Below are 228673 nucleotides of genomic sequence, written 5' to 3'. Positions count from 1 at the left end.
CCCGGCTGGCGCTATCTCGCCCAGGCCGTCGACCCCGCCGACCACGCACGCGTGCTGGCCGCCCGCCCCGAACTGGTCGACGGTGTCATCATCACCGACCCGGACTCCCACACCCGCGCCCGCGCGGCCCTGAGCGACGCCGCCCTGCTGCCCCGGTCCACGGTCGCCGTCGGCACGGCCGCCGCCCTGCTCGCGCCGGCCCCGGCGCCGGACGCGGACACCGGGGACGTCTTCCTCGTACCGCCGAACCCGGCCATGCACGACGAACACGCCGCCGACGAGGAGCGGCAGGCGCTGCGCGTCCGGGCGGCCGCGCGGGACGAGGAGATCCGTGCGCTGGCGGCGCGGCTCGCCAAGGACCGAGAGCTGACCGCGCGGCTCACCTCCTGGCGTACCGGCTGCCCGCCCGGCCGGCTCGCCGAACTGGCCCGCGCGGCGCACGATGCCCGCGCCTTCGCGGCGGAGTCCGAGGCGGAACTCGCCGAGGCACGCGCCGCACGGGCGGAGGCCGAGGAGGCCGCCGCCGAGGCCGCCCGGGTGCGTGACGAGCGACAGGAGACCGCGCAGAAGGCCCGGCGCGCCGCAGACGCCCTCGCGGGACTCGCCTTCCGGCTGCGCGAGCGGGGTGGCTGGCAGGCCAAGCTGCGGGAGTTGGCCGACGACGCCGCTGAGGCGGAGGCCGGCGCCCATGCCTGCCTGGAGCGCGCGCGGGCCGCCGACGAGGACCGGCGCGGCGCGCAGCGGGCCGCCGACGACGCCCGGCGCACCGCGCGGGCGCTGCGCGCCGAGCGCTCCGAGATCGCCGGCGCCCCCGACGACGTACCGGAGGACGGCACCGAGGCGCCGCAGATCTCCCTGCCCGCCCTGCGCGAGGCGTACCGGGCCGCGTCCCAGGTCTACGAGAAGGTCGGCGTCGGCGCCGACCTGCGTGCCGAGCAGGCCCGTGCCGAGAGCGACGAGAGCGCGGCACGCGCGGAGCTGGACCGGCTGAGCAACAAGGTCCGCACCCGCGCGGAGCAGTTGCTCCAGTCGCCCGACGGTTCGGACGGCCCAAGTCGCCAGGCCGCCGCGGCCCGCGCCGAGGAGCTGGTGCAGCTCCTGGAGACCCGCATGTCGAGCGCGAGCGAGCAACTCGGACGGCTGCGCGGCGAGGCGGAGCGTCTCGCGCCCGAGGAGGGTGAGGAACACACCGGGCTCCCCGAGGAGTTGGTGCCCCGCGACGCCGAACACGCACAGGCGCTGCTGCGGACCGCCACGGCCGAACTGGCCTCCCTGACGGAGGAGCTGGACCGGACCAGGCAGGCGCACGGAGAACTCCTCGACGCGCACCGCGCCGCGGAGGACGCCGCCGGGGGGTTCGACGAGATCGCCGCCATGCTCCGCGACCTGCTGCGTGATCACGCGTCCGAGGAGGAACCGGAGCGGCCCGAGCCCTACCCGGGCAGCTTGGTGGAGGCCCGCAGCTCCGCCGCGGAAGCCCGCCGGTCACTGCGGGGCTGCGCCGCCGATCTGTCCGCCACCGAGTCCGCGGTGCGCGAGGCGAGCGACATCCTCGTCCGGCACGCCAACTCCACCCGCTACGAGCAGGTCCGCACCCCCGCACGGCAGCAGATCCGCGAACTGCCCGCCTCCGCACTGCCCGAGCACGCCCACAAGTGGGCGGACGCCTTCGCGCCCCGGCTCAGGGTCCTCACCGACGAGCTCGAACAACTTGAACGCAACCGCGAATCGATCGTGGACCGGCTCAGAGGACTGGTCGAGTCGGCCCTCGCCACCCTGCGCTCCGCGCAGCGGCTGTCCCGGCTGCCCGAAGGGCTCGGCGAGTGGTCCGGGCAGGAATTCCTGCGCATCCGCTTCGAGGAACCCGACCAGGCGACCCTCACCGAACGGCTCGGTGAGGTCATCGACGAGGCGACCCGCGCGGCCGTGCGCAAGAACTCCGATCTGCGGCGCGACGGCATGTCCCTGCTGCTGCGCGGAGTCGCGGCCGCCCTCCGGCCCAAGGGCGTCGCCGTCGAGATCCTCAAGCCGGACGCCGTACTGCGCGCCGAGCGGGTCCCCGTCGGACAGATGGGCGATGTGTTCTCCGGAGGGCAACTGCTCACCGCGGCCATCGCCCTGTACTGCACGATGGCCGCGCTGCGCTCCAACGACCGGGGCCGGGAGCGGCACCGGCACGCCGGCACCCTGTTCCTCGACAACCCCATCGGCCGCGCCAACGCCACCTACCTGCTGGAGCTCCAGCGGGCCGTCGCCGACGCGCTCGGTGTGCAGCTCCTCTACACCACCGGCCTGTTCGACACGACGGCACTGGCGGAGTTCCCGCTGGTCATCCGCCTGCGCAACGACGCGGACCTGAGGGCGGGCCTGAAGTACATCAGCGTCGAGGAGCACTTGCGGCCGGGCCTGCCCCGGGAGGCCACGGACGGGGAAGCCGTGCACAGCGAGATCACGGCCACCCGGATGTTCAAACGGCCCGCCCCGGCGAACGGTTGATCAGGCCGCCCGGGCGAAGTGTCCGGGTCAGGAGTGGGACAGCTGACCGGCCCCGCCCCGGCGGCGTATTCGTGCCTGCGCACGCTGGGCGGACCTCTCCTTACGACGGGCGCGGCGCCGCTCGCGCCGCAGCGCCCGCGCGGTGCTGCTGGGCGAGGACACCACACCGTTGCGCTGGTTCCAGACCTGGTGCGTCACCCACACGTCGAGGACCCCCCAGGTGGCCAGGATCGTGCTGACGACGCTGCTGATGACCATGGGGAAGGCCAGCCAGGACCCGGCCAGCGTGCACAGAAGGGCCACCATGGCCTGAATCAGTGTCATCGCGACGATGAGCACGGCCCGTACGGACGCCGTACGCACCGGATCCGGCAAGCGGCGCCGCCGCGCGGGCTCCTCGACCCACAGCGGCCGGTAGTAAGGCCGTCGGCGCGTGTCTGTCTCTGCGTGGACGCCCTCACCGGGCGCGCGGGCCGATTCCCCCGGGTCGGTGCCGACCGCCGCGGTTCCGGGTTCCGCCGCGGGGGCGCCGCGTTTCGGCACCTCGGTGTCCGGCCGCGTCGTCATCTGTGCCACCGCGGCGTCCTCGGGCGCCTCGTACCGCTCCGCCGTGCCCATCAATGTGTCACTCCCCACCGCCGGCAGTCCGCCCGCTCGCGTCCGAAGACCCGGTTCCCCAACGACTGCCCGGCTTGCACTGGTTTACGCCGCCCAGATGCGAGGCACGGCTCCTGCGGCCGATTCCGCCCCCATCTCCCACAGAGAAGGACGAACGGCACGTCGCAAAGATTCCCGGACAAGGAAAAAAATCGGCCAACTGTCCCCGCCGGGGCCCGCAGATCGGCGCCCGGCCTCTCCCCCGACCCGGGATGCAATCTCCCGTAATGCGCGGACAACTCGCCATGTCCCGCCGTCGGTACGGAAGTTCGGATTCCGGCGAACTCTTCGAGTTGGCCGCGGCTCGGTAGTAGGCTCGCGCCGTTTGTTGACGCACATGTGTGCCCCCGATCGTCCGGGGGCGAGCTGGGGGAGGCCATGCGCTTTCGCGGGAAGTCCGTCCGCCGGAAGATCGTGGCGCTGCTTCTCGTGCCGCTGGTGTCCCTGACGGCGATCTGGGGTTTCGCCACGGTCTTCACGGGACGGTCGGTCACTCAGCTGTTCCGGGTCTCCGCCGTGGTCGAGGACATCGGCTACCCGATCGAGGAAACCGTCCGCGTCCTCCAGCAGGAACGCCGCCAGACCCTCGTCCATCTCGCCGATCCGCGGGCCTCGGACACGCTCTCTGCGCTCCGCACCACTCGCACGGCCACCGACGGCGCCATCACCGAGGTCCGCAAGAACGCGGACGACCCCGACGTCCGCGACAGGCTGAGCACGGGCGGCGAGGACCGGCTCACCGCTGTCCTGGACGCGTTCGACGGCATCGACTCCCTGCGCGGCAGCGTCGAGCAGGGCACGATGAACCGCGTCGAGGCCCTCAACCAGTACAACCTTCTCGTGGACTCCTGCCATGCCCTCCTGGCCTCCCTCGACGACATCGACAACGTGGAGGTGGACCAGCAGGGCCGAGCCCTGCTCAACCTCAGTCGCGCCCGTGAACTCCTCGCCCGCGAGGACGCCCTGCTCGGCTCGGCCCTCGTCGTCGGCACGCTGTCCCGCGCAGAGGTACGCAACATCTCCGACCTCGTGGCCCAGCGCACGCTGCTGTACGACATCGCTCTGCCACAGTTGCCGGCTGCGGACCGGGACCGCTACGAGAGCTTCTGGAAGAACGCGGCGTCCGCTCCGCTGCGTGTCGCCGAGGAAGCGGCCGTCTCCTCCGGCACCGGGCCGCCTCACGGAGTCACCGCGAAGAGCTGGGACACCGCCGCCGGCCATGTGCTCGAAGAACTCGGTGCCCTCAACGACCAGGCCACCGACCGCTATCAGGAACGCGTCCACCCGGTCGCCATGGGCGTCATCACCCAGGCCGTCGTCGTCGGCGTCCTCGGACTGGTCGCCCTCCTCGTCTCCCTCGTCCTGTCCGTGCGCATCGGCCGCGGCCTCATCCGTGACCTGCGGCAGTTGCGTCTCGAGGCCCATGAGGCGTCCGGCGTGCGACTGCCCAGTGTGATGCGCCGTCTCTCGGCGGGCGAACAGGTCGACATCGAGACCGAGGTCCCCCGCCTGGAGTACGACAGGAACGAGATGGGCGAGGTCGGCCAGGCCCTCAACACCCTGCAGCGCGCGGCCGTGGAGGCGGCCGTCAAACAGGCCGAACTGCGCTCCGGGGTCTCGGAGGTGTTCGTCAACCTCGCCCGCCGCAGCCAGGTCCTGCTGCACAAACAGCTCACCCTGCTGGACAGCATGGAGCGCCGGACCGAGGACACCGAGGAACTCGCCGACCTGTTCCGTCTGGACCATCTGACCACCCGCATGCGCCGGCACGCCGAGGGTCTGGTCATCCTCTCCGGGGCCGCTCCCTCCCGGCAGTGGCGCAAACCCGTTCAGCTCATGGACGTCGTACGTGCCGCCGTCGCCGAGGTCGAGGACTACGAGCGCATCGAGGTCCGCAGGCTGCCACGGGTCGCCGTCACCGGCCCCGCCGTCGCCGACCTCACCCACCTCGTGGCCGAACTCCTGGAGAACGCCACGGTGTTCTCCCCACCGCACACCGCCGTCCAGGTCCTGGGCGAGCGTGTCGCCAACGGCTTCACCCTGGAGATCCACGACCGCGGTCTCGGCATGGCGGCCGAAGCGCTGCTGGACGCCAACCTGAGGCTCGCCGAGACCCCGGAGTTCGAACTCTCCGACACCGACCGGCTCGGACTGTTCGTGGTCAGCCGTCTCGCGCAGCGGCAGAACGTCCGGGTCTCCCTGCAGCCCTCCCCCTACGGCGGCACCACCGCGGTCGTCTTCATCCCGGACGCACTCCTGACGGACGACGTCCCGGACACCAACGGAGTCGGCTTCCGCCTCGACCGGCCCCGACGTGCCAAGGACAAGGAACCGGAGGAAAACCGCCGTCTCGCGCTGTCCCAGGTGCCCGTACAACTGACCGGACTGCCCGCCTCGCTGCTGGACGGGCCGGTCGAACTCGAGGGCCCCGTCGACCTGGACGCCCTCGACGACTATCCGGGGGCCCCGCGGGACGAGGACGACGAGAACAACGAACACGGCGGCCTGTTCCGCCCCCGGCGCTCCCCGACCCGAGCCGAGGCCGAGCGGCCGGGACCTCGGCGTGAGCCGCATCAGCGGGCTCCCGAGAAACGCGACGGACCGGACAGGGACACGGACGGGCAGATGGACGGCCCCGCTCCGCTGCCCCGCAGGGGGGTCCCCAAGCTGGTCAGCTCCCACGGCCGCCCGGTCGGCGACGAGCACGTCCGCCGGGAGCGGACGGGCCACGACACCGGCACCCCCTCCGCCCACCCGGGGCAGGAGCCCGCACCGCCGCCCCTGCCCGCCCGCCGACGGAGCACGGAGTCCCGCCCCGGCAGCACCCCGCAGTACGCGGACGGCCCGCAGGACGCGGACGACCGGCCCGCCCCCGGATCGCTGCCCCGACGTGTACGGCAGGCCAGCCTCGTTCCACAGCTCAGACGGAGCACGCGACCACGGAACGAGGAAAGATCCCACCCCGTCGAACGGGACGCGGAGGAAGTGCGCAGCCGCATGGCCTCGCTCCAGCGCGGCTGGCAGCGCGGCCGCGACGAGAACGCCGAGGCCGACGACGGCCCCGGCGGGACAGCACCACGAGGAATGAACAAGAGTGACTAAGCAAGAGTGACTAAGGGGGACGGTCGATGACCGCACCGAACACGACCGGCCACGCCGAAGGCGGCAAGGGGGAGCTGAACTGGCTCCTCGACGACCTGGTGGGCCGCGTCGCGAGCATCCGGAAAGCCATCGTGCTCTCCGGCGACGGACTCGCCACGGGGGCGTCCGGGGAACTGACCCGCGAGGACAGCGAGCACCTCGCCGCCGTCGCCTCCGGGTTCCACAGCCTAGCCAAGGGGGTGGGCCGCCATTTCGAGGCAGGCGGTGTCCGCCAGACCATCGTCGAACTCGACGAGGCCTTCCTGTTCGTCACGGCCGCCGGAGACGGCAGCTGCCTCGCCGTCCTCGCCGACGCCGACTCGGACGTCGGGCAGGTCGCCTACGAGATGACCCTGCTCGTGAAGCGGGTCGGTCCGCATCTGGACGCCGAACCACGCACCGATCTGCCCCCGGGCGGGTAGTGGGATGACATGAGTGCTGACGGCGAGGGAAGAAGCCACTGGTTCGACGACGAGGCCGGACCGGTCGTCCGTCCGTATGCCATGACGCGGGGCCGCACCACGAGTGCGGCCCAGCACCGCCTCGACCTGATCGCGGTGGTCGTCACCGAACCCGACGCGGACGATCCTGAGGCGGACCCCACCCTCTCCCCGGAACACGTGGACATCGTCGAGCTGTGCCGTGACACGCCACAGACCGTCGCCGAACTCGCCGCGGAACTCGACCTGCCGACCGGAGTGGTACGAGTCCTCGTCGGAGATCTCGTCGACCTCGGATCCGTCCACGTGAACCGGCCGGTTCCCCCCGCCGAACTGCCGGACGAGAGTATCCTGCGCGACGTGATCAACGGCCTCCGAGCGCTGTGAGCGGCGCGGAAGCGGGGTACTGACATGGCAGGCTGGCAGTTCTGGGTAGACCGAGGCGGTACCTTCACCGACATCGTCGCGCGCCGCCCGGACGGGCGACTGCTCACCCGTAAACTCCTCTCGGACAACCCGGCCCTCGCGCCCTCCCGGCGTCGCCCCGGCGGGGCGGCCACCGCCGCCGACGCGGCGGTCGCGGGCATCCGCGAACTGCTGGCCGGCTCCGGTGAACCCGTCGAATCCGTACGCATGGGTACCACGGTCGCCACCAACGCCCTCCTCGAGCGCACGGGCGAACGAACCCTCCTGGTCATCACCCGCGGCTTCCGGGACGCCCTGCGCATCGCCTACCAGAACCGCCCCGCCATCTTCGCCCGCCGCATCGAACTGCCCGAGCTGCTGTACGAACGGGTCGTCGAGGTGGACGAACGCGTCGCCGCCGACGGCACCGTCCTGCGGGCCCCGGACCTGGACTCCCTGAGCGGGCCGCTGCGCCAGGCCCACGCCGACGGCATCCGGGCCGTCGCCGTGGTCTGCATGCACAGCCACCGCCACCCCGCTCACGAGCAGGCGGTCGGTGAACTCGCCGCCCGTATCGGCTTCCCGCAGATCTCGCTGTCCAGCGAGGTCAGCCCCCTGATGAGACTCGTCCCGCGCGGGGACACGGCCGTCGTCGACGCCTACCTCTCGCCCGTGCTGCGCCGCTACGTCCAGCACGTGGCCGACGAACTCGACGGGGTACGGCTGATGTTCATGCAGTCCAACGGCGGCCTCGCCGAAGCGGCGCAGTTCCGCGGCAAGGACGCGATCCTGTCCGGTCCGGCCGGCGGCATCGTCGGGATGGCCCGCATGTCGCAGCTCGCCGGCCACGACCGGGTCATCGGCTTCGACATGGGCGGCACCTCCACCGACGTCTCACACTTCGCGGGGGAGTACGAACGCGTCTTCACCACCCAGATCTCCGGCGTGCGGCTGCGCGCGCCCATGCTGGACATCCACACGGTCGCCGCCGGCGGCGGCTCGGTCCTCCACTTCGACGGCTCCCGCTACCGCGTGGGGCCCGACTCGGCGGGCGCCGACCCCGGCCCCGCCTGCTACCGGGCCGGCGGCCCGCTCGCCGTCACCGATGCCAACGTCATGCTCGGCCGCATCCAGCCCGACCACTTCCCGGCGGTCTTCGGGCCGAACGGCGACCAGCCCCTCGACACCGAACTCGTCCGCGACCGCTTCACCGCCCTCGCGCGCGAGATCCGCGACCGGACCGGCGACGACCGCACCCCGGAACAGGTCGCCGAGGGCTATCTGCGGATCGCCGTCGCCAACATCGCCGCCGCGGTGAAGCGGATCTCCGTCCAGAAGGGCCACGACATCACCCGCTACGCCCTCACCACCTTCGGCGGCGCGGGCGGGCAGCACGCGTGCATGGTCGCCGACTCCCTCGGTATCCGCACCGTCCTCGTGCCACCCGCGGCCGGTGTCCTCTCCGCACTCGGCATCGGCCTCGCCGACACCACGGCCATGCGTGAACGCTCCACCGAAGCACCCCTGGAGCCCGCTGCGATGCCCGGCGTCCACCGGACCGCGGACGACCTCGAAGCGGCGGCCCGCGCCGAACTCCTCGCCGAGGACGTCCCCGAGGACCGGATCGAGGTCACCCGTCGCGCCCAACTCCGCTACGACGGCACCGACACCGCCCTCACCGTCGAACTGACCGACGCCGACACCATGCGCCGCGCCTTCGAAGAACGTCATCGCGCCACGTACTCCTTCACGCTCGACCGCCCGATCGTCGTCGAATCCCTCTCCGTCGAAGCCACCGGCATCACCGACCCCCCCGATCTCTCCACCCTCGCCCCCTACCGGGGCCGCCCCGCCGCTGCGCGACCCGTCCGCCTCCACACCGGCGGCACCTGGCGCGACGCCCCCCTCCACCACCGTGAGGACCTTTCCCCCGGCGAGACCGTCTCCGGCCCGGCGATCGTCACCGAGGCCGGCTCCACGACCGTCGTCGACGAAGGCTGGCGGGCCTCGCCGACCGACGACGGGCATCTGGTCATGGAACGCGCCGCCGTTACGCAGAGTTCCGACCTCGACACGGAAGTCGACCCGGTTCTGCTCGAGGTCTTCAACAACCTCTTCATGTCCATCGCCGAACAGATGGGCGCCCGCCTAGAGTCCACCGCCCAGTCCGTCAACATCAAGGAGCGCCTGGACTTCTCCTGCGCCCTCTTCGACCCGGACGGAAACCTGGTGGCCAACGCCCCCCACATCCCCGTCCACCTGGGATCGATGGGTACCGGCGTCAAGGAGGTCATCCGGCGGCGCGGTACCACCATGCGCCCGGGCGACACCTACGCCGTGAACGACCCGTACCACGGCGGCACCCATCTCCCCGACGTCACCGTGATCACCCCGGTCTTCGGCGCGGCGTCCCCCGGCGCAGCGTCCCCCGGCACCGTGGACGGTGACACCACGGAGGGTGACCGGAGGGTCCTCTTCTACGTCGCCTCGCGCGGCCATCACGCCGAGATCGGTGGCATCGCCCCGGGCTCCATGCCCGCCGACAGCCGCACCATCGACGAGGAGGGCGTCCTCTTCGACAACTGGCTCCTCACCGAGAACGGCCGGTTCCGCGAGCAGGAGACGCTCGGTCTCCTGACCGAAGCGCGGTATCCCTCCCGCAACCCGCAGACCAACCTCGCCGACCTGCGCGCCCAGATCGCCGCCAACCAGAAGGGCGTCGACGAGGTCGGCCGCATGATCGAGAACTTCGGCCTCGACGTGGTCCAGGCGTACATGCGGCACGTCCAGGACAACGCCGAGGACGCGGTACGGCGCGTCATCGACGCCCTCGACGACGGCGAGTACACCTACGAAACCGATTCGGGCGCCGCCATCCGCGTGCGTGTGCGCGTCGACCGCGAGAACCGCTCCGCGACCATCGACTTCACCGGCACCACGGCACAGCTCCCCACCAACTTCAACGCCCCCTTCTCCGTCGTCAACGCGGCCGTCCTGTACGTCTTCCGGACCCTGGTCGCCGACGACATCCCGCTCAACGACGGTTGTCTGCGCCCGCTGCGCATCATCGTGCCGCCCGGCTCCATGCTGGCGCCCCGGCACCCGGCAGCCGTCGTCGCGGGCAATGTGGAGACCTCCCAGAGCATCACCGGCGCCCTCTACGCGGCGCTCGGCATCCAGGCCGAGGGCTCCGGCACCATGAACAACGTCACCTTCGGCAACGCCCGCCACCAGTACTACGAGACCGTAGCCTCCGGCTCGGGTGCGGGAGAGGGCTTCCCCGGAGCCTCCGTCGTGCAGACCCACATGACCAACTCGCGGCTCACCGACCCCGAGGTCCTGGAGTGGCGGCTGCCCGTCCGCCTCGAGGAGTTCGCCGTGCGCGCAGGCAGCGGCGGCGCGGGACGGTGGCGCGGCGGGGACGGAGCGGTCCGCCGCATCCGGTTCCTGGAGCCCATGACCGTCTCCACGCTCTCCCAGCACCGGAGGGTCCCCCCGTACGGCATGGCGGGCGGCGCGCCCGGCGCGCCCGGCGCCAACCGGGTCGACCGCGCGGACGGCAGCGTCACCGAACTCGGCGGAAGCGACTCGGCGGACGTCCGCGCCGGCGACGTACTCGTCATCGAAACCCCCGGCGGTGGAGGATACGGTCCACCGCCCGATCCCCACCGAGCAGGAGAGAAGAACGATGATCTTCGGGCGTTCTGAGCGCGGCAAGCCCCCGGTCGAGCCCGTCACGCTCAAGATCCTGGTGGCCGGTGGCTTCGGCGTGGGCAAGACCACGCTCGTCGGAGCGGTCAGCGAGATCAGGCCGCTGCGCACCGAGGAACTGCTCACCGAGGCCGGACGCCCGGTCGACGACCTCAGCGGTGTGGAGGCGAAGAACACCACCACCGTGGCCATGGACTTCGGCCGCATCACGCTCCGCGAGGATCTGGTGCTGTACCTCTTCGGGACTCCCGGCCAGGAGCGGTTCTGGTTCATGTGGGACGAGCTCGCCGAGGGCGCCCTCGGCGCTGTGGTGCTCGCCGACACCCGGCGGCTGGAGGACTGCTTCGCGGCCGTCGACTACTTCGAGCGGCGCTCCATACCGTTCCTCGTCGGCGTCAACTGCTTCGAGGGAGCCCCGCGTCACCCGGTCGAGGACGTCCGCCGGGCCCTCGACCTCGACGCGCACGTACCGCTCGTGATGGGCGATGCCAGGGACCGCGAGTCGGTCAAGGAGGTGCTTGTCGGTGTCGTCCAGCACGCCATGGCACAGGCGGCCCAGCGCCGCCGGACCGTCACCGTCTGAAGCGCACCCGGACGTGTCCCGTACCCCCGCCGACCGGAATACGGGACACGCGCCCCGGGACGGGCCCGTACCCACGCGGTACGCGTCCTGATCACCGCGCTCGCCGCCCTGACGGCCACGACCGCCGCATCCGCTCCGGAGAAGCCGGAGCCCAAGGCACCCGAGGACTTCGTGGCGCCGAACAGCGTGGACCCGGCGATCATCCAGGAGATGCGCCACTTCGCCCCGCACAACTTCGTGCGCTGTGCCAAGGACCGGCGGTTCCCCGACAACTCGGTCGACATGGACACCGGCTACGACTGCTTCGACACGCTCAGCCACACCCTCGACCCCCGCGTACAGGGCGAACAACGGGCCAACAGGCTGCTCCTCAACGGCACCCTGGAGAGCCTCGGCTTCGTGAACCTGGCCGAGGAGCGGTGGCACTGCGCCTTCAAGCCGGAGGCTCATCCGGACACCTGCTTCGACTTCCCGGTGTCCCGCGGGTCGCCCACCGGTCACCACTGAGCGCTCCCCGAAGCCGCCTGGTGAGCGGCCCCCCGAAGACACCCCCGCCGTGATCGGCTACAGTCCGCGCGTGCCCAGAAACCGCACCCCCGGCCCGGCCCTCGACCCCGTGCCGGACTCCCACTGTTCGAGCTGCGGCACGCCCTTCGGCGCGGGCGTCTCCGGCTGGCCCCGGGACTGCCCGGCATGCGGTGCCGTCGCCTATCGCAACCCGCTGCCGGTCGCGGTCGCCCTCCAGCCCGTGTACGACACGAAGGGCACCGCCCTGGTCGTCATCACCCGGTCCATCGCCCCCGCGCGCGGAGGCACGGCCCTGCCCGGCGGGTACATCGACGACCGGGAGGACTGGCGCCAGGCCGTCGTACGCGAACTCCGGGAGGAGACCGGCATCGACGCGGCGAGCCGGGACGTGCGACTCGCGGACGCCATGAGCTCGCCCGACGGACACCTCCTGCTGTTCGGTCTCCTCCCGGAACGTCCAGCGGAAGGCCTGCCACCCTTCGCCGCCACGGACGAGACGGAAGGCCGGCACCTGCTGCGCCGCGCGGAGGAACTCGCCTTCCCGCTGCACACGCGGGCCGCGCGCGCCTGGTTCGAGGGCCGGTACATCTGACTCCAGGCCCGCCCAGGCCCGGCTCAGCGCGGCCCGAGCCCGCGTACACGCACCGGGTAGGGCAGCTCGCGGGCGCCGTCCGCACCCTCCCGCTCGACGACGATCCGGGCCCCCACCCAGCGGACGCCGTACCGCTCGATCTCCGGCTCCTCCCAGCCGTCGCCGACATCCGCGACGACCGTCCCGCCCCCGGCCCGCCCCCGCACGGGCGCCCACACCTCCAACTCCAGCCCACCGTCCTCCCCGCGCACGGGAATCACGGAGCCCGCGCGGGCGAACACCGGAATGCGGTCCAGGGGCGCGTCGACCAGCACCTGGGCGGGCCCGTCGTACGCCCGTCCCGTGGCCAACTCGTACCAACGCCCGCCGGGCAGCCGCACCGTACGCCGTTCCACCCCCGGGACCAGCACCGGTGCCACCAGCAGACAGTCACCCAGCAGGAAGGCGTCCTCGCAGTCGCGCAACGCGCGCTCCTCCGGCGCCGACCACCACAGCGGCCGCACACAGGGAGCCCCGGTGCGCCGGGCCAGATGTGCCAGCGTCACGAAGTACGGCTGCAGCCGGCGACGCCCGACGAGGGCCACGCGCGCGTGCCGCACCACCTCGGCACCGAACTCCCACAGCTCCTTCCTCCCCGCCCCCGCACCCGCGTGCGTGCGGAACAGCGGCAGATGGGCACCCAGTTGGAGCCACCGCAGATACAGCTCCGCGGACGAGTCCCCGTCGAGCCCGCCGACATCCGGCCCCGCATACGGGACACCGCACAACCCGAGCCCCATCACCAGGGCCAGGGAGGCCCGCAGCCCGGGCCAGCCCGTGGCCACCTCCCCCGACCACGTCCCTCCGTAGCGCTGCATACCGGCCCACCCCGAGCGCGAGTACACGAAAGGACGCTCCTGCGGCACCAGCGTCCGCAGCCCCTCGTAGGCCGCCCTGGCCATGCACAGCGCGTACACGTTGTGCGCCTCGCGGTGATCACCGCCCCGCCCGTCCAGGGCGTGCCGTGCCGAGCGGGGGAGCGTCGGCTCCCCGAACGCGGTGAACGACGTCGGCTCGTTCAGGTCGTGCCAGAAACCCGCGAAACCCTGCTCCAGCAGCTCCGTGTACAGACCGCCCCACCACCGGCGCACGCGCGCGTGTGTGAAGTCCGGGAACACGACGTCTCCGGGCCGGGAGACGCCCTGAACGACCTCTCCCGAAGCGTCCCGCACGAACGCCTCCTGCGCCGCCCCCGAGTCGTGCACGGCGTTGCCGCCCTCGGCAGCGACCGCGGGACCGACGACCGACACCAGCCGGATCCCGTCCCGCCGCAGCTCGTCGGCGAGAGCGGGCAGCTTCGGGAACCGCTCCTGGTCGACGGTGAACACCCGGTGCGCGTCGTGGTGGCCGACGCCCAGATGGACGGCGTCGAGCGGCAGCCCGTGCTCCCGGTAGCAGGCGACGGTCCGCCGCACCTCCTGCTCGCCACCCCGGCCCCACCGCGCGTGATGATGGCCGAAGGCCCACGCGGGCGGCAGCGCGGGCGCACCGGTCAGCGACCCCCAGGCGAGCAGCACCCGCGCGGGAGTGCCCACCATCACCCAGCAGCGCAGTGGGCCCCCGTCCATCCGCAGCGTGCTCGTCCCACCCCGGTCGTGCCCGGAGCCGGCGCCCTCCGCACCCTCCCGCAGTGTCACCGTGCCGTCCCACGAACTGTCGTGGAACGCGAGATGCGTGCCCGCGTCGGCCACCACCAGCTGCACCGGCATCGTGATGGGGGGCGGATCGTCACCGGGCCCGAAAGCGCGACCGGGGCCCGTGTTCCACAGCCGGTAGGTGCCGTCCCGCAGCCCCGGCCCGGAAGCACGCCCCCCGAGCCCGAAGAACCGGGCGTCGGCCCGCACCTCCGACCGCTGCATCCAGCGCGCGGTGCCACCTCCTGCCGGCTCCCACCAGCGCGGCGGCAGATCACGCCGCAGAACCACACCTCCCGGGGTGAGCACCTCCACCGAGCCGAGCCGTGAGACGGCGACCGTCACCCGCTCGGCGACCACACGCCAGCCGCCGTCCTTGTCCGGCTCCAGCACCGCCCGCGGATCCGGATCGGGACAGCGACCGGCCAGCGCGTACGACGGCTCGGGAGCAGCTCCGTCCCAGCCCCAGAAGACGGCGCCGTTCACGGCGACGAGGATCCGCAGCTCGGAGCGGTCGAACCGGACGACACCGCCCCCGGGCCCAGGCTCGACCTCCCGCACCTGTCCGGGCGTCCGTGCGCGCTCCGTCCCCCGGGGTGGCAGCCCGGTGGCGTCGGCCCGTCGCCTGCGCCACGCTGCCCGTACGGTACGCAACCCCCGTGCCGCGCCCACCGAACCGACCGATCTCACCGAACGCACCAGGCCACGACCGTCCATGGGGCTCACCCTGCCATTGCGTGCACCTCACACGAGTGTCGTTCAACTGCCGTTCACCCGTGAACGGACCACATCTTCACGACACGGACTGTGGGGGCACGCCCTGGTTCGGAAGACGATCACATGGCATCGTTCCTGTCAGCCGCGTCACGCGCACACCCCAGCCCGTGCGCGCAGGACGCACACGACGCGCACAGTCCGGGAGCCGCCCATGTCGACCGAGAACCCCCAGCCGCTCTGGCAGCCTGATCCGCAGCGCATCGCCCGGGCCAGGATCACCGCGTTCCAGGCAAGGGCCGCCGAGCGGCACGGCGCCCCCGCCGAAGGCGGTTACGCGGCACTGCACCGCTGGTCCGTGGACGAGCCGGAAACCTTCTGGAAGGCCGTCACGGAGTGGTTCGACGTCCGCTTCTCGACCCCCTGCACGCGCGTGCTGGGCGACCGTTCGATGCCCGGCGCCCAGTGGTTCCCCGGTGCCACCCTCAACTACGCCGAACACGCCCTCCGCGCGGCGGCGGCCCGCGCGGACGAGCCGGCGCTCCTGTACGTCGACGAGACCCATGACCCCAGGCCCGTCACCTGGGCCGAGCTGCGCCGCCGGGTCGGCTCCCTCGCCGCCGAGCTGCGCGCCCTGGGCGTACGTCCCGGAGACCGCGTCAGCGGCTACCTCCCCAACATCCCGCAGGCCGTTGTCGCCTTCCTGGCCACCGCTGCGGTGGGCGGCGTGTGGACCTCCTGCGCGCCCGATTTCGGCGCCCGCAGCGTGCTCGACCGCTTCCAGCAGGTCGAACCGGTCGTCCTGTTCACCGTCGACGGATACCGCTACGGCGGAAAGGAGCACGACCGCCGCGACGTCGTCGCCGAACTGCGCCGTGAACTGCCCACCCTGCGTGCGGTCGTGCACGTCCCCCTGCTCGGGACCGACGCCCCCGACGGAGCGCTGGACTGGTCGGCCCTGACCTCCGCGGACACCGAACCGGTCTTCGAGCAGGTGCCTTTCGAGCATCCGTTGTGGGTGCTCTACTCGTCCGGCACCACCGGACTGCCGAAGGCGATCGTCCAGTCCCAGGGCGGCATCCTGGTGGAACACCTCAAGCAGCTCGGACTGCACTGCGACCTGGGGCCGGAGGACCGTTTCTTCTGGTACACCTCGACCGGCTGGATGATGTGGAACTTCCTCGTCTCCGGTCTCCTCACCGGAACGACGATCGTCCTGTACGACGGCAGCCCCGGCTACCCGGACACGGGCGCCCAGTGGCGGATCGCCGAACGCACCGGCGCCACCCTCTACGGCACCTCCGCCGCGTACGTCATGGCCTGCCGCAAGGCCGACGTGCACCCCGCCCGCGACTTCGACCTCTCCGCGGTGCAGTGCGTCGCCACCACCGGCTCCCCCCTGCCGCCCGACGGCTTCCGCTGGCTGCACGACGAGTTCGCCGAGAGCGGGGCCGACCTGTGGATCGCCTCCGTCAGCGGCGGTACGGACGTCTGCTCCTGCTTCGCGGGGGCCGTGCCCACCCTCCCCGTGTACATCGGCGAACTGCAGGCACCCGGTCTGGGCACCGACCTGCAGTCCTGGGACCCGAGCGGAAAACCCCTGACCGACGAGGTCGGCGAGCTCGTGGTCACCAATCCGATGCCGTCCATGCCGATCCACTTCTGGAACGACCCCGACGGCAGCCGCTACCACGACAGCTACTTCGACACCTATCCCGGCGTCTGGCGGCACGGCGACTGGATCACCCTCACCTCGCGCGGTTCCGTCGTCATCCACGGCCGCTCCGACTCCACGCTCAACCGCCAGGGCGTCCGCATGGGGTCGGCGGACATCTACGAGGCCGTCGAACGCCTTCCCCAGATCAAGGAATCCCTCGTCATCGGCGTCGAACAGCCCGACGGCGGCTACTGGATGCCCCTGTTCGTGCACCTGGCACCAGGCGTCGTGCTCGACGAGGACCTGAAGGGGCTCATCCAGCGGACCATCCGTGAGCACCTGTCGCCACGCCATGTCCCGGACGAGATCATCGAGGTGCCAGGGGTGCCGCACACCCTGACCGGCAAGCGCATCGAGGTCCCGGTCAAACGCCTTCTCCAGGGCACGCCGCTGGAGAAGGCGGTCAACCCGGGGTCCGTCGACAACCTGGACCTGCTCACGTTCTACGAGGGCCTGGCCCGTCGCCGCACCTGACCCCCCGGACGGCGAGTGAGCGGGGCGCGGTGTCGCTCACTCGCCGTCACCTCCGTACGCCGTTGTCAGTGCCCCCGGTTACCCTGAGTGAGCATTGATCGACTGTACAGGGGGAGACATGACGTACACCGACCACCGAACCCTCCGGCGTGCCCTGCGCCGGGAAATCGCGGGCACCATCGGGGTGCTGACGGACGAGCACGACTTCCGCGCCATGCGGCACTACCGGAGCTTCGTCTTCGCCGACCACGCCACGTACCTCGCACACATGGAGGCTGTCCTCAGGACACGTGCCCTGCAGGGCAACCACACCACACTGGCCCTCTTCGATCCCGAGGAGTACGCGGCATTCTGCGCGCACACGGGCCTCGATCCCGACCACCGCACCAGCCGCACCCGCTTCACCGCCGAACTCGCGGTCACAGGACCCACCGTCCCCTACGAGGGGCAGCCGTTGGCCGACCTCCTGCCCGCCCTCGTCGGCGAGGCGGTCCGCCGGGCGACCTGGGAGTACGCGACCACACTCCTCGCCCGCCTCGGTGCCTGCGCCTCGTGTGGTGAGGACCTGGGCCGCGAGGCCTTCGCCCGCGCCTCCCAGCTGATCGTCCGCATCCTCGACACCGCGGGACCCGGTAACCGGCACCTCGTCTGCAGCGTCTCCGGACCACCCGAGACCCTGGTCGCCGTCCTGCACGCCGACGACAACGACGGACACATGGAACTGGACGACGCCGAGCTCCTCGAATTCACCACGGTGCTGGCAGTCGGCCTCGCCACCGGCAGTCCGGGCGGACTCGTCATGCGGACCACCGCACCAGGCACCGCCGACCGCATCCACGGCTGGCGGCTGCGTGCCCACGGCCTCGAACCCCTCACCGCGGGAGAGGTCTTCGACGCCTACTGCACCGACGTGGAATCCGGAGACCTCATCTCGCCCGAGTCCAATGTCGACTACTGCGAGCCGCCCGACCTCGCGGACGAGGGCCCGAGCCCGACCCACCGCCACTGAACACGAACGAGAAACGCAGAAGGGGAACCGGAGGGTCGGAGGGAAGGAAAAGGGGCGCCCCAGCAAATGGAGCGCCCCTCACGAAGAGCGGCTGGTCGGGCTGACTGCCCTGTCTGCCGACTACTCGCCCGACAGCACTGCCTGAGCGGCCTTACGGGCCTCCTCGGCGCTGTCGGTCGCACGGGCCGCCGCTGCGGCCCGCTCGCACTGCGCCAGCGTGAACTTCGCCAGCGCCGCCCGTACATAAGGAATGGACGCCGCGCCCATGGAGAGGGAGGTGACACCCAGACCGGTCAGCACCGAAGCAAGCAGCGGATCGGAAGCGGCCTCACCACAGACACCGCAGCTCTTGCCCTCGGCCTTCGCCGCCTCGGCGGACAGCGCCACCAGGTCGAGCAGCGCGGGCTGCCACGGATCCTGCAGCCGGGACACCGCGCCCACCTGGCGGTCCGCGGCGAACGTGTACTGCGCGAGGTCATTCGTCCCCAGCGAAAGGAACTCGACCTCCTGCAGGATCGAGCGCGCACGCAACGCAGCCGACGGAATCTCGACCATCGCACCGAACTTCGCACGCAGGCCCGCCTCACGGCACGCGTCGGCGAAAGCCTTGGCATCGGTACGGTCCGCCACCATCGGGGCCATCACCTCAAGCTGGACGGACAACCCCTCCGCGGCCTTGGCCAGCGCCGACAGCTGGGTACGCAGCACCTCCGGGTGGTCGAGCAGTGACCGCAGACCACGTACACCCAGCGCCGGGTTCGGCTCATCGGCCGGAGTGAGGAAGTCCAGCGGTTTGTCCGCGCCCGCGTCCAGCACGCGCACCACCACACGGCCCTCGGGGAAAGCCTCGAGCACCTGACGGTAGGCCGCGACCTGCTTCTCCTCGGAGGGAGCGTTCTTGCTGTCGTCCAGGAAGAGGAACTCGGTGCGGAAGAGACCGACGCCCTCCGCGCCCGCCTCGACCGCGGCCGCCACATCCGCCGGACCGCCGATGTTCGCCAGCAGCGGCACCGTGTGACCGTCGGCGGTCGCACCGGGCCCGGTCGACGCGCTCAGCGATGCCCTGCGCGCGGCCGCCGCAGCCTCGAGCTGCCCCTTCTTCTCCTCGCTCGGGTTCACGAAGATCTCACCGGTGCTGCCGTCCACCGCGATCATCGTCCCCTCGGCGAGCTCACCCGCACCCGGCAGGGCCACCACGGCCGGCACCCCGAGCGCCCGCGCCAGGATCGCGCTGTGGCTGGTGGGCCCCCCTTCCTCGGTCACAAAACCGAGCACCAGGGTGGGGTCCAGCAGCGCCGTGTCGGCCGGCGCCAGGTCCCGAGCCACCAGGACGTACGGCTCGTCGCTGTCCGGGACACCCGGCATCGGTACCCCGAGCAGCCGCGCGACGATCCGATTCCGGACATCGTCGAGGTCGGCCACGCGGCCCGCCAGATACTCACCGGCGGCAGCCAGCAGCTCGCGGTACGCGGCGAACGCGTCGTACACCGCACGCTCGGCGGTGCTGCCCGCGGTGATACGACGTTCCACGTCCGTCATCAGCTCAGGGTCCTGAGCCATCATGGCCTGAGCCTCGAGGACCGCCTGGGCTTCCCCGCCCGCCAGATTGCCGCGCGCCATCAGATCGGCCGCCACAGCCTCCACGGCCTTGCGGGCGCGCCCCTGCTCACGCTCCGCCTCTTCCGCCTGGATCTGCCTGGCCGGCGGTTCGAGCACGGCCGTTCCCATGTGCCGAACCTCGCCGATCGCCACACCGTGGCTCACGCCGACGCCTCGCAGCGTTGTCTCCATCTCACCGTCTCCGATAGTGCGGCGGCCCGCGCCGCCGCGTTGATTGCCCTGCTCGCCGTCCTGGGACGGCGCTGACGTCACTTCCAGAGGAAGAGACTGTCGCCGGCCTTCACTTCGCCGTCGTCGCGCAGCTCGGAGAGAGCCTCCGCAGTGGCTTCCAGGGCCACGACCGGGCACACCGGGGACTTGCCGGCGGCCTCGACGGCGGCAGGGTCCCAGCGCACGATGCTCTGACCACGGGCCACGGTGTCGCCCTTGTTGACGAGCAGCTCGAAGCCCTCACCGTTGAGCTGCACGGTGTCGATACCGAGATGCGTCAGCACACCGTGCCCGCTCTCGTCGACGACGACGAACGCATGCGGGTGGAGAGAGACGATGACACCGTCCACGGGGGAGACGGCTGCGGAGGGCTCCCGTACAGGGTCGATCGCTGTACCCGGGCCGACCATGGCCCCGGAGAAGACGGGATCGGGCACGGACTCCAGTCCGATGGCCCGTCCTGCGAGCGGGGACGTCACGGTGGTCATGGGAAGCCTCCCAGGGGCGGAGATCTATAGGAGCCCGTCACTGCCTGTCTCGGACGGCGCACTGTGATGCAGGGTATGTCATAGGTAGTACCGGTTCCGTGTGAGAGGACCGATTAGAGGTCTAGACCACATCTCACAGTGATTTGCACCCGCTCCGCGGCCCCATGTACAGTCGAGGGCCTGCCTGGGGTTGAGCGGTGCGATCACGCGCGTTCTGTCTCTCGGCAGCCCAACTCATCAGATCTTATCTTGAGATCACCTTCTGCATGCCTGCAGGGCGGTGGTCAGGAGGTCGGAAAAACACTGATAGAGTCGGAAACGCAGAACCGAAGGGAAGCGCCCGGAGGAAAACCCGCGAGGGTGAGTACAAAGGAAGCGACCGTTCCTTGAGAACTCAACAGCGTGCCAAAAATCAACGCCAGATATGTTGATACCCCGTCTCCGGCCCCCAGGGCCGGGACGAGGTTCCTTTGAAAAAACACAGCGAGGACGCTGTGAACCGCCGGATCATTCCTCCGGCGGTTCCGCTCCCGTGTGTGTCACCGGGACACCCCGGAAGCATTCACGGAGAGTTTGATCCTGGCTCAGGACGAACGCTGGCGGCGTGCTTAACACATGCAAGTCGAACGATGAACCACCTCGGTGGGGATTAGTGGCGAACGGGTGAGTAACACGTGGGCAATCTGCCCCTCACTTCGGGACAAGCCCTGGAAACGGGGTCTAATACCGGATGACACCCCCGCCCGCATGGGCGGGGGTTGAAAGCTCCGGCGGTGAGGGATGAGCCCGCGGCCTATCAGCTGGTTGGTGAGGTAACGGCTCACCAAGGCGACGACGGGTAGCCGGCCTGAGAGGGCGACCGGCCACACTGGGACTGAGACACGGCCCAGACTCCTACGGGAGGCAGCAGTGGGGAATATTGCACAATGGGCGCAAGCCTGATGCAGCGACGCCGCGTGAGGGACGACGGCCTTCGGGTTGTAAACCTCTTTCAGCAGGGAAGAAGCGCAAGTGACGGTACCTGCAGAAGAAGCGCCGGCTAACTACGTGCCAGCAGCCGCGGTAATACGTAGGGCGCGAGCGTTGTCCGGAATTATTGGGCGTAAAGAGCTTGTAGGCGGCCTGTCGCGTCAATTGTGAAAGCCCGGGGCTCAACCCCGGGTCTGCAGTCGATACGGGCAGGCTAGAGTTCGGTAGGGGAGATCGGAATTCCTGGTGTAGCGGTGAAATGCGCAGATATCAGGAGGAACACCGGTGGCGAAGGCGGATCTCTGGGCCGACACTGACGCTGAGGAGCGAAAGCGTGGGGAGCGAACAGGATTAGATACCCTGGTAGTCCACGCCGTAAACGGTGGGAACTAGGTGTTGGCGACATTCCACGTCGTCGGTGCCGCAGCTAACGCATTAAGTTCCCCGCCTGGGGAGTACGGCCGCAAGGCTAAAACTCAAAGGAATTGACGGGGGCCCGCACAAGCGGCGGAGCATGTGGCTTAATTCGACGCAACGCGAAGAACCTTACCAAGGCTTGACATACACCGGAAACGCCCGGAGACGGGCGCCCCCTTGTGGTCGGTGTACAGGTGGTGCATGGCTGTCGTCAGCTCGTGTCGTGAGATGTTGGGTTAAGTCCCGCAACGAGCGCAACCCTTGTCCTGTGTTGCCAGCAGGCCCCTCGGGGTGCTGGGGACTCACGGGAGACCGCCGGGGTCAACTCGGAGGAAGGTGGGGACGACGTCAAGTCATCATGCCCCTTATGTCTTGGGCTGCACACGTGCTACAATGGCCGGTACAATGAGCTGCGATACCGCAAGGTGGAGCGAATCTCAAAAAGCCGGTCTCAGTTCGGATTGGGGTCTGCAACTCGACCCCATGAAGTCGGAGTCGCTAGTAATCGCAGATCAGCATCGCTGCGGTGAATACGTTCCCGGGCCTTGTACACACCGCCCGTCACGTCACGAAAGTCGGTAACACCCGAAGCCGGTGGCCCAACCCCTCGTGGGAGGGAGCCGTCGAAGGTGGGACTGGCGATTGGGACGAAGTCGTAACAAGGTAGCCGTACCGGAAGGTGCGGCTGGATCACCTCCTTTCTAAGGAGCATCTAGCTGCCGCAGGCAGCCAGAGCCACTGCGCCGGCATCCGTCCGGCGGTGGTCAGCTCATGGGTGGAACGTTGATTATTCGGCACCTTCAGCCAACTCGGGCTGCCAGTACTGCTCTTCGGAGCGTGGAACGCAGGCCGCGGGGGCGGGGGTGTCGGGCACGCTGTTGGGTGTCTGAGGGCACGGCCGCACGGCCTGTCTCTCGGTGCCGGCCCCGGTACAGCACCGCGCACGCGGTGCGTGACGGGTGGTCGGTCGTTGTTTGAGAACTGCACAGTGGACGCGAGCATCTGTGGCCAAGTTTTTAAGGGCGCACGGTGGATGCCTTGGCACCAGGAACCGATGAAGGACGTGGGAGGCCACGATAGGCCCCGGGGAGCCGTCAACCAGGCTGTGATCCGGGGGTGTCCGAATGGGGAAACCCGGCAGTCGTCATGGGCTGTCACCCACTGCTGAACACATAGGCAGTGCGGAGGGAACGCGGGGAAGTGAAACATCTCAGTACCCGCAGGAAGAGAAAACAACCGTGATTCCGGGAGTAGTGGCGAGCGAAACCGGATGAGGCCAAACCGCATGCGTGCAAGACCCGGCAGGGGTTGCGCATGCGGGGTTGTGGGATCTCTCGGTCATGGTCTGCCGGCCATGAGACGAGTCAGAAACCGCTGGCGTAGACGAAGGACATGCGAAAGGTCCGGCGCAGAGGGTAAGACCCCCGTAGTCGAAACGTCAGCGGCTCGTTGGAGAGACACCCAAGTAGCACGGGGCCCGAGAAATCCCGTGTGAATCCGGCGGGACCACCCGCCAAGCCTAAATATTCCCTGGTGACCGATAGCGGACAGTACCGTGAGGGAATGGTGAAAAGTACCGCGGGAGCGGAGTGAAATAGTACCTGAAACCGTGTGCCTACAAGCCGTGGGAGCGTCGCGCGGGGATTCGTCCCCGCGTCGTGACTGCGTGCCTTTTGAAGAATGAGCCTGCGAGTTTGCGGTGTGTTGCGAGGTTAACCCGGGTGGGGAAGCCGTAGCGAAAGCGAGTCCGAACAGGGCGCCCCAGTAGCACGCTCAAGACCCGAAGCGGAGTGATCTAGCCATGGGCAGGTTGAAGCGGAGGTAAGACTTCGTGGAGGACCGAACCCACCAGGGTTGAAAACCTGGGGGATGACCTGTGGTTAGGGGTGAAAGGCCAATCAAACTCCGTGATAGCTGGTTCTCCCCGAAATGCATTTAGGTGCAGCGTCGCGTGTTTCTTGCCGGAGGTAGAGCACTGGATAGGCGATGGGCCCTACCGGGTTACTGACCTTAGCCAAACTCCGAATGCCGGTAAGTGAGAGCGCGGCAGTGAGACCGTGGGGGATAAGCTCCATGGTCGAGAGGGAAACAGCCCAGAGCATCGACTAAGGCCCCCAAGCGTACGCTAAGTGGGAAAGGATGTGGAGTCGCACAGACAACCAGGAGGTTGGCTTAGAAGCAGCCATCCTTGAAAGAGTGCGTAATAGCTCACTGGTCTAGTGATTCCGCGCCGACAATGTAGCGGGGCTCAAGCGTACCGCCGAAGTCGTGTCATTGCGATATGTGCCCCCAACGGGGATCGTGATGGGTAGGGGAGCGTCGTGTGCCGGGTGAAGCAGCCGCGGAAGCGAGTTGTGGACGGTTCACGAGTGAGAATGCAGGCATGAGTAGCGATACACACGTGAGAAACGTGTGCGCCGATTGACCAAGGGTTCCTGGGTCAAGCTGATCTGCCCAGGGTAAGTCGGGACCTAAGGCGAGGCCGACAGGCGTAGTCGATGGACAACCGGTTGATATTCCGGTACCCGCTGTGAAGCGACAGACATCGAACCAGGCGATGCTAAGTCCGTGAAGCCGCCCCGGATCCTTCGGGTGAAGGGGAGTGGTGGAGCCGACGGACCAGACCTGCAGTAGGTGAGTGATGGGGTGACGCAGGAAGGCAGTCCAGCCCGGGCGGTGGTTGTCCCGGGGTAAGGGTGTAGGACGTCAGGCAGGCAAATCCGCCTGACACGTAGTCTGAGACCCGATGCCGAGCCGATTGTGGTGAAGTGGACGATCCTATGCTGTCGAGAAAAGCCTCTAGCGAGTTTCATGGCGGCCCGTACCCCAAACCGACTCAGGTGGTCAGGTAGAGAATACCGAGGCGTTCGGGTGAACTATGGTTAAGGAACTCGGCAAAATGCCCCCGTAACTTCGGGAGAAGGGGGGCCATCACCGGTGATCCGATTTACTCGGTGAGCTGGGGGTGGCCGCAGAGACCAGCGAGAAGCGACTGTTTACTAAAAACACAGGTCCGTGCGAAGCCGTAAGGCGAGGTATACGGACTGACGCCTGCCCGGTGCTGGAACGTTAAGGGGACCGGTCAGTCACTCTTCGGGGTGGCGAAGCTGAGAACTTAAGCGCCAGTAAACGGCGGTGGTAACTATAACCATCCTAAGGTAGCGAAATTCCTTGTCGGGTAAGTTCCGACCTGCACGAATGGCGTAACGACTTCTCGACTGTCTCAACCATAGGCCCGGTGAAATTGCACTACGAGTAAAGATGCTCGTTTCGCGCAGCAGGACGGAAAGACCCCGGGACCTTTACTACAGTTTGATATTGGTGTTCGGTTCGGCTTGTGTAGGATAGCTGGGAGACCGTGAAGCCGCCACGCCAGTGGTGGTGGAGTCGTCGTTGAAATACCAGTCTGGTCGTGCTGGATGTCTAACCTGGGTCCGTGATCCGGATCAGGGACAGTGTCTGATGGGTAGTTTAACTGGGGCGGTTGCCTCCTAAAGGGTAACGGAGGCGCCCAAAGGTTCCCTCAGCCTGGTTGGCAATCAGGTGGTGAGTGTAAGTGCACAAGGGAGCTTGACTGTGAGACCGACGGGTCGAGCAGGGACGAAAGTCGGGACTAGTGATCCGGCGGTGGCTTGTGGAAGCGCCGTCGCTCAACGGATAAAAGGTACCCCGGGGATAACAGGCTGATCTTCCCCAAGAGTCCATATCGACGGGATGGTTTGGCACCTCGATGTCGGCTCGTCGCATCCTGGGGCTGGAGTCGGTCCCAAGGGTTGGGCTGTTCGCCCATTAAAGCGGTACGCGAGCTGGGTTTAGAACGTCGTGAGACAGTTCGGTCCCTATCCGCTGCGCGCGCAGGAGTCTTGAGAAGGGCTGTCCCTAGTACGAGAGGACCGGGACGGACGAACCTCTGGTGTGCCAGTTGTTCTGCCAAGGGCATGGCTGGTTGGCTACGTTCGGGAGGGATAACCGCTGAAAGCATCTAAGCGGGAAGCCTGCTTCGAGATGAGGGCTCCCACCCACTTGATGGGGTAAGGCTCCCAGTAGACGACTGGGTTGATAGGCCGGATATGGAAGCGCCGTAAGGTGTGGAGTTGACCGGTACTAATAGGCCGAGGGCTTGTCCTCAGTTGCTCGCGTCCACTGTGTTGGTTCTGAAACCACGAACGACCCCACGCCCGTGGTGTGGTGCGGTTGAGTGTTTCATAGTGTTTCGGTGGTCATAGCGTGGGGGAAACGCCCGGTTACATTCCGAACCCGGAAGCTAAGCCCCAGAGCGCCGATGGTACTGCAGGGGGGACCCTGTGGGAGAGTAGGACGCCGCCGAACTTCTTTTAGAGCTCTGGCTCTTGGGCATGCAGCCCAAGAGCCAGAGCTTTTTTGTGTTGAGGTAAGGTCAGTGAGCATCATTGGTACGTTTCCCACAGGAGGCCCCCGGGTGGAGGTCCAGGAGACTCGCGTCCAGACGGACCGTGTCCTCACCATCCCGAACATCCTCAGCATGGCGCGGCTTCTCGGCGTCCCTCTCTTCCTGTGGTTGATCCTCAGGCCTGAGTTCGGCGGCCCGAAGAGTGACGGCTGGGCGCTTCTGGTGCTCGCGCTGAGCGGTGTCAGTGACTACCTGGACGGCAAACTCGCGCGACGGTGGAATCAGGTCAGCAGCCTCGGCCGACTTCTTGATCCCGCGGCCGACCGGCTCTACATCTTGTCGACTCTGCTCGGACTCACCTGGCGCGAGATTCTTCCGCTCTGGTTGACGGCTGTACTACTGGCACGTGAGCTGGTTCTACTGGTGATGGTGGGTGTCCTCCGGCGGCACGGCTATCCGCCGCCGCAGGTGAACTTCCTCGGGAAGGCGGCCACCTTCAACCTGATGTATGCCTTCCCCTTGCTCCTGCTCAGCGACGGTAGCGGCTGGATCTCGTCACTTGCTGCTGTTTTCGGATGGGCGTTCGCTGGATGGGGTACAACGCTGTACTGGTGGGCAGGAGTCCTCTATGTGGTCCAAGTCCGCCGCTTGGTGCGTGCGGACGCCATGGCCGGCTGAACTCGCTGACTGGCACGCGCAGAGTGGCGCGATGGCCCGCAGTGGAAACGTGCGGGACAATCTTGGCGTGTGAAGTCGGCTAGACCGTCGTCTCTTAGAGGAGGGCGCTTCCGACATGAAGGCCGTCGTGATGGCCGGGGGTGAAGGCACACGCCTTCGCCCCATGACCTCAAGCATGCCCAAGCCGCTCCTGCCGGTGGCCAATCAGCCGATCATGCAGCACGTTCTGCGGCTGCTCAAAAAGCATGGGCTCAACGAAACCGTTGTGACCGTCCAGTTTCTGGCGTCGCTCGTCAAGAACTATTTCGGTGACGGCGAAGAGCTCGGAATGGAGCTCACCTATGCCAATGAGGAGAAGCCACTCGGTACCGCAGGAAGCGTCAAGAATGCCGAGGAGGCATTGAAGGACGATACCTTCCTTGTCATCTCCGGCGACGCTCTGACAGATTTCGACCTCACCGAGCTGATCAATTTCCACAAGGAAAAAGGCGCGCTGGTCACGGTCTGTCTGACCCGGGTGCCCAATCCGCTGGAATTCGGTATCACCATCGTCGACGAGCAGGGCAAGGTCGAGCGTTTCCTGGAGAAGCCGACCTGGGGACAGGTCTTCTCCGACACGGTGAACACCGGGATTTACGTCATGGAGCCCGAGGTCTTCGACTATGTCGAGCCGGATGTGTCCGTCGACTGGTCCGGTGACGTCTTCCCACAGTTGATGAAGGAGGGCAAACCCGTCTACGGCTTTGTTGCCGAAGGCTACTGGGAAGATGTCGGCACCCATGAGAGCTATGTGAAGGCCCAGGCTGATGTCCTGGAGGGCAAGGTCGACGTCGACATCGACGGTTTCGAGATCTCGCCGGGCGTATGGGTGGCCGAGGGCGCCGAAGTACATCCCGATGCCGTGTTGCGCGGTCCGCTCTACATCGGTGACTATGCCAAGGTCGAGGCCGGCGCCGAAATCCGTGAGCACACGGTCTTGGGGTCCAATGTCGTCGTGAAGAGCGGGGCCTTCCTGCACAAGGCCGTCGTTCACGACAATGTGTACGTCGGCCCGCACAGCAACCTGCGGGGCTGTGTCCTGGGCAGGAACACCGACGTCATGCGCGCGGCGCGGATCGAGGACGGCGCCGTCATCGGCGACGAATGCCTGATCGGCGAGGAATCGATCGTCCAAGGGAATGTGCGGGTCTACCCGTTCAAGACGATCGAGGCGGGCGCTTTCGTCAACACCTCGGTCATCTGGGAGTCCAGAGGACAGGCGCATCTCTTTGGAGCCCGTGGAGTCTCGGGAATCCTGAACGTCGAGATCACCCCGGAACTCGCCGTGCGGCTGGCCGGCGCCTACGCGACGACGCTGAAGAAGGGATCGACGGTCACCACGGCCCGGGACCACTCCCGTGGTGCCCGTGCCCTGAAGCGTGCGGTCATCTCCGCGTTGCAGGCCAGCGCCATCGACGTACGGGACCTGGAGAACGTACCGTTGCCCGTGGCCCGGCAGCAGACCGCGAGGGGCAGCGCGGGCGGCATCATGATCCGCACCACACTCGGCGTGCCCGACTCGGTCGACATCATGTTCTTCGACGGACAGGGCGCGGATCTCTCGCAAGGCGGCCAGCGCAAACTGGACCGGGTGTTCGCGCGGCAGGAGTACCGGCGTGCGTTCCCGGGAGAGATCGGAGATCTGCACTTCCCGGCGAGTGTCTTCGACTCGTACACCGGGTCACTGCTGCGGAACGTCGACATCACGGGGATCGCGGAGTCCGGGCTGAAGGTCGTCGTGGACGCGTCGAACGGCAGTGCGGGGCTCGTTCTGCCGAGCCTGCTCGGCAAACTCGGTGTCGACTCGCTGACCATCAACCCCGGCCTGAACGAGTCCAGGCCGACCGAGACGGCCGATGCGCGGCGCTCGGGGCTGGTGCGGCTCGGTGAGATGGTGGCATCCTCCGGTGCCGCGTTCGGTGTGCGGTTCGACCCCGTCGGTGAGCGGCTGTCCCTGGTCGACGAGAAGGGGAGGATCGTCGAGGACGACCGGGCGCTACTCGTCCTGCTCGACCTCATCGCGGCCGAGCGGCGCAGCGGCAGGGTTGCGCTTCCCGTGACCACCACCAGGATCGCCGAACAGGTGGCGGCCTACCACGGCACGCAGGTGGAGTGGACGACCACCTCGCCCGACGACCTGACGCGCGTGGGCGGGGAGGAAGGGACGATCTTCGGCGGTGACGGCAAGGGCGGTTTCATCGTCCCGGAGTTCAGCCGGGTCTACGACGGCACCGCGGCCTTCGTCCGGCTCATCGGTCTGGTGGCGAGGACACAGCTCACGCTCAGCCAGATCGACGCGCGGATCCCGCGCGCGCACGTGATCAAGCGCGATCTGGCGACCCCGTGGGCCGTCAAGGGGCTGGTGATGCGGCGGGTCGTCGAGGAGGCCGGTGAACGCTTCGTGGACACCACAGACGGTGTACGCGTGGTGGAGCCCGACGGCCGCTGGGTGATGGTGCTGCCGGACCCGGCCGAGGCGGTCACCCACCTGTGGGCGGAGGGACCCGACGACGCCTCCGCCCAGGCCCTGCTCGACGAGTGGGCGGCCGTCGTGGACAGCGCGGGACGATAGGCGGGACGGCGGAACCAGCGGTACACGTGCGTGCCGGACAAGTGTCCCCAACGGGGCCTGTCCGGCACGCCGGTAGGGCCGTTCGGAGGTAGTGGCCGTGGCGTGCGACGATGTGCGGCATGCCGCAGCAACCCCCCGTTCGGAGCACACCCCAGCGGCCTCCGCGCCCGGACGCGTCCATGTCGTTGCTCACCAACGTGATGGACCACAGCCTCGACGAGGGATACGCCGAGGCCGCCGCGCGGAAGCAGGCCGACGGCAGCGGCGGTATGCCGAAGACCCTCAGGGCGAAACTGGGGCTCGCCGGTGGTCTGGTGCTCGCCGCCCTGGTCGTGACCGTCGGAGCCGCGCAGGCCAGGGTGGCGGCCCCCGGCGTCGCCAAGGAGCGCGAGGAGCTGATCGACAGGATCGACCGCGAGACCGAGGCGGCGGACAAGCTCAAGGACGGCGTCGACGCACTCCGTGACGATGTGGGCGCGCGGCAGCGTGAGGCGCTCAAGCACAGTGGTGAGGGCGACCGTACCGAGCTGGTGGGCGTCCTGGCGGGCGCCGTCGCGGTGCACGGACCCGGGGTGAAGCTCGTGGTGAACGACGCCAAGGACACGAGCGCCGGTGGGGACGGCGACGCGCGGTCGACCTCCGGGTTCTCCGACACCGGGCGGGTCCGCGACCGTGACATGCAACGCGTGGTCAACGGGCTGTGGGAGTCCGGCGCCGAGGCCGTCTCGATCAATGGGCAGCGGCTGACCGCTCTGTCTGCGATCAGGGCCGCGGGAGACGCGATACTGGTCGACAACAGGCCGCTGGTACCGCCGTACACGGTGCTCGCGGTGGGGGACGGCCGACAGCTGAGCAGCCGGTTCCAGAACAGCGCGGACGGGCTGTATCTGCAGGCCCTGGAGGAGAGCTACGACATCCGTACCGAACTTTCGGTGGAGGACGCCCTCCGGCTGCCCGCCGCACCGAGTGTGATCGTACGAACCGCACAACCGATAACCGAGACGACACCTGCAACTGAGAAGGGCATATCGTGATCGCCGTACTGGGCCTCGTCGTGGGAGTCGTGGCCGGCCTGTTGGTCCGGCCCGAGGTTCCGGCGGTCGTCGAGCCTTACCTGCCGATCGCCGTCGTGGCGGCGCTCGACGCCGTCTTCGGCGGGCTGCGGGCCATGCTCGACGGCATCTTCGACGACAAGGTCTTCGTGGTGTCGTTCCTGTCGAACGTGGTGGTGGCCGCGCTGATCGTCTTCCTCGGTGACAAGTTGGGCGTGGGAGCCCAGCTGTCCACCGGGGTCGTGGTCGTCCTCGGCATCCGGATCTTCTCCAACGCCGCGGCTATCCGCCGGCACGTGTTCCGGGCGTGAGGCCGATGAGCGATCACGAGCACGACAGGACGACGCCCGAGTCGGTAGCCGGACCACGCCCGGCAGCCGGTGGCAGCCTCCGCAAGGAGTTGCCCGACGAGGTGTCCGTACCCGCCCCCGCGCCCGCTGTCGAGGACGGGGAGACACCGCCGGAGCCGCCCGGATCCGGCCTGACCGGACGGCAGCGGCTGGTGAAAGGGCTGTGGCCGCCACGGATCACCCGGGCTCAACTCATCGTCGCCGTGCTGCTGTTCGGCCTGGGTTTCGGTCTGGCCGTCCAGGTTGCCTCGAACAGCGAGGGTGACAGTGCCCTGCGCGGGGCCCGCCAGGAAGATCTTGTTCGTATCCTCGATGAACTCGACGACCGCACAGAGCGTCTTGAGGATGAGAAGCAAGGGCTCGAGAAGCAGCGTGACGAGTTGGAGAACAGCTCCGACCAGGCCGAGGAGGCCCGGAGACAGACGGCCGAGAAGGAACGGCAACTCGGCATCCTGGCGGGCACCGTGGCCGCGCAGGGGCCCGGCATCACGTTGGTCATCGAGGACACGAAGGGGATGGTGAAGGCGAACATGCTGCTCGACGCCGTCCAGGAGTTGCGCGCGGCCGGCGCCGAAGCCATCCAGTTGGACGGCGTGCGGGTCGTGGCGGGCACCTACCTGTCCGATTCCGGCAACGGGGTGAGCGTCGACGGGAACAAGATCACTGCTCCCTATCGTTTCAAGGTCATCGGCAAGCCGCAGGATCTCGAACCGGCGCTCAACATCCCAGGAGGTGTGGTGCAGACTCTCGAGAAGGAACAGGCCACCGCTTCCGTGGAGCGGTCGGCCAAGATCGTCGTGGATGCCTTGCGGCCGGCGAAGCAGCCTGACTACGCTCGGTCGTCCTCCCAGTGAACCGGGGGTGCATGGGGGGTGGCCGGCGAGGGCATGAGGTTGCGGGGGGTCGGCGCACCGAATGGGTGGTGCGTGGTGGAAACTGTCTGGTGGATACGGACGTTGTGAGGATGTCCGGGTCGGCCAATGTGTTCAGTCAGGGTTCGTCCTGCCCCACGGGCGGGTCTGTTTCGGTCAAGGGGAATCGCCCGTGAAGTTGTTTGGGAAGTTGTTCGGCAAGAGCGCACGAGAAGGCCGGGACAGCGAGACTGCCCGGCATCGCGCACAGCCGGAGGCGGAAGGTTCACGTCCGCTGTTCCGGGACCAGGTGGGCGGCCAGGGCGCGCCGTCGGTTGACCCTGCGCAGTCGAGCGGCATAGGTTTCGGGCAACCGTCAACCTCAGGTACGGGTGGAGGGTTCTCCGACCCGTACGCGTCCCAAGCCCCCGGTGGGCAGGAGGATCCGTCCATGTCGGTCCTGGTATGTACGAGGTGCGGTAACCGCAACCCGGAGAACAGCCGGTTCTGCTCCAACTGTGGAGCTCCGCTCCGGCCCGGCGTCGCCCCGGAGCGCCCCTCCGAGACGACCTCCACCATCTCCATCTCCGGTCTTGAGGCCTACGACGCGGAGGCCACCGGCCAGACGCAGATGCCGATGCTGTCGCCCGAGGCGCAGGCGGCCGTCGACGCGCTGCCGGTGGGTTCGGCACTCCTGGTCGTGCGCCGCGGGCCGAACTCGGGCAGTCGCTTCCTGCTGGACGGAGACCTGACGACGGCCGGCCGGCACCCGCAGAGCGACATCTTCCTGGACGACGTGACGGTCTCGCGTCGGCACGTGGAGTTCCGCCGCGGCCAGGACGGTTCCTTCACGGTGGCCGACGTGGGCAGTCTGAACGGCACGTACGTCAACCGCGAGCGAATCGACCAGGTCGGTCTGTCGAACGGTGACGAGGTGCAGATCGGCAAGTACCGGCTGGTGTTCTACGCGAGCCAGCGGGGCTACTGACCCTCCCCGGGTTCCGTCCGGGGCACCCTGACCCCAGGGAAGGTCCATGCTTCACACACCGAGCGGCGGTGCCGGGCACGGCACCGCCGCAGCGGAAACCGGGCTGATGAGCATCGGCACGGTGCTGAACGTGCTGCGCGAGGAATTCCCCGAAGTCACCATCTCCAAGATCCGCTTCCTGGAGTCGGAGGGGCTCATCGAGCCGCAGCGGACCCCCTCGGGGTATCGCAAGTTCAGCGCGGCGGACGTCGAGCGGCTCGGTCATGTCCTGAGGATGCAGCGGGACCACTATCTGCCGCTCAAGGTGATCCGTGAGCACTTGGAGGCGATGGAGCGCGGCGAGGCCCTCCCGCTGCCGGTGCTGTCCCGACAGCGGGAGGGGGAAGTCGGCCCCGAGCCGTCCGCCGATCCTGCCTCCACGGCGGCCCGGATCGGGCGGGCGCAGCTGCTGGCGGCCGCCGGCATCGACCAGGAGCAGCTCGCGGAGTGGGAGTCGTACGGGCTGCTCGCTCCCGTCGAGGACGAGGTGTACGACGCCGAGGCGGTCACCGTCGCCGGTCTCATCACCGAGCTGGGGCGGTTCGGGATCGAGCCGAGACACCTGAGGGCGATGAAGGCCGCCGCGGAGCGGGAGGCCGGGCTGGTGGATCAGGTCGTCGCCCCGCTCAAACGCCACCGCAACCCGCAGACCAGGGCTCATGCGCAGGCGCGTGCGAAGGAGCTCGCCGGTCTCACGGTGAAGCTGCACGCCGCGCTGGTGAGCTCGGCGCTCGGGGTGCGGCTGCCCTGAGGGGCACGGGATCGGGGGACCGGATCGGCCACCTGATCCCGGCCCGACTACCCAAACGTCCCGGGCACGGCCTAGGGTTGCTGTGTGAACGAGCTCGATGTCGTAGGTGTCCGGGTCGAAATGCCCTCGAACCAACCGATCGTGCTGCTGCGCGAAGTGGGAGGCGACCGGTACCTCCCCATCTGGATCGGGCCGGGGGAGGCCACGGCCATCGCCTTCGCCCAGCAGGGCATGGCTCCGGCGCGCCCGCTGACCCACGACCTCTTCAAGGACGTGCTGGAAGCCGTCGGCCAAGAGCTCACGGAAGTGCGCATCACGGATTTGCGCGAGGGGGTCTTCTACGCGGAGCTGGTCTTCGCCAGCGGCGTGGAGGTGAGTGCCCGGCCGTCCGACGCCATAGCGCTGGCGCTGCGCACGGGGACGCCGATCTACGGCAGTGACACAGTCCTCGACGACGCGGGGATCGCCATCCCGGACGAGCAGGAGGACGAGGTGGAGAAGTTCCGCGAGTTCCTCGACCAGATCTCGCCGGAGGACTTCGGCTCCAGCAGCCAGTGAGCGGCGGTGACCGTCCCGCCGGATTCCCGCTCGGACCGGTGGTGCGCGAGGGCGTCGCACGCCCCGCGCAGAAGGCATTCGGCTAGCCTTTCCCCGCGGTGGGGCACGGGAAACCACTCTTAGGGTGATTATCACTCGGCGTGCCGAGTGTGGCGATCGTTGACGCACCCTTGGTGACTGCCTACCGTCGAGGAGGCAGGTCGAGGACGGAGGTCGGCGTGAGAAGCACCGGCGACGGTACAGCTGGGGGCGCCCCCGGACACGGTCTCGGGGCGAGCGGTCCGTACCCTCACCCAGGCGCTCAGCTCCGCGCGAGCGGGGCGTATGCCCATCACGGCAGTGCGGCCGATCATGCTCCGCAGCGGCCGGCGGCCGTGCCGAGCAGCGGAGGGGCGACGAGGTCCATGGTGTCCGAGGAGATCGGCTATCGCGGCCCCACGGCCTGCGCGGCCGCCGGCATCACCTACCGGCAACTGGACTACTGGGCTCGCACGGGCCTGGTCGAGCCAAGTGTGCGGCCCGCGCACGGCTCCGGGACACAGCGGCTGTACAGCTTCCGGGACGTCGTCGTCCTGAAGATCGTCAAGCGGTTCCTGGACACGGGCGTGTCGCTGCAGAACATTCGTACCGCCGTCCAGCATCTGCGGGAGCGAGGCTTCCGAGACCTGGAGCGCATGACGCTGATGAGCGACGGCGCCACGGTCTACGAGTGCGACACGCCGGATGAGGTCCATGCCCTGCTCCAGGGCGGCCAGGGGATTTTCGGGATCGCCGTCGGTGTGGTGTGGCGGGATGTCGAGAGCGCGCTGTCCCAGTTGCACGGGGAGCGTGTCGACACCGGGGAGACGCTGATCGGGCCCAACCCGGCGGACGAGCTGGCGCGGCGGAGGAACCGCGCGGTCTGAGCCGTCGGGGCCGGCTGAGCGGCCCGTGTCGTCCGGGGCGGCCGGTGGCCGGCCCGTGCGGCAGGGCATTGTCAGTGGCGTAGGGCAGCATCGGAGATGTGAGATCCGCGCCTACCATCCTGCATCTCGACATGGATGCCTTCTTCGCCTCGGTGGAGCAGGCGTCCAAGCCGAGCCTGCGAGGGAAAGCCGTGGTGGTGGGCGGGCTCGGACCGCGTGGAGTGGTCGCCACCGCCTCGTACGAGGCCCGGCTCTTCGGCGTGCGTTCCGCGCTGCCCATGGCGCAGGCGCGGCGGCTCGCGCCGAACGCGGCGTATCTCGTGCCGCGCTTCGCGTTCTACCGGTCGATCAGCGACCAGGTGATGGGGCTGCTGCGGGCGCTGTCGCCGCTGGTGGAGCCCTTGAGCCTGGACGAGGCGTTCGTGGACCTGGAGGCCGGCGGGGCGGCCTGGGACGAGCGATCGGCCCGGCTGGCCGGGGCAAGACTGCGCGCGGACATACGGGCGGTCACCGGGCTCACAGGGTCCGTCGGGCTCGCCGCCTCCAAGATGCTGGCGAAGATCGCCTCGGAGCAGGCGAAGCCCGACGGGCTGGTGCTCATCGAGCCGGGGAGGGAGCGGGCCCTGCTGGCGCCGCTCCCGGTCAGGACGCTGCCGGGAGTGGGGCCCGCCACCGGTGACCACCTGCGCAGGGCCGGGATCCACACGGTCGACGAGCTCGCCGAGGCCGGGGAGGACGAGCTGGTGCGGTTGCTCGGCAAGGCACACGGACACGCGCTGTACGCCATGGCTCTGGCACGGGACGAACGGCCCGTGGTGGCCGAGCGGGAGACGAAGTCGGTGTCGGTCGAGGACACGTATGACGTGGACATTCACGACCGGGTGCGGGTCGGCACAGAGGTACGACGGCTCGCCGACCGCTGTGTGCGCAGACTGCGGGGAGCGGGGCTGGCGGGACGGACCATCGTGCTGAAGGTGCGGCGCTACGACTTCTCGACGCTCACCCGGTCCGAGACGCTGCGAGGGCCCACGGACGATCTGGCGGTGGTGCGCGAGGCGGCGGCGCGGCTGCTGGACTCGGTCGACACGACAGGCGGAGTACGGCTGCTGGGCGTGGGAGTCAGCGGACTCGCGGACTACACCCAGGAGGACTTGTTCGCACAGGCGGCGGGAGGCAGGGGGGAGGAGTCGCCGGGCGAGGAGGGCCAGATGGCCGCACCCACGGAGGAAGAGCAGCGGACGAGCGCGGAGCGGCGCTGGCCGGCCGGGCACGATGTACGGCACACCGAGTACGGGCACGGGTGGGTCCAGGGCAGCGGCTTGGGGCGGGTCACGGTCCGGTTCGAGACGCCCGACTCGGCGGTGGGACGGGTGAAGACCTTCCGTACCGACGACCCGGCCCTGCAACCGGCGGACCCGCTGCCACTGGTGGATCGAAGTCCCGGGGAGAGCTAGAGGCCGCGGGTCGGCGCGGAGACTAGCGACGGCTCGGGGGCGAGTCCCGGGGGCATGGATCCGGGGCACTCGCAGGTGTGAGGGGGCCGCGGGCTTCGTGCTCCCGACTCCGGGGGCCGTCAGGCCGGGCGGTCGTCGCGGTCGGCGAGTTTGCCGAAGTCGTGGTCCGGAAGCGGGGGAGGCGCGGAGATGTCCAGACCGTAGTGGTGGTAGAGCTGGAGTTCCTGCTCCGGGGAGAGGTGGCGGCCCACGCCGAAGTCGGGGGCGTCCTTGATCAGGGCGCGTTCGAAGGGAATGTGGAGGCTGCCGTCGATCAGCTCGCTCGGCTCCAGGGGGACGAAGGCGTCCCTGCTGAACAAGCCGGTGCGTATCGCCGCCCACTCGGGTACGCCGGTGGCGTCGTCGAGATAGACCTCGTCGATGGTGCCGATCCGGGTTCCGTTGCGGTCGAACGCCTTGCGGCCGATCAGGTTGCGCGGATCGATGTCGGTCTGCACGGGCCCTCCACTGGTCGCAATCCGCAATCATTCGTCAGCACTACGAAACGGCACAATTGGTCCGGCGGCCACTCGAAGGTCCGGGGGTTGCCCTCGCTGGTACGCTGGCAGCGGCTGCTGACCCCGTGCGGGAGAGTCCTCCGGACACCATCGGAGGACGCCGAAGGAGCAAATCCTCCCCGGAAACTCTCAGGCCCACGTACCGCATGGACGAGGTCACTCTGGAAAGCAGAGCGGGTGTCGACGGCTCCCGCTCTCACCGACGGTGAAAGCCGGACGCCCTGCGGCGGTCCGGTGAAGCTCTCAGGTTGAGATGACAGAGGGGGAGGCCGTCCGGGCACCCGTCATGGTGCCCCTCGAAGGTCGTCAGACCAGGAGGCCTCCGCAATGACCGCCCACCGCATTCCCCTCTCCGAGCTCGAACAGGGAACGCCCTTCGAGCAGCGTCACATCGGCCCCGACCACGAGGCCCGCGCCAAAATGCTTGCGCAGGTCGGCTACGGCTCGCTCGACGAGCTGACGGCCGCGGCGGTCCCGGATGTGATCAAGAACGCCGACGCGCTCGACCTGCCGGGCGCCCGGACCGAGCCCGAGGTGCTGGCCGAACTCCGATCGCTGGCCGACCGCAACGAGGTGCTCGGCTCCATGATCGGGCTCGGGTACTACGGGACCTTCACGCCGCCCGTCATCCTGCGCAACGTGATGGAGAACCCCGCCTGGTACACGGCCTACACGCCGTACCAGCCGGAGATCTCGCAGGGACGGCTCGAGGCACTGCTGAACTTCCAGACCATGGTCGCCGAACTGACCGGCCTGCCGACCTCCGGGGCCTCACTGCTCGACGAGGGCACGGCCGCCGCCGAGGCGATGGCGCTGTCGCGGCGCATGGGCAAGAACAAGAACGGCCTGTTCCTGGTCGACGCGGACGCGCTGCCGCAGACGATCGCCGTGATCGAGACCCGTGCCGAGCCGACCGGCGTCGAGGTCGTCGTCGCCGACCTGAGCGAGGGCATCCCCGCCGAGATCGCCGAGCGCGGGATCAACGGCGTGCTGATCCAGTACCCGGGCGCCTCCGGAGCCGTACGCGACATCAAGCCGGTGATCGACCGGGCGCACGAGCTGGGCGCGCTGGTCACCGTCGCCGCCGACCTGCTCGCCCTCACGCTGCTGACGTCGCCCGGCGAACTCGGCGCGGACATCGCGGTCGGCACGACACAGCGCTTCGGTGTGCCCATGGGCTTCGGCGGGCCGCACGCCGGATACATGGCCGTGCACGAGAAGATGGCGCGCAGCCTGCCCGGACGGCTCGTCGGTGTCTCCGTCGACGCGGACGGAAACCAGGCCTACCGGCTCGCGCTCCAGACCCGTGAGCAGCACATCCGCCGTGAGAAGGCCACCAGCAACATCTGTACCGCCCAGGTGCTGCTCGCCGTGATGGCCGGGATGTACGCCGTCTACCACGGTCCCGAAGGATTGCGCACCATCGCGTGGCGCACCCACCGTTACGCGACCGTCCTCGCCGAAGGGCTCCGGGCCGGCGGCGTGGAGATCGTCCACGGCTCCTACTTCGACACGCTGACCGTGCGGGTCCCGGGGCGGGGTGCCGAGGTCGTCGCCGCCGCGCGGGACAACGGCGTCAACCTGCTTCTCGTCGACGCCGACCACGTCTCGATCGCCTGCGACGAGACCACCACACGGGCCCGGCTCGCCGCCGTGTGGAGCGCCTTCGGCGTCGAGGCCGACGTCGAGACCCTGGACGCGGCGGCGCCCGACACCCTGCCGGACGCCCTGCTGCGCACCGACGAGTACCTGACGCACCCCGTCTTCCACCAGCACCGCTCCGAGACCGCGATGCTGCGCTACCTGCGCCGGCTCGCCGACCGTGACTACGCGCTGGACCGCGGGATGATTCCGCTGGGCTCCTGCACCATGAAGCTCAACGCGACCACGGAGATGGAGCCGATCACCTGGCCCGAGTTCGGGCAGCTGCACCCCTTCGCGCCGGCCGAGCAGGCCCAGGGCTACCTCACGCTCATCCACGAACTGGAGGAGCGTCTCGCCGAGGTCACCGGCTACGACAAGGTGAGCCTCCAGCCCAACGCGGGTTCCCAGGGCGAACTGGCCGGGCTGCTCGCCGTGCGCGGCTACCACCGGGCCAACGGCGACGAGCAGCGCACCGTCTGCCTCATCCCGTCCTCCGCGCACGGCACCAACGCCGCCAGTGCCGTCATGGCCGGGATGAAGGTCGTCGTCGTGAAGACCGCCGAGGACGGCGAGGTCGACATCGACGACCTGCGGGCGAAGATCGAGCAGTACCGCGACGAGCTGTCGGTGCTGATGATCACGTACCCGTCGACGCACGGTGTGTTCGAGGAGCACGTCGCCGACATCTGCGCGGCGGTGCACGAGGCCGGCGGCCAGGTGTACGTGGACGGCGCGAACCTCAACGCGCTGGTCGGGCTGGCCAAGCCCGGACACTTCGGCGGCGACGTCTCGCACCTGAACCTGCACAAGACCTTCTGCATCCCGCACGGTGGCGGCGGTCCCGGCATGTCGGCCCGGTCGGCGTGCGGGCGCACCTGGCGCCGTACCTGCCGAACCACCCGCTCCAGCCCGGGGCCGGGCCGGAGACGGGGATCGGGCCGGTCTCGGCCGCCCCGTGGGGCTCCGCGGGCATCCTGCCCATCTCGTGGGCGTACGTCCGGCTCATGGGCGGCGAGGGGCTCAAGCGGGCCACCCAGGTGGCGGTGCTCAGCGCCAACTACATCGCCAAGCGTCTCGAGCCGCACTACCCGGTGCTCTACACCGGCCCCGGTGGGCTGGTCGCGCACGAGTGCATCATCGACCTGCGCCCGCTGACCAAGGCGACCGGCGTGAGCGTGGACGACGTGGCCAAGCGGCTGATCGACTACGGCTTCCACGCGCCGACGATGTCGTTCCCGGTGGCGGGAACGCTGATGATCGAGCCGACCGAGTCCGAGGACCTGGCCGAACTCGACCGGTTCTGCGAGACGATGATCGCGATTCGCGCGGAGATCGAGAAGGTCGGTTCCGGCGAGTGGCCCGCGGACGACAACCCGCTGCGCAACGCCCCGCACACCGCCGCCGCGCTCGGCACGGAGTGGGAGCACCCGTACAGCCGTGAGGAGGCCGTCTTCCCGACCGGTGTGAGCGCGGCCGACAAGTACTGGCCGCCGGTGCGCCGTGTGGACCAGGCCTTCGGCGACCGCAACCTGGTGTGCTCCTGCCCGCCGCTGGACGCGTACGACGACTGACGCCGAGGGCCCGGTCACCGGGACCGAGGAGTGGAAGGGCTCCGCTCCGGCCGTACGGCCGGAGCGGAGCCCTTCGGCGTACCGCTTCCGTCAGGCACGGTCGATATGGACGTTTGTCGACTTCACGCGGGCAGTGGCCTCCATGCCGACCTCCAGGCCGAGCTCCTCGACGGCCTCGCGGGTCAGCAGCGAGACCAGACGGTGCGGGCCCGCCTGGATCTCGACCTGGGCCGCCACGTCGCCGAGTTTGATCGCGGTGACGATGCCGGGGAAGGCGTTGCGGGCCGAGGTGTACGGCGTGCCCTCCTCGGTGGCGCCGGCCTTCGCGAGGTCGACGGAGAACGCGGCCAGGTCCCGCCCGTCGATGAGCCGTCGTCCGCCTTCGTCGCGATGGGTGGTGAGTCGGCCCGCGTCCGCCCAGCGTCGGGCGGTGTCCGGGCTGACGCCGAGCAGCCGCGCTGCCTGGCCGATCGTGTAGGACTGCATGCCGATCACGATAGGCGGCGAGCGGAACCGGACGGGGCGGGGCCGCCAGCGGATGACGTGAGACCGCCGTCCTCGGCGGGCTCCGGCGGGGCTCAGAGGCGCTTCGCGGGAACCGCCGTGCTCGCCCCGTACGGCCAGGCCCGTGCCCGGCTCCGCGCGGGGTGGGTCCGGCTGCTCGTCACCGGGCGAGCGCCGGGCGGGGTTTCCGTTCCGCGGGTGGGCACAGGTCCGCCCGGTGGAGCTCAGGTGGTGGTCATCACCGCGGGACCCCCGGGACGCTGCGGGGCGATGCTCCTGCCGTCGGGCAGGAGTTCACCGGTGTCCTCGAAGAGCACGACACCGTTGCACAGCAGGCTCCAGCCCTGCTCCGGGTGGTGCGCCACGAGACGGGCGGACTCCCGGTTGGCGGATTCGGCTGAGGGGCACGGTGACGGATGCTGGCACATGGATGGGATCTTTCGCTCTGTTGTGACCTGTGGGTTGGCTGTTGTCTCTGTCGCGCGGCGTGAAACCTCGTTCATGGCCGCCCCCCGTTGTCATAGGTCGGTCGGAAACAAGTGTTGCCCTCTGGACGGCGATCCGCAGGGATTTCGCGGCACCGCCCCTCACAGGTCGATGACGTGTCACCCGCGCGGACGGTTCACCTCAACTGCACTGTCACTTCGGGTGGTTCCGCATGGCCGGATGAGGCTAGTCCGAGGGTTCGGAGCGCTCGGGGCCGCTCGGGCCGTGGATGCTCGGGGCGCGCGGGTGCCCCGCCGCGGGGATCGGGCGGCGGGGCACGGGAGTGGTCGTGCGGGAGTGACGGGGCGGGACGCGCGTGTCGGTCAGGCGGGTGAGCCGAGCAGGCGGTTGGGCGTCACCCGGTGGGTCAGCACCGGGAGGAGTTCCGCGACCAGGTGCGGGCGATGGGCCGCGATGCCGGGCGGCGCGGGGGCGAGCGGGACGAGCAGGTCGGTGGCGGCGGGGTGGCCGGTGGCACCGTCCGCGGTGCGGTCGCCGTGCAGCCAGAGGGTCAGCATGTAGAGGCCGGGCACCGACAACAGCCGGGGCTGGTACGGCTGTGACAGGGACTCGGCCTGGCGCAGGGCCAGTTCGGTGGAGGCGATGTACGGACCTTCGAAGAAGCGGGAGAAGGTCCAGCCGTCGGGGGTCAGTACGGTGTCGGCCGCTGCCACCGCCCGGTCGCCGCAGCGGATCAGGAAGCGCCAGCCGGCCAGTCGCGTCGCGGACACGCCCTCGGCGGTGATCCGGTCCAGGACATGCACGGGCAGCGGCAGTTCGGGCGAGACCGGCCCCTGGGCACCGAGGAGGGAGGGGGTTCGGGCCTCGCTGACCGCGGTGGGGGAGGAGAGCGCGGTCAGGACGGAACGCAGTGCGGGCGCGGGGGCCGGGGGGACATGCAGGGGCATGGTGGGTCGCCTCTCATTCGAAGGCACGGTGGCACGAGGGCGGGGCGGACGACGCTGTCAGCTCACGAAGGGTCGGAAGGCAGGGGCCGGGGGCCTGAGCGCGAGAGGTGGGGGTGAGGACTGCCGCACGTCACCTCGAGGGCTGGATCACTCGACCGTGGGCGCCAACCTTCTGCCCTGTCCACGGAGTTTATACGACGCGTGTTCGGGATGTGTTTCCGCTAGCTGTTTTCGACCCGTTAAACAAGGGTGCTTCTGGTCGATGAAATGGGGGAATCATCCCGATTCCGAACCGGGTGCACGGCGATGACCTCGATAAACGACCGTTAAGTGGTAGGCCTATTGTCGTCGGCGTTTTTCACGAGTCCGTCGTCGCGTTGTTGCGTGCCATGCCGGCCATGCCGCGTGAATGTGCCAGTGGTCACATTCGACCAGCGTAGCGGTCAACAGACCGGTCCGGGGCGTTATCGATCGCATCCACGGGGCATCCTCCCCTGTGGACCGGGACCCCGGCGGCCGATCATCGGGCCGCCCAACCGAGGAAGGACGCTTCGATGGGGGAGAAGGTGGTGGCAGGCGGGTTCGACCTGTCCGATCGCCAGCGCTACCGCGACAAGCTCCGCAGGTGCCTGGCGGGCTTGGAGCGACTCCTGGCGGAGAAGCGGTTCGACCGCCCCAAGAACCTCGTGGGGCTGGAGATCGAATTGAATCTCACGGGCGCTGACGGCATGCCCAAAATGTTGAACGGACAAGTCCTCGAACGGATCGCGAGCCGGGACTTCCAGACGGAACTCGCCATGTTCAACCTGGAAGTCAACATAGCTCCACATCGTTTGGACGGGCGGGTATTCGACCGGCTCGCCGAGGAACTGCGCACCTCACTCGCGTACGCCGACCGGAAAGCCGCCGAGGTGGACGCCGGGATCGTGATGATCGGTATTCTGCCGACGCTGGACCGCGACGACCTCGTCTCCTCGAACCTCTCCGAAGTCGACCGCTACACCCTGCTCAACGACCAGATCGTGGCCGCCCGCGGGGAGGACTTCAGCCTCGACATCGACGGGGTGGAGCGCCTCAGCTGCACCTCCAAGTCCATCGCGCCCGAGGCCGCCTGCACCTCGGTGCAGTTGCACCTCCAGGTCACTCCGGCCCGCTTCGCCGACGTGTGGAACGCGGCCCAGGCGGTCGCCGCCGCCCAGATCGCCGTCGGCGCCAACTCGCCCTTCCTGTTCGGCCGCGAGCTGTGGCGCGAGTCCCGGCCGCCGCTGTTCCAGCAGTCCACCGACACCCGGCCGCCCGAGCTGCAGGCACAGGGCGTACGGCCGCGCACCTGGTTCGGGGAGCGCTGGGTCACCTCGGCGTTCGACCTCTTCGAGGAGAATCTGCGCTACTACCCGGCTCTCCTGCCCATCTGCGACGACGAGGACCCGCTCGAGGTGCTGGACAAGGACGGCACCCCCACGCTCGCCGAACTCGTCCTGCACAACGGCACGGTCTACCGCTGGAACCGCCCGGTCTACGGCGTCGCCGACGGCGTCCCCCACCTGCGGGTGGAGAACCGGGTCCTGCCCGCCGGGCCCACCGTCGTCGACATCGTCGCCAACGCGGCGTTCTACTACGGCCTGGTCCGCGCCCTCGCGGAGGACAGCCGCCCGGTGTGGACCCGGCTGCCCTTCGAGGCCGCCGCCGCCAACTTCGACGCCGCCTGCAGGCACGGCATCGAAGCCCGCCTCACCTGGCCCCGGCGCGGGCGCTACGGAGGTACGGCCGAGGTGGACGCGGTCACCCTCGTACGCGACGAGCTGCTGCCGCTGGCCGAGGCGGGACTGGACGCGTGGGGCATCGAGCCCGCGGACCGGGACCTGTACCTGGGCGTGATCGAGGAGCGCTGCCGGCGCCGGCAGAACGGCGCGAGCTGGCAGGCCGCGACCTTCCACCGGGCCCTGGACGGCGGCCTGACCCGGGAGGCGGCGCTGGCCGCCACCACCCGGCGCTACCGCGAGCTGATGCTGAAGGGCGATCCGGTCCACACCTGGCCCGTCGGCCTCCCGGACCCGGTGCCTGCGACCTGACACCGGGGCGGGCCCGCCGCGGACCGCCCGCCGGGCCGTCGGACGCTGCCCTCATACTGATCGGACGGATCGGTGATGGGGAGGCAGCTGTGCAGGCGGAGGCGGGCCCGCGGGCCGATGAGTATCCTCAGCGGCGGCTCACGCGGACGATGCTCCGCAACGAGACGCTGCTCGTGCTCGCGGTGTCGCTCGGCGCGAGCGGAGTGTCCGCGCTGATCAGTTTCATCGGTTCGGCCACCCGGCCGGGCGGTCTGAAGGACCAGGCGGCCACCCTCAACGCCTCGGCCGCGCCGGGCCGTCCCTGGCTCGACCTGGCCTGGCAGCTCTTCGGGATCACCACCGCGCTCGTTCCCGTCGCGCTCGTCGCCCACTTCCTGCTGCGCGAAGGCGCGGGACTGCGCGTCCTCGGGTTCGACCGCACCCGGCCCTGGTCCGACCTCGGCCGCGGGGCGGCGGTCGCGACGGTCATCGGCAGCAGCGGCATCGCCTTCTACCTGGCCGCGCGTGAGCTCGGCTTCAACCTCACCGTGGTGCCCGAGGCGCTGCCCGAGGTGTGGTGGAAGTTCCCCGTGCTGATCCTCTCGGCACTGCAGAACTCGATTCTCGAGGAGGTCATCGTCCTCGCGTACCTGCTGCGCCGGCTCGAGCAGTTGGGCTGGACACCGGGCGCCGCGATGGCGGCGAGTTCGGTGCTGCGCGGTTCGTACCACCTCTACCAGGGCATCGGCGGTTTCATCGGCAATATGGTCATGGGCGTGGTGTTCGTGTTCCTCTACCGCCGCTGGGGCCGGGTGGGACCCCTGGTGGTCGCGCACACGCTGCTCGACATCGGCGCGTTCGTGGGGTACGCGCTGCTCGCGGGCAAGGTGGGCTGGCTGCCCACGGCCTGAACGACCCGGAGACCGGGAAGGGGCGTACCGGCACGGCCGGTACGCCCCTTCGCCGTGCCGGCGCCCGGTCAGGCCAGGAGCTCGCCCTCGATGACCGTCACCGCCCGTCCGCCCAGCAAGGTGCGCTCGCCGCACAGCTCCGTACGGACGCGGCCGGAGCGGGATGAGGCCTGGAGGCCGGTGAGGCGGGGCCGCCCGAGACGCTCGGACCAGTAGGGGGCCAGCGCGGTGTGGGCGCTGCCGGTGACGGGGTCCTCGTCGATGCCGACGTTCGGGAAGAAGCAGCGGGAGACGAAGTCGTAGTCCCCGGACGGGTCCGCTGCGCGGGCGGTGGCGATGACGCCGCGCTCGGAGTGGGTGCCGAGGGCCTTCAGATCGGGCCGCAGGGCGTGGACGGTCCGCTCGTCGGCGACCTCGACCAGCAGGTCTCCGATGTTCGGGCCGGTGTCGAAGGCCGTGAGCGGTTCGGTGCCCAGTGCGTCGGCGACCCCCTCGGGAATGTCGAGCCGGGTGAGCGGCGCCGTGGGGAAGTCGAGGGTCACGGAGCCGTCCTCGGCCGGCGTCGCGACGAGGACACCACTGAGGGTGGCGAACCGGACGGGGCCCTGGTGGGCGCCGGTGGTGTGCAGGACGTGCGCGGTGGCCAGGGTCGCGTGGCCGCACATCGCGACCTCGGTGGCCGGGGTGAACCAGCGCAGCGCCCAGTCGGCCGTGCCGCCCGCGGGCAGCGGGTGCGCGAAGGCGGTTTCGGCGTGGTTGACCTCCAGGGCGACGTTCTGGAGCCAGGTGTCGTCCGGGAACGCCTCCGTGTCCAGGAGCAGGACCCCGGCGGGATTGCCGGAGAAGGGCCGGTCGGTGAAGGCGTCGACGATTCGAATGCGCATGCCCTGACGGTACGGGCTGAGCAAAGCCGCAGGCCAAGGACAACGCAGGCGCGTTGGGCCGGCCGCAGGGATCCCTCTGCCCGGTAACGGGCAGCCGAGGGGTTGCCCGGCGAGAGTCACCGATATATCGTTGAGATATCGCGACAGATCAACGATGGAATGGAGAGTGGTTGCGATGCGTACCCATGGTTGCGAGCGCGGCCCGGGCGGCCCGCGGGGCGGCCGGAGCGACTTCGACCGGCTGCGGGCCGCGTTCGGGCCCTTCGGTCCCTCGGGGCCCGGTGGTCACGGTGGCCCCGGTTTCGGCCCGGGTTTCGGGCACGGCCCCTGGGGCGGTGGCCGAGGGCGTGGCGGGCCGAGGGGAAGGGCGCGGCGCGGTGACGTGCGGGCCTCGATCCTCGCCCTGCTGAAGGATCGCCCGATGCACGGCTACGAGATGATCCAGGAGATCGCCGAGCGCAGCGGCGGGGCGTGGAAGCCCAGTCCCGGCTCGGTGTACCCCAACCTGCAGCTGCTGGAGGACGAGGGTCTGATCATCAGCGAGTCCGAGGGCGGCAAGAAGCTGTTCGCGCTCACCGACACCGGTCGCACGGCGGCCGAGGAGGGCCCCGAGGCGCCGTGGGAAGAGGCCTCGCGCGGGGTCGACTGGGAGGCGCTGAGCGAGATCCGGCAGGCCGGGTTCGGTCTGATGGAGGCCTTCGGGCAGGTCTGGAAGACCGGCAGCAAGGAGCAGCGGGAGAAGGCGCTCACCGTCATCAACGAAGCCCGCAAGAAGCTGTACCTGATCCTCGCCGACGACGACTGAGGGCGGACGCGCGGCTTGAGGAAACCTGAGGAAACCTGAGGAGAGCTGCCTGATTCTCCTCCTCAAGGAGGAGAGTCGGGCCCGGTGTGTCCACTTCCCGTGGGACAGGAAGATGCTTCCCGCCGGGGACGCCCCGGACCTGCGGGGCTGATGGGGTGGAGGATGTGCAATTCCGTATCCCCCGGCAGCCGGCCCACGAGACCCAGGAGCAGGGTGTTCGCCACGCGGACCACGGCGCCGGACTCGGAGCGGAGCTGGCGGCGGTGGTCACCGGTGCCCGTCGCAGGGCGCTCAGGGACGCGGACCGTCAGATCGACACCGCCCATCTGCTGCACTCGCTGCTGGAGTCCGATGCCGAGGTGCGCGCGGTCTTCGGCGAGGGCCCGCAGACCGCCCGGCTGCTCGGCTATCTGGTCCAGCGCAGCATCGGCTACGGCCTGCGCTGGCAGAGCGCCGTCGAGGGCTCCGGTGCTGTCCCGGTGATGGCGGAGGCCGCCGGTTTCTCGCCGCTCGCCGCGGCCGGCATGGCGTACGCCCGCGAACGCGCGGCACACCGGGACGGGACGCCGTGTGGTGCGGACCTGCTCGCGGCGATCATCGTGGACCCGCAGGCCCGTGCCGTCGAGGTGCTCGAGCACGCCGGAATCGACTCCCGCGCCCTGCTCGCCCGGCTCGAGGCGTGGACCGGCGACCCGGCTCACTGAAAACGAAGGGGGAGCCACCGTCCAGTAAGTGAGACAGGAGCCATGGGGGTGACGCTCCTGTCGACGCCTGACATCATGTGCCAGTGTCTACCTCTGTCAGCACCCGGAACACCCGGGGCACCCGTGGGAAGGGCGTGGGGCTCGGCCTCGCGCTGTTGTCCGCGGTGGCCTTCGGCGGGTCCGGTGTCGCCGCCAAGCCGCTGATCGAGGCGGGACTGGACCCGCTGCACGTGGTCTGGCTGCGGGTGACGGGCGCGGCCCTGGTCCTGCTGCCGCTGGCGGTGCGCCACCGAGGGCTGCTGCGCAGCCATCCGGCGCTGCTCGCGGGGTTCGGACTGTTCGCCGTCGCCGGCGTCCAGGCCTGCTACTTCGCGGCCATCTCCCGTATCCCCGTCGGCGTCGCACTGCTCGTCGAGTATCTGGCGCCCGCGCTCGTCCTCGGCTGGGTGCGGTTCGTCCAGCGGCGGCCGGTGACCCGGGCGGCGGCGGTCGGTGTGGTCCTGGCGGTGGGCGGGCTGGCCTGCGTCGTGGAGGTGTGGTCGGGTCTCGGCTTCGACGTCCTCGGACTGGCACTCGCGCTCGGCGCCGCCTGCTGTCAGGTCGGGTACTTCGTCCTGTCGGACCAGGGCAGCGACCACGGCGACCGGGCGCCGGACCCGCTCGGGGTGATCGCCTACGGTCTGCTCGTCGGCGCCGGCGTACTCACCCTCGTCGCTCGTCCGTGGTCCATGGACTGGTCGGTGCTCGGCGGCAACGCGAGCATGGACGGCACCCCGGTCGCGGCCTTCGTGCTGCTGGCCTGGATCGTCCTCGTCGCCACGGTCGTCGCGTACGGCACCGGAGTGCTCTCGGTGCGGCGGCTCTCGCCGCAGGTCGCGGGGGTCGTGGCCTGCCTCGAAGCGGTCATCGCCACCGTGCTGGCCTGGGTGCTCCTCGGCGAGCACCTGTCGGCGCCGCAGCTCGTGGGCGGTGCGGTGGTGCTGGCGGGCGCGTTCATCGCCCAGTCCTCCGCGCCGGCCAGGAACTCCGAGGGGCCGGTGGCGAGCGGAGGGCCCGAAAGGGAGTTGTCCACGCCCGGAACTGCCGCCTAAGGTGCTGATCATGCATGCGCGCGCACTCGTTCTTCCGCCTCCCGCCGCCTGAGGCGGGTCCACAGCTCCCTTCGCCCGGCGCGCCGCCGGGCCTTGCGGTGCTGCCCGCAGACGCAGTCCGCGGACCCCGTCGGGCCGGCTCGACCCGGTCCTGATCCGGGACTTCCCACCTTCCCTTCGCGCAGCGCGCGCACCGCCGTGAGTGGTGCGTACCCGCGCGTATCTGTGTGCACCTGCGGAGAGAACACGTGTCGAACGCCGTATCCGGCCTGCCCGTCGGGCGAGGCCTGCTCTATCTGATCGTCGCCGGTGTCGCCTGGGGCACCGCCGGCGCTGCCGCGTCGCTGGTCTACCGGGCCAGTGACATGGGCCCGGTCGCCCTCTCCTTCTGGCGCTGTGCGGCCGGACTCGTCCTGCTGCTCGGGGCCCGGGCGCTGCTCCCGCGCACCCGGACCGTGCCCGAGCCCCTGGGCCGCAGGGTGTGGCGGGCCGTGGCCACCGGGGTCGCGCTCGGCGTGTTCCAGACGGCCTACTTCGCCGCCGTCGCCGCCACCGGACTAGCCGTGGCCACCGTCGTCACCCTCGGCGCGGGACCCGTTCTGATGGCGCTCGGCGCACGGTTGCTCCTGGGGGAGCGGCTCGGCCGGGGCGGGGGCGCCGCCGTCGCCGGGGCGCTCGCCGGACTCGTCGTCCTCGTCCTCGGCGGCGGGGAGGCGGTCGTGGACCTGTGGGGCGTGCTGCTCGCGCTCCTGGCCGCGGCGGGCTACTCGGCGATGACGCTGCTCACCCGCTGGTGGGGGCGGGACGGCGGGCTGGACGCCTCCGGCACGACGGTCGGGGCGTTCGCCGTCACGAGTGTGCTGCTGCTGCCGTTCGCCGCGGTCGAAGGGCTGGTCCCGCACACGGGCGACCCCGGTCTCCTGCTGTGCCTCGTGGCGTACGTCGCAGCGGTCCCGACCGCTCTCGCCTACGGCCTGTACTTCGCGGGCGCGGCCGTCGTACGGTCGGCCACCGTCTCCGTGATCATGCTGTTGGAGCCGGTGAGCGCGGCGGTGCTCGCCGTCGCCCTGCTCGGGGAGCGGCTCACCTCGGCCACGCTGGTCGGCACCCTGCTGATGCTGGGCGCGGTCGCGGGGCTCGCGGTGGGCGAGGCACGGCTCGCGCGGGCCCGCAGGGCGGAGGGCGACGCGGTACCGGCGTGACGGCGGGGGCCCTGGTCCCCATGCGGCGCGGTCGCAGGGCGGGGCCGGGTCACAGGACCGCCAGGTACTCCGGCAGCTCCGTGTCGGGGGCCAGACCGGGGTCGGCGAGCGGGGTGCCGTAACCGCGGCTCAGGGGGACGACGCCCGCCCAGTGGGGGAGAGCGAGGTCCTCGGGCTCGTCGTTGACGCCGCCGGTGCGGAGCTTGGCGGAGACCTCGGTCAGGTCGAGACGGATCACCGCGGTGGCGGCCAGCTCCTTCTTGCTGGCCGGGCGGGAGTCGGCGGCGCGGCCGGGGACGACCTGATCGACCAGGGCGCCCAGCGACTGCCGCTTCTCCTCGGGGTCGGTCACGTCGTGCGCGAGACCGTGCACCACCACGGAGCGGTAGTTGAGCGAGTGGTGGAAGGCGGAGCGGGCCAGCACCAGCCCGTCCACATGGGTGACGGTCAGACAGACCGGGAGGCCGGACTCGGCCCCGCCCGCCGCGCGCAGCGGGCGCGAGCCCGTCGAACCGTGCACGTAGAGACGCTCGCCGACCCGGGCATACAGCGTGGGCAGCACCACCGGCGCGCCGTCGCGGACGAAACCGAGGTGGCAGACGTACCCCTCGTCGAGTATCGCGTGCACCAGCTCCTTGTCGTACGCGGCGCGGTGGGGAGAGCGGGTGGGGACGGTGCGCTCGGTGGGCGGATAGCTGGTGGCGGGCTGCTGCTGCGGCGGCCGGGTCCCCTGCATGGCGTTCTCCATTGCACTAGTGCATAATCGGCTTTGTGCTAGGAGAATATCGGATCAGTGGGCGGCGCGCAGCGGAGATTTCGGCGAGCATTGAGCGGGCGGTGGGTGAAGGAGATCTCAGGCCGGGTGAACTTCTGCCCTCCATGCGGGAGTTGGCGGAACGGCTCGGTGTGAATCCCAATACCGTCGCGTCCGCGTACCGGACCCTGCGCGAGCGCGGGGTGATCGAGACCGCGGGCCGACGGGGGAGCCGGGTGCGGCCCAGACCGGCCACGACGGCGCGCGACTTCGTCCGGGTGGAGGTCCCGCCGGGCGTACGGGACGTGTCCGACGGAAACCCGGATCCCGCGCTGCTGCCCCCGCTGGCCGAGGCGTTCGCGGCCGCGGCCGGGCAGGGGGACCGGGAACCGGTGCTCTACGGGCACGCTCCCGTGGAGCCCGGACTGGCGCGGCACGCACGCGCCTGGCTGGACGCCGACGGCGTTCCCGACGGCCCCGTCGCCGTCGCCTCCAGTGCCCTGGACGCCGTGGAGCGGGTGCTCGCGGCCCACCTCAAACAGGGGGACGCGGTCGCCGTGGAGGACCCGGGATGGGGAAGCGTGCTGGACCTCGTCCCGGCGCTCGGGCTGCGGACCGTCCCGGTCGGTGTCGACGACGAGGGGCCGCTCCCCGATGACGTACGACGTGCGCTGGCGGGCGGGGCACGTGCGCTGATCGTGACGGACCGGGCGCAGAACCCGACCGGGGCCGCACTGAGCGCAACGCGCACGCGTGCCCTGCGGGCGGTGCTCGCGGACCACCCGGAGACGCTGCTGATCGAGGACGACCACGGGCACCACATCGTCGACCTGCCCCTGCACCCCCTCGCGGGCCCCACCCGCAGCTGGGCCTTCGTGCGTTCGGCGGCCAAGGCGTACGGCCCCGACCTACGGCTCGCCGTGCTCACCGGGGACTCGGTCACCCTCGACCGGGTGCGTGGGCGGCAGCGGCTCGGGCCGGGCTGGGTCAGCCGCACCGTCCAACGCGCGGTGCTCCGGCTGTGGACCGACGGGGCGGTGGACCCGGGCGCGGTGGCGGCGGAGTACGGGCGGCGCCGGGACGCCCTGATCGGGGCGTTGGCCCGGCAGGGGGTCACGGCGCACGGGCGCAGCGGTATGAACGTGTGGGTGCCGGTGCCGGACGAGACCGGCACCGTCGCACGGCTGCTGCACGCGGGCTGGGCGGTGGCCCCCGGCGCACGCTTCCGGATGAGCGCACCGCCGGGCATCCGCATCACCGTGTCGACGCTCACGGGGGACGAGATCGGCCCCCTGAGCAAGGCGATCACCGCGGCGATCGGACCGGACACCCCGGAGTCCAGGACGTACGCATAGGACCTCTCGTGCGGACGACCCCTCAGGCCGACCCGCCTAGCGAGCGCCCAGCTTGCGGAAGTCCCAGGACACGATCTTCTCCGGGGTCAGCCGCATCCAGGCGTGCCGGCCGTCGTGCGGCATCTCGTCCAGGCCGAAGTTCTTGCGCGCGAACAGGGTCTCGGGGACGTCGAGTTCGGCGCGGAGTTCGCCGGTGCGCGGTATCTCGCCCACGAACTCCATCCGCCCGGCCAGCTCCGCACCGCGCAGTTCGTCGTACTCCTCGCCGGTGTCCACCACGATCGCCACCCGCGGGTCCCGGCGCAGGTCGGCCCAGCGCTTGGAGCGCACCACGGAGTACAGCCACAGCGAGGTGCCGTCCCAGGCGAACCAGAGCGTGCTCACATGCGGCGCGCCGTCGGCCGACACCGTGGCGACCCGACAGGTGCGCTGAACGGTGAGGAAGTCGTCCAGTTCGCCCGGCGTCATCATGATCTTCCGGCCCCGGCGCTGCGTGGCGGTCATGCGGTCCCTCTTTTCTCACAGGAAACCGGGCTCACGCGAGCCTGATCGAGTCCCCGCTGACGGTGATCTCCACGGGCGGCAGCGGCGCGGTCGCCGGACCGCCCTGCACACTGCCGTCGGTGATCGAGAAATTACTGTTGTGACAAGGGCAGTTGATGACTCCGTCGGCGACGCTCTTCACCGCACACCCCTGGTGGGTGCAGGTCGCCGAGAACGCCTTGAACTCGCCCGCCGTCGGCTGGGTCACCACCACCTTGCTGTCGGGGAAGACCTTCCCGCCGCCCTCGGGGATGTCGGCGACCGCGGCGAGCTCGGCCCCGGCCGCGTTGTCGCCGCTGCCCGAACCTCCGCTGCTCGCGTCGTTGTTGTCCTGCGGGCCGCTGGACGCGCCGGAGTCCGCGGACGAGCCGGAGGCGTCGTCGGAGCCTCCGCAGGCGGTCAGCGCGGCGGCGAGGCCCGCCGCTCCGGCCGCCGCCACGACGGTACGACGGGCCGGTCCCGATGCGAGCTGATGCGATGCGCTGGTCATGCGGGTGTGTCCCTTCCGGGGAGGTTGCGTGATCTGGCAGGAGGTACGGTCAGCGGGCCCACGTCGTTCAGGCCGTGCAGAGAGCTTGACCCGCGCCCGGTCGGAGGGGCGTAAGGCACAGCTGTCGTTTCGCTGTCGGCGTGACGCGGTGTACCGCCGTACCGCCGTACTGCCGCACGGAGACGAGCGCCCCCCGCGCCGGCTGTCACGCTCGGTTACTATGCTCACTCCATGCCGGAGACCACAAGCGAGGGGCGCGCCACCATTGACGGGATGCTCGGAGGGCAGCGGGACCGGCACGCCGGTCAAAACGCCCCGGCTCCACCTGGTCAGGTGGGGAAGACGCTGACCGGGGTCACCGCCACCCGCTACATCACGCCGCTGCGCGAGGGCGGCTCGCTGCCGGGACTGGTCGAGGCCGACGACCTCGGCACCTACGTCCTCAAATTCACCGGTGCGGGTCAGGGGCGCAAGACCCTGGTCGCGGAGGTCGTCTGCGGGGAACTCGCCCGTCGGCTGGGGTTCCGGGTGCCGCGCCTGGTGACGGTCGAGCTCGACCCGGTGCTGGGGCTGGGTGAGCCCGACGAACAGGTTCAGGACCTGCTCAAGTCCAGCGGGGGCACCAATCTGGGCATGGACTTCCTCTCCGGCGCGCTCGGTTTCGACCCGCTCGCCTTCGAGGTGAGCCCCGAGGAGGCCGGGCGGGTCGTCTGGTTCGACGCGCTGGTGAACAACGTCGACCGGTCCTGGCGCAACCCCAACCTGCTGCGCCGGCACGGCGAGCTCTGGCTGATCGACCACGGCGCCACCATGATCTGGCACCACAACTGGCCCGGCGTCGAAGCGTCCGCCGCCCGTCCCTACGACGCCTCCGACCACGCCCTGAAGACGTTCGCGCCCGATGTGGCCGCCGCGGCGGCGGACCTCGCGCCCCGCGTCACCGAGGACCTGCTCGGCGAGGTCACCGCACAGATTCCCGACGCATGGCTGGTGGACGAGCCGGGATTCGACACCCCGGACGAGCTCCGGCGGGCCTACGCACGGCCCCTGCTCGCCCGCGCGGCCACCGTCCACCAGCGCGTCCACGGCCTAGGGGGGGACGAGTGAGCGACCGGCACGTCTTCGAGTACGCGCTGCTGCGGGTCGTACCGCGCGTCGAGCGCGGCGAGTGCGTCAACGCGGGGGTACTCGTGTACTGCCGCCACGAGGCGTTCGTCGGGGCACGCACCCATCTCGACGCGTCCCGGCTGCTGGCCCTCGACCCGCACGTGGACCTGGCCGGGGTACGGGCCGCGCTGCGTGCCGTCGAGGGGATGTGCGCCGGTGGGGAGGCGGCGGGCCAGGCCGCCGGGGACGACGCCGGGCGGCGCTTCCGCTGGCTGGTCGCGCCCCGCTCCACCGTCGTCCAGCCCGGGCCCGTGCACACCGGGCTCACCGCCGATCCGGCGGCCGAGGTGGAGCGGCTGCTCGACCTGCTCGTGCGCTGAACCGGCAACACCCTTGTGGTGAGGGCCGGTCCGGGGTCAGCGCCGACGGCGCCTCACCACGTAGCCGGCCGCGGCGGCGGCACCCGCCGCGAACGCCAGGCCGATTCCGATGTCCCAGTCGCTCGGCCCGGTGTCCGACGAGCCGCCCAGCCCGCCCTCCACACCCCGCGTGGGCGCGACCGAGGCGGGAGCGGTGGGAGCCGGAGGTGTCACCGCGGGGGCCGTGGGTGTCACGGGGATGGTGGGGGCCGCGACGGGAGTTGCGGTGGTGGGCGCGGGCCGGGGAGAGCTGGTGGAGGAAGTGACGGGGGCGCCCCGGCGGGGAAGCGCCTCGCAGGCGATGTCGTCGTCCGGGCCCTGTTCCTCGTCGAGTCCGTTGGGATCGCTCCGGTCCAGGTTGAACAGGGCCTGCGCCTCCTCCTGGTAGGTGAAGTCCCGGCAGTTCAGATCCTGTGCGTGAGCGGTGTGGGCCGGCGGCACGGTCGCGGCGAGCGCGATCAGCATGCCGAGAGCACCGGTGCGACGGCACATGGAGCGCCTCCTTTCCGGCCGCGAGTGGTTGCTCCGGCCGTGAGTGGCTCGCGCTTCGACGCTAGGGCCTGTCCGGCGGATCAACCCGCAGACGCGGTGGCAGGCACGCTCGTCTGCGGCGTTGTCGTCACTCACCGGCGCCCCGCGCCGACGCCCTCCTCCGCCGTGCGGCTGGACGCATCAGCCCTTGCTCACCTGCGCTGATGGGTGCCGCCGGTTTCCTGCGACCTGACCCTCCGGACAGGCCCCGGGACGCCCCCGCGCCGGGGCGCGCAGCCGTAGGCCGATCGGGTGGCGCGGGCGTGGTCGCGGGCCGGTCCGGGCGGGGTCCCGAGGGGCGGGACGGCGCCGACCGGGGCGCGGTCCGCTCGGAGGTGGCGGCCCGGGGAATGGATCACACAGCAGGGTGTGCCGTTGACACCGGGTGCCAGGGCTTCTAGCGTCACGTCTGCTGAAGGTACTAAGCGGTCGCTCACTGACGGGGCGGGCCGCAGGAGCCGCATCCCAAGGGCGAGGAGAAGCAGCAATGTCCACCATTGAGCAGCAGCGGGTCGCGGTCGTCACCGGTGCCGCGCGCGGTATCGGCGCCGCCACCGCCGTACGGCTGGCCGCCGAGGGCCACGCGGTCGCCGTGATCGACCTCGACGAGGGCGCGTGCAAGGACACCGTCGAGAAGATCACCGCCGCCGGTGGCAAGGCTCTCGCGGTCGGCTGCGACGTCTCGGACGAGGCGCAGGTCGAGGCCGCCGTCGCGCGCATCGCCGGGGAACTCGGCGCGCCGACCATCCTGGTCAACAACGCGGGTGTGCTGCGCGACAACCTGCTGTTCAAGATGAGCGTCGCCGACTGGGACACCGTCATGAACGTGCATCTGCGGGGCGCCTTCCTGATGTCGAAGGCCTGTCAGAAGCACATGGTGGACGCCGGCTTCGGCCGCATCGTCAACCTGTCCTCCTCCTCCGCGCTCGGCAACCGCGGCCAGGTCAACTACTCCGCCGCCAAGGCGGGTCTGCAGGGATTCACCAAGACCCTCGCCAAGGAACTCGGCAAGTTCGGTGTGACGGCCAACGCCGTCGCCCCCGGCTTCATCGCCACCGAGATGACCAAGGCCACCGCCGACCGCGTCGGCATGGGCTTCGACGACTTCAAGGCCGCCGCCGCCACCCAGATCCCGGTCGCCCGCGTCGGCGAGCCGGAGGACATCGCCAACGCCATCGCCTTCTTCACCGGCGAGGCCGCCGGATTCGTCTCGGGCCAGGTGCTGTACGTGGCCGGCGGACCGCTCGACTAGGGAATACGGGACATGACTTCAGTGGAACTCTCGGGCAAGGTCGCCCTGGTCACCGGCGCCAGCCGCGGCATCGGGCGCGGCGTCGCCGAGGCGCTGGTCGCACGCGGCGACCGCGTCTGCATCACCGGCCGCAACGAGGACACCCTCAAGGAGGCAGTCGAGCAGCTGGGCGCCGACCGGGTCATCGGCGTGGCCGGCAAGGCGCACGACGAGGCGCACCAGGCCCTCGCCGTCGAGCGGACGATGGAGGCCTTCGGCCGGATCGACTACCTCGTCAACAACGCGGGCACCAACCCGGTGTTCGGGCCGATCGCCGACCTCGACCTGAACGTGGCGCGCAAGGTCTTCGAGACCAACGTGATCTCGGCGCTCGGCTTCGCCCAGCGCACCTGGCACGCCTGGCAGAAGGACCACGGCGGAGCGATCGTCAACATCGCCTCCGTCGCGGGCATCGCGCCCTCGCCCTTCATCGCCGCCTACGGCGTCAGCAAGGCGGCACTGATCAACCTGACCGCGCAGCTGGCCCACGAGTTCGCGCCCGGGGTACGGGTCAACGCGATCGCCCCGGCCGTGGTGAAGACCAAGTTCGCCCAGGCACTGTACGAGGGCAGGGAGGAGGAGGCCGCCGCGTCCTACCCGCTGGGCCGGCTCGGCGTGCCCTCCGACATCGGCGGGGCCGCCGCGTTCCTCACCTCGGACCAGGCGGACTGGGTCACTGGCCAGACGCTGGTGGTCGACGGCGGCATCTTCCTGAACGCCGGCGTGGGCTGAGACCGCGTCGGCCGCGTCGCCGGCACGGTCCGCGGGGCAGGTTCCGGGGCTGAGTCGACGAGGCTGAGCCATAGGGACTCCGGTACGGGCGTTCGTTGACGAAACGGCGCCCGTACCGGCGTTTTCGAAGACATCTGGACCGATGACAACGTAGTCAACGCAGAGTGACAACATCGTCTACAACGAGTTGATCTCAACGAGCGTACAAGGGAGGGTCACGGAGCGGAATACCGCGGTATCGTCTGCCGACTCTTGGGACGGCAGATCGAGGAGTGTGCACGTGTTCAAGCGGAATCGATGCCTGCGAGGGGTGGCGGCTCTCGCGTCCATCGCGTCGATATCGTCCTTGGCCGGATGCGGTGTGCTGGCGTCCGACACCCCGGACGACCAAGGGCCGATCGTCATGGGGACCACCAGCTCACCCAGAACGCTGGACCCGGCAGCCTCCTGGGACAACTCCTGGGAACTGTTCCGCAACGTCTACCAGACATTGCTGAGCTACCCCGTCGGCGCGAGCACGCCCCAGCCGGACGCAGCCGAGAGCTGCGAATTCTCCGACGAGTCCCACCAGGTGTTCCGCTGCGAACTGCGTGAGGGCCTGAAGTTCTCCGACGGCAGCGCCCTCGACGCCAGGGCGGTCAAGCACTCCATCGACCGGATCCGCAAGATCAACGTCAACGGCGGCCCGGCCGGGCTGCTGGGCAGCCTCGAACGGGTGCAGGCATCGGGCGACCGCGAAGTGGTCTTCCACCTCAACAAGCCCGACGCGACGTTCCCGTTCGTGCTCGCCACGCCGGCCATGTCGATCGTCGCCCCGGACGCCTACCCGGCCGACGCCCTGCGCGAGCAGTCCGGCATCGTCGGCTCGGGGCCGTACACCCTCCAGTCGTACGACGAGGGCAAGGAGGCCCGGCTCGTCCGCAACGACCGCTACAAGGGCTTCGCCGACCTCAAGAACAGTGCGGTGACGGTCCGCTACTTCCAGGACTCCGCCACCATGGTCAAGTCGCTGCGCGAGGGGCAGATCGACCTGACCTACCGCGGTCTCGCCGCGGACGACGTCGTCGAACTCCAGAGCCATGCTTCCAAGAAGGAGGAGCTCCAACTGGTGGAAGGCGCCGGGAACAGCATCAACTACCTGGTGTTCAACCCGAAGGACCCGTGGGCCGGCAAGAAACCGGTGCGCCAGGCGATCGCCCAGATCATCGACCGCGGGGCGATCGCGCACATGATCTACAAGGACACCGTCGACCCGCTGTACTCGATGGTCCCCAAGGGACTCACCGGCCACACCACCGGCTTCTTCGACGACTACGGTGAGCCCAGTGTCGACAAGGCCCGGAAGATCCTCGCCGAGGCGGGCATCAACGAGCCGGTGCCGCTCACCTTCTGGTACACCACGGACCGCTACGGCTCCGAGACCAAGCTGGAGTTCAAGGAGCTGGAGCGCCAGCTGGAGGCCTCCGGGCTGTTCGAGATCACCCTCAAGAGCCGTCCCTGGAAGACGTACGTCACGGGCTACCAGAAGGGCGAGTATCCGGTCTTCGGGCGCGGCTGGTCCCCCGACTTCCCGGACGCCGACAACTTCATCGCCCCGTTCGTCGGCAAGCAGAACGCGCTCGGCACCCCCTACGAGGCGAATGAGATCAGCAACGTGCTGCTGCCGCGGTCCCGCCGGGAGAGCGACCGGGGCAACGTCGTGAAGGACTTCGAGGAGGCCCAGCAGATCCTCCTGGACGACGCCCGGCTGCTGCCCCTGTGGCAGGGCCGGCAGTACGTGGCGGCGAGCCGCGACATCTCGGGCGCCGAGCGGGCGCTGGATCCGTCGACGATCATGATGGTGTGGCAGCTCTCCCGCAAGACCAGCTGGTAGGAACCGTCGGCGGTGGTCCTCGCGAGGGCCGACCGGGGACGGTCGGGGAAGGCGGTTGTCAGTGGTCACCTGTAGGTTTCGAGGCCTGGAAGTGACCACGATCGTGAGGACGTTGACGTGACCGACATCGCCATGCTGCCCGAGTCCTGGCGCGGGGTTCTGGGTGACGAACTGCAGCAGCCCTACTTCGAGCAGCTGACCGAGTTCGTCGAGGAGGAGCGGGCGAAGGGTCCCGTTCACCCGCCCCGCGAGGAGGTCTTCGCGGCACTGGACGCGACGCCGTACGACAAGGTGAAGGTCCTGATCCTCGGTCAGGACCCCTACCACGGCGAAGGCCAGGGACACGGTCTGTGCTTCTCGGTGCGGCCCGGGGTGCGGATCCCGCCGTCGCTGCGGAACATCTACAAGGAGATGCACGCCGAGCTGGGCACGCCCGTCCCGGACAACGGCTATCTGATGCCGTGGGCCGAGCAGGGCGTGCTGCTGCTCAACGCGGTGCTCACGGTGCGCGGCGGCGAAGCCAACTCGCACAAGGGGCGGGGCTGGGAGCGGTTCACCGACGCGGTCATCCGCGCGGTGGCCGACCGGCCCGATCCGGCGGTCTTCGTGCTGTGGGGCAACTACGCGCAGAAGAAGCTGCCGCTGATCGACGAGAGCCGGCATGTGGTGGTCAAGGGGGCGCACCCGTCGCCGCTGTCGGCGAAGAAGTTCTTCGGATCCCGTCCGTTCACGCAGATCAACGAGGCGGTGGCCGCGCAGGGCCACGAGCCGATCGACTGGACCATCCCGAACCTGGGCTGACGTCCTTCGGGGGCGAGGTGTCACGGGGCGTCGCGGAGCGGCTTGATCTGGATCGTCCCTGCCTGCCGTAGCGTCGGCAGGGACAGCCGGCGAGCGGTGCGGAGGGCGTGGTGGCGGAGCGGCAGGGACAGGCGGCGCCGGACGCGGTGCTGACGCGGATCGGGCAGGGTGTGATGCTGCACCACGCGGGGGACCGGGTGGAGGCTCGGCACCGTTTCCTCGTTCTGTGGGCGGAGCTCGGCGAGCACGGCGACCCCCTGCACCGCTGCACACTGGCCCACTACCTGGCCGACACCCAGGACGACCCCGGGGACGAACTGGCCTGGGACCTGAGGGCGTTGGCGGCGGCGGAAGAGGTCGCCGACGCCCACCCCGCCGGGTACGAGGGCGCCCCCGCCCTGCGGGCCCTCTACCCGTCCCTGCATCTGAACCTCGCCGCCGACTACGCCCGTCTCGCCCACCCCGACGCTGCCCGCACCCACCTCAGCCGGGCCCGCGGAGCAGCCCGTGCCCTCGCCGCCGACCCCTACGGCGACAAGGTCCGGGCCGCCATCCGGAACATGGAACTCCTCCTGGGCGAGGCGGGTGCGGCGGGCGAGGAGGGGGAGACCGGAGGGTGGGGACCGCCGAGGGGGCACTTCTAGGGCGCCCGGCGGTCCGGTGCCCCGTCGGCCGTAGGGGGTGGCGACGAGCAGGTCAACGCCCGTACGCCTCCTCGCAGATGGCCGACTGCGGGCTGTCCGCCTGCCAACGGCCGTACTTCCTGCCCAGCGCGCAGACATCCGCCCGCTCCCGCACGTGGCGGCGCACCTTCTCCGAGGCCTCGGAGGCATTGGGGGCGGGCCTTCTGGGTGGTGCGGTCCTCCCGGCGGCCGGGTGGGCGGGGACGGCCCGCCGGTCGCCGACGTCGGACGGCGCGGTCCGTTCCGGTGCGGGCGCGGGTGCGGTGGGGGTGGCGCGGTGCGAGGGGGACGCGGGCGGCTCCGTCGGCCGGGACGGAGCGATCATTTCCAGGGCCTCGCGCGCCGGCGCCTGAACGACCTGTGGCCGTGCCCTGCCGTCCAGGTGTGGCACCGCCGGATGGGACACGCCTGCCGGCGGGCCGGCCACAGGGGGACGCTGGACCGTCACACAGCCCGCGAGAGCCGTGACCGCCACGGTCACCAGAAGCGTTGCAGTGGTCGTCTTTCGATGCACTCGCGCCACTCTGCTGGCTTTGACCGTCCGGGGGACGATGGACTGGCGGAGGATCCCCCGCACGGGTGATCTCCGCCCCCTTTCGGGGGGTCGCGGGCGTGCCGGAGGTGACGTCAGTCGCCGGTGGCGCCGTCGAGACGCTCGCGGATCAGATCGGCGTGGCCGTTGTGACGGGCGTACTCCTCGATCATGTGGGTGTGGATCCAGCGCAGGTTGAACTGCTCGCCGCTGCGGTGCCTGCCCTTGGCCAGATCGTCCAGTGAGACGTCGGCCGCGTTGCGCCGGGCGATGTCGATCTCGGCCTGCCAGGTGGCGTAAGCCTCCTGCCAGGTGTCCGCCTCGGTGGGGTGGAAATCGCCGTCCGGGTCGGCCTCGCTGTAGTAGATCGGGCCGGGGTCGTCCGCCGCGAGCACCTTGCGGTACCAGCCGCGCTCCACCTCCGCCATGTGCCGCACCAGCCCCATCAGGGACAGGTCGGACGGCGGCACCGAGGCGGTGCGCAGCTGCTCGTCGGTCAGGCCCTCGCACTTGTGGGCGAGGGTCTGGCGGTGGTAGTCGAGCCAGTCCTCCAGCATGGTGCGTTCGTCGGCGGTGGTGGCGGGTTCACGGCGCTCGATTGTCATGGGCGCATCCTTTCCGGTGGGCGGCGCCCCATGCCACACGTTTTCAGACGGCGAGCATCCCGTGCAGCAGTTCCCGCAGGTCCGCCCGTACCTCGTCCAGGGTCGGCACACGCGCGCTGAAGGACCCGGCCACGCAGGAGAACATCAGCCCGTCGGCCCAGGCGATCAGCGACAGCGCGTGGCGGTCGGGGGAGGTGGAACCTAGCCCGACGACCAGGCCGGTGAGCTGCTCGCGGAACCGGGCGCCGGCCGCGTCGAAGTGGGCTCGCAGCTCGGGACGGCGGGTCGCTTCCAGGGCCAGTTCGTAGCGGGCGAGAGTCAGTTCGCGATGGTGCGTCAGGGCGCGGTGGGTGGCCAGCGCCATCGCGTCCAGCAACGAGTCGGTCCCGGTCCGCGGGTCCGGCATCTCGTGGAGTGCGAGGACGCGCGCCTCCCGCTCGGCGAGCCGCCGTACCGCCAGCTCCAGCAGCGCCTGCCGGGTGCGTGCCACGTTCGAGGTGGAGCCCTGGGGGAGCCCGGCCGCCTGGTCGACCGCACGGTGGGTGAGGCCGCGCATCCCACGCTCGGCGAGCAGGGTGAGAGCGGCGTCGGCGACGAGGTCGGCGCGGGAGGCGCCTGCGGTGCGTACGGACATGAGGGTCAAACTACCCGCAGCACTACAGCCGTAGTACAGTCGACCCCGGGATGACTACAGCTGTAGTCATCCCGGGGTCTTGAAGCCGACAGGCCGACAGGCCGACAGGCCGAGAAGCAGCGGAACCGAGGAGGAGCCGTGGCACAGGTGCTGGGGAAAGCCGCAGTGATCGGCGGTGGGATCGGCGGCCTGACCGCGGCGGCCGCCCTGCACCGGCGCGGAGTGAAGGTGACGGTGCTGGAGCGGGCCGGCTCCCTCGAGCCTGCCGGTGCGGCCATCTCCCTCGCCCCCAACGCGCTGCGCGGGCTGGACGTCATCGGACTCGGCGACGGCGTCCGGGCGCTGTCCGCCTGGCAGGGCGACGGGGGACTGCGCGCACCCGGCGGGCGCTGGCTCTCCCGGTCCAGCGCGGCGGCCGCCACCGAGCGCTTCGGCGGACCCCTCGTCCTGCTCCACCGCGCCACCCTCATCGACCGGCTGGCCGGGCTGCTCCCACCGGACACCGTCCGCACAGCCACCGCCGCGCACCTCATCGATCCGGGAGACCCCGGCGACCCCGCCCGGCCCGCCCGCGTGAGCACTCCCGAAGGCGAGCTGGAGGCCGACCTGGTGGTGGCCGCCGACGGCGTCCACTCCGCCGTACGCCACCTGCTCTTCCCGGACCATCCCGGGGCCGTGTACGCCGGCTTCACCACCTGGCGGACGGTGATCCCGCTGCCCGGCGTGCGGTTCGCCTCTCACGAGACCTGGGGCCGGGGCCGCCTGTGGGGCACCCATCCGCTCAAGGACGGCCGCGCCTACGCGTACGCCGCCGCCCTGGCCCCCGCCGGGCAGCACGCCCCCGACGACGAGCGCGCCGAACTGCTGCGCCGCTACGGTGACTGGCACGACCCGATCCCCGCCGTACTGGCCGCCGTCCGCCCCGAGGACGTGCTGCGGCACGACGTCCACCACATCACCGAGCCGCTGCCCGCCTACCACCACGGCCGGGTCGCCCTGGTCGGCGACGCCGCGCACGCCATGCCCCCCACCCTCGGCCAGGGCGGCAACCAGGCCGTCGAGGACGCGATCACCCTCGCTCACTACTTCGGTGACCTGCCCGCCTACACCGCCGCCCGGCTGCCCCGTACGACCGCCATCGCCCGCCGGGCGGTGCGGGCGGCCCGCCTGAACATGATGACCAACCGCGCCGGGATCGCCGTACGCGACACCGCGATCGCCGCGCTGTCGAAGGCCGGACCGACGCTGCTCCTGCGGAGCTTCGACGACATCGCCGCCTGGCGGCCCCCGGCGGCGGACGCCGTATCCTTTCCGGCGTCCTTTTCGACAGGCGAGGACAGAGCCCGCGCCGCGGACGACAACCGAGACCGAGATCGGACCGCGGACCGGACCCGTGACGGACAACCGCTGGAGGAGAACACCCCGTGAAGGTCGGCTGCATCGGACTCGGCGACATCGCGCAGAAGGCGTACCTCCCGGTGCTCGCCACCCGGCCCGGCGTGGAACTGCACCTGCAGACCCGCACACCCGCGACACTCACCCGGGTCGCCGACAGCCTCCACCTCCCGCACGGACAGCGGCACGCCGACCTCGACGCCCTGCTCGCCCAGGATCTCGACGCCGCCTTCGTGCACGCCCCGACCCAGGCCCACCCGGAGATCGTGGCCCGGCTGCTCGAGGCGGGCGTACCGACCTACGTCGACAAGCCACTCGCCTACGAACTCGCCGACTCCGCCCGGCTCGTGGCCCTCGCCGAGGAGCGGGACACCAGCCTTGCCGTCGGCTTCAACCGGCGCTTCGCCCCGGGCTACGCGCAGTGCGCCGACCACCCGCGTGAGCTGATCCTGCTGCAGAAGAACCGGACCGGGTTGCCGGAGGAGCCGCGCACGATGATCCTCGACGACTTCATCCACGTCGTCGACACCCTGCGCTTCCTCGTCCCCGGGCCGATCGACGACGTGACCGTGCGGGCCCGCACCGAGGGCGGACTGCTGCACCACGTGGTGCTCCAGCTCGCCGGGGACGGATTCACCGCACTCGGCGTGATGAACCGGCTCAGCGGCTCGGCCGAGGAGATCCTCGAGGTCTCCGGCCAGGACAGCAAGCGGCAGGTGGTCAACCTCGCCGAGGTGATCGACCACAAGGGCCGGCCCACCGTCCGGCGGCGCGGGGACTGGGTGCCGGTGGCCCGGCAGCGCGGCATCGAACAGGTGGTGCTCGCCTTCCTCGACGCGGTGGGCGAGGGCAGGACGCTCAGTGCCCGGGACGCGCTGGCGACCCATGAGCTGTGCGAGCGTGTGGTGCGTGCGGCGCGGGAGCGGGCCGCCGCCTGAGCCGCAGGGCCCGTATGCCCTCGGCCGCCCCCCAGACGGCCAGCACCAGCAGCGCCGCCTGCGGCGGCCAGTCGCCGAAGCGGACGTAGGGCGTGGTGCCGTGGGCGAGCGGGACGTCGTACACCTGCGCCGCGCTCGCGTCCGTGCCGAGCCGCGGGCCCACGCGCTCGCCGCCCGGGCCGTGGACGGCGGACACACCGGTCAGCGTCGCGTGCACCATCGGGCGGCCGGTCTCGGCGGCGCGCAGCGCGGCGAGCGAGGCGTGCTGCTCGGGTGCCCAGCTCTGCTGGAAGGTCGACGTCGACGACTGGGCGAGCAGCACATCGGCGCCGTCCCCGGCCAGATGCCTGCTCATGTCCGGGAACGCGGACTCGAAGCAGACCATGGGGCCGATCCGCAGGCCGCTCCCCGCGTCCATCAGCACCTGCTTCGAACCGCGCCTGCGGTCCTCGCCCGCCGCCTCGCCGACGGAGGTGGCCCAGCCCAGCAGGGAACGGGCCGGGATGTACTCCCCGAACGGAACCAACCGCATCTTGTCGTACCGGTCACCGGTGAGCCCGTCCGGGCCGACCAGCACCGAACTCTTGTAGATGCCGGGCTGGTCGGAGCGCCGCGCATCCACGTTGACCAGGAGCTCGGCGCCCGTCGCGCGCGACAGCGCCGCAAGACGCCGCGCCAGGTCGGGCCGGGCACCGAGGTCGAAACCGACGCTGCTCTCACCCCAGACGACCAGGTCGACGTCCCGGTCGGCGAGCTCCCGGGTGAGCCGCTCCTCGCGGTCGAAGCGCCGGTCCGCACTGTCCGGCCCGGAGACGACCCCCGGCTGGACGACCGCGATCCTGGTCCGTCCGTCGGCGTCCGGGAGGGGCACCCCCGCCCACGCGGCGGAGGTGACCACGCCCGTGGCGACCAGACCGGCCACGGCCGGCACCCGGGCCTGCCGCACCACGAGGAGCACGGCCACGGCCACGTTCAGCACCACCAGCAGAAAACTGAGCAGCCATGTCCCGCCGACCGACGCCAGCCGCAGCGCCGCGCCCACCTGCCACTGACTCGCACCGAGCACGCCCCAGGGGCCGCCCAGCGCCTCCCAGGAACGCACCAGCTCGACGGCCAGCCAGCCCGAGGGCAGCACGACCAGCGCGGCCCCGATCCTCCCCCGCGACGGCACCCCGCCCAGCAGCCGTCGCACCAGCCACCCCCAGGGCGCCCACAGCACGCCCAGCAGGGCCGCGAGGACGAACGTGAACACATGCAGGTTCGGCAGCAGCCAGTGGTGCATCGCGAACATGAAACCGAACCCGCCCCACCAGCCGTCGTACGCGGCGCGGCGGCCCGTGGGCGCGGAACGCGCCAGCAGAATCCAGGGCACCAACGCGACGTAGGCGAACCACCACAGGGACGGAGCGGGGAAGGCGAGGACGGGCAGGGCTCCCGCGCCCGTGGCGACGGCCGAGCGCCGCCACGGGGAGACGAGCCAGTGGCCGGACGACTTCAACGGCGCCTCCCTACCCCGCTTGTGCCTCCAGTGTGCGCCCCGGGCAAGATCCGGGACAGGGTGCGTCGGGCTCAGTGGACCACAGGCGCCGTCGGCCGGCCGGGTGGGCGTCGCCGTTTCTCCCGCACGACCACCTCGTGCAACCGCCGGCCGTCATCCGTGCGCAGCGTCGCGAACGCGTATCGCCCCCCGCACACGAAGTCCGGCGCGGCCGGTCCGCCGTCGGTCCCCGCCGGGCCCATCGGACTGACGTAGTCGGCCTGTACCCGAGCCGTGCCGCCGGTGTCCGCTCCCGGACCCCGAAGCGCACCCGCCGGTTCACGATCAGGTAGCTGCCGCACCGGAAACACCCGCAGGCTCTCCGCGAGCCACGCCGCCACCTTCCCGGCGTCGCCCTCGATGCCGCCGGCCGAGGGGTGGTCGGCCCGCCCGTCCGCCGTGAACAGCCCTCGGTACGCCTCCCGGTCCCCGGCGTCGACCGCCCCCGCGTACTCGGTGACCACCCCGCCGACGGCCGGTCGGCCGGTCCCTCACGGTCGCAAGATCCGCACGCTGCGTCAGTGGCCAGGTCTTGGCCGAGACCCGCCCGGAACCAAGGGGTGTGCGCGGATGTTCGCATCCCCGTGATGAGGTTCCCGCGGGTCTGGGAGCCTGGGGATCTTCGGTTCGGGCTCCAGGCCAGGAGGACTTCATGAAACGTCTCGTCACCGTGGTCACCGGTGGTAGCCGGGGGATCGGAGCCGCGACCTGTCTGCGGCTCGCGGGGGAGGGGCACGACGTGGTGGTGGGTTATGTGCGGGACGCCTCGGCCGCACAGAGCGTGGCCGACGGGGTGCGGGCGGCCGGCGCACGGGCCGTCACCGTGCGGGGGGACACCGCCGACGAGGGGGACGTCGACCGCCTCTTCGACGTGGCGGAGCGGGAACTGGGGCCGGTCACGGGGCTGGTGAACAACGCCGCGGTGACCGGGCCGCTGGGGCGGTTCACCGACGTCGACACCCCGACCATGCGCCGGGTCGTCGACGTCAACCTCATGGGGACGCTGCTGTGTTCGCGTCGCGCCGCACAGCTGATGACGCCCCGGGGCGAGGGGGCGATCGTGAACATCTCGTCGGGGGCCGCCACCCTCGGCAGCCCCGGCGAGTACGTCCACTACGCGGCGACCAAGGCCGCCGTCGACGCCCTCACGGTCGGGCTGGCGAAGGAACTCGGTCCGGTCGGCATCCGCGTCAACGCGGTCGCTCCGGGCGTGATCGACACGGACATGCACGCCGCCATGGGCGCTCCGGACCGGGCGTGGGAGGTGGCCGCCGCGGTCCCGCTGCGCCGCCCGGGGCAGGCCGAGGAGATCGCCGCGGCGGTCGCCTGGCTGATGTCGCCGGACGCCTCATACACGACGGGGGCGGTGCTGCGGGTGGCGGGCGGGCGCTGAAGCGCTCGTTCCGGGGCGTGGACGGGGTGCCGGTACGAGGTGGCGGCGGGGCTCAGGCCGCCTTGACGACCTCGCCTCGGATCGCCGCCGCCCACTCGACCACCAGGAGCTCGTACTCCGCGCGCTCATGGGCCGACAGGGATCCGCCCGCGCGCAGCCACAGTGCTCGGATGCGCTCGTTGACCTCAGCGGCGGACCGCACGGAACCAGGGGTCACGGAATCGGGGGACATGCCGACCAGCCTAGGGCCACGCACTGACAGTGCGCTACCGGACGGCTACCCGCCCCGTATGGGTTCGGTCACGTCCCCCGTGAGGACCCTCAGCCCGACGACTCCGCCGCGTGCGGACTCAGCACTCCCGTGGTCACCAGGACGATGATGACGATGCCGAGCGCGATGCGGTACCAGACGAACGGCATGAAGCTCTTGGTGGAGATGAACTTCATGAACCACGCGATCACCGCGTACCCGACCGCGAAGGCGACGACCGTCGCGAAGATCGTGGGGCCCCAGGTGACGTGACCGCCCTCGGTGGCGTCCTTGAGTTCGTAGAGTCCGGAGGCGAGTACCGCGGGAATCGCGAGCAGGAAGGAGTAGCGGGCCGCGGCCTCACGCCGGTACCCCATGAACAGACCGCCGCTGATGGTGGCGCCGGAGCGGGAGACACCCGGGATGAGCGCCAGGGCCTGGCAGAATCCGTAGATCAGGCCGTCCTTGACGGACAGGTCCTGGAGTTCCTTGCCCTGCTTGGGCGTGCGGTGCCGGCCGCCGCTCTCGTCCCGCGCCGCCAGCCGGTCGGCGACACCGAGGACGATGCCCATGACGATCAGCATGGTCGCGGTGAGCCGCAGATCGCGGAACGGCCCCTCGATCTGGTCCTTCAGCGTCAGGCCGAGAACACCGATCGGGAGCGAGCCGACGATGACCAGCCAGCCCATTCGCGCGTCGTGGTCCCGACGCATCTCCTTGTCGGTGAGCGAGCGGGTCCAGGCCGACAGGATCCGCCCGATGTCCTTGCGGAAGTAGATGAGCACGGCTGCTTCCGTACCGATCTGGGTGATCGCGGTGAAGGCCGCACCCGGGTCCTCCCAGCCGGAGAAGGCCGCGGTCAGCCGCAGATGCGCGCTGGAGGAGATGGGCAGGAACTCGGTCAGCCCCTGGACGAGTCCGAGGATGAGAGATTCAAACCAAGACATGAGGCAGCGGTGTCCAAGTGCCGATCGCGGAAAGGGGTGAAAGGCACGCCGAAGCACGGTGTGCGGTGATCAGGCGCGCCGGGGTCGAAGCGTAGCGCCCCAAGATGACGAACCCGACGCCAGGTGCCAGGCGGGCCTTCGGCCCCTGAAGCCGACGCGATGGTGCCAAAACGGCCATGACGTGGCGACGGCGGATCTTCCCGGAGTGCCGGAGGCGTCAACGGCCGCGCAGCCCGCGCCGCTTGCGCCACGCGATCACCGCGCCCAGCAGGCCCGGCACGGTGATGCAGGCCAGCGCGATCAGGAAGGCGGGGGACGTCGGTGTCGAGGCGCGGGCGCCGGCGACGGCATAGGCGGCGGTGTTCGGGATCGAGCCGAGCCCCGTCGCCAGCAGGAACGGCAGCAGGCCCATCCGGGAGACGGCGGCGCAGTAGTTCGACGCGGCGAACGGCACCCCCGGGAAGAGCCGCGCCGCCAGCATCGAGCGGAAGCCGTGCCGGCTCAGCTGCTTGTCGGCCGCCTTCAGCCAGCGCCCCCGCAGGAGCGGACGCAGTGCGTCCTGGCCGAGTGCCCGGCCGAGGCAGAAAGCCATCCCGGCGCCGAGCACCGTGCCGGACAGGGCGGCACCGAGCCCCAACTGGCTGCCGAACAGCGCGCCCGCGGCGAGGTTCAGCAGCGGGCGCGGCACGAACGCCACCGTGCACACCCCGTAGGCCGCCGCGTACGCCATGACCGCCGCGGCTCCGCCGAGCTGCGGCGGCCAGCCGTCGGTCAGCAGCTTCTGCGGCTCCAGGAGCAGCATCGCCGAGGCCGCGGAGGCGAGCAGCACGACCAGCAGGGACAGCCGCGACCAGGGCGACAGCAGGGCTCTGGCGCAGCGGGCGGGGAGCCCCGTGGCGGGCACGGGTGGGAGCACGGACGCCGGTGCGGGGGCGGCCGTGGGGACGGAGACGGCGGCAGCGGTGAGTTCCGTGGCGACGGCCCGGGGAGAGGCCGTCGCGGTGCCCCCAGAGCGGTTGGTGGCATCGAGCATCCGGTGACATTAACCGACGGATGTGTCCGGTCGCCGTAGTGTGCGTCTCATGAGCGTCACAGGGGCCGGAACACCCGGGGTGCCGGGGAGCAGGCTCGCCGACACCGTGCTGGATCGGCTCACCGCCACCTACGGGGCGGCGGCCGACCCGGAACGGGCCGTCGCCATGCGGGCGTACATGAAGGACGTGGCCCCCTTCCTGGGCCTGGCCACCCCGGTCCGCCGCACCCTGTCCCGCACCGTGCTGGAGGGCCTGCCCCGACCCGACGAGGCCGACTGCGCCGCCATCGCCCTGCGCTGCTGGGAACTGCCCGAGCGCGAGTACCAGTACTTCGCCGTGGACCTGCTGCGCCGACATGTGCGCCGCTGCTCCTCCGGGTTCCTGCCCGTCGCCCGGCATCTCGTCACCACCGTCCCGTGGTGGGACACCGTCGACCTGCTCGCCGCGCACGTCGTCGGCGCGCTGGTCGCGGCCGACCCCGGGCTCGCGACGGACATGGACGACTGGATCGGCGACGACGACCTGTGGCTCGCCCGCACCGCCCTGCTCCACCAGCTGCGCTTCAGGGAACGCACCGACACCGGGCGCCTCTTCGGGTACTGCCTGCGCCGGTCCGGCCACCAGGACTTCTTCGTCCGCAAGGCGATCGGCTGGTGCCTGCGCGAGTACGCCAAGACCGACCCGGACGCCGTACGGGCCTTCCTGGCGCGCGAGCAGGGGCGGTTCGCGCCGCTGTCGGTACGCGAGGCGCTGAAGAACATCGGCGCGTGACCGCCCGACTTCCGTGACCTCGCGGAAAACCATTCGACGCGGGGCGGGCCGTCGGCAATGATCGACGCCATGTTCCGGTACGCCTTCCACCTCGCAGCATCCGCGGTCGCGGATGCCCCGAAGGCTGCCGTTCCCGCTTTCCTCGCCGCTGTCGACGGCGCCCGAAGCTGACCCTCCCCGGATCGTCCGGCGGACCCCCCAGGGGGAGGGTCGGCCAGGTTCCCGGGGTCCCCGTCCCTGCCGCGCGCCGATCCGCCGCGCGGCCGGTGCCGATCACGCATCACCATCGAGAGGCTTCGAGGTACCGCCATGTCCAAGACGGCGTACGTCCGCACCAAACCGCATCTGAACATCGGCACGATGGGCCATGTCGACCACGGCAAGACCACCCTGACCGCCGCCATCACCAAGGTCCTCGCCGCGCGCGGCTCCGGCGGTTTCGTCCCGTTCGACCGCATCGACCGGGCGCCGGAGGAGGCCGCGCGCGGCATCACCATCAACATCGCGCACGTCGAGTACGAGACCGACACCCGGCACTACGCGCACGTCGACATGCCCGGCCACGCCGACTACGTCAAGAACATGGTCACCGGAGCCGCGCAGCTCGACGGGGCGATCCTCGTCGTCTCCGCGCTCGACGGGATCATGCCGCAGACCGCCGAACACGTCCTGCTCGCCCGCCAGGTGGGCGTCGACCACATCGTGGTGGCCCTCAACAAGGCCGACACCGGCGACGAGGAATTGACCGACCTGGTCGAGCTGGAGATCCGCGAGCTGCTCTCCGCGCACGGCTACGGCGGTGACTCCGTACCCGTCGTACGGGTTTCGGGACTCAGGGCGCTGGAGGGCGACCCGCGCTGGACGGCGTCGATCGACGCGCTGCTCGACGCGGTGGACACCTATGTGCCCCTGCCCGAGCGGTACGTGGACGCGCCGTTCCTGCTGCCGGTGGAGAACGTGCTCACCATCACCGGCCGGGGGACCGTGGTCACCGGCGCGGTGGAGCGCGGCACGGTCCGCCTCGGCGACCGCGTCGAGGTGCTCGGCGCCGGGCTGGAGTCGGTGGTCACCGGCCTGGAGACCTTCGGCAAGCCGATGGAGGAGGCGCAGGCCGGGGACAACGTGGCGCTGCTGCTGCGCGGGGTGCCGCGGGACGCGGTGCGACGCGGGCACGTGGTGGCCGCACCGGGCAGCGTGGTGCCCAGCGGGAGCTTCACGGCGCGGGTGTATGTGCTGTCGGCCCGGGAGGGCGGCCGTACGACACCGGTGGCGACCGGGTACCGGCCGCAGTTCTACATCCGCACCGCGGACGTCGTCGGCGACGTCGACCTCGGCGAGGCGGCGGTCGCCCGGCCCGGCGACACGGTGACGATGACCGTGCGGCTGGGACGCGAGGTGCCGCTGGAGCCGGGGCTCGGATTCGCGATCCGCGAGGGCGGTCGCACGGTCGGCGCCGGGACGGTGACGACCGTCGGCTGAACGGCGGGTGACGACGGCCGTCCGAGAGGCGGTGCCGGGTGCCTGCCCCACCCCGTACACGGGGTGGGGCAGGCACCCGGCCGGTGTCACGACGGCACAATGGGGACTGTGAACGAGCCGATACCCGTGACCCGCGCCGTCGGTCACGGCACCGCGAAGCTGATGCCCGACGTCGACCGTGAGCGGGCCTGGCTGCTGACGGTCGACGGGGCGCCGCAGTCGTACGTCGACCTGGACGAGCCGGCTCATCTGGAGTTCGAGTACATCCGGCGGCTCGGACACGTCCTGGACACCCTCGCCGAGCCGGGGCACCCGCTGGACGCGATCCACCTCGGTGGCGGCGGGCTCACCCTGCCCCGCTACCTGGCCGCGACCCGCCCCGGCTCCCGGCAGGACGTCGTCGAGTTCGACGGGGAACTGCTGGACCTGGTCGCCGAGCAGCTGCCGCTGCCCGAGGGAGCGAACGTCACGCTGCACGCGGCGGACGCCCGCGCCTGGCTGGAGGCCGCCCCCGACGCCTCCGCGGACGTCCTCGTCGCCGACGTCTTCGGCGGCTCACGGGTGCCGGCGCACCTGACCTCCGTCGCCTACGCCCGTGAGGCCGCGCGCGTCCTGCGGGACGGCGGCGTCTACCTCGGCAACCTCGCCGACGCGGACCCGTTCGCCTTTCTGCGCTCCCAACTGGCCACGCTCGGCACGGTCTTCGAGGAGCTGGTGCTGATCGCCGAGCCGGGAGTCCTGCGCGGGCGCCGCTTCGGCAACGCCGTACTGGCCGCCGCGCACCGCCCTCTCGACATCGCCGCCCTGACCCGGCGCACCGCCGCCGACGTCTTCCCCGCCCGCGTCGAGCACGGGGCGGCCCTGCGGGACTTCACCGGCGGTGCGAGGCCGGTGCGGGACGAGGACGCCGTACCGTCACCCGAGCCCCCCGACGGGGCGTTCGGCATCGGCTGAGCCGTTCGCGCTTTGACCTGCCGATATGGCTCCGCTCTGGCTGGATCGCAACCGGTCGTGGGAACACGGTGGGAACACGAGGGGCTACTGTCCGTCCATGGCGAGTGTCATTGGGCGGAGAAACAAGACCGGGGAGATCGTCAGCTACCAGGTCAAGTGGCGGGCCGGTGGCAAGCGGACCGGCGACTGGCAGACCGAGCGCTTCACTGACGAGGTGTCGGCCGAGGTCTTCAAAGATGCCGTCGACGAGGCCGGTCAGAACTGGCCCCCCGGCTGGGTGAAGGGCAAGGGCTATGTTGACCCGGAGGCCGCCGACGAGTCGAGTTACCGATTCGAGAACTGGGCCCGGCGGTCCATCGCGAACCGCACGGCAGGCGACTACTACAAGCGCCAGCGCCTCAGGTCCCTGGAGATGTACATCTTCCCCACCTTCGGCCACTGCGACATTCGGTCCACCGAGCACTTCAGCAAGGCGACGGTCGGCGCGTGGATCAACACGATGCGGCAGACGAAGGTCCGGCGCGGGGGCGGCAAGCCGAAGGACATGTCCCCGGAAACCCTGCGGGGACTGCACAAACTGCTTTCGTCGGTCCTGAAAGAGGCCGTGGTCGCCGAGCCGCCCCTCCGAAACCGCAACCCCTGTGATCTGACACGGCTCCCGAAGGACGACGATCACGGCATCGGGGACGCTGACGGCGATGACCAGATGGAGTTCATGACCCCCAACGAGGTCGCCGGCCTGGTCGCTTGCTTCCCCCGCGCCTCGGACCGGATGCTTGTACGGGCCGCGTACGGCACCGGGCTCCGGTGGGGCGAGATCACGGCCCTGGCTACCCGGCATGTACGCAGCCCGGTACGGGACAAGTATGAGGTGCGCGTGACCCGGGCGTGGAAGCGGAGGACGCCGTCGGACTTCTACCTCGGTCCGCCGAAGACGAGGTCAAGTCGGCGAACGGTCGAGATCACGGCCGGCCTGTGGCGGGAACTCCAAGAGTTCGGGCTTGCCGAGGCGGAGAAGGACGAGCTCGTGTTCTGCGGCCAGGACGGCGAGCGGATCAAGTACGCGACTTTCTGGGAGCGTTGGAACCGGGCGGTCGCCAAGGCCAAGAAGCAGGGTCTGTTGCCCGAGTGGAAGTTCCCGACCTTCCACGATCTGCGGCACTCGCATGTCGCTGTGCTGTTGTCGGACGGACACAGCTTGACCTACGTGCAGCGACGCCTGGGCCATGAGTCGATCAAGACGACCAGCGACCGATACGGGCACCTGCTGGAGACGGCGCACACGGCTGCTCTGTTGACCCTCGACCGGGTCATGGGGATTACGTCTCCGGTCGGCGCTCAATCGGCGGAGACCGACCGTGGGGCCGAAGGGCGGCGGGCTGTGTATGTCGCGCACGTCGGACTCCGACAGCTCGGGTTCTGGCAGGCCGAGCACGCCGAGGAGCTGGCGGAGCGGTGGGCGCGCGAGCGTGGCGGCGCCGTCCGCGTCGAGCGGATGAGCGCGGACTGGTGGATTCGGTCCACGGGCGGGCAGGTCGGCTCCGACAACGGGCTCAAGGCCGTGCGGGAGGAGCTGCCGGGGCGGGCGTTCGTGTGGTCAGTGGGGCTGGCGCTGTACGACGTGGACGGTACGGAGTGCACGCGGAACCCGGGGGCGCACCAGCCGGCCGGGCGGTGGGTGTGGGAGTTCGAGGAGGACTACACCGATGAGCCGTCTCATTCCGTGACCGAGTGGCGGCCGGGCCGGGAGGCGCTGACGGAGGCGCGGGCGTGGGGCTTGGACCAGGAGGCCGTCCAGGCGGCCTACGCGGTTGCTCGGGCGGACGCGGTGCGTACGTGCGGGTTCCATCCGGAGCGCGGTGTGGGGGAGAAACAGACGGTGTCCTGAAGGCAGTTACGCGTAAGGCCCAGGCGATTTCTCGCCGGGGCCTTTCCGTTCGCCGGGCCGGTGCTAGTCGCCCAGGAGGCAGAGGTCCACGAGCTTGGGCGCGTTGAGACAGATGAGTCCGCCGGAGTCCTGGTTGTCGTCCGGTACCGACGGCTGCGGATCGGGAGCCGGGACGGCCGAGGTCGGGTCCGGGTCCGGGGCGACCGGAGGCGGGGTGGCTGCGCTGCTCGTCGGCGCTGCGTCTGGCGTGGCCCCGCTGTCCGAGGCGCTGGCCGTCGGTGTTGTGTCTGCGTCGGGGGACGTCTCTGGGCTGGGAGCGTGGTCGGTGGTCGGGCTACTCGTGTCAGTCAGCGGCCTGTCGTCTGTGGTGTTGGTGTACGCCAGGTTGTCGTCCGTCTCCGCGTCGGTGCCGTCGGCGGCGTCCTGGACAGCGTTGTCGGGCGCGGTGGTCGGGTGCGTGGGGCCGGGGCCTTCCGGGGCGGGGCCGTTGTCGCTAGCGCCCATGATCAATGCCGTAGCGGTACCTGCTAGGGCGGCAACGGTCGCGGTGGCTGCGACGACATTGCGGGGGGACCGGGTGACTGCGCTGCGCAGTCGCCTGCCGAACGAGGCGATGACTGCGACGACACCGCCACCGATGTATAGCCCCAGATGCCGCTTGCGCCGAACCGGCTCCGGCGCCTCGCTCTCCTCGGGCAGCGGTTGCTGTCGCTGTGTGAGAGCGGCGATCTTCTGGGCGGTGGCCTCCGCCCGCATCTGGGTGATCATCGCGCCTTGCTTCTGCTGGGCCCGGTAGATCAGGACGATCGCCAGGACCGCCGCGCCGAGGAGCCCAGCGAGGCCGAGAAGCCCAAGAAATAAAACGTCATGCACGTATGCCCCCTGGGAAACTGCGTTCTGTCTGCTGGGGCAGCATGTGACGCTTTGTCAAGGTTTGTGTGCGTTGCGTGAAAACGTAACTATCTCGTAACATGCGTCAACTCGCGTGACGGCGCTGAATGTCCGGGTCTTGTGGCGCCCGGGAGGGTCCAGTGCGGCTGACCCGGCGAAGGACTTCTTCGTACGCATCGGGCGGCAGATCCTCGAGGAGTGCCGCAATGGCGTTGATGCGGGCGTCGCTCGCGTGCCCCGTGGCGGCCGGGGCTGGGCTCTCGGTGGTCTCCAGCTCCGCCAGGATCCCGGCAGCCTCGGCGCGGCCGGTCTCGGCGAGCTCTGTCGAGGTGACGCCAACGGCCAGACACATGCGGGCCAGGGTCTCGTCCGGCGCTCTCACCTCGATCCGCTGCCCGCCGACCGACTGGTAGCCGGCAATGATCTGACTCCAGCGGGACTTGCTGATACCTGCCTGTCTGGCCGCGTCTTCGACGCGGATCCGCTTCCGCTTCAAGGCTGCCTTGATGAGCGCGGCCTCAGGCGGAGGAGTGGGGCTCGGGCTCTTCTTCATGCTGGGAGCTTCCCACGAGTGGACTCCACTCCGCCATCCAAGACGGCGTGAATCCGTAGTGAAGTTCGTCAAGTGGACGCGCACTAGCCCACCTGGTTTACGCGTCGTGCGCCCCCTGGGGCCTACTACACACCACTACGCGACCACTACACGCCACTACGTCTAGTGGTTGCACTAGCCTCCAGTGGAGGCTAGTTTGGTCGGTATGACCCAACCGCCTGGAGGGCGCCGTAGGCGTCCGCTGAACCATGCGCCGCCTGCCGTGATCTACGCCCGCGAGAAGGCGGGCCTGACGCAGCTGGAACTCGCCGAGCGGTGCGGCGTCAGCCAACAGCTCGTGAGCAAGATCGAATCGGGAGTGCGCAACGCCACCCCGCGAGTTCTGAACAAATTCGCTGCGGCGCTCAACTGCCCCGTCGTCGTCCTTGAGGCGAAGCGTGAAGCGGCAGAGGCGGGTGCCTTGTGACCGCCTGGACGCGCAAGCACTGCGTCTGTACCGAGGTCCGGAATCTCGACTACGACGAGGCCGCCGCCGCCCTCAAGATCAAACGCCGATGGCTGGAGGACAACATCAGCCGCCTGCCGCACCAGAAGTTCGGCGCCAACCCCGCCGTCTTCTGCGACTGCGACCTCCGGCTGATCCAGGCCATGAACACCGTCATGCCGGCCGAGGCCGACGCAGTCCTTAACCCGCCTGCGGCCGAGCCCGCAAAGCCCACCATCCCCGCCGTTCCGGCCTACGCCGCCCTCCGCCCCTCGCAGGGCCGGAAGCGGCAGACCGCGGGGGTGTGACGGCGACAGGGCCGCCCAGACCCTTGCCCGGTCCGGACGACCCCGAACACCAGGAAACCTCAACAACTCAGCCAATTTGAGGCCACCTTGAACCAGAACCTTACCTCCGAGCAGGCCGCCGCCACGGTCCTCGCTCGCCTGCTCATCGACCACCCCGAGCTTTGCTCGGTCGTCTGGTCGGTGGGCGAGAAGCCGGGGGTCCTGACCGGCCACCAGATGTCCGACAGCGGCCAGGGAGAGATCATCGACGCCTGCGCCGCCGCGATGGGCGGCACCGTCGCCCGTTCCACGCACAGGCGTAACAGCGACGGCCACGGCCTCGCCCAGCTCGCCGCCATCGTCGACGGCGTGCCCGTCCACGTGTGGGCCAGCTACCCCCTGCCCGGCGCCGACGGGCTCACCAGCACCCAGCTGGCGGCCCTCCTCTCCGGCCGTCAGCTCGGCACCCTCGCGATCGTCCCGGGCGGTGCCCAGTGACCGACATCGTGTCGACGATCATCCTCGGCCTTATCGCCGTCTGCCTCGTGCTCCTCCCGGCGTCGGTCACCGTGCGCCGCGCCGAGGAGCCCCGCCCGACGGGCTCCGGTACGACCGTCCCGCAGCAGCGTGACCGGTGGACGGGCGATGCCGGAACAAAGCACGACCCGAGCCGCTGCCACCTGTGCAGCCCCTTGGTCCACGGCCCGGTCCAGCTGTCCCTCCGCAAGGCGCTGACCCGCCAGACCCGCAGCAACGGCGAGAACACGGAGGTGGGCAAGTGAACACCCTCGTCGATCACCAGGCTGCCGCCTGGCGGCTGGAGCTCCAGCCCGGTGTCGAGGGCCTCGTGAAGGTGTACGCGAGCAAGCAGGGCGGGGAGGCCGTCGCCCGGGGCATCCGCAACGGCACGATCGCCGCGTACGGGCCGGCGGGCACATTCGATGCCGTTGCCGCCATGCACTCGACCGGCACGGCTGTCTGGGCCCGGTACGTGAAGGGCCTGGACCTGTCGCCGCTGCCGGAGACCATGACCGTGAGCGTGCCCGACTACGGACCCCAGGCCGGATACGAGGGCGTGTGGGTCGTCGAGGTCGAGATCTCCGCGCGCTGCCAGCTCTGCGGCTGCCTGCGCGGGCCCGTCCTGAAGGACACGTTCATCCGCGACGGTGCGCGCCATGTCCGGGACACGTGGACGAATGTTTGCGGCCACAAGGACAACTACCAGACGGTTCTGGAGGAAGCCCAGCGCCGCAAGGACCGCGCGGGCTACCGGCTGAGGCAGCACGTCGCGATCAAGGGCGTGCAGGGCGGCAAGTTCACGGCCGCCGTCGACGTCATCGCCGAGGGCATCGCAGAGACGCAGTGGCTGAGCGCGAAGAAGGCCGCGCACCTCGTCGAGGACGCCGGACACGGCAAGGCCGCTGACCTCATCTGGGAGTTCATCCGCTCCAACCGCAGCAAGACGCCGTCCGCTCGGGCTGCCGCGCTCTACCTCATGCAGCGCGACACCGAAGCGCTCGCCGCCGCCGACCGCAACCAGACCACGGGGGTAACGAAGTGACGACCACGCCTGAGCTGCTGTTCGACGTTGAAGACCTGCCGCCCATCGGGCTGCCGGAGGCGCCGACCGCTCGTCTCCTCCTGGCGAACGGCGACCTCGACGACCCGGAGTTCCGCACCGTGTGGGAGCTGGAGCGGCGCAACGGAATCGGCGGGTCCGACGTCGCCGGGATCCTCGGCCTGGCCGGGAAGTACAACAGCCCGCGCCGCGTCTTCGAGGAGAAGCACGGCCGGTCGACGTTCCAGGAGACCGAGCCCGCCGAGATCGGGCGGGAGATCGAGGACTTCATCGCGATGATGTTCTCGAAGCGTTCCGGCCTGGACGTCGCGATGCCGCCGGGCACGCTGCAGAACCTCGAACGCCCATGGATGCGGGCGAACGTCGACCGGTACGTCCTCGGCAGCGACGGCTGCCCGGTGGTGCCGCTGGAGTGCAAGAACCGGTCTGAGTACCAGATCGACGAGTGGGAGGACGGCGTCCCGGACGCCCCCGCCATCCAGTGCTACTGGTACATGGCCGTCGGCGGCTGGACGCACGGCTACGTGGCCGCGCTGGTCGGCGGTAACAAGCTCCGCTGGCACCGCCTTGAGCGGGACGAAGACATCATCGGCGAGCTCGTCGAGCACTGCGAGGACTGGTACGAGCGGCACATCGTCGAAGGGTTCCCGCCGCCCGCTGACGGCCTGGAGGACACCACGAACCTCCTCGCGCGACTGTGGGAGGTCAAGGCCGACGCCGTCGCCACCGTCGAGGTCGAGAAGGCCAAGCAGCTCTTGGCCGACCACGCGAGCCTGACGGAGAAGGTGAAGGCGGCTCAGGACGAGGTCCGCCTCGTCGAGAACGAGATGCGGCTGATCGCCGGCGAGAACGAAATCGTCAAGGCGGACGGCAAGGTCGCCTGGACGAACAAGCAGAACTCGGCATTCGCGCCGAAGAGGTTCCGCGAGGCGCGGCCCGATCTGGCCGCCCGGTTCACCCACCAGGTCGACGCGCTCGACATGGACCGGCTCAAGGCCGAGGAGCCCGACGTCTACCGCCAGTTCCGGGCCCGTCAGCTGCGCCCGTCCAAGAAGGGGCTGTGACCATGGTGACCACTCTCAAGGACCGGATCCACGCCGCCCGCAGGGGCGGCCCGGCCGCCGTCGAGCAGCACGACCAGGCGCCGGACGCTCCCGCCGAGCTGGCCGACGTCAAGGGCCACGAGCAGGTCGAGCCGCCCATGAACAAGACGGTCATGGCCTGGCTCAAGAGGTACGAGAAGGACTTCGAGGAGGCGCTGCCCGCGCACATCGACCGGACGGCATTCTTCGCCGCGGTGCGGGCGATCCTGCCGAAGCTGGCCCGGTGCACCCCGGCGAGCACTCTGCAGGCGCTCCTGACGTGCGCCCGGTTCGGCCTCGTCCCGGACGGCAAGCACGCCGTCATCAAGCGCGAGGGCACCACCGCGGTGTTCGTGCCGATGGCGCAGGGCTACATCGAGCTGATGGGCCGCGCCGGTGCGGTCGTCCACGTCGGTGAGATCCGCGAGCACGACGAGTTCAGCTACGAGCCGACTGCCCCGACTCCGATGGACTTCGTGCACCGGCCCGACCTGCTCAAGCCGAAGAAGGAGCGCGGCGAGGTCGTGCTCTGCTACGCCTTCGCCTGGCTCGCGGACGGTCGCCGCTCGCAGGTCGTCCTCCTCACCCGTGAGGACGCGGAGGAGATCCGCGACGAGTACAGCCAGGCGTACCAGCAGGCCAAGGCCGAGGGCCGCGAAGACAGCTTCTGGCACACGCACTTCCTGCACATGTGGCGGAAGTCCTGTGTGCGCCGCCTGGCGAAGGTCGTGCCGATGTCGGCCGAGCTGGTCGCGCTGGTGAAGGCCGACGACGCCGGTGAGGCCGGTCAGGTGCAGGTGCTGCATGCGCCGGACCCCGAGGACGCCCGCCTCCTCGCCGAGGCGGAGGCCGCCTCCGTGGCCGCCGAGGCGTCCCAGGACGACCCCGCTCCCACGCTCACCCGTCGGCTGCCCGTGAAGCGGTCGCAGCCCCGCCGGAAGGCCTCCCGCCGGGCCCGCCGAGGAAGGAAGTACGCGGCATGACTTGGACCCGGAAGCCGCTGGTCGGCTTCGATGTCGAGACGTCCGGCCTGGATGTCGACGAGGACCGGATCGTGACCGGCAGCGTCGTCCGCTGGGGCGGCGGCCTGCCCACCACGGCCCGTACCTGGTACTCGGACCTCGGTGGCGCGGAGATCTCCGCCGACGCCACCGCGGTGCACGGCATCACCACGGAGCAGGCCCGCGCTGCGGGCCGCCCGGCCGCCGAGGTGGTCTCGGAGATCACCTCGGCCCTGTCGGAGTACACGGCCAAGGGCTGGCCGATCGTCGTGATGAACGCACCGTTCGACCTGGCGATGCTGGACCGCGAGGGTGCCCGGTACGGGGTGCGGCGGATGTGGGACGCGCCCCCTGTGGTCCTCGACCCGTGCGTCCTGGACAAGCAGTTCGACCGCTACCGGAAGGGCCGGCGCACGCTCGTCGACCTATGCACGCACTACGGCGTGCGCATGGAGGGCGGCGCCCACAACAGCGAGGTCGACGCGAAGGCCGCGTGCGGTGTGGTGTGGAAGCTCGGGCGGCGGTTCCCGCAGATCGGCCGCGAAGACCTGGGCAAGCTGCACGAGTTGCAGGCCGCTTGGGCGCGCGAGCAGAACGAGGACTTCCGCGCGTACCAGCTGCGGTCCTCCGGTGCGTGCGACGAGTCGCCGTTCGACTGGCCGTTCCTGTCCGTGCCCGACTGGGCTGGGGCGTGATGGCGGACTGGATGTATGTCGCCGGGGCCTGCTTCGCGGGCTCCGGCGCCCTCGCCCTGGCCGTCATGAGGTACGGCCGCCGTGCGGCGGCGCTCGAGGCCGCCGGGCCCGCGCGGCTCCACGTCGGCGACGGCCAGCACGGTTCCGCCTCGCCGGACACCGGCGGCCTCGAGGCCGACCCGTTCTCGCCGTACGAGGACGGTGACGCCGACACCGCCGAATTCCACTACTGCCCGTACGAGTCGCAGGTCACCGCGCATGCCGTGCACACGGACGGCGTCCGCCACTGCTGGAACTGCGCGGCCGACCAGGAGGAAGCATGAGCTACGACGAAGAGGGGCCGCTCCACGAGCCGTTCGGCCCGAAGTACGTACGGCCCGCGAACGCGGACTGCCCTGACTGCGACTGCTGCACGGCCGTGCTGTGCGCGAGGGGCCGGGCGAGCGTCCTGGAGTGCGCCGGCCACGCCGGGGACGAGGCGGCCGAGCGGGTGAGGGGCTGCCCGTGCTCGGCGGAGTCCACGAAGGGCACGCTGTCGTGGCGGGCCGCGATGATCCGGGCGGTCACGTTCGCCACGGAGAAGCCGCTTCGGGAGGAGCTGGAGGCGCTCCTGGCCCGGATTGCCGACGGTGACCCGTACGCGGACCTCGCGCCGCTGCTGCCGAAGCTGGCGGTGCGCCGGTACGTGAACCAGGTGAGTCACGAGCTGACGGACTTCGGATGGGCGTACCTGAACGCCCGCCGGGGCGGCCCGCGCGCGACGTCGGCCGTCATGATCCGGTCCGTGGACGTGGCGGCGCGTACCGCGCGGGTCCTCGCCCCCGCGTTCAGCGCCGAGCAGCTGGTGACGGTGCCGATGGACCAGGTGGTGAACACCCGGACCGGGCTCACGGTGGACACGGCCAGCACGGTGGCGCTGCACGCGGAGATCAACACGGACGCCCGCCAGGCCGACGACGTGATCCTGACGAAGGTCCGCAACCCGGCCCTGGCGGTGACCGCGCGGCCGGAAGTGCCGGGCGGTGACCGGTGACCGAGAGGTCGGATCGCGAGTGGGGCGAGTGGCTGATGCAGATGCTCGCCCCCGGGGCGGCTGAGTCGTGGGGCACGGTCATCGAGGGGGAGCCGCGCAGCAAGGCCCGGCCCCGCTTCAACCGGGACGGGCACGCGTACAAGGACCCGGCGGACGCCGAGGCGGAGGAGGCCACGAAGTGGCGGCTGCGCCGGTGGTTCCGGCGCGGCCCGCTCACCGGGAACGTTGCGCTCGGCTGCATCTTCTTCCGGTCGTCCCGGCAGGAGATCGACGACGACAACATGCTCAAGCACGTCTGCGACGCCGGGAACGGCATTCTGTGGCTGGACGACTCGCAGATCACCGCGAAGTACGGCGGGATCGAGCTGGACCGCCACAGTCCCCGGACGATCCTCGTCCTCGCCCCGCACGTCTCGACGATGCAGCGGGGCACGGACTACGTCCGGGACTGCGCCGGCTGCGGGAAGCCGTTCACGCCGTCCCGCGAGACGCAGAAGTGCTGTTCCCGGGACTGCGTGTCCGAGGCCCGCCGGGCGAGGGCGGTGGGGGCGTGAAGGCGTCGTGGGAGAACATCGCGCGGGTCCTGGAGCACGAGACGGTGTCGGATACCGAGCTGGCGCACCGGCTCGGCTGCTCGCGCGGGTTCGTCGCCCGGGTCCGTCACGACCTTGGCCTGGAACCCATGCCGCTGCCCCTGACCAGCGAGAAGGCGACGCCTGAGCAGCGGCTGATGATGATGGCAGCCTTCGTCCCGGGCGGCCACCGGCGGTGGACCGGCCGCAGGTCCAGTGACGGGGTGCCGCTGATCGACAACGTCACCACGGCGTGCCGTGTCGCTTTCCGGATGGTGCACGGCCGCGAGCCCGAGGGCCAGGTCCGGGTGAGCTGCGTGATGAAGCACTGCGTGGAGGGCTCGCACCTGACAGACCGCCTGATGCGTGAGACGGCTCGGGCGGTGGATGCCGCGTGACGGCGCCGGTGCCGGAGCTGCGGGCCCGGGTGGTGGCGCCGTGAGCCCGGAGAAGTGGGAGCGGATCGCCCGCCTGCTGAAAGAGGGCCCCATCTCGGACGGTGAGGCGGCACGTCGGCTGCACGTACGGAAGCGGGCGATCGCCGAGGTCCGCGCGGACCTCGGCATCCCGAAGTACTTCGTGCGGCGCGGCAAGCAGTGGACGCGCGAGGACTACGAGGAGCTGTCGGTCCCGCTGAGGGGCGGTCACCGCCGCTGGCGGGGTCGCATCAACCGGGACGGCGTCCCGATGGCGGGGAAGGACATGACGGCGTACCGGCTGGCGTTCCGGCTGCACCACGGCCGTGAGCCGGAGGGCCGCATGGTCGGCACGTGCCGCATCAAGCGGTGCGTCGCCGGCGCGCACCTGGAGGACAACGTCCTGCGGGCCGCGAAGACCGACTGGTCCATGCCGAGCGAGCTGCCTGTCGGGGCGACGTTCCGGGGCATGGACCTGGTGGCGATCCGCCGGTGCCTGTACGGGCCGGCCCCGTGGCCGCCGCTGGCCCTGCTGGAGGCCCGGTTCGCGTTCCGCTTCGCCAACCCGGACATGTCGGCCACCGAACTGGCCCGGCGTCTCGGGCTGTGCGCGGACACGGTCCAGCGGTACCGGAAAGACGGGGTGCCGTCGTGACCCTGCACGTCGTGCTCCTGGAGGCGGGCCTGGCCGTGGAGGAGGTCCTGGCCGCCCGGGAGGAATGGGGGCCGCCGCTCGCGGTCCTGGCCATGGCCCGCACGGACACCGTCCGGACGCGCGTCCGGACGGCCGTCCGGGCAGTGTCCGCACTCCGCACGGCCTGGCCTTGCATGTGGCCGCTGACCTGCCCGGACACGCGTCCGGACACGTCTACGGACAGCCGTCCGGACGCTTCCGGACGTAACTCGGAGGGAGGCCCCTGAATGCGAACCAGCTACGACGCCCCGCGCACCCTTGCCCGCGACCCGCACTGGGACGACGAAGCGGCCTGCAAGTCCAGCCTCACACCCGACTACTGGTTCGCCGACGGCCAGGACCCGCCGGCGATCGCCGAGCGCCTGGAGGCGAAGAAGGTGTGCGGCCGCTGCCCGGCCCGCGTCCCGTGCCTGCACGCGGCGCTGGCGCGGCGGGAACCGACCGGAGTGTGGGGCGGCCTGGACACCGACGAACGGGCCGCGCTCACCCTCCTCCCCGCGACCGCCCCGCCGGCCCCGAGTGAGGAGACCGTCGATGGCAAGCCGCCGACGGAACAAGCCCAGACGGCCTGAGCCGCCTCCGACCGGAGTCCTCGACTGGACGGAAGGCCACTGGGCCCGCACACAGATGCCGTGCCGCTACGACTGCGGCGGCCTGCCGACCCAGCTCCGGGACGGCAAAGGGCGCCCGGCGCACAAGGTGTGCGCCGAGGCGGCCATCGCTCAGCAAATCCAGGAGTACGCGGAGGCGTACAAGAACGAGAGGTTGCGTCTGACATGAAGAAGGGCACGCGGAAGCCCCGGCTGACGGGGGAAAAGCGGACGGCCAAGGCCATGGAACTGAAGGGCCTGTACTACGCCGGCTCCTCGATCCGGAACCTGGTCGACGAGACCGGCTACTCGTACGGCACGGTCCGCAACCTGCTGCGGGAAGCCAAGACGAAGTTCCGCAGGCGCGGCGGCGGGCGCCCCGCCCCGACCGACTCGGAGAACGAGTGAAGCCCGGACGCACGGACCGGCGGCTCCTCGCGGGAGCCGCCGCGCTCGCCGTGCTCCTCGGCGTGGCCTTCTGCGAGCACCAGGACGAGGACCCGCCAGCGCCGAGCTGCGCAGCCATCGCCCCCGCCGCCCAGGCCGGCCCGACCCAGCGCTCCGGGTCGTCCAGCCGCGACAAGAACACCGACCGGCCCCCGGCCCGCTTCAGCAAGGAACCGCGGCCCGAGGCGCCGGTGAAACGTCCCGCCCACCCGTCGAAGTCCAGGACAGCGCACGGCCACCGGCCGCACGTGGACATCGACCTCGAACTCGACGGCTGCTGACCCCCACTACCCCGAAGGCGAATCCGCTCATGAACCCCCCACCGCTCCCGCACACGCGCGACGTCATGCCGGCGAACCCCGTCAACGTTCCCGTCCCGCCGAGGCTGGCCCGACTGCCGCGAGACCGGCACCACCGGATCGTGCCCTGGTTCGTCGGCACCGTCGACGGCGAGCCCGACCACCGCCTGGTCCGGCCCGGCGGCATCCGGGACGCCGTCCGCTTCAACCAGTGCTTCCTGTGCGGCTGCGCCCTCGGCGCCTACAAGAGCTTCTGCATTGGCGGGATGTGCGTGATCAACCGGGTCAGTGCCGAGCCGCCCTCGCACCGGGACTGCGCCGAATACGCGGCCCGCGCCTGCCCGTTCCTGACGCACCCGCACATGCGGCGCCGGGGAGGCCTGCCCGAGAGCACCGTCGAGCCGGACGGCATCATGTGCCCCCGCAACCCGGGCGTCTGCGTCGTGTGGACGACCCGCTCATGGACCAAGAAACCCGGCCTCCAGCTGTTCAGCCTCGGCGACCCCACCGAGGTCACCTGGTGGCGCGAAGGCCGGCCCGCGAGATACAGCGAGGCCCTCGACGCCCTCGTGTCCGGCATGGACGTCCTGAAGGACGAGGCCGACAAGGACCCACGCCCGCTACAGGCCGCTGCAAGCCTCGAAGAGCAGTACTGGCAGGCAACGAACTACCTCCCCGGGAACTTCTCGTGATGCCCTCAGGGGAAGCCGCCCAGCTCATCGCCAAGGCGATTGCCGCGGCGGTCGCCGGCGACACCGAAACCGCCACCGACCTCGTCGCACGACTTGGCACAGACAGCGACGCGGCCCGCATGTACAGCGTGTGCTGCACGGCCGCCACGGCAAGCAAGCAAGCCCTGCACCTCCTCTTCGACGGCAAGACGCCCGCCCTCGACCGCGGCGAGTACTGGACCCACCACGACCTCCGCCCCGTCCTCGACCGCGCCCGGAACCAGACCCTCGGCGACAACCCGGCCCGACAGTTCGCGAGCCGGTTCCTCGTCGCGTACTGCAACGACGACCAAGAGACCGACGTGGCCCTGTTTGGCGCGGCGGCCCGAATCGGCGGCGAACACTTCGTGCGCTGCGTCACCCAGCTGTTCGCCGACACCGCCGGCCTGGCCCGCGCGGCCATGCAGAAGACCGAGGCGGAGGGCGGATGAGGCGGTGTGCGGTGCCGTCAGTCCTTGGCCGGGGCAGCTACGGGCACGCCCGGCGCCCTGACCTTCGGTGCGCGCACGTCCTCTACCGGCTGACTTGCGACGAGTGCGAAGCGATGAGGGACCGCGCACAGGACAGGTGCGAGCTGTGCGGCATTCCTGACCACGAGACGCCCCGCGGTCAGCTCGTCATCGACCACTTCGAGGCACAGCGCGTCGCGTTCTTCGTGCGAGGGCTCCTCTGCGACCGCTGCAACTCGGTGATGCAGCGCCATGACGGCAGCGCCCCCTGGGGACCGGCCTCGCGCCCCTTCGCCGAGAAAGCACGCGCGTACCACCTCAACGCCTTCAGCCAGCCCGGGGACGAGAAGTTCCGGCTCGCCGACGAGGCGATCCGCCGGAGGGTCGAGCGCCGAGAGCGGCTCAAGCCGATCCGGCGAAGGCGCACGGCGGAACTGGGCACCGACCGCGACTCCGAGAGCTGAGGCGCTGTGAAGGCTCGACCAATCGGTTTGAGAGGAGGTGTTTAGTGAGCACCTGCTACCCGCGTGCGACACGTCGCGGCGTGGCCCTGGACTGGGTGAAGTTCGATGCCGAGTTGGCGCGTGACGGCAGCGTGGACCCTGTCGACAAGGCGCTGTACGCGGCGATCGGTTCGTTCGTGGACGCGGAGACCCGCGAGTCGCCCTCGATGGAGGATCTCGATCCGAACCATGTTCCGCCGTGGGTGCCGACGAGGAAGCGGCTGGCGGAGTGCATCGGGAAGTCCGTGGACACCGTCGACCGCGCCACGAAGCGGCTGGAGAGCCGTGGGCTGCTGAGGGTGCACCGGCAGCCGGATCCGACCAATCCGCGCCGGATGCTTCCGAGCGAGTACGAGTTGCTGGATCACCACGTGTGGGACGAGCGTGCCGCTCAGCGGGCTGCGGACCGTGCCGCCGAACGGGTTAATCGCAGGTCGGGGGGTGGCCGCACCGGTGCGGCCACCCCTGGCCGCAGGGATGCGGCTACCCCTGGCCGCACCGGTGCGGCGGTAAAAGATCTACAAGAAGGTGTTGAAGAAGAAGAGCAAGAACCAGCGCCTTCGGCGCGTAGCGCCGCTGACGCCCGTAGGGCTACTGCAGGTAGTAGCGCGCGTGAGGTTGACAGCGGCTGCGCCGCGACGGGAAAGACCGATCGTGCTGCTGAGGGTGGGAAGGGCCTCGAGGCCGCCGGGGCGTCCGGCAAGGTGCCGGGGCAGCGTGGGGGCGGGGGCGGCAAGAGCCCGTTCCCGCCGGAGGTCCGCCAGCGGGTCTACGCGGCGGAGGCCCGGCTCCCGGGGCCGCTGAGGGGCCTCCTCGCCGAGATGTTCCCGTACGGCCACCTGCCGAACGCGAACCGGAAGGTGACCGCTCAGGCGCTGGAGTCCCGGACCCCGGAGCAGCTCGGGGAGCGGGCGGCCCGCCGGTGGGTCTCGTACGGGTACGAGCGGGACTTCTACGACGGCGGCATCAGGAAGCCGCTCGGCGTCGTCGAGGAGCTGTTGCGGCCGACGCCGTACTGCCCGGACCCGGCGTGCGAGGACGGCGAGAGCATCCACACCGGTGAGCAGTGCGCGCCGTGTGCGGAGCGCATCGCCCGGAGGGTGCGGGACCGCAAGGCCGGACGCTCCGTCCCCACGCATCGGCCGCCGCGCCTGTACCGCGACCGCGAGGAGTGCGACGTCTGCCAGCGCCCGTTGCCGGGCGATGTCCCCGAGGACCTGCTGTGCACCGGGTGCCGCGCCGAGATCGAGCGGTCCGTCGCGCGCCACCTCGGCACCGCCGCCGACCACGACCACGAGAACGACCAGGACGAGCCCTCGGACGCCGCGTACGCGCCCGCTCCGCCCAGTGCCGAGTACCGGCAGTGGCGCGAGCAGCAGGCCGCCGCCAAAGGCGCCCCGTTCTAGCCCAGGAGCCACGATGAAACGCCAGAAGACCTACCGCGTTCCCCCCGGCCGTGTCGTCGGCCTCCGCGACCTGCGTGCCCGCATGGCGACCGCGAAAGATCGCGCCTACCACCTGGAACTCACCTCCGGTCAGGAGGACTTCCAGGGGGTCATGGAAGCCCTCCACGAGGCGTACTGGATTGCCGCGGCGCTCGCCGCGAGCACCTCCCGCACCGGATGCGCGGAACACCCCCCAGGGGCCCGTGGACCCCGAAGCGCCCGAGGGGTGGGGCCGGTGCCTGCTGTGCAACTCCCGCCGCCGCTCTGGCCTCGTCAGGCAGCGGGACGTCAACGGCCAGAACCTGCCCGGCGCGACGTCCGGCCTGAACCGGCCGCAGCGGAACCTGGAAGCCGCCCGCCAGCCCTCGCCGCCCGAGTCCGCCGCCTGGCGCGAGCCGGCTGGCCTGCACGCCGCGCAGCTCACGTACGACAGCCCGATCCTGGCCCGCCGCCGTGAACGAGCTGACCCCACCCGCGCGGCTGCGCTCGCCCGTGCCCGCAAGGAGAAGGCAGCCCGCCAGCAGGAAGCGAGTGACTGATGACGAATGCGACGACCGAGCTGGGGCGCGCACTGCGCGACCTGGGTGAGCACGGCGACCGGCTCACCGCCTTCGCCGCCTCGCCCGAGCAGCTCGACGAGATCGGGGCAGACCTCGACCGTGTGCGCCGGCTCCTCGCCGACGCCCGTGCCGAGCTGGACCCCTCCGGCTGCCGGGTCCATCCGGGCGCCCCGCCGGACCCGGAAGCCGGAGGCGCGTGCCTGTTCTGCGCGACGAACCGGCGCCGCGGCCAGACCCCCGGCGGGGCGCCGGTCACCGCGGCGGTGCGGATGGACCAGGTGTGCCAGGTCGTGGCCGAGTTCGGCCAGGACGAGGCGATGCGCCGGTACGGCGCCCGCACGGTGACCCGCGCGCTCGTCCACTGCCGTTTCGACCCGATGCTGACCGAGGAGTCTGCATGACCGACAACCAGACGCCCCTGGAGGAGGCGGCCCGCGCCGTGGCCGACTTCGAGCGGGCGATGCACGACCCGGCCCGCCGCCACGACGCCGTCGGCTCCCTGTTCCAGTCGCTGGGGGCCGCGGCGGCCCAGCACGCGCAGGAAGCGAGGGCGGCCCGTACCCGGTGGCGGAACCGGCCGGAGGCGAAGGCGCGCCGGTCTGCGGCGGCGAAGAAGGCCGCCGCGACCCGGGCGGAGAGGAAGGCCGCCGAGCGGGCCGTCGAACTCGCCGAGCGCGAGCGCGACGCGCGGATGCCGGCCGTGCACTGCCCCCACATCGACTTCACCCCGTTCGGCGAGCAGGAGTGCTCACTGGCCCCGGCCCATGGCGGTGAGGACCACGTGGACATCGATGGCCACACCTGGCCGAACGAGTGCGACGAGGGCTGTGGGGAGATCTGTGGTTACTGAACCGCCCGCGCTGCCTCCGCTGATCGTCGAGGAAGCTTTGCGCCGGGCCGCGACCGGTGATGTGTCCGGCGGCGGGATGCTCCTCGCCCCGCTCGTCAGCGAGAGCCGCCGGGAGTGCTTCGCGCTGTGCGTGATGCTCGCGACGGCCGCCCTCGCCGGCAGGCAGCCGAACGGGCCCGGCGGCAGGTACGTGCTGGAGGTCGAGGACACGTGGACCGGCCGACCCGGTCGGCTCGAGGACCTGTCGCCCGACGTGCGGTTCGCGGCCCGGTTCACCGCCGCGCTCGCCAACAAGAACCGGCCCGTCGTGCGAGCCCTGTTCGACGAGATCACCGCCGAGGCGCACACCGAGGCCGGAGTGGACCGGCTCGTCGACGGCGTGCTCGCCCTGTTCGGCATGGCCGTCGCCACCACCCGCGCGCTCATCGATGAGCAGCGGACCCATCCCACCCAGCGGAAGGACCAACCATGACCGTCACCCCCCCTGCTCCCGCACTCCCAGGCCGACGGCGTGAAGGCCAGGGAACGCACCGTCGTCGACTGCCTCATGGACGGCTTCGGGCCCGACACCTACCTCGGCGTCGCCTTCGTCCAGCCCGACGGCGGATGCCACATGTGGAACGCCTGGACCGAAGGCGCCAAGTACCTCGGCGACCAGATCGACGGCCAGGCGCTCGCCGCCGACCTCGACACGGCGGACTGGCTGCACATCGGAGACCGGCACAGCTCGCTCACGCACCTCGGCACGATCCGCATCGAGGCGTACCAGCTCCGGGCGATCCTCGCCGACGTCCAGGCCGGCGAACGCGGCCCGGACGAGCGGCGCACGGAGCTGCGCCGCGTCATCGACTGCGCCGCCGAACTCACCGGACAGACCCCCCGCCCCGGCCTGCCCCGCTGGCCCGGCTTCGGCCCCACCCTCCTCGCCAACCGAAAGGGCATCAACTCGTGAACCTCACCGACGAGAACTCCGTCCGCGACTTCCTTCGCCTGTGCCTCGACCCAGGCCACGGCATCAAGCGGACCCCGGAGAAGCTCACCGAGGTCATGCCCGACCCGCTGTACCAGGCCATGGTGCTTTACGCGCCGCACCTCGGCCGGCTGCGCGCCGACGCCGACCGGCAGGACAAGAAGGCCCGTACGGCCCGCAGGGCGTACGCCGACGCCGTCGCCGCGTGGATCCACGACAAGCCCTCCCCGGCCGAGGACGAGCAGTCCACCGACCGGCGCGAGAAGTACGCGCAAGCCCTGTACGCGACGCTGGAGGAGTTCTCGCAAGAGCGCCCCTGGGCCGGCCTGAGCCCGCTCCGGCGGGCCGTCTGGTACAAGCGCGCCGACGAGGCCATCGCCCTCGCAGACGCCGAGCTCCGCGAAGCGGCCCTGACCTCGGCCCCGGAGCGCATCGACCGGCTCCGCCCGGAGTACCAGGAACACGCGAGCCCCGAATCAATCGACGTACAGCTCCGGCGCGCAAAGAGGCAGTGCGGCATGTGGGAGAACCGCGTGGCGAAGCTGGCGGCACTGAAGACGGCCCGGCTCGCACAGATCGAGGCCGGGACCTGGCCCGCCTCGGCCGGGGAGGACACCAGCCCGGTGCTGTGCCCGCAGAACCGCAGGGGCGACAGGGCCGTGCAGGAAGAGCACTTCTACGCGCCCGACGACGCCGGTGTGCAGCGCTGCGTGTTCTGCAAGACGGCACCCCACCGGAGCGGCGAGTCGGCGCGGGCGTACCGCACTCCGGACGGCCGTGTGTGGACGCTCGCCTCCGAGGCCGATGAGCACGGAGTGGCGCTGTACGAGGCGCCGTTCGTCCCCGCCCGGTACACCGCCCTCGCCCTGGAGACGCTGCACGGCGAGATCGCCCCGGCCGTGGACGACCCGCTTCCGCAGTACGTCTACAACGCGCGGTCGGTGAACTGCACGACGAAGCACATCGCGGACGGGGAGGGCCACACGCTGTGCCCCTCCTCCTTCCACGCCAGCAAGCCCATGCCGGAGAAGGAAGCCGCCGAACTCCCCCTGTGCAACGGCTGCCGCAGGGCGCTCGTCGAGGCTTCCGGCGCCCGGCCCGGCTCCGACGAGACCGGCACCCACGCCCACGCATGACCCGTACGACGCTGCCGCCCCTGAGGTGAATTCAGGGGCGGCAGCCCTCCCAGCAAAGCAGGAGCGACCCATGAGCGCCAGCATTGTGCTCCACTGCCAGACGACCCGCGGTTTCTCGACGTGCGCGACGTCGCTGATCACTGACAGCCTCACCGTCGACGAGGCCCGCGTGATCGGCGCCGGGCACGGCTGGCGGCACGTCAACGGCTGCGACTACTGCGCGGCCTGCTCGGGCAGCACCATCAAGCCCCGCGTCATCGTGGCCGCCGCCCCGGCCGCCGACGCCCGGGTGCGCGCGGACCTTCGCCTGCAGACCGCCGAGTCGACCCTGCTCGCCCTCGTCAACGGCGCCACCGGCGGCAGCTGGAGGTACCGGCCCGAGAACCAGTGGACCGACCCCGGCCTCCGCTACGGCGAGGAGTTCGTGGCCGCCGGGCCCGCCGGCCGGCCGGTGTGCGTCGCCTCCACCGGCCCGGCCGGTGACCCGCAGTCCATGGCCGACGCCTCCTACATCGCCACCGTCGACCCGGACGTCGGCCGCGCCGTCACCGCGGTCCTCCACGAGGCGTTCGAGACCGTCCACCAGGAACACGGCCTCGTCGACACCTCGCTGGCGCAGGCCGCCGTCGACCTCGCCGACGCCATCCTGCGGCCGAAGGACCGTGATCACTGAGATGGCCGCACTCCGAGCCGCGCCCACCGCGGCGGCCCACACACCACGTCGCCCGCATGAAGGAGCTGCTCATGAACCCGCTGACGCTGGCGATCCTCGCCGCGCCGCTCGTCAGCACCCTGACCGCCATCGGCTGCCGGCGCGCACTCCACAGGTGGCGGAGGTGGGCCGGGTGACCCGCACCGCCAAGACCCTCGTCGTCATCTTCGGCCTGGCCCTCTTCGCCAGCGTGTCGAAGGGCGGCCAGTTCATCGGCGAAGCCCGCTGGGGGCACGCCGCCGCCGCGTACGCGACCGCCGGCCTGTGCCTGGCGGGCCTGCTGCGCGAAGTCGGCCATGTGTGGCCCGACGACACACAGGACCAGCCTCCGGCCGTCCGTAAGCCCGGCGTGTGCGCCCGCATCAACGCCGCCCGCCAAGCCCGCCAGGCGGCCCGCAGCATGCGATGCGGCTGCGACCGCTACTGGTCGTCGGTCGGCACCGAACACGACCGCTGGTGCCCGAAGTTCCGGCGGGACAGCACATGAGCGGCCCGGCCGGAACCATCCACGAGTGCCCGCCCCCGGGCGGTTCGTTCACGCCGTGCTGCCTGGCCCTCACCAGCGACCTGCCGCGCACCGACCTGCTCACCACCGACCCGGGCCGCGCCACCTGCACCCTGCGCCGGACCGCCGAGCTGAACGTCGACACCGACGACGGCGAGTCACCGTTCGGCTGGCGCGAACCACTCACCTGACCCCGGCAGCCGGACTCCCGGCCGCCCCTCCTGGAAGGAGCCACACACCGGTGACGCCCGAACAAGCCCGCGCCGCACTGCTGCTGACCGGCCGCCTCATCCAACGGCACGGCCTGACCGTCGAGGAGGCCGTCACCGCCGTCGCCCAGAAGCAACGCAAGGAGACCGGCCCGCACACCCACCTCGTCGCCGCCGAGGCCGCCGCAGTCATGAGCGAAGCGACCGCCACGCTGCGTGCCTTCACGGACGCCCTCCGGCCCGCCGTCGAAGCCGCCGCAGCCGCGATAGCCGCACTCGTCCGCACCCTGCAGACCGCACCCCAGCCGGCCGCCCGGACACGGAGGGACCGGCCCGCCTGGGCCTCCCCGTACGGGCCGCCGCGCCGCCGCTGACCCACCCACCCAGGAACCCGCCCGACAGGAGACCACTCATGCAGCACCACCCCGCACCGATCCTCGACGAACGCTGGCAGGGCTTCGAGCTCGCCCGCGACGACGAGTTCCGCTACGTCTGGATCTGGCAGGGCTTCAACATCCGCCTGATCGCCGTCCCCCACGGCCCGGACAGTGATTGGCGCTACGAACACGGCTGGTGCTACCCGCGCGACCCCGAGCTCGTCGCGAAGGCGGTCGCCGACTGGGACCCGGCCACCCAGGACGAACCGGCCGGCTGGCACAAGCGGCCCACCGGGCCCGCCCGGCAGGCCCCCAACCGCGACGCCAACCCCACCTACAACCGGGCCCGTTGCGTCCACGGCTGCTACCTCGGCGAAGGCTGCCGCACCGTGAACTGCCGCGAAGCCCTCGACCACCGGGACCACGCCCGGCCCACCACGGAAGGAACACAGTGAGCACAACCGACGCAGTCGGCTACCTCGACTGCCACGAGCCCCCCGCACAACCCGGCCAACACGAAGGAACCGACCCGATGACCATCAAACTGCTCGAGGAACTGGAAACCACCAGCAAACGGTTCTCCATCGCACCCAACCAGGCCGCCGACCTCGACAGCGGCCGGACCGCCGAGGAGATCACCATCACCTGGCAGCGGACCACCGGCCAGGCCCCGGCCATCCTCGTCACCGCCCCGGCCGGCCCGGACGGTTGGGCCACACCCATCCCGCACCGGCCCTCCTGGCTCATGAACCTGATCGTGAAGGAGGCACCCGCCTGGTGGCTGAGGTGATCCACCTCGCCAGCCAGCCCACGACAAACCAAACAGCAGACGGCCCCCGCCGGAACACCTCCGGCGGGGGCCGCCCCCTTCACCAGGCGCACGGCCAGAACACCGACCCGCACCCTTCGGAAACTAGTAGTCCAGGTTCACACGGAGCCCGAGGAACCTCCCCAGCGCGTAATCCACCTCGGCCATGTCCGTACCCGTCAGATGATCAACTGGATCACCGAACACCCACGCCGTATCGATCGTGCGAATCTGGTCGACCAGGACCACCGTGGACCGGCCCGCGATAGTCAGCCGCGGCCTGAACACCGCCCCCTGCGCACTGGTCGACGTCGGCGCAATCACCGCCGTCGACCAGCCGTCAGGAGCGCTGCTGAGACAGACACCCAGCCGCTTCCCCCGCTGCTCATGACCGCGTTTCGCGTCACCGAGATCGACGCGGTACACCGCCCCCCGGATCACCGCTTGTTGGCCCGACGAGCAGCAGCACGCAGACGTGCCAGCTTGGGCGGCGTAGAAGGCTGACGCCCCTCGGCCAGTCGACGGACAGCGGCCCCGGCCGCGACAGACAGTCCCTTCAACGCGCCCGTCTCGACGCCACCGACGTACTTGCACTCGTAGAACACGCCAGCGCCGTCATCCGACGAGGTGAAGAACGTGTTCGTGACAGCAGCATCGCGACGACTGGGCCGCACCTCGGAGGCCCGCGTCGCATCCCGCGCCGACCGGCCCCTCTGCTCCAGCAAGGGCCCCATGCGGGACAGATCACCCCGGGTATGGCCCGGCATGTGGCTCATATTCACCAGGTGGACGTCCTGGGGCAGCCCCTCCACAGCGACAGACGCGTCCAGAACCGTCCAGGTTTCAACGTCCTCGCGCCCCTGGAAGCTGGACCCCTGAAAGACACGACCCTCTCCGTGCGGCCGGTGCTCGCCAGAGTCCTCCATCTCCCGGAACGTGACAACCCTCGGACGAGACTCGGCCTCGCCACGGCGATCCTCGAGCTGGCCGTCCTCGTCGAACCCCCAGTCATCCGACTCGTCGGACAGATCCTCACCGCTCGCCGCGATCCGCTCCATGTCCTCACGGGCCTGCTGCTCCCACCGGTCCCGATCAAGAGCACGCAACGCACGACGCAGGACATCAGAGGTCGATTCATCAGGGCGTTTGTGGGCTTGGATTATCTCGTTGTCCTCTGGTGTAGGACGGAATCCAATGCTCATAAACCGAGCGTACAACAAATGTAAAACACGGGCAGGTCCCAGCGGCCGACTACCCGAAACAGCCCCCCTCCCGAGCCACAGCGGCCCCCGCCGGAACACCACCGGCGGGGGCCGCCCCTCCCCGGGACACGCGGTCAGGACGCGTACCGAGTCACCTTCGTCACCTTGCACTTCAGCTCGGCCGGCACACCCGACGACAGACCAACGGCCTTCTCCTCCGCCGCCTGCCCCGACGCCAGGTTGTTCAACGCCGCCGTCCCCTCAGCCTTCCGCGTCCCCGACCCATCGACGAACTCCACGCTGATCACGTAATTCGACGACTTCGAGCTGTGATTCGTCACCGTCAACTCAGCCTGCGGGAACGTCCCCGTGCCGTCCATCCCGCACCGCGTCACCTCGACGTCATCCTCCGGCCGACGCTCCTTCGGAGCCTCAGCCTCCGACTTCCCCGCGGACACCGCCGAGCCCTTCCCACTGTCCGCGGCCCCTCCGCCGTCGCACGCCACCACCAGCGACCCCGCCGCCAGCGTCAGCCCCGCAACCAGCAACCCCATCCTGCGCATCCTGCTTCACCCTCCGTTAATGATCGGAAGCCGAACGTAGCCCTCCCCGCCGTCGCCACGCCAAGCCGGACCACCCCCACGGGGAAGCGCTCGACCACCAGAACGGGCCCACCCAGGGAACGCGACAGCCCCCTCGCCATCCGGCGAGGGGGCCGCCACGCACCCGCTACGCTCCGCCCCGGCCGGGCGGACGTCCACACCGCCCGGCCGTCACTCGAAGTAGACGGGCCCGGTCCGGCGGCCGTACGACTTCACCTCGCCCCGCAGGATGGCGTCGACCACGTACCGGGGCGCACCGTTCGCCGCGGCGGCGCCCGACATGATGCGGGCCCGGTGCATCGGGTCCTCGCGTGCTCGCCGCCGACACTCCTCCCGGTAGGCCGCCGACCCCATGACGTTGTGGGCGGGCGCCTCATCCTCGATCGCCGCCATCTCGGCGTGGTAGGCGTGGGCCCGAGACGGGCGCCAGTCATCCGTGCGCCGAGCGACCAAAGGCCACCACGGCTTGTCACGGTGGCGCTTGCAGCGCTCCTCCGGGTCGTACGCGGACCCGACGTAGAGCAGCGTGCCGTCCGCCGCCCATAGTCGGTAGACAGCGGCTGGCCGTTCCTCTGTGGACCTGTTCGCTACGCTCACCGCAGCGCCTTTCTTGCTCTTGTGTGCTAGGGCCGGGCGACCTCGCTCGCCGCTCGGCCCTCCCTATTCGCTCGCCGGGGGGTCGGGTTTCGCGGCCGAGGTCCGGCCCTTACGACCGGTCTCGCCCGCCTCGATCTGCTGCACGCGGGCGACGGAAATTTTCAGCCGCTTTGCGATGTCGCGGTACGTCACCTTGTTCGCACGCATCTGGCGCACCGCGTTCTGCCGCAGCTTCCTCAAGGCCGGCTGCTCGTCTGACCAACTGGACAAGAGCAAGCCGGCGCCCTCGGCCTGGCTCGCCGGGTCGTCCAGCTCTTCGAGCCGGGCAACGGCGGCCTTGATGGCGTCGACCAACTGCGTCACCTCCTCCACGACTGGCTGTTCGCCCTGGTCGGACACAAAGGCTCCCCTCAACACCCGGGAGCGTCGTTGCCCCAATGTACAGGGACCCTGTACAGTCCCGCTATGTAGGGCCAACGTTCCCGGTCCTGCCTACAAGTCGGCCCCCGGTCGGGGCCTGAGAAACGCCGACCGGGGGCCACGTCAGATGGAGCTGACGCATGGCACATCGTAGTGATCGACGTCCCGGAGTGAACCGGGACGTCTCCGACGAACACAGGTCCAAGGCTGCTGAGGCTCTCGCGTTGGCTGCGGGGCACCTGGCGACGGTGGACCCGGACGCCCGCTTGTGCGGCATGAGCTTTGCCGTGCTGGTGGGGGCGAAGGTGTACGACGTCGGTGGCCGGAGCGGTACGGGCGGCGGGGTGCGTATCTCGCGCTTGGCGCTGGAGGCCATCGGTGAGGTGCCGGCGGGTGTGACCCGTGTGGAGTTCGCGGTGCAGGTCGCGGAGGCTGCGGGGGCGCTGGGTTACGACTGGTCGGCCGATGACAACCGTCGGGTGATTCCCCGGCATCCGGTGCCCGGTCCGCGTGAGAGCGACGAGAACGGCCGTGTGCCGGCTCCGCGTCGCGAGCAGAGGGCGCAGGTGGCCCGGTGAGTGCGCGGAGCGAGCAGGAGCGGGCGCGTCAGGCGTACGCCGACAACCGCGAGAAGCGGCAGAGCGGCGACGTCCGCAGGGTCCAGGACAACGCCCGGATCGACGGCAGCAACACGTCCGGCAGGAACCCGGGGGGTGCCCGGTGACCTGTTGCGGAAAGCAGATGGTCCGCGAGGGCGGGCAGTTGGTGTGCAAGGGCTGCGGGAGCTGGTTCGACGGGTTCCTCCGGCTGCTTGGGGGTGCCTGGTGAGCGGCGTCGACTTCAAGAGCGTGGCCCGGCTGCTGGCCGCTGCCGCGAACGCGATGGAGCGGAACTCCAGGCTGAATCTGGACCAGGCTCTGCGGCGGGTTCTCTGGGGCGATGCGCGGGCGCCGTACCCGGGCGACGGTGAGCCGGGTGCGGCCCTGTACGACGAGGCCCACACGGCGATCGAGGCCAAGACCGGACGGCAGGGCTGCGGCATTGACCGCATCCCGGTGGAGGAGGCGATCTCGGCCGCCCGCGAGGAGGCCATCCGCTTCCACCGGTTGGGAGGTGGCTGCTGATGGGCGCCGGTAAGTTCCTCCGCTCCCTCGTGCCCGGTGACGACGTGGCCCTGGCCAAACGGGACTACAAGGGCCAGCCGTCCGCGAGCGATACGGCCGCCGCTGCCCGCCGCAAGGGGCACCGCAAGAAGGTCGCCAAGGAGGCGGCCAAGACCCGCAAGGACGCCGGCCGGGACATCCGCGGCAGGTGACCTGACAGACCGGGCGGGCCGCCCTCCACTTCTCCGGGGCGGCCCGCCCATTCCCCTGTCGACCCCACGAACCCGAAGGGCACAACGATGACCGACACCCCACACGAGCAGCAGCCGCGCGAGCCCGGCGTGCGCTACCGCCAAGAGACACGGTGGCGGACCGTCACCACCGTCATCGACGGGGTGCCGTCGACCCACGAAGAGCCCTACTTCGTCGACGTGCCGATCCCCCCGAAGGACTGGGAGACGCTCGTTGAGCGCGGCCTGTTCGTGTGGGCCGTCGTCCTGGTCGCTGTCGCGTTCGCGGGGACCTGCGCCAGTGTCGGCGGTCTGTTCTCGGAGCTGCTGCACCCCGGCGTGGCCTACGCGCTGGGTGTGGTGTTCACCGGGTCCTGGCTCGGCTGCATGGGCCTGGAGTGGCTGGACGGCCGTATCGACTCCACCCGCGTGATCGCTGCCCGGGTGGGCGGCTGGGTTGCGCTCCTCCTCGGCATGGGCGCTGTGTTCGTCTACGGCTACAGCCGTGGCCTGCCCTGGGTCGGGGCGGCCGGCGCGTGCCTGGATCTGCTGGCCAAGGGGTTCTGCACGCTGCTGCTGCGCCGTTCCCAAGTGGAGCTCCCTCGGGGCGTGGCCACTTGGGTGCGCCACCAGGAGGAGCGGGAGGCCGGCCGCGCGGTCCTGGCCGGGAAGATCGGCAGGCTCAACCGGTACGCGGCGTACCGGCGTGCCGTGGGTGGCCAGGAGGACCGGGCTGCTCAGGCCATCCTCGCTGCGGCGGAGGGCCTGGCTCGCGCGCTGCCGGATGCGTCCGAACGGCGTCCGGACATGTCCGCGATGCCGTCCGCGCCTGTCCAGCAGTCTGCCCCGGCTCCGGCCGCTCCGGTCGCGCCTCCGGCCCCGGCTTCGTCGCCCGTATCGGCTGCGCCGGTCCCTTCGGTCCCTCCAGTCCCTCCGGTGGAACCGTCCGCGCCGACGTCCGGACCGCGTCCGGACGCGTCCGGACAGGACCCGGAGGAGGCCGAGCAGGAGCCGCCGCTGCCGTCTGTTTTGCCGATGGTGCCGTCGATCCGGCAGATCGTCATCAAGGCCCTCGACGAGGACGAGGAAATCTCGGACGAGGACCTCGTGGCCCGTGTCCGTGAGGTGCACGGTGACCGGCCCAAGCTCGCCGAGACCGTCGCCACCTACCGCCGCAAGGAGATGAAGAAGCGGAGGGCCTCGTGATCCGCACTGTCCGGGGCGCCCGGTGGCCTGGCCCCGCTGGGTGAAGGCCGGGGCCGGTCACGTCGTGGCCGGTCTCGCCTTCGCCGCCCTCCTGCTCCTGGTCGTCTCCCTCGTTCAGATCCTCGTGCAAGGAAGCCCCTGATGTCCCTCCTGCTGGCCGCGGCCCTCATCGGCGCTGCGATCTATGCCTGGAACCGCCTGGGACAGCCCGGCCGCCGACCCAGGCCGGGCACACCCGGCGCTTCGGCGCTGGCTCGCGCGCAGGAACTGCGCACGCCGCTGGTCCGCCTGGCGACCGCGCTGGGCATCCAGACCCGGGCCGCTCGCCTCGCCGACCGCTACGAGGCCGGGGGCAGGGGAGAGCAGTACGTTGCCGGGCTCCTCGCCGAGCTCGTCGACGAGGGATGGGTGTTCCTGTACGACCGCCGCCTGCCGTCCGGCTCGACGAACATCGACATCCTCGCCATCAGTCCGCGCGGCCACGTCTACGTCCTCGACCCGAAGAAGATGTCCACCCGCTGGACGGTCGAGGTCGACGGCGGCCGGCTCTGGCACGGCAGCCAGGACGTCACCGGCCGGCTCGACGGCCTGCACCGCGGAGCCCGCGCCGTTCGCAGTCTCCTCAGCGTCCAGCCGGTGCCGATCGCCATCGTCGACGGCCGCCTGGCCAACGGCCGCGAGTACCGCCTGAACGGCGTCCGCATCGTCCCGGCCACCCGCGCCTGCGCTGTGCTGCGCCGCCTCGACGCCGAGCGCCTGTCGCGTCGGCGCCCCGCCAACTTCCCCGACATTGCGGCCCGACTCCTGCCGCCCTACACCGGAAGGTGACCCCGTGGTCGACCTTGCCCTGATCATGCTCGCCGTCCTCGCCGGCCTCTGCCTGATCGTCATCGTGTCCATGCGTGGCGGCTGGCGTATCGCCGGGCGCATGGCCGTGCTCGGCATCGCTGTGATCTGCGTCCATCTGGCCGTCATCCGGCTCGCCCCCACCGTTGGTGACTGGCTCGCGGGGGTGCTCACGTGACCGCCGGGCCCGACGAGCGCACCCTCCAGGCCATCCCGGGCGGCGCAGGCATCGACCAGCCCGCCCCGGACGACCGTGACGGCGAGGAGCGGGTGCGGCAGGACCTGCTGCGGCTCATGGGCGTGGGCCCGTACGCCGCTGCAGGACCGCCGCCGCCCTACCCGCCGACCGTGCCCGCGCCCTCGGCCCCCGTCGACGTCGACCAGGAGCTGGAGGAGGGCGCGGACCATGAGGGTTTCTCGGGCTGGCTGCGCGCCAAGCGGGCCGCCCGCCAGGAGCCGCAGGACCCGGAGGCGGACGACGACGGCGAGGACGAGCCCGCCGCCCCGGCCCGCGCGGCCAACCGGCTGCCCGAGTGGTGGCGGACGGACAAACCGCACCTGGGCGACGCGGACGAGCTGGGCGACGTCGCCGCCCCGGACGACGCGGACGAGCCGGGCGACGTCGCCGAGAAGGGCGGCCAGGGCGAGCCCGCCGAGCCCAAGGAGCAGGAACCTGGGCCGACCGAGCCGGTGAAGGCGGCTCCGGTACTCAGTGGACTGGTGCAGAAGGTCACCGGTGGCCCGAAGCGGACTCCGGTCCGAAAGTCAGGGGAGGGGGCGGCCGGTGACCGGCGCCTGCGGATCCTGGCGTTCAACGGGACCGCGGCGGGCCTCGGCTGGTTCTTCGGCCTCGTCGACGCCATCGCCATCTACCTGCCCGCCGCCGAGCAGGCCGCTGTCGGCGTCTTCGAGCTCGTCCTCGCCGCAGTTGGCGGCTGGACCGCGTGGAAGTTCGGCGGGACATCCGTCGTGCACGCCGTCTTCAAGGAGAAGACGGTGCTGTTCCGGGTGATCGTCACCGCGGGCACCGCCGAGATCGGCCGCCGCCTCGCCCCGGTCCCCGTGGCCTACCTGAACGCTTACGGCGAGGAATGGGGCCTGGGCCCGTCGGCGGTGAGCCTCCTCATCACCACGGTCGGCATCTGCGGCTGCCTGTGGTGGTTCATCGACCGCCGTATCCGTCACTGGCACTGGGGCTACCGCTGGCTGTTCCGCGTCCCCCTCTCCTCGGCCCTCCTCGCCTGCCTCCCGTACTCGAACGGCCCCGTCGTCTGAAAGGCACACCCGTGCACGCCACCGTCGTACTCGCCGCCGCGCACGCGGCCCCCGGCATCAACGGCATGCAGTTCCTCGGCCCGATCACCGTCACCGGGTTCGCGGCAGCGTCTGGTGTCTGCCTCATCGCAGGCCTCCGGGGCAGCGACCGCATCGAGATCCGGAACAAGGACCAGGCCCTCATCTGGGGGTTCATCACCGGCACGCTGTGGGTCGCCGCCGGTGGGACGTGGGCCGACTTCGCCAACGGCCTCGGCGACGTCGGCAAGAGCATGACGACCGACACCGGCCTGGGTGACCCGGGCCTCGGCGGCTCCGCAGTTCTCATGCTGCTGATCGCCTGGGCGTGGCCGTGGAAGAAGCGCATGATCTGGCCCGCGCTCCTCGGCCTCATGGGCGCGGTGCTCGCCGGACAGGCCGGCGGGCTGCCCGGTATCGCCGTCAGCCTCATCCGCTCGATCGTCGCGAAGATGTCGGGAGGCTGACATGGCCGTCGACCTGACCAAGCCGCCGCCCCCCGAGCCCGAGCCTGGCCCCGAGCCTGAGCCCGGCCTCGAGCCTGCGGCGGTCGAGGAGGAGTGCGCGCGGCTTACCGCACGCGAGGAGCTGATGGTGCCGCTGAAGGCCTTCGTCGGGGCGGTGGTGGCCGGCAGTCCGCTGCTGGTCCGCCGGATCGCCGGGGCCGTGTGGCGGGGCGTACGGGAGGCGTCGCAGACCCAGAGCAGCACTGCGAAGGGCGGCGAGGCCGCCGACGACGAGGGGAAGACGCCGCCCGCGAAGAAGGGTGACGAGCTGGGCGACATGATCGAGCGGCTCGTCCTCGGCGCCTTCGCGGTCGCCGGCGCGTGCATCGTCGCGACCGGCGTCCTGGGAGTGGCGTGGCGCTACCTCGCCCCCTACAGGGGATGGGTCGTCCTCGCGCTGATCGTCGGCTGGTGCCTGACCGCAGCAGCCATCGCCCCGGCACCCGAGGACGAGGACACCACCGAGAACGATCATGAAGAAACGGCGGGGGAGGAGCCCCAGGAAGAGGAGCCGGAGGACGACGAGGGAAACGCCTCGGAAAGCGACGAAGAAGCAAGAGAAGCCCGCTGGATTACCGCACAGGAGAACCTCCTCCTATTCGTCGAGCAGCAGGTAGCCGCAGGCGCGGCAGGCCATACCGAAGGCGTGAAGGGAAGGGGTGCCCGTGTCGATGACCTGCTCGCCGAGTTGCAGGCGAAGGGCGCCCTTCCGGGCCTGGAACGGAAAGGCATGATCGAGCTGCTCGAAAAGGCCGGAATCACAGTCCGTGAGCAGATGAAATTCCGTGTGCTGGAGGAGACCGTGGCGGGCTGGAAATGGAAGCAGAGGAACGTCCCCGGCGTCCACGTCGACGACCTCACTCAAACCCTCGGACGGCCCCCTCGATTGCCCATCCGATTGGTGCCCGATCTCACCCCCGGCGCACCCCCCTTTCTGGCCCCGGATTCGGGCCAGGAATCAGCCTCGATCCCGACCCCCCGGGCGGCCGGAGAATAGGCCCGCCCGGGGCCGCCGTCCCGGCCGGCGCCGGGGCCACGCAGGGGAGCGGCGCAGGGTTGCCCCTCCCCCGCCCCGAGAGGGGCCCCGGTCGGCTACTACCTACCTGGTAGAGGCGGCCTACTACCAGGACCTACCAACCCATACCGAGACGAAGTGGGCACACCTTCCCGGATGGTCACGCAGCGCGCTACCCTCGTGACGCGCCGCGAGCAGACTCTGCGGCGGAGGCGTAGATCAGTCCAGGGGGCCGCAGATGCACCGCTACGAATGCGGGAACTGCAATCTTGTTTCCGACCCGTTCGTCCTTCGGTATGGCGCCGAGCGGTACGGCCAGAAGCACCGCGACAAGCTGCATCACGGAATGCACCCGCGGAACGAGGCGATCCTGACCGGCGGCGGCCAAATGCCGCAGGCTGGCGAGTGGAGGGTCGTCGCGATCTTCGCCGTCATGGTTCTCGCCGGGCTCGTCTCGAAGATGCTGTAACCGCCTCCTCCCAGAAACACCGGAAGGGCCGCGCACCCCCGTCGCGGCCCTTCCGGCTTTTCCCGTCAGGTGGGCTACTTCTCCACGATGGCCGGATCGGCGCCCGGCTGCTGGATGTACCAGGCGTAAGGGACGACGACCCTCGTCGGGCGGCCCTTCTCCTTGATGACGACGTGCTCGCCTCGCCTGCGGAGGCGGGGCACGTCGTGTGCACGGGCAATGAGCCGAACCTGTTCCTGGGCCCACGGAACGTGCTCGGCCATCTCGGCATTCGTCAGGGACGGGTTCGCCCTCAGGTCGTCGGCGATGGCCTTCTCCAGCTCCTCGCGGGCCTTTTTCTCGCCGTCGACGGTCAGGTGCCAGGCGGCGAGGAGGTCGCGGAGCCGCTCGCTGGGCGTGTAGACCGGCGGGTCGCCCTCGCTCTTGCGGTGCCGCTCGCGCGGCGGCACGTTCCGACCCTGCATGAGGAGACGGAGCATCTCGGCGGTCCAGGGGACATGCTCGGCGAGCGTCGGCAGGCTCAGCTGTCGGTTCTCCGTCAGCTCGAGCGCCAGGCCCGCGTTCAGGGCCTCGCGGGCCTGCGGCTCCGTCTCGTGGAAGGCCTTCTCCCACGCAGCGAGGCGCGTCAGGAGGTTCTCGCTGGGCTGGTAGCGGCTTGAGGGCGGGCTGTCGGTGGTCGCCATATCGCGAGTCTTACACAAGACGTCCGGGATAAACGTGGGACGTAGATTAAAAGTCAGGAAAAACCCGCTGTGACCTGCGCCTTTGATGTCCAAACGAGGTTGGACAGAGGTGGGCCGGGGAGGGATGAGCTACGACAAACCACCACAAGACCCCAGGGAGAAACCGATGAGCGTTCCCACCATCGCGGCCACCGTCACCGTCCCGGCCGTGCGGATCACCCAGCCGCTGCCGGAGCTGCCCGCCCTCGGCGTCTGCGACTGCGGGCGCGAGCTGGTGTGCCTCACCGACAGCAGCGACGCCGTCTTCTGCGAGTGCTGCGACTTGGGAATCTCGTCGGCCGGCCGCCGCTGACCGGCCCCGCCCCGACCCGCCCGTCCGAAGGAGAGGCAACCGCCATGTACCAGGTCACCATCGAGCACCCCGCCATCGACGACCGCGCCTACACCGCCAACGGTCCCGGCGAGCTGCGAGACATCGTCTGGGGCGTCGCCCGCGCGCAGGGCAAGCCCGTCACCGACGACCTCGCGATGATCGCCGAGGTCGGCGCCCTCCGCTCCGCCTGCGACATCAAGGGTGAGGGCGTGCTCAAGGTCCACGCCATCACCGTGACGGTCACGGACGCCGACCCCGCCGCCTTCGAGTGTGAGGGGCACCAGGGCGAGGACAGCGTGCTCCTCGGCGGCCCGGAGCGCTGTGACGGCCGGTGCCGCACCCCCCGCCCTCGGTTCCTCAAGGCGCAGCTGTTCGACCTGGCCTGTGCGCTCGACGACGCCGAGCTGGAGGAGGCGGGCGGCTGCGGCGCCTGCGGCCTGGAGGCCGGCCAGATGTGCGCGGCCTGCGGGAAGTGCAACTGCGACCGCCACGACGCGTGCGTCCGCCCCGCCGAGGGCGAGCCCGCCCAGGGCTGACGGTCGACGAAGGCCCCGCCTGCGACTAGGGGCGGGCCCTCTCTTGACCCCACCTTGACCAAATCAACCGGGATAACGCGGATAACTCCGAGCTATTTGGTCAACGATGAATGCACGACACACCACCTCCCACCAGCAAGGAGTCGCCATGGACGCCACGCCGGACACCCGGTGCACGAAATGCGGCAGGCGGCTCCGCAACTACTCGCCCGACGGCATGGGTCCGAAGTGCCGGGCCAAGGTCCGCAGGGCGGGCCGCTCCGGGCAGCTCGCCCAGTACAAGCCGTACCTGGTCGACAAGGCCGTCGAGCTGCTGGAGCAGGGCGGCGTTATCCCTCTCCGCGACACCCGCAAGAACCTCGTCTACCTGACCGTCAGCAGCGACGGCCTGCAGGCGTACCGGACGGCGCGGGCGGCGTGCACGTGCCCCGCCGGCCTGCGGGCCACCTACATGTGCGCCCACCGCATCGCCGTCCACATCCTCGCCCTCGCCAGCTGAAAGGAGCCCCACATGGCCACACGCATCACCCGCTGCGAGGACTGCGGCGACCAGATCGAGATCGACGACGACGGCTTCCGCACCCTCTGCGGATGCGACGTCGCCGAATAGCCCACCGACCCACAGAAGGGACCGTCATGACCACCACCGCACCCGGCATGGACCTGCTGCACCACCTGCACCTGGTCGCGCCCGACTGGCCGAACCTGCCCGCCGAGACCGAGTTCGTGCCCGACCGCATCCCGGTCCCGGCCGACGAATGGCCGGACCTCGACCTGACCTGGCAGGACATCCGGCCGACCATCCTGCACCCCGACCGCTACCTCGGCGCCCGCACCGACAGCCTCCTCCACGCCGACGGCGCCCCCGCGCCGGTCGCGCTTGTGAGCTGGGCGCCCACCCCGGGAGCCCGCTACGGCCACGGCTGGCTGTGGCGCTGCGAGGTCCACGTCATCACCGCCGCGGTTGGTGAGGACGGCTTCAACTACGACTGCCCGGCCACCAGCCGGTCCACCACCCGCGACGGCGCCCGGGACGCGGCCGCCGCGCACATCAAGACCGACCACCCCGACGCGGCCGTGCCCTACCTCGGCCGCCGCCAGCACGCCTACCGGCGCTGGATCTGACCCCCCTCCCCACCCACCCACCGAAGGGACAGTCATGACCGAGAGCACCGCCACCGAGGCCACCGCCACCGAGGCCGTCGCCCGCCGCCTGCGCCTCCTCGCCGACATCGTCGAGCGGAAGGCCGTTCACCCCGAGCCCTCGTACATCGACCACCTGGCCGCCGACCTCCGCTTCGCGGCCCTCACCGCGACGACCCACCCGATCGAGGACGGCCGCCGGCTGCCCGCCGAGACGCTGGAGGTTCTGCAGGGGGCCCGCGACCTGATGACCGCCCGCGACTTCCACCTCTCGCCCGAGGTCCTCGGATACGCCACAGCCCCGGCCCTGGGCGGCATGCCGGGCATGAAGCCGCTGGGCGCCGTCAGTAAGAAGCTCGCCAGCGACGACTTCGAGCTCCAGAAGTGGCGAAACACGGTGCTGTACCGGCCGCACCTCGACGACCCCAGCGACGAGCGGGTCACCTGGGCGCTCGCCGCACTCGCCGAGATCCACTACAAGCACGAGCGCCTGGCCGTCGCCGTCGCCGCCAGCAACGACCTCCCCCACAACCGGGGCAAGACGCCGTACCACCTGACCGTCCTGCACGGCTACGCCCGCAGGGCCGCAGCCCGCGCCCGCACCCACGAGGGCGGCAAGCTCATCGCCGCGCTCGCCGAGTTCGGCATCCCCGCCTTCCTCGCCCAGGACCGCGGCGTCACCCACCTCCTGGTCGCCGTCGACTGCACCACCGACGAGGCCAAGGCGCACGCCAGCCCGCGCGTCCTCATCTCCTCCGGCGAGCACGCCACGCGGCCCGCCGACGAGCACGACGAGCCCTGGGCGGGCTACCTGTACGACAGCGACGGCGAGCACACCGACCCGGTGTTCACCGCCCCCTCCGGGCTCGGCCTCGACGAGGAGTGCGCCGAGGCCGCGCTGCGCCTGGCCCGCTGGCTGGACGCCCACGGCGACCGCCACGCCCGCATCTGACCTGCGCACACTTGCCGAATCCTTGACCAAATAAGCCGGTATAGCGAGGTTAACCGGGTGGCATAGGTCAAGGATGAAGGTACGGCACACCACCACACAGGGCCCGGCCACAGACCGGGCCGGGCCCGCCCCCGAAGGAGTCGCCACCGTGTTCACCGAGACCGTCGAGAGTCCCGACAGCACCAGCACCGGCACCGTCAGCGAGCCCCGCGCCCTGCTCCTCCTGCGCCGGGCCAACAGGCGCGGATACGCGATCCAGCCCCTGCGCGACGGAGGGGCCGCCGTCCGGTACCGCATGGCATCCTCCGGGCGGCCCAAGCTGTTCGTGCACACCTTCACCCCGACCGTCCCGGCCGGCGACCTCACCGACGCGGACAGGCTCAACCTCCACACGATCGACGAGGTGAAGGCCGCCCGCTTCACCGGCACCGACGGCGCCCGCGCCATCGCGGCCGGCATGTACGAGATCCCGCCGGCCCGAGCCGGACAGCTCGCCGGCCGGGGCCTCCTCGCCGCAGAGCAGGATGGCAGTCTCCGCCTGACCCTCCCGGCCCGCCTCGCCCTCGTGGCGGCCGCGCACGGGCGCGTGGACTCCAGCGACCGCACCACCGTGCGGTGCTCGTGCGGGCTCACCGTCCAATGCAAGAACGCCGAGCGGGCCGATGTCCGCCGGCTCAGCCACCTCGCGGCGGTCGCCGCCGACTTCCTCGACTCCCTCAGCACCGCCTTCACCGCCGCGGTCGCCGCCGTCTGACCAGGGGCTTTCCTGGCGCCCTCTTGACCAAATTTATCGGGGTAACGAGGTTACCCTGATAGGTTCGGACAATGAATGAAGGTGTCACCACCTCCCACACCCCCACAGGACAGGAGCAGCAGCGTGAACGCCGACATCTTCAACCGGATCGCCATCGAGGGCACCGGCGGCTACAACTACCCCATCCGGCTCGCCAGCGACCAGATCATCACCGTCACGGCCGTGGCCTCCGCCGAGACCGTCGGGGTCTACCTGCCCGACACCATCCAGACCCCCAACAGCGGCGGCTGGGGACTGGAGGACCCCGTGGAGCTGTGGCTCACCTCCGACGACCAGCCCATGGCGGGACGCCTCTTCTGCGACGTCCCCGCGACCGACGTCCTCACCCTCATCCGGGCGCACGGCGGCGAGCACGCCGACCAGAACATCGACTGACCCACCCCCGGCCGGGCGCCCCCGACGGGCGCCCGGCCCCCCTCCCACACCACCCCAGAAGAAGGAGCAGAACCCCATGCGTAACTACGCCATCGCCCAGAACATCGGCGGCCGTGGAGAGCAGTGCGACGCGGCCGTCGTGCGCACCGCCCCCGACGGCACCCGGGCCTACGTGCTGCTGGACGGCATCGGCACCTCCCAGGAGGTGCGCGAGTGGACCAGCCGGGCGGCCGTACGGCTCGCCGGGCGGGCCGCCCGCGCCGGCGACGCCGAGACCGCGCTGCGCTCCCTCTACCGGGAGTTCGCCGCCGACCCGGACCGTCAGGACCCCTACCTGCGGCGCTACATGCCGGGCGCCGCCGCCATCGTCGCCGTCACCGCTCCCGGCAAGCCGCTCGCCATCGCGTGGGCCGGTGACTCCCGCGCCTACATCCTGCGGCGCGGCATCGCATGGCGGCTGACCGACGACCACAACAAGCGCCGCGTCTACCCGCCGACCGCGTTCTCCAGGGGCGGCAACCGTCACGAGATCACCTCCTACCTCGGTAGCGCGGCCACCGACGAGAAGCGGCTGGCCTACTACGACCACCCGGCGATCGAGGCGGTAACGAGGCGGCTCCAGGAAGGTGACCGGCTCGTCCTCGCCTCCGACGGCGCCTACGAGCCGCACGAGGACGCAGGGCACGACCTGGTCGTCGAACTCGGCTACGAGCCCCCGGCGACCCTCGTGTGCGACTTCGTGCGCCTGGCGGTGAACACCGCCCGCGCGGCCCTCCCGCAGAGCGAGCACTGCTACGTGGACAACGCCACGGTGCTCGTCGCCGACCTGACCCCCTGACCGCACCGCCCGGACGCCGTCCGGGCATCCCGCTCGACGGCGGCTGACCTGGGCATACTTGCCGATTCATTGACCAAATCCACCTGCGTAACGAGGTTATCCCGGATGAATTTGGTCAATGAAGAGGATGTCACCACCTACCAACCCCCACGGAACGGAGCGCCAGCATGGCCACCAACCTCCTCACCCAGTACGTCAGCAACGGCACGGACGGCGCCCCCCGGCGGATCCGCCTGACCGACGGCCACCGCATCAACATCGTGGCCGTGCCCACCTCCCCGTTCCGCATCGACGAGGTCTACCTCTTCCCCGGCCTGGAGGTGCCCGCAGACGGCACCTGGGAGGAGTGCGCCAGCCTGGAGATCGCGGACCCCACGGGCGACAGCGGCGGCAAGGGCTGGCTCTACTTCGACGTCCCCGTGGCCGACGTCCACACGCTCATCGAGGCGCACGGCGGCGAGCACCCCGACCAGAACACCCGCTGACACCCCATCCGGACGGCGTCCGGACGGTGTCCGCCCAGCTCGGCGGCCACCGTCCGGACGCCCCCTCACCCACCCGGAAAGGCAGCCATGCACACCACCGAGACCGTCATCCGGGCCGTATACGCCACCGCGGCCACCTACCTCCCCGACACCGGCCAGCAGGCCGCGCCCCGCCACCTCTTCCGCGCGCTCGACGACGCGATCGAACGCCGGTACGCGGACGAGATGCTGAGCCCCCGCGAGATCCGCAAGCTCCGCGAGGCCTGCGCCGAGCGGCTCGGCTGGTCGACCAGGTGGACGCAGCGCACCCTCGCCGACGAGTTGCGGGACCTTTCCCTCGAAGGGCTCGACCTCGCCGAGCTGATCGGTATCCGCTACGCCAACGCCGCCGGCCGGATCTGGTGCCACGGCGCCTACAGCGCGTCCCACGTCCTCTCCTGGCTCCCGAGGCCGATCGCGACCGGACTGTCCCACTCCGGGCGGCCCTGGGTGAACCTCTGGACGGTGGACGACTGGCGGCTGAACCCCACCATCCTGCGCGCCAGGGGCGGCGGCGCGGACACCATCCGGACGCCTCGTCCGGACGATGTCCGCGCAGCTCAGGCCGCGCTCATCAGCTAGCGCGAGCCCGCCGTGCGGACAGCGTCCGGACACCGTCCGGACGCACCCTTACCTCACCTCCCCACGGAAGGACCAGCATGATCCGCAAGCACCTGGAGACGCCGGAGCGCTACGGCGGCGAGCCCCTCTACGGCAACCTGCCCGCTGACTACAGCCAGAGGGAGCGGCCGTTCACCGTGACCGTCATCGGGCCCGAGCGGCACGACTGCACCGGCCGCAGCGGCAGCGCCACCCGGTACGTGCTCGACGCCTGCTCGACCGAGAAAGCGTGGGCGGCAGCGCTCGCCTGGCACATCGCGGCCGAGGAGACGCCCGACTGCATGGTGGTCGCCGACGAGTCGTACGAGGGCATGCCCCGGGGCCGCCACGAACTCAGCTGCACCGACCTGGGCCCCGAGCACAACCGGCGGCGCGGCCTCGACGACCTCGCCGACGAAGCCACCGAACTGGTCAAGCGGTTCGACGACGAGACCGCCGCATACATGGACGACAACGGCGAGACGCGGCCCGAGAAGCGGCCGGCGTACGAGACGGCCGTATCCAACCGCCGGTTCGAAGGCTGGGGCCTGGTGCGCAGGCTGTCCGCTCTCGACGGCCGCGACTGAAAGGGGGCAGCGTTCATGAGCGCCACCCGTCTCGTCGTCATCATTGGAGTATGCGCGGGTTCCGAGAGGGGTCTGCTGCGAACATCGGCGCATCTCAGCAGGTCAACGGCCTACCTAGCGGCCTCTTGGTGATCTTCAGGAATCTGCGAACAACTCATGGAATCTGCTCGTGACTCCAGTGATCTGCGTGCTCGTGGCAGATTCTGAAACCCGCGTCCGGTCGCTTGTCCAGCGATAAACTCTAAGCGCGCTGCAAGTCCTGACGTCGATCACGCAAACTGACCACTTCACCGCTATGCGGACTGTCAGAACGCATGGAAATTTCGGGCGTAAGCGACCGCATAAGAACGGGATGCAGACCGAGCTCTTCTGCAGCGTGACGCAGCGACGGCGATGCGCCGAATCGGCGCTTCATCATCATGCGCATGAGAGCCGGTTGCTCCGGATGGACGGTAACGGGTTCCCGAGACCTCCACTGGTTGGTGGCCATCTGCCGGTAGAGGCTGGAACGACGAGTGCTGTCAATGAGACCTAGCCCAAACGCCCTCTCGATCAACGCCTGCATGGAAATGCCCCAGTTGGACTTCAGGACAGCCAGGTTCCGAAGAGTGAAGTTCCCGCTAAGGGCCTCACGGGCTTGCTCTTCAGGGATGAGGAAGGCGCCAGCAAACCTGTGCGCTTCTGCCTCTGCTTGCTTTGTCGAGATAGTGCGACGAGCCGGATGCAGCACAAGGTGACCCAACTCGTGGGCGACAGTGAAGCGTTGACGATCTCCTGCATCCGAGCCGAAATAGGCGATCAGCTGCGGATCGGATACCCCTCGCCAGCATGAGACGCCGGAATGCCCGATGGCCACGTCCTCCTGTTCGCCAGTGCCGTCAACGAGCACCAGGGGAACGACGGGGATCCCGGCGCGTTCGCAGGTCCGAATGACGTGCTTCAGGATGCCATCGCGGGCAACGCCGAGAGCATCCCGGGTCTCCGCTGCCAGCGTTTCGATAGTCGCTTCGTCAATCTCACCTTCCGCACGTGGCAGCGGGAGGCGCCGCATGCGCGTCTCTACGATGAGTTGGGAGGCTACGCGATACGCCTCTCGCGCTGTCGCTTTGACTCGATCAACCTCCTTGGCTGACGCACTGGCCTTCTTGCGGAAGTGAAGTGTGTCCGTTGGGAGATCGTCTGGGTCCACCAGGAAGAAGCTATACGGAGTGCCTGTGGCGCGTGCGACTGCCAGTAGAGTCTCCTCACTGGCAGTCTTGTCCCCCCTTTCGATCCCGGAGATCATCGACTGCGTCACTCCGGCGATGCTCTCAAGTTCCTTCTGGGTCAAGCCCATAAGCATGCGAAGCGTGCGCAGTCGCGCACCGGTATCAAGCACTTTTTTCTCTACTTTCTTCTTGCGCTTCGTCGTCTTCGAACAGGAAACCCAGGTCGATCTCTTCGTCGCTTGAGATGAACTCAAGGTTGGAAAGATCCTCCGCGCTGCGTGGCAGGAGCAAGTCGTAGTCCGACGTTGAGACCGCGCCAGCTTTGAACGACCTTGTCGGGCGGACGACGCGGATGATTACCTCACCCTTCGCGTCGACGTCCCACACCGCCAGGAGTTGACTCGCCTCTACTCCGATGAGATCAGGCGCCGGGTTTCGATAGAAGTTTATGCGAGCTCGGTTTTTTCCCGGTGGTGGCACGGAATCACCGAACGGTGAACGGTGGAGCAGGCGAATAGACATCGCATTTCGCGACAAATGGATACGCCCGCTTCCTCGACGGGAAGGGGTCCAGCCGGCGAGGTCCTGTCTCAGTAGGTGGGCCAGTGCGTGGTCTCGCGTCAGATCTGTGCGGCCCTTGAGGAAGCGCCGGCCTGTCATCTGGTGTCGATCGTAGTGATCGTCCGCGTTCAACCGGCCCTGCGTCAAGGCCTCGTGAAGCGGTGCGGCGAGAGGCGTGATGGCCTCCGTGATTAACCGTGCGTCCTCAGGTCTGAGCATGGCTGTGATTTTATTACCAAGATTCTCAGACTTGCAAGCTTGCGGTGCCGCGGCCATCCCTGGCGGTGCGTCAACGGTCAGGTCGGCGTGGCGAACATGGTGGTCAGCACTGTCGGATCAGCTTGGCCGAGTAGTGAACGAACGACCGGACCTGCAGGAGGACCTCGTCGCATTGATCTCTAACGTCAGCCATCTTGCGGCCCCGGCGTGTGGTCATCCCCCTGCCGCTGGGGTCGACGAGGTCCAGCTCGTGGGCGACCTCGTTCCGGGCGGCGAAGAACGGTCCTAGCTTCGCGATCACGGTATCCGTTATGTCGGTGGGGGCGATCCCCAGGGCGTCCCTGACTTTTCGCAGGTCTGATACCTGTTGCAGGCTCGATCCGGTCAACGCGTCAACGTAGGACTCGATCAGCCGGCTTCTCGGGTCTCGGTCGATCAGAGCGCTTCTGATGTGCTTCGGGGTCTTTACCCCGTTCAGCTGTTCGTTCACGAATGCCTTGAACCTGCCCTCGGCGTCCGTGTTGCCGTTGACGAGCACGGGAAGCGCGTCGCGCAGGAGTCGGCGGAGACACGCGTCCAGTCCCGAGGAGCTGAAGACGAGCGCTGCCCGCAGCTGATCGGTCTGATCGTGGGACAGTCGACCTCGCGGGCCACTTTCCTCCGCGGACTTCAGTCGGAGGATATGGAGGGTGTCGAACAGTCCCGAAACGCTTGCATGAGCACCAACCAGGTAGTTCCAGGCTCCCTGCGCCTCAGGCGGGCAGCTTCGCGGACGGTTGCCGAGAGGAGTCAGTTCCAACTTGACGATCTTGCTGTTACCTGATGCCACCTGGCTCCCCCTCGAATCACACCTCACCCAGCAGGGCATTCCTAACACGGCGCAACCCGAACGGCGTCAGCTCCTATAGACGACGAAACGCGTGGGTTCCCGCGCGAGCGCGCCTCAGAATCTGCGAACCCGTGCGCTTCCCCGTGGGCGGCCCGCAAGCTGGGGCACCCGGCGCCGGCTGGTGAGCTGTATGTCGGCAGCTACCCCCTGGCCTGCCGGGCAGCGGCCGACCAGCTCACGACCAGCGGCGGCACCGTCCTCATCCTCTCCGGCCGGTACGGCTTGGTCCCTCCCTCGAGGGTCCTCCAGCCGTACGACACCCGCATCGGCGACGCCCGCAGCGTCAGCCCCGACAAGCTGCGCGAGCAGGCCGGTGAGCTCGGCGTCGATCAGGCGCAGGACGTCACCGTCCTCGCCGGTCGCGTGTACGCCGAAGCCTGCCGGGTCGTTTGGCCTCACGCGCGGACGCCGCTGGTCGGCATGGGCATCGGCCGCCAGCTTCAGCGGCTGGCCGGCATCCGTGACGGCCGAGGCTGACCCCCGGGCTCCGTCGCTGACCTGGGCATACTTGCCGATTCATTGACCAAATCAATCGGTACTTCGAGGTTAACCGGGGTGGTTTGGTCAATGAAGAGGATGTCACCAACCACTCCAACCCCAGGGAGTCAGCATGGACCAGGCCACCATCACCGCCATCTTCGCCGCGGCCGCCGGCGCCACCGGCTGGAAGCGCAACAGCCTCGGCCTCCAGGCCAAGGTCAGCCACGGCGGCTTCACCTGGACCGTCCGCGCTCCCCAGGACGCAGGCAAGGCCTACATCGCGGGCAGCAGCGGCTACGGCGGCGAGACCAGCGAGTACATCGAGGCCACCTGGCCCGAGACGATCCGGATCGTGGACGCCGCGATGGCCGCCACCCGCATCCACTGACCACCCGGCCCGGCCCCCTCGGGGGCCGGGCCGCCCGCATTCCCGAAGGAGGCTTCATGGCCGTCACCAAGACCGCCCACACCCCCACCATCGCCATCGCCCGCGCACTGCGCCGGCTCGACCTCAGCCAGGGCCGCGGCAAGGACTTCCGTGTTGAGGGCGAGTACAAGAACGGCGAGCGCGTCTGTACGTACGTGCTCGTCCTCACCCGGCACGCGAACGAAGTAGTCGCCGCGCACGCCGACGACATCGAGCGCTGGGTCGGCGAAGACGGCGGCTGGTCGTTCACCGTGAACGTCCGCTACAGCGACAAGGGCCACCCGCACTGCACGATCAGCAACGGGGCCATCGAGCGGGTCCGGGAGGAGCCGCCCGCCCCGCCCGCCGCCGAGCCCGAGCCGCAGCCGGAGGAGCCGGCCGGTGAGACGGCGGTCCTCGAGGAAACGGCGCAGCCGGAAGAGGGCGAGGAGCCCCCGGCCTCGAAGGGCTCGCTCACCATCAGCCACACCCGGGCGGAGGGCACGCTGCTCGACGGCTCCACCAAGGGCGACGGCGTGTACGAGATCGTTCGCCCGATCGGCTTCCGGTCGTTCCGCTCGCTCGGCATGCTCGGCATCCAGCGCTCCCGCGACCGGGAGGCCGACCGCTGGCGCATCGACCGCGCGGCTGCCGCACTGCGCGAGGCCGGGTGGGAGGTGACCATCGAGATCAACGAGGGCCGCCGGCGCAGCTTCGCGGAGGCTGAGGCGGAGCGGCTGGAGCGGGCCGACGGCCGCGCCGAGCGGTTCGGCGACCGCGCCGCCCGGGCCGCCAGCAACTCCGACGCCCGCCACAAGGCGGCGTTGAGCGCGCTGGACGGCATCGAGCCCGGCCAGCCGATCCTCGTCGGCCACCACAGCGAGCGCGGCCACCGCCGCGCCATCGCCCGCAGCGACAGCAATATGCGGAAGTCGATCGAGGAGCGCGGGAAGGCCGCCCACTACTCCCACCGCGCGGAGGCCGCCGAGAAGTACGAGGGGCGCCGCTACGACCCCAACCGCACCCGGCGGCGGCTGGAGAAGCTCGGCGCGGAGCTGCGCGAGCAGGAGCGCTACCGGGACGAGGAGAAGGCCGCGGGCCGGGACGCGGGCCGGTACGAGCGCCGGATCGAGGACCTGAACGAAGAGATCGCCGCCTGGGAGGAAGTGGTCGAGAAGGCCCGCCAGGACGGCGTGAAGCTGTGGGAGGCCGACGACTTCGCCCCCGGCGACTTCGCGATGTACGACAGGACGTGGTACCAGGCGCAGCGGGTCAACCCCAAGACGCTGTCGATCGCGTGGAACCTGCGGATCATGCCCAAGCAGGTGATGACGCTGGAGGACGCCACCGACGGCGGCAGCACCTGGACCATCGGCCTCGACTACACGAAGGTGGAGGCGCGGTGCCCGGAGGCGGCGATGCTCGCCTTCCTCGCCGACGGCAAGGTGCCCGGCACGAAGTCGGCATGGCAGGCCCACGAGGCGCAGCCCGCGAGCGAGGTCCGCGCAGCTCAGGCGGCGAAGCGGAAGCCGAAGAAGCGCAGCGACCCGAAGGTCCCGAAGAAGGTCAAGGTGGAGTGCCGGTGGGATGCCACCGAGGCGCGGCTGACGTTCCTCGACGGCAAGGGCCAGCCGCACAAGCTGCGCCAGCCGGTCACCATCCAGGCGCCCGAGGGGAAGAAGTACACCGAGGCGGTGTGGTCGCGGCCGCTGCTGGAGGAGGTCACCCGCTATCTGGCGGGGGAGGGCTTCCAGTACCGGGGGAGCAGGTGGAGCGGCGGCGTGGCTCACGGCATCGTCCACGCCATCGAGCCCGCCGAGGCCGCGCCCGAGCAACTGCAGCCGGACCAGGCCGAGCCGGCCGGTGAGCAGCCCGCACCCGAGCCGGAGCCCCCGGCCGAGGAGCCCGCGGCGGCCGACGCCGAGCAGGCGGCCGACGAGCAGCCGGAGGAGGCCGGGCCGGTCGACGAGCCCGCCCCGCCCGCCGAGGACCCGCAGGAGGAGCGGCTCCAGCGTCGGCAGGCCAAGGCGCTCCACTGGTCGGCCGGACACGCCGACCTCGCCGTCGCCGCGGCGGCCGGGCGGCTGTACTGGCGCACGGACGGCGAGCTGCGGGTGCAGGACCTCCCCGGCACCGCTGGCCGCGCCGTCTCGATCCACCGCCTGAGCCCGCTGGTGAAGGCCGGGTTCCTGACGGTCGGCAACGCCGACCAGCTCGGTCGGCGGCCCGTCCGGGTCACCGCCGACGGCCGCCGGGCGGTCATGGTGTGGAAGCGGTGGCGGCCGAAGCCGGTGGAGATGAACCGCGAGGAGGAATGCCAGAAGCTGCCGCCTCTCCTCGGAGGCGAGCAGGCCCGGCGGCTCGCCGAGCAGGCCGCCGCAGAGGAGGCGAAGCGGAAAGCGGCCAGCAAGGAGTTCCAGGAGGCGCACGCTCGGCTGATGGCCTGGGAAGACAGCCAGGATCGGATGTGGGCGGCCTGGGCCAAGGTCCACGACGTCCACTACCGGCTCCAGCGGCGGCCGGCCGGCTGGGTTCCGACGGAGGAAGAGATCGAGCGGCACCGCCTGGACCCGGAGGTGGTGGCCGAGCTGCGGGCGGACGCGGCCAGCCCGCAGCCGAAGCCGGTACTGCCGGACCTCAGGCAGCGGCCGCTGGAGGAGCTGCCGCCGCTGGCGGCAGACGAGAAGACGCCGGAGCAGCTTGGCCTGTTCGCCACCGCCTGACCGGCACACTTGACGATCTATTGACCAAATCAATCTGGATACCGAGGTTAACCGAGGCGGTTTGGTCAATGAAGAAGATGTCACCAACCACCACCAACCCCCACGGAGGGCACCATGCAGGACAAGATCATCGGCATCCTCACCACCCTCGCCGGAGAGCGCATCGAGAGCGAGATCAAGGCCCGCGAAGCCCTCGCCAGCGAGGCGGGCAACGCGGCTCAGGCCCTCACCCCCCAGGCCATCCGCAGGGCCATGAGGGCAGCGGCGGACGCCATGCCTTGGCGGATGCTGATGGAGGACCAGGAGTCCGAGAGCGAGGAGCAGGCATTCCTCCAGCTCCGCCAGCGCCTCACCAGCCAGCTCGTCAACACCATGTCCCCCTCGTCGAGCTGCGCCATCGTCAACGAAGAGGACCGGCTCAAGTGGGACGGCGTCCGCCGGTTCCTCCGAGACACCGAATACCTGGTCGAAGCCTTGAACGCCCCCCAGGGGCCCGCCGCGACCCCCGAGCCGCCGACCCCGGCCCGCCGCGCCACCCCCACCCCCGCGCAGCGCAAGGCCATGGAGCTGATCGCCAAGGGCGGCGTCCGGCGCACCCAGTTCGGCATGAAGGACCCGATCCGCATCTCCAGCGAGCACGGCCGGATCTACGCCGACACGCTCGACGTGCTGGAGCGCGAGGGCTGGGCCGAGGTCGACCCCTCCACGAGCCTCTTCCATGGCCAGGCGGTCAACCTGACCGACCTCGGCGCCTCCCACCTGCCCGCCTGACAGCGGCCGCCCCCGGCCCGGCCGCCAGCCGGGCCGGGGGGCCGGTTCCCTTGCCGATCCCTTGACCAAATCAATCTGCATTCCGAGGTTAACCAGGGTGGTTTGGTCAATGAAGAGGATGTTACCAACCACCCCAACCCCAGGGAGCCCGACATGGCCAGCATCCCCGAGACCACCCTGACCGCCATCTTCACCGCGGCCGCCGGCGCCACCAGCTGGAAGCGCACGACCCTCGGCCTCACCACCGAGATCACCCGCGGCTGCGACACCTGGGTCGTCCGCCTCCCCCCGGAGGGCGAGGGCGGGGCGTTCATTGATGGCTGCTACGGGTACGGCGGCAGCGAGAGCGCGTACGCCGAGGCCACCTGGTCCGAGACCATCCGGATCGTGGACGCCGCGCTGGCCGCCACCCGCCTCCACTGAACGCTCCCGGCCCGACCCTCTCGGGGCCGGGCCGCTTGCTCACGCCGTAGGGAGCCCTTCCGGCCGTCGCCCGGTCGCCCGCACCCCTCCCATTGCCCGTGCCCGCCCGCGCCGCCTGGGTCCCGCTGGTGACCTGGGCATACTTGCCGATCCCTTGACCAAATCAATCGGCAGTACGAGGTTACCCGAGGTGGTTTGGTCAATGAAGAAGATGTCACCAACCACCACAACCCCCAGGGAGCCCGACATGGCCACCATCACCCCCACCCTCCTCTCCGCCACCGAGCTGGCCGACGAGCTGGCCGGGCAGGCCATCGCCCTTCGCCCCCTCTTCGAGAGCGGCAACCCTGACACGGCCACCGGCTCCCTGGTCGTCCACGACGGCGTGTTCGCCATCGTCCGCGCCCTCCGCGCCGGCGAGATCGCCCCGGTGGTCGCGCAGGTGCGGCTCCTGGGTGTCAACCGGCGGGCCCGCCACTACTACATCCGCACCATCGTGGTTCCCCACTGCGTGGCCTGACAGCGGCCGGCTCCCCGGCCCGGCTGGCGGCCGGGCCGGGGGGCCGGAACCCCTGACGATCCTTTGACCAAATCCACCTGGATAGGGAGGGTAACCCGAGGGATCCGGAGCATGAAGAAGATGTCACCAACCACCACAAACCCCACGGAGGCAGCCATGAACGCCAACCTCGCCCAGATCCTCACCCACCGCGCCGACCTCGTCATCAACGCCGAGAAGGCCGCCCGCGCCACCCTCGCCGAGACGCTGGCCGACTTCACTCGGGAGGTCAGCCCCAGCGCGATGCGCAAGGTCGCGGAGGTCGCGGCGCGGGCGCTGCCCTACCGGGTGCTCCTCGAAGACGCCGAGACCGTCGGCTTCGAGAAGGCGCTCACCACCCTCCGCAAGCGGCTCATCAGCCAGCTCCTCACCCGCACCCCCGGCTCCAGCACCTGCCAGTTCACCAACGAGACCAACCGCCTGGAGGTCGAGGGCGTCCAGTCCTTCCTGGGTGACACCAGCGGCCTGGTCGAGGACTGACCGAACCGCCCCCGGCCCGGCCGCCAGCCGGGCCGGGGGCCGGTTCCCCTGACGATCCTTTGACCAAATCCGCCTGGATAGGGAGGGTAACCCAGAGAGTTCGGAGCATGAAGAAGATGTCACCAACCACCACAAACCCCGCGGAGGCAGCAATGAACGCCACCCCCACCACCCTCACCGCCGAAGACCTCGGCGAGGCCATCGGCAAGGTCGCAGCCTTCGCCGCCCTCTCCCTCCACGAGTCGTTCCCGCACCTCGGCCTCGGCGAGCTGGTCGAGACGTTCACCCGGCCCAGCGCGACCCGCATGATCGCCGCCCGCTTCACCGCCGGACTCGCTGAGGGCAAGGCCCCCGGCGAAGCGGCAGCCGCCGCCGGAACGGCCCTCATCCGGGAGTGGGCCGACGCCCGCCTCGCCGCCCGCGCCGAGCTCGACCAGCAGGGCCCGACGCCCCGCGACTGGGAGGTCTACTACCGGGACGCCGACAGCAGCCCGCAGGTCTCCAAGGGGCACACCACCCAGGCCGCCGCAGACGATGCGGCCGCCGGCCTGCGAGCCCGCGGCCTCACCGGCGTGAAGGTCGTCCCGGCCTTCGCCTCCCCGCGGGAAGCGCTCGGCTACCGCAACCGCCACGCGGCCCGCCGCGCCACCGCGAACGCCGGCCTGACCTCCTGACCCCCCCCGCTCACCGGCCCGGCGCCCGCCGGGCCGGTTCCCTCTCAACCCGGCAAGGAGACCCATGCCCGCCCGCTCGCCTGCCCGCCCCCCGGTCGGCTGCCCCGGCCCGAGCCGCGCCCACTGCGCCTACTGCGGCCGCCACAGCGTCCGCCCCGCCGGCCTCCTCACCAACGGAGACACCTACTGCTGCGGCGCGCCCGTCTGCCAGGGGGACCGCGGGGACTGCGTGGCCGACCTCGACGGCCACGAGAAGAGCTTCACCGCCTGACGACGCCCGCCGACCACACACCCAGGAGGAAACCCGGCATGGCAGACATCACGATCGAACACACGAGGGCCGAGGGGACGCTGATCCGCGGCTCGGAGCCCGGCGACGGCGTCTTGGAGCTGCTGAACCCGCACGGCTTCCGTTACGCCCGCACCGTCGGCCACATCTACCTGCGCGGCTCCCGGGACAGAGCGGCCGACATGCGCCGGATCCGAGGCGCACAGGCCGCTCTGGAGGCCCAACAGCACGCGGTCACCCTCTCCATCGACGAGACCGTACGGCGCCCCTTCCGGGAAGCCGAGCAGGAGCGCTACCAGCGGGCCGGCACGCGCGCCGAGCGGCTGGGCGCGCGAGCCGAACGCCTGCAGGAGTCCTCGGACGCGAAGTGGGCGAAGGGCCGACGCATCGCGGCGAGCTACATGGGCGAGCCGGTGAAGGTCGACCACTACTCGGCGAGCAGGCACCTGCGGGACCTGGAGCGGTCGCGGAAGATGTGCGGCCAGGCCGTGGCCGAGGAGGAAGAGGCCAACCGCTGCCGGGGCCTCGCGGACGCGGCCGCCACCTTCGAGGAAGGCCGCAAGGACGTCGGCACGACGCTGCGCCGGCTGGAGCGGCTGCGGGCCGACCGGGGCCGCATCGAGCGGCAGATGGAGGCCGCCGTCCAGCGGGCCGCGAGGAGCGAGCCGGTGGACCCCGAGGCGCTCGTCGACAGCCTCACCCGGCTGGACGCCGACCACCTCGACGTCTGCGAGCAGATCCGCGAGTGGGAGGCCCACATCGAGCAGGCCGAAGCCGAAGGCGCGAAGGTCTGGCAGCCGGAAGACTTCACACCGGGTGACTACTGCCAGACCGGAGGCCGCCTGTACCTGGTCCTCCGGGTCAACCCGAAGACGCTGACCGTCCCGAAGTCGGTGGACTTCCGGGCCCAGGTGTACAACCGCGAGAACCAGCTCGGCAACCGCACGAGCACCCTCCCGTACGACAAGGTCACCGGCCGGATGAGCGGCGAGGAGATGGCCGCCAAGCTGGCGGCGGAGGCCGTCACCGAGTAGCGGGCGCAAGGGGCCTGCCGACGCGGGCCCCTTGCCCCACCCTTGACCAAACTTCTCAGGTTATCGAGGTTACCCAGGTGGGTTTGGTCAATGAAGAAGGTGTAACCAACCACCTCACCGGAAGGGGCCGGCAATGACCGCCACCACCAACTTCACCCAGCAGGCCGGAGCCCGCGACCTCCCCCACGGCTTCGCCAGGGAGGTCGCCCGACTCAGCCCGGAGAACCGGGACCTCCTGACCGCCCGCTGGGCCCGCGGCGGCTTCAAGGACGCGGGCCACGCCGAGCGCTACGCCAAGGCCATCCGGAGGGACGAGGCCACCGGCTTCTGACCCGCCGGCCTCGAGCGCCCCGCCCGCCGGGCGGGGCGCCCCGCCCCCCTGGCCGACAAGATGCCCGCCCGACCTGCGGCCCCCTTGCCGATCCTTTGACCAAATCAGCCGGTGAAGCGAGGTTATCCCGGCCGGTGGGGTCAATGAAGAAGGTGTCACACCCCACCACCCACCCCGGAGGGACCGAATGACCGCCACCGCCAAGCTCCTCCCCGCCCGCCTCGCCCAGCAGATCGCCGACCAGATCAACCAGCCCGGCGTCACCCCGACGACCGCGGCCCGGATCTTCGGCCTCCTCATCGACGCCGGATACACCGCCGAGGAGATCGGCCCCATGGCCGGAGTCCACTGGGCCCGGGTCTTCAACCGCCTCGCCTTGCGCAACCTCTCCAGCGACGGCCAGAGCATGGTCGACAGCGGAGCCCTCTCCTGCGAAAGCGGCTACTACGTCGCCCAGCTCAGCCCGCAGGGCCAGGCCGACATGCTCACCCGCATCCGCAACGGCGAGTTCGCCACCGAGAACTACATCCAGTGCGCCGCGCTCGACGTCCAGGACGCCGAAGAGGCCGCCGCAGCCACCGCCTGACCCACCCCACCACCCACAGCGCCCCGCCTCGGCGGGCGGGGCGCCCCCAGTCATGCCCGCACGCACGAAGGAGAGCCCGATGCAGATCCCCACCGACGTCCACGCCGTCCTCGCAGACCCCCGCACCGTCATCCGAGGCGACCGCGTACAGATCCCCTTCGAGCTCGCGCCCGTCCTGTACAAGCGGGTGAACGTGATGCTCCAAGACATCGGCGGCCGGTGGAACGGCCGCAAGGCGGTCCGCGCGCACGTCTTCCCCTTCCCGGTGGAGGACTTCCTGCGGGCCTGCCTCGCCGCCGGCCAGTGGCCCAGCAAGTTCGAACAGGGCTGGTACCCGACACCGCCCGCCGTCGTGTTCGACATGCTGGAGCACGCCTCCATCCGGGTCGGTCACACCGTCCTCGAGCCGTCGGCCGGAATCGGCTCGCTCGCCAAGCCCGCCGCCGAGCAGATGGGCCTCGTCGACTGCGTCGAGATCGACCCCCGCCGCGCCCACGTCCTCCGCGAGCTGGGCATTGCCCGCCAGGTCATCCAGGGCGACTTCCTCGACCTCGACCCGCTCGCCATCGACGAGCCGTACGACCGCATCCTGATGAACCCGCCGTTCTCCAACGCCATCGGGCACGTCATGCACGCTCTCGGCTTCCTGCGCGACGGCGGCACCCTCGTGGCCGTCATGCCCGAGTCGATCACCTGGCACCAGGACCGGGCCGCAGCCGACTTCCGCAAGCTGATCGCCGACGCCGAAGGCGAGACCGTCAAGCTCCCCGAGGACGCGTTCGCCCCGTCCGGAACGAACGTCCGCACCGTCCTCCTGCGCCTGGACGCCGAGCCCGGCGGCCCCCTCCCCACCCACGGCTGGCACCAGCGCCAGCCGCTCCAGCTCGACCTGTTCGCAGCGGCCTGACCTGCGGCTTCCTTGACGCTTCATTGACCAAATCCAACAGCTCATCGAGGTTACCCGGGTGGGTTTGGTCAATGAAGAAGGTGTCACCACTCACCCCCAACCAAGGGAGCCCGACATGGCCACCATCACCACCATCACCACCGCCACCGCCCAGACCGCCGCCCGCCTCACCGGCTACGGCACGGTCGCCGGAGCCCGCGCCGACCTCATGCCCTTCGGACACGAGAAGGAGGCGATGAGGGAGGCAGCCATCAAGGCCCACTCCCTGGCCCAGGCGCTGGAGCGGGGCGAGGACTTCACCCCGGAGCGGTTCGAGCTGCTCGCCCGCCAGATCGACGACGAGATGGCCTTCGCGGGCGAGAAGCGGCTCCCCGCCCGCACCGACGAGTGGCTCGCCCTCTTCACCGCCTGACCCGCACAGCCCACGGCGCCCCGCCCGCCGGGCGGGGCGCCCCCTCACCCACCTCACGAGAGGCAAGCACCATGACCAGCACGACCCCGGAAGTCAGCAAGTCCGAACTGGCAGGCGCGCTCGGCCTCGTCGCCCAGATCGTCCAGGCCCGAGTCGACGAGCTCGGCACCCCCAACGAAGGCCGCGCCCTCCTGGACCGCAGGGCCTGCCTTCAGGTGGCGGCCGGCCTGCCGCCCACGGCCCGCTTCGACAGGCACGCCTGGGACAAGGCATGGCGGGCCAGCCGCCTGGACGGCAGCAGGCCCTACCGCAAGGCGCTGTACGAGCAGATGTGCCAGACGCTGGCCGACGAGCTCGAAGACGAAGACGGCCGGTGGGAGGGCCGCCGCGACCCTGCCGAGATCCGCAGGGTGGCCTGTCGGCTCCGGAGCATCGAGACCAGGGTCTGCATCGACGACACGCTCGGCCCGTTCGACGCCAGGGTCGACCCGCACAACCTGTGGAACGGCTTCGTCTCACCCAGCTTCACCCTGGACGCCGTCCGCGAGCTGGCCGCCCAGACCCAGCGGCAGGCCGAGGAGTGCGGCGCCACCTCCGTCGAAACCGTGCACGTCACGGAGGTCGACGAAACGGACCGCGACGGCAACCCGCTGGCGGTCGTCATGCGCGTCTCATGGGCGTACCTGAAAGAGGCAGGCGCCCAGGCGGCCACCCTCATCATCGAGCCCGACGAGGAGGGCCGGTACAGCATCGGCGGCTGGGAATGGGCGTGGGACTACGCGTCTTGGTGGTGCCTGTGCGGCGAGGGCTGCAACTGGCACGTCCCCCGGTGCGAGGACTGCGGAATGCTCCGCGAGCAGTCCTTGGCGCTCAAGGAAGCCGCGCCCGGCATCGGCGAGATCCTGCGCAGGCTGGCCCCCGAGGCGACCGCGGTCCTCTTCGAGGCCAACGGCGCACCCCGCATCGTCGGTGTGACGGCCGGCAGCACCGAGCTGCACCTCGGCGACGGCGGCCCGTTCGACACCGAAACGCTCGGCGAGGCCGACGCCGCCCTGCAGGCCGCACTCGGCAGCGACCTGACCGCCAGCGGCCCCCACTGGCTCGGCATCGCGGCCTGACCTGCGGCTTCCTTGCCGATTTTTCGACCAAATCAATCGGTTTAACGAGGTTACCCCGGTGGGTGGGGTCAATGAAGAAGGTGTCACCACCCACCACAACCAAGGGAGCCCGACATGGCCACCAACACCGCCATCGAGGAGAAGGCCCAGGCCGGAGACACCTTCCCTCTCACCCGTGAGGCGATGGAACTCCTCGCCCCCTGGCTCCACGAGACGCTCACCGCCCAGGACCGGCACGACGACAACGCGGACCGGTGCCAACTCCTCACCGAGATCCTCCGCCTCTCCCACGACCTCTACGGCACCCCGGCCCCCTCCCGCGACACCTGTATCTGCCGCGGATGACCCCCCCGGGGGGGCGGGGGCCGCACCGGCGGCCCCCGCCCCCACCCACACGAGACAAGGACGTCACATGACCGACCAGACCCCCACCCGCTCCGCCTACCGGCTCCCCGCCGCCAAGACGCTCGGCGAGGCCGTCGACCAGGCCCTGAACGGCGCCCGGGACGCGCACGAGCAGCTCGGCCGCGTCATGGTCGTCGTCACCGCCGCAGGCGTCCGTGACATCCTCACCGGCCACCAGCCCGACGCCCCGTTCGATGCGAGCGCGGTCGAGCTCGTCGAGGGCGCGGACAGCTCGCTGTTCCCCACCGGCCGGTACTGGACGATGGCCGGTGAGGAGCGCGACTTCGTCCAGGCCGTCGGCATGACCGAGGCCGCGAACGCCGTGCACGACATGAGCGGGTGGACGGCGTACCTGAACGACAACACCCGCGACGTCTGGCGCCCGCTGTGCGGCGAGCTGGACGACCGCGACGGGCGGCCGGCCTTCGCCCTCGACCTCCTCCGCGCGGCAGCCCTCACCCTCGACGAGCCGCGCCCCGCCGAGGCGGCCCACGAGCCGCGCCCGCTGGTGGAGGTCATGGTCTGCGCGAACGACCGCGATCGCTACCCGGCCCTCGTGGACCCCGACGACCAGCGTGACGGGTTCGTGAAGCCGTGGTTCGACCTCGACACCGTCCACCGGATCGCCGCCGACACCCAGGCGGAGGCCGCCCGCTACGGGCACGGCTCGACCGACACCGTGCACGTCATCGATGGCACCGTCGACCAGACCGGGCACGCGGTCGTGCTGGTCGTCTCGTGGATGTACCTCGGCAGCGAGTGGCGGGAGGGCGCGATCCAGGTCCTCCAGCCGAAGGCCGGACGGTACGCGGTCGGCGGCCACGACTGGTGCTGGTACGCGCTCTCGAACGACCTGATGCCGCTCATCCCGTTCCAGCCCGAGGCGCTCTGAGCAGCGGCTTCCTGACGATTCTTTGACCAAACCCGCCGGGATAACGAGGTTGCCCCGGCGGGTCGGGTCAATGATCGAGGACGTAACACCCACCCACTCGGAACGGAGCGGCCGATGCCCTACATCTCCACCACCACCCGCACGATGGCCTCGGCCGACAGCGGCGCCCAGACGTACGCCCGCCGCCGGCGAGCCAAGACGTACAAGCATGACGGCACCGAGCTGAGCGTCATGGACTGGTTCTGCGGCGCCGGCGGCTCCACCCAGGGCGCGGACGCCGTCCCGAACGTCAAGGTCACCCGGGCCGCCAACCACTGGCGCAAGGCCATCGAGAGCCACGAGCGGAACTTCCCCGGCGTCGCCCACTACATCGGCGACATCCGCAAGGCCCCGGTCTGGGCCTGGCCGATCACAGACATCCACTGGGGCTCGCCCGAGTGCACTCGATGGAGTATCGCCCAGGGGAAAAAGCGGAACTTCGCGAAGGCCGTCCAGGGCGACCTCCTCGACCTGTACGCGGAGCTGGAGGAGGAGAAGTTCCAGACGGCCGACGAGCGTGACAGCGGCCCCACCGCGGAGGAGGAGGCCAGCCGGGCGCTGATGGAGGAGATCCCGCTCTACCTGCGGGGCGTCATCGAGCGCGGTGGGTTGGTCAAGGCGGGGGTCGTCGAGAACGTGGTCGACGTCCGGCAGTGGGCCGAGTGGGACCGCTGGATCGCGGAGTTCCACAAGATGGGCTACCGGACCAGGCTGGTCGCGCTGAACTCGATGCACGCCGACCCGCGCAGCGTCCACCGCGCCCCGCAGTCCCGTGACCGCCTGTACCTCGTCTACTGGCACAAGAGCCTCGGCCGGAACCCGAACTTCGAGAAGTGGCTGGCGCCCTCGGCGTTCTGCACCAGCTGCGACCAGATGGTCAAGGCGCGGCAGGTGTTCCGGAAGCCGGGCGTCGACATGGGCCGGTACAAGAGCCAGTACGACTACCGGTGCCCGAACACGAAGTGCGGCCACCAGATCGTGGAGCCCGAGACGGTCCCGGCCGCGGCGGCCATCGACTGGTCGATCGCGGGCGGCCGGATCGGCGACCGTGACAAGCCGCTGGCGGAGAAGACGATGCGGCGCATCCAGGCCGGGCTGGACAAGTTCGCCCGCCCGCTGATGGTGCCCACCGGCGGCACCTGGCGGGACGCGGCCACCGACCTGCTGGAGCCGATGCCGACCCGCACCACCCGCGAGAACGACGCGCTGGCGGTCCCGCCGCTCCTGGTCCCCTGCGACGGCCGGGAGGGCAAGAACGCCCGCACGATCTACGGGCCGATGCAGACCCAGACCGCCAGGGCCGAGGCAGGGCTCGCGTGGCTGCCGTTCATCACCGAGATCCGAGGCGGCTCCAGCGACGTCCGCGCGGTCACCGACCCGCTCGCGACGGTCTGCGCCTCCGGCAACCATCACGGCCTGGCCGCCGCCCCGATGCCGGGCATGATGATGCGGAACAACGGCTCCACCGGCGACGGCGGCGAGCACTGCACCAGCCTGGCCGACCCGATGCGGACCCTCACCACCACCGGCCACCAGTCCCTCGTCACCTGGGAACCGTTCCTGGCCCCGTACTACGGCAACGGGACGCCGCGCCCGGTCAGCGAGCCCGTCGGCGCCCTCTCCACCCGCGACCGCTTCGCGCTCGTCCAGGGCGACGTGAAGATCGAGGACGTCCTGTTCAGGATGTTGCAGCCTCACGAGATCCAGAGGGCGATGGCCTTCGCCGACGACTACGTGGTGCTCGGCTCGAAGCGGGACCGCGTCCGTCAGCTCGGGAACGCGGTCACCCCGAACGCCTCGGAGGTGCTGATCTGCCTGCTCGCCGAGTGCATCACCGGCGAGGAGATCAGCCGCTACGACCTGGCCGCCTGACCTGCGGCTTCACTGACGATTCCTTGACCAAACCCACCCGGATAACGAGGTTATCCGGGTGGGCTTGCGGAAGGATGAATGCGCGACACACCACCAACCACCAGGGAGCCAGCCATGACCGCCACCCAGGCCCGCGACTTCATCATCATCGGCCGCCTCGACGCCGCCAGCTACACCCTGTGGGACATCGCGCCCGCCCCGACCGACCTCTCCCGTCGGCAGAGGGTGGTCGAGGAGCTGGGCGTCGAGACCGGCGACGCCTTCGGCCAGGTGGACATCGTCCAGGGCGCCACCGCGACCGAGGCCCTCGACAGCTTCCTCGGCGGCCTGCGGTGGGCGTCCGGCAACCCCGACTTCGCTCTGGCCCCGAACAGCAACACCGACGGCCTGGCCCTCGTCTCCGTCTCCGCGTACGGCGCCGCCAAGGGCGGGGTGGTGCCGGTCGACGTGTCACTGACGCCCGGCCCGGACAGCTTCCAGATCATCGGCTGGCACCCGTACGACAGCACGGCCCACGCGCGGATCCGGGGGGCGATGGAGGCCGGAGGCTTCACCTTCCCCAGCGGCATGCTGGTCGCCCGGATCGCCGACCACCACAACGTGGCCGGCACGCTCGACCTCGCGACCGCCTGCGCCATCCTCGGCGCCGGCGGCCAGCTCGACCCGCGCGTGCTCAGCCAGATCGTCCTCCTCGGCGAACTGAACGGCTTCAGCGGGGCGGTCGAAACCCTGCCCGGCGTCACCGATGCGGCCCGCACCGCGCACCTCAACGGCTACCGCACCGTCTTCGTCCCCGCCCGCCAGGCCCAGGACGTGCGGGCTCTCGGCCTCGGCCTCAACGTCATCGGCGTCCGCGACCTCACCGAGGCGGTTGCCACCCTCCGGGCCTTGGCGGACCTGGTCTGACCGACGGCTTCACTGACGATTCCTTGACCAAACCCACCCGGATAACGAGGTTATCCGGGTGGGCTTGCGGAAGGATGAATGCGCGACACACCACCAACCACCAGGGAGCCAGCCATGACCGCCACCCAGGCCCGCGACTTCATGCGGCGCTGCAACGCCGAGTTCGTCAAGGCCGTCACCCCGGCCACCAACCAAGAGAACCTTGCCCTCCAGATCGCCCCGATGACCGCGGCCCTCTCCCACGCCACCGAGGTCGCCCGGCAGCGCACCACCGACGCCCGCCAGTGCTTCCACCTCGTCACCCTCGACTACGCCGCCCGCCTCATCCGCGAGGCCCTCCCCGACGCCGCCGCCATCACCGTCGACACCAGCGACGGCGAGCTGCACGAGGTCCGCGACAACAGCGGCAAGGCCCTGTACCGCGCCCCCTTCACCCCGGCCAGCCCCCTGTGCGACAGCCTCGCCGACGACATCGAGGGCCTGTTCCGGCAGCTGCTCCCGTTCGGCGGGCTGGAAGAGACCGGCTGGGAGACCGCAGCCGAGGGCGAGCCGTACCGGTCGATCCTCCTCCCTCCCGGCGCCCAGCCCGGCACCGCGGCCGCCGAGTTCCCCGCAAGCCGGGCGCACGGCTCGATCCACGCCGAGTACACCCCCGGCGTCACCCCGGCATTCGAACTCGACGGCCTCGACGACGCGTGCATCCGGGAGACCCGCGACCGGATCCGCGCGGCCATCGCGAACAGCAACCTGGAGTGGCAGCCGGGCCGCATGAAGGTCGTCGCCCACTGGACGGTCGCCTCCGGCTACAGCGCCGATCTGGCGATCGCCTGCACCGCGCTCGCCGCAGCCGGCGCCATCGACCCGGCCGCACTGAACGGCGTAGCCCTCATCGGTGAGCTGGGGCTCGACGGCCGGGTCCGCTCCGTCCACGACGTCACCAGCGCCGTCCGCATGGCCCAGGACGCCGGATGCCGGAAGTGCATCGTGGCCACCGACGACTTCGACGAGGCCAGCAAGAACATCGACGTCACCGTGGTCGGCGTCCAGACGCTGGACTCGGTCCTCGCGTTCCTCGAGGAGATGCACGAGAAGCCCACCACCACCACCACCGCGCCCGACACCCCACGGCACGGGACGCCGGGGGAGGACGCCGGACAGTGCGCCCAGTGCGACCGGCTGCTCGTCTGGGACGCCAGCGGCCGGGGCGTGAACGACCGGATGGGCGAGAAGCTCTGCTCCCGGCCCAACGGCACCGGCTACTTCGTCCACGTCCTGGCTGATTGAGAAGCAGCCGACGGGCCGGGGAGCAGGCAGCGCTCCCTGGCCCCGGCACCCCCTCCACCCCGACACGCCGAAAGGGCACCCCATGACCGTCCCCCGCAGGTTCCTGGCCGAATGGTTCGAAGACGCCTACCAGGACGCCGCCAAGCAACGGCGCCAGCTCCTCGACCGCGGCGTCTTCTGCATCGCCTGCCTCATCCGCGAGGAACTGCCCACCGCCACCGCCATCACCGTCCACGCCGGCGTCCTGGTCGCCGTCCACGACGGCGAGGGAACGATCTGGCGCTTCAACGACGAGACCACGCGCGGCAAGCTGGGCGACCGGGACCGCGCGACCATCCGGAACACGCTCCTGGACATGAGCACCTTCGCGAGCATCAGCATCCCCCTCGTGGACGCCGGCTGGAAACAGGTCCGGGACCAGCCCGACGTCTACCGCATCGACCTGCCCGAGACCACCGGCCAGGACGCCACCCCGGCCGTCAGTGACCGGCCGCAAGGGACGCCGGGGGAGGACGCCGGGAAGCGCGGCCAGTGCGACCGGCCGCTGATCTGTGACGGCAGCGGCAAGCGGGTGAACGACGAGGGGGGCGAGTACTTCTGCTTCGGCCCCTGCTGCGAGGGCGGCAAAGCCGTCCACGTCCTGCAGGGCTGACCGCACAGACCGTGGGCCGGGGAACAGGCAGCGCTCCCCGGCCCCGCCCTCATCCTCCACCCACCCGAGAAAGGGCACCCCGATGGACTGGAAGCCGCGCCCCATCCGCCTCCCCGACGACCACCTTCCCCACGGCCTGGACAGCGGCCGGCCCACCTGCCGCCCGTGCGGCATTGCCTGGCCCTGCGGCACCGCGGGGGAGCACCTGCGGGAAAGCCGCTGTTTGTGCGGCGCGGCCAGCTGGTGGGAGAAGAACGGCCCCCGCAACTGGCACGTCGGCCCCCGCTGCTACACCGACCGCGACGTCGTCCTCGCCCAGGCCGCCGACCTCCGCGCGGCCCGCGAGGCGCACCCGCACTACCCGCCGAGCCACTACTACCCGCCGAAGCCCGCCCGGCCGGTGCGGCAGCGCCCGCCCTACAGGAAGCACACCCCGGCCGGGCCCGGCGACGTGAACCTCGGCACGTGGGTCTGGGTCCGCCCAGGTGCACTGCACCCCGGATGGGGGGACATCCACCAGCTGGCCATGGTCGCCGCCCTCGGCCTCTCCATGTGCGAGGTCTGGCTGATCCTCGACGGCACCGTGCACACCGCCCGCGCCGACCTCCTCATCCCCGCCGTGTCCGGCAGCCGACGCCGCGAGCGGGTGCCCGAGTGGACCAGGTGGACGGTCGCCGAGCACCTCGTCCACGGGCAGCCCGCCGCACCCCCGGCGCCCGAGCCGGTACAAGCCGAGCTGTTCGCGTCCTGACCTGCGATTTCCCTGACGATTCCTTGACCAAACCCGCCGGGTTAACGGGGTTGGCCAGGAGGGTTGGCGGAAGGATGAATGCAGATCAACCACCCACCCACCGGGGAGCGAGCGATGGACCTCACCACCCTCACCAAGGAAATCGAGCTGATCGCAGGCGCGGGCGACGCGGGCGACGCGCTCGACCTGATGCGCCGGCTGGTCCGAGGCGGCAGGACCGAATGGGCCGTGGCCGTCCGCCGGTCGGTCACCCGCGGCGAGCTCGACAGTGAGGCGCTGCTGAAGGCCGGAGAGACCCTCCGTCAGCAGGCGGCCGAGCGCCACGAGAAGGCCCGCCGTGAGCTGATGAAGGCCACCCGCGACCTGATCCGCCACGGCGGCGACAACGTCATCACCCGCGCGGCCCGCCAGCTGGCCCCCCACATCTGACGGATGGCCGCCACGCCCGCGCCCCACCTCGGGGCGCGGGCGGCGGCATGTGGCCTGACCTGCGGGTTCCTTGCCGATCCCTTGGCCAAACTCATTGGTTTAACGAGGTTACCCCGGCGGGTTGGCGGAATGATGAATGCACGAACACCAACCACTACCCAGGGAGCGCACGATGGCCCGCATGCTCGCCAAGACCAACCCCGGCTACCGCCGGGCCTGCCGGTACGCCCGCCGCGGCTGCACCTGCTACTACTTCCCCGGCCAGTACGGCGGCAAGGCCCGCCGGGCCCGCAAGCGCTCGGCCCGCCAGGCCGAGAAGCGCGAGCTGCGCCGCGCCGAGCACTGACGGCCGGGCGGCCGGCCGCCCCTGAGCGGACGGCGTGACGGGCCCCGGCCCGGTGCGCGCCGCCCGCCCAAGAGCCGTCATCGAGGCTGTGACCTGCGGATACTTGCCGATTCCTTGACCAAATCAATCGTGATAACGAGGTTATCCCGGAGGGTTGGCGGAATGATGAATGCGCGACACACCACCCACCCACCCAGGAGGACGCCATGACCGCCACCACCACCAAGGCCACCAAGAAGGCGACGGACAAGAAGGCGGCACCGGCGAAGAAGCCGACCGCCCGCAAGACCCCCGCCCAGAAGGCGGCCCCGGTGGCGCCGGCGGCGCCGGCCGAACTCAAGACCGGCCTCAAGACGATCCCCACCGACCGCATCGACCGCGACGAGAACCAGCCCCGCGAGGTCTTCGACGAGGAGAAGCTGCAGGAGCTGGCCGACAGCCTGAAAGAGGTCGGCCAGCAGCAGGCCATCACCGTCCGCTACGTGCCCGCCACCAAGCGGTACGCGATCATCTCGGGCGAGCGGCGCTGGCGGGCGGCCCAGATGGCCGGACTCACCGAGATGCACGCCATGATCGTCCACGGCCTGGAGGGCGGCGCCGAAACCCTGGAGACCTTCTCCCGGTCGGTGGCCGAGAACCTCGGCCGCGCGGACATGACCCCCCTCGAGGAAGCGCGGGCGTTCCAGAGGCTGGTGGACTTCGGCCTCACCCCCGAAGAGGTCGCCAAGCGGGTCGGCAAGAGCTTCAACTTCGTCGACCTCCGGCTCGCACTCCTGAAGCTCGTGCCCGCCGTCCAGGAAGCACTCCTCAAGGGCCACGTCCCGGTCGGCCTCGCCTGGTACGCGGCCCAGATCAGCCCCGCCAACCAGAACGCGTTCATCGCCCGCTGGAGCCGAGGCCAGTTCTCCACCATCAGGGACGCTGAGGGCTTCTGCCAGCGGGTGCGGTCCGAGGAGCAGGAGGCGGCCAGCCAGAGCGTGATGTTCGTCCTGGCCGAAGAGGCGCCCGACCCGGGCAAGGTCGACGACAGCATGTTCCCCGAGCTGGCCGAGGCCGACATCGACCGGCGGGAGCGGATCGTGAGCGACCGCAACAAGCTGGTCAGCAAGATCGGCAAGCTCGGCGCGGCCGGCGAGATCCTGCTGGAGATCGCCAGCATGGACCCGGACGAGCTGGCGCTCCTCCTCGCTGGTGCGCACGGCGGGATCCCCGGCAACCGGATGCGCATCGACCACCTGCGGCAGGTCGCCACGAAGGCCAGTCAGAACCTCGCCAAGGCCGCCACCGCGGCTACCGTCCGCGCCGGCGCCCTCCGCATCGCCCCCGACGCCGAGGCCACCCAGACCACCGACACCGCCTGACCCGGGCGGCACCACGGGGCCCCGGACAGGCCGGGGCCCCTACCTCTCAGGAAGGACACAGCCAGAATGCTCGACCTCAGCAAGCTCGACCTCGAAGCACCCGAACCGCCCGTGGAACGAAGGAGGGTGGTGCAACCGCTGGAGCTGGCGACCACCCGCTACCAGAACTGGCGCCCCGACAGCGGCTACCTGCCGGTGGGCATCACCGTCGGAAAGCCGCGGTTCGTGCGCTTCAGCTACCTCAGCATCAAGGCCCTCGCCCCGTACGAGCTGATGCAGGGACCGCTCAAGGGCGTGAACAACATCCCGCTAGAGCGCAGGGTGTACCGCGAGCGGCTGCGGATGTACGAGCACGAGATCCTGACCGCGCTCCAGGACATCGCCCGCGCGCACCCGGGCACCCCGGCGTGCCTGATGTGCTTCGAGGACGTCAACGGCAAGGACGGCCCGGACGGCTGCCACCGCCGCTGGTACGCCCAGTGGGCGGACGAGCGATACGGCTGGGACATCCCGGAACTCCCCAACCCGGCCGACGCGGCACCGGCCCAGCCCCGCAGGCCCAAGCCGCCCGCCCCGCCGACGCTGTTCTGACCGCAGACCGCCAGCCGTGGCCGGGGAGCCCCAGCTCCCCGGCCACGGGCCGCTCTCAAGCCCGATGGAAGGAACCGTGACCACCACCTCCCGCCCGCTCTCCCCGCAGTCCCAGGCCGCACGGGACGTGTTCCTGGCCCGGCTCGCCGAGCTGGGTGCAACCCTCCTCGAATCGGAATGGCTGGGCGCCAAGACGGGGCATCGTGCGCGCTGCGCCCAGGGGCACGACTGCAAGCCGCGCCCGTCCGACGTCAAGAAGGGCGGCGGCATCTGCCCGACCTGCTCCGGATGCGATCCCAAGGCGGCTGAGGCGGCGTTCCTGACTCGACTCGCCGAACTCGACGCAACCTTCCTCGAGGAACGGTGGCTTGGAACGAACAAGCCGCACCGAGTGCGCTGCGCCCAGGGGCACGACTGCAAGCCGCGCCCGTCCGACGTCCGGCAGGGGGAAGGCATCTGTCGGGTCTGCGCCGGATGTGATCGCAAGGCGGCCGAGGCGGCGTTCCTGGCCCGGCTCGCCGAGCTTGACGCGACGCTCCTGGAGCCGAGGTACCTGGGTTCCAACGTGCCGCACCGAGTGCGCTGCGCTCAGGGCCACGAATGCAGGCCGTATCCCAACAACCTCCAGAAGGGCGATGGCCTCTGCAGGGCCTGCGCGGGCAAGGCATGGGACGTCCTGTACGTGGTCGCCGACGAGTGGGGTGAGCTGGTAAAGGTCGGCATCACCTCGGGCGACCCCCGGCCCCGGCTGGCCGACCATCGGCGGGAAATCGGCCTGGACCGGGTGCTGCGCCTCTTCACCGGCCTGCCGGACGGCGTGGCCCGCGAGGTGGAGCAGCAGGTGCTGGCGGAACTCGAGGTCGCTGGCGTCTTCCCGGTGTGGGGGAGGGAGTGCTTCTACGGCCCCAGGGCCACCACACGCATGCTCGACCTCATCGACCGTCACCCGGCCGTACGCCAGGCAAGTTAGGGTGAACCGGGGCAACTGCTACCATCCTGACTCGGCGTCATAGCCACAACCGCGAGCAGCTCGATTGGATGGAGCACCGGTTCTCGTAGCCGGAGGTTGGAGGTTCGAGTCCTCCCTCGCGGTCCCAGCCCCGGCCCCGCTCACCCCCCCCGAGCGGGGCCGGCGCGCATCGCGGTGATCAGCCCAGCGGCTACCCTGTGCCCCCGAACGCTGCTGGTTGTGGGCCGAGCGACTCCCCTCCTTCCCCCTGGGAGCGCTATGCCCGCGGGATTCGCCCAGCCCGGCGTGCTGTTCGCCGGGAACTCCTCGGCCCCCGACCGTGCCTTCTACCGGCAGGTGTTCAACAAGCTCGACCGCAAGCAGTACACCCGGTACGTCGAGGTGGGGGTCGGCTCGTTCGCCGCCGCCCTCGTCGCCGCCAACGCCGGCATCCCGCCGACGTGCATGGAGACGAGCGACGTCACGCTCTACACGGCCATCGTCGGCACGTACGTGTCCGGCGGCGACCTGCTGTCGATCGGCATGACCCTCGACGGCGAGCCGGTCGAGCTGCCCGACGCGCCGCCTCACGAGCAGGCCGCGCACATGCTGTACGTCCACTGGCTCGCGCGCATGCAGGCCAAGGGCGAGGCCCAGTACTGGGCTGACCTCGTCACCGACATGGTGGAGCGGGAGGGCGAGCACAAGGCCCGCCTCGCCAGCTCCCTCCAGTCGATCGGCGAACGGCTCCCCGGCGTCTCCTTCACCCCGAAGTGCATGTGGGACCACATCGCCGAGGTGGAAGACGACCCCCACACGATCATCATCGCGGCCCCACCCACGTACAAAGCTGGCTTCGAGAAGTTCTTCGACACCGGCGGGCGGGTGGAGTGGTCGGAGCCCAGATACGCGGTTTTCGACCCCGAGGTCGACATGAAGCGGCTCGCCGACCACATGCGCGACAAGGCGGCGCTGCTGATGTTCCTTCAGGAAGAGCGCAGCGGGATCGCGGCCCACGAGATGCCGGTGTTCGCGCATCCGCTCGGCGACGTCGCCCGCGCCTTCGTCATCAGCAACCGGCCCGAGGAGATTTTCAAGCTCACGGGAGGCCCCAAGGTCGCCCTGGGCATGTCCCGGTCCACCGGACCTACCTCCCTACCGATCATCCCCCCGGACCACCAGGTCACCGACCAGTCCCGCGTAGAGGTCATCGCCGCCAAGGGCACCGAGGTGGACTACTACCGAGACCTGTGGATGCACCGCCTGGCCGCCGCCCCCGGCTCGTACAACATGCTCGTCGTCGTCGACGGCTACGTGGCCGGCGTCATCGGCTACGGCGCCGAGACGATGACCCGCCCGTACCCGGGCGCGACGAAGTACACGACGCACCTGCTGATGCGGTTCGCGTTCGGCGCCCCGCACTACGAGCTGCGCCTGACCCGCCTCGCGACGATGCTCGCGCTGCGCCGCGACACCGCGAAGCTCGTGTTCACCGGCGCCTCCGAGATCCTCCTGGCCGCGTCGAACGGCCTGGTCACCGTCGAGTACACCCGGCACCCCGAGGCCAAGGGGCTGCGCGGCCTTATGCAGCTCGAATCGCGGGCCAAGCACCCGGACGGCTACAAGCTGTCGTACCGCGCCGACTGGGTCCTGGACGACATCCCCACCACCCTCAGCACGTTCACGGCGAAGGAGAAGTCATGGCGGGCAAGCCGCAGCAAGGCGAAGAAGAAGTGACCACCCCGGCCCCCCAGGACCAGGAGCCGGCCCCGGCCCCAGAGTCCGCCCCGACAGGCATGTCCTGGGACATCAGCAACCCGCCGCAGGACACCATGCAGATCGGCGAGGACCTGTACATCAAGTGGGTCGACGTCACCTCGCTCCGCGAGCAGGACATCAACGCCCAGGTCATGCAGCCCCGCCACTTCGAGCGGCTCGCCGGCAACATCCGCAAGCGCGGCATGGTCGAGTCCCTCCCGTACTGCCACCAGCCCGGCGGCACCGGCCCCATCGAGGTGGTCTCCGGGCACCACCGCTCCCGGGCGGCACGCGCCGCGGGCCTCCAGCGCATCCCGGCCATCATTGACACCCGCACGATGCGCCGCTCCGAGGTCATCGCCAAGCAGATCGCCCACAACGAACTCCACGGCGACCCCGACAAGGACGTCCTCGCCCAGCTCGTCGCGATGATCGACAACGTGGACGACCTGATCGCCACCGGCCTCGACGAGGAGCACCTCCCCACCGTCGAACCCGACGACACGAAGCTCGCCATCCCGCACGGAGAGTTCGACTGGCGGGCCGCGACGCTCATGTTCCTCCCGCACCAGATGGAGGACTTCAAGGAGGCGTGCACGGCCATCGCCAGCGGCACGGACCTCGTCGGCGTCGCCCCTGCGGAGGTGTTCGAGGAGTTCGCTTCCGCGGTGTATGCCTTCGGCCGCTGCAAGGACGTCCGGAACTTCACCACGATGATCGCCCTGCTCACGGACATCGCCCGCCGAGAGGTCGAGCAGCACGCCCAGGAAGCCGCCGAGCAGGACGAGCCGGCCACCGCCTGACCCCCGCCCCACCACGCCCGCGAGGACCCCCTGTACAGGCTTCGCGGGCACCCTCCTCACCCCCAGGAACCGTGAGCACCATGAGTGACCGCATCACCCTCGACCCCACGCTGGACCCCTGGGAGCGACAGCCCGGCGAGACAGCCAAGAAGCATGGCCAGTTCCTCACGTTCCGCGATCAAGGTGTTGCACGTACGTTGAGCGCCGTTGCAGAGGCGTTGAATTTCACGCACCGTAGCGCCCAGGTCATCGCCACCCGCTTCCGCTGGCAGGAACGGGCCGCCGCATACGACGCCCACCTGTCCCGCCAGTACGCCGCCGAGATGGAAGAAGAGCGCCGACGGGCGGCCCGCGAGGACGTCAAGATCATGCGGATCATGACCGGCATGATCGGCCAGGCCCTGCCCCAGGTGCAGCAGCTCGCCCCTGAGATGACCCTCGCCGAGTTCACCCGGTTCGTGGACACGACGATGAAGTGGCGGCGGACCCTCCTCGGCGACCCGACAGAGACGATCGCGGTCACCGGCCCCGGAGGCGACCCGCTTGCCGTCCAGATCCAGGAGTTCGCGGCCCTGCCGATGGAGCAGCGACGGGTACGCCTCGCCGAGCTGGCCGCGACCGTCGCTCAGCGCGCCAAGGCCATGGACGACGCCGACGACGAGGACGACGACGAGACGTATCCGCTCGACGACGAGGACCAGGACGAGGACGCCGAGGAGGACGCGCCCGACCCGGCCGTGGACGAGCGCAGCGGTGACGAATGACGGCGCAGCCTGCATTCGGCGAGCTGGGCCACCTCGACGACGCGGAGGTGTACCGGCGGCTCCAGGCTGCCAAGCAGGCCACCGCCAAGGACCTGCTGCGCGATCCGGCGACGCTCGCGCGGGGCCTCGATCCCGGCTACCGGATGCGCCCGCACCTGAAGGTCATCAGCGACGCACTCGTGGGTTTGGAGCACGGCGAGTACAACCGGCTGCTCGTCATCACCCCGGCCCAGGTCGGCAAGTCGACGACCGTCGCGGAGTGGTTCCCGTTCTGGTGGCTGCTGCTTCACGGCGAGGACCGTGTGGCCGTCGCCTCGTACTCGGATGACCTGGCCCTGCGGCGCGGCAAGGCCATCCGGCAGTACGTCACAGAGCACGGCGGCGAGTACGACCTGTCGCTGCTGCCCGGCTCCGAGGCCGCGCAGGACTACGACACGAACCAGGGCGGCGGTGTCCGCTCCGTGAGTCTCGGAGCCGGCCTGACCGGCTTCCCGGTCAACCTGCTCGTGGTCGACGACCCGCACAAGGACCGCGCTGAGGCCGAGTCGAAGAAGATGCGCGACCGTGTGCACGACTGGTGGTCGTCGGCCGCGCTGAAGCGACTGCAGCCGGACCGTAACGCGGTGGTGGCCATTCAGACCCGCTGGCATCCGGATGATTTCGCGGGCCGCCGGCTCGAAGAGGACGGCCGGCTCGAGGACGGCGGGAAGTGGAAGGTCGTCCACCTCCCGGCGATCGCCAACCCCAGCAAGTTCGGCCCCGACCCGCTCGGCCGCAGGGACGGCGACCCGCTGACGCACCCGAAGATCCCCACCCGCAACCGGAGGGCCCTCAAGGTGTGGTGGAAGGCCGACAAGGACGGTTCCAGTGTCCGGGACTGGCACGCCCTGTCGCAGGGCGATCCGCAGCCGTCTGAGGGCGCGCTCGTCTCCCGGGATCTGCTGCGCAGCATCCGTGACGGTGTCACCGTGGTGGAGCCGCAGAGGATCGCCGTGGCGATCGACCCGTCCGGCGGGGGCCGGGACACCGCGGGCGTCATCGGCGGGTTCCTCGGCGCCGACAACCGTGTGTGGATCACGCACGACAAGACGAAGGCCATGTCGTCGGCCGAGTGGTCCCGCACCGCGTGCCTGCTCGCTCACGAGACGAACGCGGGCGTGATCTACGTCGAGTGGAACTACGGCCGCGACATGTGCCTCCTCGCGATCGGTACCGCGTGGAAGGCTCTGCAGGACGAGGGGCATATCCCCGAGGGCAAGCTGATGCCGGGCATCGACCCGATCAACGCCAAGCAGGGCAAGCTGCTGCGCGCGGAGCCGATCGCCCAGCAGATGGTGGAGGACCGTATCCGGCTGCGTGGGGCGTTCGTCGACCTGGAGAACGAGTGGGCGACCTGGCAGCCCAGCGACCAGGACTCGCCGGGCCGTATCGACGCCTCGTGCATCCTCGTGTACGGCCTGATCCCCGAGGTCAACCAGGGCGCCATCGTCCACGCCCCGCTGCCGACCGCACCCATGCCTGGCCAGTTCGGGCGGGGAGGGCTGGTGAGTGGAGCGGCGGCACCGTACGGGCGGAGGATCGGCAAGTGAGGCCCGACTGCTGACGACCCGCCTTGGTGCCCGGGCCCACCGCCGACCTATTCGTCGCCCATGTCGTCCAGGGTCGGGAACGGCTCCGGTCGGAACAGCGTGCTCTGCTGGGGGTAGGAGTGAAGGCGGCGGCGGCTGCGGCGGGGGCGCAGCGTTCGGGTGATGGCTGCCCTGGCCGCCAGCGTTTCCGCTTCTACGGAGGTGGCGTCGGCTGGAGCGACGTCGAGTTTTCGCAGCACGTCTGCGGATACCGGCCGGGGGACGTGGCTGCGAAGGAGAGTCGGGTGCGCGTTGGCGGGATCCAGGCGGAACAGGATGACCGTCGGCCAGCAGAGGGCGCCCGCTACCACTCCGAAGAGGTGGCTGTCGGCCATCCCGACGAGGTTCCAGTCGACGGAGGCGGTACACCACACCTGGGTACCGATGCGGTAGGCCTGAACGTCCTCGATCAGGTCGAGGTGCACTCTCGTGGTGACCCACCGGTCAGCCGTCGCGGAGGCCGCGCTGCCGTCCAGCGTGGGCACGCTGAAGTTGACTACCGGGGACGAGAGACGTGCGAGAAGTCCCGACACCGTGGTGATGTACTCCCAGATGTCTTCCGAGACGAGGATCTCCTCGACGAGCCTCGGGTCCGCGTCGGCCGGCTCGGTGAACCGGGCCGCTACATCATCCATGCTGGTCATCAAGGTGAATCGGTCGGCCAGGCCGGCGATGTCCTCGTTCATCGGGTACGGGAACGAGGACCCGTCACCGAAGTCCTTGGTGTTGGCGCTGACGAAGTACACGCGTTCGGTCGGGTTCTTGCGCGCGTACTCGACCGCGGACAGCCAGATCGCGGCGTCCCGGGCGCCTGTCTTCTGGTTCTTCGACTCCCTGCACGGCGCCAGGAGGTTCGCCTCCCGGAACAGGGCCTGCCGCAGCGCTTTCTCGCTGGTGGGGATAACCTCGACGAGATTGCCCCAGGTGGACCGCCAGTGCTCCCGCGCCTGCTCGGGCTGGGCCGGCCCGAGTTCCACGTTCAGGTTGTGCCACGGTGCGGCGTGCCGCAGCGCGTCGAGGGCGTCAGCTGCCCGCTGGTGCTGCTCCTCGTACTTGATGGCCTGTTGAGCGGCCAGTTCCTCCAGCACCATCCATGGAGCGCCGATTCGGTCCAGGCCCACGACGCTGATGGTGCGCAGAAGATCAGCGATGCTGCTCTGCGGGCCGAACGAGCGGAGAATGCTGGTGTCCAGGATGATCAAAGCCGGGCTCCCGTCCCCCTAGTTGAGGTGATCAGACTCTCAAGGGGGTATGCGCGCGTGCATCCGGTTTGAGTGAGGCAGGCGCGGCAGGCCGGCCTCCGGCAGACTGGTTCGCGTGAAAATGCCCCGAGTTGAGTGCGGATGCTGCGGCCGGATGATCGCCGCCGGCCACGTCGCCGGTGCGCCCGCGAAGGGCCGGCTGTGGAGGCATGACCCCGCTGAGCGGCCCAGCGGGTTCGGTGACGCCCTGGTGTCCTGTACCGGCTCGCTGGAGATCGTGAACCTGCCGAGGCCCGGCGAGCAGCTAGAGATTGACCTCAGCCTGGAGCCCGACGCCGACGAGCTGGAGCCCGACCCGCAGTTGGAGACGATCGCCCTGTTCTGAGCCGACCTGACGGCGGGCCGCAGATCCGGGCCCCCGCGCCCGGGGGGAGGAGGCGGGGGCCCGGAAGCCGATAAGGGGTGGCGCCGGCGGCCGGGGATGCGCGACCCCTGCCGTCCGGACGCTGTAGCGGCATAACCGCCGGCGCCTCTCCCGGCCGCGCGCTCGCTCAAGACACGCGGGCGCGGACTGTAGCAGAAGCGGCTTTCCCGACGAGTTGGCCGTCGGGCTACTCCAGGATGTCCAGTGCCGGAAGAGCATCCACGATCTTCATCGTCTCCAGGCTGACCGTGACGATGCGCTTGAGCAGGTCGATGATGTACCTCGGATCGTCGGACCAGTCGTTGGGGTCGTTGACGATCTCCGACGCCTTGTCGACCTTGACCTGGTAGCGGTCGATGATCCACTCGATCGCGGAGCGAGCGCCCAGCTGGTAGCGGTACGCCTCCTCGGGGATGTTGGTCAGCTTGACCCGGGTGTTGTAGCCGATCGTCGACCGGTCGGCCTGCCCCTTGATCTTCGGGATCTTCATCTTGGCGACCCGATACAGCTCGGTCGCAGGCGTGGCAGTCGCGTCACCGGTCACCGTCTCGACGATGCCCTTGTACGGCTCGGCCTGCTCGTAGTTGATGTGCAGGTCGGCGAGCTTACGACCGGCCTCGGCGAAGCCGTGGAAGTCACGCACCTTGGGGATGCGCGGCAGGGACTTCTTCAGGTCCGCGGCGAAGCGCTCGCGGTACTCCGGGGAATGGAGCAAGCCGTAGGTGTAGTAAAAGACGTCATCCTTGGTGATGGCTAGGTCGGGGTACGCCTTGCGGTAGCCGGCCAGGGCAGCGTCGGTGATGTTGTCGATGCGCTCGTAGCCTTCGTCCTCCCCGAGGTCGAAGCCTCCCTCGACGGCGAGTTCGCGGTAGGTGTAGCGAGGGAAGAAGAATCCTCCCTTTCCAAATACGTCAAGGCAGGGCAGGGCGTCGGTTGCGAGCAAGGTGAACTCGCTCGTCGCGTGGAAGCCGTTGACGTAGAAGCCGAAGTTCTCGCGGTCTGGCGTCGGGAACATCTGTGGCAGCTTGCCGGGACGGTCATTAAGGCTCTGCTCGAAGTAGACATGCTGTCGGCAGAAGGGGCGGTAAAGGCTAGAAACCAAACGGTTCGAATCGAACTCAACCCTTTGGCCCCGCGCAACCTTGGGAATTAGAGTAGAGGACCAGCTGATCTTCTTTTGGTCGAAATCAATGAATCTCTCCACATCTGCAACGCTCGGGGTTGCGTTTGCCCGAATCTTGCAGTGGTCAGCGAATTCCTCAACCTGGCCATTATAGAATTCGATCATGGATTCCACATTTTCGCCAAGCTTCCGCTCGGAGAAGTTGTAGACCCACGCGTCACGGTTGGTTTTGAGTCCGCCAGAGTGCAGTGCGAAAATGGGCGTCGCCGCCGCGCTCTTATCCTTGTCGCCGATCGCCTGGAAATTTGCGTAGCGTTCGTCACGCTGGTTGATCCAGTCGCCGTCGGCGTTTGGCTGGATTTGCTTCCACTTCACGGTGTCCAGGTCCTGGTTACGAAGCTCGCTCAGCTTCTCCTCGCGGGTGAGGTAGTCCTCGACCTCGTGGTAGTACAACTCGCAGTCGGATGCGGGGGTGCCGTTCCTGTCGCTTTTGACGAGCATCAGGATGGCGACAGTGTTCCGGCTGCCCGAGCCGAAGATCTTGCCGCCTTCCTTCTTGGCCTGCTCTCCGGCAGTGCGCTGGTTGCCGCGCAGGTTGTAGCAGTAGATCGCATCGAACTCCTCGCCCAGCGACTTGCGCAAGCCGTCGGCCGTGTTGCCGTCGATGTAGCCGCCGTTGGAGACGAAGGCAACTACGCCTTCGTCCTCGATGCGGTCGGAGGCCCAGCGGATGGCGCGGATGTAGGAGTCGTAGAGCGAGTTTTTGAGGGTCGCCGTCGACTTAGCGGCGTATGTCTCCTGGATGCGGCTGTCCAGGATCTCGTATTTGAGGTTCTTGTTGTCGTCGTTCTGGCTATCCTGCCCCACCGAGTAGGGCGGGTTGCCGATGACGACCGTGATTGGCTGGGCCTTCTGCTTCTTCGCTCGTTCGCTGTTGCCTTCCAGGACGTCCATGCCGTCGAGCTGTGCCGTGCCTTCCGCGAGCTGGAAGGTGTCAGCAAGGACGATGCCCTCAAACGGTCGGTAGTTGCCGCCGGCGAGGTCGTGGAAGGCTGCCTCGATGTTGACTGCCGCGATGTAGTACGCGAGCAACACGATCTCGTTGGCGTGTAGTTCGCTGGTGTACTTGCGCAGGAGGTCGTCGGGCTTGATGAGCCCGGACTGGAGGAGCCGCACGGGGAACGTGCCGGTGCCGACGAAGGGGTCGATGACATGAACACCCTCGTCGGACAGGGACTTGCCGAGGTGCTTGTTCAGCGCCTGTTCGGTGGAGCGGATGATGAAGTCGACGACCTCGATCGGGGTGTAGACGATGCCGAGGGCTTCAGCAGTCTTCTTCAGGGCGGTCTTGAAGAACTTGTCGTACAGCTCGACGATGACGCGCTGGCGGCCTTCGTGGTTGTCGATGCCCTCCGCGCGTACCCGTACCGACTCGTAGAAGCCCTCTAGGGTTTTGGTCTCGGCGTCTAGGCCGGTGTCGTCGAGGATGTCGAGCATGTGCTGCATGGCCTTGGAGACCGGGTTGTGCTCGGCGAAGCCGTAGTCCTTGAACAGAGCGTCGAAGACGGGCTTGGTGACGATGTGCTGGGCGAGCATGTCGACAGCCGCGTCATCGGTCACGCCTGGGTTTATGGTCGCGCGCAGCTCGGCGACGAACTCCTCGAACGCAGCCTGCTTGTCGGGGAGGGCGAGCGCAGCCTTGATCCGTGTGACGTGGCGGTCGGCGATCTGGGCGATGTCCTTGGCCCAGTCCTCCCAGTAGTGACGTTCGCCGACCTTGTCGACGATGCGGGCGTAGATGGCATCGCGCCAGTCGCTTATGGAGAACAGGGCGTCCTGGACGTGCTGGGCGCTCTGGGCTTCCTTCTCCTTGGCATCCTTGGCGCTGTCCGCGGTGCTGGAGCCGTCTTTGTCGCCGACCGTCTCGTCACCGGCACCGACGTGCCCGATGCCGATGGTGTCGGGCTTCTTCTTGTTCAGCTCGATCTGGTTGACGGTGGCGTTGAACCGGTCGTCGTGGGCGCGCAGGGCCTGGAGGACCTGCCAGACGGTCTTGAAGCGCTGGTTGTCCGCGAGTGCCTTCTCCGGGGTCATCCCGGCAGGGACTGCGACGGGCAGGATGATGTAGCCGTAGTTCTTGCCGGGCGCGATGCGCATGACGCGGCCGACCGACTGGACCACGTCCACCACGGAGTTGCGCGGATGCAGGAACAGCACCGCGTCCAAGCTTGGTACGTCCACGCCTTCGGACAGACAGCGGGCGTTAGACAGGATGCGCGCGTTGGCCGGCCCGGGGTCCTGCTTGAGCCAGTCGAGGAGCCGGTTGCGCTGGAGGGTGTTGAAGGTGCCGTCGACGTGGTCGACCTCGCAGTGCAGCACGTCATCGTCGGCGTCGTCGTAGGCGTCGACGACCTCGTTGAAGCGCTCCATGATGGCCTTGGAGTCGGCGATCGAGCGGGCGAAGGCGACGGCTCGCTTCATCGGGGCTTCGTCCTTGCCGAAGCCGGAGCCGTCGGCGAAGGTGCCGGTGCGTTTGGCCATCGCGTTCCAGCAGCCGATGATTTTCGCGGCGTCGTCGATGTTCAGTTCGGAGGTGCCGCCGGCGAAGCCCTCCTGGAGGGTCTTGGCGACCACATCTTCGTCGATGGTGAGGATGAGGACCTTGTAGTCGGTGAGTAGGCCTTGCTCTACGGCCTTGCCGAAGCCGAGGCGGTGGAACTCGGGGCCGTACTTCGACTCGTCGTCCATTGAGGCGACGGCTGCGTCGGCGGTCTTGGCGTCCTGCTTGGTGTCGTCGTTGTAGACCCGCGGGGTCGCGGTCATGTATAGGCGGTGGTCTGCGCCGATGAAGCTGTCGTCATGGACGCGGACGAACGCGGACTCGTCGTGGCCGGACAGGGTGACGCCGGTGGTGCGGTGGGCCTCGTCGCACAGGATGAGGTCGAACCGCGGCAGGCCCTTCTTCTGGGCGGCCGAGACAGTCGCGATGGACTGGTAGGTGGAGAACACCACCGTCAGTCCTGGCGTGGCCTCGACGCTGGCCATCTGCGCGACCAGTTGGTCCGGGTCCGTGGTGGCGGGCAGGGCCAGGTCGTGGGTGGACATGTCCTTGTCGTCGCCCTGGGCCTTCTGCTTACCGACCTTGGTGTCCGAGCAGACGGCGAAGGCGCGCAGCGGTGCCTCAGCCTCGTACGACCACTCGCGCAGCGTCTGCGAGAGAAGGGCGATGGAGGGGACCAGGAACAGGACGGTGGTGTGGTCGCCCTGCCCTGCCTCGACCCGTTCACGCTGGAGACGCTCAGCGATCTTCAGGCTGGTGAAGGTCTTGCCGGTGCCGCAGGCCATGATGAGCTTGCCTCGGTCGTGCTCGGCGAAGCCGGCGAAGACGTCGGTGATCGCATCACGCTGGTGGGGGCGTGGCGTCTTCTTCTCCCGCAGCGTCATCGCGAACTCGGCGTGCGGCCCCGGAGCAGGCACGCGCCATTCCACCGGGCTGTTGGCGATGTCCGACAGTCCGAGCCGGGTGACGGGGATCTGCTGGTCGTCCAGGGCCGACTCGGCGTGCTCGCTCCACTTGTCCGTGGTGGAGATGATCATCCGGCGGGTGAAGGCGCCCTTGCCGGACGCCGTGAAGAAGGAGTCGATGTCCTCCTTGTGGATCGTGTGGTGCGGCTCGTAGAACTTGCACTGGATGGCGCAGAAGCCACCCGTCTCCCGGTCCTGCGCGACCAGGTCGATGCCCGTATCCCGTTTGTCGTGCTCGGCCCCGGGCCAGTCGGCCCACATCCACACGCGGCTGAACTGCTCAGTCCACTGCGGGTCGGTGCTGAGGTACTGGACCATGAACTCCTCGAAGCGGGTCCCCCGGTCCCGGTTCCCGGTGGAGCCATCACGGATCGCCTTGAGAACGTCGTGCACCGACGCTGTGGTCGCAGTCAACGCGCTTCCCACCCCATTGCCCTCGGTGGCGCGCCTATCCGCGCGCCGCATAGCTCACACCAGAACCTTCACAACCCTAATGGCGGAGCCCAGGGAGAGAGACCAGGTCGCCCCTGACCGTTACGTGATCTCGGCCGGTAAGGCTGGCGGCCAGGTTCAAGGCGCGTGGCGCGGACTTTAGTGGAACCGGCTATCCAAAGGTTCCTTGCGAACCGCATGAGAGTGCACACGAGATCAAAAGCGTCTCGCCAGAGATCACTTCCGGCGCAGTATTTGCGGAGAATGCCCTATAGTGCCCGGTCGCCATCGCAAGATCCTCTGCAAGGGGCCGGACATGATCAGCATCCCCGAGCTCGTCGTCCTTGCCGCCGCCGGCTACCGGGCAACGCAACTCCTCGTCCACGACTCGATCCTGGACGTCCCCCGCGACCGGCTGTTCGCCTGGCACAGCCGGAACACCGATAGCACGACTCGCACCGCCCTGGTCACGCTCATCAGCTGCGTGTACTGCACCGGATGGTGGGTGGCCGGTGCGCTCCTCGCCACGTGGCTCCTCGCCTCCGGCCAGTGGCACGACGCCCCGCTCCTCGTCCACGGCATCGAGTGGTTCGCCGTCGCGGGCGCCTCCGTCGTCATCAACCGGGCCGACGACACGCTCGGCCGGGTCGCCCCATGACGCGCCAGCTCACCGCCGCCGCGTCCCGGTACGTCCAACGCAAGGTCCGCGTCAAAGGCGGCACCGACAGCGGATGGCAGAAGCGCGCCTGGGAGCTGTTCCACGCCGTCCCCGAAGTCCGCTTCGCTGCGACCTACATGGCCAACGGCATGGCCGGCGCCACCCTCTTCGCGGGCCGGCGAGCCGACGACGGCACGATCGACCCGGCCCCGCAGAACCACCGCGCGGCCGAGATCGTGCAGCAGATCGCGGGCGGCCCGGACGGGCGGGCCAAGATGCTCAGCGCCTTCGGCAAGCACCTCACGGTGGCCGGCGAAGGATGGATCGTCATCCGGCCCAACGGCGAGGTACTCAGCCCGGACGTACCTGAGGAAGGACACGACTGGCGGGTGCTGTCCACCCGCGAGGTGAGCCAGAAGTCCGGCAAGCTCAACGCCGAGATCGACGGCGAAGACGTCGAGATCCCCGCCGGTGACGAGGAGGCCCTCGACCCGGACTCGCCCGTCGCCCTGCGCGTGTGGGAACCCGACCCCGAGCGGGCCATCGAAGCCGACTCCCCGGTGCGCGCCAGCATCGACTTGCTCGAGGAACTGCTCCTGCTGAACTCGGCCGTCAAGGCCATCGCCCGGTCCCGGCTCACCGGCCGCGGCATCCTCCTTGTCCCCAAGGGCGTCCGCTTCCCCACCCGGCCAGGCCAGGGCGACGCCGAGGACGACCTGATCGAGCTGCTGATGATGATCGCCGAGACGGCGATCCGGGAGCCCGAGAGTGCCGCTGCCACAGTGCCGATCGTGCTGGAAGTCCCTGCTGACACCATCTCCGACTTCAAGCTGCTCACGTTCGAGTCGAACTTCGACGAACTGGCGTTGAAGCTGCGCGAGGAAGCGATCAAACGCTTCGCCACCGGCCTGGAGATCCCGGGTGAACTGCTCCTCGGCATGGCCGACACCAATCACTGGGGTGCCTGGATGCTCACCTCGGAGGCCATTCGCATGGGCATCGAACCCAAACTCCAGACTGTCTCGTACGCCCTCACACAGCAGTGGCTGCGCCCCCTCCTCCAGGCCGAGGGCATCGACGACTGGCACAGGTGGCTCGTCTGGTACGACACGTCCAGCCTGCGCGTACGCACCAACCGCTCCGAGACCGCTCTGCAGGCGTACGACCGAGGAGTCATCTCCGCCGAAGCCTTGCGCCGTGAGACCGGCTTCGACGAGTCCGACGCCCCCACCGCAGAGGAGGAAGCCGCCCGCAAGAAGCCGTCCACCGACGGCGAAGAGGACGGCGAGCAGAACGACGACCAGGAGCCGGACGCGCCCCGCCCAGACCTCCCGGTCGACGAGACGCAGGACGAACCCGACACCCTGCCCGCCTCCGCCCGGCCGGCCCCCGGCGACGGCCTCCTCGCAGCCGCCGACGGACTGATCTGGGCCGCACTGTCCTCAGCCGGCGACAAGTTGCTCAGGACGCCCGCATGCCCGCGCAGCGAGCGCGCCAAGGCCCGCGAAATCCAGGCCGCCGCCCTCCACACCGAGCTGAAGGTGGAACCCGGGCAGGTCGAGCAGTACCGCCTCCTCGATGGCGCCTGGACCCGCGTCCCCGAGATCGCCGAACGGTACGGCCTCGACGCGCCCTGCCTCACCGCGGCCCTGGACGGCTACGCCCGCGAGCTGATCGCCGCGGGCATCCCGCACTCCTACGACGTCGTGCCCGCCATCGTCACCTCCTGCGTTGGGCTGGCGGCATGACCGGCCAGCGAAGGAGCACCGTTGTGGCCGACCCGCCGCCGCCCTTGACCGTGCACATCACCCCCGGCCCGGCCCGCGAGGACTGGTGCCCCACCTGCAAGGCCTGGACCCGGCTCCTCGGCGACGTCCTCATGCTCACCCCCGACGGGGTGTCCGTCGTCGGTACCTGGACGGCGTGCGAGATCTGCGACGACCCGGAGGGGTCCGGCCTTGCCTGACTGCCGTCACGAACTCGACCTGTGCCCGGGCTGCGACGGGCTGCGCGTGGTGGAGATGACCCGCCTCGACGCCGCCAGCATCCGCTTCGACGGCCCGGCCGGCTCCCTCGTCCCGGCCGGGCCGGCCATCGTCCACATCGGCCCCGCCCCCGGGCCGTGCCCCAACGTGAGGAGCGAGGAGACCGACCGTGTGCGACGCGACTGACACGCTGACGATCGAGGAGCCGCCGAAGCTGCACGTGGCCCCGCCCGGTCACTCCCGGGCCGCGCACCGCGCGTTCGGCTGGTGTTCCAGGTGCCCTGGCCGTGAGCTGTGGGAGGAACTCCTCGCCTGGCGGCGGCGGGACAACGAGGCCGTCGACGGCACCCCCACGCCGGACCGTGCGGCGCATCCCAGCCGTGAGGGAGAGGAGGCAGGCGCCCGTGGATGAGGAGCTGCTGACGCTCTTGGAGCAGGCCGAAGACGACGTCGCCGAGGAAGTCGCGGCCGTACTGCAGGAGATTGCCGACGAGTTCGCCCGCGAGCTGGCCGACGCCACCGAGATCGTCGCCGCCCGCTTCTCCGTGTCCCGCATCGCCCGCATGTTCACCGACCGGATGCCGCGCATCGTGCGGCGCCTGCTGCGCGTCTCGGAGCAGGCCGCCGAACACACGGAGCAGGCGACCGGCGGCGAACTGCCCCCGGAGTGGGACGACCTGCCGGAGCGGCACGAGGACGGCCGCGACCTGCCGCCCCCCATGAGCGAGTACGTCACCGTCACCGAACACCTGCTGCGGGCGGTCGGTGACCGGCTCGCCGAGGTGGCCCGTGACGAACTCGCCGCCGGTGTCGACGCCGGGGAGGACATGGAGCAGCTCCGCGCCCGTCTGCGGGAGGCGTTCGCCCGCGAGGGCGCCCAGCTCGGCGAGGTCCGCGAGGAACGCATCGCCCGCACCGAAGCCGGCCGGGCCTGGAACAGTGCGGTCCTGGGCGCGGCGAGGGACGCCACCGGCACCCCGGCGCCGATCGTGAAGCAGTGGCTCACCCGCCGCGACACACGCGTACGGGACGACCACGCCAACGCGAACGGGCAGATCCGCCTCCTGGACGAGGACTTCACCGTCGGCGGCGTGCAGATGACCGCCCCACACGACCCGGCCGCCCCAGCCTCACAAGTCGTCAACTGCCGGTGTGTCCTTTCGGTCCACCCCGAAACCCAGGCCGCAGCCTTCGTTTCTCAAGCGCCCTCGCCGAGGCCGCTTGAGAATGCCAGGCAGCAGACGGCCGCCGCTGATGGGAGTCACCTCATGGGCGGAATGATCGCCCTCATGCCCACCGCTGAGGACGCGGCCCGCCTCGCCCTCGATGGCGGCGAAGCAGCCGAGGAGCTGCACCTGACGCTGTACTTCCTCGGCGACGACGGCGCCGCCTGGACCGAGGAGCAGCGCACCGAGCTGGTCGACGGCGTACGCGCGGCCGTGGCCGAATTCGAGGGCCCCTTCACAGCCCGCGCGTTCGGCGCCAACCACTGGAACCCGGGCACCGACAGCCCGTCGTGGGTGTGGGCCGTCGGCGATGACCGCGACCGCCCCGACACCGCCCCGACCCTGGAACACGTCCGCCAGCTCGTCACCAGCGCGCTCGAGGGAACCCACGACCGGCCCGAGCTGCCCGTGCAGCACTCGCCCTGGGTGCCGCATGTGTGTGCCCAGTACGGCGACGACCCGGCCGTGCTGCCCGACCTCGTCGACCGCCTCGGCGGCATCACCTTCGACCGGGTCCGCCTTGCCTTCGGCGGCGACCACACCGACGTCCCCCTCGGCCCCCAGCAGGAGGAAGAGCCCATGCCCGAAGATGTCCAGGCCGCCGCAGCGTTCACGGTCCGCACCTGGTCCACCCCCGGCGACACCGCGATCGCCTTCGAGGACGAGGAGACCGGTGACGGCCGGATCTTTAAGAAGGGCGCCCTGAAGTGGGACCGCAGCCCGATGCCGCTCCAGTACGCCGACGAGATGCTGATGGGCCACCAGGGTGCTGAACTCGCCGGCGCCATCCTGAAGGTGCGGCGGGACGGACGGCGGATCACCGCCTCCGGCCCGCTGTACACGAACCGGCCGGCCGGAGCCGACGCGATCGAACTCCTCGACGAAGGCGCGCCGCTCGGCGTCAGCGTCGACCTGGACGACGTCGACATCCAGCTGGTGGACAAGACCCTCAGCGAGGAAGACGCCGACTGGCTGTTCGCCTCCGCGTCCCTGCCGCAGGCCAGCGTGATGAGCATGGAAGACGGCTCGGTGATGCTGTCCGCCACGACCCGCGCCGAATGGACGGCGTCCGGCGGTGCGTTCTCCCGCAGTCGCTACGACCTCCAGCTCATCACCGGCCCCGGCGGCACCCTCACCGCCTCGGCGATCCGTGACGCCTTCGCAGGGAGCGGCGTCCTCACCGCGGCGGCCGGCGACCCCGACGACCCCGACAGCGGCCTGGTCGTCCACGAGCAGCACGCCGGTGAGTTCCTGCTGCGGATCACCCGCGCCCGGCTCCGGGGGGCCACGCTGGTGGCGATGCCCGCGTTCAAGGACGCGCGGATCGTCCTCGACCCTGTCGACGAGACCGCCGCCGCGCCGGTGCCGACGATTACCGCGGCGGGGGAGACCCGGGACCGCGTAGTCGGCTACGTGTGCACGTCCCCGGTCGCCGTCGGCGCCCGCGATGTGTCCCGCGCGCTCGGTATCGCGATGAGCACCGCACGCGGGCACCTCAACGGCGCGGCGAAGGACGGCCGGATCGTCCGCCTCGCGCCCGGCCTGTACTGCGGGCCCTCCTCGATGCCCGAGGGTGAGATCAGCGCCGCCATGTCCGGAGACCTCGACCTGCCCGTGCACCAGGACCCCGAAGCCTCACGGGACGGCGACAGCGAGGACGGTGACGAGACCGCGGCGGCAGGCCTGCGTGAGCTGGAGGCGTCCGCGTGGACAGCGATGCAGGACCTGCCGCCGATGCCTGCCGCCTGGTTCGCGGAACCGACCGAAGAGGAGTTGCCGCCCGGCAGCGGGGGCGTCCACTACAAGGACGGCCGCGTGTACGGGTGGGTCGCGCAGGTCGGTGAGCCGCACGCCGGCTTCCCCAAGAAGAAGCTGACGATCGAGTCGCTCGGCACGCTCGACCTGACGCACTTCCTGCGCGCCCGGTTCGCCCTGGACGACGGCTCGACCATCAAGGCCGGGGCGATGACCATGAACGTGGGCCACCACCGCGATGGCGCCGAGTGCGAGACCGCGGCCTGCCAGTTCGACGACACCAGGACGGTCGGTGCGATCGTCACGGTCGGCATGAACGATAGGGGGCTGTGGTTCAGCGGTGCGGCGGCGCCCTGGTTGAGCGAGTGGGACCGTTCCAAGTTCCAGGCGTGCCAGCCCTCCTACCACATGCGGCAGGGCCGGGACGGGCGTTGGCAGCTCCGCGCGGTCCTCACGGTGCCGGTGCCGGCCCACTCGTCGCCGCTGTACGCGAGCATGGCCGCCTTCCACGCCATGGTGGAGCGTTCCAACCTGGCCTTGGCCGCGTCCGCCGCTGGCCTCCTCGCCGCACCGGACGCACAGTCCGGACCGGATCCGGACGAGCGTCCGGACGACGTCCGGACGGTATCCGCGCGCCCCAAGAGCACCACTGTTGACCTGCTCGGACAGCGTCCGGACACGGTGTCCGGACAGGCTCCGCCGGTCGACGTCGAAGCCCTCGCCGCAGCCCTTGCCGACGGCCCCTTCGTCGACCTCATCGCCGACGCCGTGACCCGACGCCAGGACGAACGCCGCGCCGAGATCGAAGCCATGGCTGCCCTCGTCGCCGCGCAGCCCGTCACCGTGGCCGCACAGAACGGAGTGATCTGAAATGGCATGCAGCTGCCAGAAGGGCAACAAGTCCAAGTGGGAGGTCGTCGTCACCACCGACGGCAAGGAGAAGGTGGTGTTCTCCTCCACGAACAAGCCGACCGCCGAGGCCGTCGGTAAGCGCTACGCCGGGAGCACCCTTCGAGAGATCCCGCCGAAGACTGCCGCCGGGAAGACCGGCCAGTAGAGCAACCGCGAGACCAGCAAGGACGGGGCCAGGCCAACCGCCTGGCCCCGCCTCAGCCGTCTCGCCCGCACATGCCGCCCGCCCGCCAGGGGGTGGAGGCTAATATTCCGACAGAAGACCGCTGCTGGTTGTGGGCCGAGCGACTCCAAGATCGATCTTTTGGAGCTCGGCCCATGGAGAAGTTCTCCCTTCCCGAGGACATCACAGCCCTCAACGACGAAGAGCTTGACGATCTCCTCGACGGCGCGGTCAAGGCATTCGATGCGAAGGCCGGCAGTAGCACCGTCACCACCGACGACATCACCCAGCTCCGTGAGCTGGCCACCGCGGTCGAGAACATCCGCGCGGAGAAGGCGGAGCGGATCGAGGCCGCGCGGAAGGCCGCCGCCGAGATCGAGCAGCTCGCCGCCACCGTGCGCGGCGACGACCCCGAGCAGACAGCCGCGACGGCCGACACGCCCGAACCGGCCGCGGAGGAGCCGCCGGCCGAGGCCGAGCCCGCCGCAGAGCCCGTCACCGCAGCCGCGACCGTCCGGCAGCGCGCCCTCGACCTGTCCCGCGTCCGCGTCCACCAGCCGCGCGTACTGCCCCCGGACCCGAACCCCCGCCCGGAGATCACCGCCTCCGTCGACGTCCCCGGCTACCAGCCGGGCCAGCCCCTCGACATGGACGGCGTCACCGAGGGCATCATCCGCCGCGCGAACGCCCTCAAGACGGCGGGCGGAGGCGTTGGCCTCACGGCCTCGTACCGGCTGCCGTTCCCGAACGAGCTGATCGTCAACGACAGTTCCTCGGGCACCGAGGGCACCCGCGCGGTCGTCCTCGCCGGCGACCAGGCCCGCCTCAACGGCGGCGATCTCGTCGCGAGCGGCGGATGGTGTGCGCCCAGCGAAACGGTGTACGAGCTGACCGGCATGTCCTGCCCGGAAATGCTGTGGGACCTCCCCGAGATCCAGCTCGCCCGTGGCGGGCTCAGGTACTTCCCGATGCCGTCGCTCGACGTCGCGGCCATGACGTTCGTGCACACCGAAGCGGACGACATCAGCGGTGCGGTCAAGCCTTGTTTTCGCATCCCGTGCCCCGAGCCGGTCGAGGTCCGCTGCGACGCCATCGGCGCGTGCCTCGAGAGCGGGATCCTGACGCAGAGGCACTTCCCGGAGCTGGTGGCGTACTACCAGTCCCTGGCGATGGTCGCCCACGAGATCCGCATCCGGCAGGAACTCTTCACGCAGGCCGTGGCCGCCTCCACCCCGGTCACGCTCGCGGCGACGTTCGGTGCGTTTTCCGCGATCTTCGCGGCGATCGCCTTGCAGGCCGCCGACATGACGGAAAAGCTGTCCCTCTGCGCGAGCATCAACATCGAGGTCGTGCTGCCGTGGTGGTCGAGGAACCTGTTCCTCGCCGACATCGCCCGTCAGAACGGTGTGTCCTGCGATGCGATCAGCACGGCGTGCGTCGTCAACGCGTTCGCGCAGCTCGGCATCTCCGTCCAGTGGGCGCGCGGCCTCAACCCCGCCGTCCCCGACGAGATCGGCGGGCCGGACCCGGCCACCGTGTGGCCGGCCAGCATTCCGTTCCTGATCTACCCGGCGGGCACCTTCGAGGCCGGCCGAGGCGGAGAGATCAGCCTCGGGGTAATTCATGATTCAACCAAGTTCAGTGTCAACGATTACACAGCGTTGTTCACTGAGGAATGCACCGCGCTGATCGCGCGGAACAGCGAGGCCCGCCTCGTCACCGTGCCGGTCTGCCCCGACGGCCGCACCGGCGAGCAGCTCGGCATCGACTGCCCGATCGCCTGACTCTGCCCGCATCCAGCGCCGAGACCCCTCCACGGTCTCGGCGCGCCCCCTATGAGGAGGTGTGCAGGTGGCATCCGCCGGCATGCGACGCCGCGTCGAGGCAATCCCCGGGAGACCGCTCCCGTACGGGATCCTCGGCGGCTGCACCGACGTCAGAGACGTCACCGACGAGCACGAGCTGCTGGGCGTGGAGTGGCTGGCGCTCGGCTGCTGCCCGGTCAACGTGTGGAACGACCCCTGCGTGGGCGCCGAGGAGAGCCCCGGCGCCCCCATGCAGAAGGAGTTCTGCAGGCCGGTCGCCGAGCATGCCGACCCGATCACGGTGTACGCGGGCGCCGAGTGTTCCGCCATGGGCTGGAGCTACACCGAGGCCCGTGAGCACGCCGAGGCGTCTCTTGAGCTCGGCGAGCAGGAGGCCGTCGAGCTCGGTTTCTGGACGAACTACCTTGCCGTGAACGCCGAGGACCTCACCCCGGCCGCAGGGCCGGTGAACATCGCGCAGGGCGTCGCCGCCTTGGAGGGCTGTCTGGCCGAGCAGTACGGCGGCGCCGGTGTCCTCCACGTCCCGGCGGGCGCTGCGGCGCTCCTCGGATGCTGCAACCTCGTCCACCGCGAGCCCGGCGGCAACCCGACCACCCTCGCCGGGAACTGCGCCGTCATCGGCTCCGGCTACAGCACCGCGAACACCGGGCCCGGCAACATCCCCGCCGACCCGGGCACCGCCTGGCTGTACATCACCGGGCCCGTCGTCGTACGGCGTGGCCCGGCCATGACCATCCCGCACAGGCCCGGCCCATCCGTCAACATCCGCACCAACGACCGGCGCGTTCTGGTTGAGAGGACGGTGGTTGTGGCCACCACCTGTACGGTCTGCGCCATCCAGGTGGTGACCTGTCCATGACAGATTTTGTGAAGGTTCAGCCGACCCGGGAACTCCGCGTCGACTTCGCACGCTGGGCGACCGCCCAGAAGCCGAAGGTCCGCACCGTGAGCACCCAGGCATTCGCAGTGCCCGCCGACATGTTCACCGGCATGCCCGAGAAGCTGCTGATCGGCTCCATCGTGGCGGGACACCGCTACGTCAGCCCCGAGGAGGACCAGCAGCCCACCGAGCCCGCCACCGGCCCGGAACTCCTCGGCGTCGACCTGCCGGAGAGGGAGGGGATCCCCGGCCAGCCGCTCCCCGAGGTGCCTGACGAGGCGTACCCGCCGGACGCCAAGCCGATCCCGCCGCCGGACTTCGCACCGCTCGAGGGCGCCCCCGCCGACGACGACGGCTTCACCTGCGACGTCTGCAATCGCCCCTTCAAGTCCGAACGCGGCCGGGACACCCACCGCCGCCAGGCACACCCAGAGGACTGACGATGCCGGTCGAGCCTGTCCCGTGCGCTGCTCCCGAACCGGAGCCGCCCACACCGCCATGCTGCGCCCCCTCGATCACCTCCGCCCCGCTGTGCCGGTCAGACGGCAGCACCGTCCTGGCCGTGGTCCGGTCCGGGTGCGTGGAATGCGGCCAAGAGGCGGAGGACCCGGCGGTCGTCGGCTGGCTCGACATCGCCGGCACCTTCACCCCGGGCGCGCTCCCGACCGATGCCGGGCCGTGTGACGCCGGATGCGTGGACACCGTCTGTCGCACCCTGTGCGACGACACCGACGGCGACGGCCAGGCCGACACCACCTACAGCGAGCTGTGGTGCATCCGCGCCAACGGCGTCGCCGAGCTCGTCCTCACCTACCAGGACGACCCGTCCCAGGAATACGCCCCCATCGCCCCGGTGGACTGCGAGTACGGGTGCCCGGAGTCCGAGACCGTCCCCCTGTGCGACACCGCCCCCGACGGGACGGTGACGCCATTCCTGCGCCGATACCGGTTCATTGACGGGACAGCGACGTACGAGGATGTCGCCCTGGACGGGCAGACCGCCTACATCGTCACCGGCACGGTCGGCTCCTGCGACAGCACCTCGGCATGCGCGGAGCAGACCACCCCCGCGGCAACGCTCGGCCTGTGCCTGGCCGACGGCACGCCGATCGCCGTGGTGGTCACCCGCGACTGCGACGGCACGATCACCCGTGACGGCTGGCTCGACCTGACCAGCGGCGCCTGGTCGGCGGGAGCGCCACCGGCCGGAACGATCGCCTGCGGCGACAGCCGGTCCATCACGGTGGCGGGGACGTTCTGCGACGTCGACCCCGACGGTGACGTCCTCGGCCTGGTCCTCGTCGAGTACAGCTACGCGCCGGACGGCTCGATCGCCTCCGTGCGCCTGGTCGACGCCGTCACCGGTGACACCTACACCCCGCAGGGCGAGGTGACGACGTGCCCGGCCGGCGTCGAGCAGCCCGAGCGCGACCTGGTGCAACTGTGTGACACCGCCACCGACGGCACCGTGACCGTGTTCCTACGGGACTTCGCCCGCGACGAGAACGGCGCGATCGCCGGACACAGCGACTACACGCTCGACGGCGCCCCGTACGCCCCGGCCGGGACGGTCGGCGTGTGCCCCGCGGAGTCGACGTGCCTGAACTGCACGACGCACGTCCTGTGTGACACCGACGCCAACCCCCCGGCCACCATCGCCGGCACCGGCGCGTCCGGAACGCTGCCCAACGGCGTCGGCTGGACGTCCACGGGCCCCTCCGCCCTCCCGGCGAGTCGGCAGGGCGACGGCGCGGCCTGGTGGGGCGTGGCCCTCTTCCCCAACCCGAGCGTGCCCACCAACCTGTGGACGTTCGACCAGATCGTCACGGTCGAGTTCAGCGTCCTTATGGTCTGGTCACCCGGCACCGGCGCCGGAGAGAACACCATCCAACTCCCGGTCGGGGCGGTCCCGGTCAGCCTGCCTCCCGGCTACACCTACAACCGGGCCACCGGCGTCCTGAGCGCGGACAACACCCTCACCGGCTGCACCCTCAGCACCCCGACCCGGGCGGCGAGCGCCCGCTTCCGCGTGACCGGGGTGTCCTCCCTCTCGCTGCGGTACCTGGGCACCAGGGCCGTCAACGCCGAATGCCGGACGTTCGGGCACTGGCTGTTCGGCGCCCTGGACGTCTCCCTGGGTGGCGAGTTCCTGCGCACGGTGTGCCGGGACTGCACAGGGGAGGTCGTCAGCAGCACCGACACCCTCCTCGACGGGACCACGCCGTACACGCCGGTCGGGCTGGTCGGCGTCTGCCAGCCCGAGGCGGAGCAGGCGGAGCCGTGCCGCGACTCGTCCTCGACGCTCCTGTGCGACACCGCCGCACAGGAGGCCATCATCGTGTTCGATCCGGCCAACCGGCCGGGCTCGGACGGCTGGCAGGTCGTCTCCTTCACCGGCGCGAACCCCGGCTACCCCCCGGAGGCGGCGCTCCCGTACGACGCTCCGCACCCGCCGGGCGCGTTCATGGGCGCCCGCACCGACCTGTCCGCGGGCCCTGGCCCGGCCTGGCCCGGCTACGACGCCGCCCCGCACCGGTGGGTGCTCCGTAAGACGTTCACGGCCCCCGAGGACGGCATCGCGTCCGTCTCGTCCGTGGGCTTCCGTGGGGACGGCGGCGCCCGCGTCCGCGTCAACGGCGTCGACGCCGGCATGTACGGGCAGTGGAACCAGCCCGCCACCGCTGGCACGGCGCAGATCCCCGTTACCGCCGGACCGAACACGGTCGAGATCGAGGTCCGCGACGGCGGCGGCAACAACTGGGTACAGGGCCGCCTGGACATCGTCATGACCCGCACGCAGCAGTTCATGCGGCGCACGGTCGTGGACTGCGAGACCGGCGAGACCGTCAGCGTCACAGACACCACCCTCGACGGCGAGCCGTACACCGTCACCGGCGAGGTAGGTCAGTGCGAGCCCGTCGCCGAGTGCTGCGAGCAGCCGCCCCCGGAAACCCGTCTCGACGTCGAGACAGGTGAGCTGTGCCTCGTCGACGACGACAGCGGGGACGTCCTCGGCCGCGTCCTGGTCGAGCGGATCTATGACGACCAGTCCGGGGAGCGCATCGCCCAGCGGTACGTCGACCCGGTCACCGGTGACCCGGTCGACATCCCGGCCGGGGCGAGCGTCGCCGTGTGCCCGCCCGAGCCGTGCCAGGACACGTACACCACGCAGGTCTGTGACCTCCCGACCGGCGACCCAGCCGGCGCCCCGACGGCGACGGACACCAGTGCCACGCCGTACCCGTGGGACGCGGACCCGCTCCGCTGCATCAACGCGCACCCGGGCGGCGGTCAGGCCCTGTGGGACGGCGGGACGGTCGCCATCCCGGCCCGCTCCAGCGGGGCCGGGAGCTGTACCCCGAACCAGTGGCTGACGGGCCTGGCCGCCCGTCTCCAGGCCGACCGGCCGTCCTGCGACTCGGGCACCGTCACCGTCACCGTCGCCATCGCAGCGCGCAACAACGGGCCTTCGGCGACGGCTGCGAACTACGCCGGCAGCATCCGCCTCCACCGCACCGACACCGGGGCACGTCTCGCGGATAGCGGGAACACCACCCTGGCCAGCATGCCGGCGAACACGGCCCGCACGATGACCGTGACGGCCGTCAACGTCCCGGCCGCTCTCCTGGCGGCCGGTCAGATCGTCGTCGCCCTGGACGTCGAGGCGTGGGACCAGACCGGCAACACTGGCGCGGCCTGGCTGCTGTCCAACTTCGTGGCCGCCTACGAGTTTCAGCAGGAGGGCTGCGAGACCCAGTTCATCCGGAAGATCGTCACGGACTGCGAGACCGGGGCAACGGTCTCCGTCACGGACACCACCCTGGACGGCGAGCCGTACGAGGTGACGGGCGAGGTCGGCCAGTGCACGGCGGCCGGCGGCGGGGAGTGCTGCCCGTCGGAGCCGTGCCGTAACACGTCCACGCTCCTGGTCTGCGACATCCCCCAGGACGGCAGCCCGGACAGCACCGTCACGGACACGAGCGGAGCGCCGTACTACCCGTACACCACGGGCGTGCCTGCGGCCGGTGCGCAAGCTCTGTGGGACGGCGGCACGCTGACCCTCCCGGACGCGGCGGGCCCGCAGCCGGGCACGACCGGCACCGTGCGCACCGCTGCGGCGATCATCCAGGCGCCGCGGCCGGTCTGCGACGCCGGCACCGCACGCGTGACGGTGCAGGTCGACGTCACCCAGCTCGGCCCGGATGCCGGCTGCCGATCGACGGGTTTCCTCGGCCTCTACAACGGAACCGGCGAAGCGAACCGGGTAGCCCTGGCGCTCGCCCCGCCCGACACGCCTGCCGGGTGGAGCGGAACGCTCACCGCCGAGGCAGACGTACCGGCCGACGACCTCGCCGCCGGAAACATCGCCGTCCTGCTCGCCTTCGACGCGTACGACGACAGCGGCGCCACCTGCCCGCCGCCGCGCCGCACCGGCTGGCAGCTGTCGGAGCTTGGCGCCACCGTGGTCTACGACCAGGCCGGATGTGAGACGCAGATCCTCCGCACGGTCGTCACCGACTGTGAGTCCGGCGAGATCGTCACCGTCACCGACACCACCCTGGACGGCCAGCCGTACACCGTCACCGGAGAGGTCGGCCAGTGCACGGCGGCCGGCGGCGGGGAGTGCTGCCCGCCCCCGCCCCCGGAGCCGCGCATCGACGTCGAGACGACGTTCCTGTGCATCCGCGACGCCGGCGGGGAGATCACCGGCCAGGTCCTCGTGGAGCACGTCTACGACGACCAGACCGGGGAGCGTACGGAGCAACGCCTCACCGACCCCACGACCGGGGACCCGGTGACGCTCCCGGCCGGTGCCGAACTCGTCGTGTGCAACGAGCCCGCGTGCCCGGTCGCGTTCGCCACGGAGTGCGTGGGCGTCGTCGAGCGCACGGAGGCCAGTTACGACAACACCAGCCTGATCGGTGGCGAGCCGGGCCAGTGCGGCGGCGTCCAGGGCCCGAACGGGCAGTTCCCGTGCCAGCCGACCGTGGGCGCCTTCACGATCACGAGCTGGATCGTCGACGGTGTTGAGGTCATTGGCGAGGGCGGCGGCCGGACCTTCGCCGGCGGTCCGTGCGGTGATGGGACCGCCGCCAGCCCGGGGATGCATCGCAACTGGTCGCAGGCCTTGACCAACCTGGACCCGTCCGGGGCCGTCTGGTCCGCGCAGAACCAGCCGGGCTGTGCCTGGTTCGTCGGCTCTACGGGCGGCACCCGCACCACGTACGGGCCCATGACGATCGAGGACGCTGCAGGCCAGCGGTGGATCCTCAGCACGGCGCAGGCCTGCGAGGAGACCCAGTTCACGAAGGTCTACACGCAGGAGTGCGACGGCACGGTGTCCGTGTCGTGGCTCGACGCCAACGGCGTGGCCACGGACGCCCCCGACGGCGAGCAGGTGCCGTGCGGTACCGGCTGCTCCGCCGGCGGCGGCCGGGGCCTGGACGTCGAGCCGCTGGTCCTGTGCGACGTCCAGGCGGACGGCACCAGCACGCCGTTCCTGCGGCACATCTCCTACGGCACCGGCGGCGTGGTCTCCGTCGTCATCGATACCGGCCTGGACGGGTTCACGCCCTATACCCCCGCCGGAACGGTCGGCGTGTGCTCGACCGCCCCGGAGGAGGAGCCGTGCGGGGACACCGAGGTCGCGCAGCTTTGTGACCTGACCTACGACCCGCAGGCCCCCATCCCGACACCGGCGAGCGCCTTCACACTGACCGGGAACGTGGTGGCCGCCAACAACGGCACCACCCTGTGGTTCGCCCAAGCCAACCAGCCCGCCAACGGCGTAGCTGAGTTGACCGTGAGCGGGCTGCTCCCCGCCACGCTGTACGAGTTCCGGTTCGCGTCCGCGTGGATCGGCGCGGGAGGCCCCGACCCGGCCAACAACAACGCGATCTACCGGCTGGACGTCCTCGACGGCGCCACGGTGCTGGCCACGAGGACCCGGAACGTCTCCAACGGGTCCAACGTGTTCCCGGGCGGTGTGCTGTCCGAGGACCTGCCGCCGCTCGCGTTCATCGCCCCCGCTACCGGCGCGGTCACGATCCGGTTCACCGACCAGACCACCGGCGGCCCGGTCAACGACCGTGACCTGTTCCTGATGCCGCTGGAGGTGCGGACGGCGGCGCTGACCCTCAAGAGCACCCCGTTCCTGCGGCGCTTCACCTTCGACTGCAACGGCGGCCTCACGTCGACCCAGGACCTCGGCCTGGACGGCACCACGCCGTACGTCGTGCAGGGTGAGGCAGGCCAGTGCACCGCTGACGGCGCGACAGCCGGGACGGTAACGCCGTGCGACGGGCAGAACGTGATCGAGGCATGCCGGTGCGACGACACCGACGGCGACGGCCTCCCCGACACCGGCTATGTCGAGCTGCTGGCCGTCGACTGTGAAGGGACCCTGAGCAGTCTCGGCACCTACACCGAAGGCCTCACCGAGCCGTACACGCCGGTCGCTCCGGTCGACTGCAGCACCCTCGACGAGGCCGAGGGCGCCGAGCCCGCGTTCGGCGTCCAGGCCCGCCGCGTCGAGCTCGCGGCCGGCGCTTCCTGGAACGCGGCCACCCGGCCGACGCTCCAGTCGGTCACAGCGGTCGCGCACGGCGGTAACGGGACCATCACGACCACCGACGGCGCGAGTCGGCTGCACGCGGGTGAGTCAGCCACCTGGAGCGTTGCCCGGGACTCCGATGCCGCCCTTACCGGTCCGCTCACCATCCGCGCGGACACCGGCACCGTCACGATCACTTGGACCGAAGGAGTGCAACTGTGAGCGGATGCTGCGGGCAGAGCCCCATCATTCAGGCACCCACGCCCGCCCGCGTGGACGTCGAGACCGTGCTCCTGTGTGACGTCCTCGAGGACGGCACGGTCGCCGGGGTCGCCCTCGTCGAGCCGATCTACGACACGAACAGCGGCGACCGCGTGGGCACGCGCACGGTGGACCCGATCACGGGCGCCGTGTACACCCCGACGGGCACGCTCCAGTCGTGTCAGCCGGACGGCTGCAACGCCACCACGTCCGCCCTGGTGCTGTGCGACACGGCCGGCGACGGCACCCTCACGCACTTCGTGCGGACCACCACGTACGACTGTGAGGGCGCGCTCCTCGGCACCCTAGACCGCACCCTGGACGGCGCCGACTACACCGTCACCGGCACGGTCGGCGTCTGCCCCGCCGTGCCGGACTGCGAGTCGCCGACCACGCCCACCGCGACGATCGGCCTGTGTCTCCCGGACGGCACGCCGATCGCCGTCACGGTCATCCGGGACTGTGAGGGCGTCGTCACCTCGGAGGGCTGGATCAACCTCCGCACCGGAGCGTTCAGCACGGGCGCGCCTCCAGTCGGCACGGTCGCGTGCGGTGACAGCCAGTCCGTACAGGTGTCAGGGACGTTCTGCGACATCGACGGGGACGACGAGGTCGTCGGCCTGGTCCTGATCGAGTACAGCTACGCCGCGGACGGCACGATCGCCTCCGTCCGCCTGGTCGACGCCACCACCGGCACCACCTACACCCCGACCGGCACCATCACGACGTGCCCGGCCGGCGTCGAGCAGCCGGAGCAGGACGTTGTCCAGCTCTGCGACGTCGCCGCCGACGGCACCAGCACGCCGATCATCCGCGACTACCGGCGTGACGAGCTTGGCGCGATCAGCGGCCACTCGGACTACCTCCTCGACGGCACGCCCTACGTCCCGACCGGGACCGTCGGCGTCTGCCACGCGGAGTGCCGCAACTCCTCCACGGTGCTGGTGTGCGACGTCCCCGACGACTCCTCCACGGCCATCACGCCAACGATGGTGGACGGCGTCACCGCCGACACCGGGCAGACGCAGTTCCAGAACCACCCCGGCCCCTACGGGCCGTTGTGGTCGGGCGGCACGTTCGTCTACCCGGCCGGGACCGGGCCGGCGCAGCACTTGACGGCCACCGGGCAGGTCACGGCGGACCTGGACGGCTGCGACGGCGCCTCTGGCACGCTGACGATCTCCGTACGCGTCCGCAACGATGGCCCCGACACCGGCCAGGCGTGGGACGGCGCCCTCCGGTTGTTCCGCGGGACCACGCTCCTCGCCGGTCACAACGCGCTGGAGTGGGCGCCGCCCGGCTGGCGGGGGACGCTCACCGTCTCCGCGCCCGTCACGGCCGCCGAGATCGCCGCCGGGGACATCCGCGTGGCCCTCACCCTGGAGACGTACCACCTCGGCGCGAAGGCGTGGACGGCCGACCAGTTCACCGCCGCGATTGAGCTGGAGGGCTGCGAGGTCACCAGCGCAGTCCAGTTCCTACGGACCCTCGTCACCGACTGCGTGACCGGTGACATCGTCTCGACCACCGACACCACGCTGGACGGCGACCCGTACACCGTCACCGGCACTGTCGGCGAGTGCACGCCGGCCAGCCCTCCCGACGACTGCCGGGACTGCGAGCAGCTCGTGCTGTGCGACGTCACCGCCGACGGCACGAGCACCTTTCTTCGCACCGTGTGCCGGGGATGCGACGGGACGCTCATCAGCACTCTGGACACCGCCCTCGACGGGGCCAGCCCGTACGCGGTGACCGGCACCGTCGGTATCTGCGCGACCCCGCCGGCGGAGTGCGAAGCCGCGGCCGTCCAGGCTTTCCGGCTATGCGACCTCAACCCGGAGGTGGAGCCGGACGCGTCCGGCCTGCGCTGTGCCACGCCGTTCCTGCGGCACTTCGTATACGCCTGTGACGGCACCAGCACTTTCCACGACACGGAGATGGACGGGGTCACCCCGTACACCCCGGTCAGCGTGGTCGAGTGCGGGGACAGCCCGCCGAGCCTGCGCGAGCAGGTGTGGAACACGCTCAGCATCGCGCAGGACCCCGTCAACCCCCTCGTCTTCACGTACACCGTGGCCAACAGCGAGGACCCGACGCAGACCGGCACGGTCAAGATGACCGCCAACAAGGCATCCGGCGGCGCCTGCGGCGGCACCCCAACGGCCCCCGTGTGGAACGCGGCCGTGACGTTCACGTTCGAACCGGACGCGACCGTGCTCGCGAAGGCGGACGTCCTCCGCGTGGACGCGATCGACTGGGACACCTGGGAAGACGTCGTCATCCCCTCCGGCAGCCCGCTCCCGGACAAGGTTGAGTCTGACACCGGCCACACCCTGGTCAGCCCTGGTCGCTGGCACAGCACCCTCAGCAACAACACCGGGCACTTCTACTTCAACGGGCCGCCCTCCCTGGTCCGCATGTCCCACCGCAACGATGGCGGCGGCAACGCGTGCGTGGCCCCCGCGTTCGGGTTCATCAGCCTGGTCCCCGGGCCGCCGTGCGGCGTCGTCCCGGAGGTGGACCACATCGTCCAGCCGCTGTGTGACGTGGCCGCGGCCGGCACCGTCACGCCGTTCCTGCGGCACTGGACCGTCAACAACGCCACGGGCCTGCTGACGCCACTTCAGGACACCACGCTCAACGGCACGAGCGTCTACGCGCCGACCGGCACGGTCACCGTCTGCGGCCAGCAGCCCGACCAGCCGCTCCTGACCGGCGTCCGCCGCGTCACCGGCACCACCACGCTCCAGAACCTCAAGACGGAATTTCCGGGCCTCCAGTCAGTGAGCCTCACCGTGATCACGGGCACGGTCAACGTGGCGATGAGCAGCGGGGCCAGCCAACCCGTCCCGGCCGGGGCCTCCCTCACCTGGTCCGTCGCCGACACCGATGATTCCTCGCTCGCCGCCGCGATGTTCGCCGGTACCGCGGCGGCGGCGGACTACCTCTTGAACTGGACGTATAAGGCAGGGGTGGCAGGCTGATGACCGGAACGGATTCCTCCTACAGGCCCGCCCTGCCGTCTGGGTTCAAGAACGCGGAGGCGGCACACATCAACCTCCTCGCCTCTGTAGGGCAAACGCTGCCGGTGCCGGCATCGGACGTCGTCCTGCCCGAGCCCGGCGTGTACCACCTGGACACCGACGTCCGGTATGCGCTGGGGACCCCGACCACGGGCGGGAGCGGCTACATCGTCGGCCACCTGCGGGACATCACCACCGGCACCCTGCTGACCTCCTTCACGCAGATCGCGTCGATCAACGCGTCCGGACAGGAGCACCAAGGGGGCACCACGCACCTCATGGCCGAATACGTCGTCACCACTGCCCCCCGGACGATCCGGATCTTCCTGATGCTCGTCCGGACCGGCGGCACGCTCGCCGCGGGCGAGGCCGGCGGCTCGGACAGCAACGGTGCCACCCGGACCAGGTGGCACAAGATCCGGAATTGACCCCTCACCGTCTCACCCAAGGGAGACAGACATGTCCGGCACCAGCGGCAGCGTGGCAGCGGCCACGCCCGATGACGAGTACGAGATCCTGTGTGACGACGTGGGGAGCTTCCTGCGCCGGTACAGCACCGAGGGCGGCGCGACAGTCGTCACGGATACCGAGCTGGACGGGACGACGGCCTACGTGCCGACCGGCACCGTCGTGCGCTGCGACGCCGAGCAGGCCCCGGCCGCGAACCCGGTGATCGACTCGACGATCCAGCGGCAGACCGGTGCGGGCACGGTGACGATCGCAGCCGGGGCCCGCTCGGTCACCCTCGTCGTCTACGCCGGATCTCCGACCGTTGCGATCGGGGGCGGTGCGGCCGTCACCCTTGCCCCGGGGACCTCCCTGACCTGGAGCGTGGACCGAGGCGGCGACGCCGGGGAGACGCTGCAGGACGAGTTCGTGTTCACCGGCGTCGCCGGCAGCGACTTTCTGGTGAGTTCGACCAGGGAGGTCTGATGGGTACGGCCGGGGACTACGAGGCGCCGCAGCGGCGGGAGGAGCGGGCGACCGCCGTCACCGACGGCAACGGGAACGCCGTCTTCAACTGGCCGGTTGGCGCGTTCTCGGCGCCCCCGGTCGTCACGGTCGGCCTCCAGGCAGGGAGCGCGTTCCGCTCACACTCCATCGCCGCCAACTCTGCGACGTCGACGACGGTCAACGTGCTCGCCGCGGCCGGGGTCACCCTGCTCGGGATCGGTGTCCTGGCGGTCGGCGCCCCGGCCGCCGGGGTCACCGTCCATGTCCAAGCCGTCGCCCCGTAGCGGCGACCTGACCAACCTCTTCAGGATGCCGCTGGTTGTGGGCCGGGCACGACTCCTTCCCTCGGGAGCTTCACATGGCTAAGTGCTGCGGCCCTGCGCCCTGCAACTGCCGCGTCGTCGCCGGGACCGGGACCACGGTCACCGGCAACGGGAGCGCGGCCACCCCGTACACCATCAGCGCCGACGCGGGCACGCCCACCGAGCTGGAGGTCACCGACACCTCGACCGTCGACCTCACCCTGACCGGCACCGGTACGCCCGGGAGCCCGTACAACGTGAGTGCCGCGGTGGTCCTTGACCCGGCTCCGCCCGGCGGCGGCAGCAACCTCGTCCATGCGGGCCCTGACGGCCTGTACGTCGAGTGCGCCGACGTCCGCTCGTGCCTGTCTGCGGGGGACGGGATCGCGTACGACCCGGCCACCGGGGAGATCGCCGCCGAGCCCGCCGCGCCGCTGGTGACGGAGGACAGCGACTGCATCGCGCTGACCGGCGACGGCACCACTGGCGCCCCGCTCACCGCGGCCCCGGTCATCGACCCAGCCCCGGGCAACGCCCTCACCTGCGGCCCTGGCGGGCTCATGGTCACCCCGGGTGCGATCTCCTGCGACGACGTCCGCCCGTGTCTGTCGGCCGGGGATGGCATCGACTACGACCCGGACACCGGCGTCATCGCCGCCCGTCCGTCGACCGACGCGGGGAACACGCTGGAGTTCGGTAGCGACGGCGGTCTCCTGGTCCCCGGCCCGGAGCCGCTGGAGACCGGTTGCGGCCTCACCGGGGACGGCACCACGAGCGCGCCGCTCGCGGTCAGGACCGCGACGTGGCCGTACGCGTGCGATCCGGACGTCAACGGCACGGCGGTGGTGTGTGACTCCACGGGTGTCCTGCGAGGCGAGCCGCGCTCCTCGGTGTACTGGGACCAGCTGTCCGAGGCACGGGACTACCCCAACCCCGTGGTGCCCGCCGGGTTCGATGTGGTGGCGGATACGTTCACGTTCCAGGTGACCAACCCGAACCCGTGCCGGCCGGTCATGGTCGTGGTCGAGCGGGAGGCCGACGTCGACTTCGACCTCCCGGCGGGCGCCGGAGCAGCGGCCGGCCAGGACACGGACGAGATGTCGTATTTCCGGAACTCGGGCACGACGGCGATCATCGACCAGCACGTCCAGAGCACGAAGGTCTTCCGGCACACCGCGGCCCTCGCGCCGGGCGCCACCGCGACGATCAACTTCCCCGTCACCATCGGCCGGGGCAGCGGGGGCGCCACCTACAACCGGATCCAAGTTTTCATCCGAGCCCTGATGATCACTATCTGACCGTCTGAGGAGCCGACATGCTTGCAGCCCTTGCCGACCCCGGCGACGTCGACACCGACGCCTACTACGTGATCTATGACGACGGCTCAGTGGGCCGTTTCGCTACGACCGGTGGTGAGCCGGTGCTCGCCAAACCCGGCCGCCTGGTGACCGAGGAGGAGTACCAGGAGCGCGCCGACGAGCTCGCCGCGGAGCGGGAGGAGCACCTCGCCCGCATCGCGGCGGAGGACGAGGCCCGCACCCGGGCCGCTTACCAGGCGTTTCTGACCGCCGGGTTCCCGGAGGAGGTCGCGCGGCAGATGTCTGGCTACATGGGACCTGCCGACGAGAGTTGACGACTCCTCGACAACCTCGTAACACCCGCCGTGGCCTGCGGATTTACACCCCGGTGAGCGGCGCATTCCGGAAGAATGGGGACCGGAAACACTTCACCCTCGGGGTACGGCGGTGGGCGCCAATTCCCGAGGGCTAGCCGACTGATAGGAAGTCGACTTGACCGACGTTACGGCATCTCCGCCGTCACACGAAGGGATCCCGCGCCCTCGACGCGTGAGCGCGATCCAGGCCGAAGCGAAGTTCCGGGCCGCCGTAGAGGCGCAAGGCGGAACAGTGGTCGGCGAGTACGCCAACGCCCGTACGAAGGTTCATTGCAGGTGTCGGCACGGGCATGACTGCTATCCGATGCCGACCAGCACTACGCGAGGCGTTGGCATCTGCCGGACGTGCGCCGGGCAGGACCCAAAGGCGTCAGAAGCGAAGTTTCGGGCAGCCGTTGAGGCGCAGGGCGGCACGGTCCTCGGCGATTACGTCACCGCCCTCACACCTGTCCGTGTCCTGTGCGCCAAGGGCCACGAGTGCCGCCCGTGGCCCAGCTACGTCAACTCGGGCGGAGGCTTCTGCGCCATCTGTGCGGGCAGGGCGCCAGGCCTCTCCGCGGCGGCATTCCGACAGCGCGTGGCCGAGCTGGGCGGGACTTTGCTCGGTGACCATGTCAGCAGGCACACCCCGGTTCTCGTCCGCTGCCCCAAGGGCCACGAGAACCGCGTCACCCCGGGGCACGTATTGAGAGGCACTGGCATCTGCCGGACGTGTGCCGGTCAGGATCCCCGGGTCGCTGAGGCCACCTTCTTGATGCTCGTCGAGCAGTACGGCGGAGAAGCGCTCGGCTCCTACGTCAACTCGGACACGAAGGTGCTCGTGCGATGCATCGAGGGCCATGAGGTAGCGGTGAGGCCGCACAACCTCGTGGCCGGGCAGGGCCTGTGCCGCATCTGTCGCGGCCGGGCCTGGGATGTCTTCTACACGGTGGTCGACGACGTCTTCGACGTGCTGAAATTCGGAGTCACCTCCGGCAACCCTCGCCCCCGCCTCAGCCGCCACAAGAAGGACGGATTCGAGCAGGTAGTGCGTCTGCACGAGAAGCTGCCCGGCGGGGTCGCCCCAGAACTGGAGGGCTGTATCAAGGCGGCCCTGCGAGACGCTGGGGAGAAGCCGGTGCGCGGCTTCGAGTACTTCCCAGGGCGCGTATTGCCCGTGGTCCTCGACATCGTGGACAACCATCCGACCCTACGGGCCTGACGACACGTGACGCCCCAGCCTGTGGCGCTATGTCCTAGTTATGCTAGCGATGTAGCGCCGCTGGTTCTGGGCCGGGCCTTCCTGCTTCAAGGGAGGTTTGACGCCCATGTCGTGTCCATTGATCGCAAACCTGGACGTGGTCAGGATCACGAGGGTCGATGCCTGTGGCCGCCCGGTCTGCGGCGACGACAACGCCTTCGTCTTTGACTGCCTGGCGAGCATCTCGACAAACCCCAACGTAGAGGAAGGCGAGGACGTCACCTACAAGGCCGCGAACGGCCGGCAGTGTGGCTACCGCAGAGGGTGCAGCTCGCTAAACGGGTACGACGTGGAGATCAACTTCTTCTCCGTATCGCCCGAGTTCCTGGAGATCACGACGGGTAACCCGGTGGTCTACGACTACGCGGGCAACCCGATCGGCTACGACGACTGCTCGCTGCAGTGCAACAGCGGTTTCGCGCTGGAGTTCTGGGCGGAGGTTCTCAATACGGACGCATGCGCGGCCGATGGACAGGGCGAGGGCGCGTGGATCTACTTCCTGTTGCCCTGGGTGACGAACGGCATGCTGGGTGATTTGGAGGTCGGCTCCGAGGCGGTTGAGCTGCAGATGACCGGCGCGACCCGGGCGGGCGGCGGCTGGGGTACCGGACCGTACGACGTCATGGCGCAGGACGCGGCCAACACGGCGGGCCCGCTGCTCACCCCGCTCGGCCCGACCTGCCACCGGCGCATGTTCGTGACGACAGTTCAGCCGCCCGAGCCGACCTGTGAGTACGTGCCGGTCACCGGTGGTCTCTGCCTGGCGTCCTGACCGTGACCGACCTCGACCTGGTCGTGCCGGTGCGCGAAGGTCCCGTCAACCAGCAGCTCCGCTACGCGCTGCGCTCCTGGTCGGCGAACCTCCCGCACCGGCACGTGTGGATCATCGGGTACAAGCCGGTCTGGCTGGCCGGGGTGCGTCACGTCCCGACCCGGCAGACGGGCACGAAGTACGCCAACACCACGGCGGCGATGTGGCTGGCCTGCGAGCACCCGGAGATCAGCGACCCGTTCCTGTACGCCAACGACGACATGTTCGTCATGGAGCGGGTCGACGAGATGCCCGTGCTGCATCGGGGGCCCGTGCGCGACGTCGAGACGTACTACGCGGCGCGCGCTTCCGGCCAGTACCTGCGCGGCATGCAGGAGACCCGAGACCTCCTCATCCAGCACGGGCACCCGGACCCGCTGTCGTACGAACTGCACGTGCCGCTCGAAGTTCATAAAGAGGGCATGCTGCGTGCCCTGGGCGTCGGCCGGTATCTCTCGGTGCTGCACAAGCGGACAGCTTTCGGAGTGCTGAACGAGATCGGGGGCGAGCGGATCGAGGACGTGAAGGTGTTGCACCGCGGGCCACGCTTCGACCGCTCCACCCCGTTCCTGTCGACGATGCCCGACAGCTTCGCCAACGGCGAGGTCGGCCGGGTCATCCGAAGCCAGTTTCCCCAGGCGTCCCAATACGAGCTGCGGAGGCGCTGATGTCGCTCCAGACAGGCCCGTGTGAGGCGTGGCCCACCAGGTTGTGTTGCGATGTTGAGAACGTCGCGGAGGAGGACCTCGAGCGCTGGACGCTCGTCGCCTCGCGGATCCTTTTTGCCTTGTCCGGCCGGCGGATCGGCCCGTGCCCGGTCACCGTGCGGCCGTGCAGGCGGGCCTGCCTGGATTCCACAGGGTTCGTATCGTTTCAGGCGAGTTCGGGCGCGGGGCCGTGGATTCCGTACATCGGCATGGATGGGCTGTGGCGGAACGCGAGTGTGTGCGGGTGCCGGTCGGACTGCTCGTGCGGGGAGCTGTGCGAGGTGTACCTGCCGGGCCCGGTGTACGACGTGGTGTCCGTCGACATCGGCGGCCAGGTCCTCGGGCCGGAGCAGTACCGGGTCGATGCGGCGGGCCGGTTGGTGCGTGTTGGTGGCGGCTGTTGGCCGGACTGCCAGGACATGGCGGCCGCGTCGGGGGAGCCCGACACGTTCACCGTGACGTACCGGGTCGGCCTGCCGGTCGACGAGGCCGCGGTCGCGGCGGTGTCCGAACTGACCTGCCATCTCCTCAAGGGCTGCGGCGGTAACGGCGCGTGCGGCTGCAAGGCGAACAGGAACATCGTCCGGTACAGCCGTCAGGGCGTTGATCTGGAGATGCCCGACCTGCAGATCATCTACAGCCAGGGCCGTACCGGGCTGCCGCTCGTCGACCTGTGGCTGATGACCGTGAACCCGTACCGGCTCGACTCGCCGTCCCGGGTGTACTCGCCGGACTTCAAGCGGCCGAGGACGACGACATGGCCCTGAACCTCCTCGTGATCCACGAGACGGCCGAGAAGCTGCTTGCGTGCGTGTGCGCGACCCTCGCGGAGACCGCGGCGGCGGTCGAGGGGCAGCCTGGTTGCCCTGATTGCACGTCGTGCGTCGTGCCGGGCACGCCAGCTTGGGACAACTGCGACGGTGGCGAGACTCCTGGCCAGCTCACGGTCAACTTCGCCGGCATGGTGCCGACGTCGAGCTTCCCGCAGGAGACGCGCGACGTCCTCGGTGCGAAGAACTGCCTGCCCGTCAGGACCGCGGCGGAGTACGTCATCACGCTGCTGAGGTGTGCGCCCACCTTCAGCGAGAATGGGTGCCCGCCGACCTGTGAGGAGCAGTCGACTGCTGCACGGATTCTCGCGGTGGACGCGGCGGCGATCTGGAACGCGCTCCTCTGCTGTTTCCCGTCGACCAGCGGGGCCCGGCGCGGCCAAACGTTCGTGATCGGGGCGCAGCGCACCCTCGGCCCCGAAGGCGGGTGCGTTGGCGTCGAGCAGCGGGTTACCGTCGCGTTGCCGTCCTGTCTGTGCCCGGAAGGAGATTCGTCGTGAGTGTTGACGTACGGCTCGAGCAGGGCCGCCTAGCCCGGTTCCTGCGGCTGCGCGGCGGGATCGCCGAGCGGCGGCTCGCCGCGCGCACCAGCCGGACAGCTGGCATCGCGCGAGGCCTGGCACCCGGCAGCATGGGGAACTACATCGACTGGCACATCGAGAGCGGGCCCCGAGGCCTGGAGGGCGTCATCACGTGCGACCACCCGGCCACGCACTTCGTCCTCAACGGGACGCGGCCGCACGTCATCCGCCCTCGCCGCGCCAAGGCGCTGAGGTTCGAAGGGGGCGGCGAAGTCGTCTTCGCCGCATACGCCCGGCATCCGGGTACGAGGCCGAACAACTTCATGGCAAAGGCGCTGCGCCTCGGCCGGTGAGGGCCTGGCCGGTGCGATAGTTGAGGCGGTCTGACCTGGGTGGGTTGGGACCGTGCGGCGAGGCCCTGAGGCTAGTGCCACGGGGCCCCTCTGCTTGCCCGAAGTCATCGAAGCGGGCCTACGTACTCCGGGCGCTCCTCGTTCCAGGCAACGTGCCTTGTGGGGATAGATGTGATGTGCGGATGCAGGGCAGTTTCAGGAATGTACGCAGCCTTGTAGTAGGACTCGTAGGTGTGATCCTCGGGTGGAGGCGAGACGTGGAATGTGTAGCTGGTGGGCTCTTCTTCGTATCCCCAGAGTGAGGGCAATTTGACTTTATGGGTCTTCCCGTTCGAGGAAATTTTCAGGGCAGCCTGGAAAGTGCAGGTGCGCTTTGCCGAGAAGAAGGAGATTTGGATTGTGCGCTGATCGCCCTGCTCCAGGGTCAGGTTTTCTGCCAAGTCCCCTGGCCGGTTGTTTACGAGTTTCCGCAGTGCAGGTTTCGGGGCCTCGATGTCCACGGCGTATTCAGCCGGGGGTGTGAGATCTCCGCCGCTTCCGACTCCGGGGGAAGCCAGGATGGTCCGAGAGATGGGTTTCTCGCACTTGAGGTTACTGATTTCGATTCCCTGCACCAGCGTAGTTTTCTCGTGCACGCTCAAGGTATTGACGGAAGCGCTTGCCCAGTTGAGAGGCGTCCAGTGTTTGAACAGCCATGCGTATGACGGCTTCTCGAAGTCGTACACTGTCGTGTCGAATACGTCCCCTGTGCGCTCGTTGCCCAGGTCTTTGTCGGTGACCCACCATCCTGAGTAATTGAAACTCTCTCCAGGGGAGAGCTTTACAGGTGAGCCGGCTTCGACGCTTTTCTTGTCATCGGCTTCGTCTTGATCTCTGCTATTGGTCTGGAACTGTGGGTAGAGGGCCATCCCAGCCAGTACGGCTGTCGCGACACAAGAGGCGATGGCGATGCGATTCGACCGTCGGCTTGACCGGTTAGCCTCGCGCGCGACAGCGAGCGCGTCACGCGCCAGTTGAGACTGTTCGCGTGCGTACCGATCTGGGTCAGGAGGCGACACCCATACGGTGGGGTTCCCCGGCTGGGGGCCGAAGACTGGACCGGCATCTGGCGCCGGCTGTGGCACACCCGAGGGTTGGTTCTGGGCGTCCGGGTTCTGTCCCCCGGGCTGCCCGGTGGGTTGGGTGGGGGATGTTGGCGGCTCAGTAGACATCGGGCTCTCCCGGGGCCGTGAGTGGAACGCAGCTGCGACAGTGAGAAGTTGTGGCAGACGCAACCTGTGGTGTCCAGCCGCACAGGACGGGTTGGCGGAGTGTCGTGTCCTTTGGCCTGCATGAGACGCATGGATGGCCGAACACGCTACGGGGTGAGGTGGCGTACGAGGCTTGACGACAGGGCCGTTGGCCAAGTCGCTACTCTTGCCCGGCACGCCGCTGGTTTTGGGCCGGGCGATCGCGCGGGAGACAAGGGCATACCCGTGGCTACAAGAGATTTCGCTGTCCGTACCGAGCCGCATGTTGCGACCCTCGGTGATCTGGGCACGCTGGAGTTCGTCCCGGAGGTGTTCGGGGACGAGTTCCTCGACGGCTATCAGAAGGTGCAGGACGCGCAGGCCTCCCTCGGCGGCGAGGAGGAGCTGGCCAAGATGGATCCGGGCACGCTGCGCAAGGTCTACGGCGGGATGCGTGAGTTCCTTGCGGGGCTGATGACCCCGGAGTCCGCCGAACGGTTCCTGCGGTTCGAGGTCGTCAAGGGCGGCAAGGTGGTGGCGCACTTCCGCACGAGGGTGGCGGCCGAAGAGAAGGCTGCCGAACTCGGGGGCACGGCCCATGCGCGGGATGCGTCGATGCGGGTCCCGGACCGGGTCCTGATGGACCTGATGGAGTGGACGACCGAGCTGTACGGAGGCGGTAACGACCGCCCTACTACACCGTCCAGCGGATCCTCGCGAGCGTCGCGGAAGGCTGGGACGCCTGGGAAGGCCACCTCGCGCTCCAAGGGATCGACCCGCACCGCTGGACGCTCCGCACGCTGATCAACGCCGCAGAGCAGGCGATGTACGCGAGCGCGGAGGACGATGCGGAGCGCAGGCGTATTGAGGCCAAGCTGTACGCGCCACCGAAGGCGTTGCGGCGCTCTCGCGGGCAGCGGGCGCAGCAGCAGCCGCAGCGCGGGGAGCTGACGCTCCAGGGGGCGCAGGCCCTGATGGCGCAGATGGCGGCCCAGGACGCCCAGCTCAGATCGGGTCGAAGCGGATAATCTGGACTTGCCGCTGGTGGTAGGCCGGGCAACCGCACTCCTCTGTGAGGTTGCCCGATGGCCGGCGAGGACGATGTTGATTATGGTCGCGCGACCATTCGGATCGACCTCGACGGCTCCGATGCAGATGCCGAGTCCCGTGCCACTGGTCTGCGTATCCAGCGGGCGCTGCTGCGGGCCACTCGCCGGATCGGCGAGCAGATGCGCCGCCAGATCCAGCGGGGCCTGTCCGCCGCGGCGGTCACGGTCCGGGTGGAGCCGGACCTGCGGCGTTTCGACGCCCAGCTCCTGGACGGGCTGCGGTCGCTGGACTCCCTCAACATCCCGGTCGCGCCGGACGTCACCGGTTTCGAGGAGCGGCTGCGGGCGCTCCTGGCGGGCATCGAAATCCCGATCCGGGTCGTGCCCGACCTGGACGGCTTCGACGCCCGTATCCGGGCGCACCGGGCGCCTGATGTCACAGCCCGTGTCGAGCCCGACGTCAACCGGTTCCGGCAGGCGCTCGCGGGTCTCTCGCGCATCGCGGCCACTGTCGGCAAGGGTCTCGTCGGCCTGTTGAAGTTCGGCGCGGTCGGTATCGCGGCGGCCGGGGCGGCGAGCGCTGTCGGATCCTTCACCGCGGCTATTGCCCCGGCCGGCGGGATCGTCGCTGCCCTGCCTGCCGCGCTCCTCGGAGCGGCGGCAGCGATGAACGTGCTGAAGCTCGGGCTCCAGGGCGTCAGTGACGTGTTGGGTGCGGCGCTCGAGGGCGACATGGAGAAGTTCTCCGAAGGGCTGGAGGAACTCGCCCCGGCCGCGCAGAAGGCGATCCGCCCCCTCGGTCAGCAGCTCCGGAATCTGCAGCAGTCCCTTCAGCAGTCCCTGTTCAAAAAGTTCGCTGACGACATCCAGCCGGCTGTCAAGAACCTCTCGCCTCTGGGCAAGCAACTCGACGGGATTGCCGGGGCGTTCGGTAAGGCGGCGTCGGCCGGGCTGAAGTGGGCCGCTACGCCTTTCGCGAAGACCAACCTGACGGCCATCCTCACCGGTACACAGAAGGCCCTCGGCGGCCTTTCGGGGGCCATGGCGCCGGTTCTCCAGGGGCTCACCGACGTCGCCGCCGCGGTGTCCCTGGCGTTCGGGGAGAAGGCCGGGAGCGCGATCGAACGCACAGGAAAGCGGTTCGGCGCCTACCTCAGCGGGCTCGCCGAGTCCGGAGAGGCCGTCAAGAAGGTGTCCGCCGCGGTCGCCGTCTTCAAGCAGCTCAAGGAGATCGCGGGCAACGTCAAGGGTGCTCTGTCCGGCATCTTCCAGGCCGGGGAGGAGTCGGGGGCGGGACTCCTCGACCGGCTGACGGCGGTCACTCAGAAGATCGAGGAGTTCACCAACAGCAAGGACGGCCAGGCGGCTATCGGAAACATCTTCGCGACGGTCGGGACGATCGCCGCGCAGCTGATGCCGATCCTTCAGGCCCTCGTCACTCAAGTCGGGGCTATCGCGCCAGCGTTGCAGCCGATTTTCACGGCCCTCGGACCGGCGATCACCAACTTGGTCAACAGCCTGGGCCCTGCCGTGGCTGCGATCGCCCCGAGCCTGGCGACCCTCGGCAGCGCGCTGGCGGAAGGGCTTGCCGCCCTAGGCCCCGCCCTCGGGCCACTCGGTGCGTCCATCGGGCAGGTCATCACTGCCCTGGCGCCGCTGTTGCCGATCATCGGTCAGCTCGCCGGTACGGTCGGGTCGCTGCTCGCGCCGGCCTTCACGACTATCGCGGCCGTCCTCCAGCCGGTCATCGCGCAGCTGGCCGCCGCGCTGCTGCCGATCCTGCCGCCGCTCACCCAGGCCTTCACCGGGCTGCTGCAGGCGCTGATCCCGCTCGGCGTCGCGATCGGCCAGGCCCTCGGTCAGGCCATCCAGGGCCTCGCTCCGCTGCTTGCGCAGCTTGCCCAGGTGATCGTGCAGGTCGTCGTCGCGATCACCCCGCTGGTCGCTCAGATCATCGCTGCTCTGCTGCCGGCGCTGCCGCCGCTGATCGCCGCCTTCAACGCCATCGTCGCGGCGATCATCCCGCTCCTGCAGCCCATCCTCGGCCTGGTCCAGGCGCTCGTCCCGCTCGCGTCGACGATCGTCAGCCTCGCCGGGCCGATCCTCCAGGTTGCCGCGGCCTTCCTCGGCTGGTCGGTCATCAACCTCGTCGTGCCGCTGATCAGCGGGATCGTCGCCGGGCTCAGCGGCCTGATCAATGCCCTGACCGGCGTCGTCACGTTCATCACGGGGTTCGTGGACGCCGCGATCGCTGGCTTCAAGTACCTGTACAACGTTCTCGTCGGGAACAGCATCATCCCCGACCTGGTCAACGGGATCATCAGCTGGATTCGGCAGCTCCCCGGCAGAGCCCTGGCGGCCCTGTCGTCGCTCGTCAGCTCGATCGTCACACCGATCCGTAACGCTGCTTCCTCGGCCCTGACCGCGGCCCGGACCTTCGTCAGTGACGTCGTCACCCAGGTGCGCGCACTGCCCGGCAAGGCGAGGGCGGCCCTGTCTGGCGCGAAGGACGCGCTCGTCTCGGCCGGACGTGACCTGATCCAGGGCATGATCAACGGCGTCCGGGAGATGGCGGGGAACATCGCCTCGGCCGCGAGGGAGGTTGTATCCAATGCGGTCAGCAGCGCCAAGAGTGCCCTCGGTATCTCCTCGCCGTCGAAGGTTTTCGCACAGATCGGCCGGGACACGGGACGTGGCTTCATCGAGGGCCTGACGGGCACGGTGGCGCAGATCAAGGCGACGGCGGAAAAGGTCGCGAAGAGCATCACCAAGGCGTTCGAGGGCAAGAAGACCAAACTCGACGACCGGCTTGTCGCGATGATCGACAGGGGAAACCGGCGTCTGCAGACGCTCGCAAAGCAGCGCGAAGCCCTGGCGAAGCGGATCGATGAAGCCATCGAATTCGCGAACCGTACGTACGACTCGACCATTGGCGCGTTCAGTCTCCAGAACCTCACCCAGGGGGAGGAGGGTTTCAACGCGAAGACGATCGCCGTCGGGCTTGAGGACGCCCTGAAGAGGGTGAAGAAGTTCAACGCGGACATCTCGAAGCTCGCGAAGCTGGGACTCCGCAAGGACCTCCTGCGGGACATCATCGGGATGGGGCCCGAAAAGGGCGCCGAAATGGCCCGCATGCTGGCCTCGTCGAGCCGGGAATCCCTGAAGCGGATCAACCGCCTGCAGCGCGACCTTTCGAATGCCACCAACACGTTCAGTGAAACGAGCGCTGACGTCCTGTACGACCTCGGTAAAGACGCAGGGAAGGGCTTCCTCGCGGGGCTCGCGGGGCAGAAAAAGGAAATCGAAAAGCTGATGCTCCAGATCGCGAAAGCGATGCAGAAGAGCATTCGGCAGGCCCTGCAGATTCGTAGCCCCTCGCACGTGATGAGGCGCATCGGTGAGATGACGGGGGCCGGGCTGCACGTCGGTCTGGTGCGGCGGATGGCCGCGCTGGCGGCGGCTGCTCAGTCGGCCGCGCGGGATATGGTGCGCGGCGTGTCTTCGGAGCTGTCCGATATGCCCGAGCTGGGGGCGGCTCTCGACGGTGCGAACGTGGTGCCTCTCACCCGGAGCCAGCGGATGCGTCGCGACGTGGTCGACGGTGCCGTTCCTGCCGCGCTCGCGCGCGGTAGGAACGGTGGCGGCGACGTGATCCATAACCACCATTGGGAGATCCGGGAAGTCGGCGACGCGCGCGTCACGGCACAGCGGGTCCTCAACCGGTTCGTGCTCGCGGCAGGAGTGGGTGGCTGATGGCGACCGAGTGGTACCTGGGGTACGGCGGCGTGGAGGTCGTCAACCACAGCCGGCTGACGACGTATCTCGACACCGTCGGCTCGCCATTGACCAGCTACAGCGGCTGCGGCTGCCCGACGTTCGGCCCGGAGATCGTGGGTGACCTGCCGTACACGACGCCGGACGACGAGAACAGTCCCGCGCCGTGGTACGACCCGGACGTCCCGGAGAGCGCCGAGTTCGCCGGCATCATGGTCCTGAACGTCGAGGGCCTGGACGACCATCCGGTGCAGCGCACGGTCACGGGCGGGCTCGCCGGGGGAGGCGCGATCGGTCCGGCGCGGGCGTTGCCCCGCACGATCACGGTCACCGCGCTCGTCCTCGGTTCGACCTGCTGCGGTGTGGACTACGGGCTGCACTGGCTCGGCCAGGTCCTCCAGGGCTGCACGAGCGGCGATTGCGACGGCGACTGCCTGACGGTCTACAACTGCTGCCCCGGCGCGGAGTTGGAAGCGGACACCTTCAACGAGCGGCACCGGCGCACGCTGCGCCGGGTCGCCCTGGTGGACGGCCCTCGGGTGACGGCCCGCGCTGGCGACGGCTGCGCCGTGGGTGAGTGCCAGGCCGGCGCGGACATCCTGACCGTGGAGTGGGTCATGACGGCCGCGGTGCCGTGGCTGTGGACCGATCCCGTGCCGGTGCTGGAGGTCACCCCGCCCGTGGACCTTGACGGCTCCTGTGTCGACTGGTGCGTGCACCCGACGGGCGAGGACTGTCCCGGCGGCTGCCGGTTCGCGGCCTGTGTCGATCCGACGGCCGCGTGCGCGGATCCGCTGTGCAGGGCGGGCACGCCGCCGCTGCCCGGCACGCCCCTGAACACCTGCTTCTGCGTGCCGCTCGCGGCGGAACGAGCCTGCTACGAACTGGATCTGACGAGCCGCCCGAACTGGAGCTCCGATGTTCCGATCGTCACGATCCGAGCCGGGTCGAGCGACCTGCGGAACCTGACGGTCGAGATCTACGAGCAGGGCGAGGACGGCATGACCTGTGACGAGGTCGCCGACTTCAACCGGTGCAACCCGCACTCGTACTTCCATGTTTCGTTTGTCCCCGCGGGCGGCGCTGTGACGCTGGACGGACAGACGGGGCGCGCCCTGGTCGAGTGCGGCGGCGTGTGCGAGTCCAGCCCGGACGTCTACGGCCGTGACGGCATGCCTCCGACGTACCAGCCGCTGGAATGCGCCTCGTTCTGTTTGTGCATTTCGAGTGACATCGAGAACCCGCCGGCGCTCGATGCGACGGTGACCCTGAGCGTCTCGGGGCGGGGGCGGTGAATAGTGGTCAGAAACCCATCTGACCAGCAAAATTGGAGTTGGCCGCCGAGTTCGGCGTCACGGAGCGGACCATCCGGAAGATCGTGCGCGGGCAGAGCCGCAGGTTCTCTTGCATGATCGCGTTCTGTCCGGGTTCATCCGGTGAGGCCGCCTCCCCCTCGCACGGCTTCAGCGGCTGTTCGGGTGCGATGGGTTTGTCTCAGATTCTGAGATTCCCCGCTGCGTGGCGTGGATTTTCCTCCGATGCGCGGAGATGAATTTCGCCTCACGGATATGCGGTTACGCAGGGTTATTTCTCATGGGAGAAGTTGGGGGTTGCCAGTCGCCGGTTGGATGCGGTAGGGGAGTGATTCCGTCCGACTGGAGCAGAGGCGTCCGAAGGGTTCCACGTGAATCGAGTCAAAGGATTCTGGCTGTGCTGGCCCTGGCAGCCGCCAAGATGGTTACGTCACGCTACCCTCCTGTAACTTGCTGCGGGGGTGTCAAACCAGGCAACTGGGTTGATCTGGGCAGGTCAGAGGGTTTTCGTGAGCCGAACCCCCTTGACCCCGTCGAGTGATCATCGTTAACTCTCGGCACTTGTAAGACTTTTGTAACTCTGGGGTGGGGACTGTGGAGCTCGGGGTGGGTGGCGAAGCCATGCCCAAAACGCGCCGAAGAGGCTGGGCGTCTCGAAGAACGTCGGGTGTGAGCGGTGCCGTGGTGGCGGCGTTGTTGACGGTGCTGGTGCAACCGTCGGTCGCCGCTGCGGTCACCCCAGCCGCGGAGCCCGCAGAACTTTCGGAGGGGCAGAAGGCGCTTGCCGAGGCTCAGGAAACGGGCAAGCGCGTGGAGGTGGTGGGCCAGCGCTCCGAGCGCACGACGGTCTACGCCAACCCCGATGGCTATACCTTCACGCTGCAGGAGTCATCGGTTCCCGTTCGTGTGGCCAAACGGGGTGGCGGTTGGCAGGCCCCGGATCCGGCCCTGGAAATGCGTAAGGACGGTTCGGTTGCTCCCAAGGGTGCAGCACCCGAGATCGTGTTTTCCGGTGGTGGTGAGGAGGATCCACTGGCCCGGATTGCCCACCGGGGCCGGTCGATTGAGCTGAGCTGGCCGGGGAAGCTGCCGGAGCCGAAACTGGACGGTGCCAGCGCCGTGTATGCGAACGTGCTGCCGGATGTGGACCTGAGGGTTACCGCGACAGTGGAGAGCTTCCAGCACGTCCTGGTTGTCAAGACCCCTGAGGCTGCAGTCAGCGGGAAGCTGCAGAAGCTCACCTTCGGTCTGAAGACGACCGGGCTTGAGGTGCAGGAAGGCGCATCAGGGAGCCTGGCTGCGGTCGACCCGAATGGCCAGACGGTGTTCAAGGCCCCGCCCGCGCGTATGTGGAACTCGGCCGGTAAGGCACTTGCTCAGTCGCCTGTTCCCATGGCAGCACGCGCGACGGCGAGTGAGGCGGCCCCGTCCGATCCGGCCGAGGCTGCTCCGTCGGGTAAGGGCCTGGAGCCGGGGCAGGGGGATCAGGTTGCGAAGATGGACGTCGAGGTCGCCAAGGACGCACTGTCGATCGTCCCGGACACGAAGCTGCTTGCTGCCAAGGACACCGCGGTCTATCCGTTGTTCATCGACCCGTCGGTGACGTGGGGCGAGGCTGAGCGCACACTGCTGCGGAGCGACGGCTACGAGGACTACGCCTGGGGCAACGGTAGCGACGACATGGGCAAAGGTGCCGGCAAGTGCGGCACCTGGAACGGCTACTACTGCGGGCCCGGGTACGTGCAGCGGCTGTACTACGAGTTCTCGCCGGCGAACTTGAAGGGCAAGCACGTCCTGGATGCCACGTTCCGAGTGACGGAGCCGTGGGCGTTCCAGTGCGAGCCGCGCTGGGTGGACCTGGTGCGTACCAATAACATCTCGTCGTCCACGACCTGGTCCTCACGGCCCAAGAGGCTGGACCTGATGGGCGACCGGCATGTGTCGGCCGGCCGGGGTGACCTGTGCAGCCCGGGATTGCCGGATGCGGCGATCGAGTTCAACGACAACCCTGAGGAGACAGACGAGAACCTCACCCCGACCGTGAAGAATTTCGCGGCGGGCAAGTTCTCCCGCCTCACCCTGGAGATCCGCGCGCACGACGAGTCGGACACCTCCGCGTGGAAGCGGTTCCGCAACGACGCCGTCCTCGAAGTCTCCTTCGTGGGGATCCCGGACAAGCCGAGCGGGATCGGCCTGGTGACCGGCTCCGGCACTGTGTGCTCGACCACCGAGTCGAATCCGTCGATCGTCTCCGACCCCACCCCGTCGCTGACCGCGACCACCCAGACCAAGCCGGGCGGCGAGAAGGAAGCCCAGCTGCGCGTCTACTTCGACATCGACCACAAGAACAGCGACGGCACCTGGTCGGACACCCCGGCCGGCAACGGCGACCTGCGGCCCTCCACCGGGTATGCGGGCGACGGGAAGAAGCAGACGATCTCCTGGTCGACCCTGACCGAGGGCAAGCTGTACCGGTACCGGGCGTGGGTCCGCTCGTACTACAACAGCGGCAGCAGTCATCTGTCGGGGCCGTCGAACGGTTCCACCACCGGCTTCTGCTACTTCAAGGTCGACCCGACCGCACCCAAGGCACCCAAGATCAGCATCGGTACTCCGTATGCGGAATGTCTGCCCAACGCCTGTTTGGCACAGGGCGGTCCGGGGCAAGCGGCCACGTTTAAATTCGCCCCCGCGAACGGTGATACAGGCATCGTGTCCTACCAGTACACCCTGTCTGGCATGTCGAGTTGGCCGACGGCTACCGGCGCCACAGTGAGTGTCCCGCTCACCCCGGAGCGGTCCGGCACGTACACGCTGTGGGCCCGGGCCAAGGACACCGTGGGGCGCTACGGGGCCTGGAACGCGGTCGACTTCCTCGTCGCAGCTGGCCAAGGATCGGTGGGGCGCTGGCACTTCGACGAGGCAAGCGGTGTCGCCAAGGACACTGCCACGGCGCAGGGGGTCCCCAAGCATGAGGTCACATTGGCCGGGGGCGCGGTTCGCGACGATCGCGGCCGACGCGGCGTGATCACCCACGACGCGCAGGGGGTGCCACTGGAGACTCCCCTCACGGACCGCGGCTTGGTACTGGATGGGCAGAGCGCGTACGCCACGACCAGCACTGCGGTGCTGGAACCACGCTCAAGCTACACCGTCGCTTCTTGGGTGCGCCTCGACGACCTCAGCAAGAGTCAGGCGATCCTCGCACAGGACGGTAAGGACAACGCCGCATTCATGCTGTCGTACCAGATTGCCCAGGGCTACAGTGGCTGGTTCTTCGGCGTGAAGAGCACCGACGGCCTATACCAAGGCGAAATTTCCGAGGAGAAGGCTCCTCAAGGCGTCTGGACACACGTGGCCGGAACGTATGACGCTCCGACGAAAACACTCAAACTCTACGTCAACGGTGTTTTGAAGGGCGTCCGTACGGGATTCGAAGTGGCCATCGAAGAATCGGGGCCACTGAGGATCGGTCTCGTGCAGTCCAACGGAAAGTGGTATCAACCGTTTCACGGCTCCATCGACGAGCCGGCCGTATGGCAGCGCGCACTGACCCCGCAGGAAGTGCACGATGAGGCCAGGCTCATGCTCTCGGACCGGTTTGCCGGCACGGAGCTGATCGCGGACTGGAACCCGACCCGAGGCGTTGACGGCGCCTCGATCACGGACACCACATCCGGCTACGGCGGGAGCCTCACCCTCGCTGGCGGCGCGACGGTCATCAACGAGGAGATCGTGCTGGACGGCGTGGACGACGCCGCCACGGTCGCGGGTCCGCTGGTGGACGGCACCGGTTCGTTCACCGCCACGACGCAGGTGCAGTTGGATGCGGCGAAGCTGGTGGCCAAGGATGTCGGCTATGTCGGGCAGGTCATGGGCCAGCGCACCGCTGATGGCTCGGCATGGGGGCTGTGGTTCGAGTTGACCGGGAAGAAGACCGTCCTGGACGAGGAAACGCTGGAGGAGGTCACGGTGCCGGAAGGGCTGTGGCGCTTCGGCCGCCTCAAGGCCGATGGCACGTTCTCCTCAGTAGCCTCGGAGGAGACCGCGAGTATCGACAGTGCGGCCCGGCTGACGGGAGTGCACGACTCGGTGGACGGCACGATCAGTCTCTACGTCGGCTACAGCCAGAACGGCGACACCAAGGCGTACACGGCGCAGATCGGCAGTGGCGAGTTCGCTGTTGGCAAGGCATACGCGAGCGGTGGCTGGAAGCACTTCCTGCCCGCTCGGATCTCCGACGTGCGCCTGTGGGCCGGCGCGATGGCCAGTGCCGAGCAGGTCGATGCCACGGTGGGCGACTGACCTGCAGTAGGTGGTCGGGCAGCCCCAATGGCTGCCCGACCGCCGTGCGGCCGCATTCTCCGGCCGCTGCCACAACTTGATCGATCTTCTAACTCTCGTGAACCGGGTGGGGACGAAACACATGGCGTTTGGCATAGGCACCTCAAGGCGAGGTGCGGGGAATGCGCGGCGGTGGGGGCGACGCCTCGTCGTGCCCGCGGTGGCGTTGGCGCTGCTGGCCCCGGTCGGTCAGCTGCCGACCGCCATGGCAGACGAGCAGGGCCTGGGGCGCCCTGATGTGCCCAAGCCCCGCGTGAGCAAGGTCGAAGAAGTCAAGAGCCTGGGCGCGAAGAAGGCGCGCCAGAAGGTCTCCGAGAGCAAGAAGGCCGGCGAACAGCGAGCGCGCAAGGCCAAGGAAGAGCAGACCGCTGCCTGGCCCAAGCCCGACACGGCCACCACGAAACTCTCCGCGAACAAAGCGGCCGAGGTGGATCTTGCGGGAACACCTGTTGCCGCGCAGCCGGTGAAGAGTCGGAGCATGTCGGCGGCCGCAGGCTCTGTGGACTTCGCGGTCCTCGACCAGAAGGCCGCCCGCAAGTCGGGCATCACCGGTGTGCTCTTCACGGCCAGCGCCGACACCGCCGGTACGGCGGAAGTAAGCGTCGACTACGGCGCTTTCGCGTCCATGATCGGTGGCGGCTGGTCGGAGCGTCTGCGTCTCGTGCAGCTCCCTGCCTGCACGCTGACGACTCCGTCAAAGACGGAGTGCCGTAAGCAGACCCCGCTCTCCTCAGCCAACGACTCCGCACAGCAGACCGTGTCTGCACAGGTCCCGCTCGCCGAGACCAAGTCCGGCGCCTCCACGCAGCTTGCCTCGGAGAGCGAACTCACCGGTGTCACCGTGTTCGCGGTGACCGCGATGGCTGCCGGAGCGGGAGAGTCGCCCAAGGGGACCGGCGACTACTCCGCAACCGAACTCGCGCCGTCGTCTTCATGGGCGGCGGGCGGCAGTTCGGGTTCGTTCACCTGGAACTACGGCCTCACCCTGCCCCCGGCCGCGGCCGGCCCGACACCGAGCCTGGGCCTGTCGTACGACTCGGGCAGCATCGACGGACGCACCGCCTCCACCAACAACCAGGGAACCTCGGTCGGCGAAGGATTCGCCCTCACCGAGTCCTACATCGAGCGCACTTACGGCAGCTGCGATGACGACGGCCATGACAAGGTCTTCGACCGCTGCTGGAAGTACGACAACGCCCTCCTCGTCCTGAACGGCAAGTCCAGCCGCATCATCAAGGACAACACCACCGGCGCCCATCGTCTGGAGAACGATGACGCCTCCACGGTGAAGCGCTCCAGTGGCGCGGACAACGGGGACGACAACGGTGAGTACTGGACCGTCATCACCGGCGACGGCACGAAGTACGTGTTCGGCCTGAACAAGCTCGAGGGGGCCGCTGACCAGCGCACCAACTCCACCTGGACGGCACCGGTCTTCGGAGACGACTCCGGCGAGCCCGGCTACGACAAGGGCAGCACCTTCGCCGACCGTTCGCTGACCCAGGCGTGGCGGTGGAACCTCGACTACGTCGAGGACACCCGCGGCAACGCCTCGACCTACTGGTACACGAAGGAATCCAACTACTACCCGAAGAACAAGGCCGCTACCGCCAACGCCTCCTACGTCCGCGGTGGTTACCTGAAGGAGATCAAGTACGGACTGCGCAAGGGCGCGCTGTTCACGGATGACGCCGATGCGAAGGTGACCTTCTCGCACGCCGAACGCTGCACCGTCACGGACTGCGCGGAGCTGACCGAGGACACGGCCAAGCACTGGCCCGACGTCCCCTTCGACAGCATCTGCACCAGTGGTGACACCGACTGCAATGCCGCAGGCCCGACCTTCTTCTCCCGTAAGCGCCTCACCGGCATCCACACCTTCTCGTGGAACGCCACTACCAGTAAGCACGACCCGGTCGACTCGTGGGCGCTGACCCAGGAGTACCAGGACGCCGGCGACATCGGGGACACCACCGACCATGTCCTGGTCCTCAAGTCGATCAAGCGGACGGGCAAGGCCGGCACCGCGATCGACGTCAACCCGGTCACCTTCACCTACCAGCTGCGCCCCAACCGGGTCGACGGTACGGATGACATCCTGCCGCTCAAGCGTCATCGCATCGAGACGATCACCTCGGAGACGGGGGCGATCACGAGGGTGACGCTGTCGGAGCCGGAGTGCAAGCGCAGTGAGGTCCTCGGGGCCGCGCAGGACTCCAACACCCGTTCCTGCTACCCGCAGTTCTGGAACGTCAACGGCGCTACGGAGGCGTCGGTGGACTGGTTCCACAAGTACCGTGTACTCGCGGTCGGTGTCGCCGATCCGACCGGGCAGAACGAGACGGTCGAGAACGCCTACGACTACTCGGGCGCCGCGTGGCACTACGCCGATGATCCGTTCACGCCGAAGGCTGAGCGGACCTGGTCCGAGTGGCGTGGTTACCGTGATGTCACCGTGCATGCGGGCGCGCTGGACACCACTCGTTCCAAGACGGTCTCCCGCTACCTGCAGGGCATGCACGGGGACAAGAAGAAGGACGGCACCACCAAGACCGTCAGCGTCGAGCCGTTGATGGATACCGATGTCGACTTCACCGCCCTGACCGACAGTGACCAGTACTCGGGCCAGATGCTGCAGAAGGTCGCCTACAACGGCAGCCAGCCCATCTCGACCTCGTACACGAACTACACGTCCAAGAACACCGCCACGCAGACGGTGCCCGACGCGGCCGCTCACATCGCGCGCTGGACAGGTCCCAGCAGCTCCTATGCGAGCACCTACCTGACCGTCTCGAAGTCCTGGCGCACCCACGTCGTCACCAACCGTTACGACGACCTGGGCATGGTCAGAGAGGTCGACGACTACGGGCAGAAGGGCCTGGGCGGTGACGAGACCTGCACCCGCACCTGGTACGCCCGCAACCCGGATGCCGGCATCAACAGCCTGGTCTCGCGCACCCGGACCGTCGGCAAGGAATGCTCCACCGCCGACACCGCACTCGACCTGCCTGCCGATGACAAGCAGCGCGGTGACGTCCTCGCGGACACAGCGGTCGGCTATGACGGTGCAAGCACGTGGTCGGAGTCGATGAAGCCGACCAAGGGCCTGGTCACCTGGACCGGCCGCGCCAAGGGCTATGCCTCCGGCAGCCCGAGCTGGCAGACGATCACCAGCAGCGCCCCTACGGACTTCGACACTCTCGGCCGCCTCACCAAGGTGACCGACGCGGACGGCCAACCGACCACCACCGCCTACACCCCGGCCGCCGCCGGGCCGCTCACCAAGACCATCACCACCAATCCACTGGGACACAAGGCCACCAGCTTCCTCGACCCACGCCGGGGCCAGGCGCTGCGCACGTACGACGCGAACCTGAAAAAGACCGAACTCGCCTACGACGCACTCGGCCGACTCACCTCTGTGTGGCTCCCCAACCGCTCGAGCGCCAGCCAGAGCCCCAGCTCCAAATTCGCCTACCACATGGACAACAAGAAACAGTCCTGGGTGTCCTCCTCAACTCTGAAGAAGGACGGCGAGACCTACACCACCAGCTACGCCATCTTCGACGCGCTGCTGCGCCCCCTGCAGACCCAGTCGGAGACACCGCAGGGTGGCCGTCTGCTGACCGACACCCGCTACGACACCCGTGGCCTCCCGTACGAGTCCCACGCGGACATCTTCGACACCACCCGCACCCCCAACGGCACCTACACCCGCGCCGAATACGGCCAGGCGCCCACGCAGACCGGAACGGTCTTCGACGGGGCCGGCCGGGCCACCAAGACCACCCTGCATGTCTTCGGCGTTGAGAAGTGGTCCACCACCACCAGCTACACCGGTGACTCCACCGCCACCACCGCCCTGGACGGTGGCACCGCTGCCCGCACCATCACCGACATCCGCGGCCGCGCCCTCGAAACCCGTGAATACGCTGGTGGCGCCCCGGCCGACGCCCAGTACGGCGACGGTCCCGGCACCAGCTACGCGTCCACGAAGTTCCACTACACCCGGGACGGTCTGCAGACGCAGATCACCGGCCCGGACGACGCCAAGTGGTCCTACACCTACGACCTGTTCGGCCGCCAGATCACAGCCGCAGACCCGGACCAGGGGAAGAGCACCACCGAGTACGACGTGCTCGACCAGGCCATCAAGTCCACCGACTCCCGCGGCAAGGCGATCCTGGCCGCCTACGACGTCCTCGGTCGTCCGACCGGGACCTGGGCCGGGTCCAAGAGTGACGCCAACCAGCTCACCGCCACTGGCTACGACGCCCTGCTCAAGGGCCTGCCGGACAGCAGCACCCGCTACGTGGGTGGAAAGAGCGGCCAGGCGTACACCGACACGATCACCGAATACGACACGCTGTCCCGCCCGGTGGCCAGCAAGCTGGAACTCCCCTCCAGCGATCCGTTCGTGAAGGCCGGTGTGCCGGCGACGCTGGAGTTCGAGAGCGCCTACAACCTCGATGGCACCCTCAAGTACACCAAGGAGCCGGCTCTGGGGGGCCTGCCCTCCGAGATCGTCGACTACGGCTACAACAAGCTCGGGCAGGTCACCTCGGTCGGCGGCTCCACCGGTTACCTCCTCGAAACGGACTACTCCGCCCTCGGGCAGCCCCTGCAGCTGACACTTGGCACCGCCAACACCGAAGAGCACAAGAAGGCATACATCAACAACCGGTACGAAGAAGGCACCGGCCGCCTGACCCGCAGCTTCGTCACCGACCAGACCCACCCCTACATGCTGCAGGACCTCAACTACACCTACGACCAGGCCGGCAACGTCACCTCCATCAGCGACCCCACCACCTTGGGAGGCACCAGCAGCGCTGAGACCCAGTGCTTCGCCTACGACGGCCACCGCCGACTCATCGAAGCCTGGACACCCAGCTCCCAGAAGTGCTCCGACGCCCGCAGCACCAGCAGCCTGTCCGGCCCGGCTCCGTACTGGACCAGCTACACCTACAACAAGGCGGGCCAGCGCACCACGGAAACCAACCACAAGACCGCCGGTGACGCCAAGACCACCTACTGCTACACCAAGACCGATCAGCCGCACTTCCTGACCGGCACCACCACCAAGAACGACTGCGCCAGTCCCGAGAAGACCTACACCCCCGACGCAACCGGGAACACCACCAAGCGCCCTGGCGTGAAGGCGATCCAAGACCTCGCGTGGTCCGAGGAGGGCAAGCTCGCCAAGCTCACCGAGAACGGCAAAGCCACCGACTACCTCTACGACGCCTCAGGTGAACTCCTGATCCGCAGCACCGCCGGAGGCGAGAGGGTGCTGTACACCGGCGCCACCGAACTCCACCTGCGCGCCGACGGCACCACCTGGGCCCAGCGCTACTACACCGCCGGTGGCCAGACCATCGCCACCCGCTCCAACGAAACCCTCAGCAACAAGCTCACCTACCTGGCCGGCGACCACCACGGCACGATGTCCCTGGCGATCAACGCCGACGCCACCCAAACCTACAGCAAGCGCTACACAAGCCCCTTCGGCGCCGAACGCGGCAAGCCCACCGGCACACCCTGGCCCGACGACAAGGGATTCCTCGGCAAAACCAACGACGAAACCACCGGCCTCACCCACATCGGCGCCCGCGAATACGACCCGGCCATCGGCCAGTTCATTAGCGTCGACCCCCTCCTCAGCCTCGACCAGCCGCAGTCCCTCAACGGCTACAGCTACGCCAACCAACACCCCGCCACGACCTCGGACCCGACCGGCCTCCGAGAAGGCTGCGGCGCCACCTACCCCACCAGTACTTGCAGCACATCCTCCGGGAAGTCAGGAGTCAACAGCGCGGTCAGCGGCGGCAACCCCGGCAGCCCCGGAAACTCCGGCAGTAAGAAGCCCTACGGCGGCGCGATCGGCGGATACCACGACGTCGGATACAGCAGCGTCGGATACAAAAAGGGCGGATACGGCTCTTCACAGGTGCGTCATTCTCCGCCACCGTCCTACTTTGAAATCGTTGCCGCACCGGGGCCCGAACCCGACCAGTTCGAGGAAGCGTTCTCCACAGCCCTCGCACATCTGCGGGCTGACCGGATGCACAGTTACCTGCCGACCACTGAACTCATGGCACTAGCCGGCGCGGCGGCCTGCTACGAATACGTCGAATGCTCTGAAGAGCTGTACAGCTATTTCGTCTTCGACCTTCGCTACTCGGAGGAATCCATCGATTCGATGGGTCCCATGGTCGGAAGTATGGGAGGAACCCCGTACAGCCTTCGGGGCAAGGGGAACCCTCCGGCGAGCGGGCCCTGGAAGGAATCACGCGGCTTCTCATGCAAGTGCTTCCTCGCCGGGACTGATGTCCTCATGGCGGACGGCTCCACAAAGGACATCGAGGATGTGGAGTTGGGTGATGAGGTACTGGCGGCCGACCCGCAAACCGGCGAGCTGGGCCCCCGCAAGGTAACTCGCCTCATCCGCACCGAAGACGACAAGCACTTCAACACGCTCTCCATCGCCACCGATGACGGTATAGAAGAGCTCACGGCGACACACGAGCACCCGTTCTGGTCGCCTTCAGAGAAGAGCTGGATAGAAGCCGGCGACCTCACGTCGGGTATGACCCTGCTCACCGACGAAGGCCGCACCGTCATCGTCACGGCCAACGAGCCCTTCACGCAGCACGCTCGCACGTACAACCTCACCGTCGATGACCTCCACACGTACTATGTACTCGCGGGCGAGACTCCGATACTCGTCCACAATGCCAACTGTGGAATTGGAGACGCCCTAAAGGGTTGGAATACGCGCTACTACCAGATGGGTGACCAGCACCTCCGGCTCACCAAAGAGCGAATGCGGCACATCCTGGAGCGCCACCACCCCGCCTATCGAAAAGGACCGGACAAAGCAACTCAGACCAACTTCCGGAAGACCATGTCGATTCAGGATGTTGAAGGCGCAATCCGCAGCGTTGCTCAGCAGAATCGAGGTCTGATTTCCAGCAGGGGAACCCATGACACCTACCAAGTGGAAGGCGTTTATGGTGGCGTTCGTTACACCATGGGGATCAGTGGCGGTAGAATCGGACAGTTCTATCCCATGGGGTGACACATGATCGTCGTGGAGAGTTTCATCAAAACCGCTTCGGGTGAGTTCGTTCCATTCGGAATGGCCGATGATGTGGCGTCCGATCTCGATCTCGTTGAAGGAGCGATCGCGATCACGATCGGTGATGCTCCACTCCTGGGAACTCGCAATTGGGACTACGTGTTTCCCCTCTGGGCGTACATGGCCGCCGCATTGGGCGAACTTCGGGCAACGGGTGAGGGGGCATTGCGATTCCCGGACCAGCCTGTGGGGCTCGACCTGTGCCGTGTGGCCGGAGGGGTTCGATTGCGGGTCTGGGGTGATGGTCCTGACCGGGAAGCTATCGTGAGTGAGCTGCAATTCGTGCAAGCAGTCCGTGCGCGAGGGAAGGAATTCTTTGGCATCGCAATTGCGCGATTCCCGGAAGAGCGGAGCCTCGTCGAGCGAAGCTTGAGTTGCCTTTTGGGCGACCCTCCGGGAATGGTTCTGTCGGATGTTCGCTGGGAAGAGCGCCTTGACCGCCGACAGGTCGCTGCATTTCGTCACGTGGAACGGGTGAGTCGGTATCAATTCAGCCCGGCAGAGCGTGAGAGGATCATCTCCAGAGTGGCTGGAACGCGCGCTACCTTTGAAGAGTGTGTGGCGCTCATAATGACGGAATCATGAGAGCCTTGCATTCTGTCAGGGGCCGAGCGCGCAGCGGCTAACCTAACGTACGGATAGCCGCTGGTTCTGGGCCGGGCTCACCTCCATCGAGAGGGGAGCCCGGCCTTGGCCATTGCAGGCTGCGGCAGCCATACCGCGCGGATCGTCGATAGGGGCGGCGCCACGGTGGTGGCTGCCGAGGTGCTGACCGAGTGCGAGTGGGGTCGCGTACTGGACGGCACGAGTTCGGCGCGGGCCGTCATCCAACCCTCGTTCGACTGCTGTGCACAGTTCGGCCGTATCGGCTCGTGGAGACACCGGCTGATGATTTTCCGTGACGGGAAGTACGTGTGGGACGGGCCTGTCACTGACGTCACCTGGTCCCTGGGGGAAGTCGAGGTCGCCGCCGAGGATGTGAGTGTGTGGCTCGACAACCGGGTGCCGCACGGGAACCGGACGTTCACGAGCGTCGACCTGGCGGAGATCGCCGAGTGGCTGATCACTGACGGGTTCGCGCCCGACGACCCGGGGCACACCGTCGAGATCGTCGGGAAGGCGGGCATCACCGGGTCCCGTTCGTACAGTGCGGGCATCGGGCAGACCGGCGACCACCTCCGCCAGCTCGCGGAGGCGGGCATCGACTACACGGTGATCGGGTCGAAGATCCTGCTGCTGCCGGAGAACCACATGGCCAGTGTGGGCCGGCTGTCGGACACTGACTTGCCTGACGGCCTAGCGGTGAGCGAGGACGGCAAGTCGCTCGTCACGCGGTGGATTGTTGCGGGCAGTGAGGAATCCGGGGTCGTCGGCACGGACGGCGGGCCCGACCGGTGGTACGGGCTGCACGAGCGGTACATCGAGATGTCGGAGATCACGGACCTCGCCTCGGCGACGCAGGCCGCGCAGGCACGCCGCCGGGTGTCATCGGCGGTGCCGGTGTTCGTCGACACCCGGGAGGTCACCATCTCGCCCCAGGCCAACATCGACGTGCCGAGCCTCGTCCCGGGCTGGGCGCTCGACGTCACCAGTGCCGGGACATGCCGCCAGGTCACCCAGCGGTTGAAGATCGTCGGCGTGAAGGTGACCGAGCGGGGCGGCGACGATGACACCCCGGGCTCGGAGAGCGTGCAGGTGCAGGTGGCGGCGACAGCGGCGGAGGCGGCATAGATGGCCATGCGTGGAACTCCGGCTCGGCGCCTGGTCGGCAACCCGCTCGGCGGGGTGCTGCGGAGCCTCGATCAGCGCACGCGGATCGCGGGCCAGACTCGTGTGAGCGGCGCCCCGCTCGAGGAGGACCCGGCGCCGCATGTCCCCGGCCCCGTGGCGCAGCCTGGCGGGCTCGCGGCGGCCGTCGTGGCAACCGGCGACGACGGCCGGGCCCAGTGGGTGTTCCCCGCCCCGTACGGGACGGCCCCCGCGGTGTCGGCGGTCGCCGTCGACCCCGAGCCGGGCGACGACGAGCGGACCGTGTGGGCGGCGCTGGAGGAGGTCACCGCCTGGTGCGTGGTGCTGCGAGTGTGGCGGTCTCGGCCGCGCCGGGGTGCTGGTGTCGCCGAGCCGGCCGGGCCAGGCGTGCGCATTCACCTGATGTCGGTTGAAACCGTCACAAATGGTGGCTCTGGCCTGTGAGAATAGGGCAGAACTGCACAACCCCCGTGAAGGCGGGCACCTGGCACGGGGGTTGCATTGCCGACCGAATGGAGACCGGCTTTGTCATCCAAGCGTAAGGTGCCCTGCGCCGACAACTGCGGGAACCTGGTGTATGTCGAGGGCACCGTGTGCCGGACGTGCTACCTCGTGAAGGCCCAAGCCAACCGGGCGAAGCCCTGCTCTGTAGTGGAAGACGGGAAGCCATGCGGCATTCCTCGTTACCGGGGCTACCTGATGTGCTGGACGCACTACTACCGGAAGACCGCCCACGGGAACGCTCTCGCTCCCCTCAAGCAGAGGGCGAAGGGCACACTCGTCACGGACCTCGTCGCCGCGAGCACAGCAGATACCAACGAGTGCACGTTCCTGGCTGGTTGGGGGACGCGGCCGAATGTGGGGATCGGCAGTGTGGAGACGCCCGCCTCGCGCGCAGCGTGGATCCTGGCGCACGGTGACCCCGGCGACGCGGACGTCCGGCACACCTGCAACGGGGGGTCTGGCGAGCACGGCTGTGTCAACCTCAGGCACCTCACGTTGGGGACCCACGCCGAGAACATGCGAGACATGGTCGAGGCGGGAAGGTCCGCGCGAGGAGAGCGACACGGCTCCAGCAAGCTGACGGCGGAGCAGGTGAGGGCGATCCGCCGCAGGCGCGCTGGGGGTGTCAGCACGGCGCAGCTCGCGGCCGAGTACGGAGTCAAGGACCAGGCGATCTACAAGATCGTCCGCCGTGAACGCTGGGCGTGGTTGGACGACTAACTCGCTAATCTCTCCATAGCTGCTGGTTGTGGGCCGAGCTGAACGCATTTCCAAGAGGTGGCCTCGGTGGCAGCAGTTTGCGTAGACGATAGCTACTTCGACGTCGGTGACGACGGTCGACTGACGATGGTCCCGGGCAGCCTCGGCCTCCGGAGGGTCGTCTACTTCAAGGACCCGGGCACCCACGAGTTCAGCAAGGCTGATTATGAGTGGCTGGCCAGGGTGTTGGTGAAGGTTCAGGCTGCTGGTGGTGGTGCGGCCGGGGCGCGGGCGAGCGCGAACCATCTGGTGTCGTCGCCGGGCGGCGCGGGCGGTGGCTACTCGGAGCGGCTGATCCAGGTGTCGGCGCTGGGCGCGACGGAGACGATCGTCGTCGGTGCGGGCGGCACCGCGGGTACGCCGACGGTCGATGGCGGTCCCGGTGGCAACTCCAGCTTCGGCGGGGTGTGCACGGCCAACGGCGGTAACGGCGGCCAGGTCGTCATGACGAGCGGGGACACCCCGATCTGCTACTCCGGCACGGCGGGTCCCCTCTCCGGGATCGGCGGCATCACGCAGGGCGGCGGCGCCGGCGGGGGCTGCTTCCGCCTGACGGGCAACCAGGGGCACTCGGGCACGGGCGGTGAAAGCCGGCTGGGGCACGGTGGCTTTCAGCGTGCTTCGACGGGCGGCGGTGGTGCCGGGCGAGGCTGGGGTGGCGGCGCGGCGGGGGCCCTCGCGCGGGACGGTGACACCACCAACGGGACTGCCGGCCAGGACGGGGTGGTGATCCTGTACCTGTTCGGCTGACGCCCCGTCCGGACACCGTGTCCGGACGGTATCCGGGCTGGTCAGACGAGCGCGGGGTGTGGTGTCCGGACGGTTTCCGTGGACGCGTCCGGACGGTGTCCGGATAGGCGTCGATAGACTCGGCGGTGCGCCGCTGGTGGTAGGCCGGGCCGCAGCACGACCCCGCGAGGACGGTGGGCGCTGTGGCGCGATGTGGCTGTGGTGGCGGTCAGTGCACCTGCACGGTGCAGGCCGGTGAGGGTGTCAACGTGAGCGGCTCCGGCTCCGCTGCCAATCCGTACGTCGTCAGTGCCGACGTTCCGTGCGAAACGGTGCGCGGCTGCGTCTCGGCCGGGCCAGGTCTCGCATACGACCAGGGGAGCGGCACGTTCAGCGCGGCTGTCTCCAACCAGCCCGGCAACAACCTGGCCGTCGGCCCTAACGGCCTGTTCGTGCCGACAGGTTCAGCGACGGTCAGCACAGGGTGCGGCCTCACGGGCAATGGCGCCGGAGGGAACCCGCTCAGAGTCGCGGTTGGCACGTGGCCGTACCCGTGCAGCCCGGACACCGCCGGTGGTGTCGTCGTGTGCGGCTCGGACGGTGTACTGCGTGGAGAGCCCCGCGGCCGGATCAGCTTCACGCAGATCAGCGAGACCAGGAGCTACGCGAACTTGGCCGTGCCGAACACCCTGACGGTGGCGGACACGTTCCAGCTCGACGTCACCAACCCGGACCCGTGCCGGTCGGCCATCGTCCTGGTGGAGCGCGAGGTCGACGTGGACTTCGTGCTCCCTGCCGGGGCGGGCGCAGGCTACGGCCACGACACGGACCAGATGTACTACATGCGGAACACCGGCAGTTCGACGATGACCGACGTGCACACCCAGACGACGAAGCTGTACCAGGCCGTCGCCTCGCTCGCCCCGGGCGGTGCGGCAGTGGTGCAGCTGCCCGTCAGCCTGGACCGCGGATCGGGCGGCGCGACGTACAACCGCATCCAGGTTTTCATCCGCGCCATCCTCATCAGCCTCTAAGGAGCGGCATGGACGCTATGACGATCGCCGGAGCCCGCCCCATCGGGGAGCTGGCTGACCTGTACGTCCTCTACGAGGACGGCACGGCAGGGCATCTGCAGGTCCTCGCGGGCAGCGAGCCGACGCTGAGCCGGCCGGGCCGCTTCGTCACCCTCGACGAGTACAGCGAGCGGCTCCAGGAGCTGCACGACGGGACGGCCGCTCACGTCACCGAGCTGGAGGCCGAGGACGAAGCCCGCCGCGCGGCCGACTACGAGGCGCTGATCGCCGCCGGGGTGGCGCACGGGAGCGCGCGGCGCATGGCGGGCTACCACGACGGGCAGCGCTGACCCATGCCAGGAACGAATGGAAGTGCCGCGCCCGGAGTTCAGGTCTGCTCGCTCAAGGTGGAGACCCCGCAGCTCATCGCGCCAGGCACCACGTACAAGATCGTCAGGTTCCCATTCGGGGCGGCGGAGCCGACGGACCGCTTCCAAATGCACCAGACCGTGCAGCCCGACGGGTACGTGGTGAGCAACTGGGCGGCCGACGACCGTAGCGGGCTGATCTGGCCGTCCGTGGCAGGTTGGGGCCATCTGCACGCCATGATCCAGTGGGAGGCCGCCAGCGGCACGGGCGGCTACACCGAGCTGCGCGACCAGTACGTTCGCGATCCGCTCGGCCTGACTCCCAGCCCCAACAACACCACGGCGACGGAGCACCGCACGCCGACGCCGGGCGGCCAGTTCTACGTCAAGGGGCACGGAATCTTCGTCGACCCGGGGATGCCGCTCGCGCTGCGCGTCACGCACAACGACGCGCAGCCGCGCCTGCTGACCCTCGCCGAGTTCAAACTCGTCATCCATCACGCCGAATAGCGGCCGAACGCGGGCGGATAGACTCCAGACTGCTGCTGGTTGTGGGCCGGGCGAGAACTCCTCCGAACGGAGTGACCCCATGGCCGTCACCTTCCAGCCGAGCATCAGCCGCGCTGTTCGCCGCCACTGGCCGGAGCGGGTCTGATGGCGCCCCCACTGACGGCGGCTCAGTTCGCCGCAGCGCTGAGGGCGGAGGGCCTGGTCGTCGTCGAGCACGACGGCTGGGAGGAGCACAGCCGCAACCATGCAGGCCCGTGGGGCCCGCTCCATGGCGTGATGATCCATCACACCGTGACGCGGGGCCCCCAGCTCACCGTCGATCTCTGCCGGGACGGGTACACGGGCCTGCCCGGACCGCTGTGCCACGGCGTGATCACGAAGGACGGGCGGGTGCACCTGATCGGGTATGGGCGCACCAACCATGCCGGACTGGGCGACGGCGACGTGCTGCGCGCGGTCATCGCCGAGACGAGCCTGCCAGCCGACGACGAGAGCAACACCGACGGGAACCGGCATTTCTACGGGTTCGAGTGCGAGAACCTGGGCGATGGCCTGGACCCTTGGCCGGCCGTCCAGCTGGAGGCGATCGAGCGGGCCGCCGCCGCGGTGTGCCGACAGCACGGCTGGAACGAAAGATCGGTGGTCGGGCATCTGGAGTGGCAGCCCGGCAAGAGTGATCCGCGCGGCTTCACCATGGCGGACATGCGGTCGCGGATCGGCGTCCGCCTCGGAGGCGCCACGCCCGGCGCTTCGCTGCCTGCGCCGAGGCGCCCCAAGGTGAGCTTGTCCCGGCTGAGGGAGGCGGCGCGCACCAACCCGGGCATGCCTGGCACGCCGGTCACTTACGACGGGGTGCGGGTCTGGGAGGCGGCCCTGGTCGACGAGGGTTTGCTGGCCAAGGTGCGGTTGGACGGCCACTTCGGTACGGACACCCAGGAGGCCACCTCCCGGTGGCAGGAGCGGTGTGGGTTCCGTGGCCGCAAGCCAGGACAGCCGGCCGACGGCATCCCCGGCTCGGCCTCGGCCGGGCTGCTCGCGGCCAAGCACGGTTTCGACGTCATCGCGTGAAAGGGACTCATCATGGCTAACGGCCCGATCGAGACGAAGGTCAAGGCTGCGACGGCTGCGGCGTACCTCGGGGCGTCCGGTCTCCTCGGCGCCCTCGCGGCACTGCAGGACAACGTACGGCTGGTGGAATGGATGCCGGACAGTCTCGCCCCGTTCGTGCTCGCCCTGGTCCCCGCCGCGATCGCCGCGGGGACCGGCTGGAAGGCCCGGCACACACCGCGCCCGGACCTCGACCAGAGCGGCAGGTGACCGGATGGATGTGAGCACGGGCGTCCCGGCACTCGACGCGGCCCTGCTGTGGGGCGGCGCCGTCTCGATCATCGTGGGCGGTGGCGCTGCCCTGTGGCGGGCGGCGCGGGCGATAACGCACCTGCTGCGGCGCACCTCCCAGTTCCTCGATGACTGGTACGGGGAAGCGGCTCGCCCAGGAGTTCCGGAGCGGCCGGGCATGATGGAGCGGGTTGCCGGGATGGAGGAACGCCTCGGCCACGTCTGGCACGAGGTCTACCCGAACAACGGCGACTCGCTGAGGGACGCTGTCGACCGGGCGAACGAGCGACTGGTCCGGCTCTGCCCCGACGTCGACCAGGTCTTCCCGCAGACGCCCGCCCCGCCTGACCCGCTGGACGGGCCAGCCGGCCCGTGATCGGACGCCCGCCCTCCCACGCTAGGGCGGGCGTTTCTGGTTTGTGGCATTCTGTCCCGTCGCACGAGACGGAGGGCCTGTGACTGTCGACACCGACCTGGATGCTTTGGTCGCTGAACTGCGGCGGTCGCCGCGCGAGGACTTCGAGGGGATGGAGGCAGCCCGCCGCGCGGCCGAGGCCGCGCCGCCGCCGGAGCCGACGATCATTCCGGTGCCGGAGCTCCCGCCCCTGTGGCCGCACCCGCGCAGCGGCATCGTCCGCTTCTCGTGCGCCTTCGGCTGCGGGTGGGCGCACGAGGAGAACGCCTACGAGTGCGACCGGGAACCGATCCGTCTCCCGCTGGGCGGCAGCATGGACGACGTCGACCGGGTCCTCACCGAGCGCGCGGAGCGGCAGGGGGTCGCGCTGCGGGAACGGGTCGAGGCCGGGATCCGGGGGCACTTCGCCGAGGCGCATCCCGGGCAGGAGCCGCCGGAGAGGAGTGCATGGTGAGGCCCTACAGCCAGGCGAACCGGCGGCCGTACCCGTGTCCGGTGCGCGCCCTGCACCAGGTCGAGCGGGCGTTGCGGGTGCCGGAGTGCCCGGCGTGCGGGCATCCGGTGCGCGTCCACGCCGTCGAGGGCGGGCAGCGGGTGTGCACGCGCGGCTACGGGCTGGTGTCGTGCAGCTCCTGCGCGCACAACCAGGCGGCCCTGTCGAGGCTCGGGCAGGTGGCGATGGAAGGCGTGCTGGCCGGCATGCGGCAGGCGTCCCGCTACGTTCCCCACGACTTGCAGTCCGCTCAGCCTGTCGTCCTCCCGCCGGACGGGTAGGGCGGTACGGTAAAGGCGTCCACGTGATGGTGTCTTACTCGAACGCCCCGCCCAGTTTCCGGGTGGGGCGTCCGTGTTCATGCGGCCGGTTCGACGTCGTCTGGGGTTGCCTCCGCCCATAGGGCAAGGAGTCGCTCGTACTCGGCAGTGCGGTTCCGGTCGGCGGGCATGGCCATGAGGCGCCGGATGGCGTCGTTGAGGTCGCCCCTCGTCGGGCAGCATGCAGCGCCCGTCTGGCGGGGGAGGTCGGACATGCTGCAACGGTATGTGACGGGACGGACACCGATCGCACAACGTTCTAATCTTTGTTCGAGGTGGTGAGAAGTTGCTGCCGGAACAGGAAGATCATGACGATTGCACCCCCACCCACCGAGGACGACCCGTCGGTGGCGATGTGCTCCAGCGACCAGGTAGGCCGATGCACGGTGTGCCATCGACGCACGCACCGGTACGGGCGCGGCGGGAACCCACTGTGCTCGTACTGCTTCACCGCCCAGGCGGCCAAATGGGGTTCCATCGTGAAGCACACGCGACTGTAGGCGCCCTGCCTGTGGCCGGCGGGTCAGCCCCGTGGGTACTGCCCACCGGGGGCCGCTACCGGGACTGATCAGCCCGGCGACGTATGGTCGGTGGTGTCCATTGCTGAATGCTGCTCAGCAGTGGAGGACCTTGAGCGGGCGCCCCGCCGGACGGAACCCACCGGCGGGGCGCCCGTGCGTCAGGCGGCGGCCTGGCGGTCGCGCTCCTGGCAGTTCGGGCCGACGTCGACAGCCGGACACGTCAACGCCCCGTGTGCTCGGGGGAGTCACGGGGCGTCAACACGAGTACCGTTTTGAGTGTCGAGGTCAAAACGGAGGCTCCAGTATGGCGCACAACTCCAGCCCGTTGGCAGAGGCCGTTCGTGCCCACCGCCGGACGGCCGGTATGAGTCAGGAACAACTTGCGGCGGAGTCCGATCTCTCGGTCGGCACTATCAGGAAGATTGAGCAGGGCGGTCAGGCCCGGGTGGACACCTTGCACCAGATCGCCCGCGCACTGGGCATTGAGACATCCAGCCTCTTCGCGCCGGGATCACCGCTCCCGGTGGAGGAGGACAGCACCAATCGTCAGGTCCTCGCGCAGCTTAGGCGGGCGCTCATGCCGCCGGTGGGGATCTCCTCGGAGACGCTGGCCGACCCCGGCCAAGCCGAGGGCCTGCCGGAGATCCGTCGGCGGATTGAGGACTCCCTAGAGCTCTACAACGCGGACCGGTATGAGTCCGTGGCCCGGGCGCTGCCCGGGCTCCTGCGCACGGCGGAGGCGGCGACGGTGGCGGCCGAGGAGGAGGAGCGTCGGGAGGCCGTCCTCGTGCGGGCTCACGCCCTCCTCCTGGCCGGGAAGTACCTCACGCAGGTGAGGCAGTACGACATGGCGTATCAGGCCCTCGTGGACGGTATCCGCCTGGCGCGGGAGCTGGACGAGACGCTGACCGCGACCACCGGTGTAACCGGGCTCTGCTGGCTGTTCCTCCGTCAGGACCGGTTCGACGAGGCCGCCAACCTGGCAGCCACGACGGCGGAGCAGATCGAACCACGGTTCTCCACCGCGTCCGCAGGGCAGTTGGCGGCGTGGGGGGAGCTCTGCCTCCGTATCGCGTCCGCTGCGGTGCGCAACAACCGGCCGGACGACGCCGCGGAGGCCAGGAGGATGGCGGCCACCGCGGCGTCCGCCGTGGGCCATGAGCACGCGGACTACCGCACCCACTGGGGCCGGTTCGGGCCCGTCACGGCGGAGCTCAAGACGGTGGAGGACCTGTCCCTGGCCGGGGACGCCCACGGTGTGCTCCGGCGCGCGGACGACGGCCTCCTCTCCCGGCAGGCGCTGCGGAAGGTCGGCCGGCCCTCCAATATCAACTGGAACAGGCACCGGCTGGACGTCGCCCGGGCGCACGTCCTCCTCGGCTCCACGCAGGACGCCATGGACGAGCTGGTCCGTATCAAGGGGACCACCGGGACGTGGATGCAGCACCAGCCCATGGCCCGGTACGTCATGGAAAGCATCCTCAAAACGCGGAAGCGCACGCTCACCAGGGAGATGCGGGGGATGGCGGTCCACCTCAACGTCCACGCCTGACGCACCGCCAGAAGTGCTACGGAGCGTGGTAGTTCGCTGACAGTCTGCGGCGAACTGCCACGCTCCTTGTGTGGTCCGCGCCACACCCCGGCCGTACGGTCCAGGTACCCATTACGAGACCTACGCCAGGGACACGAGTCATGCGTAGAACTACCGCCGACCGGCAACGGCGCCGCGCGCTGGTGGACACCTCGGTGACCGCCACCACGCCCGTGACGGGGCCCGGCCCGATCCTTCCGTATCCGCTCACTCCGCCCCGCCTCCCCGTCCTCCAGGGCCAGGCCGAGACCAGGCGCCCGGCGCCGGAGCTGGAGGTGGGCGCATGAGCACACACGAGGTGAACGCCCCGGCCGTGAAGGAGACCGCGGTGGTGGCGCTCCTGGAGCGACAACTTGCGGCCGCCCGCTGGCTCCTCGGCGCCGCCGAGGACCGGGACCTGGCCCGCACGCAGTGGGAGAAGGCCGACGGCGTGGCGCTCCTGGCGTGCGGCGGCACCCTCGGCGCCGTACGGGTTCCGGCCTGCCTGGTGTGGGCGGCGGCCGGGACGGAGGACCTGGAGGAGGTGGACGCCTTCCTCCGCCGGTGGTTCATCCGCGGCGCGGTGTTCATGGACCTCCACTCCCTCCTGTACTACGTCCTGGTGCCCGGGGTGACCGCCGCGGAGTGGACGGACGGGGGGTTCCCTGGGGTCGAATGCCTCGGCCGGGACCACTACCTGGGCGTGCCTGCGGTCCGTCTCACGGAGGCGCGCGGGCGCTCGTACTGGTGCGTCCCCATGGACGGCCCCGGTGACCTCTGTTACGTGGGCGAGGTCCTGCAGCTCCTCAAGCAAGGGCAGGCGGCCCGCCAGAAGACGCCGTGAGGCCGGACAGCCCGGTGGGGCAGGTCCTCTACGCCGTGGCCCTGGCCGCCCTCATGGGCGCCCTGGTGGTCGGCATCGCCTCCCGGTAGCCCGACCCCGCATCAGGACCGGCACGGCCGCCCTGTACCCCGGCGGCCGTGCCCTCCAGCCCGCCCCCGACCCGATGCCCCTCCCGGGCCGCGGGTGGCCCCATGGCCCGGCACACCCACCCCTCAACTCCGGGTGTGCCGGGTCTCCAACCCCGTCCACGCACAGGAAGGCTCATCGTGCTCCCTTCGGCCCCGCCTGGCGTCGTCCCGTACGTCACCGCGCGCAGCGAGGAACGGCTCCTGCCGTGCCCGCTCATCCGCCGCCGCGTGGGGGACGGGATCGCGTACACGGACGAGACAGCGCACGACCGGGACAGCTTCGGTGTCCCGTGGGTGAGGCCCCAGCTCCTCCCCAAGCGCCGGCGCGGGGAGCCGCGACTCAAGGACATCCACCCGTACCGGCAGCGCCGGGCGATGGATCACATGCTGTGCCAGGTCTGCGCCCGCGCGCCAGAGGACCCGGACGGGCCGCAACTCTTCCTCTTGCGGGACACCAACGGCCCGATCCGGGAGGAGGAGCGGACCGCGTCCCCACCCGTGTGCGTGCCGTGTGCGGGTATCGCCGTCCAGGAGTGCCACGCCCTCCGGGGCGGCCGGTGGGTGGCGGCGTGGGCGAGGCACGCACCGGCGTGGGGCGTGTACGGCACGATCCATGACCCGGTGTCCCTCCAGCCGCTCCCCGGCCGGTACATGGAGCTGGTGGAGTACGGCTCCCCCCTGGCGGCCTGGACGATGGCGGCGCGCCTGGTGGTCGAGCTCCACGGTGTGACGCCGGCCGACCTGGAGCAGGAGTGGGCGGCCCTCGGGCGGGACCGCCTGGAGGAGGAATTCGCGCGGGTCGCGGAGCGAATAGCCGCCTGACCCTATAGACCCCCGCCCCGGGGTCGGCTTCACGCCGAGACCGGAGGTTCAAGGCGGGCCGGACGTCCTCACCTATCAGGGGCGCCCATGCTGGCCCTGGGGCGGGTTTTTGGAGGCCGGACAGCGCGGCAGGCCAGCCCTGTACGTGACCGTCCTCCGTGTCCTATCACTCATCCCCATCGGGAGGAATCCATGCAGTCCAACACTCCGAACACCTCGGCGGCGCCGCAGGACGGCGACGAGCTCACCAGGCCCGTGGTGGTCGCCGTGGACGTGGAGGACGAGGAGTAACCGCTCCTCAAGTGTGACCGGGCGTCCCTCCCCTCGGGCCTTGAAGGGGCCGAGGGGAGGGACGCCACCCTCGCTCCAGTGACCTCTAAGGGGCTTCATGATTCACGTGTTCGTCGGGCCGACGCTGCCACGGTCCGAACCGGTGCTGACCGCGCCGGGTGTCCGGGTGTGGCCGCCGGTGGCGCATGGCGATCTTTTCCAGGCGGCCATCCGTAAGGGCGACACGGCGGTGATCATCGACGGGGTGTATCACCAGGCGCCTGCGCTGCGGCATAAGGAGATTCTGGCCGCGATGGGCCGGGGAGTCCGGGTGATCGGGGCGGCGAGCATCGGCGCGCTACGGGCGGCCGAGCTGGCGCCGTTCGGGATGCTCGGGGTCGGCAGCGTCTTCACGGCCTACGCCCGTGGAGACATCGACGGTGACGACGAGGTGGCGGTCGGGCAGGCACCTGACGGCGAGTGGGCCGCGCTGTCCTGGCCGTTGGTCAACCTCCGGCACGTCGTGCAGCTTGCCCAGTTGGCCGGGCTGCTCGACGGCGAGAGGGCCTCCGCCCTGCTGGCTGATCTCCGCGCGGTCTACTACCCGCAGCGCACCACGGGCGCTGTGCACGCCGTCTGCCGCCACCGTGGTGAGCACGAGTTCGCCGGGTGGCTGGCCGAGCAACGGGAGCGCGATCCGGGCTTTGGCGACGTCAAGCGCGCCGATGCTCTCGCCGCTGTGCGCACCGCCCTGGACGGCTGGACGCCCCGGGCAGGGGCCCGGCTTGCGCCTGGCACCTGGGAGTCGCCCTACTTCTGGCAGTGGTCCAACGCGTTCGCCTGCAGCCGTATCGACGGGCGAACGCTGTTCACACGGGATCGCCTCCTCTATCAGCAGGTGTGCGGCCCGGCGTTCCCGGAGACGTGGATGGCCTACCTGACGTGTCGCTCCCTGCTTCCGCCTGGCGGAGGCCGCGGCCGGCCGCTGGAGGAGCGACTGGCCGAGATCACCGGGGACCTGGCCGCTCATCAGGTGTTCCACCCGACGCTGGATTTACGGGATGAGACGGCCGTGAGCCTGCTGTTGGCCGACGAGACCCGCGAGGACCAGCAAGCGGTCGCCCGGTACGCCGATGCCCTCACTGCCGCCAGCCGGAGCCGGCCCGGGTTCTCCACCGCGGCGGTACGTGACGACCTCACGCTCCGGATGCTCCTGGAAGCGTGGCGGTGCCCTGAGGACCGTCTCGACGAGGAGGCATCCGCCCGTGGGCTGGTCTGCGCGGCGCGCGCCGTGCAGGCGGCGAAACGGATGGTGCCCGGATTCCTAGCCGAGCAGAAGGAGGCGGCCCACAGTGTGCGGTGACGGCTTGGTGGAGCTGCCGGGCACGGTACGCGCTCGGTCCCCTGAGGAGACGTGGCAATTAGTGGCCGGGCGGCTGCCCGCGTTCGGTATCACCCGGGTCGCCCGGCTGACCGGCCTGGACTGCATCGGGTTGCCGGTGTGGACGGCGATCCGGCCCGCCTCCCGGACCCTGAGCACATCCCAGGGCAAGGGCGCCACAGACCTCCTTGCGCGGCTGTCGGCCGTGCTGGAGGCGATCGAGTTGTGGCACGTGGAACAGCCACTCCCCATCGTGGCGTACGGCCCGGCGGAGGAGGTGGCCCCCGGCTGCCCGGTGGCCGCGCTGCCGCTGACCGTCCCCTACGAGGAGCGCGCCCTTGCCCGGGTGGTGTGGGAATGGACACCCGGCACCGGCCTGGTGAGCGGGGCGAAAACGCTCCTGCCCGTGGACCTGGTCCGCCGGCGGGCGCAGCGCCCCGAGTGGTGCCCGGATCTCCTGCGCGCGACCAGTACCGGCCTGGCCTGCGGCAACACGAGGGGCGAGGCACTGTTGCACGCCTTGCTCGAGGTCGTGGAGCGGGACGTCCTCTACCGGGACGGGCAGTCCGGCGGGCAGCAGCGGACGCTGATCGACCCCAGGACGGTCGAGGACCCCTACGGCCGGGAGATCGTCGACCGGCTGACGGCCGCGGGGATGGCGGTGGAACTGGCCCTCGTTGACGGCCCGTACGGGCTGCCGGTGTGCCTGGCCTACCTGTGGTCGGAGGACCTCCCGGTCGTGTTCGCTGGTGGAGGCTGCCACATCACCCCGGTCATCGCGATGACCCGGGCGGTGACCGAGGCCGCCCAGTCGCGGCTGACGGCCATCGCCGGGACCCGGGACGACCTCGCCAGCGATCCCGCCCCGCTCGACGCCCTGTCCTTCCGCCCGGCACGGGCCGAGGGGCTTGCCCCGTGGCCGGAGGCGACGGCCCGGTTCTCCTCGGTACGAGGAGGCTTCGCCGACCAAGCCGGGCAGGTGGCGCGGCTGGTCGAGGACGTCACCGGTCATGAGCCGGTGGCCCTGGACCTGTCCGACGAGGGCGATCCCATCCACGCCGTCCAGGTGATTTGTCCCGGCACCCACTCGCGGATCAGGAGGGCGATGCCCCGATGACACACCCCACCACCACACACGACACCGCGCCGCCTGTGTCCACGGCCGCCGCCCAGTTCGACGCGTTCCACGCCGCACGGGCGCGCACCACGCTGGTCGCCAGCCTCTACGCCGCGGCGCTCGGGGAGGACTACCCGGCAGAGGTCGCCGCCTCCAGCTCCTGTGACTGGCCCCTCCTCGGGCTGATGACGGCCCGGCTGCGGATGCGGCCCGGTCAGCTCCTCGTGGACGCGGGATGTGGCACCGGCGGCATCGGGCTGTGGCTGGCCCGGGCCCTCTCCGCCCGCCTGCTCGGCTTCGACCTCTCGAGCGTCGCCGTCGCTCAGGCCAGCGGCCGCAGCGGGCAGTTCCTCCCCACCGGGCGGGCCGCCTTCCGCGTCGCTGGGCTGGAGGCCACTGGGCTACCGGACGGCTGCGCTCACGGCGTGGTCTGCGTGGATGCCCTCAGCCGCGCTGCGGACCGGGGCCAGGCCGTGCGTGAACTCGGCCGGATCCTGGCGCCCGGCGCCCGGCTGGTCCTCACCCGGGCCCTGCGGCGCGGGGCCGAACCCGTCTGGGAGGAGCAGGCCCGCGCCGCCGGGCTCATCGTGGAACACGTCGACGAGCGGCCCGACGAGCCCGAGATGTGGGGACGGCTCTACCGGCAGTGGATCAGCCACGCCGACGAGCTACGGCGCGACCTCGGCGACGTCCAGGCGGAGCGCATGCTCGGCGAGGCCCACCGGATACTGCCCGCGCTCCCCGGCCGCCGCGCGGTCCTCCTGACCCTCCGACGGCCCGCAACCTCACCGGCCGAGCCCGGCGCGATCGATATGATGACCCGGCCCGGTCGGCGCCCCGACGACGGCCCCGCCCCCAGTGAGAGGACCACCCGATGAGCCAGCCCCGCGCCCGTGCGGCGGTGTTCTCGGCCGGCTCCTGGGGCACCGCCGTCGCCAAGATCATGGCCGACGCCGGCACCGACGTGATCGTGCACGCCCGCCGCAGCGAGATCGCCGACGCGATCAACACCCGCCGCCGCAACCCGGGCTACTTCCCAGATGTCGACCTGCCCGCCTGCCTGACCGCGACGACCGATCCGGCTGCAGCGCTGGAGGGCGCCGACTACGTCGTGCTGTCCATCCCCGCCCAGTCCCTGCGGGCCAACCTTGCTGACTGGGCACCGCACATCCCCAGCCATGCCGTGATCGTGTCGCTGATGAAGGGCATCGAGACGGACACCGGGCGGCGAGCGAGCCAGGTCATCGCGCAGGTGACCGGCGTTCCCGCCGACCGGATCGCGGTGCTGTCCGGGCCGAACCTCGCACGCGAGATCATGGAAGGCCAGCCCGCCGCCGCGACCATCGCCTGCCCCGACGAGGACGCCGCGCGCCGCTTCCAGAAGGCCTGTCACGCCTCGTACTTCCGCCCGTACACCAGCACCGACGTGATCGGCTGCGAGATGGGTGGTGCGGTGAAGAACGTCATCGCCCTCGCGGTCGGTATCGCCGTCGGCATGGGCTTGGGCGACAACGCCACCGCGGTGCTCATCACCCGCGGCCTGGCGGAGACCACCCGCCTCGCGGTCCGCATGGGCGCCCACCCCGCAACGCTGGCCGGGCTCTCCGGCCTGGGCGACCTGGTGGCCACCTGCTCGTCCCCGCTGTCCCGGAACCGCACCTTCGGCACCCGCCTCGGTCAGGGCATGACCATCGCGGAGGCGACGGCCGCCACCCGGCAGACCACCGAGGGCGTGAAGTCCGCCACCGCGATCCTCGACCTGGCCCACGTCCACGATGTGGAGATGCCGATCACCGAGGTGATGGCCGCCCTGCTGCAAGAGAAGATCAGCCTCGACGAGGCGGCGGCCGCGCTGATGCAGCGGCCTCCCAAGCCTGAGCGCTGACCCCGGAGCGGCCCCGCCTGCGGGCCACTCGCCCACACCTTCACCCTCCCTGTTCTCGGAGGCTTCCTCATGCACGGTTTCGTGCTGCCCGCTGTCCAGGCCGCCGTCACGGTCGCCCTGGTCGTGTGGATGGTCACCGGCTTTACACCTCTACCCGGCCGCTGGATGCGCTGGAAGATGTTCTGCCGGGCCACGTTCACGATCATCACGCTCACCGGTACCACCAAGGACGGCCGTACCGAGCCGGTGAACGTCTACGACTGGTTGTCTCCGGGCTCGTTCATCCTCGGCCCGCCGCAGCTCCAGACGATCGTCAACCACCTAGTGGCGTCCGGCCGTTACGCCAGGGTCGACGGCCACGGCCGCGTGCTGTCCGCGCACGGCGAGCAGTCCGTCGAGGTCAGGAACAGCCGTGTGGTTCTTTGACGCCCTCGCCTCCGGGTTTCAGCACCCCACCGACCCCGCGCGCTTGCAGGCCTTCCGGATCGTGTTCGGGGCCGTGATCACCGCGAGGTTCGCGCTCTCCTTCAGTCAAGGCGGCTGGGACCGCCTCGCCCCCGGCTCGCTCAGTGCCCACGTGGCCGAACAGCGCTTCGGCCCGGCGCGTGCCCGGCTGCTGGTCGCGGTCTACCGGCCTGCGCTGATCGTCCGCACCGCCGCGGCTGTCGCCCTGGCCGTCGGCGTCGCCCCCCGCCTGGCGCTGCTGCTGGTCCTGGCCGGGGCCGCGATGGAGTTGCTCTACCTCAAGAGCCCGAACGCCGTCCGTTACACCCTGCTCACGGGTGCCTGCCTGCTGCTCGCCGGGGACCTCGGCACCGGCCTGCACATCGCGCATGGCTCCAGCACGGCGAACACGTGGGCGCAGGTCCTCATGGTCGTGGTCACCACGGACATCTATTGGAACTCTGCTTGGCAGAAACTCCGGTCCCCGCAGTTCCGCAGCGGGCTGTACCTCGCGCAGTGGGTGCACGTCTACAGCCAGGTGCGCGAGCGGCTCCCCTACCGCCGCCAGTACGCCGTCCCCGGCATCGTCCGCCGCTACATGGGCAACCTCACCGACCGCGACGTCCGCCTGTGGCGGCTCGTCTCGGCCGTCGTCATCGCCTTGGAGATCGCACTACCGCCGGCGCTGCTCGTTGAGCAGACGATGCCGTACGCCGTCGCCGCCGGCATCGGGATGCACGTCGCCTTTACGTGCCTGAAGCCTCGTCAACTCATCACGTTCTCAGGCCTCACAGTCGGCACGTACCTGGGCTTCGCTGCATGAGGCGCGGCACCCGTGAGTGAACGGCAGTGGCCCCGGCTTCCGCGGGTGGGAAGAGACCCGGCAGTGGGAGGCCGCCCATGCCAAGCTGCGCGCCGCGTATCCGGCGGTGCGTGGCGTCCCGTTGCAACCGATTCCCGGAAGGAATGGATCATGGCTGCTCACGCCGTACGCCTGGAGAGCGCCGGCACGTCCGTGACCGTCGTCTCGCCCGAGCGGGCCGTCACCGACTGGTCGGCCCGGTACTTCGGCTCGTGGTGGAAGGCGGCCGAGGTGCCGGCGGAGGGTGTCTGCGCCGGGCCCCTGGTCACCGCGACCGTGGACGGCGACCGGTACGACGACGTGTCGTTCGCGGTGACGCAGGCCCCCCACACGAGCACCGCCTACGCGCGGGCTCAGCTCCTCGTCGCCCGTGATGTTTCCTCGGGTGTCATCCGGGCCGTCGGGCCGGAGCAGGGCCTCGCCTACCGGTCCGAGCCGGGCACGGGACGGCTGGACGTCATCGGTCGCGACACCGAGGGCGTCGCCACGGCGACCGCGCGCCTGGCCCGCGAGGTGATGCGCGGTCAGCTACTGAGGGACGGGTGGGCGGTGCTGCACGCCTCGGCTGTCGTTACCGAGGACGGCCGCACCGTGTTGACGTTCGGCAGCAAGGGCGCGGGGAAGACGACCACGGCGCTCGCCCTGGTGGCCCGTCACGGGCTCGGGCTGCTCGCGAACGACCGCGTGTTCGTCCGGTCCAACGACCGCGGCGGGGTGGATGTCCTGCCGTGGCCGGCGGCCGCCGCGGTCGGTCTCGGGCTGCTGGAGGAACTCGGCTGGTTCGGGATCGCCCGCGCAGGGCTGGAGTGCGGCGACGCGCTCCACCCGACGCAGGATGAGCGAGTAACTCAGGCGCTCCTCGCGGGGGACCGCACGCCGTTGTGGGAGCGCGGTAAGGAGCTGAAGGCGCAGGTGTTCCCGCACCAGTTCACGAGCTGGTTCGAGGTGCCCCTGGCGACCGAGGGCGAGGCCGCGGCCCTGGTGTTCCCCCGCATCGAGGCCGACGCGGTCCCGGCCGAGGAGGACACCGGCCGCACCCTGGGCGAGGCGGACTTCATGAGCGGGGCGACCGAGGACCGGTACCCGGACGTGTTCGGTCTGGTGGGGGTGGACGGGGGCGGGGCCGAGGCGTCCCGCCGGGAGGTCGCCCGGCGGCTGGCCGCGCTGCCTCACCACGGTGTGGTCCTCGGCCACGACATCGGCGCAAATGCCGAGTTCCTGGCCAAGATGCTCGGGCTCTGACCCGCTGAAGGGGAGGGCCCGCCCGCCGGGCCCTCCCGAGGCGGGCAGCCGCCTTCCGGTTCCTGACGGGCGGGTGACACCGCAGGCCCCGGCGAGTTCGCGCCGGGGCCTGCGGCGTGTGCGCGGCGTGGGTAGCGTGCGGCCATGCACTTCCGCTGGGACTGGATCGAGCCCGTGATGCCCGTGCCGTACGTGCCGACCCTCGGCCCCGTCTACCCGGACAGCCCGCTCCCCGACCTCTTCCATGCGGCGCTGGAGGCCGCCGGCACGGGCGGCTTCCTCCCGTACGACAAGGACCGCCGCTGGTCGTCCAGGAAGGAGGAGCGCGTCCTGGTTGACGCCGTCGAGCACGGCCCGGACCGGACCCTTGTCCCCACGCTGGTGGAGCGCGGCGCCGGCATGGTCAAGGTCCACGTGTACGGGGCGGCCCGCGGCAGTCTGTCCGCGGGCGCGGACCTGGCGCGGAAGCTCGCGGCCACGCACGGCGCAGGGAGGGTGCGGATCGTGTGGTTCCTCGACGCGGAGCAGCCGGAGGCGTACGTCCGGGGCGGGACCCGCGTCCAGCTCAAGGAGTTCACCGGGCCGGAGGCAGGGCCGGAGGTGCCGGTCCAGGAGTACGCGCACCTGCCCGAGGATGCCGGGTTCGCCGTGTTCGCGGAGACGATGGCCGCGGGCGGCTTCCTGTTCCTGTACGGGCACCTGCGGGCCGGGACGGTAGGGCCCGTGCTCACCGTGCTGCATGACGGCCGGGTGGCCGGCGCTATCGGCCCCATGGAGAAAATGCCCGACCACGGGGGTCGGGCGCGGCTGCTGCCGCAGTACTTCGGCGTGCTGCCGGAGCACCGCGGGCACGGCTATGGGCGGGCCCTGTGGCGCGCGGCGATGCGGTGGGGGCATGAGCACGGCGCGGCGTACCAACTCCTGCAGACCGAGGTGGGAGGAGCCTCGGATCGGCTGTGCATCGCGGAAGGACTGTCGTCTCTGGGGTTCGTCAACCAGGCCGACGTGTGAGCCCGGGTGATCATTTGGAAGACGTCGGGCGGGCTTCCCGGGCCCGGCCGCCCCCCTGACGAAAGGACCCCGCAGTGAGCCAGCACCATTCCGTCCGTGCGGCAGTGTTCTCGGCCGGGTCCTGGGGCACCGCCGTGGGGAAGATCATGGCGGACGCCGGCACGAGCGTGATCATCATGCCCGGCGCCGTGAGATCGCAGACGCGATCAACTCGACGCACGTGAATCCTGGGTACTTCCCGGACGTCGAGCTGCCCGCCGCCGACGTTATCTAGTGTTGTCAAGTATCTACGCAGATGAGCGAGCTGAAGAGCTGTAAGGCAAGTTAGGCATGTGCGAGAGGTCGGTGCGCCGCCACCTCACCCAGCCGCCCCGCACGCGACCCCATCTCGTCGAACCCGGCACGAAGGCCATCAAGACCTCACCTATACGCCTACGTTCCAGCAGCCGCAGACCATCCGTCTCGCCCCGTCGCCCTGCGTTGACACCTACTGCGGCAGAGCGTGGCTGCGCGCGACTACAGGCAGCACCCAGGGCTTCGGCGTAGTCGATAGATGCCAGTCTCGTGATCATGTGAGGCCGAGGAGCGTGAGGGGGCGTTCGGGCCGGCGTGCGTTGCGGCGCAGGTCGGCGGCAATGTTCGTGGTTCCGGTCAGCCGGAGCGCGCCGATGGCGAGGTTGCGGAAGCCGGCCATGGCCCAGGGCGCGTTGCCGGTCCGCAGATGGAAGGCGTCCTCGGCGAACGTGGTGTCCCTGACGTGGTGCAGGGCCTCGACTGCCCAGTGGTCACGTACGAGTTGGGCGATCTCGCGGGGTCCGGCCTGCTCGGCGCCGAGGCTCGTGGCGGCGGTCACGGTCTTGATCGTGATCTTCCCGGTCTTGCGGTCGGTACGTCGACGCCGGATCTGAATGGCCTGCCGGGCGCCGGGGAGGAGCAGGTTGCTCACGGTGGCGACCTTGATGCGGCGAATCTCGCCGCGTCCGTGCCCCTGCTCCTTCGTCCGCCCTTGCAGCGGGATCTCCTTCCACCGCAGGGACTTCACCTGCTTGCGGAGAGCCTTCCGGTTGCCCTTGACGATCACGATGTAGTGGGCGTCGCGTCCGAGGAGGTAGGTGGCGTGGTCGACCTGCGTGTGCAGGGCATCGCTGGTGACCACGACTCCCGCGAGATCGGTGACCGTGTCCAGCCGCGGCTGGAAGCAGGTGATCTCGTTCGTCTTCTCACCCACGTCTCGCTGGGCCAGGACCAAGACGGTGGTGTGGTCGCGGGCGGCCAGCAGATGGATCTTCCTGCCCTTGGCCTTCGCCGCACCCCGCAGGCTCTTTCCGTCCACGGCCAGCCTCTCAACTGCGACTTCTTCGCTGGTGGTGGGCGGCGGTCGGTGAGCCAGCGCCCCAGTGCGGCGTCGAGTGCGTCGCCGTCGACGCGGGCCAGCAGGCGTCGCACCGTGGATTCCGCGGGCAGAGATCGGCGTGGATTGAGTGGATCGGAGCGGACTCCGAGTCGTTCCAGTAGTGAGGCGGGGAGTCCGTGATCCACTCGCCGACGGTCAGGAGCGAGGTCGCGCCGGTCAGCACCGCGCACGCGGTCAGCGAGAGCACCACCGCAAGGCCGTGGTGGAGACGGCGAGGATCCCGCGGGTCCGGGACGCCGGCCAGGCGTTCCAGGAGGCCCGGAACCTCCGCAGGAGTGATCGCATCCTGCTGTCTCAGCTCAACTGGTCAAGGGCGGGCGGGATCGGCGGGCGGGATCGGCGATGATGCGTCGGCAGGCACGGTCTTCCTGGTGGATCGCGGAACGTGGAGAACTCCATGATCTTGGATGGCCGTGCCTGTCCTGCTGTCGACTCCGCGACGAGGTGTCGAACCGCCGTAAACCAGACGGTAGTCGACTACGCCGAAGCCCTGCCCGGGGCCTGTTTATCGACTGCGCCCAGCAGATCAAGCCATTGGCTCGAAATGGAACACCGGTCAGCCGGTTTTGCGTTCTGCTGGAAATCGCTATCGAGAAACCTCAGATCTTCCTCAAGTGTGAACGCGAACACTGTACAGGTGGGCATGATTCTTCGTACGATCACATCGCTCCCGAAGAGAGCAATACCCATTCGGGAGAGATTCATGGTGCGACCAATTGTCGGTTACTATACCCGGGGGGGTCTGTGAAATTCTCGATTCGAGGTTCGCTCGTCTCATCCGCTGCGCTTTCACTAGTCGTGGCAGGCATGTCCGCAGGTACGTCAGCTCAGGCGGCCGAGGTGGAACCGATGGCCGGCGAGGTTTTGATTTCGGCGGAAAACTCTACCGACCTAACAATGACCGTCGCCGCAGAGGCGGAGCTGACACAGTTCATCGACCGGAACAGCGCCGACCTGGCTGCCACAACGGCTCGAAGCACCACTGACGAACTCAAGAAGAAGTATCGCGTATACAGGGTGGATCTGGAGAAAATCGAGCAGGCATTGGGGGGTTCCGGCGCTTGCGAAAACGACACCGAAACGCTCGTCCTGCCGGGAAATGCGATGAAGATTAGATATGCCGCAAATGAAGATCTGGATCAGCAGCCCGCGGACCCAGAGGTCGCGAAAACACAAGTGACTGCGGAGGCGGATTGCGAACCGAACCTCCTATGGGACGAGCCGACGTACGGGACCGATGCCGAGCAGGACGACCCGCCCCAGGAAGGGGCATCCGTCCGAGCCGCCACTCGCCCGTACGCACAGATGATCGCGGGTGATTGCTTCACCCGAAAGAAGCAGTACAAGGACTTCGCTGGCAACTCCTACTATACCAGCTGGAACGACAGCTGCTACAAGAATTACGTAGAAAGATACGACGGAAATCCGGATTGGAATTACTACTCCAAGTTCGCGAAGAGTACCTGCGACGGACGTGGGTCGTGGCGCCTCCAGTCCTGTGGGCATGGAGTGAAGAGAAACACGAGCGGCCCTACCGTGCGTTGGCTAGACTGGGCACCAAATGCAAGTCAGGATCGAAACGACTGCCGCGCACGGAGTGCCTCTGTGTCGCTAAAAAATGTCTCGGTTAGTCAAAGCTTTGACGTGTGCGAGAAGCAGCTCATTTACAAGTATGCCGAAGCCGGTAAGATGAGCAGTTACTGGAAGGGGACCGCAACGTCCACCCGTGGAACTGCGCACCAGGTTTCTGTATATGTGGGTCAGAATTCTGGGCGCCCGAAGTGGACTCACTGGATCAACTCTAACGCAAACCCGGTTTAAACCCCGTCGGCCTAGCCGCCAATCTGAGGTGAGGGATGATTCGACCCAGGTACAAAACGGCAGCGGTTGCCGCGCTTCTAGCCTTTCTTGCAGTCGGGTGCTCAGGTTCAAACGGCTCGCCGTCGGCAGCTAAAAAGAGTGCTGGATCGCGAGTGGTCACTGAAGAACAGGCGCGGCAGGTGCTCCAGAGCGTTTCTGCCCAAGCCCCAGCGAGCAGTGCTCACGAGTTCTGTGGGAAGTTCTCGCTGCAGCGTCAGGCGTGTGAAGACGCGTGGGAAGAGTCGGTCCGGGGTCGCTGCCTTGAGCCACAAGGTGCGCCACGAGTTGTCCGCAGTGCTGTTGTTCCGCACACCAAGACTACGGATGGTGGGCGCGTTCTCCTGGTTAAAGGGAAAACGGCCGGCGGGCAAAAGTACGTATCAGAGTTCCTCGTGACTGCACCGAGCGGTAAGCCGGTGGCCTCCCTGGGGGTCTTCTGGTCCGGTTGGGGTCTTGGTGACTCGCCGCTGGGCGAGGGCAATAAGCTGCTGCCCAAGTCTGAGTGCAGGTAGCTCTCCCCGCGGTGCTGTCCCGTGAGCGCGGGTTTGAGCCCAAGTACCCAAACCCGCGCTACCACGACCCGGTGCGCACCGTCCTGTAGAGCCTGGGCGCAGGGCCCCGGGGAGAATCCCGTTCGCCCGTTTTGATCATGGAATGCCGTGCAGGTTGAGGGTGGCGTTGGGGCTGGTGTGAGCGCGTCGGCCGCTGGCGATGTTGGTCCAGCCGGCCCGGTCGAGGGCCGCGGGTCAGGTCGCGCAAGGCGCTCATGACGGCCGGGGTGTGGTGACGTCGGACCTGGCTGGCGTCCTCGGCGAAGGTGACGTTCTTGGTCCACTGGACGGTGCTCTCGATGATCCAGTGGCCGCGGGCCCAGGAAGCGATCCCGGCGGCCGGATGCGGGTGAGCGCGTCGCAGGCGGCCACACCGCACCGGTAGACGGCCGTGCCCGCGTGATCGACATCGCCGCTGAACAGGTGTACCTCGGCGTCCCATTCGCCCATTCGCCAGGCCGGCTCGATCCGCTCGCGCAGCCAGGCCGTCCACTCGATCAGGACCTTCGGCGGCAGACCGTCTGCCGCACGTTCAGCGTCCCGTCGCGGCTGGTGGAGCGGGACGACGTTGTCGGACACCGTCACTGACGGGCTTCCTTCCTCTTGGCGGCCACCCGCTTGACGGCGTCGCGCTTGTCCTAGTCGGTTGCGTGGGTGTAGGGGTCCATTGACTGCGGTGACTGATGCCCGGCCATGTTCTGGCACACGTCCCGGGGCACCTTGTTGCGGACCCACCGCGTGATCGCCGAGTGCCGCAGCATGTGCGGGCGGGCACGGAACCCGGCGCGGGCCGCGAGCCGTTTGAACAGCTCATACGTGCTCGGGTACTTCATCGGCTCGCCCAGCGGGGCGCGGAACAGGTTCACGAACACCATGTCGCAGCCCTCCGCCTCCGGTACCGCGTCGCGCTCGTAGCGGTAGGCGGCGTACAGCTCCACGGTCTCGGCCTCCACCGGAATCCACCGCGGGTAATGCGACTTGGCATAGGCGTTGTTGCTGTTCAGGCGGCGCCGCACATGCACGTGCGGACCCTCGACGCGGCAGCCCAGCGAGGTCGAGTCGGGCAGGAAGTGCATGTCCTCGCGCCGCAGGCCCAGCCCCTCGCCGATCCGCATGCCGGTTACCGCCAGCAGGGCCACCAGGAACCGGTCGCGGGCGTGCGTCGTGCAGTCGAGGACCTTCTCGATCTGCTCGTCGGACAGCCACTCGTAACCCGGCACCGCCACGCGGTACTTGATCCTCCGGGCCTGGATCGTACGGTGCTGCCCGTCCTCGTCCTGATCGAACCCGGGCGGGGTGTAGTGCAGGAACTTAGGCTGCACGAGCGTGCTCACCACGGTCTGCGGCACCCAGCCCTGAAGCGCGGACCACGTCAGGAACTCCCCGACCGTGCCCATGATCTTGTTGGCCGTGCCCTTGTCGCGAAAGCGTGGCTCGGGGTTCGGGCGGCGTCCCTTCGGCGGCAGCTGCTCATCCACCAACCACCGCATGGTCGCCATGAGTTGAGCCAGGCTAGGGCTAGCCCAGTCGACCCCGTTCTCGGTGCAGTACGACAGGTACAGGGCGATCTGGCCCGCGTACGTGCGCTGGGTGTTGTACGCGCGGTCGTCGCTCCTGAGCCCCGCCAGCCACGCGCACGCCTCGGTGTGCAGTTCGAAGGACTCGTCGACCACGACCCAGTACGTAGAACCATCCCCCGATATGGCCCGCTCGGCTCGGTAGTGCCGGTACAGGACAGCAGACGTAGCCAACGTGCCTAACCTCGCGCTTTCACGAGGTGGCGTGTCCGAGGCTTGATCAAATAAGCGGAGAGTGCTCCTGACCTGTAACGATGGGACTTGTCTAGGGTCCTTTTGGCTGCACGGGAAGAAGCACTCTCCAGGTGAGGAAGCGTATCGGGTCCTACCCGCGTGTCCGTATCGAGGGCGGCGGCCGGGCGGTGATCTCCCTGGCTGGGGGCGTGCTGCTGGTCGAGACCGTCCGCAAGGCCGGTTTGGACACCGCGATATCGGCGGCGCTGACGCCGTGGCGGAAGCCGCGGGCCGTCCACGATCCGGGGAAGATGCTGCTGGACGTCGCGCTGGCGGTCGCGCTGGGCGGGGACTGCCTTGCCGATGTGGGCATGCTGCGGGCCGAGCCGGCCGTGTTCGGGCCGGTGGCCTCCGACCCGACGGTCTCCCGCCTGATCGACACCCTCGCCTCTTCCGGCGACCGAGCTCTGCAGGCCGTCCGGGCCGCGCGGGCCGAAGCACGCGAACGAGTCTGGCGGTTGGCCGAGCGGGAAGCGCCCGATGCCGACGGGACGGTGACCGTCGATCTCGGCGGGGTGCTGGTGATCGCGCACTCCGACAAGGAGGATGCGGCCCCGACCTGGAAGCGGACCTGGGGCCACCACCCGCTGATGGGGTTCGTCGATCACGGGCCGGGCGGCACCGGAGAGCCGATGGCAGCCCTGCTCAGGCCCGGGAACGCGGGCTCGAACACCGCCACCGACCACATCACCGCCGCCCAACTGGCCCTGGCACAACTGCCGAAGAAGTACCGTCGCGGACGTCAGACCCTGATCCGCACCGATTCCGCGGGTGGCACCCACGACTTCGTCGCCTGGCTCGCCCGGCGGGGACGGTGGCTGTCCTACTCGGTCGGCATGGTGATCACCGACGCGATCCACCAGCATGTGCTGCAGGTTCCTGGATTGGCCTGGACGCCGGCCGCCGAGGCGGACGGCGAGATCCGCGACGGCGCCTGGGTGGCCGAACTCACCGGCGACGTCCTTCACGGCTGGCCCAAGGGGATGCGGCTGATCGTCAGGAAGGAAAGACCGCATCCCGGGGCCCAGTTGCGGCTCACGGACGCGGACGGCATGCGTCTGACCTGCTTCGCCACCAACACATCGGGCCGGCCGATCGCCGAACTCGAGCTGCGTCACCGGCTGCGGGCGAGGGCCGAGGACCGCATCCGGGCCGCCCGGGCCACCGGCCTGCGCAACCTGCCCCTGCACCGCACCGCCCAGAACCGGATCTGGCTGGAGATCGTGCAGATCGCGCTCGACCTGCTGGCCTGGATGCCGATGCTCGCCCTGACCGGCAAGGCCCGGCTCTGGGAACCCCGCCGACTACGGCTCCGGCTGTTCAGCGCGGCCGGACAGCTCGTCACCACCGGCCGCCGGCGAATCCTCCGCCTGGCCCGGCACTGGCCCTTCACCAGCCACATCACCACCGCACTCAACCGGCTCGCACTCCTGCTGGACCCCGGCTGACCAGCGGACCTTCACCCGTCCCGACGAGAGAACCCTCCAGCCGGAGCAGTGGAACCCGGCGTCCACCCGAGACGACACTCGGGCCCTCAACCTGCCCCGCCTCAGTCCACGGCACGAAGACGAGCCACCGACTTCGTCGGCGGCTCGTCACGAAACTTCGAGGCTAACATCCCTTGGATACCTGTGAGGCAAGTACAGAACTACCCTACTTGCCTTACATGCCTGACGTCATTTAGGAACCCAAGATAATCCTGGCCGCGACGACCGACCCGGCCGCCGCGCTCGCGGGCGTGGACTTCCTGGTGCTGTCCATCCCTGCGCAAACCCTGCGCACCAACCTTGCCACGTGGGCACCGCACATCGGGCCCGACACCGTGATCGTGTCGCTGATGAAGGGCATCGAGCAGGGCAGCCACCTGCGGGTGAGCCAGATCATCACCGAGGCGACCGGAGTGAGCGCGGGCCGGATCGCGGTGCTGTCCCCGGATCCGAGCAGACGCCCGAGCGCCGCAAGTCTGGCAGCAGCGTTGCACGAGGACCCTGAGAGGTGAGGTTCCCTGCCCCGGCCGTCCGTTCACTGGCGGAAAGCCGGGGCCGTTGGCGTGTTGGTGCAACAGCCGGGGGCCCGGGGGGCCTTCTTCTGGTCAACTTGGCGGCCGGTGCTGGCTCGCAGCGCCCGGAGGGGGTAGCCGCAGGTCAGGCAGCTACGAGTTCACCGTTCCCAGGTGGTGTTCCCGCGGGAACACCACGCCGCGCCGGAACGGCCGAACGCGGCCCGGAACGGGCCGATCCGGGTTGAAGCGGGTGACGTCTGCGCAGGTCGGAGGAAAAGCGCAGGTCAGAGGCCCGTGTCGAACTCCCCGACGGGGCGTTCGGCATCGGCTGACTCGGTGCCCCGGACCGCCCCGGCGACGGGCACGGTCCGGCGGCGCAGGTTGCGCACGTCCGGCACGCACAGCACCGCCGCCGTGACCACGACGACCAGCGCGGCGCAGCCCCACAGCGCCTCCGTGCGGCCGAACGCCGACTCGGCGGGGCCCGCCAGCGCCATCGTGGCCGGCACCAGCGCCACCGAGCCGAACCAGTCGTAGGCCGACACCCGGGAGAGTTTCTCCTCCGGTATCTCCTGGTGCAGGGCCGTCATCCAGGAGACGCCGAACACCTCCACACTCACGCCGGTCACGAACATCACCACGCACAGCACCGCCACCGGTACCGGAACGGCGAGCGCGGCGGACGGCAGGGCCAGCGGGAACACGCACAGGGTGCCGACGAACAGCAGGCGGCGCGGTTTCCAGCGCGTCATCAGCAGCGCTCCCAGCACCGTGCCCCCGCCGAAGAAGGCCAGGGCCAGGCCCCACGGCGCGGCACCGCCCAGATGGTCCCGGGCCACGAGCGGACCGTAGACCGCGTCGGCGGCACCGACGACCGCGTTGGCGATGGAGAACTGGATGACGATGCCCCACAGCCAGGGTCGGCCGGAGAACTCCCGCCACCCGTCCCGGAGGTCGGCGAGCAGACCGCCGCCCGGCGCGCGCGGCGGGATGTGCTTCACGTCGAGGAAGGTGCGCAGCGCCGCCGCGACCGCGAAGGCGGCCGCGTCCGCCGCGAGCACCCAGCCCGGCCCCATCACGGCGATCATGAGGCCGCCCAGGGCGGCGCCGCCGAGCGTCGCGCCCTGCATCGCCATCCGGAACACCGCGAACGCCCGGCCGGCCTGTTCGCCCTCGACCGAGGAGAGCAGCATGCCCTCGGCGGCGGGGCCGAAGAACGCCTGGCCGACTCCGCCCAGGCCGCTGAGCAGCATCATCTGCCACAGCTGGGCCTCACCGGCCAGCACGAGGGCCGCGAACGCGGCCTGCGAGAGGCAGTTCAGGACATTGGCCGCGACCATCACATGGTGGCGCGGCAGCCGGTCCGCGACGACACCGCCGATCAGCAGGAACAGCACCAGCGGCAAGGTGCGGGCGGCGGCCACCAGGCCCACGTCGCCGGCGTCCCCGCCCGCGGCCAGCACCGCGAACGCGGAGGCGATCAGCGCACCGTGACTGCCCAGGCTCGTCACCACCGCGGACGCGGTCAGCAGCGTGTAGTTGCGGCCCGCCCAGGCGGGACGGCGACGGGAATCGATGGTCGGCACACCGTGACTATCGCCGGGAGGTGGCCGACTTGCCAAATGTGCCGAGGGCTGCTTCGTCCGTTTCCCGCGGTCCGTCGTCCGCTACGGCTCCGTCACGACTCGGTCGGCGGTTCCTCGGTGAGCCGTACCGTGCTGAGGATCTTCTGCACGGTCGCCTCCGGGATCTCGTCCTTGACGCCCTTGGCGCCGTACAGGTTCCAGGTGACGAAGTCCCCGGCGCCGTTCTTGAACGCGAAGGTGATCGCCTTGCCCTCGCTGTCGCACTTGCCCTTCTGCGGCGTGCCCTCTGAGTGCGCGGTGGCGACGCTGCCCTTGAGGCCCGAGGCGGTCGTGTACGCCTTCGGCTTCTCCGCCTTCACGCTCTTCTTGTCGGGCTGCGTGTAACCGCCGAAGATCCACCACGGCACACGGGTCTCCGCCGCCATGTCAGTGGTCTTGGCGCCGTTCTCACCACGGGTTCCGGCGGTGACGAGGGAGGTGTCCTCCTCGCGGCCGTCCTTGTCGTCGTCGCTCGTGCACCACTTGGACTTCAGATAGGCCGGGGCGGTGACGCTGGTGCGGTCCATCTCACCGTCCTCCTTCTCCCACTCGAAGCCCACGCTGGTGTCGGGGGTCTCGATCTCCCAGTCGGCCGGGACGTCGAACTTGGTGCCGAAACGGGTGTTCGTGACGACCTGCCAGCCCGGAACGGTCGCCTTCTCCGCCTCACCGCCCCGCGGGTTGTCCTCGGAGCCGGAGCCGGATTCGGATGTGCTCGGCTCCGGGGACGGGTCCTCGGACGCGCTCACGGACGGCTTTCCGTCCTTCTTGTCGGCCGTGTCGTCCTTGTCGCCGCCCAGTACCAGGAAACCGGTGACACCGGCGGCCACGACCACAGCCGTCGCCGCCACGACGGCCACCAGCTTCGTCCGGTTCCCGCCGCCCCCGCCCTGCGGCTGCTGGGGCATGCCCACGGTGGGCGGCGTCCCCCACTGCTGTTGCTGCTGTGCGTAGGGGTTGGGCTGCTGGGCACCGGGCTGCTGATACGGATTCGGCTGCTGGTACCCCGGCTGCTGATACGGATTGTTCGACTGCGGGTTCTGCTCGCCCCCGGGCGGCTGGTTTCCTGGCCACATGGTCAGCCACCCTAGTCCTGCCAGTGAAACGATTAGGTCACTGCCCTTTGACAGGGACGTAGCAACCAGGGGTGAGCGCCGTGCGGCGGGCCGTCGGAGGGTGGACCCGGAGCCTGGCCAGCATGTTCTACTCGTGGGTAACATGCGGTCATGAGCCAAGACCAGATGACCATCGGCGAGATGCTCGCCGCCACGGTGCCCATGGCCCGGACCCTCAACCTCGAGTTCCTGGAGACCACTTCGGAGCGGGCCGTGGTGTCCCTGCCGGATCAGGGCGACTACCACAACCACGTGGGCGGTCCGCACGCCGGTGCCATGTTCACCCTCGGTGAGTCGGCGAGCGGCGCCATCGTGCTCGCCGCCTTCGGGGACCAGCTCGCGCGGGCCGTACCGCTGGCGGTCCGCGCCGAGATCGCCTACAAGAAGCTGGCGATGGGCCCGGTCACCGCCACCGCGACCCTCGGCCGCCCGGCCGCCGAGGTCGTGGCGGAACTGGACGAGGGCCGGCGTCCCGAGTTCCCGGTGTCGATCGCCATCCGGCGCGAGGACGGCGCCGTGACCGGGGAGATGACGGTCGTCTGGACCCTCCGCCCCAACGGCTGACCAAGAGGATGGGCCGGCGGCGGGCGGCGGTGGCGGGTTCGGTTCAGACGCCGCTGCCCGCCCCGTAAGGGCCGTACAGGTCCAGCAGCCGGACCCGGGCGGCGTGCAGCCGGTGGGAGACCACGTTGCCCACCCACTGGGAGAGGTCCCGCCCGAGGGCCGGCTCCTCCTTGCCCAGCGCGTGCACCGCCGCGACGTCGAACTCGTAGGCCCGCACCGGAGTGGCGGCCTCGGCGCCCAGATGCCAGACGTGCGGGCTGTACAGCCAGGACCAGCCGACGAGTTCGTTGTGGCCGAGACGTTCGATGACGGCGGCCCGGCAGCCGGGCACGTGCATGTCGAGTTCGATGGTGCCGGTACGGATCACCCAGAACCGGTCCGCGTGGCCACCCTCCTCGAACAGCCGGGCCCCCTGCGGGAAGGACACCTCCCGAGCGGTCTGCAGGAGTTTCACCCGGTGCTCGGCGGGCAGAGCGCGCGGCATGCTGGGGGACGGGGGAGCGAACATCGCGGACCTCCCATACGGGGTGCGGGAACTGCCGTTGTGATCTCAGCCTCCTGCGGAACCCCGTCCGTGGCCATGGGCCGTACGGCCCTGATGCCGCACGTCCGTCCCGTGCGAGGCCGGTCCCGCACGCCGGTGGGACCCGGTGGCCCGGGCGCTCCCTTCTCCACGGGGCGGGACCTTCGGCACCCGTGGGGGACCTGCGGTCCCTGTCGTCAGGCTATTCTCCCGCCGGACGCTGTGGATGATCCCACCGACAACAGGAGGCGCACTTCATGTCCCGCACCATCACGGTCGGCTTCGACGGTTCGGCCGAGAGCCGGGCCGCGGCCGAATGGGCGGCCCGCGAGGCGAAACTCCGTGGTCTGCCACTGCGGCTGCTCGAGATCCGCGAGCCCCTTCCGGAGCCTGTGGCCCAGGCACTGTTCCTCGGCGCGGAGAGCTCCTCCGCCGATGACTGGGACAGTGCGCGGAGTGAGGCCGCCGAGGGGCTGCGGCTGCGCCACCCCGGCATCGAGGTCGCCGCGGAGCAGGTCGCCGGCCGGCCCCACGAGGTTCTCACCAAGGCGGCCGAGGACGCCGAACTGCTCGTGCTGGGCTCCCGGGGGATGGGCGCCTTCGCCGGATTCCTGGTCGGCTCCGTCGGTCTCGCCGTCGTGGCCCGTGCCGAGCGGCCCGTCGTCCTGGTCCGCGCCGGGGAGCAGGCCGCCGACGAGCACGAGCCGGACTCCACGGGCATCCCGTCCGCCGCGACCCGCTACCGGCCCGTCCTCCTCGGCGTGGACGCCGACCGGCCCGACGACGCGGTGATCCGGTTCGCGTTCGCCGAGGCGGCCCGGCGGGGCACCGGCCTGCGCGTCGTGCACGGCTGGAACCTGCCGCCGTACTACGTCCACGGGCTGCCGGCCGACCCGGACATGTACCAGAAGGTCAGCGCGGAGCAGGCCGCGACGCTGACGAAGGTACTCGTCCCCTGGCGGGCGGAGTTCGGGGACGTCGAGGTGACGGAGGAGTCCTTCGGTGGCAGCCCGTCCATCCGGCTGATCGAGGCGTCCCGGGAGTCCTCGCTCGTCGTGGTCGGCCGCCGCGTCCGCCGAAACCCGTTCGGCATCCGCGTCGGACCCATCGCCCACGCCGTGCTGCACCACTCCGCGGCACCCGTCGCCGTCGTCGCGCACGACTGATCCGGCAGAAGGCGGCACCGGGGCGCCGGAGGGTGCCCCGGTCCCGTCCTAGGCCGTGCCGTGCGCGTCGCGGTGCGCCTTCGCCAGTTCCGCGTACCTCGTCCCGTTGAGCGTCAGTCCCGCACGCTCCTCCTCCGTGAGCTCCCGCCGGACCTTCGCCGGGACCCCCGCGACGAGGGAGCCCGGCGGCACCTCCATGCCCTGCGGCACCAGCGCCTGTGCGGCCACCAGGGAACCGGCGCCGATCACCGCGCCGTTGAGCACCGTGGCACCCATGCCGATCAGGCAGTCGTCCCCGACCGTCGCCCCGTGCACCACGGCGTTGTGCCCGATGGAGACCCGCTCGCCGACGGTGACGGGGAAGCCGGGGTCGGCGTGCAGCGTGCAGTTGTCCTGGACGTTGCTGCTCGCGCCGACGGAGATGCTCTCCACGTCACCGCGCAGGACCGCGCCGTACCAGACACTGGTGCCCGCCCGCAGTGTCACGTCCCCGATCACCGTGGCGGTGGGTGCCACGAAGGCCTCCCGGTCCACCTGCGGCTGCCTGCCGCCGATACCTGTGATCAGTGCCCTGTGCGTCATCGTCGCCTCCTGGTCGGGTGATGTCAGGCACCGTACGCCGACACGGTGGGGTGAAGATCACAGGGCGTCCGGCGCTTCGGCGGCACGCCCGCCGACTACGGTGAGCGGGTGCCGAAGAGCAGGAACGCGTTCTCGTCCTGGCTGCGCCGCCTCGCGCAGCGCGCCGTCCACGCGGGCTGGGCGTGGGCGCAGCGCACGGGCTCGGTGACCGCCGAGCACCCCGGCCGCTTCCGCTTCGGCGCGATGGGAACGGGCACCAGGCTGGCCTTCCCGCTCGGCACCGTCTTCGGTGAGCCCTGGATCCATCTCGGCGCCCACTGCATCATCGGCGAACAGGTCACCCTCACCGCCGGCCTGATGCCCGGTCTGGAGCTGGGCCCCGCCCCGATCCTGCGCCTCGGTGACGGCGTCGTCCTGGGCCGCGGCAGCCATGTCATCGCCGACACCAGCGTCACCATCGGCAGCGACTGCTACTTCGGGCCGTACGTCTACGTCACGTCCACCAACCACTCCTACGACGATCCACACGAGCCCATCGGCAAGCAGTGGCCGCGGATGGACCCGGTGGAGATCGGTCCCGGCTGCTGGATCGGCACCGGGGCGGTGATCCTGCCGGGCGCGCGGATCGGGCGGAACGTGGTGGTGGCCGCGGGCGCGGTGGTCCGGGGCACGGTGCCCGACCACGCCGTGGTCGCGGGCGCCCCGGCCCGCGTCGTACGCCGCTGGACCCCGGCCGACGGATGGCAGCCGCCGCTGCGCACTCCGGCACCGGTGCCGATCCCGGAGGGCGTCACCCCGGAGCAACTGCGGGCGCTGGCGACGCTGGGCACCGAGGGCACCGAGGGCACCGAGGACGCCAAGGAACCGGTCCGGCTGGTCGAGCTGGAGCCCGAGAGCTGACCCCCGCTCCCAACAGGCCGGTGGCCAGGGCGAAGGCCGCTGCCACGGCGGGGCGCGCAGTACAGTTCGGTGGACGATCGGGTGCACCGCACCGCAGTCGAACGAGTTGAACGCTGTCATCCGGAATATTGGACGGAACGTGTCGGATCTCGACCTGCTGACCCAGTCGCTGGCGCGCAACGTCAAGCGCTGGCGCACCGAGCGGGCCTTCACCCTGGACGCGCTCGCGGCGCGGGCCGGAGTGAGCCGCGGCATGCTCATCCAGATCGAGCAGGCCCGCACCAACCCGAGCATCGGCACCGTCGTCAAGATCGGCGACGCGCTCGGCGTCAGCATCACCACCCTGCTCGACTACGAGCGGGGCCCCAGGGTCCGTATCGTCCCCGCCGACCGGGCCGTACGGCTCTGGCACACCGAGGCCGGCAGCTGGAACCGGCTGCTCGCGGGCACCGAGGCCCCCGGACCGGTGGAGATGTGGGACTGGCGTCTCATGCCGGGCGAGAGCAGCGACTCCGACCCGCACCCGGCCGGCACGGTCGAGCTGCTCCACGTCACGGCCGGGGAGCTGACGCTCACCGTCGACGGCACGGAGCACCGCGTCCCGGCCGGCGCCAGCGCCTCCTTCGAGGCCGACACCCCGCACACCTACGGCAACCAGGGTGCCGAACCCATGGAGATGGTCATGGCGGTCTCGGTCCCGCCCGTGCGCTGAGACGCCCCACCGGCGCCCGCCGAGCGGCTGTTACGGTGCCGCCATGCGCGCACCCATCGGCTCCTTCGACCACGCCATCCCCGCCCGCGACTGCCTCGACGAGCTCATTGCGCCGGTCGCCGCGGCCGTCCGTGCCTGGACCGGCAGCGTCCCCGCCGAGCAGATCCTCTACGTCGACACGGACCCGCGCTGGGCCGACACCGCCGTCTTCGTGGAGCACTACGGCCAGGACCTGCTGGAGCGGTCGGCGAACTGCGTGGTGGTGGCGGGCAGGCGCGGCGGCGAGACCACCCTCGCCGCGTGCCTCGTCCTGTCCACCACCCGGGCCGACGTCAACGGGGTCGTGCGCCGCCGGCTCGGCGCACG

231 protein-coding genes, 1 tRNA gene, 3 rRNA genes, 5 pseudogenes and 1 riboswitch (2 of these 241 only partly in view) are annotated in these 228673 nt (G+C 69.9%); of the genes and pseudogenes, 197 read left to right on the top strand and 43 right to left on the bottom strand.

The window, feature by feature from the left end; genetic code table 11:
• Positions 1-2496, top strand: the 3' portion of a protein-coding gene (locus tag ACVW19_RS01990) for a hypothetical protein (RefSeq protein ID WP_457455968.1). It extends 2139 nt beyond the left edge of the window; the window shows 2496 of its 4635 coding nt (coding positions 2140-4635); its start codon lies off the left edge, out of view; the stop codon is at positions 2494-2496.
• A 27-nt stretch (positions 2497-2523) separates the two neighbouring features.
• Here the strand turns inward: ACVW19_RS01990 and ACVW19_RS01985 are convergent, their stop codons facing one another.
• Complete coding sequence (locus tag ACVW19_RS01985; protein WP_457455966.1) at positions 2524-3114, bottom strand: hypothetical protein; 591 nt, start codon at positions 3112-3114, stop codon at positions 2524-2526.
• A 417-nt stretch (positions 3115-3531) separates the two neighbouring features.
• Between ACVW19_RS01985 and ACVW19_RS01980 the strand changes: the two genes are divergently transcribed.
• The 7 genes from ACVW19_RS01980 to ACVW19_RS01950 all read left to right on the top strand — a co-directional run bounded on the left by ACVW19_RS01980 (position 3532) and on the right by ACVW19_RS01950 (position 12553).
• A complete protein-coding gene (locus ACVW19_RS01980) occupies positions 3532-6255 on the top strand; it encodes a nitrate- and nitrite sensing domain-containing protein (protein WP_457455964.1) in 2724 nt (907 codons plus the stop codon).
• Between the two features lie 26 nt (positions 6256-6281).
• Positions 6282-6716: a roadblock/LC7 domain-containing protein gene (locus tag ACVW19_RS01975; protein ID WP_457455962.1), complete on the top strand. Its 435-nt coding sequence runs from the start codon at positions 6282-6284 to the stop codon at positions 6714-6716.
• Positions 6717-6725: 9 nt separating this feature from the next.
• Complete coding sequence (locus tag ACVW19_RS01970; protein ID WP_457455961.1) at positions 6726-7121, top strand: DUF742 domain-containing protein; 396 nt, start codon at positions 6726-6728, stop codon at positions 7119-7121.
• A 24-nt stretch (positions 7122-7145) separates the two neighbouring features.
• Complete coding sequence (locus tag ACVW19_RS01965) at positions 7146-10847, top strand: hydantoinase B/oxoprolinase family protein (protein ID WP_457455959.1); 3702 nt, start codon at positions 7146-7148, stop codon at positions 10845-10847.
• The gene (locus tag ACVW19_RS01960) at positions 10828-11433 is read left to right on the top strand and encodes a GTP-binding protein (RefSeq protein WP_457455957.1); all 606 of its coding nucleotides are present in this window, start codon (positions 10828-10830) and stop codon (positions 11431-11433) included. Before ACVW19_RS01965 ends, ACVW19_RS01960 begins: the two co-directional genes overlap by 20 nt.
• An 87-nt stretch (positions 11434-11520) precedes the next feature.
• Positions 11521-11940: a M15 family metallopeptidase gene (locus tag ACVW19_RS01955; RefSeq protein ID WP_457456054.1), complete on the top strand. Its 420-nt coding sequence runs from the start codon at positions 11521-11523 to the stop codon at positions 11938-11940.
• Between the two features lie 70 nt (positions 11941-12010).
• Positions 12011-12553 (top strand): NUDIX domain-containing protein, encoded by a 543-nt coding sequence (locus tag ACVW19_RS01950; RefSeq protein ID WP_457455955.1) that lies wholly within the window; start codon positions 12011-12013, stop codon positions 12551-12553.
• Positions 12554-12576: 23 nt separating this feature from the next.
• Here the strand turns inward: ACVW19_RS01950 and ACVW19_RS01945 are convergent, their stop codons facing one another.
• A complete protein-coding gene (locus ACVW19_RS01945) occupies positions 12577-14943 on the bottom strand; it encodes a glycoside hydrolase family 31 protein (RefSeq protein ID WP_457455953.1) in 2367 nt (788 codons plus the stop codon).
• Between the two features lie 211 nt (positions 14944-15154).
• On the opposite strand from ACVW19_RS01945, the gene ACVW19_RS01940 reads away from it, so the two are divergent.
• The gene (locus ACVW19_RS01940; protein ID WP_457455951.1) at positions 15155-17131 is read left to right on the top strand and encodes an acetoacetate--CoA ligase; all 1977 of its coding nucleotides are present in this window, start codon (positions 15155-15157) and stop codon (positions 17129-17131) included.
• Positions 17132-17249: 118 nt separating this feature from the next.
• Positions 17250-18140, top strand: a complete 891-nt coding sequence (locus ACVW19_RS01935; RefSeq protein WP_457455949.1) for a hypothetical protein — start codon at positions 17250-17252, stop codon at positions 18138-18140.
• A gap of 120 nt (positions 18141-18260) precedes the next feature.
• On the opposite strand, the gene ptsP is transcribed toward ACVW19_RS01935, so the two are convergent.
• Both ptsP and ACVW19_RS01925 read right to left on the bottom strand, forming a co-directional pair.
• Entirely contained in the window at positions 18261-19931 is a 1671-nt protein-coding gene (gene ptsP, locus ACVW19_RS01930) for a phosphoenolpyruvate--protein phosphotransferase (RefSeq protein ID WP_457456053.1), read from the bottom strand.
• Between the two features lie 77 nt (positions 19932-20008).
• Positions 20009-20458: a PTS sugar transporter subunit IIA gene (locus tag ACVW19_RS01925; protein ID WP_457455947.1), complete on the bottom strand. Its 450-nt coding sequence runs from the start codon at positions 20456-20458 to the stop codon at positions 20009-20011.
• Positions 20459-21019: 561 nt separating this feature from the next.
• Here ACVW19_RS01925 and ACVW19_RS01920 point away from each other — a divergent pair.
• The 13 genes from ACVW19_RS01920 (at position 21020) to ACVW19_RS01860 (ending at position 36450) form a co-directional block, all read left to right on the top strand.
• Positions 21020-22545 (top strand): 16S ribosomal RNA (locus ACVW19_RS01920).
• A gap of 305 nt (positions 22546-22850) precedes the next feature.
• Positions 22851-25972 (top strand): 23S ribosomal RNA (locus tag ACVW19_RS01915).
• 84 nt (positions 25973-26056) lie between these two features.
• A 5S ribosomal RNA gene (gene rrf / locus ACVW19_RS01910) occupies positions 26057-26173 on the top strand.
• The 16S, 23S and 5S rRNA genes sit together here, the layout of an rRNA operon.
• Positions 26174-26282: 109 nt before the next feature.
• Positions 26283-26891 carry a CDP-alcohol phosphatidyltransferase family protein gene (locus tag ACVW19_RS01905; RefSeq protein ID WP_457455945.1) on the top strand — a complete coding sequence of 203 codons (609 nt, stop codon included), beginning with the start codon at positions 26283-26285 and terminating at the stop codon, positions 26889-26891.
• Positions 26892-27006: 115 nt separating this feature from the next.
• Positions 27007-29502 carry a sugar phosphate nucleotidyltransferase gene (locus tag ACVW19_RS01900; RefSeq protein ID WP_457455943.1) on the top strand — a complete coding sequence of 832 codons (2496 nt, stop codon included), beginning with the start codon at positions 27007-27009 and terminating at the stop codon, positions 29500-29502.
• 119 nt (positions 29503-29621) lie between these two features.
• Complete coding sequence (locus ACVW19_RS01895) at positions 29622-30536, top strand: DUF881 domain-containing protein (protein WP_457455942.1); 915 nt, start codon at positions 29622-29624, stop codon at positions 30534-30536.
• Complete coding sequence (locus tag ACVW19_RS01890; protein WP_003988855.1) at positions 30533-30865, top strand: small basic family protein; 333 nt, start codon at positions 30533-30535, stop codon at positions 30863-30865. The genes ACVW19_RS01895 and ACVW19_RS01890 overlap by 4 nt, the downstream gene beginning before the upstream one ends.
• A gap of 5 nt (positions 30866-30870) precedes the next feature.
• Positions 30871-31758: a DUF881 domain-containing protein gene (locus ACVW19_RS01885; protein ID WP_457455940.1), complete on the top strand. Its 888-nt coding sequence runs from the start codon at positions 30871-30873 to the stop codon at positions 31756-31758.
• A gap of 61 nt (positions 31759-31819) precedes the next feature.
• Positions 31820-32743, top strand: a complete 924-nt coding sequence (locus tag ACVW19_RS01880; protein WP_457455938.1) for an FHA domain-containing protein — start codon at positions 31820-31822, stop codon at positions 32741-32743.
• Positions 32744-32789: 46 nt separating this feature from the next.
• Positions 32790-33533 (top strand): transcriptional regulator FtsR, encoded by a 744-nt coding sequence (ftsR, locus tag ACVW19_RS01875; protein WP_457455937.1) that lies wholly within the window; start codon positions 32790-32792, stop codon positions 33531-33533.
• Positions 33534-33617: 84 nt separating this feature from the next.
• Complete coding sequence (locus tag ACVW19_RS01870) at positions 33618-34091, top strand: bifunctional nuclease family protein (protein ID WP_003988851.1); 474 nt, start codon at positions 33618-33620, stop codon at positions 34089-34091.
• A gap of 218 nt (positions 34092-34309) precedes the next feature.
• Positions 34310-34996 (top strand): MerR family transcriptional regulator, encoded by a 687-nt coding sequence (locus ACVW19_RS01865; protein WP_457455935.1) that lies wholly within the window; start codon positions 34310-34312, stop codon positions 34994-34996.
• A gap of 98 nt (positions 34997-35094) precedes the next feature.
• Entirely contained in the window at positions 35095-36450 is a 1356-nt protein-coding gene (locus tag ACVW19_RS01860) for a DNA polymerase IV (protein ID WP_457455933.1), read from the top strand.
• A 119-nt stretch (positions 36451-36569) separates the two neighbouring features.
• Here ACVW19_RS01860 and ACVW19_RS01855 read toward each other — a convergent pair whose 3' ends face one another.
• Entirely contained in the window at positions 36570-36947 is a 378-nt protein-coding gene (locus ACVW19_RS01855) for a PRC-barrel domain-containing protein (RefSeq protein ID WP_109383027.1), read from the bottom strand.
• Between the two features lie 118 nt (positions 36948-37065).
• Positions 37066-37162, top strand: a riboswitch (glycine riboswitch).
• Between the two features lie 172 nt (positions 37163-37334).
• Between ACVW19_RS01855 and gcvP the strand changes: the two are divergent.
• A pseudogene (gcvP, locus tag ACVW19_RS01850) lies at positions 37335-40222 on the top strand (aminomethyl-transferring glycine dehydrogenase).
• A gap of 90 nt (positions 40223-40312) precedes the next feature.
• Here the strand turns inward: gcvP and ACVW19_RS01845 are convergent.
• From ACVW19_RS01845 to ACVW19_RS01835, 3 genes are all read right to left on the bottom strand, one after another.
• Positions 40313-40708 carry a TOBE domain-containing protein gene (locus tag ACVW19_RS01845; RefSeq protein WP_457455931.1) on the bottom strand — a complete coding sequence of 132 codons (396 nt, stop codon included), beginning with the start codon at positions 40706-40708 and terminating at the stop codon, positions 40313-40315.
• A 242-nt stretch (positions 40709-40950) separates the two neighbouring features.
• Entirely contained in the window at positions 40951-41154 is a 204-nt protein-coding gene (locus tag ACVW19_RS01840; protein ID WP_457455929.1) for a DUF5999 family protein, read from the bottom strand.
• A gap of 381 nt (positions 41155-41535) precedes the next feature.
• Complete coding sequence (locus tag ACVW19_RS01835; protein WP_202281421.1) at positions 41536-42120, bottom strand: hypothetical protein; 585 nt, start codon at positions 42118-42120, stop codon at positions 41536-41538.
• Positions 42121-42674: 554 nt separating this feature from the next.
• Between ACVW19_RS01835 and ACVW19_RS01830 the strand changes: the two genes are divergently transcribed.
• Together ACVW19_RS01830 and ACVW19_RS01825 are read left to right on the top strand one after the other, a co-directional pair.
• Positions 42675-44192: a glutamate-cysteine ligase family protein gene (locus ACVW19_RS01830; RefSeq protein WP_457455927.1), complete on the top strand. Its 1518-nt coding sequence runs from the start codon at positions 42675-42677 to the stop codon at positions 44190-44192.
• Positions 44193-44281: 89 nt separating this feature from the next.
• Positions 44282-45082 (top strand): CPBP family intramembrane glutamic endopeptidase, encoded by an 801-nt coding sequence (locus tag ACVW19_RS01825; RefSeq protein ID WP_457455926.1) that lies wholly within the window; start codon positions 44282-44284, stop codon positions 45080-45082.
• Positions 45083-45150: 68 nt separating this feature from the next.
• Here ACVW19_RS01825 and ACVW19_RS01820 read toward each other — a convergent pair whose 3' ends face one another.
• Positions 45151-45966 (bottom strand): PhzF family phenazine biosynthesis protein, encoded by an 816-nt coding sequence (locus ACVW19_RS01820; protein WP_457455924.1) that lies wholly within the window; start codon positions 45964-45966, stop codon positions 45151-45153.
• A gap of 175 nt (positions 45967-46141) precedes the next feature.
• On the opposite strand from ACVW19_RS01820, the gene ACVW19_RS01815 reads away from it, so the two are divergent.
• From ACVW19_RS01815 to ACVW19_RS01800, 4 genes are all read left to right on the top strand, one after another.
• Positions 46142-46771, top strand: coding sequence for a PadR family transcriptional regulator (locus ACVW19_RS01815; protein ID WP_457455922.1), 630 nt, complete (start codon positions 46142-46144; stop codon positions 46769-46771).
• 164 nt (positions 46772-46935) lie between these two features.
• The gene (locus ACVW19_RS01810) at positions 46936-47475 is read left to right on the top strand and encodes a Clp protease N-terminal domain-containing protein (protein ID WP_457455920.1); all 540 of its coding nucleotides are present in this window, start codon (positions 46936-46938) and stop codon (positions 47473-47475) included.
• A gap of 77 nt (positions 47476-47552) precedes the next feature.
• Entirely contained in the window at positions 47553-48566 is a 1014-nt protein-coding gene (locus ACVW19_RS01805) for an EamA family transporter (RefSeq protein ID WP_457455918.1), read from the top strand.
• Between the two features lie 248 nt (positions 48567-48814).
• A complete protein-coding gene (locus ACVW19_RS01800) occupies positions 48815-49768 on the top strand; it encodes a DMT family transporter (protein WP_457455916.1) in 954 nt (317 codons plus the stop codon).
• 49 nt (positions 49769-49817) lie between these two features.
• Here ACVW19_RS01800 and ACVW19_RS01795 read toward each other — a convergent pair whose 3' ends face one another.
• The gene (locus ACVW19_RS01795) at positions 49818-50504 is read right to left on the bottom strand and encodes a pyridoxamine 5'-phosphate oxidase family protein (protein ID WP_457456051.1); all 687 of its coding nucleotides are present in this window, start codon (positions 50502-50504) and stop codon (positions 49818-49820) included.
• Between the two features lie 35 nt (positions 50505-50539).
• Between ACVW19_RS01795 and ACVW19_RS01790 the strand changes: the two genes are divergently transcribed.
• A complete protein-coding gene (locus tag ACVW19_RS01790) occupies positions 50540-51877 on the top strand; it encodes an aminotransferase class I/II-fold pyridoxal phosphate-dependent enzyme (RefSeq protein WP_457455915.1) in 1338 nt (445 codons plus the stop codon).
• Positions 51878-51913: 36 nt separating this feature from the next.
• On the opposite strand, the gene ACVW19_RS01785 is transcribed toward ACVW19_RS01790, so the two are convergent.
• Together ACVW19_RS01785 and ACVW19_RS01780 are read right to left on the bottom strand one after the other, a co-directional pair.
• Complete coding sequence (locus ACVW19_RS01785) at positions 51914-52381, bottom strand: pyridoxamine 5'-phosphate oxidase family protein (protein WP_457455913.1); 468 nt, start codon at positions 52379-52381, stop codon at positions 51914-51916.
• A 31-nt stretch (positions 52382-52412) separates the two neighbouring features.
• The gene (locus ACVW19_RS01780; RefSeq protein WP_457455912.1) at positions 52413-52910 is read right to left on the bottom strand and encodes a Rieske (2Fe-2S) protein; all 498 of its coding nucleotides are present in this window, start codon (positions 52908-52910) and stop codon (positions 52413-52415) included.
• Positions 52911-53141: 231 nt separating this feature from the next.
• Here ACVW19_RS01780 and ACVW19_RS01775 point away from each other — a divergent pair, with 231 nt between their 5' ends.
• On the top strand, positions 53142-54017 hold the full coding sequence (locus tag ACVW19_RS01775) for a HipA family kinase (protein ID WP_457455910.1): 876 nt from the start codon (positions 53142-53144) through the stop codon (positions 54015-54017).
• Positions 54014-54397 carry a DUF3037 domain-containing protein gene (locus ACVW19_RS01770; protein WP_457455908.1) on the top strand — a complete coding sequence of 128 codons (384 nt, stop codon included), beginning with the start codon at positions 54014-54016 and terminating at the stop codon, positions 54395-54397. The genes ACVW19_RS01775 and ACVW19_RS01770 overlap by 4 nt, the downstream gene beginning before the upstream one ends.
• A 36-nt stretch (positions 54398-54433) precedes the next feature.
• On the opposite strand, the gene ACVW19_RS01765 is transcribed toward ACVW19_RS01770, so the two are convergent.
• Complete coding sequence (locus ACVW19_RS01765) at positions 54434-54928, bottom strand: excalibur calcium-binding protein (protein ID WP_457455906.1); 495 nt, start codon at positions 54926-54928, stop codon at positions 54434-54436.
• Positions 54929-55454: 526 nt separating this feature from the next.
• On the opposite strand from ACVW19_RS01765, the gene fabG reads away from it, so the two are divergent.
• The 5 genes from fabG (at position 55455) to ACVW19_RS01740 (ending at position 60308) form a co-directional block, all read left to right on the top strand.
• Positions 55455-56219 (top strand): 3-oxoacyl-ACP reductase FabG, encoded by a 765-nt coding sequence (fabG, locus tag ACVW19_RS01760; RefSeq protein WP_457455904.1) that lies wholly within the window; start codon positions 55455-55457, stop codon positions 56217-56219.
• Between the two features lie 12 nt (positions 56220-56231).
• The gene (locus ACVW19_RS01755; protein WP_457455902.1) at positions 56232-56990 is read left to right on the top strand and encodes an SDR family oxidoreductase; all 759 of its coding nucleotides are present in this window, start codon (positions 56232-56234) and stop codon (positions 56988-56990) included.
• A 280-nt stretch (positions 56991-57270) separates the two neighbouring features.
• The gene (locus tag ACVW19_RS01750; protein WP_457455900.1) at positions 57271-58863 is read left to right on the top strand and encodes an ABC transporter substrate-binding protein; all 1593 of its coding nucleotides are present in this window, start codon (positions 57271-57273) and stop codon (positions 58861-58863) included.
• 117 nt (positions 58864-58980) lie between these two features.
• Positions 58981-59664, top strand: a complete 684-nt coding sequence (locus ACVW19_RS01745; protein WP_202281407.1) for a uracil-DNA glycosylase — start codon at positions 58981-58983, stop codon at positions 59662-59664.
• Positions 59665-59774: 110 nt separating this feature from the next.
• Entirely contained in the window at positions 59775-60308 is a 534-nt protein-coding gene (locus ACVW19_RS01740) for a hypothetical protein (RefSeq protein WP_457455897.1), read from the top strand.
• A 52-nt stretch (positions 60309-60360) separates the two neighbouring features.
• Here the strand turns inward: ACVW19_RS01740 and ACVW19_RS01735 are convergent, their stop codons facing one another.
• From ACVW19_RS01735 to ACVW19_RS01725, 3 genes are all read right to left on the bottom strand, one after another.
• On the bottom strand, positions 60361-60738 hold the full coding sequence (locus ACVW19_RS01735; protein WP_457455896.1) for a hypothetical protein: 378 nt from the start codon (positions 60736-60738) through the stop codon (positions 60361-60363).
• 236 nt (positions 60739-60974) lie between these two features.
• Entirely contained in the window at positions 60975-61484 is a 510-nt protein-coding gene (locus ACVW19_RS01730) for a DinB family protein (RefSeq protein ID WP_457455895.1), read from the bottom strand.
• Between the two features lie 43 nt (positions 61485-61527).
• Positions 61528-62118 carry a TetR/AcrR family transcriptional regulator gene (locus ACVW19_RS01725; RefSeq protein ID WP_457455894.1) on the bottom strand — a complete coding sequence of 197 codons (591 nt, stop codon included), beginning with the start codon at positions 62116-62118 and terminating at the stop codon, positions 61528-61530.
• A 138-nt stretch (positions 62119-62256) separates the two neighbouring features.
• On the opposite strand from ACVW19_RS01725, the gene ACVW19_RS01720 reads away from it, so the two are divergent.
• Entirely contained in the window at positions 62257-63546 is a 1290-nt protein-coding gene (locus ACVW19_RS01720; protein ID WP_457455892.1) for an FAD-dependent monooxygenase, read from the top strand.
• Positions 63543-64451, top strand: coding sequence for a Gfo/Idh/MocA family protein (locus ACVW19_RS01715; RefSeq protein WP_457455890.1), 909 nt, complete (start codon positions 63543-63545; stop codon positions 64449-64451). Before ACVW19_RS01720 ends, ACVW19_RS01715 begins: the two co-directional genes overlap by 4 nt.
• Here the strand turns inward: ACVW19_RS01715 and lnt are convergent.
• The gene (gene lnt / locus ACVW19_RS01710) at positions 64372-65949 is read right to left on the bottom strand and encodes an apolipoprotein N-acyltransferase (RefSeq protein WP_457455888.1); all 1578 of its coding nucleotides are present in this window, start codon (positions 65947-65949) and stop codon (positions 64372-64374) included. The two genes, ACVW19_RS01715 and lnt, sit on opposite strands and share 80 nt — an antisense overlap.
• Positions 65950-66020: 71 nt before the next feature.
• A complete protein-coding gene (locus ACVW19_RS01705) occupies positions 66021-66452 on the bottom strand; it encodes a nuclear transport factor 2 family protein (protein ID WP_457455886.1) in 432 nt (143 codons plus the stop codon).
• 188 nt (positions 66453-66640) lie between these two features.
• Here ACVW19_RS01705 and ACVW19_RS01700 point away from each other — a divergent pair, with 188 nt between their 5' ends.
• Positions 66641-67381, top strand: coding sequence for an SDR family NAD(P)-dependent oxidoreductase (locus ACVW19_RS01700; protein ID WP_457455884.1), 741 nt, complete (start codon positions 66641-66643; stop codon positions 67379-67381).
• Between the two features lie 52 nt (positions 67382-67433).
• Here the strand turns inward: ACVW19_RS01700 and ACVW19_RS01695 are convergent, their stop codons facing one another.
• The 3 genes from ACVW19_RS01695 to ACVW19_RS01685 all read right to left on the bottom strand — a co-directional run bounded on the left by ACVW19_RS01695 (position 67434) and on the right by ACVW19_RS01685 (position 69611).
• Positions 67434-67613, bottom strand: a complete 180-nt coding sequence (locus ACVW19_RS01695) for a hypothetical protein (RefSeq protein ID WP_457455883.1) — start codon at positions 67611-67613, stop codon at positions 67434-67436.
• Between the two features lie 89 nt (positions 67614-67702).
• Positions 67703-68578, bottom strand: coding sequence for an undecaprenyl-diphosphate phosphatase (locus ACVW19_RS01690; RefSeq protein WP_457455881.1), 876 nt, complete (start codon positions 68576-68578; stop codon positions 67703-67705).
• Between the two features lie 217 nt (positions 68579-68795).
• Positions 68796-69611: a TVP38/TMEM64 family protein gene (locus ACVW19_RS01685; protein ID WP_457455879.1), complete on the bottom strand. Its 816-nt coding sequence runs from the start codon at positions 69609-69611 to the stop codon at positions 68796-68798.
• Between the two features lie 49 nt (positions 69612-69660).
• Between ACVW19_RS01685 and ACVW19_RS01680 the strand changes: the two genes are divergently transcribed.
• The 4 genes from ACVW19_RS01680 to ACVW19_RS01665 all read left to right on the top strand — a co-directional run bounded on the left by ACVW19_RS01680 (position 69661) and on the right by ACVW19_RS01665 (position 74704).
• Positions 69661-70383, top strand: coding sequence for a DNA alkylation repair protein (locus ACVW19_RS01680; RefSeq protein ID WP_457455877.1), 723 nt, complete (start codon positions 69661-69663; stop codon positions 70381-70383).
• 309 nt (positions 70384-70692) lie between these two features.
• Entirely contained in the window at positions 70693-71862 is a 1170-nt protein-coding gene (gene tuf / locus ACVW19_RS01675; RefSeq protein WP_457455875.1) for an elongation factor Tu, read from the top strand.
• 108 nt (positions 71863-71970) lie between these two features.
• Positions 71971-72816: a spermidine synthase gene (locus ACVW19_RS01670; protein WP_457455873.1), complete on the top strand. Its 846-nt coding sequence runs from the start codon at positions 71971-71973 to the stop codon at positions 72814-72816.
• Positions 72817-72913: 97 nt separating this feature from the next.
• Positions 72914-74704, top strand: coding sequence for a tyrosine-type recombinase/integrase (locus ACVW19_RS01665; protein WP_457455872.1), 1791 nt, complete (start codon positions 72914-72916; stop codon positions 74702-74704).
• 63 nt (positions 74705-74767) lie between these two features.
• Here the strand turns inward: ACVW19_RS01665 and ACVW19_RS01660 are convergent, their stop codons facing one another.
• Complete coding sequence (locus ACVW19_RS01660) at positions 74768-75577, bottom strand: hypothetical protein (RefSeq protein WP_457455870.1); 810 nt, start codon at positions 75575-75577, stop codon at positions 74768-74770.
• Between the two features lie 103 nt (positions 75578-75680).
• The gene (locus ACVW19_RS01655) at positions 75681-76148 is read right to left on the bottom strand and encodes a helix-turn-helix domain-containing protein (protein ID WP_457455868.1); all 468 of its coding nucleotides are present in this window, start codon (positions 76146-76148) and stop codon (positions 75681-75683) included.
• Between the two features lie 262 nt (positions 76149-76410).
• Between ACVW19_RS01655 and ACVW19_RS01650 the strand changes: the two genes are divergently transcribed.
• The 34 genes from ACVW19_RS01650 (at position 76411) to ACVW19_RS01485 (ending at position 94564) form a co-directional block, all read left to right on the top strand.
• Positions 76411-76614 carry a helix-turn-helix domain-containing protein gene (locus ACVW19_RS01650; RefSeq protein WP_457455866.1) on the top strand — a complete coding sequence of 68 codons (204 nt, stop codon included), beginning with the start codon at positions 76411-76413 and terminating at the stop codon, positions 76612-76614.
• Positions 76611-76940: a hypothetical protein gene (locus ACVW19_RS01645; RefSeq protein ID WP_457455864.1), complete on the top strand. Its 330-nt coding sequence runs from the start codon at positions 76611-76613 to the stop codon at positions 76938-76940. The genes ACVW19_RS01650 and ACVW19_RS01645 overlap by 4 nt, the downstream gene beginning before the upstream one ends.
• 87 nt (positions 76941-77027) lie before the next feature.
• Complete coding sequence (locus tag ACVW19_RS01640; protein ID WP_457455862.1) at positions 77028-77417, top strand: hypothetical protein; 390 nt, start codon at positions 77028-77030, stop codon at positions 77415-77417.
• Positions 77414-77701 (top strand): hypothetical protein, encoded by a 288-nt coding sequence (locus ACVW19_RS01635; RefSeq protein ID WP_457455861.1) that lies wholly within the window; start codon positions 77414-77416, stop codon positions 77699-77701. The genes ACVW19_RS01640 and ACVW19_RS01635 overlap by 4 nt, the downstream gene beginning before the upstream one ends.
• Positions 77698-78480 carry a hypothetical protein gene (locus ACVW19_RS01630; RefSeq protein ID WP_457455859.1) on the top strand — a complete coding sequence of 261 codons (783 nt, stop codon included), beginning with the start codon at positions 77698-77700 and terminating at the stop codon, positions 78478-78480. The genes ACVW19_RS01635 and ACVW19_RS01630 overlap by 4 nt, the downstream gene beginning before the upstream one ends.
• The gene (locus ACVW19_RS01625) at positions 78477-79562 is read left to right on the top strand and encodes a YqaJ viral recombinase family nuclease (RefSeq protein ID WP_457455857.1); all 1086 of its coding nucleotides are present in this window, start codon (positions 78477-78479) and stop codon (positions 79560-79562) included. The genes ACVW19_RS01630 and ACVW19_RS01625 overlap by 4 nt, the downstream gene beginning before the upstream one ends.
• Positions 79563-79564: 2 nt before the next feature.
• Complete coding sequence (locus ACVW19_RS01620) at positions 79565-80563, top strand: recombinase RecT (protein WP_457455855.1); 999 nt, start codon at positions 79565-79567, stop codon at positions 80561-80563.
• Complete coding sequence (locus tag ACVW19_RS01615) at positions 80560-81276, top strand: exonuclease domain-containing protein (protein ID WP_457455853.1); 717 nt, start codon at positions 80560-80562, stop codon at positions 81274-81276. Before ACVW19_RS01620 ends, ACVW19_RS01615 begins: the two co-directional genes overlap by 4 nt.
• Positions 81276-81599 carry a hypothetical protein gene (locus tag ACVW19_RS01610; protein WP_457455851.1) on the top strand — a complete coding sequence of 108 codons (324 nt, stop codon included), beginning with the start codon at positions 81276-81278 and terminating at the stop codon, positions 81597-81599. The genes ACVW19_RS01615 and ACVW19_RS01610 overlap by 1 nt, the downstream gene beginning before the upstream one ends.
• On the top strand, positions 81596-82309 hold the full coding sequence (locus tag ACVW19_RS01605; protein WP_457455849.1) for a hypothetical protein: 714 nt from the start codon (positions 81596-81598) through the stop codon (positions 82307-82309). The genes ACVW19_RS01610 and ACVW19_RS01605 overlap by 4 nt, the downstream gene beginning before the upstream one ends.
• Complete coding sequence (locus ACVW19_RS01600; protein ID WP_457455847.1) at positions 82306-82863, top strand: RusA family crossover junction endodeoxyribonuclease; 558 nt, start codon at positions 82306-82308, stop codon at positions 82861-82863. The genes ACVW19_RS01605 and ACVW19_RS01600 overlap by 4 nt, the downstream gene beginning before the upstream one ends.
• Positions 82860-83279 (top strand): hypothetical protein, encoded by a 420-nt coding sequence (locus tag ACVW19_RS01595; protein WP_457455845.1) that lies wholly within the window; start codon positions 82860-82862, stop codon positions 83277-83279. Before ACVW19_RS01600 ends, ACVW19_RS01595 begins: the two co-directional genes overlap by 4 nt.
• Positions 83280-83319: 40 nt before the next feature.
• Positions 83320-83952, top strand: coding sequence for a hypothetical protein (locus ACVW19_RS01590; RefSeq protein WP_457455843.1), 633 nt, complete (start codon positions 83320-83322; stop codon positions 83950-83952).
• On the top strand, positions 83949-84218 hold the full coding sequence (locus ACVW19_RS01585) for a hypothetical protein (RefSeq protein ID WP_457455841.1): 270 nt from the start codon (positions 83949-83951) through the stop codon (positions 84216-84218). Before ACVW19_RS01590 ends, ACVW19_RS01585 begins: the two co-directional genes overlap by 4 nt.
• The gene (locus ACVW19_RS01580; RefSeq protein ID WP_457455839.1) at positions 84219-84563 is read left to right on the top strand and encodes a WhiB family transcriptional regulator; all 345 of its coding nucleotides are present in this window, start codon (positions 84219-84221) and stop codon (positions 84561-84563) included.
• The gene (locus ACVW19_RS01575) at positions 84526-84771 is read left to right on the top strand and encodes a hypothetical protein (RefSeq protein ID WP_457455838.1); all 246 of its coding nucleotides are present in this window, start codon (positions 84526-84528) and stop codon (positions 84769-84771) included. The genes ACVW19_RS01580 and ACVW19_RS01575 overlap by 38 nt, the downstream gene beginning before the upstream one ends.
• Positions 84768-84989, top strand: a complete 222-nt coding sequence (locus tag ACVW19_RS01570; RefSeq protein WP_457455836.1) for a helix-turn-helix domain-containing protein — start codon at positions 84768-84770, stop codon at positions 84987-84989. Before ACVW19_RS01575 ends, ACVW19_RS01570 begins: the two co-directional genes overlap by 4 nt.
• Complete coding sequence (locus ACVW19_RS01565; protein WP_457455834.1) at positions 84986-85309, top strand: hypothetical protein; 324 nt, start codon at positions 84986-84988, stop codon at positions 85307-85309. Before ACVW19_RS01570 ends, ACVW19_RS01565 begins: the two co-directional genes overlap by 4 nt.
• Positions 85310-85338: 29 nt before the next feature.
• Positions 85339-86019, top strand: a complete 681-nt coding sequence (locus ACVW19_RS01560; protein WP_457455832.1) for a hypothetical protein — start codon at positions 85339-85341, stop codon at positions 86017-86019.
• Positions 86019-86489 (top strand): hypothetical protein, encoded by a 471-nt coding sequence (locus ACVW19_RS01555; protein ID WP_457455830.1) that lies wholly within the window; start codon positions 86019-86021, stop codon positions 86487-86489. The genes ACVW19_RS01560 and ACVW19_RS01555 overlap by 1 nt, the downstream gene beginning before the upstream one ends.
• Positions 86486-86971, top strand: a complete 486-nt coding sequence (locus ACVW19_RS01550) for an endonuclease domain-containing protein (RefSeq protein ID WP_457455828.1) — start codon at positions 86486-86488, stop codon at positions 86969-86971. The genes ACVW19_RS01555 and ACVW19_RS01550 overlap by 4 nt, the downstream gene beginning before the upstream one ends.
• Before the next feature lie 44 nt (positions 86972-87015).
• Positions 87016-88416 (top strand): hypothetical protein, encoded by a 1401-nt coding sequence (locus ACVW19_RS01545; RefSeq protein WP_457455826.1) that lies wholly within the window; start codon positions 87016-87018, stop codon positions 88414-88416.
• A gap of 242 nt (positions 88417-88658) precedes the next feature.
• Complete coding sequence (locus ACVW19_RS01540) at positions 88659-88994, top strand: hypothetical protein (RefSeq protein WP_457455824.1); 336 nt, start codon at positions 88659-88661, stop codon at positions 88992-88994.
• The gene (locus tag ACVW19_RS01535) at positions 88994-89416 is read left to right on the top strand and encodes a hypothetical protein (protein WP_457455822.1); all 423 of its coding nucleotides are present in this window, start codon (positions 88994-88996) and stop codon (positions 89414-89416) included. The genes ACVW19_RS01540 and ACVW19_RS01535 overlap by 1 nt, the downstream gene beginning before the upstream one ends.
• Positions 89413-89865, top strand: coding sequence for a hypothetical protein (locus ACVW19_RS01530; protein ID WP_457455820.1), 453 nt, complete (start codon positions 89413-89415; stop codon positions 89863-89865). Before ACVW19_RS01535 ends, ACVW19_RS01530 begins: the two co-directional genes overlap by 4 nt.
• On the top strand, positions 89855-90337 hold the full coding sequence (locus ACVW19_RS01525; RefSeq protein WP_457455818.1) for a hypothetical protein: 483 nt from the start codon (positions 89855-89857) through the stop codon (positions 90335-90337). The genes ACVW19_RS01530 and ACVW19_RS01525 overlap by 11 nt, the downstream gene beginning before the upstream one ends.
• A 39-nt stretch (positions 90338-90376) precedes the next feature.
• Positions 90377-90817, top strand: coding sequence for a hypothetical protein (locus tag ACVW19_RS01520; RefSeq protein ID WP_457455816.1), 441 nt, complete (start codon positions 90377-90379; stop codon positions 90815-90817).
• Positions 90814-91971, top strand: a complete 1158-nt coding sequence (locus ACVW19_RS01515; protein ID WP_457455814.1) for a hypothetical protein — start codon at positions 90814-90816, stop codon at positions 91969-91971. The genes ACVW19_RS01520 and ACVW19_RS01515 overlap by 4 nt, the downstream gene beginning before the upstream one ends.
• 70 nt (positions 91972-92041) lie before the next feature.
• Positions 92042-92644, top strand: coding sequence for a hypothetical protein (locus tag ACVW19_RS01510; protein WP_457455812.1), 603 nt, complete (start codon positions 92042-92044; stop codon positions 92642-92644).
• A 172-nt stretch (positions 92645-92816) separates the two neighbouring features.
• Positions 92817-93170 carry a hypothetical protein gene (locus tag ACVW19_RS01505; protein WP_457455810.1) on the top strand — a complete coding sequence of 118 codons (354 nt, stop codon included), beginning with the start codon at positions 92817-92819 and terminating at the stop codon, positions 93168-93170.
• Complete coding sequence (locus ACVW19_RS01500) at positions 93167-93379, top strand: hypothetical protein (RefSeq protein WP_457455809.1); 213 nt, start codon at positions 93167-93169, stop codon at positions 93377-93379. The genes ACVW19_RS01505 and ACVW19_RS01500 overlap by 4 nt, the downstream gene beginning before the upstream one ends.
• A 50-nt stretch (positions 93380-93429) precedes the next feature.
• Entirely contained in the window at positions 93430-93771 is a 342-nt protein-coding gene (locus ACVW19_RS01495; RefSeq protein ID WP_457455808.1) for a hypothetical protein, read from the top strand.
• A 38-nt stretch (positions 93772-93809) separates the two neighbouring features.
• Positions 93810-94229 (top strand): hypothetical protein, encoded by a 420-nt coding sequence (locus tag ACVW19_RS01490; RefSeq protein ID WP_457455806.1) that lies wholly within the window; start codon positions 93810-93812, stop codon positions 94227-94229.
• A 77-nt stretch (positions 94230-94306) separates the two neighbouring features.
• Positions 94307-94564 (top strand): hypothetical protein, encoded by a 258-nt coding sequence (locus ACVW19_RS01485; protein WP_457455804.1) that lies wholly within the window; start codon positions 94307-94309, stop codon positions 94562-94564.
• A 123-nt stretch (positions 94565-94687) separates the two neighbouring features.
• On the opposite strand, the gene ACVW19_RS01480 is transcribed toward ACVW19_RS01485, so the two are convergent.
• The 5 genes from ACVW19_RS01480 to ACVW19_RS01460 form a co-directional block, all read right to left on the bottom strand.
• Entirely contained in the window at positions 94688-95008 is a 321-nt protein-coding gene (locus ACVW19_RS01480) for a type II toxin-antitoxin system PemK/MazF family toxin (RefSeq protein WP_457455802.1), read from the bottom strand.
• A gap of 11 nt (positions 95009-95019) precedes the next feature.
• A complete protein-coding gene (locus tag ACVW19_RS01475; RefSeq protein WP_457455800.1) occupies positions 95020-95784 on the bottom strand; it encodes a hypothetical protein in 765 nt (254 codons plus the stop codon).
• Between the two features lie 134 nt (positions 95785-95918).
• On the bottom strand, positions 95919-96347 hold the full coding sequence (locus ACVW19_RS01470; RefSeq protein WP_457455798.1) for a hypothetical protein: 429 nt from the start codon (positions 96345-96347) through the stop codon (positions 95919-95921).
• Positions 96348-96557: 210 nt separating this feature from the next.
• Positions 96558-96983, bottom strand: coding sequence for a hypothetical protein (locus tag ACVW19_RS01465; protein WP_457455796.1), 426 nt, complete (start codon positions 96981-96983; stop codon positions 96558-96560).
• Positions 96984-97046: 63 nt separating this feature from the next.
• Entirely contained in the window at positions 97047-97382 is a 336-nt protein-coding gene (locus ACVW19_RS01460) for a hypothetical protein (protein WP_457455794.1), read from the bottom strand.
• Between the two features lie 245 nt (positions 97383-97627).
• On the opposite strand from ACVW19_RS01460, the gene ACVW19_RS01455 reads away from it, so the two are divergent.
• The 11 genes from ACVW19_RS01455 to ACVW19_RS01405 all read left to right on the top strand — a co-directional run bounded on the left by ACVW19_RS01455 (position 97628) and on the right by ACVW19_RS01405 (position 104071).
• The gene (locus tag ACVW19_RS01455; protein ID WP_457455792.1) at positions 97628-97981 is read left to right on the top strand and encodes a hypothetical protein; all 354 of its coding nucleotides are present in this window, start codon (positions 97628-97630) and stop codon (positions 97979-97981) included.
• On the top strand, positions 97978-98127 hold the full coding sequence (locus tag ACVW19_RS01450) for a hypothetical protein (protein WP_457455790.1): 150 nt from the start codon (positions 97978-97980) through the stop codon (positions 98125-98127). Before ACVW19_RS01455 ends, ACVW19_RS01450 begins: the two co-directional genes overlap by 4 nt.
• A 100-nt stretch (positions 98128-98227) precedes the next feature.
• A complete protein-coding gene (locus ACVW19_RS01445) occupies positions 98228-98527 on the top strand; it encodes a hypothetical protein (protein ID WP_457455789.1) in 300 nt (99 codons plus the stop codon).
• Positions 98527-98718 (top strand): hypothetical protein, encoded by a 192-nt coding sequence (locus ACVW19_RS01440; protein WP_457455787.1) that lies wholly within the window; start codon positions 98527-98529, stop codon positions 98716-98718. Before ACVW19_RS01445 ends, ACVW19_RS01440 begins: the two co-directional genes overlap by 1 nt.
• Before the next feature lie 87 nt (positions 98719-98805).
• Positions 98806-99942 (top strand): hypothetical protein, encoded by a 1137-nt coding sequence (locus tag ACVW19_RS01435; RefSeq protein WP_457455785.1) that lies wholly within the window; start codon positions 98806-98808, stop codon positions 99940-99942.
• 141 nt (positions 99943-100083) lie between these two features.
• Positions 100084-100770 carry a nuclease-related domain-containing protein gene (locus tag ACVW19_RS01430; protein WP_457455783.1) on the top strand — a complete coding sequence of 229 codons (687 nt, stop codon included), beginning with the start codon at positions 100084-100086 and terminating at the stop codon, positions 100768-100770.
• Positions 100771-100774: 4 nt separating this feature from the next.
• A complete protein-coding gene (locus ACVW19_RS01425) occupies positions 100775-100966 on the top strand; it encodes a hypothetical protein (RefSeq protein WP_457455781.1) in 192 nt (63 codons plus the stop codon).
• A complete protein-coding gene (locus tag ACVW19_RS01420; RefSeq protein WP_457455779.1) occupies positions 100963-102063 on the top strand; it encodes a hypothetical protein in 1101 nt (366 codons plus the stop codon). Before ACVW19_RS01425 ends, ACVW19_RS01420 begins: the two co-directional genes overlap by 4 nt.
• 11 nt (positions 102064-102074) lie before the next feature.
• Positions 102075-102548, top strand: a complete 474-nt coding sequence (locus tag ACVW19_RS01415; protein ID WP_457455777.1) for a hypothetical protein — start codon at positions 102075-102077, stop codon at positions 102546-102548.
• 1 nt (position 102549) lies between these two features.
• Entirely contained in the window at positions 102550-103584 is a 1035-nt protein-coding gene (locus tag ACVW19_RS01410; protein WP_457455775.1) for a hypothetical protein, read from the top strand.
• A gap of 256 nt (positions 103585-103840) precedes the next feature.
• Entirely contained in the window at positions 103841-104071 is a 231-nt protein-coding gene (locus ACVW19_RS01405; protein WP_457455773.1) for a hypothetical protein, read from the top strand.
• 74 nt (positions 104072-104145) lie between these two features.
• Here ACVW19_RS01405 and ACVW19_RS01400 read toward each other — a convergent pair whose 3' ends face one another.
• Positions 104146-104754 carry a hypothetical protein gene (locus tag ACVW19_RS01400; RefSeq protein ID WP_457455771.1) on the bottom strand — a complete coding sequence of 203 codons (609 nt, stop codon included), beginning with the start codon at positions 104752-104754 and terminating at the stop codon, positions 104146-104148.
• A 166-nt stretch (positions 104755-104920) separates the two neighbouring features.
• Between ACVW19_RS01400 and ACVW19_RS01395 the strand changes: the two genes are divergently transcribed.
• The 11 genes from ACVW19_RS01395 to ACVW19_RS01345 all read left to right on the top strand — a co-directional run bounded on the left by ACVW19_RS01395 (position 104921) and on the right by ACVW19_RS01345 (position 111496).
• The gene (locus ACVW19_RS01395) at positions 104921-105106 is read left to right on the top strand and encodes a hypothetical protein (RefSeq protein ID WP_457455769.1); all 186 of its coding nucleotides are present in this window, start codon (positions 104921-104923) and stop codon (positions 105104-105106) included.
• Positions 105107-105150: 44 nt separating this feature from the next.
• Positions 105151-105663: a hypothetical protein gene (locus ACVW19_RS01390; protein WP_457455767.1), complete on the top strand. Its 513-nt coding sequence runs from the start codon at positions 105151-105153 to the stop codon at positions 105661-105663.
• A 148-nt stretch (positions 105664-105811) separates the two neighbouring features.
• Entirely contained in the window at positions 105812-106162 is a 351-nt protein-coding gene (locus ACVW19_RS01385) for a hypothetical protein (protein ID WP_457455765.1), read from the top strand.
• Between the two features lie 137 nt (positions 106163-106299).
• Positions 106300-106788 carry a hypothetical protein gene (locus tag ACVW19_RS01380; RefSeq protein ID WP_457455763.1) on the top strand — a complete coding sequence of 163 codons (489 nt, stop codon included), beginning with the start codon at positions 106300-106302 and terminating at the stop codon, positions 106786-106788.
• Positions 106789-106822: 34 nt separating this feature from the next.
• Complete coding sequence (locus tag ACVW19_RS01375) at positions 106823-107758, top strand: hypothetical protein (RefSeq protein WP_457455761.1); 936 nt, start codon at positions 106823-106825, stop codon at positions 107756-107758.
• A 148-nt stretch (positions 107759-107906) separates the two neighbouring features.
• Positions 107907-108512 carry a hypothetical protein gene (locus tag ACVW19_RS01370; protein WP_457455759.1) on the top strand — a complete coding sequence of 202 codons (606 nt, stop codon included), beginning with the start codon at positions 107907-107909 and terminating at the stop codon, positions 108510-108512.
• Between the two features lie 123 nt (positions 108513-108635).
• Positions 108636-108947 carry a hypothetical protein gene (locus tag ACVW19_RS01365; RefSeq protein ID WP_457455757.1) on the top strand — a complete coding sequence of 104 codons (312 nt, stop codon included), beginning with the start codon at positions 108636-108638 and terminating at the stop codon, positions 108945-108947.
• 76 nt (positions 108948-109023) lie between these two features.
• On the top strand, positions 109024-109785 hold the full coding sequence (locus ACVW19_RS01360; protein WP_457455755.1) for a mucin-2: 762 nt from the start codon (positions 109024-109026) through the stop codon (positions 109783-109785).
• Positions 109786-109952: 167 nt separating this feature from the next.
• A complete protein-coding gene (locus ACVW19_RS01355; RefSeq protein ID WP_457455753.1) occupies positions 109953-110270 on the top strand; it encodes a hypothetical protein in 318 nt (105 codons plus the stop codon).
• A gap of 87 nt (positions 110271-110357) precedes the next feature.
• Positions 110358-110891, top strand: a complete 534-nt coding sequence (locus ACVW19_RS01350) for a hypothetical protein (RefSeq protein WP_457455752.1) — start codon at positions 110358-110360, stop codon at positions 110889-110891.
• Between the two features lie 77 nt (positions 110892-110968).
• On the top strand, positions 110969-111496 hold the full coding sequence (locus ACVW19_RS01345; protein ID WP_457455750.1) for a hypothetical protein: 528 nt from the start codon (positions 110969-110971) through the stop codon (positions 111494-111496).
• Between the two features lie 241 nt (positions 111497-111737).
• Here the strand turns inward: ACVW19_RS01345 and ACVW19_RS01340 are convergent, their stop codons facing one another.
• The 3 genes from ACVW19_RS01340 to ACVW19_RS01330 form a co-directional block, all read right to left on the bottom strand.
• On the bottom strand, positions 111738-112874 hold the full coding sequence (locus ACVW19_RS01340; RefSeq protein WP_457456049.1) for a helix-turn-helix domain-containing protein: 1137 nt from the start codon (positions 112872-112874) through the stop codon (positions 111738-111740).
• A complete protein-coding gene (locus ACVW19_RS01335) occupies positions 112867-113484 on the bottom strand; it encodes a hypothetical protein (protein ID WP_457455748.1) in 618 nt (205 codons plus the stop codon). The genes ACVW19_RS01340 and ACVW19_RS01335 overlap by 8 nt, the downstream gene beginning before the upstream one ends.
• Positions 113485-113587: 103 nt before the next feature.
• On the bottom strand, positions 113588-114313 hold the full coding sequence (locus ACVW19_RS01330; protein ID WP_457455746.1) for a hypothetical protein: 726 nt from the start codon (positions 114311-114313) through the stop codon (positions 113588-113590).
• Between the two features lie 75 nt (positions 114314-114388).
• Between ACVW19_RS01330 and ACVW19_RS01325 the strand changes: the two genes are divergently transcribed.
• The 32 genes from ACVW19_RS01325 (at position 114389) to ACVW19_RS01170 (ending at position 140957) form a co-directional block, all read left to right on the top strand.
• Positions 114389-114850, top strand: a complete 462-nt coding sequence (locus ACVW19_RS01325; protein WP_457456047.1) for a DUF6884 domain-containing protein — start codon at positions 114389-114391, stop codon at positions 114848-114850.
• 133 nt (positions 114851-114983) lie between these two features.
• Complete coding sequence (locus ACVW19_RS01320) at positions 114984-115241, top strand: hypothetical protein (RefSeq protein ID WP_457455745.1); 258 nt, start codon at positions 114984-114986, stop codon at positions 115239-115241.
• Between the two features lie 56 nt (positions 115242-115297).
• Entirely contained in the window at positions 115298-117982 is a 2685-nt protein-coding gene (locus ACVW19_RS01315; protein ID WP_457455743.1) for a DUF3560 domain-containing protein, read from the top strand.
• 114 nt (positions 117983-118096) lie between these two features.
• On the top strand, positions 118097-118753 hold the full coding sequence (locus ACVW19_RS01310) for a hypothetical protein (protein ID WP_457455741.1): 657 nt from the start codon (positions 118097-118099) through the stop codon (positions 118751-118753).
• A 153-nt stretch (positions 118754-118906) separates the two neighbouring features.
• A complete protein-coding gene (locus ACVW19_RS01305; RefSeq protein WP_457455739.1) occupies positions 118907-119176 on the top strand; it encodes a hypothetical protein in 270 nt (89 codons plus the stop codon).
• Between the two features lie 247 nt (positions 119177-119423).
• Complete coding sequence (locus ACVW19_RS01300; RefSeq protein ID WP_457455738.1) at positions 119424-119696, top strand: hypothetical protein; 273 nt, start codon at positions 119424-119426, stop codon at positions 119694-119696.
• Between the two features lie 156 nt (positions 119697-119852).
• On the top strand, positions 119853-120215 hold the full coding sequence (locus ACVW19_RS01295; protein ID WP_457455736.1) for a hypothetical protein: 363 nt from the start codon (positions 119853-119855) through the stop codon (positions 120213-120215).
• A gap of 152 nt (positions 120216-120367) precedes the next feature.
• Positions 120368-120889 carry a hypothetical protein gene (locus tag ACVW19_RS01290; protein WP_457455734.1) on the top strand — a complete coding sequence of 174 codons (522 nt, stop codon included), beginning with the start codon at positions 120368-120370 and terminating at the stop codon, positions 120887-120889.
• Positions 120890-120953: 64 nt separating this feature from the next.
• Complete coding sequence (locus ACVW19_RS01285) at positions 120954-121160, top strand: hypothetical protein (protein WP_457455732.1); 207 nt, start codon at positions 120954-120956, stop codon at positions 121158-121160.
• A 38-nt stretch (positions 121161-121198) separates the two neighbouring features.
• Entirely contained in the window at positions 121199-122212 is a 1014-nt protein-coding gene (locus ACVW19_RS01280; RefSeq protein ID WP_457455731.1) for a DUF3560 domain-containing protein, read from the top strand.
• A gap of 133 nt (positions 122213-122345) precedes the next feature.
• Entirely contained in the window at positions 122346-122543 is a 198-nt protein-coding gene (locus ACVW19_RS01275; protein ID WP_457455729.1) for a hypothetical protein, read from the top strand.
• A gap of 187 nt (positions 122544-122730) precedes the next feature.
• Positions 122731-123129 (top strand): hypothetical protein, encoded by a 399-nt coding sequence (locus tag ACVW19_RS01270; protein ID WP_457455727.1) that lies wholly within the window; start codon positions 122731-122733, stop codon positions 123127-123129.
• Positions 123130-123208: 79 nt separating this feature from the next.
• Positions 123209-124036: a class I SAM-dependent methyltransferase gene (locus ACVW19_RS01265; protein WP_457455725.1), complete on the top strand. Its 828-nt coding sequence runs from the start codon at positions 123209-123211 to the stop codon at positions 124034-124036.
• A 115-nt stretch (positions 124037-124151) separates the two neighbouring features.
• A complete protein-coding gene (locus tag ACVW19_RS01260) occupies positions 124152-124448 on the top strand; it encodes a hypothetical protein (protein WP_457455724.1) in 297 nt (98 codons plus the stop codon).
• Between the two features lie 71 nt (positions 124449-124519).
• A complete protein-coding gene (locus tag ACVW19_RS01255) occupies positions 124520-125566 on the top strand; it encodes a hypothetical protein (protein ID WP_457455722.1) in 1047 nt (348 codons plus the stop codon).
• 114 nt (positions 125567-125680) lie between these two features.
• Positions 125681-125911 carry a hypothetical protein gene (locus ACVW19_RS01250; RefSeq protein ID WP_457455720.1) on the top strand — a complete coding sequence of 77 codons (231 nt, stop codon included), beginning with the start codon at positions 125681-125683 and terminating at the stop codon, positions 125909-125911.
• A gap of 67 nt (positions 125912-125978) precedes the next feature.
• Entirely contained in the window at positions 125979-126863 is an 885-nt protein-coding gene (locus ACVW19_RS01245) for a hypothetical protein (RefSeq protein ID WP_457455718.1), read from the top strand.
• Positions 126864-126977: 114 nt separating this feature from the next.
• Positions 126978-128774, top strand: coding sequence for a DNA cytosine methyltransferase (locus ACVW19_RS01240; protein WP_457455716.1), 1797 nt, complete (start codon positions 126978-126980; stop codon positions 128772-128774).
• A gap of 114 nt (positions 128775-128888) precedes the next feature.
• Positions 128889-129680, top strand: a complete 792-nt coding sequence (locus ACVW19_RS01235; protein ID WP_457455714.1) for a magnesium chelatase domain-containing protein — start codon at positions 128889-128891, stop codon at positions 129678-129680.
• A 114-nt stretch (positions 129681-129794) separates the two neighbouring features.
• A complete protein-coding gene (locus ACVW19_RS01230) occupies positions 129795-130964 on the top strand; it encodes a magnesium chelatase domain-containing protein (protein ID WP_457455712.1) in 1170 nt (389 codons plus the stop codon).
• Between the two features lie 82 nt (positions 130965-131046).
• On the top strand, positions 131047-131616 hold the full coding sequence (locus tag ACVW19_RS01225; protein ID WP_457455710.1) for a hypothetical protein: 570 nt from the start codon (positions 131047-131049) through the stop codon (positions 131614-131616).
• Between the two features lie 82 nt (positions 131617-131698).
• Positions 131699-132367 (top strand): hypothetical protein, encoded by a 669-nt coding sequence (locus tag ACVW19_RS01220; RefSeq protein WP_457455707.1) that lies wholly within the window; start codon positions 131699-131701, stop codon positions 132365-132367.
• 114 nt (positions 132368-132481) lie between these two features.
• A complete protein-coding gene (locus ACVW19_RS01215) occupies positions 132482-132796 on the top strand; it encodes a hypothetical protein (RefSeq protein WP_457455705.1) in 315 nt (104 codons plus the stop codon).
• Positions 132797-132968: 172 nt separating this feature from the next.
• Entirely contained in the window at positions 132969-133142 is a 174-nt protein-coding gene (locus ACVW19_RS01210) for a hypothetical protein (protein WP_457455703.1), read from the top strand.
• Positions 133143-133348: 206 nt separating this feature from the next.
• Positions 133349-134503, top strand: a complete 1155-nt coding sequence (locus tag ACVW19_RS01205; RefSeq protein ID WP_457455701.1) for a ParB/RepB/Spo0J family partition protein — start codon at positions 133349-133351, stop codon at positions 134501-134503.
• A 66-nt stretch (positions 134504-134569) separates the two neighbouring features.
• The gene (locus tag ACVW19_RS01200; RefSeq protein WP_457455700.1) at positions 134570-135094 is read left to right on the top strand and encodes a hypothetical protein; all 525 of its coding nucleotides are present in this window, start codon (positions 134570-134572) and stop codon (positions 135092-135094) included.
• Positions 135095-135170: 76 nt separating this feature from the next.
• A complete protein-coding gene (locus tag ACVW19_RS01195; protein ID WP_457455698.1) occupies positions 135171-136064 on the top strand; it encodes a hypothetical protein in 894 nt (297 codons plus the stop codon).
• Positions 136065-136112: 48 nt separating this feature from the next.
• A tRNA-Arg gene (locus ACVW19_RS01190) sits at positions 136113-136191 on the top strand.
• A 131-nt stretch (positions 136192-136322) separates the two neighbouring features.
• Positions 136323-137780: a putative antirestriction adenine methyltransferase gene (locus ACVW19_RS01185; protein WP_457455696.1), complete on the top strand. Its 1458-nt coding sequence runs from the start codon at positions 136323-136325 to the stop codon at positions 137778-137780.
• Positions 137744-138604 (top strand): ParB N-terminal domain-containing protein, encoded by an 861-nt coding sequence (locus ACVW19_RS01180; protein WP_457455694.1) that lies wholly within the window; start codon positions 137744-137746, stop codon positions 138602-138604. The genes ACVW19_RS01185 and ACVW19_RS01180 overlap by 37 nt, the downstream gene beginning before the upstream one ends.
• 80 nt (positions 138605-138684) lie before the next feature.
• Positions 138685-139368 (top strand): hypothetical protein, encoded by a 684-nt coding sequence (locus ACVW19_RS01175; RefSeq protein WP_457455691.1) that lies wholly within the window; start codon positions 138685-138687, stop codon positions 139366-139368.
• On the top strand, positions 139365-140957 hold the full coding sequence (locus ACVW19_RS01170; RefSeq protein WP_457455690.1) for a terminase large subunit domain-containing protein: 1593 nt from the start codon (positions 139365-139367) through the stop codon (positions 140955-140957). The genes ACVW19_RS01175 and ACVW19_RS01170 overlap by 4 nt, the downstream gene beginning before the upstream one ends.
• Before the next feature lie 47 nt (positions 140958-141004).
• Here ACVW19_RS01170 and ACVW19_RS01165 read toward each other — a convergent pair whose 3' ends face one another.
• Positions 141005-142198, bottom strand: a complete 1194-nt coding sequence (locus ACVW19_RS01165; RefSeq protein ID WP_457455688.1) for a PIN domain-containing protein — start codon at positions 142196-142198, stop codon at positions 141005-141007.
• A 154-nt stretch (positions 142199-142352) separates the two neighbouring features.
• Here ACVW19_RS01165 and ACVW19_RS01160 point away from each other — a divergent pair, with 154 nt between their 5' ends.
• Entirely contained in the window at positions 142353-142583 is a 231-nt protein-coding gene (locus tag ACVW19_RS01160) for a hypothetical protein (protein WP_457455686.1), read from the top strand.
• A 226-nt stretch (positions 142584-142809) separates the two neighbouring features.
• Here ACVW19_RS01160 and ACVW19_RS01155 read toward each other — a convergent pair whose 3' ends face one another.
• On the bottom strand, positions 142810-147684 hold the full coding sequence (locus ACVW19_RS01155) for a DEAD/DEAH box helicase (RefSeq protein ID WP_457455685.1): 4875 nt from the start codon (positions 147682-147684) through the stop codon (positions 142810-142812).
• A gap of 334 nt (positions 147685-148018) precedes the next feature.
• Between ACVW19_RS01155 and ACVW19_RS01150 the strand changes: the two genes are divergently transcribed.
• The 23 genes from ACVW19_RS01150 (at position 148019) to ACVW19_RS01040 (ending at position 174337) form a co-directional block, all read left to right on the top strand.
• Positions 148019-148360 carry a DUF1360 domain-containing protein gene (locus tag ACVW19_RS01150; protein ID WP_457455683.1) on the top strand — a complete coding sequence of 114 codons (342 nt, stop codon included), beginning with the start codon at positions 148019-148021 and terminating at the stop codon, positions 148358-148360.
• Positions 148357-150108, top strand: coding sequence for a hypothetical protein (locus ACVW19_RS01145; RefSeq protein ID WP_457455682.1), 1752 nt, complete (start codon positions 148357-148359; stop codon positions 150106-150108). The genes ACVW19_RS01150 and ACVW19_RS01145 overlap by 4 nt, the downstream gene beginning before the upstream one ends.
• Positions 150109-150131: 23 nt before the next feature.
• Positions 150132-150326 carry a hypothetical protein gene (locus ACVW19_RS01140; RefSeq protein WP_457455680.1) on the top strand — a complete coding sequence of 65 codons (195 nt, stop codon included), beginning with the start codon at positions 150132-150134 and terminating at the stop codon, positions 150324-150326.
• A complete protein-coding gene (locus ACVW19_RS01135) occupies positions 150319-150531 on the top strand; it encodes a hypothetical protein (protein WP_457455678.1) in 213 nt (70 codons plus the stop codon). Before ACVW19_RS01140 ends, ACVW19_RS01135 begins: the two co-directional genes overlap by 8 nt.
• A complete protein-coding gene (locus ACVW19_RS01130; protein WP_457455676.1) occupies positions 150515-150757 on the top strand; it encodes a hypothetical protein in 243 nt (80 codons plus the stop codon). Before ACVW19_RS01135 ends, ACVW19_RS01130 begins: the two co-directional genes overlap by 17 nt.
• Positions 150750-154196, top strand: a complete 3447-nt coding sequence (locus tag ACVW19_RS01125) for a phage minor head protein (protein ID WP_457455674.1) — start codon at positions 150750-150752, stop codon at positions 154194-154196. Before ACVW19_RS01130 ends, ACVW19_RS01125 begins: the two co-directional genes overlap by 8 nt.
• A gap of 1 nt (position 154197) precedes the next feature.
• Entirely contained in the window at positions 154198-154383 is a 186-nt protein-coding gene (locus ACVW19_RS01120; RefSeq protein ID WP_457455672.1) for a hypothetical protein, read from the top strand.
• 71 nt (positions 154384-154454) lie between these two features.
• Positions 154455-156185, top strand: coding sequence for a major capsid protein (locus tag ACVW19_RS01115; RefSeq protein ID WP_457455670.1), 1731 nt, complete (start codon positions 154455-154457; stop codon positions 156183-156185).
• A 67-nt stretch (positions 156186-156252) separates the two neighbouring features.
• On the top strand, positions 156253-157086 hold the full coding sequence (locus ACVW19_RS01110; RefSeq protein WP_457455668.1) for a cupin: 834 nt from the start codon (positions 156253-156255) through the stop codon (positions 157084-157086).
• Positions 157083-157547 carry a hypothetical protein gene (locus tag ACVW19_RS01105; RefSeq protein WP_457455667.1) on the top strand — a complete coding sequence of 155 codons (465 nt, stop codon included), beginning with the start codon at positions 157083-157085 and terminating at the stop codon, positions 157545-157547. Before ACVW19_RS01110 ends, ACVW19_RS01105 begins: the two co-directional genes overlap by 4 nt.
• A 122-nt stretch (positions 157548-157669) precedes the next feature.
• Positions 157670-163882, top strand: coding sequence for a hypothetical protein (locus tag ACVW19_RS01100; protein ID WP_457455665.1), 6213 nt, complete (start codon positions 157670-157672; stop codon positions 163880-163882).
• Positions 163883-163932: 50 nt separating this feature from the next.
• Complete coding sequence (locus ACVW19_RS01095; RefSeq protein ID WP_457455663.1) at positions 163933-166905, top strand: hypothetical protein; 2973 nt, start codon at positions 163933-163935, stop codon at positions 166903-166905.
• Positions 166905-167372, top strand: a complete 468-nt coding sequence (locus ACVW19_RS01090; protein ID WP_457455662.1) for a hypothetical protein — start codon at positions 166905-166907, stop codon at positions 167370-167372. Before ACVW19_RS01095 ends, ACVW19_RS01090 begins: the two co-directional genes overlap by 1 nt.
• Positions 167373-167403: 31 nt before the next feature.
• Positions 167404-167877, top strand: a complete 474-nt coding sequence (locus ACVW19_RS01085; protein ID WP_457455660.1) for a hypothetical protein — start codon at positions 167404-167406, stop codon at positions 167875-167877.
• On the top strand, positions 167877-168182 hold the full coding sequence (locus ACVW19_RS01080) for a hypothetical protein (protein ID WP_457455658.1): 306 nt from the start codon (positions 167877-167879) through the stop codon (positions 168180-168182). Before ACVW19_RS01085 ends, ACVW19_RS01080 begins: the two co-directional genes overlap by 1 nt.
• Positions 168183-168256: 74 nt before the next feature.
• A complete protein-coding gene (locus ACVW19_RS01075; protein ID WP_457455656.1) occupies positions 168257-169498 on the top strand; it encodes a hypothetical protein in 1242 nt (413 codons plus the stop codon).
• 17 nt (positions 169499-169515) lie between these two features.
• Positions 169516-169833, top strand: coding sequence for a hypothetical protein (locus tag ACVW19_RS01070; RefSeq protein ID WP_457455654.1), 318 nt, complete (start codon positions 169516-169518; stop codon positions 169831-169833).
• A 214-nt stretch (positions 169834-170047) separates the two neighbouring features.
• Complete coding sequence (locus ACVW19_RS01065; RefSeq protein WP_457455653.1) at positions 170048-171076, top strand: hypothetical protein; 1029 nt, start codon at positions 170048-170050, stop codon at positions 171074-171076.
• A 118-nt stretch (positions 171077-171194) separates the two neighbouring features.
• On the top strand, positions 171195-171887 hold the full coding sequence (locus tag ACVW19_RS01060) for a hypothetical protein (protein ID WP_457455651.1): 693 nt from the start codon (positions 171195-171197) through the stop codon (positions 171885-171887).
• A 2-nt stretch (positions 171888-171889) separates the two neighbouring features.
• Positions 171890-172594, top strand: a complete 705-nt coding sequence (locus ACVW19_RS01055; RefSeq protein WP_457455649.1) for a hypothetical protein — start codon at positions 171890-171892, stop codon at positions 172592-172594.
• Between the two features lie 320 nt (positions 172595-172914).
• Positions 172915-173400: a hypothetical protein gene (locus ACVW19_RS01050; protein WP_457455647.1), complete on the top strand. Its 486-nt coding sequence runs from the start codon at positions 172915-172917 to the stop codon at positions 173398-173400.
• Complete coding sequence (locus tag ACVW19_RS01045; RefSeq protein WP_457455645.1) at positions 173391-173963, top strand: hypothetical protein; 573 nt, start codon at positions 173391-173393, stop codon at positions 173961-173963. The genes ACVW19_RS01050 and ACVW19_RS01045 overlap by 10 nt, the downstream gene beginning before the upstream one ends.
• Positions 173960-174337, top strand: coding sequence for a hypothetical protein (locus tag ACVW19_RS01040; protein WP_457455643.1), 378 nt, complete (start codon positions 173960-173962; stop codon positions 174335-174337). Before ACVW19_RS01045 ends, ACVW19_RS01040 begins: the two co-directional genes overlap by 4 nt.
• A 104-nt stretch (positions 174338-174441) precedes the next feature.
• Here the strand turns inward: ACVW19_RS01040 and ACVW19_RS01035 are convergent, their stop codons facing one another.
• Complete coding sequence (locus tag ACVW19_RS01035; RefSeq protein ID WP_457455641.1) at positions 174442-175245, bottom strand: hypothetical protein; 804 nt, start codon at positions 175243-175245, stop codon at positions 174442-174444.
• A 567-nt stretch (positions 175246-175812) separates the two neighbouring features.
• Here ACVW19_RS01035 and ACVW19_RS01030 point away from each other — a divergent pair.
• The 31 genes and pseudogenes from ACVW19_RS01030 to ACVW19_RS00880 form a co-directional block, all read left to right on the top strand.
• A complete protein-coding gene (locus ACVW19_RS01030) occupies positions 175813-176370 on the top strand; it encodes a hypothetical protein (RefSeq protein ID WP_457455639.1) in 558 nt (185 codons plus the stop codon).
• A gap of 281 nt (positions 176371-176651) precedes the next feature.
• Positions 176652-180368: a phage tail protein gene (locus ACVW19_RS01025; RefSeq protein WP_457455637.1), complete on the top strand. Its 3717-nt coding sequence runs from the start codon at positions 176652-176654 to the stop codon at positions 180366-180368.
• Positions 180368-181684, top strand: coding sequence for a hypothetical protein (locus ACVW19_RS01020; protein ID WP_457455635.1), 1317 nt, complete (start codon positions 180368-180370; stop codon positions 181682-181684). The genes ACVW19_RS01025 and ACVW19_RS01020 overlap by 1 nt, the downstream gene beginning before the upstream one ends.
• A gap of 639 nt (positions 181685-182323) precedes the next feature.
• Complete coding sequence (locus ACVW19_RS01015; protein WP_457456045.1) at positions 182324-186007, top strand: LamG domain-containing protein; 3684 nt, start codon at positions 182324-182326, stop codon at positions 186005-186007.
• Positions 186008-186197: 190 nt separating this feature from the next.
• Complete coding sequence (locus ACVW19_RS01010) at positions 186198-193127, top strand: polymorphic toxin-type HINT domain-containing protein (RefSeq protein ID WP_457456044.1); 6930 nt, start codon at positions 186198-186200, stop codon at positions 193125-193127.
• A 3-nt stretch (positions 193128-193130) separates the two neighbouring features.
• Positions 193131-193772, top strand: a complete 642-nt coding sequence (locus ACVW19_RS01005; RefSeq protein WP_457455633.1) for a hypothetical protein — start codon at positions 193131-193133, stop codon at positions 193770-193772.
• Between the two features lie 105 nt (positions 193773-193877).
• On the top strand, positions 193878-194918 hold the full coding sequence (locus ACVW19_RS01000; RefSeq protein ID WP_457455631.1) for a hypothetical protein: 1041 nt from the start codon (positions 193878-193880) through the stop codon (positions 194916-194918).
• A complete protein-coding gene (locus tag ACVW19_RS00995) occupies positions 194919-195380 on the top strand; it encodes a hypothetical protein (protein WP_457455629.1) in 462 nt (153 codons plus the stop codon).
• Between the two features lie 81 nt (positions 195381-195461).
• Positions 195462-196160: a hypothetical protein gene (locus ACVW19_RS00990; protein WP_457455627.1), complete on the top strand. Its 699-nt coding sequence runs from the start codon at positions 195462-195464 to the stop codon at positions 196158-196160.
• A 66-nt stretch (positions 196161-196226) separates the two neighbouring features.
• Positions 196227-196949, top strand: coding sequence for a glycine-rich domain-containing protein (locus ACVW19_RS00985; protein ID WP_457455625.1), 723 nt, complete (start codon positions 196227-196229; stop codon positions 196947-196949).
• A gap of 650 nt (positions 196950-197599) precedes the next feature.
• On the top strand, positions 197600-197962 hold the full coding sequence (locus ACVW19_RS00980) for a hypothetical protein (RefSeq protein WP_457455623.1): 363 nt from the start codon (positions 197600-197602) through the stop codon (positions 197960-197962).
• 8 nt (positions 197963-197970) lie between these two features.
• Positions 197971-198291, top strand: coding sequence for a hypothetical protein (locus ACVW19_RS00975; RefSeq protein WP_457455621.1), 321 nt, complete (start codon positions 197971-197973; stop codon positions 198289-198291).
• A gap of 3 nt (positions 198292-198294) precedes the next feature.
• Positions 198295-198819 carry a hypothetical protein gene (locus tag ACVW19_RS00970; protein WP_457455619.1) on the top strand — a complete coding sequence of 175 codons (525 nt, stop codon included), beginning with the start codon at positions 198295-198297 and terminating at the stop codon, positions 198817-198819.
• Between the two features lie 144 nt (positions 198820-198963).
• Positions 198964-199887 carry a peptidoglycan recognition protein family protein gene (locus ACVW19_RS00965; protein ID WP_457455617.1) on the top strand — a complete coding sequence of 308 codons (924 nt, stop codon included), beginning with the start codon at positions 198964-198966 and terminating at the stop codon, positions 199885-199887.
• Between the two features lie 12 nt (positions 199888-199899).
• Positions 199900-200136, top strand: coding sequence for a holin (locus tag ACVW19_RS00960; RefSeq protein WP_457455616.1), 237 nt, complete (start codon positions 199900-199902; stop codon positions 200134-200136).
• Positions 200137-200140: 4 nt separating this feature from the next.
• Complete coding sequence (locus tag ACVW19_RS00955) at positions 200141-200533, top strand: hypothetical protein (RefSeq protein ID WP_457455614.1); 393 nt, start codon at positions 200141-200143, stop codon at positions 200531-200533.
• Between the two features lie 79 nt (positions 200534-200612).
• Positions 200613-201026 carry a hypothetical protein gene (locus ACVW19_RS00950; RefSeq protein ID WP_457455613.1) on the top strand — a complete coding sequence of 138 codons (414 nt, stop codon included), beginning with the start codon at positions 200613-200615 and terminating at the stop codon, positions 201024-201026.
• The gene (locus tag ACVW19_RS00945) at positions 201020-201346 is read left to right on the top strand and encodes a hypothetical protein (RefSeq protein ID WP_457455611.1); all 327 of its coding nucleotides are present in this window, start codon (positions 201020-201022) and stop codon (positions 201344-201346) included. Before ACVW19_RS00950 ends, ACVW19_RS00945 begins: the two co-directional genes overlap by 7 nt.
• An 864-nt stretch (positions 201347-202210) precedes the next feature.
• Positions 202211-203458, top strand: a complete 1248-nt coding sequence (locus tag ACVW19_RS00940; RefSeq protein WP_457455609.1) for a helix-turn-helix domain-containing protein — start codon at positions 202211-202213, stop codon at positions 203456-203458.
• A gap of 140 nt (positions 203459-203598) precedes the next feature.
• Entirely contained in the window at positions 203599-203784 is a 186-nt protein-coding gene (locus ACVW19_RS00935) for a hypothetical protein (protein ID WP_457455607.1), read from the top strand.
• On the top strand, positions 203781-204320 hold the full coding sequence (locus ACVW19_RS00930) for a hypothetical protein (protein WP_457455605.1): 540 nt from the start codon (positions 203781-203783) through the stop codon (positions 204318-204320). Before ACVW19_RS00935 ends, ACVW19_RS00930 begins: the two co-directional genes overlap by 4 nt.
• A 266-nt stretch (positions 204321-204586) precedes the next feature.
• The gene (locus ACVW19_RS00925) at positions 204587-205270 is read left to right on the top strand and encodes a hypothetical protein (protein WP_457455604.1); all 684 of its coding nucleotides are present in this window, start codon (positions 204587-204589) and stop codon (positions 205268-205270) included.
• Positions 205271-205658: 388 nt separating this feature from the next.
• Entirely contained in the window at positions 205659-206903 is a 1245-nt protein-coding gene (locus ACVW19_RS00920) for a TfuA-like protein (protein ID WP_457455602.1), read from the top strand.
• 4 nt (positions 206904-206907) lie between these two features.
• The gene (locus tag ACVW19_RS00915) at positions 206908-208038 is read left to right on the top strand and encodes a YcaO-like family protein (RefSeq protein ID WP_457455600.1); all 1131 of its coding nucleotides are present in this window, start codon (positions 206908-206910) and stop codon (positions 208036-208038) included.
• Complete coding sequence (locus ACVW19_RS00910; RefSeq protein WP_457455598.1) at positions 208035-208916, top strand: class I SAM-dependent methyltransferase; 882 nt, start codon at positions 208035-208037, stop codon at positions 208914-208916. Before ACVW19_RS00915 ends, ACVW19_RS00910 begins: the two co-directional genes overlap by 4 nt.
• Entirely contained in the window at positions 208913-209923 is a 1011-nt protein-coding gene (locus ACVW19_RS00905) for an NAD(P)H-dependent glycerol-3-phosphate dehydrogenase (protein WP_457455597.1), read from the top strand. Before ACVW19_RS00910 ends, ACVW19_RS00905 begins: the two co-directional genes overlap by 4 nt.
• A gap of 69 nt (positions 209924-209992) precedes the next feature.
• Positions 209993-210349 (top strand): hypothetical protein, encoded by a 357-nt coding sequence (locus tag ACVW19_RS00900; protein ID WP_457455595.1) that lies wholly within the window; start codon positions 209993-209995, stop codon positions 210347-210349.
• Positions 210336-211190: a hypothetical protein gene (locus ACVW19_RS00895; RefSeq protein WP_457455594.1), complete on the top strand. Its 855-nt coding sequence runs from the start codon at positions 210336-210338 to the stop codon at positions 211188-211190. Before ACVW19_RS00900 ends, ACVW19_RS00895 begins: the two co-directional genes overlap by 14 nt.
• A gap of 150 nt (positions 211191-211340) precedes the next feature.
• Positions 211341-212471 carry a hypothetical protein gene (locus ACVW19_RS00890; protein WP_457455593.1) on the top strand — a complete coding sequence of 377 codons (1131 nt, stop codon included), beginning with the start codon at positions 211341-211343 and terminating at the stop codon, positions 212469-212471.
• Between the two features lie 144 nt (positions 212472-212615).
• Entirely contained in the window at positions 212616-213482 is an 867-nt protein-coding gene (locus ACVW19_RS00885; RefSeq protein WP_457455591.1) for a GNAT family N-acetyltransferase, read from the top strand.
• A gap of 74 nt (positions 213483-213556) precedes the next feature.
• Positions 213557-213738: pseudogene (locus ACVW19_RS00880) on the top strand (NAD(P)H-dependent glycerol-3-phosphate dehydrogenase); the annotation flags it as partial.
• Between the two features lie 471 nt (positions 213739-214209).
• Here the strand turns inward: ACVW19_RS00880 and ACVW19_RS00875 are convergent.
• Together ACVW19_RS00875 and ACVW19_RS00870 are read right to left on the bottom strand one after the other, a co-directional pair.
• A pseudogene (locus ACVW19_RS00875) lies at positions 214210-214815 on the bottom strand (ISAs1 family transposase); the annotation flags it as partial.
• Positions 214816-214825: 10 nt separating this feature from the next.
• A complete protein-coding gene (locus tag ACVW19_RS00870; protein WP_457455590.1) occupies positions 214826-215086 on the bottom strand; it encodes a hypothetical protein in 261 nt (86 codons plus the stop codon).
• A 659-nt stretch (positions 215087-215745) separates the two neighbouring features.
• Between ACVW19_RS00870 and ACVW19_RS00865 the strand changes: the two genes are divergently transcribed.
• Positions 215746-216717, top strand: a complete 972-nt coding sequence (locus ACVW19_RS00865; RefSeq protein WP_457455588.1) for a hypothetical protein — start codon at positions 215746-215748, stop codon at positions 216715-216717.
• 686 nt (positions 216718-217403) lie between these two features.
• Here the strand turns inward: ACVW19_RS00865 and ACVW19_RS00860 are convergent.
• Positions 217404-217647 (bottom strand): annotated as a pseudogene (locus ACVW19_RS00860) (ISAs1 family transposase); the annotation flags it as partial.
• Positions 217648-217706: 59 nt separating this feature from the next.
• Between ACVW19_RS00860 and ACVW19_RS00855 the strand changes: the two are divergent.
• Entirely contained in the window at positions 217707-217895 is a 189-nt protein-coding gene (locus ACVW19_RS00855; RefSeq protein WP_457455586.1) for a hypothetical protein, read from the top strand.
• 50 nt (positions 217896-217945) lie between these two features.
• Here the strand turns inward: ACVW19_RS00855 and ACVW19_RS00850 are convergent, their stop codons facing one another.
• Positions 217946-218935, bottom strand: coding sequence for a tyrosine-type recombinase/integrase (locus ACVW19_RS00850; RefSeq protein ID WP_457456042.1), 990 nt, complete (start codon positions 218933-218935; stop codon positions 217946-217948).
• Positions 218936-219189: 254 nt separating this feature from the next.
• Between ACVW19_RS00850 and ACVW19_RS00845 the strand changes: the two genes are divergently transcribed.
• Positions 219190-220566, top strand: a complete 1377-nt coding sequence (locus tag ACVW19_RS00845) for an IS1380 family transposase (protein WP_457455584.1) — start codon at positions 219190-219192, stop codon at positions 220564-220566.
• A gap of 251 nt (positions 220567-220817) precedes the next feature.
• Positions 220818-221090: pseudogene (locus ACVW19_RS00840) on the top strand (NAD(P)H-dependent glycerol-3-phosphate dehydrogenase); the annotation flags it as partial.
• A 314-nt stretch (positions 221091-221404) separates the two neighbouring features.
• Here ACVW19_RS00840 and ACVW19_RS00835 read toward each other — a convergent pair.
• Positions 221405-222706 (bottom strand): MFS transporter, encoded by a 1302-nt coding sequence (locus ACVW19_RS00835; protein ID WP_457455582.1) that lies wholly within the window; start codon positions 222704-222706, stop codon positions 221405-221407.
• Positions 222707-222798: 92 nt separating this feature from the next.
• The gene (locus tag ACVW19_RS00830; RefSeq protein WP_457455580.1) at positions 222799-223821 is read right to left on the bottom strand and encodes a hypothetical protein; all 1023 of its coding nucleotides are present in this window, start codon (positions 223819-223821) and stop codon (positions 222799-222801) included.
• Between the two features lie 165 nt (positions 223822-223986).
• Here ACVW19_RS00830 and ACVW19_RS00825 point away from each other — a divergent pair, with 165 nt between their 5' ends.
• A complete protein-coding gene (locus tag ACVW19_RS00825; protein WP_457456040.1) occupies positions 223987-224424 on the top strand; it encodes a DUF4442 domain-containing protein in 438 nt (145 codons plus the stop codon).
• A gap of 43 nt (positions 224425-224467) precedes the next feature.
• On the opposite strand, the gene ACVW19_RS00820 is transcribed toward ACVW19_RS00825, so the two are convergent.
• A complete protein-coding gene (locus ACVW19_RS00820) occupies positions 224468-224932 on the bottom strand; it encodes a Crp/Fnr family transcriptional regulator (RefSeq protein WP_457455579.1) in 465 nt (154 codons plus the stop codon).
• A gap of 272 nt (positions 224933-225204) precedes the next feature.
• Here ACVW19_RS00820 and ACVW19_RS00815 point away from each other — a divergent pair, with 272 nt between their 5' ends.
• Complete coding sequence (locus ACVW19_RS00815; protein ID WP_457455577.1) at positions 225205-226113, top strand: universal stress protein; 909 nt, start codon at positions 225205-225207, stop codon at positions 226111-226113.
• Positions 226114-226161: 48 nt separating this feature from the next.
• Here ACVW19_RS00815 and ACVW19_RS00810 read toward each other — a convergent pair whose 3' ends face one another.
• Positions 226162-226695, bottom strand: a complete 534-nt coding sequence (locus ACVW19_RS00810) for a gamma carbonic anhydrase family protein (protein ID WP_457455575.1) — start codon at positions 226693-226695, stop codon at positions 226162-226164.
• Between the two features lie 108 nt (positions 226696-226803).
• Here ACVW19_RS00810 and ACVW19_RS00805 point away from each other — a divergent pair, with 108 nt between their 5' ends.
• The 3 genes from ACVW19_RS00805 to ACVW19_RS00795 all read left to right on the top strand — a co-directional run.
• Positions 226804-227595 carry an acyltransferase gene (locus ACVW19_RS00805; RefSeq protein ID WP_457455573.1) on the top strand — a complete coding sequence of 264 codons (792 nt, stop codon included), beginning with the start codon at positions 226804-226806 and terminating at the stop codon, positions 227593-227595.
• A 139-nt stretch (positions 227596-227734) separates the two neighbouring features.
• The gene (locus tag ACVW19_RS00800; RefSeq protein WP_457455572.1) at positions 227735-228307 is read left to right on the top strand and encodes a helix-turn-helix domain-containing protein; all 573 of its coding nucleotides are present in this window, start codon (positions 227735-227737) and stop codon (positions 228305-228307) included.
• Between the two features lie 43 nt (positions 228308-228350).
• A protein-coding gene (locus tag ACVW19_RS00795) for a YbaK/EbsC family protein (RefSeq protein WP_457455570.1) crosses the window boundary here: on the top strand, positions 228351-228673 show its 5' portion. Its footprint extends 235 nt past the window's final position; 323 of the gene's 558 nt are visible here — the first part of the coding sequence; it begins with the start codon at positions 228351-228353; its stop codon lies beyond the right edge, outside the window.

Source organism: Streptomyces sp. TE5632, from assembly GCF_054061295.1.
This window is presented reverse-complemented; position numbering and strand designations above follow the sequence as displayed.

Bases quoted from the DNA above. Each gene is read 5' to 3' on its own strand.
- ACVW19_RS01985 (WP_457455966.1), bottom strand. From the start codon at position 3,114: ATGGGCACGGCGGAGCGGTACGAGGCGCCCGAGGACGCCGCGGTGGCA.
- ACVW19_RS01980 (WP_457455964.1), top strand. From the start codon at position 3,532: ATGCGCTTTCGCGGGAAGTCCGTCCGCCGGAAGATCGTGGCGCTGCTT.
- ACVW19_RS01975 (WP_457455962.1), top strand. From the start codon at position 6,282: ATGACCGCACCGAACACGACCGGCCACGCCGAAGGCGGCAAGGGGGAG.
- ACVW19_RS01970 (WP_457455961.1), top strand. From the start codon at position 6,726: ATGAGTGCTGACGGCGAGGGAAGAAGCCACTGGTTCGACGACGAGGCC.
- ACVW19_RS01965 (WP_457455959.1), top strand. From the start codon at position 7,146: ATGGCAGGCTGGCAGTTCTGGGTAGACCGAGGCGGTACCTTCACCGAC.
- ACVW19_RS01960 (WP_457455957.1), top strand. From the start codon at position 10,828: ATGATCTTCGGGCGTTCTGAGCGCGGCAAGCCCCCGGTCGAGCCCGTC.
- ACVW19_RS01945 (WP_457455953.1), bottom strand. From the start codon at position 14,943: ATGGACGGTCGTGGCCTGGTGCGTTCGGTGAGATCGGTCGGTTCGGTG.
- ACVW19_RS01940 (WP_457455951.1), top strand. From the start codon at position 15,155: ATGTCGACCGAGAACCCCCAGCCGCTCTGGCAGCCTGATCCGCAGCGC.
- ACVW19_RS01935 (WP_457455949.1), top strand. From the start codon at position 17,250: ATGACGTACACCGACCACCGAACCCTCCGGCGTGCCCTGCGCCGGGAA.
- ptsP (WP_457456053.1), bottom strand. From the start codon at position 19,931: ATGGAGACAACGCTGCGAGGCGTCGGCGTGAGCCACGGTGTGGCGATC.
- ACVW19_RS01925 (WP_457455947.1), bottom strand. From the start codon at position 20,458: ATGACCACCGTGACGTCCCCGCTCGCAGGACGGGCCATCGGACTGGAG.
- ACVW19_RS01900 (WP_457455943.1), top strand. From the start codon at position 27,007: ATGAAGGCCGTCGTGATGGCCGGGGGTGAAGGCACACGCCTTCGCCCC.
- ACVW19_RS01895 (WP_457455942.1), top strand. From the start codon at position 29,622: ATGCCGCAGCAACCCCCCGTTCGGAGCACACCCCAGCGGCCTCCGCGC.
- ACVW19_RS01885 (WP_457455940.1), top strand. From the start codon at position 30,871: ATGAGCGATCACGAGCACGACAGGACGACGCCCGAGTCGGTAGCCGGA.
- ACVW19_RS01880 (WP_457455938.1), top strand. From the start codon at position 31,820: ATGGGTGGTGCGTGGTGGAAACTGTCTGGTGGATACGGACGTTGTGAG.
- ftsR (WP_457455937.1), top strand. From the start codon at position 32,790: ATGCTTCACACACCGAGCGGCGGTGCCGGGCACGGCACCGCCGCAGCG.
- ACVW19_RS01845 (WP_457455931.1), bottom strand. From the start codon at position 40,708: ATGCAGTCCTACACGATCGGCCAGGCAGCGCGGCTGCTCGGCGTCAGC.
- ACVW19_RS01840 (WP_457455929.1), bottom strand. From the start codon at position 41,154: ATGTGCCAGCATCCGTCACCGTGCCCCTCAGCCGAATCCGCCAACCGG.
- ACVW19_RS01835 (WP_202281421.1), bottom strand. From the start codon at position 42,120: ATGCCCCTGCATGTCCCCCCGGCCCCCGCGCCCGCACTGCGTTCCGTC.
- ACVW19_RS01830 (WP_457455927.1), top strand. From the start codon at position 42,675: ATGGGGGAGAAGGTGGTGGCAGGCGGGTTCGACCTGTCCGATCGCCAG.
- ACVW19_RS01820 (WP_457455924.1), bottom strand. From the start codon at position 45,966: ATGCGCATTCGAATCGTCGACGCCTTCACCGACCGGCCCTTCTCCGGC.
- ACVW19_RS01815 (WP_457455922.1), top strand. From the start codon at position 46,142: ATGCGTACCCATGGTTGCGAGCGCGGCCCGGGCGGCCCGCGGGGCGGC.
- ACVW19_RS01795 (WP_457456051.1), bottom strand. From the start codon at position 50,504: ATGCAGGGGACCCGGCCGCCGCAGCAGCAGCCCGCCACCAGCTATCCG.
- ACVW19_RS01785 (WP_457455913.1), bottom strand. From the start codon at position 52,381: ATGACCGCCACGCAGCGCCGGGGCCGGAAGATCATGATGACGCCGGGC.
- ACVW19_RS01780 (WP_457455912.1), bottom strand. From the start codon at position 52,910: ATGACCAGCGCATCGCATCAGCTCGCATCGGGACCGGCCCGTCGTACC.
- ACVW19_RS01775 (WP_457455910.1), top strand. From the start codon at position 53,142: ATGCCGGAGACCACAAGCGAGGGGCGCGCCACCATTGACGGGATGCTC.
- ACVW19_RS01765 (WP_457455906.1), bottom strand. From the start codon at position 54,928: ATGTGCCGTCGCACCGGTGCTCTCGGCATGCTGATCGCGCTCGCCGCG.
- fabG (WP_457455904.1), top strand. From the start codon at position 55,455: ATGTCCACCATTGAGCAGCAGCGGGTCGCGGTCGTCACCGGTGCCGCG.
- ACVW19_RS01755 (WP_457455902.1), top strand. From the start codon at position 56,232: ATGACTTCAGTGGAACTCTCGGGCAAGGTCGCCCTGGTCACCGGCGCC.
- ACVW19_RS01730 (WP_457455895.1), bottom strand. From the start codon at position 61,484: ATGACAATCGAGCGCCGTGAACCCGCCACCACCGCCGACGAACGCACC.
- ACVW19_RS01725 (WP_457455894.1), bottom strand. From the start codon at position 62,118: ATGTCCGTACGCACCGCAGGCGCCTCCCGCGCCGACCTCGTCGCCGAC.
- ACVW19_RS01700 (WP_457455884.1), top strand. From the start codon at position 66,641: ATGAAACGTCTCGTCACCGTGGTCACCGGTGGTAGCCGGGGGATCGGA.
- ACVW19_RS01695 (WP_457455883.1), bottom strand. From the start codon at position 67,613: ATGTCCCCCGATTCCGTGACCCCTGGTTCCGTGCGGTCCGCCGCTGAG.
- ACVW19_RS01690 (WP_457455881.1), bottom strand. From the start codon at position 68,578: ATGTCTTGGTTTGAATCTCTCATCCTCGGACTCGTCCAGGGGCTGACC.
- ACVW19_RS01685 (WP_457455879.1), bottom strand. From the start codon at position 69,611: ATGCTCGATGCCACCAACCGCTCTGGGGGCACCGCGACGGCCTCTCCC.
- ACVW19_RS01680 (WP_457455877.1), top strand. From the start codon at position 69,661: ATGAGCGTCACAGGGGCCGGAACACCCGGGGTGCCGGGGAGCAGGCTC.
- tuf (WP_457455875.1), top strand. From the start codon at position 70,693: ATGTCCAAGACGGCGTACGTCCGCACCAAACCGCATCTGAACATCGGC.
- ACVW19_RS01665 (WP_457455872.1), top strand. From the start codon at position 72,914: ATGGCGAGTGTCATTGGGCGGAGAAACAAGACCGGGGAGATCGTCAGC.
- ACVW19_RS01655 (WP_457455868.1), bottom strand. From the start codon at position 76,148: ATGAAGAAGAGCCCGAGCCCCACTCCTCCGCCTGAGGCCGCGCTCATC.
- ACVW19_RS01620 (WP_457455855.1), top strand. From the start codon at position 79,565: ATGGTGACCACTCTCAAGGACCGGATCCACGCCGCCCGCAGGGGCGGC.
- ACVW19_RS01615 (WP_457455853.1), top strand. From the start codon at position 80,560: ATGACTTGGACCCGGAAGCCGCTGGTCGGCTTCGATGTCGAGACGTCC.
- ACVW19_RS01610 (WP_457455851.1), top strand. From the start codon at position 81,276: ATGGCGGACTGGATGTATGTCGCCGGGGCCTGCTTCGCGGGCTCCGGC.
- ACVW19_RS01605 (WP_457455849.1), top strand. From the start codon at position 81,596: ATGAGCTACGACGAAGAGGGGCCGCTCCACGAGCCGTTCGGCCCGAAG.
- ACVW19_RS01580 (WP_457455839.1), top strand. From the start codon at position 84,219: ATGCGAACCAGCTACGACGCCCCGCGCACCCTTGCCCGCGACCCGCAC.
- ACVW19_RS01575 (WP_457455838.1), top strand. From the start codon at position 84,526: ATGGCAAGCCGCCGACGGAACAAGCCCAGACGGCCTGAGCCGCCTCCG.
- ACVW19_RS01570 (WP_457455836.1), top strand. From the start codon at position 84,768: ATGAAGAAGGGCACGCGGAAGCCCCGGCTGACGGGGGAAAAGCGGACG.
- ACVW19_RS01560 (WP_457455832.1), top strand. From the start codon at position 85,339: ATGAACCCCCCACCGCTCCCGCACACGCGCGACGTCATGCCGGCGAAC.
- ACVW19_RS01555 (WP_457455830.1), top strand. From the start codon at position 86,019: ATGCCCTCAGGGGAAGCCGCCCAGCTCATCGCCAAGGCGATTGCCGCG.
- ACVW19_RS01550 (WP_457455828.1), top strand. From the start codon at position 86,486: ATGAGGCGGTGTGCGGTGCCGTCAGTCCTTGGCCGGGGCAGCTACGGG.
- ACVW19_RS01535 (WP_457455822.1), top strand. From the start codon at position 88,994: ATGACGAATGCGACGACCGAGCTGGGGCGCGCACTGCGCGACCTGGGT.
- ACVW19_RS01530 (WP_457455820.1), top strand. From the start codon at position 89,413: ATGACCGACAACCAGACGCCCCTGGAGGAGGCGGCCCGCGCCGTGGCC.
- ACVW19_RS01510 (WP_457455812.1), top strand. From the start codon at position 92,042: ATGAGCGCCAGCATTGTGCTCCACTGCCAGACGACCCGCGGTTTCTCG.
- ACVW19_RS01500 (WP_457455809.1), top strand. From the start codon at position 93,167: ATGAGCGGCCCGGCCGGAACCATCCACGAGTGCCCGCCCCCGGGCGGT.
- ACVW19_RS01490 (WP_457455806.1), top strand. From the start codon at position 93,810: ATGCAGCACCACCCCGCACCGATCCTCGACGAACGCTGGCAGGGCTTC.
- ACVW19_RS01485 (WP_457455804.1), top strand. From the start codon at position 94,307: ATGACCATCAAACTGCTCGAGGAACTGGAAACCACCAGCAAACGGTTC.
- ACVW19_RS01475 (WP_457455800.1), bottom strand. From the start codon at position 95,784: ATGAGCATTGGATTCCGTCCTACACCAGAGGACAACGAGATAATCCAA.
- ACVW19_RS01470 (WP_457455798.1), bottom strand. From the start codon at position 96,347: ATGCGCAGGATGGGGTTGCTGGTTGCGGGGCTGACGCTGGCGGCGGGG.
- ACVW19_RS01440 (WP_457455787.1), top strand. From the start codon at position 98,527: ATGGGCGCCGGTAAGTTCCTCCGCTCCCTCGTGCCCGGTGACGACGTG.
- ACVW19_RS01435 (WP_457455785.1), top strand. From the start codon at position 98,806: ATGACCGACACCCCACACGAGCAGCAGCCGCGCGAGCCCGGCGTGCGC.
- ACVW19_RS01430 (WP_457455783.1), top strand. From the start codon at position 100,084: ATGTCCCTCCTGCTGGCCGCGGCCCTCATCGGCGCTGCGATCTATGCC.
- ACVW19_RS01410 (WP_457455775.1), top strand. From the start codon at position 102,550: ATGGCCGTCGACCTGACCAAGCCGCCGCCCCCCGAGCCCGAGCCTGGC.
- ACVW19_RS01405 (WP_457455773.1), top strand. From the start codon at position 103,841: ATGCACCGCTACGAATGCGGGAACTGCAATCTTGTTTCCGACCCGTTC.
- ACVW19_RS01400 (WP_457455771.1), bottom strand. From the start codon at position 104,754: ATGGCGACCACCGACAGCCCGCCCTCAAGCCGCTACCAGCCCAGCGAG.
- ACVW19_RS01395 (WP_457455769.1), top strand. From the start codon at position 104,921: ATGAGCGTTCCCACCATCGCGGCCACCGTCACCGTCCCGGCCGTGCGG.
- ACVW19_RS01390 (WP_457455767.1), top strand. From the start codon at position 105,151: ATGTACCAGGTCACCATCGAGCACCCCGCCATCGACGACCGCGCCTAC.
- ACVW19_RS01385 (WP_457455765.1), top strand. From the start codon at position 105,812: ATGGACGCCACGCCGGACACCCGGTGCACGAAATGCGGCAGGCGGCTC.
- ACVW19_RS01380 (WP_457455763.1), top strand. From the start codon at position 106,300: ATGACCACCACCGCACCCGGCATGGACCTGCTGCACCACCTGCACCTG.
- ACVW19_RS01375 (WP_457455761.1), top strand. From the start codon at position 106,823: ATGACCGAGAGCACCGCCACCGAGGCCACCGCCACCGAGGCCGTCGCC.
- ACVW19_RS01360 (WP_457455755.1), top strand. From the start codon at position 109,024: ATGCGTAACTACGCCATCGCCCAGAACATCGGCGGCCGTGGAGAGCAG.
- ACVW19_RS01355 (WP_457455753.1), top strand. From the start codon at position 109,953: ATGGCCACCAACCTCCTCACCCAGTACGTCAGCAACGGCACGGACGGC.
- ACVW19_RS01350 (WP_457455752.1), top strand. From the start codon at position 110,358: ATGCACACCACCGAGACCGTCATCCGGGCCGTATACGCCACCGCGGCC.
- ACVW19_RS01345 (WP_457455750.1), top strand. From the start codon at position 110,969: ATGATCCGCAAGCACCTGGAGACGCCGGAGCGCTACGGCGGCGAGCCC.
- ACVW19_RS01335 (WP_457455748.1), bottom strand. From the start codon at position 113,484: ATGCTCAGACCTGAGGACGCACGGTTAATCACGGAGGCCATCACGCCT.
- ACVW19_RS01320 (WP_457455745.1), top strand. From the start codon at position 114,984: ATGGACCAGGCCACCATCACCGCCATCTTCGCCGCGGCCGCCGGCGCC.
- ACVW19_RS01315 (WP_457455743.1), top strand. From the start codon at position 115,298: ATGGCCGTCACCAAGACCGCCCACACCCCCACCATCGCCATCGCCCGC.
- ACVW19_RS01310 (WP_457455741.1), top strand. From the start codon at position 118,097: ATGCAGGACAAGATCATCGGCATCCTCACCACCCTCGCCGGAGAGCGC.
- ACVW19_RS01305 (WP_457455739.1), top strand. From the start codon at position 118,907: ATGGCCAGCATCCCCGAGACCACCCTGACCGCCATCTTCACCGCGGCC.
- ACVW19_RS01300 (WP_457455738.1), top strand. From the start codon at position 119,424: ATGGCCACCATCACCCCCACCCTCCTCTCCGCCACCGAGCTGGCCGAC.
- ACVW19_RS01295 (WP_457455736.1), top strand. From the start codon at position 119,853: ATGAACGCCAACCTCGCCCAGATCCTCACCCACCGCGCCGACCTCGTC.
- ACVW19_RS01290 (WP_457455734.1), top strand. From the start codon at position 120,368: ATGAACGCCACCCCCACCACCCTCACCGCCGAAGACCTCGGCGAGGCC.
- ACVW19_RS01285 (WP_457455732.1), top strand. From the start codon at position 120,954: ATGCCCGCCCGCTCGCCTGCCCGCCCCCCGGTCGGCTGCCCCGGCCCG.
- ACVW19_RS01280 (WP_457455731.1), top strand. From the start codon at position 121,199: ATGGCAGACATCACGATCGAACACACGAGGGCCGAGGGGACGCTGATC.
- ACVW19_RS01275 (WP_457455729.1), top strand. From the start codon at position 122,346: ATGACCGCCACCACCAACTTCACCCAGCAGGCCGGAGCCCGCGACCTC.
- ACVW19_RS01270 (WP_457455727.1), top strand. From the start codon at position 122,731: ATGACCGCCACCGCCAAGCTCCTCCCCGCCCGCCTCGCCCAGCAGATC.
- ACVW19_RS01265 (WP_457455725.1), top strand. From the start codon at position 123,209: ATGCAGATCCCCACCGACGTCCACGCCGTCCTCGCAGACCCCCGCACC.
- ACVW19_RS01260 (WP_457455724.1), top strand. From the start codon at position 124,152: ATGGCCACCATCACCACCATCACCACCGCCACCGCCCAGACCGCCGCC.
- ACVW19_RS01255 (WP_457455722.1), top strand. From the start codon at position 124,520: ATGACCAGCACGACCCCGGAAGTCAGCAAGTCCGAACTGGCAGGCGCG.
- ACVW19_RS01250 (WP_457455720.1), top strand. From the start codon at position 125,681: ATGGCCACCAACACCGCCATCGAGGAGAAGGCCCAGGCCGGAGACACC.
- ACVW19_RS01245 (WP_457455718.1), top strand. From the start codon at position 125,979: ATGACCGACCAGACCCCCACCCGCTCCGCCTACCGGCTCCCCGCCGCC.
- ACVW19_RS01240 (WP_457455716.1), top strand. From the start codon at position 126,978: ATGCCCTACATCTCCACCACCACCCGCACGATGGCCTCGGCCGACAGC.
- ACVW19_RS01235 (WP_457455714.1), top strand. From the start codon at position 128,889: ATGACCGCCACCCAGGCCCGCGACTTCATCATCATCGGCCGCCTCGAC.
- ACVW19_RS01230 (WP_457455712.1), top strand. From the start codon at position 129,795: ATGACCGCCACCCAGGCCCGCGACTTCATGCGGCGCTGCAACGCCGAG.
- ACVW19_RS01225 (WP_457455710.1), top strand. From the start codon at position 131,047: ATGACCGTCCCCCGCAGGTTCCTGGCCGAATGGTTCGAAGACGCCTAC.
- ACVW19_RS01220 (WP_457455707.1), top strand. From the start codon at position 131,699: ATGGACTGGAAGCCGCGCCCCATCCGCCTCCCCGACGACCACCTTCCC.
- ACVW19_RS01215 (WP_457455705.1), top strand. From the start codon at position 132,482: ATGGACCTCACCACCCTCACCAAGGAAATCGAGCTGATCGCAGGCGCG.
- ACVW19_RS01210 (WP_457455703.1), top strand. From the start codon at position 132,969: ATGGCCCGCATGCTCGCCAAGACCAACCCCGGCTACCGCCGGGCCTGC.
- ACVW19_RS01205 (WP_457455701.1), top strand. From the start codon at position 133,349: ATGACCGCCACCACCACCAAGGCCACCAAGAAGGCGACGGACAAGAAG.
- ACVW19_RS01200 (WP_457455700.1), top strand. From the start codon at position 134,570: ATGCTCGACCTCAGCAAGCTCGACCTCGAAGCACCCGAACCGCCCGTG.
- ACVW19_RS01185 (WP_457455696.1), top strand. From the start codon at position 136,323: ATGCCCGCGGGATTCGCCCAGCCCGGCGTGCTGTTCGCCGGGAACTCC.
- ACVW19_RS01180 (WP_457455694.1), top strand. From the start codon at position 137,744: ATGGCGGGCAAGCCGCAGCAAGGCGAAGAAGAAGTGACCACCCCGGCC.
- ACVW19_RS01175 (WP_457455691.1), top strand. From the start codon at position 138,685: ATGAGTGACCGCATCACCCTCGACCCCACGCTGGACCCCTGGGAGCGA.
- ACVW19_RS01170 (WP_457455690.1), top strand. From the start codon at position 139,365: ATGACGGCGCAGCCTGCATTCGGCGAGCTGGGCCACCTCGACGACGCG.
- ACVW19_RS01160 (WP_457455686.1), top strand. From the start codon at position 142,353: ATGATCGCCGCCGGCCACGTCGCCGGTGCGCCCGCGAAGGGCCGGCTG.
- ACVW19_RS01150 (WP_457455683.1), top strand. From the start codon at position 148,019: ATGATCAGCATCCCCGAGCTCGTCGTCCTTGCCGCCGCCGGCTACCGG.
- ACVW19_RS01145 (WP_457455682.1), top strand. From the start codon at position 148,357: ATGACGCGCCAGCTCACCGCCGCCGCGTCCCGGTACGTCCAACGCAAG.
- ACVW19_RS01120 (WP_457455672.1), top strand. From the start codon at position 154,198: ATGGCATGCAGCTGCCAGAAGGGCAACAAGTCCAAGTGGGAGGTCGTC.
- ACVW19_RS01115 (WP_457455670.1), top strand. From the start codon at position 154,455: ATGCCGCCCGCCCGCCAGGGGGTGGAGGCTAATATTCCGACAGAAGAC.
- ACVW19_RS01105 (WP_457455667.1), top strand. From the start codon at position 157,083: ATGACAGATTTTGTGAAGGTTCAGCCGACCCGGGAACTCCGCGTCGAC.
- ACVW19_RS01090 (WP_457455662.1), top strand. From the start codon at position 166,905: ATGACCGGAACGGATTCCTCCTACAGGCCCGCCCTGCCGTCTGGGTTC.
- ACVW19_RS01085 (WP_457455660.1), top strand. From the start codon at position 167,404: ATGTCCGGCACCAGCGGCAGCGTGGCAGCGGCCACGCCCGATGACGAG.
- ACVW19_RS01080 (WP_457455658.1), top strand. From the start codon at position 167,877: ATGGGTACGGCCGGGGACTACGAGGCGCCGCAGCGGCGGGAGGAGCGG.
- ACVW19_RS01075 (WP_457455656.1), top strand. From the start codon at position 168,257: ATGGCTAAGTGCTGCGGCCCTGCGCCCTGCAACTGCCGCGTCGTCGCC.
- ACVW19_RS01070 (WP_457455654.1), top strand. From the start codon at position 169,516: ATGCTTGCAGCCCTTGCCGACCCCGGCGACGTCGACACCGACGCCTAC.
- ACVW19_RS01045 (WP_457455645.1), top strand. From the start codon at position 173,391: ATGGCCCTGAACCTCCTCGTGATCCACGAGACGGCCGAGAAGCTGCTT.
- ACVW19_RS01035 (WP_457455641.1), bottom strand. From the start codon at position 175,245: ATGGCCCTCTACCCACAGTTCCAGACCAATAGCAGAGATCAAGACGAA.
- ACVW19_RS01025 (WP_457455637.1), top strand. From the start codon at position 176,652: ATGGCCGGCGAGGACGATGTTGATTATGGTCGCGCGACCATTCGGATC.
- ACVW19_RS01020 (WP_457455635.1), top strand. From the start codon at position 180,368: ATGGCGACCGAGTGGTACCTGGGGTACGGCGGCGTGGAGGTCGTCAAC.
- ACVW19_RS01015 (WP_457456045.1), top strand. From the start codon at position 182,324: ATGCCCAAAACGCGCCGAAGAGGCTGGGCGTCTCGAAGAACGTCGGGT.
- ACVW19_RS01005 (WP_457455633.1), top strand. From the start codon at position 193,131: ATGATCGTCGTGGAGAGTTTCATCAAAACCGCTTCGGGTGAGTTCGTT.
- ACVW19_RS00995 (WP_457455629.1), top strand. From the start codon at position 194,919: ATGGCCATGCGTGGAACTCCGGCTCGGCGCCTGGTCGGCAACCCGCTC.
- ACVW19_RS00975 (WP_457455621.1), top strand. From the start codon at position 197,971: ATGGACGCTATGACGATCGCCGGAGCCCGCCCCATCGGGGAGCTGGCT.
- ACVW19_RS00970 (WP_457455619.1), top strand. From the start codon at position 198,295: ATGCCAGGAACGAATGGAAGTGCCGCGCCCGGAGTTCAGGTCTGCTCG.
- ACVW19_RS00965 (WP_457455617.1), top strand. From the start codon at position 198,964: ATGGCGCCCCCACTGACGGCGGCTCAGTTCGCCGCAGCGCTGAGGGCG.
- ACVW19_RS00960 (WP_457455616.1), top strand. From the start codon at position 199,900: ATGGCTAACGGCCCGATCGAGACGAAGGTCAAGGCTGCGACGGCTGCG.
- ACVW19_RS00955 (WP_457455614.1), top strand. From the start codon at position 200,141: ATGGATGTGAGCACGGGCGTCCCGGCACTCGACGCGGCCCTGCTGTGG.
- ACVW19_RS00945 (WP_457455611.1), top strand. From the start codon at position 201,020: ATGGTGAGGCCCTACAGCCAGGCGAACCGGCGGCCGTACCCGTGTCCG.
- ACVW19_RS00940 (WP_457455609.1), top strand. From the start codon at position 202,211: ATGGCGCACAACTCCAGCCCGTTGGCAGAGGCCGTTCGTGCCCACCGC.
- ACVW19_RS00935 (WP_457455607.1), top strand. From the start codon at position 203,599: ATGCGTAGAACTACCGCCGACCGGCAACGGCGCCGCGCGCTGGTGGAC.
- ACVW19_RS00930 (WP_457455605.1), top strand. From the start codon at position 203,781: ATGAGCACACACGAGGTGAACGCCCCGGCCGTGAAGGAGACCGCGGTG.
- ACVW19_RS00920 (WP_457455602.1), top strand. From the start codon at position 205,659: ATGATTCACGTGTTCGTCGGGCCGACGCTGCCACGGTCCGAACCGGTG.
- ACVW19_RS00910 (WP_457455598.1), top strand. From the start codon at position 208,035: ATGACACACCCCACCACCACACACGACACCGCGCCGCCTGTGTCCACG.
- ACVW19_RS00905 (WP_457455597.1), top strand. From the start codon at position 208,913: ATGAGCCAGCCCCGCGCCCGTGCGGCGGTGTTCTCGGCCGGCTCCTGG.
- ACVW19_RS00900 (WP_457455595.1), top strand. From the start codon at position 209,993: ATGCACGGTTTCGTGCTGCCCGCTGTCCAGGCCGCCGTCACGGTCGCC.
- ACVW19_RS00890 (WP_457455593.1), top strand. From the start codon at position 211,341: ATGGCTGCTCACGCCGTACGCCTGGAGAGCGCCGGCACGTCCGTGACC.
- ACVW19_RS00885 (WP_457455591.1), top strand. From the start codon at position 212,616: ATGCACTTCCGCTGGGACTGGATCGAGCCCGTGATGCCCGTGCCGTAC.
- ACVW19_RS00865 (WP_457455588.1), top strand. From the start codon at position 215,746: ATGGCCGGCGAGGTTTTGATTTCGGCGGAAAACTCTACCGACCTAACA.
- ACVW19_RS00830 (WP_457455580.1), bottom strand. From the start codon at position 223,821: ATGTGGCCAGGAAACCAGCCGCCCGGGGGCGAGCAGAACCCGCAGTCG.
- ACVW19_RS00825 (WP_457456040.1), top strand. From the start codon at position 223,987: ATGACCATCGGCGAGATGCTCGCCGCCACGGTGCCCATGGCCCGGACC.
- ACVW19_RS00820 (WP_457455579.1), bottom strand. From the start codon at position 224,932: ATGTTCGCTCCCCCGTCCCCCAGCATGCCGCGCGCTCTGCCCGCCGAG.
- ACVW19_RS00815 (WP_457455577.1), top strand. From the start codon at position 225,205: ATGTCCCGCACCATCACGGTCGGCTTCGACGGTTCGGCCGAGAGCCGG.
- ACVW19_RS00810 (WP_457455575.1), bottom strand. From the start codon at position 226,695: ATGACGCACAGGGCACTGATCACAGGTATCGGCGGCAGGCAGCCGCAG.